The organism is Streptomyces sp. NPDC014727 (genome assembly GCF_043083485.1).
GTDB lineage: Bacteria > Actinomycetota > Actinomycetes > Streptomycetales > Streptomycetaceae > Streptomyces.
The window spans coordinates 1-199,544 of record NZ_JBIBYR010000002.1 but is presented as its reverse complement, the minus strand read 5'-3'; the positions used below and the strand labels follow the sequence as shown (position 1 = coordinate 199,544).

The 199,544-nt window shown below is 70.6% G+C and carries 175 protein-coding genes, 1 pseudogene and 1 riboswitch; of the genes and pseudogenes, 60 read left to right on the top strand and 116 right to left on the bottom strand.

Translation table 11 applies throughout. The features are described from left to right. Positions 1-138: 138 nt before the first annotated feature. The 9 genes from ACF1B9_RS04525 to ACF1B9_RS04485 form a co-directional block, all read right to left on the bottom strand. Entirely contained in the window at positions 139-729 is a 591-nt protein-coding gene (locus ACF1B9_RS04525; RefSeq protein WP_391739010.1) for a Uma2 family endonuclease, read from the bottom strand. 144 nt (positions 730-873) lie between these two features. Then, a complete protein-coding gene (locus ACF1B9_RS04520; protein ID WP_391739009.1) occupies positions 874-2,151 on the bottom strand; it encodes a thymidine phosphorylase in 1,278 nt (425 codons plus the stop codon). A gap of 182 nt (positions 2,152-2,333) precedes the next feature. Further along, entirely contained in the window at positions 2,334-2,732 is a 399-nt protein-coding gene (locus ACF1B9_RS04515; protein ID WP_351074352.1) for a cytidine deaminase, read from the bottom strand. After that, entirely contained in the window at positions 2,729-4,018 is a 1,290-nt protein-coding gene (locus ACF1B9_RS04510) for an ABC transporter permease (protein ID WP_391739008.1), read from the bottom strand. Before ACF1B9_RS04510 ends, ACF1B9_RS04515 begins: the two co-directional genes overlap by 4 nt. Further along, entirely contained in the window at positions 4,015-5,130 is a 1,116-nt protein-coding gene (locus tag ACF1B9_RS04505; protein ID WP_391739007.1) for an ABC transporter permease, read from the bottom strand. Before ACF1B9_RS04505 ends, ACF1B9_RS04510 begins: the two co-directional genes overlap by 4 nt. Continuing rightward, positions 5,127-6,719, bottom strand: coding sequence for an ABC transporter ATP-binding protein (locus ACF1B9_RS04500; protein WP_391739006.1), 1,593 nt, complete (start codon positions 6,717-6,719; stop codon positions 5,127-5,129). Before ACF1B9_RS04500 ends, ACF1B9_RS04505 begins: the two co-directional genes overlap by 4 nt. A gap of 284 nt (positions 6,720-7,003) precedes the next feature. Then, entirely contained in the window at positions 7,004-8,044 is a 1,041-nt protein-coding gene (locus ACF1B9_RS04495) for a BMP family protein (protein WP_391739004.1), read from the bottom strand. 138 nt (positions 8,045-8,182) lie between these two features. After that, positions 8,183-9,409: an amidohydrolase gene (locus ACF1B9_RS04490; RefSeq protein ID WP_391739324.1), complete on the bottom strand. Its 1,227-nt coding sequence runs from the start codon at positions 9,407-9,409 to the stop codon at positions 8,183-8,185. A gap of 198 nt (positions 9,410-9,607) precedes the next feature. Further along, positions 9,608-10,219 (bottom strand): hypothetical protein, encoded by a 612-nt coding sequence (locus ACF1B9_RS04485; RefSeq protein ID WP_391739002.1) that lies wholly within the window; start codon positions 10,217-10,219, stop codon positions 9,608-9,610. Between the two features lie 246 nt (positions 10,220-10,465). Here ACF1B9_RS04485 and ACF1B9_RS04480 point away from each other — a divergent pair, with 246 nt between their 5' ends. Beyond that, complete coding sequence (locus tag ACF1B9_RS04480) at positions 10,466-10,708, top strand: type II toxin-antitoxin system Phd/YefM family antitoxin (protein WP_391739001.1); 243 nt, start codon at positions 10,466-10,468, stop codon at positions 10,706-10,708. Further along, positions 10,708-11,082, top strand: coding sequence for a type II toxin-antitoxin system VapC family toxin (locus ACF1B9_RS04475; protein WP_391739000.1), 375 nt, complete (start codon positions 10,708-10,710; stop codon positions 11,080-11,082). The genes ACF1B9_RS04480 and ACF1B9_RS04475 overlap by 1 nt, the downstream gene beginning before the upstream one ends. Before the next feature lie 57 nt (positions 11,083-11,139). Here ACF1B9_RS04475 and ACF1B9_RS04470 read toward each other — a convergent pair whose 3' ends face one another. The 4 genes from ACF1B9_RS04470 to ACF1B9_RS04455 form a co-directional block, all read right to left on the bottom strand. Continuing rightward, positions 11,140-12,195 (bottom strand): hypothetical protein, encoded by a 1,056-nt coding sequence (locus ACF1B9_RS04470; RefSeq protein WP_391738998.1) that lies wholly within the window; start codon positions 12,193-12,195, stop codon positions 11,140-11,142. 11 nt (positions 12,196-12,206) lie between these two features. Further along, entirely contained in the window at positions 12,207-13,142 is a 936-nt protein-coding gene (locus tag ACF1B9_RS04465) for an N-acetylneuraminate synthase family protein (RefSeq protein WP_391738997.1), read from the bottom strand. Positions 13,143-13,207: 65 nt separating this feature from the next. After that, a complete protein-coding gene (locus ACF1B9_RS04460; protein WP_391738995.1) occupies positions 13,208-14,428 on the bottom strand; it encodes a cytidylyltransferase domain-containing protein in 1,221 nt (406 codons plus the stop codon). 20 nt (positions 14,429-14,448) lie between these two features. Next, positions 14,449-15,798, bottom strand: coding sequence for a DUF6716 putative glycosyltransferase (locus tag ACF1B9_RS04455; protein ID WP_391738993.1), 1,350 nt, complete (start codon positions 15,796-15,798; stop codon positions 14,449-14,451). 209 nt (positions 15,799-16,007) lie between these two features. Between ACF1B9_RS04455 and ACF1B9_RS04450 the strand changes: the two genes are divergently transcribed. Next, positions 16,008-16,997, top strand: coding sequence for a glycosyltransferase family 2 protein (locus ACF1B9_RS04450; protein ID WP_391738992.1), 990 nt, complete (start codon positions 16,008-16,010; stop codon positions 16,995-16,997). Further along, positions 16,994-18,373 (top strand): polysialyltransferase family glycosyltransferase, encoded by a 1,380-nt coding sequence (locus tag ACF1B9_RS04445; protein ID WP_391738991.1) that lies wholly within the window; start codon positions 16,994-16,996, stop codon positions 18,371-18,373. Before ACF1B9_RS04450 ends, ACF1B9_RS04445 begins: the two co-directional genes overlap by 4 nt. Before the next feature lie 76 nt (positions 18,374-18,449). Here ACF1B9_RS04445 and ACF1B9_RS04440 read toward each other — a convergent pair whose 3' ends face one another. The 4 genes from ACF1B9_RS04440 to ACF1B9_RS04425 all read right to left on the bottom strand — a co-directional run bounded on the left by ACF1B9_RS04440 (position 18,450) and on the right by ACF1B9_RS04425 (position 25,307). Further along, positions 18,450-20,801 (bottom strand): glycosyltransferase, encoded by a 2,352-nt coding sequence (locus ACF1B9_RS04440; protein WP_391738989.1) that lies wholly within the window; start codon positions 20,799-20,801, stop codon positions 18,450-18,452. Further along, the gene (locus tag ACF1B9_RS04435; protein WP_391738988.1) at positions 20,798-22,315 is read right to left on the bottom strand and encodes a hypothetical protein; all 1,518 of its coding nucleotides are present in this window, start codon (positions 22,313-22,315) and stop codon (positions 20,798-20,800) included. The genes ACF1B9_RS04440 and ACF1B9_RS04435 overlap by 4 nt, the downstream gene beginning before the upstream one ends. Positions 22,316-22,560: 245 nt before the next feature. Continuing rightward, positions 22,561-23,226 carry a leucine efflux protein LeuE gene (leuE, locus tag ACF1B9_RS04430; RefSeq protein WP_391738987.1) on the bottom strand — a complete coding sequence of 222 codons (666 nt, stop codon included), beginning with the start codon at positions 23,224-23,226 and terminating at the stop codon, positions 22,561-22,563. Between the two features lie 500 nt (positions 23,227-23,726). Beyond that, positions 23,727-25,307, bottom strand: coding sequence for a methylmalonyl-CoA mutase (locus ACF1B9_RS04425; RefSeq protein WP_391738986.1), 1,581 nt, complete (start codon positions 25,305-25,307; stop codon positions 23,727-23,729). A gap of 331 nt (positions 25,308-25,638) precedes the next feature. Between ACF1B9_RS04425 and ACF1B9_RS04420 the strand changes: the two genes are divergently transcribed. After that, entirely contained in the window at positions 25,639-26,490 is an 852-nt protein-coding gene (locus tag ACF1B9_RS04420; protein ID WP_391738985.1) for a L,D-transpeptidase family protein, read from the top strand. Positions 26,491-26,722: 232 nt separating this feature from the next. Here the strand turns inward: ACF1B9_RS04420 and ACF1B9_RS04415 are convergent, their stop codons facing one another. The 4 genes from ACF1B9_RS04415 to ACF1B9_RS04400 all read right to left on the bottom strand — a co-directional run bounded on the left by ACF1B9_RS04415 (position 26,723) and on the right by ACF1B9_RS04400 (position 31,581). After that, positions 26,723-27,895, bottom strand: coding sequence for a hypothetical protein (locus tag ACF1B9_RS04415; RefSeq protein ID WP_391738983.1), 1,173 nt, complete (start codon positions 27,893-27,895; stop codon positions 26,723-26,725). Beyond that, positions 27,895-28,674 (bottom strand): RNA polymerase sigma factor, encoded by a 780-nt coding sequence (locus tag ACF1B9_RS04410; protein WP_391739323.1) that lies wholly within the window; start codon positions 28,672-28,674, stop codon positions 27,895-27,897. Before ACF1B9_RS04410 ends, ACF1B9_RS04415 begins: the two co-directional genes overlap by 1 nt. 364 nt (positions 28,675-29,038) lie before the next feature. Continuing rightward, entirely contained in the window at positions 29,039-29,842 is an 804-nt protein-coding gene (locus tag ACF1B9_RS04405; RefSeq protein ID WP_391738982.1) for a DUF4328 domain-containing protein, read from the bottom strand. A gap of 134 nt (positions 29,843-29,976) precedes the next feature. Further along, positions 29,977-31,581: a glycoside hydrolase family 20 protein gene (locus tag ACF1B9_RS04400; RefSeq protein ID WP_391738981.1), complete on the bottom strand. Its 1,605-nt coding sequence runs from the start codon at positions 31,579-31,581 to the stop codon at positions 29,977-29,979. A gap of 297 nt (positions 31,582-31,878) precedes the next feature. Between ACF1B9_RS04400 and ACF1B9_RS04395 the strand changes: the two genes are divergently transcribed. The 6 genes from ACF1B9_RS04395 to ACF1B9_RS04370 all read left to right on the top strand — a co-directional run bounded on the left by ACF1B9_RS04395 (position 31,879) and on the right by ACF1B9_RS04370 (position 36,839). Continuing rightward, a complete protein-coding gene (locus tag ACF1B9_RS04395) occupies positions 31,879-32,424 on the top strand; it encodes a 2-oxo-4-hydroxy-4-carboxy-5-ureidoimidazoline decarboxylase (protein ID WP_391739322.1) in 546 nt (181 codons plus the stop codon). Positions 32,425-32,662: 238 nt separating this feature from the next. Beyond that, complete coding sequence (gene sdhC / locus ACF1B9_RS04390) at positions 32,663-33,043, top strand: succinate dehydrogenase, cytochrome b556 subunit (protein ID WP_072486591.1); 381 nt, start codon at positions 32,663-32,665, stop codon at positions 33,041-33,043. Positions 33,044-33,048: 5 nt separating this feature from the next. Next, positions 33,049-33,525, top strand: coding sequence for a succinate dehydrogenase hydrophobic membrane anchor subunit (locus ACF1B9_RS04385; RefSeq protein ID WP_351074396.1), 477 nt, complete (start codon positions 33,049-33,051; stop codon positions 33,523-33,525). A 29-nt stretch (positions 33,526-33,554) separates the two neighbouring features. Then, complete coding sequence (gene sdhA / locus ACF1B9_RS04380; protein WP_391738979.1) at positions 33,555-35,309, top strand: succinate dehydrogenase flavoprotein subunit; 1,755 nt, start codon at positions 33,555-33,557, stop codon at positions 35,307-35,309. Continuing rightward, on the top strand, positions 35,309-36,067 hold the full coding sequence (locus ACF1B9_RS04375; RefSeq protein WP_391738977.1) for a succinate dehydrogenase iron-sulfur subunit: 759 nt from the start codon (positions 35,309-35,311) through the stop codon (positions 36,065-36,067). Before sdhA ends, ACF1B9_RS04375 begins: the two co-directional genes overlap by 1 nt. 181 nt (positions 36,068-36,248) lie before the next feature. Next, a complete protein-coding gene (locus tag ACF1B9_RS04370; RefSeq protein ID WP_391738976.1) occupies positions 36,249-36,839 on the top strand; it encodes a hypothetical protein in 591 nt (196 codons plus the stop codon). A gap of 91 nt (positions 36,840-36,930) precedes the next feature. On the opposite strand, the gene ACF1B9_RS04365 is transcribed toward ACF1B9_RS04370, so the two are convergent. Beyond that, positions 36,931-37,440, bottom strand: a complete 510-nt coding sequence (locus tag ACF1B9_RS04365; RefSeq protein ID WP_391738975.1) for a MarR family winged helix-turn-helix transcriptional regulator — start codon at positions 37,438-37,440, stop codon at positions 36,931-36,933. Between the two features lie 88 nt (positions 37,441-37,528). On the opposite strand from ACF1B9_RS04365, the gene ACF1B9_RS04360 reads away from it, so the two are divergent. The 4 genes from ACF1B9_RS04360 (at position 37,529) to ACF1B9_RS04345 (ending at position 40,435) form a co-directional block, all read left to right on the top strand. Further along, positions 37,529-38,755 carry an MFS transporter gene (locus ACF1B9_RS04360; protein ID WP_391738974.1) on the top strand — a complete coding sequence of 409 codons (1,227 nt, stop codon included), beginning with the start codon at positions 37,529-37,531 and terminating at the stop codon, positions 38,753-38,755. Positions 38,756-38,822: 67 nt separating this feature from the next. Next, entirely contained in the window at positions 38,823-39,254 is a 432-nt protein-coding gene (locus ACF1B9_RS04355) for a hypothetical protein (protein WP_391738973.1), read from the top strand. Between the two features lie 7 nt (positions 39,255-39,261). Further along, a complete protein-coding gene (locus ACF1B9_RS04350; protein WP_391738971.1) occupies positions 39,262-39,699 on the top strand; it encodes a thiol-disulfide oxidoreductase DCC family protein in 438 nt (145 codons plus the stop codon). A 25-nt stretch (positions 39,700-39,724) separates the two neighbouring features. After that, a complete protein-coding gene (locus tag ACF1B9_RS04345; RefSeq protein ID WP_391738969.1) occupies positions 39,725-40,435 on the top strand; it encodes a TetR family transcriptional regulator in 711 nt (236 codons plus the stop codon). Between the two features lie 86 nt (positions 40,436-40,521). Here ACF1B9_RS04345 and ACF1B9_RS04340 read toward each other — a convergent pair whose 3' ends face one another. From ACF1B9_RS04340 to ACF1B9_RS04330, 3 genes are all read right to left on the bottom strand, one after another. After that, positions 40,522-42,078, bottom strand: coding sequence for an ABC transporter substrate-binding protein (locus ACF1B9_RS04340; protein WP_391739321.1), 1,557 nt, complete (start codon positions 42,076-42,078; stop codon positions 40,522-40,524). A gap of 187 nt (positions 42,079-42,265) precedes the next feature. Next, the gene (locus tag ACF1B9_RS04335) at positions 42,266-43,624 is read right to left on the bottom strand and encodes a metallophosphoesterase (RefSeq protein WP_391738967.1); all 1,359 of its coding nucleotides are present in this window, start codon (positions 43,622-43,624) and stop codon (positions 42,266-42,268) included. Between the two features lie 30 nt (positions 43,625-43,654). Beyond that, positions 43,655-43,900 (bottom strand): SCO4848 family membrane protein, encoded by a 246-nt coding sequence (locus ACF1B9_RS04330; RefSeq protein ID WP_351074418.1) that lies wholly within the window; start codon positions 43,898-43,900, stop codon positions 43,655-43,657. Positions 43,901-44,021: 121 nt separating this feature from the next. On the opposite strand from ACF1B9_RS04330, the gene ACF1B9_RS04325 reads away from it, so the two are divergent. Next, a complete protein-coding gene (locus ACF1B9_RS04325; protein WP_391738966.1) occupies positions 44,022-45,287 on the top strand; it encodes a D-alanyl-D-alanine carboxypeptidase family protein in 1,266 nt (421 codons plus the stop codon). Here the strand turns inward: ACF1B9_RS04325 and ACF1B9_RS04320 are convergent. Next, positions 45,235-46,164, bottom strand: coding sequence for a YihY/virulence factor BrkB family protein (locus ACF1B9_RS04320; RefSeq protein WP_391738965.1), 930 nt, complete (start codon positions 46,162-46,164; stop codon positions 45,235-45,237). The two genes, ACF1B9_RS04325 and ACF1B9_RS04320, sit on opposite strands and share 53 nt — an antisense overlap. Positions 46,165-46,305: 141 nt before the next feature. Here ACF1B9_RS04320 and ACF1B9_RS04315 point away from each other — a divergent pair, with 141 nt between their 5' ends. Both ACF1B9_RS04315 and ACF1B9_RS04310 read left to right on the top strand, forming a co-directional pair. Continuing rightward, complete coding sequence (locus tag ACF1B9_RS04315; protein WP_391738964.1) at positions 46,306-47,655, top strand: FAD-binding protein; 1,350 nt, start codon at positions 46,306-46,308, stop codon at positions 47,653-47,655. A 125-nt stretch (positions 47,656-47,780) separates the two neighbouring features. Further along, positions 47,781-48,581, top strand: coding sequence for a decaprenylphospho-beta-D-erythro-pentofuranosid-2-ulose 2-reductase (locus ACF1B9_RS04310; protein WP_391738963.1), 801 nt, complete (start codon positions 47,781-47,783; stop codon positions 48,579-48,581). Between the two features lie 44 nt (positions 48,582-48,625). Here the strand turns inward: ACF1B9_RS04310 and ACF1B9_RS04305 are convergent, their stop codons facing one another. Together ACF1B9_RS04305 and trpS are read right to left on the bottom strand one after the other, a co-directional pair. Then, entirely contained in the window at positions 48,626-49,216 is a 591-nt protein-coding gene (locus ACF1B9_RS04305; RefSeq protein ID WP_391738962.1) for a 2'-5' RNA ligase family protein, read from the bottom strand. A 112-nt stretch (positions 49,217-49,328) separates the two neighbouring features. After that, a complete protein-coding gene (gene trpS / locus ACF1B9_RS04300; protein ID WP_391738961.1) occupies positions 49,329-50,342 on the bottom strand; it encodes a tryptophan--tRNA ligase in 1,014 nt (337 codons plus the stop codon). Between the two features lie 225 nt (positions 50,343-50,567). Here trpS and rocD point away from each other — a divergent pair, with 225 nt between their 5' ends. Next, positions 50,568-51,773: an ornithine--oxo-acid transaminase gene (gene rocD / locus ACF1B9_RS04295; protein ID WP_391738960.1), complete on the top strand. Its 1,206-nt coding sequence runs from the start codon at positions 50,568-50,570 to the stop codon at positions 51,771-51,773. A gap of 31 nt (positions 51,774-51,804) precedes the next feature. Here the strand turns inward: rocD and ACF1B9_RS04290 are convergent, their stop codons facing one another. Together ACF1B9_RS04290 and ACF1B9_RS04285 are read right to left on the bottom strand one after the other, a co-directional pair. Continuing rightward, positions 51,805-53,016: a glutathionylspermidine synthase family protein gene (locus tag ACF1B9_RS04290; protein WP_391738958.1), complete on the bottom strand. Its 1,212-nt coding sequence runs from the start codon at positions 53,014-53,016 to the stop codon at positions 51,805-51,807. Between the two features lie 6 nt (positions 53,017-53,022). Beyond that, entirely contained in the window at positions 53,023-53,325 is a 303-nt protein-coding gene (locus ACF1B9_RS04285) for a hypothetical protein (RefSeq protein ID WP_391738957.1), read from the bottom strand. A 392-nt stretch (positions 53,326-53,717) separates the two neighbouring features. Between ACF1B9_RS04285 and ACF1B9_RS04280 the strand changes: the two genes are divergently transcribed. Beyond that, positions 53,718-54,572 (top strand): hypothetical protein, encoded by an 855-nt coding sequence (locus ACF1B9_RS04280; RefSeq protein WP_391739320.1) that lies wholly within the window; start codon positions 53,718-53,720, stop codon positions 54,570-54,572. A gap of 85 nt (positions 54,573-54,657) precedes the next feature. On the opposite strand, the gene ACF1B9_RS04275 is transcribed toward ACF1B9_RS04280, so the two are convergent. Next, on the bottom strand, positions 54,658-56,076 hold the full coding sequence (locus ACF1B9_RS04275; protein ID WP_391738956.1) for a PLP-dependent aminotransferase family protein: 1,419 nt from the start codon (positions 56,074-56,076) through the stop codon (positions 54,658-54,660). Between the two features lie 47 nt (positions 56,077-56,123). On the opposite strand from ACF1B9_RS04275, the gene ACF1B9_RS04270 reads away from it, so the two are divergent. Next, the gene (locus ACF1B9_RS04270; protein ID WP_391738955.1) at positions 56,124-56,639 is read left to right on the top strand and encodes a carboxymuconolactone decarboxylase family protein; all 516 of its coding nucleotides are present in this window, start codon (positions 56,124-56,126) and stop codon (positions 56,637-56,639) included. 68 nt (positions 56,640-56,707) lie between these two features. After that, the gene (locus ACF1B9_RS04265; protein WP_391738953.1) at positions 56,708-57,442 is read left to right on the top strand and encodes an isocitrate lyase/phosphoenolpyruvate mutase family protein; all 735 of its coding nucleotides are present in this window, start codon (positions 56,708-56,710) and stop codon (positions 57,440-57,442) included. Positions 57,443-57,544: 102 nt separating this feature from the next. Here ACF1B9_RS04265 and ACF1B9_RS04260 read toward each other — a convergent pair whose 3' ends face one another. The 3 genes from ACF1B9_RS04260 to ACF1B9_RS04250 form a co-directional block, all read right to left on the bottom strand. Next, positions 57,545-58,534, bottom strand: coding sequence for a malate dehydrogenase (locus ACF1B9_RS04260; protein ID WP_376213352.1), 990 nt, complete (start codon positions 58,532-58,534; stop codon positions 57,545-57,547). 492 nt (positions 58,535-59,026) lie between these two features. Further along, positions 59,027-59,716: a DUF3017 domain-containing protein gene (locus ACF1B9_RS04255; RefSeq protein ID WP_391738952.1), complete on the bottom strand. Its 690-nt coding sequence runs from the start codon at positions 59,714-59,716 to the stop codon at positions 59,027-59,029. Between the two features lie 29 nt (positions 59,717-59,745). Next, the gene (locus ACF1B9_RS04250; protein WP_391738951.1) at positions 59,746-60,609 is read right to left on the bottom strand and encodes a bifunctional methylenetetrahydrofolate dehydrogenase/methenyltetrahydrofolate cyclohydrolase; all 864 of its coding nucleotides are present in this window, start codon (positions 60,607-60,609) and stop codon (positions 59,746-59,748) included. Positions 60,610-60,843: 234 nt separating this feature from the next. Between ACF1B9_RS04250 and ACF1B9_RS04245 the strand changes: the two genes are divergently transcribed. Continuing rightward, on the top strand, positions 60,844-61,419 hold the full coding sequence (locus ACF1B9_RS04245; RefSeq protein WP_391738949.1) for a hypothetical protein: 576 nt from the start codon (positions 60,844-60,846) through the stop codon (positions 61,417-61,419). Between the two features lie 226 nt (positions 61,420-61,645). Here ACF1B9_RS04245 and purH read toward each other — a convergent pair whose 3' ends face one another. Beyond that, the gene (gene purH, locus ACF1B9_RS04240; RefSeq protein WP_391738948.1) at positions 61,646-63,199 is read right to left on the bottom strand and encodes a bifunctional phosphoribosylaminoimidazolecarboxamide formyltransferase/IMP cyclohydrolase; all 1,554 of its coding nucleotides are present in this window, start codon (positions 63,197-63,199) and stop codon (positions 61,646-61,648) included. Next, positions 63,186-63,842 carry a phosphoribosylglycinamide formyltransferase gene (gene purN, locus ACF1B9_RS04235; RefSeq protein WP_391738946.1) on the bottom strand — a complete coding sequence of 219 codons (657 nt, stop codon included), beginning with the start codon at positions 63,840-63,842 and terminating at the stop codon, positions 63,186-63,188. Before purN ends, purH begins: the two co-directional genes overlap by 14 nt. A gap of 351 nt (positions 63,843-64,193) precedes the next feature. On the opposite strand from purN, the gene ACF1B9_RS04230 reads away from it, so the two are divergent. After that, positions 64,194-65,138, top strand: coding sequence for a hypothetical protein (locus tag ACF1B9_RS04230; RefSeq protein ID WP_391738944.1), 945 nt, complete (start codon positions 64,194-64,196; stop codon positions 65,136-65,138). A gap of 33 nt (positions 65,139-65,171) precedes the next feature. Here the strand turns inward: ACF1B9_RS04230 and ACF1B9_RS04225 are convergent, their stop codons facing one another. After that, on the bottom strand, positions 65,172-66,734 hold the full coding sequence (locus ACF1B9_RS04225; protein WP_391739319.1) for a DUF6350 family protein: 1,563 nt from the start codon (positions 66,732-66,734) through the stop codon (positions 65,172-65,174). 125 nt (positions 66,735-66,859) lie between these two features. On the opposite strand from ACF1B9_RS04225, the gene ACF1B9_RS04220 reads away from it, so the two are divergent. Then, positions 66,860-68,293 carry a sigma factor-like helix-turn-helix DNA-binding protein gene (locus ACF1B9_RS04220; protein ID WP_391738943.1) on the top strand — a complete coding sequence of 478 codons (1,434 nt, stop codon included), beginning with the start codon at positions 66,860-66,862 and terminating at the stop codon, positions 68,291-68,293. A 139-nt stretch (positions 68,294-68,432) separates the two neighbouring features. Here the strand turns inward: ACF1B9_RS04220 and sucD are convergent, their stop codons facing one another. From sucD to ACF1B9_RS04190, 6 genes are all read right to left on the bottom strand, one after another. Next, a complete protein-coding gene (gene sucD / locus ACF1B9_RS04215) occupies positions 68,433-69,317 on the bottom strand; it encodes a succinate--CoA ligase subunit alpha (protein WP_391738942.1) in 885 nt (294 codons plus the stop codon). Positions 69,318-69,338: 21 nt separating this feature from the next. Further along, positions 69,339-70,520 carry an ADP-forming succinate--CoA ligase subunit beta gene (gene sucC / locus ACF1B9_RS04210; protein WP_351074458.1) on the bottom strand — a complete coding sequence of 394 codons (1,182 nt, stop codon included), beginning with the start codon at positions 70,518-70,520 and terminating at the stop codon, positions 69,339-69,341. 507 nt (positions 70,521-71,027) lie between these two features. Then, on the bottom strand, positions 71,028-72,248 hold the full coding sequence (locus ACF1B9_RS04205; RefSeq protein ID WP_391738940.1) for a vWA domain-containing protein: 1,221 nt from the start codon (positions 72,246-72,248) through the stop codon (positions 71,028-71,030). Then, the gene (locus ACF1B9_RS04200) at positions 72,245-74,731 is read right to left on the bottom strand and encodes a DUF5682 family protein (RefSeq protein WP_391738939.1); all 2,487 of its coding nucleotides are present in this window, start codon (positions 74,729-74,731) and stop codon (positions 72,245-72,247) included. Before ACF1B9_RS04200 ends, ACF1B9_RS04205 begins: the two co-directional genes overlap by 4 nt. Continuing rightward, positions 74,728-75,840 carry an AAA family ATPase gene (locus tag ACF1B9_RS04195; protein ID WP_391738938.1) on the bottom strand — a complete coding sequence of 371 codons (1,113 nt, stop codon included), beginning with the start codon at positions 75,838-75,840 and terminating at the stop codon, positions 74,728-74,730. The genes ACF1B9_RS04200 and ACF1B9_RS04195 overlap by 4 nt, the downstream gene beginning before the upstream one ends. Positions 75,841-75,950: 110 nt before the next feature. After that, positions 75,951-76,388: a hypothetical protein gene (locus ACF1B9_RS04190; protein WP_391738937.1), complete on the bottom strand. Its 438-nt coding sequence runs from the start codon at positions 76,386-76,388 to the stop codon at positions 75,951-75,953. Between the two features lie 132 nt (positions 76,389-76,520). On the opposite strand from ACF1B9_RS04190, the gene ACF1B9_RS04185 reads away from it, so the two are divergent. Continuing rightward, on the top strand, positions 76,521-77,972 hold the full coding sequence (locus ACF1B9_RS04185; RefSeq protein WP_391738936.1) for an SWIM zinc finger family protein: 1,452 nt from the start codon (positions 76,521-76,523) through the stop codon (positions 77,970-77,972). A 22-nt stretch (positions 77,973-77,994) separates the two neighbouring features. Continuing rightward, positions 77,995-79,629, top strand: coding sequence for a DUF5691 domain-containing protein (locus tag ACF1B9_RS04180; RefSeq protein WP_391738935.1), 1,635 nt, complete (start codon positions 77,995-77,997; stop codon positions 79,627-79,629). 207 nt (positions 79,630-79,836) lie between these two features. On the opposite strand, the gene ACF1B9_RS04175 is transcribed toward ACF1B9_RS04180, so the two are convergent. Further along, a complete protein-coding gene (locus ACF1B9_RS04175) occupies positions 79,837-80,250 on the bottom strand; it encodes a cobalamin B12-binding domain-containing protein (RefSeq protein ID WP_266415302.1) in 414 nt (137 codons plus the stop codon). A gap of 503 nt (positions 80,251-80,753) precedes the next feature. On the opposite strand from ACF1B9_RS04175, the gene ACF1B9_RS04170 reads away from it, so the two are divergent. After that, on the top strand, positions 80,754-81,656 hold the full coding sequence (locus ACF1B9_RS04170) for an esterase/lipase family protein (protein ID WP_391738933.1): 903 nt from the start codon (positions 80,754-80,756) through the stop codon (positions 81,654-81,656). A 62-nt stretch (positions 81,657-81,718) separates the two neighbouring features. Here the strand turns inward: ACF1B9_RS04170 and ACF1B9_RS04165 are convergent, their stop codons facing one another. Continuing rightward, on the bottom strand, positions 81,719-82,852 hold the full coding sequence (locus ACF1B9_RS04165) for a winged helix DNA-binding domain-containing protein (protein ID WP_391738932.1): 1,134 nt from the start codon (positions 82,850-82,852) through the stop codon (positions 81,719-81,721). 547 nt (positions 82,853-83,399) lie between these two features. Here ACF1B9_RS04165 and ACF1B9_RS04160 point away from each other — a divergent pair. Then, entirely contained in the window at positions 83,400-85,064 is a 1,665-nt protein-coding gene (locus ACF1B9_RS04160; protein ID WP_391738931.1) for a M23 family metallopeptidase, read from the top strand. A 68-nt stretch (positions 85,065-85,132) separates the two neighbouring features. On the opposite strand, the gene pcrA is transcribed toward ACF1B9_RS04160, so the two are convergent. Next, entirely contained in the window at positions 85,133-87,577 is a 2,445-nt protein-coding gene (pcrA, locus tag ACF1B9_RS04155) for a DNA helicase PcrA (RefSeq protein ID WP_391738930.1), read from the bottom strand. A 257-nt stretch (positions 87,578-87,834) separates the two neighbouring features. Then, positions 87,835-88,000, top strand: a riboswitch (cyclic di-AMP (ydaO/yuaA leader). Positions 88,001-88,006: 6 nt separating this feature from the next. On the opposite strand from pcrA, the gene ACF1B9_RS04150 reads away from it, so the two are divergent. Further along, complete coding sequence (locus ACF1B9_RS04150; RefSeq protein ID WP_391738928.1) at positions 88,007-89,155, top strand: NlpC/P60 family protein; 1,149 nt, start codon at positions 88,007-88,009, stop codon at positions 89,153-89,155. 122 nt (positions 89,156-89,277) lie between these two features. On the opposite strand, the gene ACF1B9_RS04145 is transcribed toward ACF1B9_RS04150, so the two are convergent. After that, positions 89,278-89,631 carry a hypothetical protein gene (locus ACF1B9_RS04145; protein ID WP_351074474.1) on the bottom strand — a complete coding sequence of 118 codons (354 nt, stop codon included), beginning with the start codon at positions 89,629-89,631 and terminating at the stop codon, positions 89,278-89,280. 356 nt (positions 89,632-89,987) lie between these two features. On the opposite strand from ACF1B9_RS04145, the gene ACF1B9_RS04140 reads away from it, so the two are divergent. Together ACF1B9_RS04140 and ACF1B9_RS04135 are read left to right on the top strand one after the other, a co-directional pair. Continuing rightward, positions 89,988-91,034: an NlpC/P60 family protein gene (locus ACF1B9_RS04140; protein ID WP_391738927.1), complete on the top strand. Its 1,047-nt coding sequence runs from the start codon at positions 89,988-89,990 to the stop codon at positions 91,032-91,034. A gap of 109 nt (positions 91,035-91,143) precedes the next feature. After that, positions 91,144-91,899, top strand: coding sequence for a GNAT family N-acetyltransferase (locus ACF1B9_RS04135; RefSeq protein WP_391738925.1), 756 nt, complete (start codon positions 91,144-91,146; stop codon positions 91,897-91,899). Positions 91,900-91,930: 31 nt separating this feature from the next. Here the strand turns inward: ACF1B9_RS04135 and ACF1B9_RS04130 are convergent, their stop codons facing one another. From ACF1B9_RS04130 to ACF1B9_RS04115, 4 genes are all read right to left on the bottom strand, one after another. Further along, positions 91,931-92,749 (bottom strand): M48 family metallopeptidase, encoded by an 819-nt coding sequence (locus ACF1B9_RS04130; RefSeq protein ID WP_391738923.1) that lies wholly within the window; start codon positions 92,747-92,749, stop codon positions 91,931-91,933. A 4-nt stretch (positions 92,750-92,753) separates the two neighbouring features. After that, positions 92,754-96,368: a type I restriction endonuclease subunit R gene (locus ACF1B9_RS04125; RefSeq protein WP_391738922.1), complete on the bottom strand. Its 3,615-nt coding sequence runs from the start codon at positions 96,366-96,368 to the stop codon at positions 92,754-92,756. 123 nt (positions 96,369-96,491) lie between these two features. Next, complete coding sequence (locus tag ACF1B9_RS04120; protein WP_391738921.1) at positions 96,492-96,689, bottom strand: DUF397 domain-containing protein; 198 nt, start codon at positions 96,687-96,689, stop codon at positions 96,492-96,494. Positions 96,690-96,702: 13 nt separating this feature from the next. Further along, complete coding sequence (locus ACF1B9_RS04115; RefSeq protein WP_391738919.1) at positions 96,703-97,575, bottom strand: helix-turn-helix domain-containing protein; 873 nt, start codon at positions 97,573-97,575, stop codon at positions 96,703-96,705. A 215-nt stretch (positions 97,576-97,790) separates the two neighbouring features. Between ACF1B9_RS04115 and ACF1B9_RS04110 the strand changes: the two genes are divergently transcribed. Continuing rightward, positions 97,791-98,231 carry an ATP-binding protein gene (locus tag ACF1B9_RS04110; RefSeq protein ID WP_391738917.1) on the top strand — a complete coding sequence of 147 codons (441 nt, stop codon included), beginning with the start codon at positions 97,791-97,793 and terminating at the stop codon, positions 98,229-98,231. A 520-nt stretch (positions 98,232-98,751) separates the two neighbouring features. Here ACF1B9_RS04110 and ACF1B9_RS04105 read toward each other — a convergent pair. The 6 genes from ACF1B9_RS04105 to ACF1B9_RS04080 form a co-directional block, all read right to left on the bottom strand. Then, the gene (locus tag ACF1B9_RS04105; RefSeq protein WP_391738915.1) at positions 98,752-99,996 is read right to left on the bottom strand and encodes a restriction endonuclease subunit S; all 1,245 of its coding nucleotides are present in this window, start codon (positions 99,994-99,996) and stop codon (positions 98,752-98,754) included. Continuing rightward, positions 99,986-102,667: an N-6 DNA methylase gene (locus ACF1B9_RS04100; protein ID WP_391738914.1), complete on the bottom strand. Its 2,682-nt coding sequence runs from the start codon at positions 102,665-102,667 to the stop codon at positions 99,986-99,988. Before ACF1B9_RS04100 ends, ACF1B9_RS04105 begins: the two co-directional genes overlap by 11 nt. A 99-nt stretch (positions 102,668-102,766) precedes the next feature. Next, the gene (locus ACF1B9_RS04095; protein WP_391738913.1) at positions 102,767-103,411 is read right to left on the bottom strand and encodes an RloB family protein; all 645 of its coding nucleotides are present in this window, start codon (positions 103,409-103,411) and stop codon (positions 102,767-102,769) included. A gap of 71 nt (positions 103,412-103,482) precedes the next feature. Then, on the bottom strand, positions 103,483-104,736 hold the full coding sequence (locus ACF1B9_RS04090; RefSeq protein ID WP_391738912.1) for an ATP/GTP-binding protein: 1,254 nt from the start codon (positions 104,734-104,736) through the stop codon (positions 103,483-103,485). A 79-nt stretch (positions 104,737-104,815) separates the two neighbouring features. Continuing rightward, the gene (locus ACF1B9_RS04085) at positions 104,816-105,511 is read right to left on the bottom strand and encodes a LuxR C-terminal-related transcriptional regulator (RefSeq protein WP_391738910.1); all 696 of its coding nucleotides are present in this window, start codon (positions 105,509-105,511) and stop codon (positions 104,816-104,818) included. Beyond that, positions 105,495-106,793 carry a PspC domain-containing protein gene (locus ACF1B9_RS04080; protein ID WP_351074490.1) on the bottom strand — a complete coding sequence of 433 codons (1,299 nt, stop codon included), beginning with the start codon at positions 106,791-106,793 and terminating at the stop codon, positions 105,495-105,497. The genes ACF1B9_RS04085 and ACF1B9_RS04080 overlap by 17 nt, the downstream gene beginning before the upstream one ends. Positions 106,794-106,973: 180 nt before the next feature. Between ACF1B9_RS04080 and ACF1B9_RS04075 the strand changes: the two genes are divergently transcribed. Continuing rightward, positions 106,974-108,311, top strand: coding sequence for a PspC domain-containing protein (locus ACF1B9_RS04075; RefSeq protein ID WP_391738909.1), 1,338 nt, complete (start codon positions 106,974-106,976; stop codon positions 108,309-108,311). 156 nt (positions 108,312-108,467) lie between these two features. On the opposite strand, the gene ACF1B9_RS04070 is transcribed toward ACF1B9_RS04075, so the two are convergent. From ACF1B9_RS04070 to guaA, 5 genes are all read right to left on the bottom strand, one after another. After that, positions 108,468-108,977 carry a DoxX family protein gene (locus ACF1B9_RS04070; RefSeq protein WP_391738908.1) on the bottom strand — a complete coding sequence of 170 codons (510 nt, stop codon included), beginning with the start codon at positions 108,975-108,977 and terminating at the stop codon, positions 108,468-108,470. 121 nt (positions 108,978-109,098) lie between these two features. Then, positions 109,099-110,367, bottom strand: coding sequence for a hypothetical protein (locus tag ACF1B9_RS04065; protein ID WP_391739318.1), 1,269 nt, complete (start codon positions 110,365-110,367; stop codon positions 109,099-109,101). Between the two features lie 113 nt (positions 110,368-110,480). Then, the gene (locus ACF1B9_RS04060; protein WP_391738907.1) at positions 110,481-111,251 is read right to left on the bottom strand and encodes a class II aldolase/adducin family protein; all 771 of its coding nucleotides are present in this window, start codon (positions 111,249-111,251) and stop codon (positions 110,481-110,483) included. A gap of 118 nt (positions 111,252-111,369) precedes the next feature. Then, on the bottom strand, positions 111,370-111,978 hold the full coding sequence (locus tag ACF1B9_RS04055; RefSeq protein WP_391738906.1) for a Uma2 family endonuclease: 609 nt from the start codon (positions 111,976-111,978) through the stop codon (positions 111,370-111,372). A 113-nt stretch (positions 111,979-112,091) separates the two neighbouring features. Beyond that, complete coding sequence (guaA, locus tag ACF1B9_RS04050) at positions 112,092-113,687, bottom strand: glutamine-hydrolyzing GMP synthase (protein WP_391738904.1); 1,596 nt, start codon at positions 113,685-113,687, stop codon at positions 112,092-112,094. Between the two features lie 361 nt (positions 113,688-114,048). Here guaA and ACF1B9_RS04045 point away from each other — a divergent pair, with 361 nt between their 5' ends. Then, a complete protein-coding gene (locus ACF1B9_RS04045) occupies positions 114,049-114,369 on the top strand; it encodes a chorismate mutase (protein ID WP_391738902.1) in 321 nt (106 codons plus the stop codon). A 674-nt stretch (positions 114,370-115,043) separates the two neighbouring features. Next, entirely contained in the window at positions 115,044-116,054 is a 1,011-nt protein-coding gene (locus ACF1B9_RS04040) for an LAETG motif-containing sortase-dependent surface protein (protein ID WP_391738901.1), read from the top strand. 107 nt (positions 116,055-116,161) lie between these two features. Here ACF1B9_RS04040 and ACF1B9_RS04035 read toward each other — a convergent pair whose 3' ends face one another. From ACF1B9_RS04035 to ACF1B9_RS04015, 5 genes are all read right to left on the bottom strand, one after another. Continuing rightward, on the bottom strand, positions 116,162-117,991 hold the full coding sequence (locus ACF1B9_RS04035) for a GMC family oxidoreductase N-terminal domain-containing protein (protein ID WP_391738900.1): 1,830 nt from the start codon (positions 117,989-117,991) through the stop codon (positions 116,162-116,164). Between the two features lie 78 nt (positions 117,992-118,069). Beyond that, positions 118,070-119,698 (bottom strand): succinic semialdehyde dehydrogenase, encoded by a 1,629-nt coding sequence (locus ACF1B9_RS04030; protein ID WP_376284981.1) that lies wholly within the window; start codon positions 119,696-119,698, stop codon positions 118,070-118,072. A 141-nt stretch (positions 119,699-119,839) separates the two neighbouring features. Then, the gene (locus ACF1B9_RS04025) at positions 119,840-121,507 is read right to left on the bottom strand and encodes a serine/threonine-protein kinase (protein WP_391738898.1); all 1,668 of its coding nucleotides are present in this window, start codon (positions 121,505-121,507) and stop codon (positions 119,840-119,842) included. 130 nt (positions 121,508-121,637) lie between these two features. Next, complete coding sequence (locus ACF1B9_RS04020; RefSeq protein WP_391738896.1) at positions 121,638-124,457, bottom strand: protein kinase; 2,820 nt, start codon at positions 124,455-124,457, stop codon at positions 121,638-121,640. A 181-nt stretch (positions 124,458-124,638) separates the two neighbouring features. Next, a complete protein-coding gene (locus ACF1B9_RS04015) occupies positions 124,639-126,630 on the bottom strand; it encodes a serine/threonine-protein kinase (RefSeq protein ID WP_391738894.1) in 1,992 nt (663 codons plus the stop codon). A gap of 120 nt (positions 126,631-126,750) precedes the next feature. On the opposite strand from ACF1B9_RS04015, the pseudogene ACF1B9_RS04010 reads away from it, so the two are divergent. Further along, positions 126,751-127,424 (top strand): annotated as a pseudogene (locus ACF1B9_RS04010) (serine hydrolase). Positions 127,425-127,466: 42 nt separating this feature from the next. Here ACF1B9_RS04010 and ACF1B9_RS04005 read toward each other — a convergent pair. Beyond that, positions 127,467-129,173 carry a glycerol-3-phosphate dehydrogenase/oxidase gene (locus tag ACF1B9_RS04005; protein WP_391738892.1) on the bottom strand — a complete coding sequence of 569 codons (1,707 nt, stop codon included), beginning with the start codon at positions 129,171-129,173 and terminating at the stop codon, positions 127,467-127,469. Between the two features lie 251 nt (positions 129,174-129,424). On the opposite strand from ACF1B9_RS04005, the gene ACF1B9_RS04000 reads away from it, so the two are divergent. Together ACF1B9_RS04000 and ACF1B9_RS03995 are read left to right on the top strand one after the other, a co-directional pair. Beyond that, positions 129,425-130,687 carry a nucleotide sugar dehydrogenase gene (locus ACF1B9_RS04000; protein ID WP_391738890.1) on the top strand — a complete coding sequence of 421 codons (1,263 nt, stop codon included), beginning with the start codon at positions 129,425-129,427 and terminating at the stop codon, positions 130,685-130,687. A 105-nt stretch (positions 130,688-130,792) separates the two neighbouring features. Then, a complete protein-coding gene (locus ACF1B9_RS03995) occupies positions 130,793-131,392 on the top strand; it encodes a hypothetical protein (protein WP_376272266.1) in 600 nt (199 codons plus the stop codon). Between the two features lie 72 nt (positions 131,393-131,464). Here ACF1B9_RS03995 and ACF1B9_RS03990 read toward each other — a convergent pair whose 3' ends face one another. From ACF1B9_RS03990 to ACF1B9_RS03975, 4 genes are all read right to left on the bottom strand, one after another. Next, on the bottom strand, positions 131,465-132,589 hold the full coding sequence (locus tag ACF1B9_RS03990) for a GuaB3 family IMP dehydrogenase-related protein (protein ID WP_391738888.1): 1,125 nt from the start codon (positions 132,587-132,589) through the stop codon (positions 131,465-131,467). Between the two features lie 105 nt (positions 132,590-132,694). After that, positions 132,695-134,197, bottom strand: a complete 1,503-nt coding sequence (gene guaB, locus ACF1B9_RS03985) for an IMP dehydrogenase (RefSeq protein ID WP_391738887.1) — start codon at positions 134,195-134,197, stop codon at positions 132,695-132,697. 127 nt (positions 134,198-134,324) lie between these two features. Further along, positions 134,325-134,900, bottom strand: coding sequence for a sigma-70 family RNA polymerase sigma factor (locus ACF1B9_RS03980; protein ID WP_093893485.1), 576 nt, complete (start codon positions 134,898-134,900; stop codon positions 134,325-134,327). A gap of 300 nt (positions 134,901-135,200) precedes the next feature. Further along, positions 135,201-135,812, bottom strand: coding sequence for a response regulator transcription factor (locus ACF1B9_RS03975; protein ID WP_003948568.1), 612 nt, complete (start codon positions 135,810-135,812; stop codon positions 135,201-135,203). A gap of 413 nt (positions 135,813-136,225) precedes the next feature. Between ACF1B9_RS03975 and ACF1B9_RS03970 the strand changes: the two genes are divergently transcribed. After that, positions 136,226-136,561, top strand: coding sequence for a WhiB family transcriptional regulator (locus ACF1B9_RS03970; protein WP_266748016.1), 336 nt, complete (start codon positions 136,226-136,228; stop codon positions 136,559-136,561). Positions 136,562-136,647: 86 nt separating this feature from the next. Here ACF1B9_RS03970 and ACF1B9_RS03965 read toward each other — a convergent pair whose 3' ends face one another. Further along, positions 136,648-137,538, bottom strand: a complete 891-nt coding sequence (locus tag ACF1B9_RS03965; RefSeq protein ID WP_351074521.1) for a LysR family transcriptional regulator — start codon at positions 137,536-137,538, stop codon at positions 136,648-136,650. Between the two features lie 90 nt (positions 137,539-137,628). Here ACF1B9_RS03965 and ACF1B9_RS03960 point away from each other — a divergent pair, with 90 nt between their 5' ends. Further along, positions 137,629-138,312 carry an MOSC domain-containing protein gene (locus ACF1B9_RS03960; RefSeq protein ID WP_391739317.1) on the top strand — a complete coding sequence of 228 codons (684 nt, stop codon included), beginning with the start codon at positions 137,629-137,631 and terminating at the stop codon, positions 138,310-138,312. A gap of 71 nt (positions 138,313-138,383) precedes the next feature. Further along, complete coding sequence (locus ACF1B9_RS03955; protein WP_391738884.1) at positions 138,384-139,157, top strand: SDR family NAD(P)-dependent oxidoreductase; 774 nt, start codon at positions 138,384-138,386, stop codon at positions 139,155-139,157. Between the two features lie 8 nt (positions 139,158-139,165). Here ACF1B9_RS03955 and ACF1B9_RS03950 read toward each other — a convergent pair whose 3' ends face one another. Beyond that, positions 139,166-140,695 carry a right-handed parallel beta-helix repeat-containing protein gene (locus ACF1B9_RS03950; RefSeq protein ID WP_391738882.1) on the bottom strand — a complete coding sequence of 510 codons (1,530 nt, stop codon included), beginning with the start codon at positions 140,693-140,695 and terminating at the stop codon, positions 139,166-139,168. A gap of 198 nt (positions 140,696-140,893) precedes the next feature. Between ACF1B9_RS03950 and ACF1B9_RS03945 the strand changes: the two genes are divergently transcribed. The 5 genes from ACF1B9_RS03945 (at position 140,894) to ACF1B9_RS03925 (ending at position 146,359) form a co-directional block, all read left to right on the top strand. Next, positions 140,894-141,979 carry a substrate-binding domain-containing protein gene (locus tag ACF1B9_RS03945; RefSeq protein ID WP_391738881.1) on the top strand — a complete coding sequence of 362 codons (1,086 nt, stop codon included), beginning with the start codon at positions 140,894-140,896 and terminating at the stop codon, positions 141,977-141,979. Between the two features lie 243 nt (positions 141,980-142,222). After that, positions 142,223-143,551 (top strand): ABC transporter substrate-binding protein, encoded by a 1,329-nt coding sequence (locus ACF1B9_RS03940; protein ID WP_391738879.1) that lies wholly within the window; start codon positions 142,223-142,225, stop codon positions 143,549-143,551. Continuing rightward, positions 143,551-144,444, top strand: a complete 894-nt coding sequence (locus ACF1B9_RS03935) for a carbohydrate ABC transporter permease (protein ID WP_266358671.1) — start codon at positions 143,551-143,553, stop codon at positions 144,442-144,444. The genes ACF1B9_RS03940 and ACF1B9_RS03935 overlap by 1 nt, the downstream gene beginning before the upstream one ends. Next, entirely contained in the window at positions 144,441-145,295 is an 855-nt protein-coding gene (locus tag ACF1B9_RS03930; RefSeq protein WP_376222237.1) for a carbohydrate ABC transporter permease, read from the top strand. Before ACF1B9_RS03935 ends, ACF1B9_RS03930 begins: the two co-directional genes overlap by 4 nt. 35 nt (positions 145,296-145,330) lie before the next feature. Further along, the gene (locus ACF1B9_RS03925) at positions 145,331-146,359 is read left to right on the top strand and encodes a hydroxyacid dehydrogenase (RefSeq protein WP_391738878.1); all 1,029 of its coding nucleotides are present in this window, start codon (positions 145,331-145,333) and stop codon (positions 146,357-146,359) included. Between the two features lie 120 nt (positions 146,360-146,479). On the opposite strand, the gene groL is transcribed toward ACF1B9_RS03925, so the two are convergent. After that, a complete protein-coding gene (gene groL / locus ACF1B9_RS03920) occupies positions 146,480-148,108 on the bottom strand; it encodes a chaperonin GroEL (RefSeq protein WP_391738876.1) in 1,629 nt (542 codons plus the stop codon). 100 nt (positions 148,109-148,208) lie between these two features. Beyond that, positions 148,209-148,517 (bottom strand): co-chaperone GroES, encoded by a 309-nt coding sequence (groES, locus tag ACF1B9_RS03915; RefSeq protein WP_093540722.1) that lies wholly within the window; start codon positions 148,515-148,517, stop codon positions 148,209-148,211. A gap of 316 nt (positions 148,518-148,833) precedes the next feature. Here groES and ACF1B9_RS03910 point away from each other — a divergent pair, with 316 nt between their 5' ends. After that, a complete protein-coding gene (locus ACF1B9_RS03910; protein ID WP_391738875.1) occupies positions 148,834-149,316 on the top strand; it encodes a DUF6234 family protein in 483 nt (160 codons plus the stop codon). Between the two features lie 214 nt (positions 149,317-149,530). Here ACF1B9_RS03910 and ACF1B9_RS03905 read toward each other — a convergent pair whose 3' ends face one another. After that, on the bottom strand, positions 149,531-150,523 hold the full coding sequence (locus ACF1B9_RS03905; RefSeq protein ID WP_391738874.1) for a polysaccharide deacetylase family protein: 993 nt from the start codon (positions 150,521-150,523) through the stop codon (positions 149,531-149,533). Between the two features lie 115 nt (positions 150,524-150,638). On the opposite strand from ACF1B9_RS03905, the gene ACF1B9_RS03900 reads away from it, so the two are divergent. After that, a complete protein-coding gene (locus ACF1B9_RS03900) occupies positions 150,639-151,892 on the top strand; it encodes a methyltransferase domain-containing protein (protein ID WP_391738873.1) in 1,254 nt (417 codons plus the stop codon). Positions 151,893-151,908: 16 nt separating this feature from the next. On the opposite strand, the gene ACF1B9_RS03895 is transcribed toward ACF1B9_RS03900, so the two are convergent. Then, entirely contained in the window at positions 151,909-152,274 is a 366-nt protein-coding gene (locus ACF1B9_RS03895) for a hypothetical protein (protein ID WP_351077933.1), read from the bottom strand. Between the two features lie 165 nt (positions 152,275-152,439). Next, complete coding sequence (locus ACF1B9_RS03890; protein ID WP_391738871.1) at positions 152,440-153,105, bottom strand: hypothetical protein; 666 nt, start codon at positions 153,103-153,105, stop codon at positions 152,440-152,442. A 95-nt stretch (positions 153,106-153,200) separates the two neighbouring features. On the opposite strand from ACF1B9_RS03890, the gene ACF1B9_RS03885 reads away from it, so the two are divergent. Beyond that, positions 153,201-153,821 (top strand): class I SAM-dependent methyltransferase, encoded by a 621-nt coding sequence (locus tag ACF1B9_RS03885; protein ID WP_391738870.1) that lies wholly within the window; start codon positions 153,201-153,203, stop codon positions 153,819-153,821. 29 nt (positions 153,822-153,850) lie between these two features. Here ACF1B9_RS03885 and ACF1B9_RS03880 read toward each other — a convergent pair whose 3' ends face one another. The 7 genes from ACF1B9_RS03880 to tsaB form a co-directional block, all read right to left on the bottom strand. Further along, a complete protein-coding gene (locus tag ACF1B9_RS03880) occupies positions 153,851-155,122 on the bottom strand; it encodes an RNA polymerase sigma factor (protein WP_391738869.1) in 1,272 nt (423 codons plus the stop codon). 41 nt (positions 155,123-155,163) lie between these two features. Beyond that, a complete protein-coding gene (locus tag ACF1B9_RS03875) occupies positions 155,164-155,529 on the bottom strand; it encodes a YciI family protein (RefSeq protein ID WP_391738868.1) in 366 nt (121 codons plus the stop codon). Between the two features lie 42 nt (positions 155,530-155,571). After that, positions 155,572-156,042 carry a hypothetical protein gene (locus ACF1B9_RS03870; RefSeq protein WP_391738867.1) on the bottom strand — a complete coding sequence of 157 codons (471 nt, stop codon included), beginning with the start codon at positions 156,040-156,042 and terminating at the stop codon, positions 155,572-155,574. A gap of 102 nt (positions 156,043-156,144) precedes the next feature. After that, entirely contained in the window at positions 156,145-156,423 is a 279-nt protein-coding gene (locus tag ACF1B9_RS03865) for a hypothetical protein (protein WP_361441523.1), read from the bottom strand. Then, positions 156,420-157,520, bottom strand: coding sequence for a tRNA (adenosine(37)-N6)-threonylcarbamoyltransferase complex transferase subunit TsaD (gene tsaD / locus ACF1B9_RS03860; RefSeq protein ID WP_391738866.1), 1,101 nt, complete (start codon positions 157,518-157,520; stop codon positions 156,420-156,422). Before tsaD ends, ACF1B9_RS03865 begins: the two co-directional genes overlap by 4 nt. After that, positions 157,520-158,023, bottom strand: coding sequence for a ribosomal protein S18-alanine N-acetyltransferase (rimI, locus tag ACF1B9_RS03855; protein WP_361441517.1), 504 nt, complete (start codon positions 158,021-158,023; stop codon positions 157,520-157,522). Before rimI ends, tsaD begins: the two co-directional genes overlap by 1 nt. Next, entirely contained in the window at positions 158,020-158,682 is a 663-nt protein-coding gene (tsaB, locus tag ACF1B9_RS03850) for a tRNA (adenosine(37)-N6)-threonylcarbamoyltransferase complex dimerization subunit type 1 TsaB (protein ID WP_391738865.1), read from the bottom strand. Before tsaB ends, rimI begins: the two co-directional genes overlap by 4 nt. Before the next feature lie 122 nt (positions 158,683-158,804). Here tsaB and ACF1B9_RS03845 point away from each other — a divergent pair, with 122 nt between their 5' ends. Then, positions 158,805-159,395: a hypothetical protein gene (locus tag ACF1B9_RS03845; protein WP_391738864.1), complete on the top strand. Its 591-nt coding sequence runs from the start codon at positions 158,805-158,807 to the stop codon at positions 159,393-159,395. A gap of 27 nt (positions 159,396-159,422) precedes the next feature. On the opposite strand, the gene ACF1B9_RS03840 is transcribed toward ACF1B9_RS03845, so the two are convergent. From ACF1B9_RS03840 to ACF1B9_RS03785, 12 genes are all read right to left on the bottom strand, one after another. Then, entirely contained in the window at positions 159,423-159,629 is a 207-nt protein-coding gene (locus tag ACF1B9_RS03840) for a hypothetical protein (RefSeq protein WP_391738863.1), read from the bottom strand. A gap of 131 nt (positions 159,630-159,760) precedes the next feature. Beyond that, entirely contained in the window at positions 159,761-160,291 is a 531-nt protein-coding gene (tsaE, locus tag ACF1B9_RS03835; RefSeq protein ID WP_391738862.1) for a tRNA (adenosine(37)-N6)-threonylcarbamoyltransferase complex ATPase subunit type 1 TsaE, read from the bottom strand. After that, positions 160,260-161,519 carry an alpha/beta fold hydrolase gene (locus ACF1B9_RS03830; RefSeq protein ID WP_391738861.1) on the bottom strand — a complete coding sequence of 420 codons (1,260 nt, stop codon included), beginning with the start codon at positions 161,517-161,519 and terminating at the stop codon, positions 160,260-160,262. The genes tsaE and ACF1B9_RS03830 overlap by 32 nt, the downstream gene beginning before the upstream one ends. Positions 161,520-161,612: 93 nt before the next feature. Further along, a complete protein-coding gene (alr, locus tag ACF1B9_RS03825; RefSeq protein WP_391738860.1) occupies positions 161,613-162,767 on the bottom strand; it encodes an alanine racemase in 1,155 nt (384 codons plus the stop codon). 96 nt (positions 162,768-162,863) lie between these two features. Beyond that, a complete protein-coding gene (locus ACF1B9_RS03820) occupies positions 162,864-163,262 on the bottom strand; it encodes a DUF488 domain-containing protein (RefSeq protein ID WP_391738859.1) in 399 nt (132 codons plus the stop codon). Between the two features lie 69 nt (positions 163,263-163,331). Beyond that, complete coding sequence (locus ACF1B9_RS03815; protein WP_391738858.1) at positions 163,332-164,792, bottom strand: NAD(P)H-hydrate dehydratase; 1,461 nt, start codon at positions 164,790-164,792, stop codon at positions 163,332-163,334. A gap of 4 nt (positions 164,793-164,796) precedes the next feature. Then, positions 164,797-165,165 carry a holo-ACP synthase gene (locus ACF1B9_RS03810; RefSeq protein WP_391738857.1) on the bottom strand — a complete coding sequence of 123 codons (369 nt, stop codon included), beginning with the start codon at positions 165,163-165,165 and terminating at the stop codon, positions 164,797-164,799. 20 nt (positions 165,166-165,185) lie between these two features. Then, on the bottom strand, positions 165,186-167,033 hold the full coding sequence (gene glmS / locus ACF1B9_RS03805) for a glutamine--fructose-6-phosphate transaminase (isomerizing) (protein WP_391738855.1): 1,848 nt from the start codon (positions 167,031-167,033) through the stop codon (positions 165,186-165,188). Between the two features lie 92 nt (positions 167,034-167,125). Next, a complete protein-coding gene (locus ACF1B9_RS03800) occupies positions 167,126-168,454 on the bottom strand; it encodes a lanthionine synthetase C family protein (protein ID WP_391738853.1) in 1,329 nt (442 codons plus the stop codon). Next, entirely contained in the window at positions 168,451-171,639 is a 3,189-nt protein-coding gene (locus ACF1B9_RS03795) for a lantibiotic dehydratase (protein WP_391739316.1), read from the bottom strand. The genes ACF1B9_RS03800 and ACF1B9_RS03795 overlap by 4 nt, the downstream gene beginning before the upstream one ends. A 139-nt stretch (positions 171,640-171,778) precedes the next feature. Further along, positions 171,779-171,937 carry an SCO0268 family class II lanthipeptide gene (gene lanA / locus ACF1B9_RS03790; protein ID WP_376284049.1) on the bottom strand — a complete coding sequence of 53 codons (159 nt, stop codon included), beginning with the start codon at positions 171,935-171,937 and terminating at the stop codon, positions 171,779-171,781. Positions 171,938-172,409: 472 nt separating this feature from the next. Next, positions 172,410-173,237: an alpha/beta fold hydrolase gene (locus ACF1B9_RS03785; protein WP_391738852.1), complete on the bottom strand. Its 828-nt coding sequence runs from the start codon at positions 173,235-173,237 to the stop codon at positions 172,410-172,412. Positions 173,238-173,390: 153 nt separating this feature from the next. On the opposite strand from ACF1B9_RS03785, the gene ACF1B9_RS03780 reads away from it, so the two are divergent. Then, the gene (locus ACF1B9_RS03780; protein WP_391738851.1) at positions 173,391-174,845 is read left to right on the top strand and encodes an ATP-binding protein; all 1,455 of its coding nucleotides are present in this window, start codon (positions 173,391-173,393) and stop codon (positions 174,843-174,845) included. An 85-nt stretch (positions 174,846-174,930) separates the two neighbouring features. On the opposite strand, the gene ACF1B9_RS03775 is transcribed toward ACF1B9_RS03780, so the two are convergent. Together ACF1B9_RS03775 and ACF1B9_RS03770 are read right to left on the bottom strand one after the other, a co-directional pair. Further along, entirely contained in the window at positions 174,931-175,140 is a 210-nt protein-coding gene (locus ACF1B9_RS03775; RefSeq protein WP_391738850.1) for a DUF397 domain-containing protein, read from the bottom strand. Beyond that, positions 175,137-176,009 carry a helix-turn-helix domain-containing protein gene (locus tag ACF1B9_RS03770; RefSeq protein WP_391738848.1) on the bottom strand — a complete coding sequence of 291 codons (873 nt, stop codon included), beginning with the start codon at positions 176,007-176,009 and terminating at the stop codon, positions 175,137-175,139. Before ACF1B9_RS03770 ends, ACF1B9_RS03775 begins: the two co-directional genes overlap by 4 nt. Before the next feature lie 144 nt (positions 176,010-176,153). Between ACF1B9_RS03770 and ACF1B9_RS03765 the strand changes: the two genes are divergently transcribed. Continuing rightward, on the top strand, positions 176,154-176,573 hold the full coding sequence (locus ACF1B9_RS03765; protein WP_391738847.1) for an ATP-binding protein: 420 nt from the start codon (positions 176,154-176,156) through the stop codon (positions 176,571-176,573). A gap of 501 nt (positions 176,574-177,074) precedes the next feature. On the opposite strand, the gene ACF1B9_RS03760 is transcribed toward ACF1B9_RS03765, so the two are convergent. Further along, positions 177,075-177,305: a hypothetical protein gene (locus ACF1B9_RS03760; RefSeq protein ID WP_391738846.1), complete on the bottom strand. Its 231-nt coding sequence runs from the start codon at positions 177,303-177,305 to the stop codon at positions 177,075-177,077. A 223-nt stretch (positions 177,306-177,528) separates the two neighbouring features. Between ACF1B9_RS03760 and ACF1B9_RS03755 the strand changes: the two genes are divergently transcribed. The 4 genes from ACF1B9_RS03755 to ACF1B9_RS03740 all read left to right on the top strand — a co-directional run bounded on the left by ACF1B9_RS03755 (position 177,529) and on the right by ACF1B9_RS03740 (position 181,372). Continuing rightward, entirely contained in the window at positions 177,529-178,128 is a 600-nt protein-coding gene (locus ACF1B9_RS03755; RefSeq protein ID WP_391738845.1) for an RNA polymerase sigma factor, read from the top strand. Continuing rightward, positions 178,116-179,117: a CU044_5270 family protein gene (locus tag ACF1B9_RS03750; protein ID WP_391738843.1), complete on the top strand. Its 1,002-nt coding sequence runs from the start codon at positions 178,116-178,118 to the stop codon at positions 179,115-179,117. The genes ACF1B9_RS03755 and ACF1B9_RS03750 overlap by 13 nt, the downstream gene beginning before the upstream one ends. A gap of 278 nt (positions 179,118-179,395) precedes the next feature. Then, a complete protein-coding gene (gene coaA / locus ACF1B9_RS03745; protein ID WP_391738841.1) occupies positions 179,396-180,391 on the top strand; it encodes a type I pantothenate kinase in 996 nt (331 codons plus the stop codon). 27 nt (positions 180,392-180,418) lie between these two features. Beyond that, entirely contained in the window at positions 180,419-181,372 is a 954-nt protein-coding gene (locus ACF1B9_RS03740) for a DUF389 domain-containing protein (protein WP_391738839.1), read from the top strand. A 169-nt stretch (positions 181,373-181,541) separates the two neighbouring features. Here ACF1B9_RS03740 and glmM read toward each other — a convergent pair whose 3' ends face one another. The 6 genes from glmM to ACF1B9_RS03710 form a co-directional block, all read right to left on the bottom strand. Further along, on the bottom strand, positions 181,542-182,900 hold the full coding sequence (gene glmM, locus ACF1B9_RS03735; protein WP_391738838.1) for a phosphoglucosamine mutase: 1,359 nt from the start codon (positions 182,898-182,900) through the stop codon (positions 181,542-181,544). 182 nt (positions 182,901-183,082) lie between these two features. Continuing rightward, positions 183,083-183,610, bottom strand: a complete 528-nt coding sequence (rpsI, locus tag ACF1B9_RS03730) for a 30S ribosomal protein S9 (protein WP_351078005.1) — start codon at positions 183,608-183,610, stop codon at positions 183,083-183,085. A gap of 44 nt (positions 183,611-183,654) precedes the next feature. Then, the gene (gene rplM / locus ACF1B9_RS03725; protein WP_351078008.1) at positions 183,655-184,098 is read right to left on the bottom strand and encodes a 50S ribosomal protein L13; all 444 of its coding nucleotides are present in this window, start codon (positions 184,096-184,098) and stop codon (positions 183,655-183,657) included. A gap of 278 nt (positions 184,099-184,376) precedes the next feature. Next, on the bottom strand, positions 184,377-184,640 hold the full coding sequence (locus tag ACF1B9_RS03720; protein ID WP_391738835.1) for a hypothetical protein: 264 nt from the start codon (positions 184,638-184,640) through the stop codon (positions 184,377-184,379). Positions 184,641-184,646: 6 nt separating this feature from the next. Then, positions 184,647-185,597 (bottom strand): hypothetical protein, encoded by a 951-nt coding sequence (locus ACF1B9_RS03715; protein ID WP_391738834.1) that lies wholly within the window; start codon positions 185,595-185,597, stop codon positions 184,647-184,649. Between the two features lie 89 nt (positions 185,598-185,686). Then, positions 185,687-187,315, bottom strand: a complete 1,629-nt coding sequence (locus ACF1B9_RS03710) for an ABC-F family ATP-binding cassette domain-containing protein (RefSeq protein WP_391739315.1) — start codon at positions 187,313-187,315, stop codon at positions 185,687-185,689. 58 nt (positions 187,316-187,373) lie between these two features. On the opposite strand from ACF1B9_RS03710, the gene ACF1B9_RS03705 reads away from it, so the two are divergent. From ACF1B9_RS03705 to ACF1B9_RS03695, 3 genes are all read left to right on the top strand, one after another. After that, a complete protein-coding gene (locus tag ACF1B9_RS03705) occupies positions 187,374-188,225 on the top strand; it encodes a hypothetical protein (protein ID WP_391738833.1) in 852 nt (283 codons plus the stop codon). Positions 188,226-188,275: 50 nt separating this feature from the next. Continuing rightward, a complete protein-coding gene (locus tag ACF1B9_RS03700; protein ID WP_391738832.1) occupies positions 188,276-190,144 on the top strand; it encodes a hypothetical protein in 1,869 nt (622 codons plus the stop codon). An 84-nt stretch (positions 190,145-190,228) separates the two neighbouring features. Beyond that, complete coding sequence (locus tag ACF1B9_RS03695) at positions 190,229-193,333, top strand: glycosyltransferase family 2 protein (RefSeq protein WP_391738831.1); 3,105 nt, start codon at positions 190,229-190,231, stop codon at positions 193,331-193,333. Between the two features lie 18 nt (positions 193,334-193,351). On the opposite strand, the gene truA is transcribed toward ACF1B9_RS03695, so the two are convergent. The 9 genes from truA to map form a co-directional block, all read right to left on the bottom strand. After that, entirely contained in the window at positions 193,352-194,206 is an 855-nt protein-coding gene (gene truA / locus ACF1B9_RS03690; RefSeq protein ID WP_391738829.1) for a tRNA pseudouridine(38-40) synthase TruA, read from the bottom strand. A gap of 86 nt (positions 194,207-194,292) precedes the next feature. Then, a complete protein-coding gene (rplQ, locus tag ACF1B9_RS03685; protein ID WP_391738828.1) occupies positions 194,293-194,805 on the bottom strand; it encodes a 50S ribosomal protein L17 in 513 nt (170 codons plus the stop codon). Positions 194,806-195,044: 239 nt separating this feature from the next. Beyond that, positions 195,045-196,067: a DNA-directed RNA polymerase subunit alpha gene (locus tag ACF1B9_RS03680; RefSeq protein ID WP_003966937.1), complete on the bottom strand. Its 1,023-nt coding sequence runs from the start codon at positions 196,065-196,067 to the stop codon at positions 195,045-195,047. Positions 196,068-196,174: 107 nt separating this feature from the next. After that, complete coding sequence (gene rpsD / locus ACF1B9_RS03675) at positions 196,175-196,801, bottom strand: 30S ribosomal protein S4 (protein ID WP_093897256.1); 627 nt, start codon at positions 196,799-196,801, stop codon at positions 196,175-196,177. A 31-nt stretch (positions 196,802-196,832) separates the two neighbouring features. Then, positions 196,833-197,237 carry a 30S ribosomal protein S11 gene (gene rpsK, locus ACF1B9_RS03670; protein WP_003956432.1) on the bottom strand — a complete coding sequence of 135 codons (405 nt, stop codon included), beginning with the start codon at positions 197,235-197,237 and terminating at the stop codon, positions 196,833-196,835. 105 nt (positions 197,238-197,342) lie between these two features. Continuing rightward, the gene (rpsM, locus tag ACF1B9_RS03665) at positions 197,343-197,723 is read right to left on the bottom strand and encodes a 30S ribosomal protein S13 (protein WP_018519286.1); all 381 of its coding nucleotides are present in this window, start codon (positions 197,721-197,723) and stop codon (positions 197,343-197,345) included. 194 nt (positions 197,724-197,917) lie between these two features. Next, entirely contained in the window at positions 197,918-198,031 is a 114-nt protein-coding gene (gene rpmJ, locus ACF1B9_RS03660; protein WP_003956441.1) for a 50S ribosomal protein L36, read from the bottom strand. A gap of 60 nt (positions 198,032-198,091) precedes the next feature. Then, complete coding sequence (gene infA, locus ACF1B9_RS03655) at positions 198,092-198,313, bottom strand: translation initiation factor IF-1 (RefSeq protein ID WP_003956442.1); 222 nt, start codon at positions 198,311-198,313, stop codon at positions 198,092-198,094. Between the two features lie 190 nt (positions 198,314-198,503). Beyond that, a complete protein-coding gene (gene map, locus ACF1B9_RS03650) occupies positions 198,504-199,346 on the bottom strand; it encodes a type I methionyl aminopeptidase (protein WP_391738826.1) in 843 nt (280 codons plus the stop codon). Between the last annotated feature and the right edge of the window lie 198 nt (positions 199,347-199,544).

Here is a 199,544-nt window from a genome sequence, read left to right as displayed (position 1 = left end):
CACCGTTTATTGGGCAACGGACCCGCCGGTGGGTGCACGGGTCGGCCCCACCAACTCATTCCGCGGGCCCGGGGGGGGGTTTACCCCCCCCCCCCCGGGGCCGCTCTCGCACGCGCGGGACCGGCGCGGCGCCGCTTCTCAGCTCACCGGAAGGACTCCGGTGTCCAGTACCAGCGCGAACGGCTCGGGAAGCGTCAGCTTCTCCCCGTACTCGACCGCCTCCAGGACCCGGTAGGTGCCGTCGGCGGGTTCCCCGTACAAGGTGGCGGTGGGACGGCCGGAGTGCCAGGGGTCCAGGAGCAGGAAGAGCTCGACACCGGCCTTCGCGTATCCGTGCGCCTTGCCGATGCGGTCGTGGTTGGCGTTGGACTGCGAGGTGATCTCGACGACGAGCCGGGCCTCTTCCGCCGGTACGCGGTTGCCCGGTCCGGTCGCCACGGCACGCGGCACGACGACGAGATCGGGGATGTAGAGCCCGGCCCGGCCCGGCACGGCGACGCCGAGCGTCTGGTAGATCCCCCAGTCCTCCGGGATGACGGTATAGAGCCTGCGCTGAAGCAGTTCCGCGGTGGTGTTGTGGTCCTTGGACGGCGGTGGCGACACGGTGACGATCCCCTCGATGATCTCCACCTTGCAGCCCTCGGGTGCGTCCGTCTCCTCCCAGATCCGGACGAGGTCGTCCCAATCCTGGCCATGGCCCGGCGCGGGGTCGACGGTGAGTGCGCTCATGGCGGTCTCCTCTATCGGTGCGTCACCGAGTCCAGCATGCCGAACGGGACCGGTGGCAGTCCACCGGTCCCGTTCACCCGTACGAGTAAGAGTGCCTGGCAGCAGGCAGCGCGGGGCCTACGGCAGGGCGCTCCGAGCCGCAGGTCAGGCGATACGTTCCCGCACCACGGGGGTGGCCGTGAACTCCGTGCCCTCCGGAGCGATGTCGTACGAGGAGGGCAGTGCCTTCAGCGCGTAGTCGAACTTCTCCGGGGTGTCGGTGTGCAGCGTCAGCAGCGGCTGTCCGGCCGTGACCGTGTCGCCGGGCTTGGCATGCAGCTCGACGCCCGCGCCCGCCTGCACCGGGTCCTCCTTGCGGGCCCGGCCCGCGCCGAGACGCCAGGCGGCGACGCCGATGTCGTACGCGTCCAGGCGGGTCAGCACGCCGGTGGACGGGGCCGTCACGACGTGCTGCTCACGGGCGACCGGGAGCGCGGCGTCCGGGTCGCCGCCCTGGGCGGAGATCATCCGGCGCCAGACGTCCATCGCGGAGCCGTCGGCGAGGGCCTTCTCCGGGTCGGCGTCCTTGAGCCCGGCCGCGTCCAGCATCTCGCGGGCGAGGGCCAGGGTGAGGTCGACGACGTCCTTCGGACCGCCGCCGGCCAGCACCGCGACCGACTCGCGCACCTCCAGGGCGTTGCCGGCGGTCAGGCCGAGCGGGGTGGCCATGTCGGTGAGCAGCGCGACCGTCCGCACTCCGCTGTCGGTGCCCAGCGCGACCATGGTGGAGGCCAGTTCGCGGGCGTCCTCGATGGTCTTCATGAAGGCGCCCGAGCCGACCTTGACGTCCAGGACGAGCGCACCGGTGCCCTCGGCGATCTTCTTGGACATGATCGAGCTGGCGATCAGCGGGATGGCCTCGACGGTGCCGGTGACATCGCGCAGCGCGTACAGCTTCTTGTCGGCGGGGGCGAGCCCGTCACCGGCGGCGCAGATCACGGCGCCGGTGGTGTCCAGGACGCTCAGCATCTCCTCGTTGGTGAGGTGGGCGCGCCAGCCGGGGATGGACTCCAGCTTGTCGAGCGTGCCGCCGGTGTGGCCCAGACCCCGTCCGCTGAGCTGCGGCACGGCGGCGCCGCACGCGGCGACCAGCGGGGCGAGCGGCAGGGTGATCTTGTCACCGACGCCGCCGGTGGAGTGCTTGTCGGTGGTGGGCCGGGAGAGCGACGCGAAGTCCATGCGCTCGCCGGAGGCGATCATCGCGGCGGTCCAGCGGGCGATCTCGGTGCGGTTCATGCCGTTCAGCAGGATCGCCATGGCCAGCGCGGACATCTGCTCATCGGCGACCTCACCGCGGGTGTACGCGTCGATGACCCAGTCGATCTGCTCGGGGGTCAGCTCGCCTCGGTCCCGCTTGGTGCGGATGACGGAGATGGCGTCCATGTCCTGGGAGTCCTTCCGGCCGGTACGTACGCAAGAGTCCTGGATGACTCTACGCGCATAGAGGGTGGAGAGAGGGGTGGCCCTCCCGACGGGCGGGAGGGCCACGGTGGTTCGGCTGCGGATGTCCGCCGGTCCGGTCGGCCCGGACGCTCGGGACGGGCCGGCCGGACCGGTCGGCACGGCTACTTCAGATGGCCCGGTCCGAACGCCTGCGGCAGCATCTCGTCGAGCGTACGCAGCCCGTCCGGCGTCTCCAGGATCAGCTCCGGCCCGCCGAACTCGTACAGCAGCTGCCTGCACCTGCCGCACGGCACGAGGATCTCGCCCGCCCCGTCCACGCAGGTGAAGTGGGTCAGCCGCCCGCCGCCCGTGGCGTGCAGCTGGGAGACCAGACCGCACTCGGCGCACAGCCCGATGCCGTACGAGGCGTTCTCGACGTTGCAGCCGGACACCGTACGCCCGTCGTCGACGCGCGCCGCCGCACCGACCGGGTAGTGCGAGTAGGGGACGTACGCACGCGTCATGACGGACCGCGCGGCGCTCCGCAGCGCCGCCCAGTCGACCTCCGCGCCGGCCGTCACTTGCCCTGGCCCTTGCGGTAGCGCATCCCGTCCGCCTTCGGCATCCGCAGCCGCTGCGCGGAGAGCGAGAGGACGAGCAGCGTGACGATGTACGGGGTCGCGCTCACGAACTCGGTGGGCACCGTGTCCGTACCGAGGTACCAGACCAGCACCGCCGCGGCGACGACCGCGCTGACCACGCCCTGGACGAAGCTCTTGCGGTAGAGCTTCCAGGCCGCGAGCACGGCCAGCATGACCACGAGCAGCAGGAGCAGCGCGTGGACGGACTCGCCGCCGTTGCGCAGCTGGAGCGCGTCGGCGAAGCCGAACAGGCCGGCACCCATGGCCAGTCCGCCGGGCCGCCAGTTGCCGAAGATCATCGCGGCGAGACCGATGTATCCGCGCCCGCCGGTCTGGCCCTCGTTGTAGATGTGCGAGGTGACGAGCGAGAGGAAGGCACCGCCGAGACCGGCCATGCCGCCGGAGACGATCACGGCGATGTACTTGTAGCGGTAGACGTTGACGCCGAGCGATTCGGCGGCGACCGGGTTCTCGCCGCAGGAGCGCAGCCGCAGCCCGAACGAGGTCTTCCACAGCACGAAGAACGTGAGGGCGAAGAGGACCACGGCCAGGATCGTCAGCAGCGACACATGGGTGACCAGGCCGCCGATGACGCCGGCCAGGTCGGAGACGAAGAACCAGTGGTGCTTCTCGATGGAATGCAGCCAGTCGGAGAGGCCCGGGATCGTCACCGAGGTGATGTCGTCGGCCGGCGGGGACTGCTTCGGGCTGCCGCCCTTGGCCGCCGCCTCGCCCGAGTTGAACCAGAGCTTGGCCAAGTAAGTGGTGAAGCCGAGCGCCAGGATGTTGATGGCGATACCGGAGATGATGTGGTCGACGCCGAAGCTGACGGTCGCGACGGCGTGCAGCAGCCCGCCGAGCATGCCGCCGATGACGCCGGCCAGCACGCCGAGCCACGGATTGGTCTGCCAGCCGGCCCAGGCGCCGAAGAACGTGCCCAGGATCATCATGCCTTCGAGCCCGATGTTGACCACACCGGCCCGCTCGGCCCAGAGGCCGCCGAGACCGGCGAGCCCGATCGGCACGGCCATCGCGAGCGCCGCGCCGATCTGCCCGGCCGAGGTGACGTCCGCGGCGCCGGTGATCGCGCGTACGGCGGACAGCGCGAGCAGCACGCCCGCGATGATCAGCAGTACGACGGGGAAGGAGAGGCGGGTGCGGCCGCCCTTGCCGCCGGAGACCTTGGGGGCCGCGGGGGGCGGAGTGGAAGTCGCCGTGACGGTCACGCCGACACCTCCTGCTGGTCGGAGTTACGGGCGGCCTGTGCGGCTAGTTCCGCGCCGACCTTGCTCTGCTGGCGCTTGAGTCCGTAGCGGCGGACGACTTCGTAGGCGATGACGACGCACAGGACGATGACGCCCTGGATCACGCCGACGATCTCCTTGTCGTACCCCTCGAATTCGAGCTTGCCGGTGCCGCGCTCCAGGAATCCCCAGAGCAGCGCGCCGAGCGCGATGCCGATGGGGTGGTTGCGGCCGAGGAGGGCGATGGCGATGCCGGTGAAGCCGATGCCGACCGGGAAGTCGCCGCTGAACTCGTAGCTGTCGTTGAGGAGGGTCGGCATACCGATGAGACCGGCCACGGCGCCGGAGATCAGCATCGAGGTGACGACCATCTTCTTGACGTCGACACCACTGGCCTCGGCCGCGGAGCCGGACTGTCCGACGGTGCGCAGGTCGAAGCCGAACCGGGTGCGCGAGAGCGCGAACCAGTAGGCGATGCCCGCGACGACCGCGACCACGATGAAACCCCAGACCGGCGACGGGGTGGTCGGGAACTCGAAGAAGTGCGAGGACTCCGGGAGCGGCTTGGTGGAGATCTTCGTGCCGGCCTTGTCCAGGTGGCCGAGGCGGCCCTGCTGGAGCAGATAGCCGATGACCGCCGTCGCGATGGCGTTCAGCATGATCGTCGAGACGACCTCGCTGACGCCCCGGGTGACCTTGAGGACACCGGCGATACCGGCCCACATCGCGCCGACGATCATCGCGGTGAGGATGATCAGCGGGATCTGCAGGGCGCCGGGCAGGGTCAGCGCGCCACCCACCGCCGCGGCGAAGAAGGCCGCCAGGCGGTACTGGCCGTCCACGCCGATGTTGAAGAGGTTCATCCGGAAGCCGACGGCCACCGCGAGACCCGCGAGGTAGTAGGTCGTCGCCTTGTTCAGGATGTAGACCTGGCTGTCCGACTTCAGTCCGTAGTCGAACATGATGCCGAAGGCGTTGAACGGCTCCTTGCCGGTGGCGGCCAGCACGAGTGCGGTCACCAGGAAGGCGACCACGATCGCGAGTATGGGGGCCGCGATCCCCAGGAGCAGCCGCTCCTTGTCGATCTTCTTCATCGGTCCTCTCCCCCGTCCCGGGGGTCGGTGTCGGTGCTGTCGGCACCCGGGTCGTCCGGCGCTTCGGCCCCGTCCGGTGCTTCGAGGTGTCCGGTGGCCGCGCCCGTCATCGCCGAACCGAGCTCCTCCGGGGTGATGGTCGCCGGGTCGGCGTCCGCGACCAGCCGGCCGCGGTACATGACGCGCAGGGTGTCGGACAGCCCGATCAGCTCGTCCAGGTCGGCGGAGATCAGCAGCACCGCCAGTCCGTCGCGGCGCGCCTCGCGGATCTGGTCCCAGATCTGCGCCTGGGCGCCCACGTCCACGCCCCGGGTGGGGTGCGCGGCGATCAGGAGCTTCGGGGCATGGCTCATCTCGCGGCCGACGATCAGCTTCTGCTGGTTGCCGCCGGAGAGGGAGGCCGCGGTGACCTCGGTACCGGGGGTGCGGACGTCGTACTCGCGCACGATCCGCTCGGTGTCGGCGCGGGCACCCTTGAGGTCGAGGAACGCGCCCTTGCTGTTGGGGCGTTCGGTGACATGGCCCAGGATGCGGTTCTCCCAGAGCGGGGCCTCCAGCAGCAGTCCGTGCCGGTGGCGGTCCTCGGGGATGACCCCCATGCCGTTCTCGCGGCGCTTGCGCGTCGGCGTGCGGGAGATGTCGGCGCCGTCCAGGGTGAGCACACCGCCGTCGAGCGGGCGCATGCCCATGATGGCGTCGACCAGTTCGGACTGGCCGTTGCCCTCGACCCCGGCTATGCCGAGCACCTCACCCTTGTGGATGGTGAAGCCGATGCCGTCGAGCACCGAACGCACCACACCGTCCGGGTCCGTGGCGCTCAGCCGCAGTCCCTCGACGGTCAGCATCGGAGTGTCGGTGACGGTCGACTCGCGGGTCTCCGGCGACGGCAGCTCACTGCCGACCATCAGCTCGGCGAGCTGCTTGGTCGTGGTGCGCTTCGGGTCGGCGGTGCCCACCGTCGTACCGCGCCGGATGACGGTGATGTCGTCGGCGACCGACAGCACCTCGCCCAGCTTGTGCGAGATGAAGATGACGGTCAGGCCCTCGGCCTTGAGCTCGCGCAGGTTGTCGAAGAGCGCGTCGACCTCCTGCGGTACGAGGACGGCGGTGGGCTCGTCGAGGATCAGGGTGCGGGCGCCGCGGTAGAGGACCTTGAGGATCTCCACGCGCTGCCGGTCGGCGACCCCGAGGTCCTCGACCATGGCGTCCGGACGGACACCGAGACCGTAGGCGTCGGAGATCTCCTTGATCTTGGCACGGGCCCGGTCGCCGATCCCGTACAGCTTCTCGGAGCCGAGGACGACGTTCTCCAGGACGGTGAGGTAGTCGGCGAGCATGAAGTGCTGGTGCACCATGCCGATACCGCGGTCGATGGCGTCGCCGGGGTTGTGGAACGAGACCTGCTCGCCGTCCACCGCGATGGTGCCCTCGTCCGGCTTCTGCATGCCGTACAGGATCTTCATCAGAGTGGACTTGCCTGCACCGTTCTCGCCGACGAGAGCGTGGACGGTGCCGCGGCGCACGGTGATGTCGATGTCGTGGTTGGCCACGACCCCGGGGAACCGCTTGGTGATGCCGCGGAGCTCCACGGCATGGGGACTGCTGGACGCGTTGATGGCGCACTCTCCTTGGCAGGAGCGGAGGGCGGAGGCGGTGGGACGGAGGCGGTGGAACGGTGGGACGGAGGCGGTGGAACGGTGAAAGGTACCGCGCCCGGCGGATGCTACGCGCGTAGCGCCACCGAATCGTTGGCCACCTGATGACAGGTGGCGGACAGTGTGTGCACGGCTACGGCACGTCGGCCGGACCCGTATGTGAAATCGGGGCCCGGGTGAGGCCGAAGCGGCTCACCCGGGCCCCGATCGACAGTGGATCAGGTCGTGGTCTTGACCGTGATGGAACCGTCGACGATCTTCTTCTTCGCCTCGTCGAGCTTGGCCTGGATGTCCTTCAGGTGGTCACCCGTGGTGGTCAGGCTGACGCCGCCCTTGGCCAGGGAGTACGTCTGCGTGCCGGCCACCGGCTTGCCGTCCTTGACGGACTTGATCAGGTCGTAGACACCGCCGTCGACGTTCTTGACGACGGAGGTCATGATCGTGTCCTTGTACTTCGCCAGCGACGGGTCGAGGGCCTGGTCGGAGTCGACGCCGATGGACCAGGCGCCCTTCTTGCCCGCGACGGCTTCGATCGAACCGGCACCCGAACCGCCCGCGGCGGCGAAGATGACGTCCGCGCCCTTGTCGAGCATGCCCTTGGCGGCGAACGCACCCTTGTCGGGGCTGCCGAAGCCGGACAGGTCCGAACCGGTGGACAGGTACTGGATCTGCACCTTGGCCTTCGGGTTGGTGTCCATGACACCCTGCTGGAAGCCCGCGGCGAACTTCTTGATCAGCGGGAGGTCGACACCACCGATGAAGCCGACCTGGCCGTCCTTCGACTTCAGCGCCGCCGCGACACCGGCGAGGTAGGAGCCCTGCTCCTCGGTGAAGACGATGCTGTCGACGTTCTTCACGTCGGAGACCGAGTCGACCAGACCGAAATTGACCTTCGGGTACTTGGCCGCGACCTTGTCGACCGCGTCCTTGTAGGCGAAGCCGATCGCGATGACCGGGTTGTAGCCGCCCTCGGCGAGCGACTCGAGGCGCTGCTCACGGTCGGCCGGGGTCTCACCGGTCTTGGCGGTGAGCTCCTTCGTCGTGGCACCCAGCTCGGACTTGGCCTTGTCCAGACCACGCGCCGCGGAGTCGTTGAACGAGTTGTCGCCACGGCCACCCACGTCGTAGGCCATGCCGATCTTCATCTTGCCCTTGTCGGAGCCGGAGCTCTCGGTGGACGACTCGCCACACGCGGTGGCGGTGAGCGCGAGGGCCGCGGTGACAGCACACGCGGCAGTGATCTTGGATACCCGGCGCAAGGGAAGGCTCCTTCAAACCTGACCGAAGCGCCTCTTCCGGCGCTGGTTTCGCGGCGATCGTAACGCGCGTAGATGTCAGATAAAGCCCTGTACGGAAGCCGTTATCGGATCGTCGCGAACCAGAGGTGACCTTTCCGGTTACGGATGGTTGCCGTCGAGCAACGCGCAGGCAGTGAAGAGCTCCACCGCCACCGTGATCGCCTCCTCGTCCGCGTCGAAATCGCCACGATGCAGGTCGAGACGGGCGGTGTCGCCGGGCGTGCGGACCCCGAGCCGGGCCATGGCCCCCGGGACCTGTTCCAGGTACCAGGAGAAGTCCTCGCCGCCGAGGCTCTGTTCGGTGTCCTCGATCGCAGACGAACCTCGCCGCGCGGTCATCGCCCCCGCGAGCAGATCGATCGCGGCGGCGTCGTTCACGACGGGCGGGACGCCCCGGACGTAGTCGATCACCGTCTTGGCGCCGTACATCCCGGCCACCTCGTCGATCGCCGCGTGCACCAGGTCCGGCGCCTCGCGCCAGGCCGCCAGGTCCAGGCAGCGCACGGTGCCGGAGAGTTCGGCGTGCTGCGGGATCACGTTGCAGGCGTGCCCGGACTCCAGCCGCCCCCAGGTGACGGCGAGACCGGCCCGCGCGTCGACCCGGCGGGCCAGCAGTGCGGGCACCTCGGTGGCGACCTTGGCTGCGGCGGTGACCAGGTCGGTGGTCAGATGCGGCCGGGCGGTGTGCCCGCCGGGGCCGTCGAGGCTGACCTCCAGCCGGTCGCAGGCCGAGGTGATCGCCCCGCCCCGCAGCCCGATCCGCCCCACGTCCACCTTCGGATCGCAGTGCACCCCGATGATCCGCCCGACGCCCTCCAGCGCCCCGGACGCGATCGCGTCGGGCGCACCGCCGGGCAGCACCTCCTCGGCCGGCTGGAAGATCAGCCGCACGGGGTTCGGCAGCAGCCCCTGCCGGTCGAGCCCGGCGAGCACGAGCCCGGCGCCGAGGACCGCGGTGGTGTGGATGTCGTGCCCGCAGGCGTGCGCCCGGTCGGGGACGGTGGAACGGTACGGGACGCCCGCCTTGGTGTCCGGGATGGGCAGGGCGTCGATGTCCGCGCGCAGGGCGAGCATGGGCCGCGTGTCGCCTCCCCGGCCGCCCACGTCGCACAGGAGTCCGGTCCCGGTGTCGAGTACCCGTGGTGCCAGCCCCGCCTTCTCCAGCCGGGCCTTGATGGCCGCGGTGGTACGGAACTCCTGATTGCCCAGCTCGGGGTGCATGTGCAGGTCGCGCCGGAAGGCGATCAGTTCGGCACGCAAGGGCTCTGACAGGGCGCCGGGCAGCGCCTCGTCCCCGGGCAGCTGGGCATCGGAATCGCGGGACATCAACTCGTTCACCTGGTAAAGCGTAAGCCCCTTCCCCCGTCAACTGACCATGAAACAAGAAAAGTTCAGCCACATAGACGAATAAATGACTGCGTCGTGGCGTGTGACGTGATGGCAAGGTGGGTAAACTCGCCCATTTCACTCCCGGCAGGCCACCCGGGCCGGTCATCACCCGCACGACGTCCCGGTCGGGCTCCGTCAGTCGGGCAGTCCCCGGCGTACCGGGAACAGAGCCAGCCCGATGCACAGAGCTCCGGCCGGCAGCAGGTCCAGGCTCACGGCCATCAGCACGGTCCCGGCCAGCACCAGCGCCGGAGCCCACGGCCGGACCACGTCCCGGCGGAAGACGGCGAGCAGGGCGACCAGGCCCAGTAGCGCGACCCAGAAGAGCAGGGGCACCACCGTGTAGACCAACGGCATCACTCCAGGTACGTCCTGCACCTTTGCGAACAAGTCGCTCATGGCCCGCTCGTCCGCCGCGACGAACCCGACCCCCAGGTCGATCAGCGCCTGGACCGCCACCGCCGCCGCGCCGAGCAGCCCGGCCCAGGCGGCTGCCTCGGCGGCGACCCGCTTGCCCCCGCGCTCCCCGGCGAGTCTCCGCAGCCCCAGGAACACCGGCACGAACGCGAGCACTCCGGCCAGGAACAGCAGATGCGCCACCGTCCACCACACCCCGGGGCCGTAATCGCCGACGGCCCGTCCGACCAGCCGCACCGCTCCGTACCCCGCCATCAGGGCGGGTCCCGCGAGGAGGGCCGTGCCGGCCGTCCCACCCTGCCGCTCCGTCGCCATCCGCATCGTTGTCATGCGTTGATGCTCACGCCCGGCCGACCCTGCCCGCTATCGGGACCTTCCCCCAACAAACCCTGGGGTACGCCACTTACAGGTCAGGGTGATCCATGACGCCCCGCTGAGGCTTGCGTACCGGCATCGGCATCGACCGCCACTCCCCGACAGGCAGGAGCCGGCCGCCATCGGCACATGCCTCGGGATCACGGAGTAAACTTAGTCCAGTGGTTAGTCCACACGCCGATCCGTCCCTGCGAGGCAGCCGTGGAAGCAGCTCGTCAGTACAACGTCCATGAGGCCAAGACCCACCTCTCGCGCATCCTGGAGCAGGTGGCCACCGGCGAGGAAGTAGTGATCTCCAAAGCGGGAGAGCCGGTGGCCAAGGTCGTGCCGCTCCGCGCCCGGGTGAAACGGACCGGGCGCGGCTCGCTCCAGGGACAGATCCGTATCAGGGAAGACTTCGACGACCTGCCGGACGACCTGGCCGACGCATTCGGGATGCGCTGATGAAAATGCTGCTCGACACACACGTCGTCCTGTGGTGGCTCGACGACTCCGCAGAGCTCACCGACGAGATCAAGCACCTGCTGGACACGGAGCCCTCGGTCTTCGTCAGCGCGGTCACCCCGTGGGAGATCGCGATCAAGCAGTCCCTCGGAAAGCTCGAAGGTCCCGAGGACCTGGCCGAACGGGTACGGGACAGCCAGTTCACCCCGCTTCCGATCACCGCGGGACACGGCGTGCGGGCGAGCAGACTGCCCGCACATCATCGCGATCCATTCGACCGGATACTGATCGCACAGGCCCAGACCGAGGGGATGACCATCCTGACCCGCGACAAGTGGATCCCCTCCTACGACGTTCAGGTCATGCCCGTCTGACGGCTTTCCGTCTCGCCGCCCCGGTTGCCGAGGACCATGCCGACACCCGTTCCGGCCTCATGCCTCCGTCACCGCCGTGGCCCGCCAGGGCGCCAGCCGTTGGACGTCGCGGGCGGTCTCCGTCACGCCGGACAGGAATCCCTGCGCGCGCGGGGACGCCGTGTCGCGGAGCCATTCCGGGGCGATGTCGCAGACCGCGACCTTGACGTCCGTGCCGACCAGGGCGAGGGGCAGGGTGTGGACGACTGTGGAGGGGAAGCTCAGGACCGTGCGGCCGATGGGGCCGCGGCGGGCGATGAGTTCCAGGGGGAGGTCGGGGCGGACGATCTCCAGGCCGGTGGCGGCCTCCAGGGCGTGGAGCTTCTCGGTGGACTCGCGGCGGTGGGCGAAGTAGCGGGTGGCCCCGTGGGTGCGGGCCAGGGTCGCGACGGCCTCCAAGTACTGGGCCTGGTCGACCACGCCCGTCTCGACGAGCGAGGTGCCGACCAGGTCCGCGCCCTTGGTGAGCAGCGGCGGGCCGAAGCGGGCCCGGGTCCAGGCGAAGGTGTTGGAGGTGACCGTGACGCCGGGCGGAGCCTCGACCGGCATCGCCGTGAAGACCTCGACCGTACGGGTCGCGGACGGGGTGAAGCGGCTGCGGGCGCGGGCCGTGACCGGGGCGAGGGCCAGTTCGCGCGGGCCCGAGCTGCCCTTGCGGTGCCAGCGCACCAGGCGTTCGCCGCGCGCCAGTTGGGCGACGAACTCCATGGTGGCCGTGCCGTCGTCGACCACGGTGAGGTGCCGGGCACGCACCATGGTGAGCAGCAGCTGGACGTAGCGGGAGAACGGGTCGCCTATCACGATGCGCTCCGCCCTGCGCAGCAGCCCGGCCAGGGAACGCAGGGTCTTCAGGGGCGCGCCGGCCCCGCCGCGCGCCTCCTGCCAGCGGACGTTGACGCCCTCGTCGCGGGCCAGCTCCGCCATCCGGCGCAGCTGACCGCGCGACATCGGGTCGACCGGGGGGAGGACGACGACCGTGATGTCCGCAAGGACGTGGCCGTCGCCTCCCTCTGTGCAGGCCCACTCCAGGACGTTCAGGAGCTGGACCGGGCTCTCGACGAAGGCGAGGTTCACCGGTCGGCCCGTCAGACCGCGACCGGCTCGGCGGCCGGGGCCGCCTCGGCGCTCTCGGAGACGACGCCCGCGACGCGGCGGAGCTTCTTCATCGGGCCGAGCTCGGACTCGTACACCTTCTTGATGCCGTCGCCGAGCGAGGCCTCGATGGTGCGGATGTCGCGGACGAGGCGGGTGAGGCCCTGCGGCTCGACGGAGGCGGCCTGGTCGGAGCCCCACATGGCGCGGTCCAGCGTGATGTGGCGCTCGACGAACGCGGCGCCCAGGGCGACGGCCGCGAGGGTCGTCTGGAGGCCGGTCTCGTGGCCGCTGTAGCCGATCGGGACGTTGGGGTACTCCTGCTGCAGGGTGTTGATGACCCGCAGGTTCAGCTCCTCGGCCTTGGCCGGGTAGGTCGAAGTGGCGTGACAGAGCAGGATGTTGTCGCTGCCGAGGACCTCGACCGCGTGGCGGATCTGGCGCGGGGTCGACATGCCGGTGGAGAGGATGATCGTTCGACCGGTCGCCCGCAGGGCGCGCAGGAGCTCGTCGTCGGTGAGGGAGGCCGAGGCCACCTTGTGCGCGGGGACGTCGAACTTCTCCAGGAAGGCGACGGCCTCGGTGTCCCACGGGGAGGCGAACCAGTCGATGCCGCGCTTGGCGCAGTGCTCGGAGATGGCCTGGTACTCGGCCTCGCCGAACTCGACGCGGTGACGGTAGTCGATGTACGTCATCCGGCCCCAGGGGGTGTCGCGCTCGATGTCCCACTGGTCGCGCGGAGTGCAGATCTCCGGGGTGCGCTTCTGGAACTTGACGGCGTCGCAGCCGGCCTCGGCGGCCACGTCGATCAGCGCGAGGGCGTTGTCGAGGTCGCCGTTGTGGTTGATGCCGATCTCGCCGGTGACGTAGACGGGCCGGCCCGGGCCCGCGGTACGGGTGCCGAGGGTGCGCAGACGGGAGGTGCTCATGAGGTGCGTTCCTTACTTGGGGGAGGTGCTCGGGGGACTTGGGGTTGCTCGGGGGACTTGGGGGGTTACTCGGGGGATTTCGTGAGGGTGGGGCCCAGCAGCCAGGCCGCGATCTCGCGGATGGCGCCGAAGCCGCCGGGGGTGGTCGTGACGGCGCGGGCCGCGGCCCGTACCGAGTCATGGGCGCTCGCGACCGCGACCGGCCAGCCGGCGAGTGCGAAGCACGGCAGGTCGTTGACGTCGTTGCCCACGTAGAGGACACGTTCCGGAGCGATGGACTGTTCGTCGCACCACTGCTTGAGTGCCAGGTCCTTGCGGTCGATGCCGTGCAGGACCGGGATGCGGAGCTTGTGGGCGCGGGCGGCGACGACCGGGTTCTGTTCCGTGGAGAGGATCAGCAGCGGCATTCCGGTCTTGCGCAGGGCCGCGATGCCGAGGCCGTCGCCGCGGTGGACGGCGACGGTCTCGCGTCCGTCGGCGTCGATGAGGACCCGGTCGTCGGTCTGTGTGCCGTCGAAGTCGAGGACGACCGCGTCGATGTCGTCGAGGGTCGGCAGCGGTGCGGGGTCCAGGAGCGGGGCGAGGGCGCGGGCGCGGGCCAGGTCGTGCGGGTCGTCGATCTCCAGGACCCGTGACGCGTCGGTGCGCACCAGGGCGGTGTGGCCGAAGAAGCGGTGACGGTGGGTACGGAAGCCCGCGGCGTTCATGGCGTACGCGGTGCCGGTCTCCAGCAGGTCCTCCGGACGGTCCTGGCGCATCTGCCGGACGGACTTGTCGTGGTTGACGCCGTGGTTGTCCTCTTCGAGCGCGCTGCCGTCGCGCCAGAGGAAGCCGTGGAAGGGGGCGACCGTGACCGCCGTGTCGGCGCCGTCGTGGGCGACCGCCGCGGCGACGCCGTCGATGTCCTCCCGTACGACGAACGGGCTGGTGCACTGGACCAGCAGCACCACGTCGGCCGTCCGCTCGCGCATCGCCTCGTACGCGTCCAGGGCGTGCAGCACCGCGTCCTCGCTGCTCGACCTGTCCCCGGCGATGGCCGCGGGGCGCTGCACGATGTGCACCCGCTCCGGGGCGCCCAGCGTGTCGCCCTCGGCACGGGCCGCGTCGGCGATGGCCGCGTCGTCCGTCGTCACGACGACGTCCGTGACCTCACGGGAGGCCAGGCAGGCGCGGACGGCGCGGGCGACCAGCGGTACGCCGCCGACCTGGGCGAGGTTCTTGGCCGGTACGCCCTTGGATCCACCACGGGCGGGGATCACGGCGAGCACGGTCGGGGTCCGGGTCATCTCTGCTCCTGAAGTGGTGTTCACAGCTCGCCCATCCGTCGGATCACCGGGGCGACCCGCTGGACGCCCTGCCGGTACGCGCCGCGCGCCGCTTCCCGTACCGCGTCGCGGACCGCGCCGCGCATCCCGCCGGTCTCGCGCGGCCGGTCGCTGCCGGGCAGCGGGTGGCCGTCGGGCGCCAGGTGGTGGCGGGCGAGGATGCCCGGCAGGTAGCCGGGCGCGGTGGCGGGCGTGTAGTACGGCGCGAGGTCGGGCAGCCGGCCGGCGGCGAGCAGGGCGTCGACGCGGGCGCGGGCGTGGTCGTAGGCCGTGGCGTAGGTGCCGTCGGCTGCGACGCCCTGGCCGGCCAGCCATGCGGCGTCGGGCTCCGGGCTGTGGCCGCCGTCCAGGTGGTCCCAGGAGGTGAGCAGGCCGGAGCCGATGAAGTGGTGGTTGCCGAGGGCCTCGCGGACGCCGAGGTCGGTGAGGACCGCGGTGGGGATGCGCCGGTGCAGCGCCTCCAGCGCGGCGGTCGAGGAGACCGTGACCAGCAGATCGGTGCGGTCCAGGACCTCGCCCATGTGCCCGTACACCAGGCGGAGGTTGGGCGGCAGTCCGCCGGGCAGCTTCTCCGCGAGCCGCTGGTAGGGGAGTTCCTCGATGTGCGTGGTGTGCTCGCCGGGCTTGGAGCGCAGCTTCAGCAGCACCTCGCGGGCCGGGTGCAGCCTGGCGTGCTCGACGAGCCTGCGCAGCAGATACGTGCGGTCGGCGCGGGAGGCCGGTACGGAGGGCTGGGCGGCGAAGACGACCGTGTCGCGGCCCTCCCGCAGGCGGTACGGCTCGCCGCCGAGGAACGGCAGCGCGGCCTCCGTGACGGCCGAGGCGTCGGCGCCCACTCCCTCGTACACCGCGCGGAAGCGCTCCGCGTCGTGGCGGGAGTTGGCGAGGACGACGTCCGCGCCGTGCCGCAGCAGCAGTCCGTCGGCGAGCTTCTCGTAGACGACGCCGACATAGCCGGTGACGACGACGGGCCTGGCCGGCAGCCGCAGCGCGGCGAGGCCGTGCAGCATCGCCTGGACGGCTCCGCCGACGAGGGCGAGGACGACGACGTCGTATCCCTCGTCCCGCACGGTGTGCAGGAACTCGACGGCCGTCACCTCACGCACCTGTTCGGCGCCGATTCCGACGTCGCCGACCTCGGCGAGCTGGCGCGGGGTCGGGGTGGCCCGGCCGCGCAGCAGGAGCCCGGTGATCTCGACGCGCTGCGCCGACCCCTCGGACCCACCGGTGGCGAGACGGCGCGCGGTGAGCGCGCCCCATTTCCACCGGGTGTCGGAGTCGGCGAGCACGGCTACCCGGAGGGCGGTCGTCTTATCGGTACGTGGGGGCACGTCCCAGAACTTAGGAAGGCATTTCGATTCGCGGCCCAACGTGGCGGCAACAGCTGGTTAACAGGCCGCCGACGGTTGGCGAATCGCCTTCACAAAGGGGACGCAATCGCCCACGAAACAGTCCGGTTCATCATTCCGACATTCGCCGTTCACCCGGTGTCCCTCCTGGGGCCAAGGCAAATGACGGGCTCCCGCCTAGCGTGAGACGGGTGGTTAAGCTCTCGGTCATCGTGCCGTTCTACAACGTGCAGACATACGCCCCCGACACCTTGAGAAGCCTGCGGGCCAACGCCCGCGAGGACTTCGAATTCATCCTCGTCGACGACTGTTCGACCGACGGGACCGCGGACATACTGCGTCGCGCCGAGGACGAGATTCCGGGGGTGGTCGTCCGCAGACATGAGCAGAACGGCGGACTGGCCACCGCCCGCAACACCGGCCTGGACGCGGCGCGCGGCGAGTACGTCACCTTCCTCGACGGCGACGACTGGCTGGCACCCGGGTACTACGCCGACATCCTGGCCCGGATTCAGGCGCTGGGCTGCGATTTCGTCCGTACCGACCATGTCCAGGTCGAGGGCAGGAACCGTACGGTGCACCGCGTCCCGCACGGCAGGCGCGGCGAGGTCCTGGACCCGCGGGACGCGATCCTGCCCGCCGAGCGGACCACCTCGGTCGACTATCCGTACGCCTGGGCCGGGCTGTACCACCGACGTCTCCTGGACCGCGGACTGCTGCATTTCACGGACGGTCTGCGCACCGCGGAGGACCGTCCGTGGATCTGGCGGCTGCATCGCGAGGCCGATTCCTTTGCGGTGCTCGGACTTCTCGGAATCTTTTACCGGCGCGGGGTCGCTTCTTCGCTCACCCAGATCGGCGACGTGCGCCAGCTCGATTTCATTCGCTCGTTCGACCAGGTCATTCGGGAAACGGCCGAGGATCGCGACGCACAGGCTCTGCTGCCGAAAGCGGTCCGTACCTATTGCGCGATCATTTCTCACCACATGAGCTCGATCGAAAGGTTCGAACCCGCGGTGGCCCGCACACTGAAGTCGATGAGTGGAGCCGCACTGCGGCGCATGCCGCAGGGGGTGCTCGACGAGGCCCTCGACTCGATGGACGTGCAGCGCGCCACGCTGCTGCGCAGGCTGCGGCGTCGTCCGGCCGCCGCGGGTGCCAAGGAAGGGGCGGCCGCGTGAACGACGCCCGGTCCCGCACCACGCAGATCTTCTTCGCGTCCACGCTCTACGGCACCGCCACGCTCGCCGCCGCCCTCGACGCCGGCTGCTTCCCGGACGCGGACCGCCGCATCCTGCTCGTCTCGAACAACGCGGCCGTTCCGGAGACGACGCCCGCCGTCGACGCGATGCCCGGGTTCGACGTGCTGCGAAGCCGTTTCGACGACGTGGTGTCGTGGAACACGACGATCGCGCCCTTCCACCCCGGCGGCTGGGCGCCTCGCCCCGACGACGTGCCGCTGTGGGAGCGGCATCTGCGCCTGGCCTGGGGGCTGGGCGACGACGACATCGAGCTGGCGGTCGAGTCGATCCAGGTCAACCCCGCGATGGCCGTCACCCAGATCTTCACCGGCGCACCGGTCGACGTCTACGCGGACGGGCTGATGAGCTACGGCCCCACCCGCAACAAGATCGACCCCCTGGTCGGTACGCGGGTGCGCCGGCTGCTCCATCTCGACCTGGTGCCCGGCCTGAAGCCGCTGCTGCTCACGGAGTTCGGGGTGCCGCCGCAGATCGTGCCGACCGAGGTGTTCCTCAAGGTGCTCGGTGAGCTCGCGGACGCGCCCGGGGTCCGGGACGGCGTGCCGTCGGTGGAGGCCCCCGCCCTGCTGCTCGGCCAGTACCTCTCCGCGCTCGGCCTGATCAGCGCGGCCGAGGAGGAGGACCTGCATCTGCGGATGATGCGCGGCGCGGTGGCGCTCGGTCACACCCGCCTCGTCTTCAAACCGCACCCCACGGCCCCGGCGCAGTGGTCGCGCGCGATGGGCGCGGAGGCCGAGAAGCTCGGCGCCGAGCTGACGGTGCTGGACGCGGGGGTGCTCACCGCCCCGGTCCTCGCCGAGGTGCTCTATCAGCGGATGCGGCCCGCGCTGGTCGTCGGCTGCTTCTCGACCGCGCTGCTCACCGCGTCGGCGTTCTACGGGCTGCCGGTGGCCCGGGTCGGCACCGGGATGCTGCTGGACCGGCTCGCCCCGTACGAGAACAGCAACCGCGTCCCGGTCACGCTCGTCGACGCGCTGGTGCCGGAGGTGACGGACCGGGCGGCCGTCGAGCGGGCGGGGGCCGCGGCCGACCCGGCCGACCTGGCGGATCTGACCGGGCTGGTCACCGCCGTCGGGTTTGCGATGCAGCCGAAGATCCATCCAGGGCTGCGGCCGGCCGCCGAACGGTACCTGTCCGCGCACCTGGACGCGACGACATGGCGGTACTTCAAGCGCAAGCGGCTCACGTCGCTGGCGCTGCCGGGGGCGGTACCGGCGCAGCTCGCGTTCCTGCCGCGCAACGCGGTGGTACGCAGGGTGGCACGGTCGGTGCGGCGGCGCGTGGTGCGGCAGTAGGCACTGGCCGCCCGGCTGTCCCGGGCGCCGGACGGGTTCGTTCCGATCCCGTCCGGCGCCCTCGGGCTTCCCCGCGTCAGTCGCGCACGCCGCCCCGGATCACCCTCAGATCGGCCGCGTTCGCCTCGGTGACCTTCCACAGTTCCCGCTGCCGGTCGTGCACATCGGCGACGGTCGCGGCGTGGTCGTCCAGCAGTCCGGCCGCGCGCTCGGCGAGCCGGGCCCCGAGGTGCCGGTCGTGGACCGAGATCCCCCACTCCGGGCGCTCGATGTCGGCGAGGAAGTACGCCATCTTCGGGTGCGAGATCAGGCTGATGATCGGCGTACCGCAGCCGAACGGGATCATGCCCGCGTGCCCGCGCATCCCGATGACCAGCTTCGTACGGGCGTAGGTGTCCCGGATCGCGTCGTTGTCGAAGTCGTACATCGGGATCACCGGCAGCGCGATCCCGTGCTCGCGCCGCAGGTCGAAGGCGATCCGCTCGTCGTCCAGCGAGTGGGCGACACACTGCACCTCGGCCCGCTCGCCGAGCGCCCGCACCGCGGTGGCCATCTCGCCCAGGAAGTGTCCGTAGTCATGGCCGAAGCGGAGCCCGGACCGGTCGTACGCGGCATTGATCAGCACGGTGTCCTCGCGCCGCTCCGGGTCCGTCCAGCCGTCGACCAGTTGTCTGGTCACCGTCGTCGGGCAGGGCTGGAAGCGCACCTTGTCGTGGAGCGAGGCGGGCAGCAGCTCCCGGACCTTCTCGATGGAGCCGTGGTTGCGCAGCCCGAAGAACGAGGCGCGCTCCACCAGCTTGCGCAGGGAGGAGAGGAACCGGTCCCGGCCGTGGCCGTAGGCCTGGCCGTCGAAGGCGTTGAAGCCGACCGCGTACACCATGACGGGTACGTCGATCCGGTCGAGCAGTTCGTCCGGGACGTTCCACTGCCAGCCGCTGTTGCCGTTGGGCGCGGTGTCCGGGATGAAGAGGCCACCGCCGCCGATGACCAGTCCGCGCCGCTCGTTGACCCGCTCCAGCGCGGCCTCGTCGAAGAGCCGGTGGGCGTGGACCGAGTGCCAGCGCTGCGGGCCGGTGTCCCGGCCGAAGGCGAGCCGTACGCTCTCGGGCAGCAGCTTGTCCCCGGCGTTGCCCTGCCGGTCCATGTAGAAGGCGACATGGGCGAGCTGGCCGGAGGCGGGGCCCTCCACGGGTGCGGGCGCGTCCGTGGCGCGCTGGTACATCAGCCGGTTCGCGCGGTGCGTCGGGTCGACGCCGAGGCCCTTCAGGGCGTACTCGGCCGCCGCGCCGTCGTCACCGTGGATCCAGGCGATCTGGGCGAGGCGTCCGAAGGCGGTCGCGGCCCGGTTGGGCGCCGCGGTGGCGAGCAGGAGCCGGACCCGGGCCTCCTCGTAGCGGGAGACGCTCATCAGGGCGTGGCCGAGCACCTCGTGCGGCCAGGCCTCGTCGACGGGTGTCCGGACCCCGCCCAGCAGGTCGGCCGCCTGCTGGTACTCGCCGGCCGCGATGTGGGCGGCGGCGACCTTGCGGGCGGCCTCCGGTGAGCCGGTGCGCCGCACGTGCGGGGTGCCGTAGTGGACCAGCAGATCGTGGTGCTTGGCGCCGGGCAGCGCCAGGTACGCGGAGTGGAACTCGGCGTCGGACAGCTCGAATTCGTGCCAGCGGTCCTCGGCCTCGCGATACCCGGACTCGCCGCCCTGCCAGGGCTTGTGCCGCCCGGTGAAGTGCAGGACGGCGGTCGATTCGGGAACCGGCAGGTCGCCGGAGAGCCGCCGCTTGACGAAGTTGTAGCGGGCGTCGAGCTGCACGAAGTCACCGTCGAGCACGGCGTTGAGGATGCCCTGGTCGTGCTTGTCGAGCTCGTACGTACCGGCCCGCCCGACCTCGTCGATCCGCGCGCAGAACGTGTCGCTCAGATACTCGCGCTGGATGACCAGCAGTCCGCTGTTGAGCTTGTGCTGCCCGTAGAAGAACTGCGGCACCGCGGCCAGTCCGTCGCGCAGCTTCAGCAGCTCACCGAGATCGCCGAGGACCACCATGTCGGTGTCCAGGGTGATGACGGTGTCGTAGTCGCGCACCCGGAAGATGTCGAGGATGAAGTAGGCCTTGCGCACCAGGTAGTTGTCCTGGTCGCCCTTGGCGTACGAGTCGTAGTGCGCGGCGTCGACGCGGCGGAAGTCCACGCGCGGGTGCAGCGCCCGGATCTGCGCGACGGAGGAGGGGCGCAGTCCGTCGTGCAGGACGAGGAAGTCCTCGCAGACGTTCGGGTTGGAGAGTGCGAGGCTGCGCAGCAGGGCGAGGAACCCGGGCAGGTAGTTCTCGTCGACGAAGCTCGCGAAGGCGACCCGGCGCTTGCCGGTGAGCGCGTTCGCGGGGGCGGGCGACACGGGCACGGCCGTGGTGGGCAGGGACGTGGCAGTCGTCGTCATCGCAGTCGGATCCTCATGTCGGTGACGCTCTGGGCGCGTTCCATGACCCACGCCTTTTCGCTGGTGTACTCGTGCACGGAGGTGATGGGCATCTTCATCGCGGTGGGCAGCCGGTAGGCGCCGCTCTCGTAGAAGTCGAAGCCGATCAGGTCGAGCCGGCTGCTGACGTCGAGGTGGTCGAGGAGCCACAGCATGTTGAACCCGGTGGTGGGGATGGCCGGCCAGACGTCGGCGCCGACGCGCCCGATGTCCCGCAGCGGCCAGCGCAGCGACTCGTCGCCCAGGTACTGCTGGGCGCCCGGGACGAGGCGGTTGCGCAGGGAGTGCTTCCAGTCGCCGGAGACCCCGCCGAAGACCAGCCGGGTGTGTACCTTCTGGTCCCAGTTGAAGCCGTGCTTGTGAATGGTGGCGTGGATGTCGGTACGCCGTCCGGTCGCCGCCGGGTCGATCCGGTACGAGTTGAAGCGGACGACCAGGTCGTAGCCGTCGATCTCGGCACCCATCGAACTTCCGCCGACACGCTGCGAGTTGGCGATGAGGCAGATCGACTTGCCGGCTATCCGGTTGCGGAACTCGCCGACCGTGGTCCACTGGACGCCGCCGAAGGTGGGGTCCTCGACCGGGCCCCGCATGCGGCTTCTGCGCTGCTCGGCGTAGAGCGCGACGAGTCCGGTGAGTGCGGCCACGGCGTCCGGGTCCGTCCCGGCCGCCTCCATGGCCAGGTCGAGGTACTGGGACGTGGCGTCCTGGAGCTCGGTCACCGGGGCGCCGCCCTGCTCCTGCGCCAGCAGGGCGCCGATCAGCCGGGGCCGCGCCCCGTCCCAGTCGCCGCTCGCCTGGAGCGCGAGACCCTCGGCCCAGGACTCGGTGACGGGCCGGACGGCGAACGCCGCGGCTTCGGGGCAGTCGCGCTCCAGCCCGCGCAGCAGCTCGTAGCGGCGGTCCTCGCCCAGCCGCAGGCCGACAACCTTGGCCGCGACGCCGAAGCCGTCGTCATCGGTGAATTCCAGGTAGCGCTCGTACGCCTCGATGGCGGCGGCCTCCGCACCCATCGCCTCCAGCGTCCGGGCCCGCAGCCGCCAGCCGGCCCGCGAACGCCTGCGCTGGGTCAGCACGGTGTCCCCGATGAGCACCGCGAGCTTCAGCTCGTCCTCGTAACCGCAGTCCAGCGCCTTGTTGCCGACCGCGAGCAGCGGGTCGAGCAGCTCGTCCACGAGGGCCGCGGCGGTGCCCGTCCCGCTCTTCCCGGGGCGCCGGATCAGCGCGATCGGGGACGCGGCGGGCGCGGACGGCGCGGTCTGCGCCGCGGCGTGCACGGCCAGCAGATGCCGCAGCGCCTCCGCGAGCGCCGTGCGCCGCCGGTCGAGCCCTGCCACCAGCTTGGCGCTGTGCGCGGCGCAGGCACGCAGACACACGTCCAGGTCGGTCGGCGTGACGGTGGCGAACTGCGACGTGACACCCTCGGGCGGGGCCGCGTCACGTTGCCGTGGCCAACGGGTGCGGGCTTCTCTCATGGCGCTCCAAGCGTCTGGTGCCCGTGGGGGGAGGGGGCGTATCCGGGTGTGCGGTCACCGCAGCGCGCCCGGGACGTGCCCCGCCCCGTCGGAACGGGGCGGATGCTCCGCGCGCGTGTTCGGTTCCACGACACGCTAGGAAAGCTGTACGGACACCGGATGAACTCGCCCTGTCGGAACGGGAAACTGCGCACCGACCTCGCTGGTACGAGCCCCGCCCACGTCCCGTACCGGCCTCGCCGCGGTCACACGCTGCCGAGCGAGAGTTTCGCCGCGAACCCCAGGAACAGCAGACCGGCCGCCGAAGTGGCCCCCGCCGACAGCCGCTTGCGGCGGCGGAACGCGGCGGACAGCCGGGTGCCGCCGAATATCAGCATCGACAGGTAGAGGAAGCTGGCGATCTGCAGCAGCGTGCCCAGCACCAGGAAGGACAGCGCCGGGTAGGCGTAGCCGGGGTCGACGAACTGCACGAAGAACGAGATCAGGAACAGGATCGCCTTCGGGTTGAAGAGGCTGACCACCAGCGCCCGCCGGTACGGCCGTTCCATCGCCTCTGCGGTCTCGGCTCCGGCGCTCTTTTCGGTCAGCTCGGCCATCCGCCGGTGCCGCTCGCGCCACATGGACACAGCGGTCCGCAGCATGCCGATCGCCAGCCAGGTCAGATAGCCCGCACCCGCGAACTTGACGACGGCGAACAGCACCGGTGTCGTCCGCAACAGCGACGAGGCACCCAGTGCGGACAACGTCATCAGCACGGTGTCCCCGGTCCACACCCCGGCCGCGGCCACATAGCCGGTCCGCACGCCGCGCCGGGCGGCGACGGACAGCACGTACAGCGAATTCGGTCCCGGCAGCAGAACGATCAGCACCAGGCCGGCGAGATAGGTCGGAAGATCGGTGACACCCAGCATGAACCGGAGTGTCGCACGCGGGTACGACACTCCGTTCCGGGGGTTCGGAAAAGGCTCGGGGTCAGTCCTCGTCGCCGTCCAGGAGGCGGTCCACGGAGAACTTCATCTCGACACCGACCACGTCCGGCACGGTGAACGAGGTTCCGCGCTTGTGGGGCACCTTGTTCTTGTACGCGCCGCTCGCGGGTCGCTGCAGAGCAGCACCTGGTCATGCTTGCGATCGACCACGACGCAGACCGGAATGCCCGCCTGGGCGTAGTCCTCGACCTCGGGGCCGAGGTCGTCGGCCCGGTCGGTAAATCTCCACGCGATGCCCAGGCAGCGAGCGTGCGAGCTGCTCGGCTGCCTCGCCGAGCGTCAGTTCGGGCTGTTCCTGCTCCCGCACCTGCTCCTCGTGCTGTATTACCGCCACGGCATCCTCCTTCGGGGACCCCTGTTCACGAGCCTGTCCGTGACCACGGACATTCGGCGAGAGATCACCCTCACGGGCACACGGCGTCTCAGAACGCGTCCGAGGGCACATACGTCCCCCAGACCTCCCGCAGCGCGTCGCAGACCTCGCCCACCGTCGCCCGCGCCTTCAGTGCGGCCTTCATCGGGTACAGGACGTTGTCCGTGCCCTCGGCCGCCTTCCGCAGCTCCGCCAGCGCCGTGTCCACCGCGCCCTGGTCGCGCTCGGCCCTCAGCTTCGACAGCCGCGCCGCCTGCTGGGCCTCGATCGCCGGGTCGACGCGCAGCGGCTCGTACGGCTCCTCCTCGTCGAGCTGGAAGCGGTTGACACCGACCACGACGCGCTCCGCGCTGTCGGTCTCCAGGGCGATGCGGTACGCGCTGCGCTCGATCTCGTTCTTCTGGAAGCCGCGCTCGATCGCGTGGACCGCGCCGCCCAGGTCCTCGACCTTGCGCATCAGGGCGTCGGCCGCAGCTTCGACGTCATCGGTCATCTTCTCGACCACGTACGAACCCGCGAACGGGTCGACGGTCGCGGTGACGTCCGTCTCGTACGCCAGGACCTGCTGGGTACGCAGGGCCAGCCTGGCGGACTTGTCGGTGGGGAGGGCGATCGCCTCGTCGAAGGAGTTGGTGTGCAGCGACTGCGTGCCGCCGAGGACCGCGGCCAGTCCCTGGACGGCCACGCGCACCAGGTTGACCTCGGGCTGCTGGGCGGTGAGCTGGACGCCCGCGGTCTGGGTGTGGAAGCGCAGCATCAGGGACTTGGGGTCCTTCGCGCCGAACTCCTCCTTCATCACTCTCGCCCAGATCCGACGTGCGGCACGGAACTTGGCGACCTCTTCGAGGATCGTCGTGCGGGCGACGAAGAAGAACGAGAGACGGGGAGCGAAGTCGTCGACGTCCATGCCGGCGGCGACGGCGGTACGGACGTACTCGATGCCGTCGGCGAGGGTGAACGCGATCTCCTGCGCGGGCGAGGCGCCGGCCTCCGCCATGTGGTAGCCGGAGATCGAGATGGTGTTCCACTTGGGGATCTCGGCCCGGCAGTACTTGAAGATGTCGGCGATCAGCCGGAGCGAGGGCCCCGGCGGAAAGATGTAGGTGCCGCGCGCGATGTACTCCTTGAGCACATCGTTCTGGATGGTTCCGGTGAGCTTCCCGGCCGGGACGCCCTGCTCCTCGGCGACCAGTTGGTAGAGCAGGAGGAGCAGCGCAGCCGGGGCGTTGATCGTCATGGACGTGGAGACCTTGTCCAGCGGGATGCCGCCGAACAGGACCCGCATGTCGTCGATCGAGTCGATCGCGACCCCGACCTTGCCGACCTCGCCGGACGCGATCGGAGCGTCGGAGTCGTAGCCCATCTGGGTGGGCAGGTCGAAGGCGACGGAGAGGCCCATCGTGCCGTTGGCGATCAGCTGCTGGTAGCGGGCGTTGGATTCCGTGGCCGTGCCGAACCCCGCGTACTGACGCATCGTCCACGGCCGGCCGGTGTACATCGTCGGGTAGACGCCGCGCGTGAAGGGGTAGGCACCCGGCTCTCCCAACTTGTCGTCGGGGTTCCACCCGTCGAGTGTGTCCGGCCCGTACACCGGCTCGATGGGCAGTCCCGACTCGGACTCGCGCGTCATCTGCTGTGCCTCCCGCTGAAGCTGCTCAGTAAAGCTACTTACTGGTAACCGAGGATTCCCGCGACGGACTGTAGCGGCGGGCGCGAGACCGGTGGAGGGTCAGGGGCTGGGACCTTGCTCACAGCCCTCCCCCACGGTCCGTGCCGCCGCTCTCCCCATCATGCGCGGGCTTTGGCAACCGGGCAGAGCGGGAATCCGTCCAAGGGGACACCGGAGAGACCCGGAGAATCAGGGGGCCGAGATGGTACGCAGCACCACCGCACGCGCGTCACGGAACGGGATACCGGACAGGGTTCGAGCCAGGAACCGGCCCCGGGCGGGGACCACGGCCATGGTGGGGCTCGCCGTTCTCGCCATGACCGCCGCGACCGCCGCCACCGCCGGCTGCGAGGCGCGGCCCGCCGACGGCGCGTCGACGGCCCCGTCGTCCCCGCCCCGGGCGACGGCGACCGACGACGCCAAACCCGCCACGCGGCAGTCGCCCTCACCGGAGGCGTCGTCACCGCCCCCGCGGGCCGACGCGACACCGACGCCCACGCCGGAGCCCCAGGGCACGACGCTGATGGCGAGCGGCTCCCAGGGCGAGCAGGTGCAAGAACTCCAGGCCCGGCTGCGGCAGATCGGCCACTTCCACCGCTCCCCCACCGGTTACTACGGCACGCTCACGGCCGCCGCCGTCCGGTCCTTCCAGGGGAAGCGCGGCCTCTCCCGCACGGGCCGGACGGACACCGTCACCTGGCAGAAGCTGCTCGGCATGACGCACGAGCCGACGGCCGCCGAGCTGAATCCGCCGCCCACCGTGCCCGTCGGCAAGCCGGACAAGCGGTGCATGACGGGCCGGGTGCTCTGCATCAGCAAGAACAGCCGGACGCTGTCGTGGATGATCGACGGACGCGTCGTCTCGTCGATGGATGTCCGCTTCGGTTCCCAGTACACGCCGACCCGCGAGGGCACCTTCTCCGTCTACTGGAAGTCCCGGCACCACGTCTCGACGCTGTATCACACGGCCATGCCGTACGCGATGTTCTTCAGCGGCGGCCAGGCGGTCCACTACTCGGCGGATTTCGCGGCCCGCGGCTACAGCGGCGCCTCGCACGGCTGCGTCAACGTCCGGGACGAGGGCAGGATCGCCTCGCTCTTCGCCCAGGTGAAAACGGGCGACAAGGTCGTCGTCTCCGGATAGTCCGACCGGGCGGCGCCGTCACGCGGACCGGCGGACCGACAGGTGAGGAGGCGCGGACGGGACCGGGGGAACGTGTCCCGCCCGCGCCGATGCGCTGAGCCGTAGGTACGGGGGGAACCCCGGCTCTGTGCGCGGCCGATGACCAGTCGGCTCAATCTGTACTGCGTCATGGCCTCGAAAAACGTCACACCCGGTGGTGGCCGGCAGGACGAGGAACCCGCGCGCGGTGTCCTCAGCCGGGTGAACCGGTGCCGTCGTCGGCCGCCGGCGGGGCGACCGGATCCGAGGCGGAGGGCGACGGCGACGGGGCGGTCGTGAACCGGATCGCCGGGAGCGTGGCGGCATTCTCCCCGTCCCCGTCCCCGCTCGCGTCGCCGTCCTCGCCCTGCTCGTCACTGTTGCCGTTGCCGTTGCCGTTGTTGCTGCCGTTGCCGTTGCCATTGCCGTTGCCGGAGCCGCTCTGGCCCTTCGTGTCCCTGGCGATCACACGGTCGCAGAACCGGTCCAGGTTGCGGGCACCCTTCGCCAGCGCTTCGAGATACCGCTTGCGGTCCTCGTCCAGATTGCCGTTGCGGTAGTCGCGGCAGGCCTTGAGCGCCGTGGCGTACCAGGAGCCCGAGGAGCCGTTGCCCCGCCCCTCGGACTGCTTGCCGTTCTCGGCGCTGTTCGAGGATCCGCCGCCGGCGCCCTGGGACTTCCCGCTGTCGTCGCCGCCCCCGCGTTCCTCGCCCTTGCCGGTCCTGCCGTTGTCCCGGTCCCCGGTGGGGGCGGAGGGATTCCCCGGACGCGCGGAGTGCTCCGCCTCCGGTGAGACGGGCGGCCGTGCGGGCCCGCTCTCGTCGGTGGTGGGCCCCGAGCCGAGCTCCTTCGGCGTCGCGGCGGACGAGACGGAGGTCGCCGGTACGGGGGCGTGCCCGCCGAACGGGCCGGGGAGCATCCCGGTGCCCGCGGCCACGGCCACGCCGCCGAGCGCGAAGCCCGCGAAGGAGGCGGCCAGACCGAAGCGGACGGGGCGGTTCCAGCGCAGGGCGCGGCCACGGGCGGGGTGCGCGGCCGAGGAGGTGCCCGGTGCGGTGCCACCGGAGGCGGGCCGGATGCGCACCGTTTCGAGTACGTCGGCCCGGCCCGGCTCACCCGTCCGCTCGACGCATCCCTTCACCTGCGGGTCCGCCGCCCCTGTCCGCGCGTGCGCGGGACGTGCCGCGGCGCGGAAGGCGGCCAGCGCCGCGGCCTCGCCCCGCAGTTCACCGGTGGCGGGGCGGGCGGCCCGTGCGGCGGCGCCCAGCGCTGCCGCGAGCTTCTCCGCCTCTGTACACCCGTGACCGACGACCGGATCGACCGGTTCACCGCGGAGCAATTTCTCCGCCGCGCCCTTGTCAAGCCATTCGTACCTCTCGTCGGCCATCACATGTCCTTCTGCGTCCATGGACGCGAATGCGTCACACCGGCCGGCGCTGCCGGACCGCTGGGTGCGGGGCGCGGGGCGGGCACGGCGCCGAGTTCCGCCGCCCGAACCGCCGCGCTCCCGTCGGAGGCGGATTGATCCGCCGGATCGCCCGCGGGCGCACGGTCCCCGCCGACGCCCGCACCGCTGTCGGCACCTTCGCCGACCTCGCCGGGGCGTCCGTCGGCGTCGTCCGTGCGCAGCAGCTCGGCCAGCCGCTTGAGGCCCCGGTGCGCCGCGGTGCGTACCGCTCCCGGCCGCTTGCCCAGTGTCCGGGCCGCGCTCTTCGCGTCCAGGCCGACGACCACCCGCAGCACCACGGCCTCGGCCTGGTCCTGCGGCAGCTGGGCTATGAGCGACATCGTGCGACCGGTGGCCAGGGCCTCCATCGCCTCGTCGGCGGTGTCGGAATCGGCCGGCCTCTCGGCCAGTTCGGACTCGTCACCACCGGTCGCGGGACGCCTGCCACGCATCCGCAGGTGGTCCAGGGCGCGGTTACGGGCTATCCGCGCCGCCCAGCCGCGGAAGCGGTCGGCGTCGCCGCTGAACCGGTCGAGGTCGCGCGCTATCTGCAGCCACGACTCGGACGCCACGTCCTCGGCGTCCGGATCCCCCACCAGTGTCCGTATGTAGCCCAGCAGCCGTGGCTGCACAGCGCGGTACACAGTACGGAAGGCATCTTCGTCCCCGTCCTGTGCCGCGAGCACCGCGGCAGTGAGCTCCGCGTCGTCCCCCAGCACTCCCTCAACCTGCCCTGCTGTCCCGAATCGCAGCTGGTCATCACTGCCGCGCCACCCTGCGCGACTCAGCACGCTACGTCCTTCGCGGGGGCCACGTCCATGGCTTGTACAACCCGCAACATCCCTCGGACGCGGTGCGGTGTGACAGAAAACGCAGCGACGGCGCTGAGAAGAGTACGGGGTCGTCCTACGGCCCCGCGGAAGACGACCGGGGCCTCTCCTGTGGGGGGTGGCGGCCCCGGTCGTCCTCTTTCTTCCCCGGTTCTCCCCAGGGTCGTTCCCCGGTTCTCCCGTCTCCTCGGCTTTCCCCGTCCGACCGGTCCGGGATCCCGCCCAGCACCGTCGGCGCAGTCCGGCGCCCGCTTCAGTGGGCCCGACCCGGCGCCGGCCGCACGGTGAGCGGATACACGCCGAGGGCCGCCCGCTCCCCCTGCATCCGGGTCAGCTTCCGCACGAAGAGAATGGCGAACACCGCGGCCACGAGGTCGAGGGCGTCGGTCGCCATCAGCAGGCCCGCCGCGTCGATGATTTCCTGCGGCTCCTCGGCCTTCCAGTACTGCTGGGACGTGTACCGGGAGGCGATCAGCGAGCAGGCCCACGCACCCCACCACAGGTTCATCACGGTGGCCGGGACCGTGCTCCGGCTGCCGTCGGGGTTGCTCTGGGCGCTCGCCGTCCAGATGCCGCCGGCGATCCGTCGCGGGAGCACCAGGTTGGCGAACGGGATGAACCAGGCGCCGACGGCCCAGCCGGCCCCCATCGGCTGCGCGCTCGGGTCGAACACCTCGGCGTTGAGCCGCACCCGCCGGAACCAGATGATGAAGACGACCGCGGTGGCCAGGGTCATGAGGAGCTGCAGCGCGCCCGCGCCGGCGTACAGGTCGTCCGCGAGAGTCGCCTCCGCCTCGTCGTACGTGGCGAAGCCGTTGTCCAGCCCGTCCCCGAGCACATGGCGGACGTTCAGCCCCGCCGCCACGGCGAAGAGATCCGCCACGGCGACGGCGGCCAGCAGAACGACGACGGCCTTCGCGAGCCCGTCCGGCGAGCGCAGGTACTGCTGCGGGGCGACGAAGGCCGGGACCGGCGGCACCGGGCGCGGACCGGCGCAGTGCAGACAGCGCCCGTCCTCGGTGACCGGCGGTCTGAGACGGCAGGTGGAGCACAGCATGTTGGTGGAACCCCCCAGGATTCTTGGTGCGGGCGCAGGGAGACGCGCCCCTCCCCCGGGGCGCACGGCCTGCGAACGTATCCCCGGCCCACCATGCTGTCCACAGGTAATGCGGCCCGCTCGGCCCGCCCCGCTCAGCCCGTCCGGTCGATCCGTGCGGCCAGCGCCCGGAACTGATCCCAGCTCGGCGTCGGCTTGCGCGGGTCCCACAGCTTCTGGGCCGTCGCCCGCAGCGGCAGCCGGATGCCCTGCGCCACCTGCGCCGCGGTCTGCGCCTGCGGGAGGTCGCCCCAGACCGCGAACCGGCCGCCGAGAATCTGACCGGAGTATCGCGCCGGGACCGGCTGGGTGCCGCGCAGGACGAGCGGCGTCCACTGCTCGTAGATCCGCTTGCCCGTGGGATAGACGAAGTTGTTGGGCTGGCCGAGTACGTAATAGAGGAACTCGTCGTTGAGGTTGACCACCCGTCGTCCCTCGCTCAGATACTCCTCCGGCGGCCGGGCTCCGTACTCCTTGCCCGTCCAGTACTCGACCTCGATGTCCTTGTCGGCGTGGACGACGCCGTCGCGGAAGAAGCCGTCGTTCCACGCCTTGGGCTGCTTGCCGTGCGGGCGCACCACTGCCGCGCGGTCGTTGAGCCAGCCGGTGGCGAGGTCCTTGATACCGGCCTTCGGTCCGTATTTCTGCTGCGCGGCGCGTTGCAGCTGCGGGTACGAGGCAGCCGGGTCCCGCGCCATGAGAGCGAGGTACTCGTCGGCGCCGAGGTGCCAGTACCGGCCGCCGAACAGCTCGGTGAACTCGCCGAGGAGCTCGTCGACGAGCTTCGCCGCCCCCGGGTTCGAGATGTCGAGCGATCCGGGCGAGCGCACGCCCGAGACATTGCGCAGCTGGAGGTCGGGGTGGGCCCGCAGCACCGCGCCCAGATGGCCCGGGGAGTCGATCTCGGGGACGACCTGGATGTGCAGCCGGCCCGCGAGCGCGAGGATCTGCCGCACCTCGGCCTTGGTCAGGTGCTCCGGCGACACCACTTCGGGGTGGGTGTCGGACTGGATGCGGAACGCCTGGTCGTCGGAGAAGTGCAGGCCGAGCTGGTTGAGCTTGAGGTCGGCCATCTCGCGGAGCCGGTCCTCGATCCAGGCGACGCTGTAGTACTTGCGCGCGATGTCGAGGTTGAGGCCGCGCTGCGGCCGGTCGGGACGGTCGCGCACCTCGCCCTCGGGCATGCTGCCGTCGGCGCGCACCGACTGTTTCAGGGTGCGGGTTCCGTAGAAGACACCGGCCTGGTCGGGTCCGCTGATCGTGACCCGTCCGTCATGGGTCCTCAGGGTGTACGACTCGGGGGTGCCCCGGCCCGGGGTGAGGGCCAGCTCCACGTCACCGGCGCGGGCGGGCACGCTGCCCCGGTAGTGGATCTTCAGCTCCTGGGCGAGCAGCTGCCCCTCGTCCGCCAGCGTTCCGCTGCCGCCGGCGATGACGACCCCGGCGGCGGATCCGGGCCGCCAGCCGGGGCCGCGGGCGGCGATGTGCTCGCGGACGGCGGGGATGGTGCGGGGCGGTGTCGAGAGCGGGTAGCTCCGGGTCGGCGAGGGGGCGGCCGGGGAGCCGGAGGGGGTACGGGCCCCCGACTGCTCCGCGAGGCCGCCGCCGGAGCCTTCCGGCCAGACGACGACGGCGATCGTCGCGGCGGCCGCCGCGGTGAGGGCCGCGCCGACCACGAGAGTGCCGCGTGAGGGCGACATCGGTAAGAAACCTCCAGTACGGGTGGAAAACAGGGCAGAAGTAGCGAGACAGCCGGGCATTCTCCTCGGGAGACGATCCCTCAAGCGTTCCGGAACTCTCCCGTCCGGGTGAAATTCGCGTATCCGTCGGACGACCGTTGCCCGGCCTCGCTAGCTTTGAGGCACATCCGTCTCTCCCTTCACCCTGTATCCGCCTGGTCTCACCCGTCCCGCCCCACCCAGGTTCACAGATGTCGTTGATTCGAGGAGCCCACGCTGTCCAGGTCCAGCGAGTCCCACGCCGGCCTCCCGAAGCGACTGCGCCGACCGGCCGCCCGGACGGCCGTACCCGTCCAGGAACCGGCGCCGCGCGACTCCGGTCAGGTCCGGGCCGGGGCCCGTGACCCCGGCCTCGACCGCTTCAACACCGCGCCGTCCGCCGAGGCCGAGGCCGCGCTGCTGAAGTGCTTCGGAAGCCGCCGCTGGGCGCAGCGGCTGGCCGCCCACCGCCCGTACCCCGACATCGAGGCGCTGCTCGCCGCCGCCGACGAGGCGGGCTACGACCTGCCCCCCGAGGACCTCGCCGAGGCGCTCGCCGCCGAGGTCTCCCCCGGGCTGCACGACACCGCGCCGCACTCCGCCCATCTCGCGCTGCGGGCCGCGCACGCCGCGTACGAGTGCCGCTTCGGCCATGTCTTCGTGATCTGCCTGGACGGGTTCGAGCCCGCCGAACAGCCGGACCAGGTGCTCGCCGGAATCCGGGCCAGGCTGGGCCACGACCCCGACCAGGAGCGGGTGGTGACCGCGGAGGAGATGCGGCGACTCGCCCGGGGCCGCATCATCGGTCTGATATCGGGTTCATAACGGAATGGGCCGTTCGGCAGCACCGAGCAGCCCGTTCCAGCCCGTTCCAGCCCGCTTCCAGCCCGCGTCTAGCCCGTCCGTGCCTGTTTGATTGCCACTTCGATCACACCAGAGGCCCCCGCGCGAACGAACCGACAAAGCGTCGCTACGATGGCCGGGGCCGGTGGACCGTACCCGGCCGGGTCAGACCGACAGTCAAGCCGGCCGGCCCCAATCCCCGCTCCCGGAGGGTTCTTCCGTGCCGGCTGGAACGCTGTACCGCGGCCGGGAAGGCATGTGGTCCTGGGTGGCTCATCGAGTCACCGGTGTCCTCATTTTCTTCTTCCTGTTCGTACACGTCCTGGACACCGCTCTCGTCCGCGTCTCCCCCGAGGCCTACGACGACGTCGTGGCCACGTACAAGACGCCGATCGTCGCGCTCCTCGAATACGGCCTGGTGGCCGCCATTCTCTTCCACGCGCTGAACGGTCTCCGCATCGTCGCCGTGGACTTCTGGGCCAAGGGCCCGCGCTACCAGAAGCAGATGCTCTGGTCCGTCGTGGGGATCTGGGTCGTGCTCATGGTCGGGGCCCTGTACCCCGTCCTCGGCCACGCCGTACGCGAAGTCTTCGGGAGCTGAGGCCAATGTCCACCGAGTCCTCCGCCGCGATCGGCTCCGTCGAGGGCGTCAGCCTCTACGACGTCGACCACCCGGCCCCGGTCATCGAGCCGCCGCGCAAGCGGACCGGCAAGACCCCCAAGGCTTCGCGCACCAACTTCGAGATGTACGCCTGGCTCTTCATGCGCCTGTCGGGCATCGTCCTGGTCGTCCTGGTCATCGGCCACCTGCTGATCCAGCTGGTGCTGGACGGCGGCGTCTCCAAGATCGGCTTCGCCTTCGTGGCGGGCCGCTGGGCCTCGCCGTTCTGGCAGCTCTGGGACCTGGCGATGCTGTGGCTGGCCATGCTGCACGGCGCCAACGGCCTCCGTACGGTCATCAACGACTACGCCGAGCGGGAGAACACCCGCTTCTGGCTGAAGATGCTGCTGTACACCGCCACGGTGTTCACCGTCCTGCTGGGCACGCTGGTGATCTTCACCTTCGACCCGAACATCCGCTAGGCGCCGGGCCAGAGGGACCAGAGGAAATCATGCAGATCCACAAGTACGACACCGTCATCGTCGGCGCCGGCGGCGCCGGTATGCGCGCGGCGATCGAATCCACCAAGCGCAGCCGTACCGCCGTACTCACGAAGCTGTACCCGACCCGCTCCCACACGGGCGCCGCGCAGGGCGGCATGGCCGCCGCGCTCGCCAACGTGGAGGAGGACAACTGGGAGTGGCACACCTTCGACACGATCAAGGGCGGCGACTACCTGGTCGACCAGGACGCCGCCGAGATCCTGGCGAAGGAGGCCATCGACTCCGTTCTCGACCTGGAGAAGATGGGCCTGCCGTTCAACCGCACGCCCGAGGGCCGTATCGACCAGCGTCGCTTCGGCGGCCACAGCCGTAACCACGGCGAGGCCCCGGTCCGCCGGTCCTGCTACGCCTCGGACCGCACCGGCCACATGATCCTCCAGACGCTGTACCAGAACTGTGTCAAGGAGGGCGTGGAGTTCTTCAACGAGTTCTACGTCCTTGACCTCCTGCTCCAGGATGTCGACGGAGTCAAGAAGTCGGCGGGCGTCGTCGCGTACGAGCTGGCGACCGGCGAGATCCACGTCTTCCAGGCGAAGTCGATCATCTTCGCCTCCGGCGGCACCGGCAAGTTCTTCAAGGTGACGTCGAACGCGCACACCCTGACCGGTGACGGCCAGGCCGCCGCCTGGCGCCGCGGGCTGCCGCTGGAGGACATGGAGTTCTTCCAGTTCCACCCGACGGGCATCTGGCGCATGGGCATCCTGCTGACGGAGGGCGCCCGCGGTGAGGGCGGCATCCTCCGCAACAAGGACGGCGAGCGCTTCATGGAGAAGTACGCGCCTGTCATGAAGGACCTCGCGTCCCGTGACGTCGTGTCCCGCTCCATCTACACGGAGATCCGTGAGGGCCGCGGCTGCGGTCCCGAGGGCGACCACGTCTACCTCGACCTCACGCACCTGCCGCCGGAGCAGCTCGACGCCAAGCTCCCGGACATCACCGAGTTCGCGCGCACGTACCTCGGCATCGAGCCCTACACGGACCCGATCCCGATCCAGCCGACCGCGCACTACGCCATGGGCGGCATCCCGACCAACGTCGAGGGCGAGGTGCTGGCCGACAACACCACCGTCGTCCCGGGCCTGTACGCCGCCGGCGAGGTCGCGTGCGTCTCCGTGCACGGCGCCAACCGCCTGGGCACCAACTCGCTGCTCGACATCAACGTCTTCGGACGTCGCGCCGGCATCGGTGCCGCCGAGTACTCCGCGAAGCACGACTTCGTCGAGCTTCCCGAGAACCCGGCGCAGCTGGTCGAGGAGCAGATCGAGCGGCTGCGCGACTCGACGGGCAGCGAGCGGGTCGCCGCGATCCGCCTGGAGCTGCAGGAGTGCATGGACGCCAATGTGATGGTGTTCCGCACCGAGCAGACCATCAAGACCGCCGTCGACAAGATCGCCGAGCTGCGCAGGCGCTACCTCGACGTGTCCATCCAGGACAAGGGCAAGCGGTTCAACACGGACCTTCTGGAGGCCATCGAGCTGGGCAACCTGCTCGACCTGGCCGAGGTCATGGCGACCTCCGCGCTGGCCCGCAAGGAGTCCCGCGGCGGTCACTACCGCGAGGACTACCCGAACCGCGACGACGTCAACTTCATGCGCCACACCATGGCGTACCGCGAGGTCTCGGCCGACGGCACCGAGTCGATCCGGCTCGACTACAAGCCGGTCGTCCAGACCCGCTACCAGCCGATGGAGCGTAAGTACTGATGGCAACCCCGACTCTGGACAAGGTCGAGACGCAGTCCGCCGCCTCGCCGTACATCACGGCCACCTTCCGGATCCGCCGCTTCAACCCCGAGGTCTCCGACGAGGCCCAGTGGCAGGACTTCCAGATCGAGATCGACCCGAAGGAGCGTGTGCTCGACGCCCTTCACAAGATCAAGTGGGACATCGACGGCACGCTGACGTTCCGCCGCTCCTGCGCGCACGGCATCTGCGGCTCCGACGCGATGCGGATCAACGGCAAGAACAGGCTCGCCTGCAAGACGCTGATCAAGGACATCAACCCGGAGAAGCCGATCACGGTCGAGGCCATAAAGGGCCTCACGGTCCTCAAGGACCTCGTGGTCGACATGGACCCGTTCTTCCAGGCGTACCGCGACGTCATGCCCTTCCTCATCACCAAGGGGAACGAGCCGACGCGCGAGCGTCTGCAGTCCGCCGAGGACCGCGAGCGCTTCGACGACACCACCAAGTGCATCCTGTGCGCCGCGTGCACGTCCTCGTGCCCGGTGTTCTGGAACGACGGCCAGTACTTCGGCCCGGCGGCCATCGTCAACGCGCACCGCTTCATCTTCGACTCGCGTGACGAGGGCGGCGAGCAGCGCCTGGAGATCCTCAACGACCGTGACGGTGTGTGGCGTTGCCGCACCACCTTCAACTGCACGGACGCCTGCCCGCGTGGCATCGAGGTCACCAAGGCGATCCAGGAGGTCAAGCGGGCGCTGATCACGCGTCGCTTCTGACCGCCACCGGCACACCGGTCGCATCCCGGGCCCCGTTTTCCGCGCGAACACCGCGGGAAGCGGGGCCTCTTGCTGCGCCGTCCGGGTACGGACGGTACGGTCGTGCGGGACCGGACACCGGTTCGCCGCCTCCGGAGCAGCAAGGCACGGGGCGCACAGGCTTGATCGAAAGCGGGGAACGTTGAGCGATCCGAATCCGTACGCGGACGACTCATACAAGTGGGGGCCTCCCCAGCAGCCGGGCAATCCGCCCACCGTCGCGGACGGCCAGGGCCAGGGGCAGTCCGCGCCGGCCTACGGCTACCCGCAGCAGCTGCCCGACTCCGCGGCCCAGCCCGGCCCCGGCTACGGCTATCCCCCGGAGCAGGGGCCGACCATGCCCGGTTACGGCTATCCGCAGCAGCCGGGCATGCCGCCCGGCGGTGGCGGTGCGCCGATGCTGACGTTCGGTGACATCACCGTGATGAACGACCAGATCGTGACGCCGGCCGGGACGATGCCGCTCAAGGGCGCGGTGTGGACGGCCACGGACCTGTCGCGCACGGAGGAGAAGATCCCGACGGTGGCGATCGTCCTGGCGATCGTCTTCGCGCTGCTCTGCCTGGTCGGTCTGCTCTTCCTCCTGATGAAGGAGAAGAAGACGACCGGGTTCATCCAGGTCTCGGTGACCAGCGGCGGCAGGCACCACTCGACGATGATCCCGGCGATGGGCCCCGAGACCTTCCAGATGGTCATGGCACAGATCAACACCGCCCGCTCGATGAGCATCTGACGGGTACGGGCCTCCGTTCCCGACAACGGGAAGCCGGAGGTACCGGTCGTACGGGGGGCGGCTGCCGGAAGGGGGCTGAGCGCCGGACGGCTCAGTCCCAGGCGGCGCCGCCCCGGTCCTCGGCGACCACCATGATGCGCCGCAGCATGTCGTTCAGCAGCGTGCGTTCGTCCTTGTCGAGGACGCCGAGCAGCCGGTACTCCTCGTGCCCGAGGACGTCCATCGCACCGAGCCAGGTCGAGCGGCCCTCGTCGGTGAGTTCCACGTCGACCTTTCGGCGGTCGGTGGTGGAGGGCGTACGGCGGACGAAGCCGCGCCGTTCGAGCGCGTCCAGCCGGCCGGTGACGGAGGCGGGCGCGAGGTCGAGGTCGGCGGCGAGTTCGGAGGGCGCCGCCGTCCCGCCGCGTCCGGCCAGCTTGTGGAGCGTGTCGAACTCCTGACGGTCCAGATCGAAGTCGACCAGGGACTGTTCGCGTACCCGGCGCAGATGGACGGAGAGCTTCTTCATCCGGGTCACCGCGCCCTCGACATCGGGATCGAGGTCGGGAAGGACGGGCTTCCAGCGCTCCACATGTCCGTCGGTCCAGTCGCGTCGCTCCATGGGGGAAGCCTACGCCCGACCTCCAACTTCCCTTCGGAACAAGATATTTCGTTGACGAATAATTCGGTCTCGAAATACATTCTCGCGCATGCCGCATCCTCTGCGCACGCGCGCCTTCCGCCTGCTCTTCATCGGACGCACCCTCTCGCTCCTGGGCGACGCCGCCATCCCCACCGCCCTTTCCCTGGCCGTCTACCTGGCCACCGGCTCCACCGGGGCGCTCGCCCTGGTGCTGGGCTGCGCGATGGTCCCCAAGCTGCTCCTGCTGCCCCTGGGGGGCGTCGTCGGTGACCGCTTCAACGCCCGGACCGTGGCGCTCACCACCGATCTCGTACGGTGCGCGACCCAGCTCTTCGTCGGCGCGGAGCTGCTCGGCGGCTCCCCCGCGCTCTGGCAGATCGCGGTCGCCGAGGCGATCGGCGGCGCCGCCGGGGCGTTCGCGATGCCGACCGTGTCCCCGCTGATCCGCGGCACCGTGCCGGAGTCGGGGCTGCTGCGCGCCAACTCGCTGATGGCCGTGGTCAACAGCGCGACCCGGCTCGGCGGTCCGGCCCTCGCCGGAGCCCTGATCCTGACCGCGGGGCCCGGCTGGGCCTTCGTCCTGGACGGCGCGAGCTTCGCGGTGAGCGCGGCGCTGCTGTCCGCCATGAAGGTACGGCACATACCCATCCCCCGACGCTCCCTGATCAGCGACCTCAAGGAGGGCTGGAGCGAGGTGCGGGGCCGCGACTGGTACTGGACGAGCCTGATCGCCCACGCCGTCTGGAACGGCGCGGCGGCGGTCCTGATGACCGTGGGCCCTGCCCTCTTCGTCCACGAGCTGGGCGGCAAGGGCGTCTGGGTCGCCCTGCTCCAGACCGGCGCGGCCGGCCTGCTCCTCGGCTCCCTGCTGGCCGGCCGGGCCCGCCCCCGCCGCCCGGTCCTGATCGCCAACCTGGGCCTCGCCACGTACGCCCTCCCGCTCGGCCTCCTCGCCGTCCACGCGCCCGCCGCCGTGACCATCGCCGCGTACGGCGTCGCCCAGGCGGGCCTCGGCTTCCTCAACCCGGTCTGGGAGACCGCGGTCCAGTCCGCCGTGCCCGCACAGGCCCTGGCCCGCGTGACCTCCTACGACTGGCTGCTCTCGCTCGGCGCGATGCCGCTCGGCTACACGCTCGCTCCGCTCGCCGCCTCGGCCTGGGGCGCCGAAGTGCCGCTGGCCGTCGCCGCGGTGGCGGTCGGCGCGGCCTGTCTGGCGACGGCGGCGGTACCGGGCGTGCGACGTCTCGGGGCGCACGGCAAAGCGATGGAGCCCGCCGCCGAAATGGCTGCTTGAACATGTTCAAAGATGGGTCTACTGTCCATGACAACAACTTTTGAACGCGTTCAAGGGAGGGTGGGGCATGGACCTCACTGTTGTCGCGTACGTCATCTACCTGCTGATCAGCGTGGCGCTCACCGTCTGGGTCGCGCGCACGCTCAGCCACAACGGCAAGGTGTTCCTCGCCGACGTACTGCGCGGGAACGAGAAGCTCGCCGATGCCGTCAACCACCTGCTGGTGGTCGGCTTCTACCTGGTCAACCTGGGCTTCGTCACGCTCTATCTGAGGAACGACGACCGGGTCGCCGACGCCCGCGGGCTCTTCGAGGCACTCTCGGTGAAGCTCGGCGTCGTCCTGCTCGTCCTCGGTGTGCTGCACCTCGGCAACGTCTATGTGCTCAGCAAGATCCGCCGTCGCGGTCTGATGGAGCGTGAGCAGACCCCGCCCGTCGCGCCGCAGGGCTGGACGGGACCGGGCGACGGTCCGTGGGCCGCACCCGCCGCCAAGGCCTGAGCGCGCCATGACCCCCGAAGCGGGCGGGCGGCGGCTCCCCGTCCACGGCCTCACGGTGCTGTACGACGCACGGTGCCCGCTCTGCCTCCATCTGCGCCAGTGGCTGATGAAGCAGCCTCAGCTCGTCCCGCTCGACCTCGTCCCGGCGGCCTCCGAGGAGGCGCGCCGCCGCTTCCCCGGGCTCGACCACGCCGGGACGCTCGACGAGATCACGGTGATCGGCGACCGGGGGCAGATCTACCGCGGGACCTCCGCCTGGATCGTCTGCCTCTGGGCGCTGGCCGAACACCGGCCCAGGTCCCACTGGCTGACCACCCCGGCGGGCCGCCCCTTCGCACGGGCCACCGTGCTCGCCGCCGCGACGTACCGTTCGCTGACCGCGCCGCCGTGCGGCGACGGGGACGGCGTCTGCACCGCGGGTGCGGTCCCCGGGCCCGAGGACTGACCGGGGCGCCGATACCCTCAGGGCTGTGGTGAAGGAAGCGAAGGACGTGAAGGAAGTCAAGGCTCCCAAGAGCGAGCAGACCCGCACACTCATCCTCGAAACCGCGCTCCGGCTCTTCCAGGAACGCGGCTACGACAAGACGACGATGCGGGCCATCGCCCAGGAGGCCGGCGTCTCCGTCGGCAACGCCTACTACTACTTCACGAACAAGGAACACCTCGTCCAGGGCTTCTACGACCGGCTCGCCGCCGAGCACGAAGCGGCGGTGCGGCCGGTCCTGGACGGTGACAAGGACCTCGCGGTGCGGATGCGCGGAGTCCTGCTCACATGGCTGGACGTGGCGGAGCCGTACCACCGCTTCGCCGCCCAGTTCTTCAAGAACGCCGCCGACCCGGAGAGTCCGCTCAGCCCGTTCTCGGCGGACTCGGTCGCCGCCCGCGAGGCGGCGATCTCCATCCACCGGCGCTGCCTGGCCGGCTCCGACACCAAGGTCGACCCCGAACTGGCCGAACTACTGCCGCAGTTGATGTGGCTGATACAGATGGGCCTGGTGCTGTACTGGGTGTACGACCGGACGGAGCACACCGAACGCAGCCGCCGTCTGGTCGAGCGCTCCGCCCCGATCGGTGCCCGCGCCATCGCGCTCTCCCGGTTCCGGGTGCTGCGCCCGCTGGTGCGACAGATTCACGAGGTGCTGGAGGAGTTCCTGCCCGGCGCCGCGAAGCGCCGGGCCTGAACGGACGGGGGCGGGCCGCCCGGCAGCGCCGGGACCGACCGCTCCCAAGTCCTGTCGTACCGGCCAGGACCCGGTACGGCGGGCCGTCAGATCCGTCCCAGCTCCCACAGCCGCCAGATGCCGGTGCCGTCCGAGAGGTACTGCGAGCCGGAGACATCGGTCTTGCTGACGACGTAGTCCTTCTTCTGCCACAGCGGGACGAGCGGCACGTCCTCGCCGACCAGTGCCTGGAGTTCCTTGTAGTCCGCCGCCGTACGGCCGCGGTCGCTGTACTGCAGCGTGGAACTGATCAGGGAGTCCATCTTCTTGCTGGAGTAGCCGTTGTGGAGGCTGTTGTCGCTGCCGACCAGTGGCTGGCTGAAGGTGTCGGGGTCCGGGTAGTCGGGGAGCCAGCCGACCGTGTACGCGTCGTATTTGCCGGCCGCGTACTCCTTCTGGAACTTCTGCCAGTCGACGGCCTTGACCGACACCTTGAACAGCCCGTCCGCCTCCAGCTGGCTGCGCAGCTCCTCGGTCTCCTTCTCGTAGGCCCCGTCGCCGCCGCGGTAGGCGAAGGTGATCGCCAGCGGCGTCTGCACCCCGGCCTCCTGCATCAGCTTCTTGGCACGCGCGCGGTCGGGCGCGGGATAGGTGTCGAAGAACGGTGTGCTGTGCCCGATGTAGCCCTGCGGGATCAGCGAGTAGAGCGGCTCGACCGTGCCCTTGTAGATGTCGGTCACCAGCGGCCCGCGGTCGATGAGCGACGCGATGGCCTGCCGGACCTTCTTGTTGGCGAGCGGTGCGCCGTCGCGGACGTTGAAGACGAGGTTGCGGATCTCCGCGCTGTCCGCCTCGGTGACGTGCAGGTCGGGGTCGCCGGGGTTCAGTGCGGTCAGCGCGCTCGGCGGCAGCTCGCGATGCGTCACATCGAGCTGTCCGGACTTCCAGGCCGCCAGGAGCTGGTCCGACTCCTTGTAGTAGCGCACGTTGACCGGGACGCCGGTCTTCTTCAGCGCGCCCTTGTACCGGGGGTTGGGCACGAACTCGGCCACGCCGTACTGCCGGTAGGACTTCAGGAGGTACGGTCCCGAGCCGTCGACCGTGTTTCCGGTCCGGAGCTTGTTCGGCGGGTACGACTCGCGGTCGACGATCGACCCGGCACCCGTAGCGAGCTTCTGCGGGAAGGTCGCGTCGCGCGAGGAGAGGTTGAAGGTGATGGTGCGGCCGTCGACCACCACGTTCTTGAGGCTGGGGAACAGGATCCACGGACCGACATCCGTCTTGATCCTGATCATCCGCTCGATGGAGTACTTGACATCAGCGGCGGTGATCTTGCGGCCGTTGGAGAAGTACAGGTCGTCACGGAGCTTGCACTGGTACGTCTGGAGCTTCTGGCCGATGAACCCGCAGCTCTCGGCGGCGTCGGGCTCGGGGACGGTCGCCCCGGACTTGAACGTCATCAGGGACTGGTAGATGTTGCTGTACATCGCCCAGGAACCGGCGTCGTACGCCCCCGCCGGGTCGAGCGAGGTGACCTCGTCCGTGGTGCCGACCGTGATCGGGTCCTGCTTCACCTCGTCCGAGGGAAGCAACTGCCAGGCGCCGACGCCTGCGATGACCAAAACCGCGAGAATCGCGAGAATCCGTATCCGGACCGACCGCATTGACGTGCTCTCCCTTACCAGCCCCACCTCGGCGTTGCGCTCAGACACGCACATCACCGCATGCTCGCGATCAGCCAATCACACGACTTTCACATCTGGAAGACCAAAACTGTGACTCATAGCCTTTTGTTCGGCACTTGAAACCTTCGCGTTTACAGGGGGTCTGTAACCGGCCATCGACGGAGGGTCAGGTCTGCCGGGAGGCGAGCTCCACGACGGTGATGTCGGAGGGTGCGCCGACCCGGACCGGCGGCCCCCAGGCGCCCGCGCCCCGCGAGACGTACAGCTGGGTGTCGCCGTACCGGTCGAGGCCGGCGACCGTGGGATTGGCCAGTCCCGCGATGAGGTTGCCCGGCCAGAGCTGACCGCCGTGGGTGTGGCCGGAGAGCTGGAGATCCACGCCGTGGGCGACGGCCTCATGGATGACGACGGGCTGGTGGGCGAGGAGGACGGCAGCCCTGGTCCGGTCCCGGTCGCCGAGCGCGGCCCCGAAATCGGGCCCCTGCCCCTCGCTCTCCCCGGCGATGTCGTTGACACCCGCGAGATCGAATCCATCGATCTCGACCCGGGCGTTCTCCAGGGGGTGAAGTCCCAATTCCCTGACCTGATCGATCCATTGGGCGGCACCGGAGTAGTACTCGTGATTCCCGGTGACGAAGTAGCTTCCCCGGCGGGCGCTCAGCCGCGCGAGCGGCTCCGCGGCCGGACCGAGGTCCGCGACGGTTCCGTCGACGAGATCGCCCACGACGGCGACCAGGTCCGGCTGGGTCCGGTTGATCGTGTCGACGATCCGTCGGGTGTGGGCGCGGCCGAGGATCGGGCCGAGGTGGATGTCGCTGACGACGGCGATCCGGAAGCCGTGCGCGGAACGGGGCAGCTTGGCGAGCGGCACGGTGATCCGCTCGACCCGCGGCCCGCGCAGCACGCCGTACGTGCCGTGGCCGACCGTGCCGAGCCCCGCGACGGCGGCGGCGCCCCCGACGGCCCGCGCGACGAACAGCCGCCGCGTGGGGTCGGCGGGGCGGGACGGGGCGGGAGTGGCGGGGGTGGCGGCGAAGGCGACGAGGGCGCCCGCGGTGACGGGGGCCCGGGCGTCCTGCTCGGTGGCGGAGCCGGTGGTTGTGGCGGACTCGGTGGTGCCGGCGGTCCCGGCGGCCTCCGTGATCCCGGTGGCCCCGGGTGCGGGCGCCTGTGTCGCCGTGGCCGGGTCCGGCCCGCTCGCACGGTGTGCGAGCACGCGTCGCAGTACCGCCCGTACCACCTCGCCCACCAGAAGTGCGAGCGTCAGATAGAGCAGCGCGGCGAGCCACAGGTATCCCGGCCAGGCCAGCACCCGCTGGAGCCAGAAGGGCGCACCCGCGCGGCCGGAGACCAGGGCGCCGACGCTCAGCAGCGGCAGGAGGTACGCGGCCACCGTGCCGACGGTGCGCAGGGCGCTGCCCTCGGTCGTCGTGTCACCGACGAAACGGCGCCACAGGTAGCGATGCACGCCGACGAGCAGCGCGAGCACCACGACCGCCGTCAGTGCGATCCGGGCCACTGCCACTCGCGCTCCCCCCGTCCGCCGTACGGCCTGTCACGCATGTTCTCGGCGCAGAGCCCTGACTCCACGGAACCCGATCACACCAACGGCCGTCCCCAGAAGAAAGGAAGTGATGGCGAGCAGCAGATGCACCCAGAAGTACGTGGTCGGGTCACCCGCGTCGTCGAAGGCGAGTCCGCTGCCGTCCTTCCACAGGTTCTTGACGAAAGTGATCCAGATGAACCAGCTCCACACCCCGAAGGCGAGCAGGAACCAGGAGACGGGGCGGCTGAGCTTCATGGTTTCAGTATCTCCGCCGCGCTCCGGCGAAGTCGCCCGGGGTGGGCTGTCCCGGCGGTACGCACGGCGGGTCAGGCCGTCCGCGTCCCCATTCATATTTTCACCCTGTACGTTTCCGACCGTGCCTGCTCTGAAGAAGATCGCATTGACGGTCACCTCTGCCGCCTTGTTGTCCACTTTTGTCGCCGGTCCGGCATTGGCGGCCGGCAAGGACACCTCCGACAACCGGCCGAAGCCGCCCGCCGGCATGTCCCGGGTCGGCGGCGACCTGCTGGGCCGGACGGGCACGCAGGTCAAGCTGGGGGCAGGCGCCCCGGTACTGCCCAAGGAGCTCACGGGCAGGTCCTGGATCGTCGCGGACGCGGAGAACGGCCAGGTGCTCGCCTCGCACAACGCGCACTGGCGGCTGCCGCCCGCCTCCACCCTGAAGATGCTCTTCGCGGACACCGTGATGCCCTCGCTCCAACCGAAGACCCGGACGTACACGGTGCAGGACGAGGACCTCGCCGGTCTCGGCGAGGGCAGCAGCCTCGTCGGCGTCAAGGAGCACCTCAGCTACACGGTCCACGACCTGTGGCTCGGGGTGTTCCTGCGCTCGGGCAACGACGCGGTGCACGTGCTGTCCTCGATGTACGGCGGCGTCCCCAAGACCGTCGCCGCCATGCAGGCCCACGCCGAGGAGTTGCAGGCACTCGACACGCACGTGGTGTCGCCCGACGGATACGACGCGCCCGATCAGGTCTCCAGCGCGTACGACCTGACGCTGTTCGCCCGCAGCGGCCTGCAGAAGGCGGACTTCCGGGAGTACTGCTCGACGGCCGAGGCCGAGTTCCCGGGCGCGAAGAAGAACGGGAAGCGCGAGAGCTTCGGGATCCAGAACACCAACCGGCTGCTCACCGGTGCGGACGGCGTCGCCCCGTACAAGGGCATCGCCGGCGTCAAGAACGGCTACACCACGCACGCGGGCAACACCTTCACCGGTGTCGCCGAACGCGACGGACGGGTGCTGCTGGTCACCGTCATGAACCCGTCGTCCGAGCAGCCCCACGCCGTCTACAAGGAGGCGGCCAGCCTCCTCGACTGGGGATTCGACGCGAGCGGCAAGGTGACCCCGGTCGGCGAACTCGTCCCGCCGAAGTCCGCCGACACCGGGGACGAGAGCGGGACCGGAAGCGGCAAGGGTCCCACGTCGGACACCGGGGAGAGCGAGGGCAGGAGCGGCTCCTCGCACGCCGCCAGGACCGCAGCCGCGGGCGGAGGCGGCGGGGGCATGGGGATCGCGCTGGGTATCGCGGGAGGTGTCGTGGTGCTGCTGGCCGGTGGCGCGTTGCTGATCAACCGGCGCTGGCCGCTGCCGGACCTGGTGCGCCGCCTCCCTCGCCGCTGACGGGCGCGGAGTCCTTCTCGGTGCCCCTGCCGCTCCGCGTCGCCGTCCAGGCGGCGCAGAACAGCAGCAGTTTCGCGGTGAAGTTGATCCACAGCAGCAGCGCGACCGGCACCCCGAAGGCGCCGTACATGCTCTTCGAGGCGACGCTCCTCATGTAGCTGCCGAGCAGCAGCTTGAGCAGTTCGAAGCCGACCGCGCCGATCACCGCGGCGACCAGCAGCCTGCGCCGCGGCGGCTCGACCCCGGGCAGCAGCGTCAGCAGATACAGCAGCAGCAGGAAGTCGGCGAGGGCCGCCACGACCAGGGCGGCCACCTGCAGCACCACACCGCCCGCACCGCGGTCCGAGATGTCCAGCAGACCGGCGGTCCAGCCGACGGCGACGGAGCCGGCCGAGGAGACGGCGAGAGTCGCGAGCGCCGCCCCGCCGAGGCCGAGGAGCAGCACGACGTCCTTGAGCTTACGGATGACCGGATTGCCCAGGTCCACGTCGTCCATGCCCCACACGGCGCGCAGGCAGCCCCGCATCGCGCCGATCCAGCCGATGCCGGTGAAGAGCAGAAACGCACCGGCGACGAGCCCGACCGTGCCCGCGTGCGCCACCAGATCGCCGATGCCGAGCTGGTCGGAGATGCCCGGCACCTGCTCGGCGATCTGCCTCTCGATCCTGTGGAGCTGCTCGACGGAGAGCAGCGAGGCACCGATCGCCGCACCGACCGCGATCAGCGGGAAGAGCGCCAGGAAGCTGATGAAGGTGATCGCGGCGGCGAGCCTGCTCCAGTGGACCCGTTCCAGCGTCTCGTACGAGCGCCAGGTGTGCGTCGTCATCAGCCGCGAGACGATCGGCCCGATGACAGGGAGGTTTTTCAGCCAGTCCATGACGTACGACTACCCTCCCGGGCGCGGAAAACCGGCTTCCCCTTCACTGCCGTACGAGCCGACACCCCCTCAATCACCCATACCAGTGAGTGTTGTAACAAATCCCTCGAAAGGGTTTTCTCGGGCGATACGGTCACCACCATGTCCGTCGACACCGTGTCCCTGACCGGCTGGGGCCGCACCGCCCCGACGACCGCGCTGCGCTTCCGCCCCCGTACGTACGAGGAGGCGGCGGCCACCGTGCGCGGCTGCGGACCCCGCGGGTCCATCGCCCGCGGCCTCGGCCGGGCCCACGGCGACGCCGCGCAGAACGCCGGCGGTTCCGTCCTCGACATGACCGCGCTGAACCGGATCCGCACCATCGACGCCGGGTCCGGCCTGGTGGTCTGCGACGCCGGGGTCAGCCTGCACCGGCTGATGGAGGTGCTGCTGCCGCTCGGCTGGTTCGTCCCCGTCACACCGGCCACGCGTTATGTCACCGTGGGCGGCGCGATCGGCGCCGACGCCCACGGCCACAACCACCACTTCTCCGGCTCCTTCTCCCGGCATGTCCAGGAGCTGGAGCTGCTGACCGCCGACGGCCGGATCCGTACGGTCCGGCCCGGCACCCGTCTCTTCGACGCGACGACGGGTGGGTTGGGGCTGACGGGGGTGATCCTCTCGGCCACGCTCCGGCTGCACCGCGTCACCAGCTCCTGGATGTCGGTCGACACCGAACGGACCGTCGATCTCGACGACCTGCTGGCCAGGCTCTCCGCCGGCGACCACCGCTACCGCTACTCGGCCGCCTGGATCGATCTCCTCGCCCGCGGCCGGGCGACGGGGCGCTCCGTACTCACCCGTGGGGAGCACCTGCCCCAGTACGCACTTCCCGCGCGCGCCCGGCGCGCACCGCTCGCGTTCCGCCCGGGACAACGGCCCGCCGCACCCGCACTCGTACCCCAGGGCCTCCTCGGCCGCACCTCCGTCGCCCTTCTCAACGAGCTCCGGTACCGCACCGCCCCGACGTACCGCATCGGGGATCTCCAGAGACTCTCCGCCTTCTTCCACCCCCTGGACGGCCTGCCGCACTGGAACCGTGTCCATGGCCGCGGCGGGTTCGTGCGGTACCAGTTCGTCGTCGGACACGGACAGGAGGAGGCGCTGACCCGGATCGTGCGCCGGATCTCCCAGCGGCGCTGCCCTTCGCTCCTCGCCGTGCTCAAACGGTTCGGCGGGGGCGACCCGGGCTGGCTGTCGTTCCCGATGCCCGGCTGGACGCTCGCACTCGATCTGCCCGCCGCCCTGCCCGGCCTGGCCGGGTTCCTGGACTCGCTGGACGAGGAGGTGGCGGGGGCCGGCGGCCGGGTCTGTCTGGCGAAGGACTCCCGGCTGCGTCCGGAGATGCTGGCCGCGATGTATCCACGACTGGCCGAATTCCGTTCCCTGCGCGCCGAGTTGGACCCGAACGGAGCGTTCCGCTCGGACCTGTCGCGCCGCCTGTCGCTCTGACCGCCGACCACCACCGCCACGCCGCACCACGCGGCACCACGCCGGCTTCCGCCCGCTCATCCGCTCGTCCGCTCGTCCGCTCGTCCGCTCGTCCGCTCGTCCGCTCGTCCGCAAGGAGTGTTTCCGTGAAGGACGCCTTCGGTGCCCCGCAGTCCCTGCTCGTCCTCGGCGGCACGTCGAAGATCGCTCTCGCCACCGCGCGGCGGCTGATCGCCGGCCGTACCCGTACGGTCCGGCTGGCCGGCCGCCCCTCCCCCGCCCTCGACCGGGCCGCCGCCGAGCTGCGCGCACGCGGCGCGGACGTCCGTACGGTCGACTTCGACGCCCTCGACTCCGAGTCCCACGAGACCGTCCTCGGAAAGATCTTCACCGAGGGCGACATCGACGTGGTGCTCCTCGCCTTCGGCATCGCGGGGGACCAGGAGCGCGACGAGGAGGAGCCGCTCTCCGCGGTCCGGGTCACCCAGACCAACTACACCGGGGCGGTCTCCGCCGGGCTGGTGTGCGCCGGCGCACTGCAGGCGCAGGGGCACGGTTCGCTGGTGGTGCTGTCCTCGGTGGCGGGCGAGCGCGTCCGCCGCGCCGATTTCATCTACGGGTCCAGCAAGGCGGGCCTGGACGCGTTCGCGCAGGGGCTCGGGGACGCGCTGCACGGCACGGGGGTGCATGTGATGGTCGTACGCCCCGGCGTCGTACGTCCACCAGCGGCGGCAGGGACCGCGGCGCCGCGGCTCACCGCGGCACGGTTCACCGAGGCGCCGCTGGAGGCCTCGCCCCTCACGACGACCCCGGACGCGGTCGCGACGGCGATCGTGACGGGGCTGCGGCGGCGCTCGGAGACGGTGTGGGTGCCGGGGTCGCTACGGGTGGTGATGTCGGCACTGCGGCACGTGCCGCGCCCGCTGTTCCGGCGCCTGCCGGTCTGAGAGCCTGTGCGGGGGCGGCCACCCGGGGCCTGGAGGGTGAGGCCTCAGGGGTGCAGCGAGGGCTCGTCCACGGAGGAGCCACCCTGCGCGGGCACGGCGGGCGCGCCGCCCCCGGCGCCGAACGGGAACTCGTTGATCTTTCGCCAGACGCTGTCCGGGCCCTGCTCGTACAGCGCGAAGGAGTCGCAGGTCCAGGCGGCCTCGTAGTCGCCGAGCTCCTCGTACGCCCGGTCCATCGCCGACTCGGCGATGCCGTGCGCCACGGTCACATGCGGGTGGTACGGGAACTGGAGCTCGCGCACCAGGGGCCCGGAGGCGTCCCTGATCCGCTTCTGCAGCCACGAGCAGGCCGAGGCCCCCTCGACGACCTGGACGAAGACGACCGGCGAGAGGGGACGGAAGGTCCCCGTGCCGGACAGCCGCATCGGGAAGGAGTGGCCGCCGGTGGCGACCTGGGCGAGATGCGCCTCGATCGCGGGCAGACCGTCCGCCTCGGCCTCGGTCGGCGGAAGGAGGGTGACGTGGGTGGGAATGCCGTACGCGGCAGGATCCCCGAAGCTCGCGCGCCGCTCCTGGAGCAGGCTGCCGTAGGGCTCCGGGACCGCGATCGAAACGCCGAGCGTTACGGTCCCCACATCGTTCTCCTCAATCCTCGATGGTGGATGGTCGATTTTCGGCCATCCACCGGGTCAACATCCCATCGCCAGTGTGACGCCTGCGGTCGCGAAACCGCCAGGGTCCTTGGACTCAGTGCTTCGCGGGCAGAAGGCCCATCCGGTCGTACGTCCGGGCCAGGGTCTCGGCCGCCACGGCACGGGCCTTCTCCGCACCCTTGGCCAGGATCGCGTCCAGCGTCTCCGGGTCGTCCAGGTATTCCTGCGTGCGGGTGCGGAACGGTGTGACGAACTCGACCATGACCTCGGCGAGATCGGTCTTGAGCGCACCGTAGCCCTTGCCCTCGTACTTCTGCTCCAGATCCGCGATCGCGGTGTCGGTGAGCGTGGAGTAGATGGTCAGGAGGTTGCTGACACCGGGCTTCTCGGTCCGGTCGAAGCGGATGACCGTGTCGGTGTCGGTGACGGCGCTCTTGACCTTCTTGGCGGTGGCCTTCGGCTCGTCGAGGAGGTTGATCAGGCCCTTCGGCGTGGCCGCCGACTTGCTCATCTTCGACGACGGGTCCTGAAGGTCGTAGATCTTCGCCGTCTCCTTGAGGATGTACGGGTCCGGCATGGTGAACGTGTCGCCGTAGGTGCCGTTGAACCGCTCGGCGAGGTTACGGGTGAGCTCCAGGTGCTGGCGCTGGTCCTCGCCGACCGGGACCTGGTCGGCCTGGTACAGCAGGATGTCGGCGACCATCAGCATCGGGTACGTGAAGAGACCGACCGTGGTGCGGTCGGCACCCTGCTTGGCGGACTTGTCCTTGAACTGCGTCATGCGGGACGCCTCGCCGAAGCCGGTGAGGCAGTTCATGACCCAGCCGAGCTGGGCGTGCTCCGGGACGTGGCTCTGGACGAAGAGCGTGCAGCGCTCCGGGTCGAGGCCGGCGGCGAGGAGCTGGGCGACGGCGAGCCGGGTGTTCGCGCGCAGCTCCGCGGGGTCCTGCGGAACGGTGATCGCATGCAGGTCCACGACCATGTAGAAGGCGTCGTGGGATTCCTGCAGCGCCACCCACTGGCGGACCGCACCGAGGTAGTTGCCGAGGTGGAACGAGCCTGCGGTGGGCTGGATTCCGGAGAGCACGCGGGGGCGTTCAGAGGCCATGGGGCCATTGTCTCAGGTACGGAACCGATCTCCGGCAGCCGGTACGGAAGGTGCGCGGCCCCGGTGCGGCCCCGGAGCGCACGCCGTCGCGAATGAGACGAGGAACACACTCCCGTCCGTCGAGGGACGGGCGCGCCGTGAATCGAAGGTTTCCTCACCGGGGTTCCGACCGACGATACAAAGTGGGCACCACCCCGCCCACGCCGCACGACGAACGGAGATCCCGTGTCGACCACGGAAAATGCCATCGCCTCCGCCGAGGCGCACAGCGCGCACAACTACCATCCGCTGCCCGTCGTCGTCGCCTCGGCGGACGGAGCCTGGATGACCGACGTCGAGGGCCGCCGCTACCTCGACATGCTCGCCGGATACTCGGCGCTCAACTTCGGTCACGGCAACCGGCGGCTGCTCGACGCGGCCAGGGCTCAGCTGGAGCGGGTGACGCTCACCTCGCGGGCCTTCTACCACGACCGGTTCGCCGACTTCTGTACCCGGCTCGCCGATCTGTGCGGCATGGAGTCGGTGCTGCCGATGAACACCGGGGCCGAGGCCGTGGAGACCGCGGTGAAGACGGCCCGCAAGTGGGGTTACCGGGTGAAGGGTGTCCCGGACGGCATGGCGAAGATCATCGTCGCCGCGAACAACTTCCACGGCCGGACGACGACGATCATCAGTTTCTCCACGGACCATGAGGCGCGGGAGGACTTCGGTCCGTACACGCCGGGGTTCGAGATCGTGCCGTACGGGGATCTGAACGCGCTCGGGGAGGCGATGACCGAGAACACCGTGGCGGTGCTGCTGGAGCCGATCCAGGGCGAGGCCGGGGTGCTGGTGCCGCCGCCCGGCTACCTTCCCGGGGTGCGTGAACTCACCCGCGAGCGGAACGTGCTGTTCATCGCGGACGAGATCCAGTCCGGCCTGGGGCGTACCGGGAAGACCTTCGCCTGCGAGCACGAAGGTGTCGTACCGGACATGTACGTGCTCGGCAAGGCGCTGGGCGGGGGCGTGGTGCCGGTGTCGGCGGTGGTCTCCTCGCAGGACGTGCTCGGGGTGTACCGGCCCGGTGAGCACGGCTCGACGTTCGGTGGGAATCCCCTTGCCTGCGCGGTCGCGCTGGAGGTCATCGCGATGCTCCGGACCGGCGAATTCCAGCAGCGGGCGGCCGAGTTGGGCGAGCACCTCCATCAGGAGCTGGGGCTGCTGGTGGGCGGGGGCGCGGTGGAGGAGGTACGCGGCCGGGGGCTGTGGGCCGGCGTCGACATCGCCCCGAGCCGCGGGACCGGCCGGGAGATCTCCGAGAAGCTGATGGACCGCCGGGTGCTGGTCAAGGACACCCACGGTTCGACGATCCGGATCGCCCCGCCGCTGGTGATCAGCAAGGAGGACCTGGACTGGGGGCTGGAGCAGCTCCGCGGCGTCCTGCGCGCCTGAGGTCCCGTCGCCGACGGCTGCCGGACCGGTGTCAGAGGATGACGTGGGGCAGGAAGCGGGCGTACTCGTCCGTGACCGGCCCCGCCGATTCACGGATGCCGAGCCCGGCCGCCTCGTCCTCGACGACCCACGCCCCAAGGACCACCCGGTTGCCGTCGAAGTCCGGCAGCGGCGCCAGTTCCTGGTAGCAGCACGGCTCGTCCCGCAGCACCGCCGGGCTTCCCGGCTCGTGGATGGCGACCCCGGCCCCCTCCCGGCCGAGCAGCGGCTTGGCGACATAGCCGGGGCCGCCGCCACGGCCCGTACCCGGACCCGGGCCCGCCGCGAGTTCGCGGGGACCGTCCAGGTAGGAGGGGAGCAGATTCGGATGGCCGGGGTAGAGCTCCCAGAGGATCGCCAGCAGCGCCTTGTTGGAGAGGAGCATCTTCCAGGCGGGCTCGATCCAGCAGGTGGTGCCGGTGCCACCGCCGTTGTCGAGGGTGTCCAGCACGTGCGGCCCGAACCGGTCGGTCGCCAGCCATTCCCACGGGTACAGCTTGAAGCAGCTGCGGATGAAGCGGAGCCGCTCGTCCACGAACCGTCCGGCCAGCCGGTCCCAGCCGATCTGTTCGACGGAGAGCGCCTCCGTGTCGATCCCGGCCTGTTCGGCGGTCTCCCGCAGATAGGCGACCGTCATCAGGTCCTCGCCGATCTCGTCGCCCTCGGAGTGTGCGAAGTGCACCGGTCCGGCGGGCAGCAGCGCGGCCTGCCGACTCCACGCCTCGACGAGGCGTTCATGCAGCGAGTTCCACTGGTCGGCGCCCGGGAAGCGGTCCTCCATCCAGAACCACTGCGCGCTCGCGGCCTCCACCAGTGAGGTGGGAGTGTCCGCGTTGTACTCCAGCATCTTCGCCGGGCCGGTTCCGTCGTAGCACAGGTCGAACCTGCCGTACAGGGACGGCAGTTCGTCGCGGCGGTGCCAGGAATCGGCGACCAGTGAAGCCAACCGCCCGTCGGTGATGCCGAGTTCGGCGAAGCGGCCTCGCTCCACCATGTGCGCGGCAGCGGCCAGGCACATCGCGTGCAATTCCTCGACGACCTCCTCCAGCGCCTCCACCTCGGGCAGTGAGAAGACGTAGTAGGCGCTCTCGTCCCAGTACGGGCGCAGCGAGCCGTCCGGGTGACGGGTGAGCGGGTAGACGACTCCCTGGCTCTCCACCATCTGCTGCCAGCCGGGGCGCGGCTGCGTGGTACGTCGCTCCACAGCGGTTCAGCCGCCGCCGGTGCCCGAGCAGCCGAAGCCGCCGCGTTGGACGGCCGCCTTGTCGAAGCTGCCGCCCTCCACCTTGCCGTTCTTGCTCTCGCCGCCGTAGTAGTACGAACCGCCGCCGCTTCCGCTGCCACTACCGCTCTTGCATTTGTAGTTGGGCAGTTGCTTGTGGCTCAGCGGGTCGACGCACCGCTTGTCCGGCTCCGAGCCGCATGAGGTGATCACCGCCGCGAGCATCCCCATCCCGCCGAGCACCACCGTGCTCGACCTCAGCTTGCGTGTGACCTTCTTTCCATCGGCCATGTCTCCGCCTCCCCCGACGTGTGAATCAAGCCAATAAGGCCGCCTCGTCTCAGACTAGAGCGCGGCCGGTCGCGGCGAGAAGCGGGTTCCGTGTCACGCGTGACGGACCATCCGCGCGCCGCGCCCGTGCCGCACGCGCCGTGCGGGCGGGAAGAAGGTCAGGCCTCTTCGGCATCGGACCGGCGTGCGGGTCACAAGGGTGGGCAGCGCTTCGACACGGGACTGCTGTCCTTCGCGTTCAGGACCATGTCCAGCGGACCGGAAGGCCTCTACGTGGGGCGTAGTCGTCATTCCAGCCGGTCCGGCCATTCATCAGCTTGAAGGACTGCCGATGAGAGGGGGAGGCGGGTGCGTCGAGCGCCCACCAGTAGAGTCCCTTCGTGCTCCTCGGGATGATCTGCGCGCTCGGCGCCGCCGTCTGCTTCGGTACGGCCTCCGTCCTCCAGGCCGTCGCCTCGCGCGCCGCCGCCGTGCCGGGGTCGGACGCGGGGGTCGATCCGGCGCTGCTGCTGCGCGCCCTGCGCCAGTGGCGCTACCTCGCCGGACTCGCCCTCGACGGCTGCGGTTTCGTCCTCCAGATCATCGCCCTGCGGTCCCTGCCGATCTACGCGGTGGGCGCCGCCCTGGCCGCGAGTCTCGCCGTGACGGCGGTGGTCGCCGCGCGGTTGCTCAAGGTGCGGCTGAGCGCGGTCGAATGGACCGCGGTCGGTGTCGTCTGCGCGGGCCTGGGCATGCTGGCCCTCTCCTCCGGCGGTGAGGGGCACGGCACCGGCCCGGCGGCGCTGGCCTGGTGGATGCTGGGGATCTCCCTGGGCATCCTGCTGATCGGGGCGGCGGCAGGACGGCTCCCGGAACGGCCGCGGGCGCTGGTCCTGGGGCTGGGCGCGGGCTGCGGTTTCGGGGTGGTCGAGGTCACCGTCCGGCTGATCGACGACGTGTCCCCGTCGGCGCTGCTCACCAATCCGGCCGTGTACGCGCTGCTGCTGGGCGGCGGTTCGGCTTTCCTGCTGCTCACCTCGGCGCTGCAGCGCGGTTCGGTGACGACGGCGACGGCCGGCATGGTGCTGGGCGAGACGATCGGCCCGGCGCTGGTGGGCGTCTTCTGGCTCGGGGACCGCACCCGTGAGGGTCTGGTCTGGCTGGCGGTGGCCGGTTTCGTGGTGGCGGTGGCGGGCGCGCTGGCCCTGGCCCGGTTCGGCGAGGCGCCGGCGGACACGTCCGAACCGACCATCCCGCAAAGCCCGTGACGTCCGGGCCCCGGAGGCGCCCGGCCTGCATTCGACACCCCGCCCGGCCCGCACACGCGTGCCGGCGTCCTCCGGCCTGCGGTCGTCAGGTGCGGTCCGGCTGGGGCAGCACCCGGCAGAGCGCGTCGAGCGCCCCCGCCCAGGCGCTGTCGGTCGGTGTTCCGTAACCGATGACCAGCGCGTCGCGCCCCGGCGGTGCCTGTGGGTGCCGGAAGCGCGAGAGACCTTCCAGCGCGAGCCCCTGCCACGCCGCCGACCGCAGCGCGGCCTCCTCGCCGCCCTCCGGGAGTTCGAGCACGGCGTGCAGACCGGCGGCGATCCCGCTGACCCGGACACGGGGGGCGCGTTCCGCCAGTACCGCGACGAGTTGATCACGACGACGGCGGTAGCGCAGCCGCATCGCCCGCACATGGCGGTCGTACGCGCCCGACGCGATGAACTCCGCGAGCGTCAACTGCTCCAGGGCACTCGACGACCAGTCGCTCAGCCCCTTCGCCTCGGTCACCTCCCCCACCAGGCTCTCCGGCAGCACCATCCACCCCAGCCGCAGCCCCGGCGCCAGCGACTTGCTCGTCGTCCCCAGGTGTACGACGCGTTCGGGGTCCAGGCCCTGGAGCGCGCCGACCGGCTGACGGTCGTAACGGAACTCGCCGTCGTAGTCGTCCTCCAGGATCAGCCCGCCCGTACGGCGCGCCCAGTCGACCGCCGCGGCTCGCCGGTCGGGATGGAGCGGCACCCCCGTCGGGAACTGGTGCGCGGGCGTCATCAGGACCGCGCCCGCACCGCGCAGCCCGGACAGTTCATCGGTCCTGGCGCCGAGTCCGTCGACCGGCAGGCAGGGCATGCGCAGCCCGGCGTCCGCGAGCAGCTTCCAGTGCACGTCCAGTCCGTACGACTCGGCGGCCACCTCCCTGACCCGCCGCTTGCGCAGCACCTCCCCCATCAGTTTCAGCGCCTGGACGAAACCGGCGCAGATCACGATCCGTTCCGGATCGGCGTACACACCGCGGGCACGGGCCAGATACTCGGCGAGTACCGTGCGCAGCTCGATGCGCCCGCGCGGATCCCCGTACCCGAAGGCGTCGTTGGGGGCGTCGGTCAGGGCGCGGCGGGCCGCCTTGAGCCAGTCGGCGCGCGGGAACGTCGAGAGGTCGGGCGACCCGGCCTGCAGGTTGTGGGTGGGCCGGGCGGCCACCGGCCGGGACCGCGTCGTCCGCCTGGCCGCCGGGCGCGGCTCGGCCCGCCGCGCCACCCTGGTGCCCGAACCCTGCCGGGCGCTGAGCCAGCCCTCGGCGACCAGTTCGGCGTAGGCGTCGGCGACGGTGTTCCGGGCGATGCCGAGGTCCACGGCAAGGCTGCGGGAGGAGGGCAGCCGGGTCCCGGGCGCCAGCCGTCCCGTCCGTACGGCCTCGCGCAGGGCGTCCATGAGCCCGGTCCGCAGCCCCACCGAGCCGGTCGTCTCCAGATGCAGGTCGGCACCGAAAGTGGCCCAGGAATCCGTCATGGAAATGGACCATACCTCTGCGCCACCCACGCCGTAACGTCGTACCCATGACGACGAACGAGCACAGCCACCCGGCCTCCGAACTCAACCCCGAGCACACCCCTCGTATGCAGCAGTGGGCCGAGCTGGCCCCCGATGTCTACAAGGCCATGGTCCGGCTGGACGCCGCCTCCCGTAAGGGCCTCGACCCGGTCGTCGGGGAGCTGGTGAAGATCCGCTCCTCGCAGCTCAACCACTGCGCGTTCTGCCTCGACATGCACACCAAGGACGCACTCGCGGCGGGCGAGTCCGTCGAACGGATCGTCCAGCTCAGCGCCTGGGAGGAGTCCAGGCACTTCTACACGCCCAAGGAGATCGCGGCCATCGAGCTGACCGAGGCGGTGACCGTACTGACCGACGGTTTCGTGCCGGACGAGGTGTGGGAGAACGCCGCCGAGCACTTCGACGAGACCGAGCTCGCCCACCTCGTCGCCGCGATCACCACGATCAACGCGTGGAACCGATTCGCCGTGACCACCCGCATGGTGCCCGGTCACTACAAGCCGGGCGACATCAAGCACTGACCCGGCGACGCCCGCCGCGTCCCGCACCCCGCCCGCCCCTGCGTCGGAACACCTCCGGGAGCCCCGTGATGACCGCATCCGTTCTCCGTGCCCTGCACCACGACCGCGTCTCCGGCGATCCACTGGTCCTTCCCGGCCCGTGGGACGCGGCGAGCGCCCGCGTCTTCGCCGAGGCGGGCTTCCCGGCGCTCGCCACACCCAGCGCCGGGATCGCGGCCTGCCTCGGTTACGAGGACGGGGCGACGCCCGCCGCGGAGATGTTCGCGGCCGTGGCCAGGATCGTGCGCGCCGTCCCGACCGACGTGCCCGTCTCGGCGGACATCGAGGGGGGCTACGGGCTGGCACCGGAGGAGCTCGTGGAGCGAGTCCTGGACACGGGAGCCGTCGGCTGCAATCTGGAGGATTCCGTCGACGGCACCCTCGTCGACGCCCGGCGGCAGGCGGACCGGCTGGCCGAGGTACGGGCGGTCGCGGGCGACCGGCTCTTCGTCAACGCCCGCGTCGACACGTATGTGCGCGGCGTCCCCGAGGGCACGGACCAGGAGGCGGAGACGGTCCGCCGCGCCCTGCTGTACGTGGCGGCGGGCGCGGACTGCGTCTACCCGATCGCCGCCCCGCCCGAGGCCCTGCCCCGGCTGGCCGCCGCCGTCCCGGCACCGCTCAACGCCCTGGCCCGGCCGGACGGGCCGTCCCCGCGCGAGCTCGGCGCCCTGGGCGCCACCCGGATCACCTTCGGTCCGGGTCTGCAGCGCCGGGCCATGGCGGTCGTCCGCGGGATCGCCGACGAGCTGCGGAAGGCATGAGCGGCCCGCCGGGACCGCGCGGTCGGCCACCCACGCACACAGCCGCCCCCGGCAGCGGCTGCTGACGGGGGCGGTGAGGTACGCCTCGCAGGACGTACGGGATCAGATCAGACCGAGCTCGCGAACCGCGTCGCGCTCCTCGATGAGCTCCTGCACCGACGCGTCGATGCGCGTACGGGAGAACTCGTTGATGTCCAGGCCCTGGACGATCTCGTACTTGCCGTCCTTCGTGGTGACCGGGAAGGACGAGATGATGCCCTCGGGCACGCCGTAGGAACCGTCCGACGGGATACCCATGGAGGTCCAGTCGCCCGCGGCGGTGCCGTTGACCCAGGTGTGGACGTGGTCGATGGCGGCGTTGGCGGCGGAGGCGGCCGAGGACGCGCCACGGGCCTCGATGATCGCGGCGCCGCGCTTGGCGACGGTCGGGATGAAGGTGTCGGCCAGCCACGCCTCGTCGTTGACGAGCTCGGCGGCGTTCTTCCCGGCGATCTCCGCGTGGAAGACGTCCGGGTACTGGGTCGCCGAGTGGTTGCCCCAGATCGTCAGCTTCTTGATGTCGGAGACGGCGGCACCGGTCTTGGCGGCCAGCTGCGAGATCGCGCGGTTGTGGTCGAGGCGGGTCATCGCGGTGAAGCGCTCGGCCGGTACGTCCGGGGCGGCGGCCTGCGCGATGAGCGCGTTGGTGTTGGCCGGGTTGCCGACGACGAGGACCTTGATGTCGTCCGCGGCGTTGTCGTTGATGGCCTTGCCCTGCGGCTTGAAGATGCCGCCGTTGGCGGAGAGCAGGTCGCCGCGCTCCATGCCCTTCGTACGCGGGCGGGCGCCGACCAGCAGGGCGACGTTGGCACCGTCGAACGCCTTGTCGGCGTCGTCGGTGATCTCGATGCCGCGCAGCAGCGGGAAGGCGCAGTCGTCGAGCTCCATCGCGGTGCCCTCGGCGGCCTTCAGACCCTGCGGGATTTCCAGGAGACGCAGGTTGACCGGCACGTCCGGGCCGAGCAGGTGGCCGGAGGCGATGCGGAAGAGCAGCGCGTAGCCGATCTGGCCGGCTGCGCCGGTCACGGTGACATTCACGGGAGTGCGGGTCATGGCGATCTCCGTTAGACAGCTGGCGGTGGGGGTCCCTGCCCCTGGTGCTGGACATCCCTGAATCTTGACGTGAAGAGATATCCAGCGTTCAGGCTATCCGACCCGGAACCTCCCGACGGCGCGGCCCCCTGTGGCACCGCACACAACCCGTCACACAGCGCTCACCCGGCCGTACCCACTCACCCGGGAGGCGGTCGCTCGATGGTGGGCCTTCTCGGGCCGACCGCACCGTTGCGGGACCATCACACCGTGGCGGAATGGTCACTTCCGTGCCACAGGCCACAGGGTTCCCTTGAACCACCCTTCGCCGTCAACCAGGCTGAAGTCAGGACGGGGGCAAGGCCGCTCAAGTCGTCACATTCCGGGGCGACTTCGCTCCGGCGGCCCCCCACCCTCGGGTGTCCGTCCCTTCTCGGGGGAGGGGACGGACACCGTCCGCGAGCGGCGCGGCCGGCCGGACGGACGGACGGACGGGCAGGCAGCCGTGCCGACTCAGCGGATCGTGAAGTGGACCGCGTCCTCCAGGAACGGCATGTCCAGCCACGGCTTGGGCTGTGCCACCAGTGCGAGCATCACGATGAGGAAGCCGAGCAGCCCGTACGTCACCAGGTCGGTGAAGCGGGAACGGACCGCCAGCATGCCCACCGACGGGACCACGAGCCGCAGCACGGCGCCCCCGATGAGGGCCGCCCCGATCAGAATCGTGCCGATCCTGAAGGCCTCGGCGAAGGGGTCGACGGCCACGATCAGCAGCCCGATCCCGGCCGTGCAGAGCACGGCGAGCAGTGGCCACTGCCGGGCCGGTGCGGGGGCGTCCCCGGACGCGGCACGGCCACCGCCCTCGGGGCGCGCGGTGTCGCGGGTGAACGAGGGGAACCTGCGCGACGGACGCTCCCCCTTGCTCGGGGCGGCCTGCGGGCGAACACCCTCACTCCGGTCCGGGCCGGTGCTGCCGGAGCCCGTGCGGGAGCCGGCGCCCGACTCCGGCTCCGGCTCCGGTCCCGAGTTCGAATCCGCACCGCCCGCCGAGCCGGCGGATGCGTTCACATCGGCGCCGGCGTCGGCGTCGGCGGGGCCTCGTGCGGCCGCGCCCTCACGGGCAGCGCCCTTGGAAGCAGCGCTCTCACGAGACTTCCGGTCCGCCTCGGCGGCCGGGTCGGCCGGACTCGTACCAGCACCCATGGGCTTCCTTCCGGATCGGGTCGGTCGGCTCAGACCGCGGCGGCCGCGTCGCGCTCGGCCGCCTCGACCACGTTGACGAGCAGCTGGGCGCGGGTCATCGGGCCGACGCCGCCCGGGTTCGGGGAGATCCAGGCGGCGACCTCGGCGACGCCCGGGTGGACGTCCCCGACGATCTTGCCGTGCTCGTCCCGGCTGACGCCGACGTCGAGCACGGCCGCGCCCGGCTTCACGTCCTCGGGCTTGATGATGTGCGGAACACCGGCGGCGGCGACGATGATGTCGGCCTGCCTGAGCTGGGCGGAGAGGTCACGCGTACCGGTGTGGCACTGGGTGACGGTGGCGTTCTCGGACTTGCGGGTCAGCAGCAGCGGGATCGAGCGGCCGATGGTGACACCGCGGCCGACGACCACGACATGCGCCCCGTTGATCTCCACGTCGTGGTGGCGGAGCAGCTGGACGACACCCTGCGGGGTGCAGGGCAGCGGACCCGTCTCGTTCAGCACCAGACGGCCGAGGTTCATCGGGTGGAGACCGTCGGCGTCCTTGGCCGGATCCATCAGCTCCAGGACGCGATTGGTGTCGATCCCCTTGGGGAGGGGAAGCTGCACGATGTAGCCCGTGCACGCGGGGTCGGCGTTGAGCTCCCGTACGACGTCCTCGATGTCCTCCTGGGTGGCGGTGTCGGGGAGTTCGCGCTGGATCGAGCCGATGCCGACCTGGGCGCAGTCGCGGTGCTTGCCGTTCACGTACCACCGGCTGCCCGGGTCGTCCCCGACGAGCAGGGTTCCCAGGCCGGGGGTGATGCCCTGCGCCTTGAGGGCCGCCACGCGGACGGTGAGATCGGACTTGATCGCGGCTGCGGTGGCCTTGCCATCGAGAATCTGGGCAGTCATGTCCCCATACTCGCGGATGACCCCGCCCGCATACCAATTCCGGGCGGCGCCGATGGCCGTCAGGTTGCGCTTGGACAACATATTCGGCAATTGACTGGACATAAAGCCGACGTCAAGACCACGATGAGCCGCGCAGTACCGCGGACAGTGTCGGGGGGACAGGCCGTACTCATTGCGCATGTTTCCTCCGCCCGGACCGCGTCGTCCCCATTTTTTCAACGGAGGAATCTCGCCATGAGCTTCGGCGACCCGAACAACCCCTACGGCCAGCAGCAGGGCGGGCAGCCGGGGTACGGCTATCCGCAGCAGTCCCCGCAGGGCGGACAGCCGGGTTACGGCTACCCGCAGGCCCCCGCGGGCTACGGCTACCCCGGCGGCCCCACCGAGATGCCGGGCGGCGTCAAGGCGGCCCGCATCATGCTCTACATCCTCGGTGGCTTCCAGGCCCTCGGTGCCGTGCTCGCCATCGTCGCCGGTGCGTGGATCAGCAAGCAGCTCTCCGACACCTCGACCTACGGCAGCGACTCCGACAAGGCGGCCGGCATCGGGATGGGCGTCATGGTCGTCGTCGGCATCTTCATCCTCGCCTTCGCCCTCTGGGCGATCCTGACGGCTGCCAAGTTCACCACCGGTGGCAACGGCATCCGCATCTCCGCCATCGTGTACGGCTCGGTGACCACGCTGTTCAGCCTCATCAGCCTGCTGGGCGCGAACGTCTTCTCGCTCATCAGCATCGCGCTGGGCATCATGATCATCGTCTTCTGCGCCAAGCAGGACGGCGCCGCCTGGTTCCAGCGTCCGCGTCCCTGAGCCGCGCCGCACACGGGTCCGTCCGCATCCGGTCGGCCCACCCCGCTCGGACGCGAGCGGATGAGAAGGCCGTGGATCCACGTTCGTGCCGATCCACGGCCTTCGGCCTCTCCACCGGCCCGGGGAACGCACCCGGCCGGCGAAGCGGGGCCGGTGCACCCGGCATGCCGCACGCGAAGGGCCGGAACTCCTCGGGGGAGTTCCGGCCCTTCGCGCTGGGGAACCGTCAGTGGAAGAAGTGCCGCGTACCCGTGAAGTACATCGTCACGCCCGCCTTCTTCGCGGCCTCGACGACCAGTTCGTCACGGACCGAACCGCCCGGCTGGGCCACGGCCCTGATGCCGGCAGCGGTGAGGATCTCCAGCCCGTCCGGGAACGGGAAGAACGCGTCGGAGGCTGCGTACGCGCCCCTCGCCCGCTCCTCGCCCGCCCGCTCGACGGCCAGCTTCGCGGAGTCGACCCGGTTGACCTGGCCCATGCCGACGCCGACCGAGGCACCGCCCTTGGCGAGCAGGATCGCGTTGGACTTGACCGCGCGGCACGCCTTCCACGCGAAGGCGAGCTCCTTGAGCTCGTCGGCGGAGAGCGCCTCACCCGTGGCCAGCGTCCAATTGGCCGGGTCGTCGCCCTCGGCCTGGAGGCGGTCGGTCACCTGAAGCAGCGCGCCGCCGTCGATCGGCTTGACCTCGACCTCGGCGGACGGGGCGTCGGGGCAGCGCAGCACGCGGATGTTCTTCTTGCGGGCGAGCACCTCGACGGCACCGTCCTCGTACGCCGGGGCGACGATGACCTCGGTGAAGATCTCCGCGACCTGCTCGGCCATGGCGACGGTCACCGGACGGTTGACGGCGATGACGCCGCCGAACGCCGACAGCGGGTCGCAGGCGTGCGCGTTGCGGTGCGCCTCGGCGACGTCGTCGGCGATCGCGATGCCGCACGGGTTGGCGTGCTTGATGATCGCGACGCACGGCTCGGCGTGGTCGTACGCGGCCCGGCGCGCGGCGTCGGTGTCCGTGTAGTTGTTGTACGACATCTCCTTGCCGTGCAGCTGCTCCGCCTCGGCCAGGCCACCGGTGCCCGAGGTGTAGAGCGCGGCGGGCTGGTGCGGGTTCTCGCCGTACCGCAGGACGTTCTTGCGCTCGTACGTCGCACCGAAGAAGTCGGGGAAGCCCGAGTCGTCGGCGGCGGCGTAGCCGTCCGCGAACCAGGAGGCCACGGCCACGTCGTACGCGGCGGTGTGCTGGAACGCCTCGGCGGCCAGGCGCTTGCGGGCGTTCAGGTCGAAGCCGCCCGCGCTGACGGCAGCGAGGACGTCGCCGTACCGCGCGGGGCTGGTGACGACGGCCACGGACGGGTGGTTCTTCGCGGCGGCGCGGACCATGGACGGGCCGCCGATGTCGATCTGCTCCACGCACTCGTCGTCGGAGGCACCGGAGGCGACGGTCTCCTTGAACGGGTACAGGTTGACGACGACGAGGTCGAAGGGCTCGACGCCCAGCTCCGCGAGCTGCTCGCGGTGGGTGTCCAGGCGCAGGTCGGCGAGGATGCCCGCGTGGACGCGCGGGTGCAGCGTCTTGACGCGGCCGTCGAGGCACTCGGGGAAGCCGGTGAGCTCCTCGACCTTGGTGACCGGCACCCCGGCGGCGGCGATCCTCCCGGCGGTGGAGCCGGTGGAGACGAGCTCGACACCCGCCTCGTGCAGACCGCGGGCGAGGTCTTCGAGCCCTGTCTTGTCGTAGACACTGACCAGGGCGCGGCGGATGGGCTTATTCACCGACATGACCGAGATGAACCTTTCGTCCCTCAATGCGATAGCCGTCGCGGGCGAGCCGCCCCACGGCCTCGACGAGCAGCTTGCGCTCGACTTCCTTGATGCGTTCATGGAGGGCGGCCTCGCCCTCCGCCGTGTCCGCTTCGGTCACCTCGACCACGCCCTGCGCGATGATCGGACCGGTGTCGACACCGTCGTCGACGAAGTGGACGGTGCACCCGGTGACCTTCACGCCGTACGCGAGCGCGTCACGCACCCCATGGGCACCGGGAAAGCTGGGGAGCAGGGCGGGGTGGGTGTTGATGAACCGGCCGCCGAACCGGGCGAGGAATTCCTTGCCCACGATCTTCATGAACCCCGCGGACACCACGAGGTCCGGGTGGTGCTCGGCCGTGGCTGCCGCCAGCGCCGCGTCCCACTCCTCGCGGGTGGCGTGGTCCTTGACCCTGCACACGAAGGTCGGCAGCCCGGCGCGCTCCGCCCGTTCCAGGCCGACGATTCCGCAGCGGTCGGCGCCGACCGCGACGACCTGCGCGCCGAAGCCCTCGGGATCGTCACCGATGGCGTCGAGCAGGGCTTGGAGGTTCGTTCCTGAGCCGGACACCAGCACGACCAGGCGGGCCGGGGCGGCGGAGGGGGGCGGGGAGGCCACGGCTGGGCCCTTTCTCGCGTGGTGAAGCAGAGTGGCGCTGATTTGTATGGTCGTACGAATGAACCGAACCCCTCGATACGGGGAACTCTACGAACGAGCCGACCGCCAGCAACGATACCGGCACCTCCGGGACCCTCTGCGGGACGGGGGTGAGGGGCCGCGGGCCGATCACGGGCAGGTCGTGGGGAGCGGTAGGGAGGGGCGAGGAAGCTCCGGAGGGCCCGCGTGGCACGTACCACCGTCCGGCGCAGCGGCTCCCAGCTTTCGGCCCCTCCTGGCCGGGAGGTAGCGTCAGGGGACAGGGAACCGTCCACAGGGCGGAAATGACGAGATGGGGAAGACGTTCACCATATGCCGGACCGACGCCGCCGCACCGCCTTCCGCCACCCGCTGCCCGCGCGGACCTCGCTACTGCTGCGGGAGCGCCAGTCGCCCACGGGCCCTGCCTCTTCTTCTGATTCCTCCGGCTCGTCGGGGTCCACGGGCCCCGCGGACGACAACCCGTTCGCCGCACCGCCGGCGAACCGGCCCGACCAGCCCTGGCAGCCCCGCCACCCCTCGAACGCCGGGAACGGCAACGGCAACGGGGACGGGAACGGCGGCAGGGGCAACGGCGACGGGGCGCCCGAGGACGGCTCCCCCGACGAACGGCCGGTCTGGGGCAGCCAGTGGAGCAGCCGGCAGCCCGGTCGCCAGAGCGGCGACTTCGGCGGTCGCCCCGGAGGCCAGGGCGGGCCGAACGGTCCGGGTGGCCCCGAGGGCAAGCCGGGCGGAGCGCGCTGGGACCCGACCGACCCCGCCCAGCGCCGCGCGCGCTACTCGCTGCTCTGCGGCATGTGGGCCTTCTTCTTCGCGCTCTTCGACTTCCCGGAGATCGCCCTGCTGCTCGGCGCGCTCGCCCTGTACTGGTCGATCAGCGCGCTCCGGGCCAAGCCGAAGGGCGCGTCCGCACCGGCCGGCCCCGCCGGAGCGGCCGGGCCGGCCGCTCCGTCCGGCACACCGGCCGCCGGTCCCCTTCAGGGCTCCGGCTCCGGGCATGTTCCGGCACCCCCCGCGCCCGGATCCGCGCCCGGCGCCCCCGCTCCGGGCTATGGCAGGCAGCAGACCACGGCCGCGGTCAGCGGCCTGGTGACGGCACTGCTCGCGCTCTCGATCGTGGCGACGACGTTCACGGTGCAGCTGGTCTACCGCGACTACTACACCTGTGTGAACGACGCCCTGACCAAGTCCGGCCAGCTGGCCTGCAACGACCTGCTGCCGAAGCCGCTGGAGCCCTTCTTCGGCGTCAAGAACTGACACCCGCCGGTGTCCGCCGGCCCTCAGGACACCTCAGGGATGTCCGGACGGCCCCGCCTCCCCGGGCCGGGCCGTCCGTTCGTGCCAGGGATCGCTCGGCAGGAAGTCGTACGGCTCCGAGTCCTCGTCCGTCCCGGCCACGGGGGACGCCGCCCCAGGGGACGCCGTCGCGGTGGACACCCTCCCGGAGGCGCGTACGGCCACCGGCGCCGCTCCCGGTCCGGGCAGTTGCTCCGGCACCTCCGCAGATGCCTGTCCAGCGACCGCCTGCGCCTTTGCCGCCGCCCGCTCCGCGCGCCGTCGCGACCACCACCCCCCGGGGCTCCCCCGCAGCCGCCAGGCCCGCAGCCGCCAGGCCCGCAGCAGCAGGGCCCCGGGGACACCGAGCACCGCCGTCCATGCCAGGGCCGCCGCACCCGTCAGCCACCACACCGGGCCGAACTGAGCCAGCGCCCCGGTGCCGAGCGGTCCCCCCGCGGCCCCGGCCAGCGCCGCCGTACCGACCCCGCACCCGAGCGCCGCCAGCCCGGCCGACAGCGCGGTCTCCCCGGGACTCCACGCCTCCTCCCGCCCGGCATCGGCGGGTGCGGCCCGTCGTACCGTGAACCAGGCGACCGTCACCCCGGCCGCGACCGGCACCGCCACGGCCGCCCAGTTCAGGAATGTCGCCGGGCCCTGGTCCGGCACCGCGGCGAGCAGCGGGAAGACGGGCCGCGCCGGACGCCCGGTGAAGGCGAGCGGGGTGACCGTGGACGCCGTGCCGAGGGCGAAGCCCGGCCCGAGCCCGTAGGCGGCGCCCCAGACCGCGGCGTTCGGCACCAGGACCAGCGCGAGCAGCAGCACCGAGACCCGGCCGGCAAAGTCGCCGGAGAGCTGGATGAACGACTGCTGCGCCGGCTGCGCGTGCCAGACCAGCGACACCGCGACGAGCAGCGCCCCGCCGCCGAGCAGCATCGCCACCCCGGCCGCGGCCGACCGGGCGACCGTGTCGACGCGCTCCCTGAACCGGGAACGCGCCAGCTCCTCGTGCACCCGCACCGGCGCCCAGGACGGCGGCGGACCGAGGGGACGCCCGCAAGCCGTCCAGATCCCGGCCGCCGCCGCGCCGGCCACCACAATGGCCGAAGGGAAGAGCAGCGACGCCGCGTGCACGGACAGCGAACCACCCCGCGCATAGAGCGCGACGGCGGCCCCGATCAGCAGATATCCGCTGATGATCATGGCGAACGCGCCCGCCGCCGAGGGTGCCTGACGCCCCTCGTCGACCTCCAGGGTGTCCCGGGCCGCACGGTGCACCAGCCACACCGGCACCACGGCGAGCAGCAGCGGGACGAGGCCGACCGGGGCGGGGACTCCGCTGAGGGTGTCGGCTCTGATCAGCTCCGCACCATGGGCGAGCAGCCAGAGTCCCGCCGATGCGTGAAGAGCCTCACCGGGGCCGTTGTCGGGGGCCGGGGAGCTGATCCACAGCACCATGACGAGCACGGTGAGCCCGCCCAGCCCCAGCCCGGCGGCCAGCGCTCCACGCAGGAAGGCGAAGGCCAGAACGGCGGACCTGCTCCGCTCGGCCGGCAACGAGGGGCTGCCTTCGGTCACTTGGGTCACACCGCAATGCTGCCAACGACACGCGCTTATTTCGCGTAACAGGCGAACACCCGCTGTGTCGCTCAATATGCGTTTATGTACTTTTCCACCCGACGTAGGCCCTCGGGGGGTCATTCATGACGCAGAGCTCGACCGATGCGACCACCGCACATCCGCTTCCCGCCCCCAAGGAGCGCCGCAGGCTGCGTGAGGCGAAGTCGTTGAGTGAAGAGCAGGTCGCGACGGCGGTGGGCGTCACCCGGGCCACGGTCCGCGACTGGGAACGGGGCCGCGCCACGCCCCGGGGACGCAGGCGTGAGGCCTACGCCAGGCTGATCGGCGGCAGCCGGAGAGGCTCCCGGGCCACGCCCGCGAGTACCCGGAACAAGCCCACCACCACGAGCACCCGGCCGAAGGCCGCCACCGAACGGGCGGCCCGGCCGGTGACACCGACGACGGTCGGGAGACTGTCCGAGCCGGTGACGCCTTCTCCGCCGTCCCCTCCGTCGTCCCGCCCGCCGACCCCCGTCGCAGCCACCGGGAGCACCGCCATGGCCCCGACCGAGCCCGGCACCACCCCCGATCTGTCCGGCCCGCCCGGAACATCGGGCACACCCGGCACGTCAGGCACGTCCGGCGCGTCCGGCGCGTCCGGCGCGGGCAACGGATCTGCGGTGCCGGCCGCACCTGCCGCCCATGTCGCACCTGAAACACGCGGCGCCGATGAATCGCCCGAGGCGGTCGAGGCGCCCGGGGCGGCTGCCGAGGCGTTCGATGCCCTGTACGCGCATTGCGCCGCCACCCTCCTGCACCAGACGTTTCTGCTGACCGGGCGCAGCGGCCTCTCCCAGGAGTCCGTCGCACAGGCCTTCGCGCTGGCCTGGGAACGGTGGCCCGAGGTCGCGGTGGACCGCGATCCGGTCGGCTGGGTGCGCGTCGCCGCCTACGAGTACGCGACATCGCCCTGGCACCGGCTGCGCCGCACGCACCGCCGCATCGACCCGCCGCCCGCCGAACCCGGTGCGCGCGCGCTGCTCGACGCGCTGCTCGCCCTGCCGCCGTCGTACCGTCGGACCCTGCTGCTGTACGACGGTGTCGGCCTGGGACTGCCGGAGACCGCCGCGGAGACGGAGGCCAGCACCCCGGCGGCGGCGAGCAGGCTGATGAACGCGCGTGCCGCGGTCGCCGAGCGGCTGCCCGAGCTGGCGGAACACTCCTCGCCCGGCGAGCAGTCGGCACTCCTGCACCAGCGGCTCGGTGCGCTCGCCCTGACCCGGGCCCCCGCCCCGCTCCCCTCACCCGGCGTGATCCGTACGAACAGCGAGCGCAGGGCCCAGCTGTGGACCAGGGCAGCCGTTTCCTTCACTGCGCTGATCATCGGTCTGACGCTGTTCACTCTGGCGACGGCCCCGACGCGGTACGAGACCCCGGAGTCACCCGCTCGGCAGGTCGGCGGGGTGCCGCCACGCAGCGGCCCGCAGAAGCTCACGCCGCAGGACCTGCAGCTGCAGAAGCAACTGCTCGGCGAACTCGTCCAGGGTCCGGGCCGGCTGGTCCCCCGAGTCGGCTGAACGCGGGAACCGGCGGGCCGCGCGAGGGGCGGCAGAGAGCAGGAAACGTCGCGGGCCCGTATCCCTGTGCGGGGGTACGGGCCCGCGACGTCTGTGCGGTGACGCGATGCTGCGGTGCTGCTCCGACGCGGTGAGGCGATCAGGCGCCGAGGATCTCGCGCGCCAGCTTGGCGGTCTCGGTCGGCGTCTTGCCGACCTTGACGCCGGCGGCCTCAAGGGCCTCCTTCTTCGCCTGCGCGGTGCCGGAGGAGCCGGAGACGATGGCGCCGGCGTGGCCCATGGTCTTGCCCTCGGGGGCGGTGAAGCCCGCGACGTAACCGACGACCGGCTTGGTGACGTTGGCCTTGATGAAGTCGGCCGCACGCTCCTCGGCGTCGCCGCCGATCTCACCGATCATGACGATCAGGTCGGTCTCGGGGTCGGCCTCGAACGCCGCGAGGGCGTCGATGTGCGTCGTGCCGATGACCGGGTCGCCACCGATGCCGACGGCGGAGGAGAAGCCGATGTCACGGAGCTCGTACATCATCTGGTAGGTCAGCGTGCCGGACTTGGACACGAGACCGATGCGGCCGGGCTTGGTGATGTCGCCCGGGATGATGCCGGCGTTGGACTGACCGGGGGTGATCAGGCCGGGGCAGTTCGGGCCGATGATCCGGGTCTTGTTGCCCTTCGAGCCCGCGTACGCCCAGAAGGCGGCGGAGTCGTGGACGGCGATGCCCTCGGTGATCACGACGGCGAGCGGGATCTCGGCGTCGATCGCCTCGACGACGGCGGCCTTGGCGAAGGCCGGCGGCACGAAGAGAACCGACACGTTCGCGCCGGTCTTCTCCATCGCCTCGGCGACGGAGCCGAAGACGGGTACCTCGGTGCCGTCGAAGTCGACGGTCGTGCCGGCCTTGCGCGGGTTCACGCCGCCGACGATGTTGGTGCCGTCACCGAGCATGAGCTTGGTGTGCTTCATGCCGGTGGCACCGGTCATCCCCTGGACGATGACCTTGCTGTCCTTGGTGAGGAAGATAGCCATGGTGTTGGAGTCCCTCGTCCCTTACTTCGCAGCCGCGGCGAGCTCGGCGGCCTTGTCGGCCGCGCCGTCCATGGTGTCCACACGCTGCACCAGCGGGTGGTTGGCGTCGGAAAGGATCTTGCGACCCAGCTCCGCGTTGTTGCCGTCGAGGCGCACGACCAGCGGCTTGGTGACCTCTTCGCCCTTGCTCTTGAGCAGCGCAAGAGCCTGGACGATGCCGTTGGCGACCTCGTCGCACGCGGTGATGCCGCCGAAGACGTTGACGAAGACGGACTTGACGTCCGGGTCGCCGAGGATGATCTCCAGGCCGTTCGCCATGACCTCGGCGGAGGCGCCGCCACCGATGTCGAGGAAGTTGGCGGGCTTCACGTTGCCGTGGTTCTCACCGGCGTACGCGACGACGTCCAGGGTCGACATGACCAGACCGGCGCCGTTGCCGATGATGCCGACCTCGCCGTCGAGCTTGACGTAGTTGAGGTTCTTGGCCTTGGCGGCAGCCTCGAGCGGGTTGGCTGCGGCCTTGTCCTCCAGAGCCTCGTGCTCGGGCTGACGGAAGTCGGCGTTCTCGTCGAGAGACACCTTGCCGTCCAGCGCCAGGACGTCGCCGGAGGCGACCTTGGCGAGCGGGTTGACCTCGACGAGGAGCGCGTCCTCGGCGACGAAGGTGTCCCACAGCGTCACCATGACCTCGGCGACCTTCTCGGCCACCTCGGCCGGGAACTTCGCCTGGGCGACGATCTCGCGGGCCTTCTCGATCGTGACACCGGTGTTGGAGTCGACCGGGACCTTCGCGAGGGCCTCGGGGGTCTTCGCCGCGACCTCCTCGATGTCCATGCCGCCCTGCACCGAGGCCATGGCCAGGAAGGTGCGGTTGGTGCGGTCGAGGAGGTACGAGACGTAGTACTCCTCAAGAATCTCCGGCGCGGTCTCGGCGATCATCACCTTGTGGACCGTGTGGCCCTTGATGTCCATGCCGAGGATGTCGGTCGCGCGGGCGACCGCCTCGTCGGGGGTGGCGGCCAGCTTGACGCCGCCGGCCTTGCCGCGGCCGCCGACCTTCACCTGCGCCTTGACGACCGACTTGCCGCCCAGCCGCTCGGTCGCCTCGCGGGCTGCCTCAGGCGTGTCGATGACTTCACCGGCCAGCACCGGTACACCGTGCTTGGCGAAGAGGTCCCTCGCCTGGTACTCGAACAGGTCCACGCGCGTCCGTCCCTTAATCAAATGGTCTCGCGGTTCGTTTTCTGCGTGGGCGTGCCGCGAGGGGCAACGTGACTGCTCTGTCACTAGGAAGGCGCACACGGTGACCCGGGGTACGCGGCATGTCCATCTCGCAGGTTATCCCCGCGCTCCGCAGGACCCTAAATCGCAGAACGCGCCTGAGCGGTGATTACGGTCACAGATCCGGCCCGCGGCCGAGTCGCAGTGGACAGAACGGCTCGGCCGCGATGTCTGCGGGCAGGAGCCTCGGGACCAGCCGGTCGGGTGGTCCCGGAGCAGCCGGTCGGGTGTTCTCCGGACAGCCGGCCACGGCCGCCCTGTCGAACGCGAACGGTCCTGTGGCTCCCGTACACCGTGCCGGCCGATGGCGTCATGGAGCGTGCCGGTGACCGTGTCCGCCACGCCCGCCGCCTCGTACCGATCCGCCTCGGCCCGGTCGGCCGGCCCGGCGGCCGTGCCGGCCCCCGCCCTCGTCGGTGCCGCCTCTCGTCACTGAAGGGTCTGCTTGTCCGGTACGGGCAGCGGCCTCTTCTCGATGGCCGCCGCCATCACCTCCGGGAAGAGATCAGGGGTGCATGCGAACGCGGGTGCGCCCAGGGACCCGAGGGCCGCCGCGTGGTCCCGGTCGTAGGCGGGCGCCCCCTCGTCGGACAGTGCGAGCAGCGTCACGAACTGCACGCCGGAGGCCTTCATCGCGGCGACCCGCTTCAGCATCTCGTTGCGTATGCCGCCCTCGTAGAGGTCGCTGATGAGCACGACGACGGTGTCGGCGGGGCGGGTGATCTTCGACTGGCAGTAGGCGAGCGCCCGGTTGATGTCGGTCCCGCCGCCGAGTTGGGTGCCGAAGAGTACGTCGACGGGGTCGTCGAGCTGGTCGGTGAGGTCGACCACGGCCGTGTCGAAGACGACGAGCCTGGTGCGCAGGGTGCGCATGGAGGCGAGCACCGCGCCGAAGACGGAGGCGTGGACGACCGAGGCCGCCATCGACCCGGACTGGTCGATGCAGAGGATGACGTCCTTCTTCACCGACTGTGCGGCCCGTCCGTAGCCGATGAGCCGCTCGGGGACGACGGTGCCGTACTCGGGGAGGTAGTTCTTGAGGTTGGCCCGGATGGTGCGGTCCCAGTCGATGTCGTGGTGGCGCGGGCGGTTGATCCTGGCCGAACGGTCCAGCGCGCCGGTGAGTGTGGCCCGGGTGCGGGTGGCCAGCCGCTTCTCCAGATCGTCGACGACCTTGCGCACGACCGCTCTTGCGGTCTCCTTCGTCGTCTCGGGCATGGCCTTGTTGAGCGAGAGGAGCGTCCCGACGAGGTGGACGTCCGCCTCGACGGCCTCCAGCATCTCCGGTTCGAGAAGCAGGGCGGCGAGCCCGAGTCGGTCGATCGCGTCACGCTGCATGACCTGGACCACGGAGCTGGGGAAGTAGGTGCGGATGTCTCCGAGCCAGCGGGCGACCGAGGGGGCGGAGGCCCCGAGCCCCGCCGAGCGGCTGTTCCCGCCCCGGCCGCCGGGATCCGCCCCGCCGCCGTACAGCGCGTTGAGTGCGCCGTCCATCGCCGCGTCGCGTCCGGTGAGGGTGCGGCCGGTGCTCTCGGCGCTGTCGCCGCCCAGGACCAGCCGCCACCGGCGCAGCCGTTCGTCGTTCGCCGGGCCGCCGGACGGCGAGCCGGGGGCCGGGTGCGGTGCGGTGCCGGCCGTGTCCGTGGTCATCCTGTCGCCCCCAGCGGTTCCTTGGCGTTCTCGACTCTCTCGTTCCTTTCGTCCCCCTCGCGCGGGTCGACGCCGCCCGGGTCCGGACCGGTGCCGGAGCCCGGACCGAGCATCAGGCGCAGCACCGGTACCACCGCGTCGGCCCGGTCCGTGTCGAGTCCGGGGCCGAAGCCGGGCGTCGTCGTGCCGGTACCGGTGGCTGTCGGTCCCCCGCCGGCGGGCCCGCGCCGTACCAGTTCACCCAGCGTGCGCCGTACGCCCGCCTCGTACGCCGAGAAGGTGCGGCGCAGCAGGGGCAGTACATCGGCGAAGGTGTCGGCGGGAACCTCGGTGAGCCAGTCGTCGACCAGGCCGAGCAGCCGCTCGTCGTGGACGAGGAGCATGCCGCCCCCTGCGGCCCCGCCGACGAACCCCTCGATCCAGGCGGCGGCCTCGGCCGGGGGTGTGCCGGGCGAGAGGGCCAGGCCCATCAGCCGTGCCGCGTCGTCCTCCGCGAGCCGTCCTTCGTCGAGCAGCAGCCGGGCCGCACGGCCCCGGATGACGCCCGCGACCGTGTCCCGGGCAGCGAGCCCGTGCAGTACGGCGGTCCAGCGCGCACGCAGCCCGGCCCCGGCGGCATCCGCCCCGACGGCCCCCGTGAGCAGCCCGATCGCGGAGTGCACACCGTCGACCCGGCGGCGCAGTTCGGCGGCACCGTCGGCATCGAGTCCGGTGCACGCGGGCGGCAGTCCGACGCAGATCCGTTCGGCGAGCCCGGTCGCGACCCCGCCGAGCGCCGCCGTGTCCGTGGACCGCACGTCCCCGTAGCGCAGGGTGCGGGCCAGCGCGGGAAGGGCGTCGGCGAGATGACCGACGTCGGCGTCGAGCGCGGCGCGGTCGGCGAGGACCCTCATCACCACGGGGAGTGCGTCGGGCAGTTCCGCGAGGAGGCAGTGCTCGGCCAGGGCGGTGACCTCGGCGAGCGTGGTCGCCGAGGCGGCCCGGGACTCGGCCCTGGCGGTCGCGGCGGAGAGCACGGTGGTGCCCCAGGTCCCGGCCTCCGCGACGTGCACGTACAGCTCGGGTTCCCAGCGCAGCCGCCAGCTCTCCCGGAACGTGCCGGTGCTCGCCCGGCCTGCGGCGGGCTCGCCCCAGCCGACGGCGAGGATCCGCAGCCGGTGGAGCAGCCGGCTGCGGGCCGCGTCGGTGTCCTTGCGCAGGTCGAGCTCCAACTCCCGCTCCAGCGACTCCGGTTTGAGCCGGAGCGTGCGCTGCTGTCGGGTGAGGTCGCGTTGCAGGGGCACGGCGGGGGCGGTGTCCGGCACTTCACCGAGTGTCTCGCCGACGATCAGCCGGTTCTGCACGAGCGCGAGCGGCACATCGGAGCCTTCGCACATCACGGCCCGGATGGCGTCGGTCGTCTCGCCCAGACCGGCGAGCGGGCGGCCCCGCATGACGGCGAGGGCCTCGGCGAGCCGGACGGCCTCGATGACATGGGCGGACGAGACGAACCGGTCCTCGTCGCGAAGGAGCCCGGCGACCTTGGTCATCCACCGTTCGACCGGACGGTCGGCGGCGTCGAAGAGGTGCCCGTACCAGCCGGGTGAGTCGATGCCCGCTCCGTATCCGCTGTGCCGGGCGAGCCGACGGTGCGACCAGGGGACCCAGGTCAGCTCGGCCTTGACCTTGGGCAGCCCCTTGAGCAGGGCCCTGTCGGCGGCGAGCGTGGTCTTCGCACCGAGCGCGGGCACGTGCCAGGCGCCGCAGACGACCGCGACGTCCTCGCCGAACTCCTTCACCGCCTTGCGCAGTTGGAGGCGCATGTACGCCTCCCGGACGGTGTCGCGGGGATGGCCGCCGTCCCCGTACACCTCGCGCAGGGCAGTCATCGCCTCGGCGAGCACGGCGAACGGTGCCCGCGGATCGGTGGCCGCGCCGTCCCGGGCGCGGTGTTCGACGACGTCCTCCCACCAGCACTCCGGATCGTCGTAACCGGCCGTCTCGGCCAGCACGCCGATGGGGTCGACCGGTGCGGGTGCGGGCGGGCCGCCCGTGCCCGCCGCCGGGTCCGCGCCCGTGTCCGCCGCCCCCTTCCCGCCCTCGTTCCCGTCTCCGTTCTCGTCCCCCTCGCCGTCGTGGCCCGCTCGGTGCTCCTTGGCCTGTGTCATGGCCAGTGAGTTGGCGGCGGGCAGGTCGATGAAACGGACCGGCACGTCGTGCGCCAGCGCCCAGCGGATCGCGACCCACTCGGGCGAGAACGCCGCCAGTGGCCAGAACGCCGCCCGCCCGGGGTCGTCCACGGCGTGGGCGAGGAGCGCGACCGGCGGCCGCATCCGCTCGTCGGCGGCCAGCGGCAGCAGTGCGTCACCCTCCGGGGGACCCTCGATGAGCACGGCCTCCGGGCGGGCGGCTTCCAGGGCCGCGCGGACGGCGCGGGCCGAACCGGGCCCGTGGTGCCGCACCCCCAGCAGCAGCGGTCCGGCAGGACGCGCGGCCCGGGTCATACGGACACCTCGCGGCAGGCGCGGTAGAAGTCCTTCCACCCGTCCCGCTCACGGACCACGGTCTCCAGGTACTCCTGCCAGATCACCCGGTCGGCCGCGGGGTCGCGGACGACCGCGCCGAGGATGCCCGCCGCCACGTCACCGGGGCGCAGCACGCCGTCGCCGAAGTGCGCGGCCAGCGCGAGGCCGTTGGTGACGACGGAGATCGCCTCGGCCGTCGACAGCGTCCCCGAGGGGGATTTGAGTTTGGTACGCCCGTCGGTGGTGACGCCGTCGCGCAGTTCGCGGAAGACCGTGACGACACGCCGGATCTCGGCCGTGCCGTCGGGTGCGGCCGGGAGGTCGAGCGAGCGCCCGATCTGATCGACGCGCCGGGACACGATGTCGACCTCCGCGTCGGGGGTGGCCGGCAACGGAAGCACCACGGTGTTGAACCGGCGGCGCAACGCGCTGGACAGCTCGTTGACTCCGCGGTCGCGGTCGTTGGCGGTGGCGATGACGTTGAATCCGCGGACCGCCTGGACCTCCTGCCCCAGTTCCGGGACGGGGAGGGTCTTCTCCGACAGGATCGTGATGAGCGAGTCCTGCACATCGGCGGGGATCCGGGTGAGCTCCTCGATCCGCGCGGTCATGCCTCCGGACATGGCGCGCATGAGCGGGCTGGGCACCAGGGCGTCCCGGCTGGGCCCGTGCGCGAGCAGTTGCGCGTAGTTCCAGCCGTAGCGGACGGCCTCCTCCGGGGTACCGGCCGTGCCCTGGACGAGCAGCGTCGAATCACCGCTGACGGCGGCCGCGAGATGCTCGGACACCCAGGTCTTGGCGGTGCCGGGAACGCCGAGGAGCAGCAGGGCCCGGTCGGTGGCGAGCGTGGTCACGGCGACCTCGACGAGGCGGCGCGGACCGACGTACTTGGGTGTGATCACCGTGCCGTCGGACAGGGTGCCGCCGAGCAGGTAGGTGGCGACGGCCCACGGCGAAAGCCGCCAACGCGCGGGCCGCGGGCGGTCGTCGGCCGCGGCGAGGGCCTTCAGCTCGTGGGCGAAGGCGTCCTCGGCATGCGGTCGCAGTGCCTGCGCGGCCACGGCTGCGGTGGTTTCGGACACGGTCATGGATCCCCCTCCAGATCGGTCGACCTGATGTGGTTCCCACCGTGCACCATGGCACTGACAATCGGTCCCGACCGCAGGTCAGGACCGATTCGGCCGCTTCGGGGCGGAGTTCAGCCCGCCACCGGCGAGACCGCGACGCAACCGCCCGCGGTGAGAAGGCCCTTGCCTTCGGCCTTCTTGATGACCTTGCCCTTGTACGTGATCGAGCAGGCCACCTCGGCCCCGTCCTCGTCCAGGGCGACCGGCATGACGGCGGGCGGCATGATTCCGCGCAATGTGACGGTCTTCCGCCACGGCAGGGTGGGGGACTCGACCGTCTCGATCTTCGGTTCCATGGCCTTGCCCCCGCCCCCGTGGAACTGGATCTCGTCGACGTTCGTGCCGGTGACCTCGTACGTGACCTCGTAGGTGTCGTCGACGGCCTTGTCCACCTGGTCGACGGTCTCGGAGCAGGCGCCGAGGCCCATGGCGAGGCCGAGGACGACGGCTGCGCAGACGGCAGTGCGCACGGTGCCGGCGTGACGGATGTTGCGGACGACATGGCTCATCGGTTGATCCCCCCGGATCCGAGTGTGCGAGCTCGCAGCGAATCGCAAAGGGACAGTAAAGTCAAGTGGTGCGCATGACGACGAATCAGCAGGTCAGAAGGATTGTCAGTGGCGCGCTCTACCGTCGTTCCCATGCTGCTATCTCACGGGGGAGAACCCTTGCGCGCGGCCGACCCGGCAGCGCGCTGGACGGTGGAGCAGGTCCTGGCCCTGGCTCCTGACGAGGCATCACGCAGGGCGGGGAGCAAGCTCGGTTCGGCCGGACCGTGGTCGGGCGCCGGGTGTGACGGTTCGGGCGCGGTGTGGGGGCTGTGCAGAGGAAGCGGGAGCAAGCCGTATCAGACCGTGGTCGACACCACCGGCCCTGCGTACACGTGCAGTTGTCCCAGCCGGAAGTTCCCGTGCAAGCACGCGTTGGGCCTGCTGCTGGTCTGGGCGTCCGGCGAATCGGCCCTGCCCGCGGGCGGGGTCCCGGACTGGGCCGGTGAGTGGCTGACGGGCCGTCGCAGTCGCGATGAGGACAAGAAGAACGGGGAGAAGGCCGGGTCTGCGGCGGGCGGCACCCCGGCCACCGGACCGGCCGATCCGGAGGCCGTCCGGCGGCGTGCCGAGCGCCGGGCCGAACGGATCACCGGCGGTGCGCAGGAGCTGGAGCAGCGGCTGGGGGATCTGCTGCGCGGCGGTCTGGCGGCGGCCGATCAGTCGGGGTACGGGCTGTGGGAGGAGACGGCCGCCCGCATGATCGACGCCCAGGCTCCCGGTCTGGCCTCACGGGTGAGGGAGTTGGGTGCCGTACCGGCGTCCGGACCGGGCTGGCCGGTGCGACTGCTGGAGGAGTGCGCGCTGCTCCATCTGCTGGACAGCGCATGGCTGCGCATCGACCGGCTGCCGGAGCCACTGGCGGCCACGGTCCGCACACGCGTGGGGCTGACGGCCCCCGCCGAGGGCCCGACGGTCCGCGACCACTGGCTGGTCCTCGCCCAGTACGACGCCCCGGACGGCAAGCTCGTCACGCGCCGGATCTGGCTGTACGGGAAGGAATCGGGCCGCATGGCGTTCCTGCTCTCCTTCGGGGCGGCCGGGCGCTCCCCCGCTCTGGCACTGCCGGTGGGCGTCACGATCGATGCCGAGGTCACGCCCTATCCGGGCACCGGCCGGCTGAGGGCGGAGCTGGGCCGGCAGTTCGGTGTCCCGTCATCGGCCGGTTCGCCACCGACAGGCGGCACGGTGGCGACCGCGATCGGTGCGTACGGGGACGCGCTGCACAACGATCCCTGGCTGGACTCCTGGCCGGTGACGCTGCGCGATGTCATACCCGTGCCGTCCGGGAACGGGTGGCAACTGGTGGACGCGACGGGGGACGCAGCTCTGCCCCTCACCCCGGCGGCGCTGTCCAGGCCCGGCCTGTGGAAGCTCGTCGCGCTCTCCGGCGGCTCCCCGGTCACGGTCTTCGGCGCATGCGGCCACCGGGGCTTCGACCCGTTCACGGCCTGGGCCACGGACACGGATGCCGACGGTGCCGGGACCGGCGGCGCCGAGATCAGCACCGCCGCGACGACGTCCGAAACCGTGCCGCTCATCTGACATCGGATTCGAAGGGGGACCCATGCCTCGCACCACCACAGCCTCGCCCCGCACCACCACAGCCATGCCACCGACCGTCACGGACATGCCATGGGAGGAGCTCGTCACCTCGGCGCTCCTCGGCACCGACCGCCGCCCCCCGGAGGGAGGGGCCGGGCCGGTCGGACTGCTGGACGCGGCGGCGCTCCACACCGTTCGGCGCAGGGCGGGGCTGCTGCCCGCCGCCGCGGCCGCCCGTCCCCGCCCGGCGCCCGCCGATCCCCGCCCGCCGCTGCCTCAGGCCGCCCGGCGCAGACTGGCCCAACTCCTCACAGACCGTTCGGCATCGGGCGGCTCGGGCGGCCGGCGAGGCACGGCGCCCGATCTCATGGAGCTGATCCCGCAGTGGCTGGCCACCGCCAGCCGGCACGGCTACGGGGCACCGCCCGCGCTGCTCCCGCCCCTGCTGGACGCGGCCAGGTCCCGCACCGATCTGCGGCCTCAGGCACTGGCCTTCGCCGGACCGCGCGGGTTGTGGCTGGCCGGACTGAACCCCGAGTGGAAGTTCGCGCTGCGCGGCTCGCCCAGCGGCTCGTCGCTGCCCGACGTCACGGATCCGGAAGCGGTCTCCCGGCTCTGGCAAGAGGGCCTCTTCGCCGAACGGGTCGCCCTGCTCGGGGCCGTACGCTCGCACGATCCGGCCGAGGCGCTCGCGCTGCTCGGCACCACATGGACGACCGAGCGCGCCGAGGACCGGCTGATGTTCCTCGATTCTCTGCGCACGGGACTGTCCGCGGTGGACGAGCCCTTCCTGGAACAGGCCCTCTCCGACCGCAGCCGCAATGTCCGCTCGACGGCCGCCGAACTGCTGTCCGCGCTGCCGGAGTCGGCGTTCGCCCGACGGATGGCGGCCCGCGCGATGTCCTGTGTGAGTCCGGACCTCACGGATGACGCCGCCTCCGTCGCCGTGGAGGCCCCGCACGAGTGCGACGCGGCGATGGAGCGCGACGGAGTGGTGGCGGTGCCGCCGTCCGGCCGGGGCGAACGGTCTTGGTGGCTGGGCCAGTTGGTGGAGGCCGCACCGCTGGCCACCTGGCCCGCGCGATTCGGTGGCTGTACCGCGCAGGAGGTGGTCGCCCTGCCGGTGGCCGACGGCTGGACGGAGGAGCTCCACGCGGCATGGTGCCGGGCGGCGGTGCGGCAGCGGGATCCGGAGTGGGCCCGCGCGCTGCTCGGCTCCCCCTCCGTCCCCCCGTCGCACGGCCCCGGTACGGCGTCGCTCGCCGAGCGGTCGAAGCTCCTCGCGGTACTTCCCGCATCCGAACGGGGCGAATGGGTGGCCGGCTTCATCGCGGCGCACGGGCTGTCCGAGGCGTTCCAGTTGCTCGGGGTCTGTCCCACGCCGTGGGCCGAGCCGCTCGGCCGCTCGGTCGTCGACGCCCTGGACATCGCCCGGGACGCGGGCAGCTACCCCTGGAGCTTCAGCGGTGTGATGGGCCTCGCCGAACGCTGCTTGAACCCGGCCGAGGCGGACCGTCTCGAAATCCTCACCACCACCCCGGACGAACCGGAAGACGCCTCACCGGGCGCGAACGGCTACTGGTCGGAGGCGTTCCAACGTCTGGTCTCCACATTGCGGCTGCGCGCGACGATGGACGTGGAGCTGATACCGGGCTGAGGGGGTCGAGGAACTACGACGGTCTGTGCGTGGGCCGGGGAGGCAGGGGCCCGGCACCTGTGCACGGCGCGGGAGGGGGCCGTCGGCCTGCACCCGGGTCCGGACGTCACCCCGGGTCCGGGCATCACCCGGCCGGGGGCCGGGGCAGCCGGGCACACCACCCCGGGCAGGCGGGCCGAGCGGCCCGCTGCCTCGTGGTGGGAAGGGTCAGGCCTCCGCGGGGTGCCGGACGTTCGCATTGACCCAGTCGACGATCGACGCCGTCGTCGCACCCGGGGTGAAGATCTCCGCGACGCCCTGGTCCTTCAGCGGCGCGATGTCCGCCTCCGGGATGATGCCGCCGCCGAAGACCTTGATGTCCTCCGCCTCGCGCTCCTTCAGCAGCTCGATCACCTTGGCGAAGAGCGTGTTGTGCGCACCGGAGAGGATCGACAGGCCGATCGCGTCGGCGTCCTCCTGGATCGCGGTGTCCACGATCTGCTCCGGCGTCTGGTGGAGCCCGGTGTAGATGACCTCCATACCGGCGTCGCGCAGCGCCCGCGCGATCACCTTGGCCCCGCGATCATGGCCGTCGAGGCCCGGCTTGGCCACCACCACACGGATAGGACCGGTCACACCCATCACTGCCTCCACATGCGTCTCCCGTGCCTGAAGGGCCGGGGATGTGAACGAACGTTATCGACAGCATCCCGCAACCCGCCGTTTCGCGGTGGGCGGGGAGGGGGAAATCACACGTGGGACATGTTCGCCGGGCGCCGTTCCCGTTTCAGGCGGCACACCTGCCGTGCGGGACCGGCCGTCAGGGGAGCCGCTACGAGGTCACCGTACCGCCGCGCCGCCAGCCGCGCGGCACGGCGGTACGGCCTGTCGTCCCCCCAGGGCGCCGGGACCATCAGTGTCGGGACCATCGGCGCCGGGACCATCGGCGCCGGGACCATCGGTGTCGGGACCGTCGGTGTCGGGACCGTCGGCCGAGCATGCGCCGGTCACCACCGGGAGCGTCGGCCGGCGAACCGACCCCGGCCGGATGGCCGCGCGTGCCGCCCGCACCTCCGCGACGGCACCCCATGAGGGCATACGGGGACGGGAGCCGCCTCCCCGCCTGCCGGAGCAGGAGGTCGGCCATGAGGGTCCTGCCTTTCTTTCCCGTACCGCTGCGCCGGCCGTCTCCGTGCTGCACCCGGCTGTCGTCCGCGCTGTTCAAGGCCACCGCACTTGAGCTGGTGGTCCTCGCCGGGCACGTACTCCTCTACCCCACCGGCATCGCAGGGGAACGGCGCCCTCCGTCGCGCCTGGCCGGACCGCCCGCCGCCACCGCACCCGCCGGGACGACCGCCCTCCCCGCCGGGGCGGGCGAGCAGCCGCCCGTCGTACTCCTGCACGGCTTCATCGACAACCGGTCGGTCTTCGTCCTGCTCCGCCGCTCCCTCGCCCGGCACGGCCGACGCCACCTGGAATCGCTCAACTACTCGCCGCTGACCTGCGACATCCGTACGGCGGCCGAGCTGCTCGGGCGGCACGTCGAGGAGATCTGTGCCCGCACCGGTCACCACGAGGTCGACATCGTCGGGCACAGCCTCGGTGGCCTGATCGCCCGCTACTACGTACAGCGGCTGGGCGGTGACCAACGGGTCCGCACGCTGGTCACCCTCGGCACACCGCACGGGGGCACGGCCTTCGCCCCGCCGGCGAGTGCTCACCCGATCGTGCGCCAGATGCGCACGGGCTCCGCACCGATCGAGGAACTGCGCAGGCCGGCACCCGGCTGCCGTACCCGGTTCGTGAGTTTCTGGAGCGAGCTGGACCGGGTGATCGTCCCGGCCGAGGCGGCCTGCATCGACCATCCGGATCTCGACGTGCTGAACGTACGCGTCAGCGGGATCGGCCATCTCGCGCTCCCCGTCCACCCGACCGTCGCCGGAGCGGTCCGGCAGGCCCTGGAGTCCCGCGAGGCACTGACCGAAGCCACCGGAGCGGCAGGGGACACCGGAGCGGCCGGGGACACCGGGACCGTTTCGGTGGCGTGATCCTCGTCCCGCGCCGACGAACGACGCGCGCGTACCGCCGGAGTCCGGGCAACGACCCGTGGTCACAGCAGCCGCACCTCCGCGTCGGGGAGCTTCGCCCACCAGTGGCGGTAGCGGCTGTAGACCGCGGCCTCGCGGTCGCCGAGAAGCGCGGTCAAGGACCGGGCCTCGGTGGCGAGTCCGTCCCAGGTGGCGGGCGACAGGGGGTGGAAGGCCGTGGCCTCGATCCCGCCGTCCATCGGGCGCCACACCCCGGCGACATGGCCGTCCACCAGCAGGGTGGGCAGCACGTCGCCGTTCCTCCGGATCACCAGAGGGCGGTAGGCCGGGGGTATCACCCGGCTGCGGTCGGCGTAGGCCAGCAGAATGCTGTCCCACATCGCCATGAGCCGGGGCGGCGCATGGGTGTCCGCGGGCGGCCGGGAGGCGCCGGGGAGGTCGAACAACGTGACGCCGTCCGGCCCCCGGAGCTGCTCGACGGCGCCGTCCAGCGCGCCGAGGGCCTCACGGACGGGAGCCCGCCGCACCAGGGCGAACTGCGCCACGTCCGCCACCGAAGCGGGCCCGAACCCCGCCAGATAGCGCAGGATCAGAGTCCGCAGCGCCTGCGGCTCCGCCGCCTGCCCCGTGGAGGCTGGCCCCGTCCCGGCCGCGACGAAGGACGGCCGGGGGCCGAACGACCACGGCGCGTCCGTCGGGACGTGGTGCAGCGGCGCGTACGCCTTCAGCCCCCACCACGCCCCGTCCTTCTTCTCGGCGCCTGTCCGCTCCTCGACCCACGCCTGCATCTGCGCCGAGGTGCGCGGGCGACGAGTGAAGGCCAGGAGCTCCGGCACCAACTCATCGGCATCCGCGGGGGTCAGTCCCGTGGCGGCGAAACGGAAGCCGAGCCGGGAGGCGTACAGCGTGGGCTGCATCGCCGCGCGGAAGACCGGGTAGTCCTCGGCGTGCACGGCGTGCAGGGTGATCCGCATCAGGGGCGCCTTGACCACCGAACGTCCGGTGAAGCCGGCGTCGAGCTCGGCCGGAGCGAAATCGGTGAGCCGGTTCCACAGCGCGAGATACGGCGAGGCCGGGTGCTGCGCCTGGAGCGCGACCACGCGCCGCACCCCGTCGGGGACGCTCAGCGGCTCACGATCCAGCAGCAGTTGGCGACTGAGGGTCGCCCGGTTGAGCTCACGAGCAGTCATCATCACAGCGCAGGATTCTGCCCCACGCCGCACACGCCATCGGTGGTGCGGCGCCTGCCCCCGGTGCGGTCTCCGGCGTCGACGGGCCGTCCGACGCTCCACCATCGCTCAGCCGGCGACGGGGAATTGCGCGTGACCTCCGGATTCGCGATCGCTCGCTCCGGGGGACCGACAGCGAAGTCGCCGCCGGCACACGCCCGGTCCCCGTGGCACACGCTCGATCCGACGGCACGCACCCGGTTCCATCGGCGCGATTGTCGCCCGGCAGCGGTTTCTTGGCAGAGGTTTCACCAACAGAAGACAAACCGGGTGGAACCGCCGCCGCGCCACCCGCGCCGCAGGTCTCACAAATGGAACGCGTTTCGAACATAGAGCCAAGGCTGTGTGGACAGCCCGCCGAAAGACGGTCGATTGCCCGTTTCCTGAGCCGCCCGAACCCGCCGAAGATTGTCGGCGTCGCATACCGCCGGGTACAGTCGCGGCCACTGCTCCCCCTGGGATCCCGCGCCGGAACCCAGACAAAGGTCCTGCTGCCGAGGCGAGAGAGAAGTTGGTGGACGACCAGCCCCCCCACGCCGGGTTCGCCGGATACGACGGCCGGGCCGCCGGCGGTTTCGACAACGATCCGCTCTTCGGTTCCCTCCCCGGCAGCCACGACAGCACGTACGGCAGCGGTTACGACACCGGGCAGATCGCGCAGGCCGTGCAGGCCACCCGGGCCGGATACAGCGGCCAGTACGACTCCACGCAGTGGGACACGGGGGCACACCCGACCGCCTCGTACGACGCCCACGCCTCGTACGCGACGCAGTCCCAGTCGCAGTACGCCGCGGGTCCGGTGTACGACACCACGACCGCCTGGACGTCCGACGCCGACTACAGCACGACAGGAACCACGGCCACCGCCTTCACCGACATCCCGGCACCGGGCGGCACCCCGGACTCCACGGGTCAGTGGGACACCAACGGCTGGTACGGGACCGGCCAGTGGGCGACGACCGGCACGGCCGCCTACGACACCGGCGCGTACGACGCCACCGCCTGGAACACCGGCGCCACGCCCGAGCACGAACAGCAAACCGTGCAAACTACGCAAACCGCACAGGTGTTGCACGAGGTGCCGCCGTCACACGAGGCATACGAAGCACAAGAGGCACACAGAGCGCACGGGGCGCGAGGAACGCACCAGCCGTACGATTCCTACGCCGATCAGGACTCCTTCGACTTCGCCGCGTACGAACCCCACACCACCGCCGAGTTCAGCCTCCCGGAAGCGGACTTCGAAACCGACGGACACGGCACGGACGGACACGGCACCGACAGCCATGGCACCGGCGGTCACGAAGCCTCGGCGGACGACAGCGACGACGGCGACGACAGCGACGGCGGCACGGAAACCGCTGCCGTCGACACCGCACCCGCCGCCCACAGCCCCCTCGGCCGCCCCGCGACGCGCAACGGTGGCGGCGGCAGCCGCAGTCGGCGGCGTTCCCCCGCGAAGCGTTCCGCACTCCTCACCGTCGCCGTTCCCTCCGCCTGCGTGATGAGCGTGGCCGGTATCGCCGCGGCCTCCGTCAGCGGTCTGGGCGGCGAGGACAAGAAGGACGACAACACCACGACGATGGCGGCGGCCGACCCCGGCTCCGTCAAGCCGGTCGCGGCCAACAACAAGCTGGACACCCAGCTCGCCAACCTCAGCGCCGACGCAGAGAACTTCGGCGACCGTGTCAGCCGTACCCAGGAGCGCATCGACCTGAGGGAGCGGCAGGCCGCCGAGAAGAAGAAGCGGGAGGAAGAGGCCGCCCGCAAGGAGGCGCTGCGCCCCAAGTACGTCATGCCGGTCGCGCAGCACGGCCTCAGCGCGTACTTCGGCCAGGCGGGCGTCAACTGGATGTCCGTGCACACGGGCATCGACTTCCCCGTCTCGTACGGCACCCCCGTGATGGCCGCGACCGACGGCACAGTACGCACCCAGTGGAACAGTGCCTACGGGAACATGGCCATCGTCACCACGGCCGACGGGACCGAGACCTGGTACTGCCACCTGAGCAGCACCAGGATCCGCTCGGGTGCGGTCAAGGCCGGTGACGTCATCGCGTACTCGGGCAACACGGGGAACTCGACCGGCCCGCACCTGCACTTCGAGGTGCGGCCCGGCGGGGGCGCGGCCATAGACCCGCTCCCCTGGCTCCGCAGCCACGGCGTCGACCCGAACTGAGCCGCCCGCCGACCGCCCCGCCATCGCGCGGACGGCGGCCGACGCGACGGCCCCGGCCGTCGGCCCGCCTACAGCTTCTCGACCGGTGCGTACCGCAGCAGCAGCTTCTTCGGCCGCTCGTCCCCGAAGTCGACCGTCGCCTTCGCCTGGTCGCCGATCCCCTCGACCGCCGTCACCGTGCCCAGCCCGAACTGGTCGTGCGTCACCCGGTCCCCGACCACCAGCGTGATCGTCGGCTTGTCCGAGGTCCGCCGGGTCGCGAAGCCCGAGGGGCCGGACCGCGAACGCGACGAGGACAGCGACGAGGTGATCCCCGACGTCGGCCCGGCCGGGGCCGCCATCGGGCCGGTCCGCTTCCACTCCAGGTGCTGGTCCGGGATCTCCTCCAGGAACCGGGACGGCGGGTTGTACGAGGGCTGACCCCAGGCACTGCGCATCGCCGCCCGGGTCAGATAGAGCCGCTCGCGGGCACGGGTGATGCCGACGTACGCGAGCCGCCGCTCCTCCTCCAGCTCCTTGACCTGGCCGAGCGCGCGCATGTGCGGGAAGACGCCGTCCTCCATGCCCGTCAGGAAGACCACCGGGAATTCGAGGCCCTTGGCGGTGTGCAGCGTCATCAGCGTGATGACGCCGGAGCCGTCCTCGTCCTCGTCGGGGATCTGGTCGGAGTCCGCGACGAGCGCGACCCGCTCCAGGAACTCGGCGAGCGTGCCCGCGCCTTCCTCGCCGGCCTCGCCGCGCTCCTGCTCGAATTCGAGGGCGACGGCGGCGAGTTCCTGGAGGTTCTCGATCCGGGTCTCGTCCTGCGGGTCGGTGGACGACTGGAGCTCGGCGAGATAACCGGTCCGCTCCAGGACGGCCTCCAGGACCACCGCCGGGCCCGCGCCGGACTCGACGATCGTGCGCAGCTCCTCCATCAGCGTGTTGAACCGCTTGACGGCGTTGGCCGACCGGGCCGCCATGCCGTACGCCTCGTCGACCCGGCGCAGCGCCTGCGGGAAGGTGATCTTCTCGCGCAGGGACAGCGCGTCGATCATCGCCTCGGCGCGGTCACCGATGCCGCGCTTGGGCACGTTGAGGATGCGGCGCAGCGGGACGGTGTCCTCGGGGTTGGCGAGAACCCGGAGGTAGGCCAGGACGTCCCGGACCTCCTTGCGCTCGTAGAAGCGCACGCCGCCGACGACCTTGTAGGGCAGGCCGACGCGGATGAAGATCTCTTCGAAGACCCGGGACTGCGCGTTCGTACGGTAGAAGATCGCGACGTCTCCGGCCTTGGCGTCGCCCGCGTCGGTCAGCCGGTCGATCTCGTCGGCGACGAACTGGGCCTCGTCGTGCTCGGTGTCGGCGACGTAGCCGGTGATCCGGGCGCCCGTGCCGGCGTTCGTCCAGAGGTTCTTGGGACGGCGGCTCTCATTGCGCTCGATGACCGCGTTGGCGGCGGACAGGATCGTCTGCGTGGAGCGGTAGTTCTGCTCCAGCAGGATCGTCGTCGCGTTCGGGTAGTCCTCCTCGAACTGGAGGATGTTGCGGATGGTCGCGCCGCGGAACGCGTAGATCGACTGGTCCGCGTCACCGACGACGCACAGCTCGGCGGGGGCGTCGTGCTCGCCGGCCGGGCCGACCAGTTCGCGTACGAGGGTGTACTGGGCGTGGTTGGTGTCCTGGTACTCGTCGACCAGGACGTGCCGGAAGCGGCGGCGGTAGTGCTCGGCGACGTCGGGGAACGCCTGCAGCAGGTGGACCGTCGTCATGATGATGTCGTCGAAGTCCAGCGCGTTGGCCTCGCGCAGCCGGGACTGGTACATCGCGTAGGCCTGGGCGAGGGTCTTCTCGAAACCGTCCGCAGCCTGGCCGGCGAAGGTCTCCTCGTCGATCAGTTCGTTCTTCAGGTTGGAGACCTTGGCCGTGAACGACTTCGGCGGGAAGCGCTTCGGGTCGAGGTCGAGATCACGGCAGACCAGGGCCATCAGCCGCTTGGAGTCGGCGGCGTCGTAGATCGAGAACGACGAGGTGAAGCCGAGCTTCTTCGACTCGCGGCGCAGGATGCGTACGCACGCGCTGTGGAAGGTCATGACCCACATGGCGTTGGCGCGCGGTCCGACGAGCTGTTCGACGCGCTCCTTCATCTCGCCCGCGGCCTTGTTGGTGAAGGTGATCGCCAGGATCTGGCCGGGGTGCACCCCGCGCTCGGCGAGGAGGTGGGCGATCCGGTGGGTCAGCACCCGGGTCTTGCCCGAGCCCGCCCCGGCGACGATGAGCAAGGGGGAGCCGGCGTGGACCACCGCGGCGCGCTGTTCGGTGTTCAGCCCGTCGAGGAGCGCCGCGGAATCGATGACGGGGCGGTGCGCACCGTCACGGTAGTACGCGTCCCTGGGCGGCGGGGGCCCGTCGAAGACGCCCGCGAAGAGGTCCTCCGGCACCGCTTCGGGTGCGGAGTCCTCGGGGGGCGGCGGGGGCTCTTCCTCCGAGTGCTGGAGGCCGGCCAGGAAGCTGTCGTCAAAGAGGCTGCTCATCGCTTGTCGAGTCTAGGCCGCCGCACCGACACATGACTGCCGCTCGGCGAACCACACCCGGCCGCCGGGCACGCAAAGAGAGCGGACATCCACCCTCCGTAAGAGATTCCGGGCCTCGGCCGCCCTCGTCACCTCCGCCCCACGGAGGTCACGAAAACGTATCGGGCATATCGAACATCGACCTTCACAGCAGCACCACGGGTTGGCTACCGTGCTCGACCGGGTGGCCCGTACCCCCTGAGGCGAACCACGCCGAGCGGGCGCCCGCGCCGAATCCGGGCTGTCCTCACGGACGTCCGGAGCCGGGGACCCATACGCGTCACCGGGGTGAATCGGTCCTTATCCCCCACTCGGACCGTAGGGCAGCCTTCCGTTCCGCCCGAACCCGACAGCTAACCCGGTAGGCGGTCCACGGAAGGAGATGCCGTCTTGGCATCGCATCGCAAACCGCGTACCCGGGTGCGCACCACCACACCGGCCGTCGGTCTCACGACGGCCGCGCTGGCGTCCGTGACCCTGCTCTCCACGCAGAGCGCCACGGCGGCCCCCGCTCCGAAGCCCAGCATCGAGGACGTCCAGAAGAAGGTCGACGACCTCTACCGGCAGGCGGGCACCGCGACCCAGCGCTACAACCAGGCGAAGGAGGCCTCCGCCGCCCAGCGCACCAAGGTGGACGTCCTCCTGGACGACGTGGCGAAGCGCGCCGACGAACTCAACGAAGCCCGCAGGACGCTCGGCGCCTACGCGGCCGCGCAGTACCGCACCGGGTCGCTCACGCCGAGCGCCACCTTCTTCCTCGCCGACGACCCGCAGTCGTACTTCGACCAGAGCCAGCTGATGAACCGGATGACCGGTCAGCAGGAGAAGGCGGTCACGGACTTCCGCGCCCAGCAGGCGAAGGCCTCGAAGAAGCGCGCCGAAGCGGTGCGCAGCCTGGAGACGCTGACCACGACCCAGGCCACGCTGCGCACCAGCAAGCAGAACGTCCAGCAGAAGCTGGGCGAGGCGCAGACGATGCTGTCGAAGCTGACCGCCGAGGAGAAGGCGCGGCTCGCGGCGCTGGAGCGGAAGAAGGAGGCGGAGGCCGAGCGCAAGGCGGAGGAACTGGCGCGGCAGCAGGCCGCCGCCAAGGCGGAGGCGGACCGCAAGGCCGAGGAGGCCGCGAAGGCGGCGGGGTCCGGCAGCGGTACATCGGCGGGAGGCGGGACCGGCTCGGACAGCAGCGCCACCACCAAGGCGGAGAAGGTCCTCGCCTTCGCCAGGGCCCAGCTGGGCAAGCCGTACGTCTGGGGCGCGACGGGCCCGTCCTCGTACGACTGCTCCGGGCTCACCCAGGCCGCGTGGAAGGACGCGGGAGTCGACATCCCGCGCACCACCTGGGACCAGGTGAAGATCGGCACCAAGGTCGCCACGGCGGATCTGCGTCCGGGCGACCTCGTCTTCTTCTACGACGACATCAGCCACGTCGGCATCTACAAGGGCGACGGAATGATGATCCACGCGCCGAAGCCGGGCGCGAACGTGCGCGAGGAGTCGATCTACTACATGCCGATCTACGGCAGCGTGCGGCCGGCGTAACGGCCCGCTCCCCCGCGCCCGGCCCGGCCCGTCCCACGCGCCGGCCGGGCCGGGCGCCGTCCCGGCCGCGATACGGAGACCTGGGACCGCGACCTCGGGTCCCGCACTTCGGGCCGGGGCCCTCAGGTCCAGAGCGTGGCGATGAAGATGTTGGCGAGCGTCAGCCCGCCCACCGCCGCGAAGGCGCCCTTGTCGACCTTCTCCTCGTCCCGCTTGACGTAGACGAGCGCGAGGATGACGACCAGGAGCAGCAGCTTGACCCCGATCTTGATGTTGTTCACGTGGTGGCCGTCGGCCTCGTTGAGCCCGACCAGCGCGACCCCGGTGACCAGCATCGTCAGCGCGCCGTGCAGCATCGCCGGGACGAACCGGGCCGTGCCCGCGCCCATCGCCTTCATCTGGGTCAGGAAACCACCCAGCAGCGAGGCGATACCGATGATGTGCAGGGCGACGAAGACATGAATGAGTACGTCCATGAGGCCGCAGCCTAGCCCCGCCCATATCACCACTCCGCAGGCAGGTACAGCTTCCTGGCGCTTCACTCGTGTCTGCACCAATTGCCTGACTCTGTTGTCATTTTTCCGATCAGACACAGACAGCGCCGCGCCAAATTCGGGCAATAAGCGTCATTACGACTCTTCCCCGTGCCCCGGGTTTAGCGTCCCTGACCAGGTGACCGTCTTCACCGCCGCTCCGCCCCCGGACGGCACGCCGGTCACCCCGCCGGGGATCCGGCGGCGGGCCGCCCGGCTGTGGGTGGCCCGCCACCGGATCCCGGGCGGGCCCGCCGGTAGTCCCCGTCGGGCAGTCACCAGGAAGGACGCACGCCCCCGTGGCAGCGCATCGGAAACCCAAGCAGCGCCCGTACACCGGCTCTGCTGCCCGCACCGCAGCCACCCTCGCCTTCGCCGGGGCCGCCACCGCTGCCGCTCTGCCGGGCTCCGCGCACGCCGATCCCCAGCGCACCCCCACCCAGGTCAGGTCGGAGGTGGACCGGCTGTACCGCGACGCGGAAGTCGCCACCGAGCAGTACAACGGCGCGAAGGAGAAGGCCGCCGCCGCCGCCGAGGCCGTCGACACCCTGCGCGACGAGGCCGCCCGCCGCACCGAGCGCCTCAACGCCTCGCGCGACGCGCTGGGTTCGCTCGCCGCCGCGCAGTACCGCACGGGCGGCCTCGACCCCGCTCTGCAGCTGGCGCTCTCCTCCGACCCCGACCAGTATCTGGAGCGCGCGTCGTACGTGGACCGGATCAGCGACCGCCAGGCCGCCGAGGTCGACACGGTGGAGCGGCAGGTCGCCAGGATCGCCCAGCTGCGCTCCCAGGCCAGGGGAAAGCTGGCCGCGCTGGCGTCGCGCCAGGCCGAGCTGAAGAAGCACAAGGCGACGGTCAGGACCAAGCTGGCCGACGCGCAGCGGCTCCTCGCCACCTTGTCCCCGGCCGAGCGCAGCGCCTACGAGGCCTCGAACGGCGCGCGTTCCGCCGGCCGTGCCGACCGGGGCACCGCGCGCGGCCTCGCCCTCGCCCCCACCACCCGTGCCGCCGCAGCCGTCGCGTTCGCGTTCGGAGCACTCGGCAAACCGTACGTCTGGGGCGCGACCGGCCCGTCCTCGTTCGACTGCTCCGGGCTCACCCAGGCCGCCTGGCGGTCCGCCGGCGTCTCGCTCCCCCGGACCACGTACACCCAGATCAACGCCGGACAGCACATCTCGCGCTCCGAACTGGCCCCGGGCGACCTGGTGTTCTTCTTCTCCGGTGTCAGCCACGTCGGCCTCTACATCGGCAACGGCCAGATGATCCACGCCCCGCGCCCGGGGGCGCCGGTCCGGATCGCGCCGATCGACCAGATGCCCTTCGCCGGAGCGACCCGGGTGTCATAGGCTCCCGACTCCGATTCGGATCGGCCCGCCGTCGGGGCAACTCCCGGCGTCGCAACGGCCCGTCGTCGGAGCGGCCCGCCATCGATCAGCCGACCGGAGGACACCCCACATGCCCATGGACGTCGAGGTCCAGATCCATGCCCGTACGCTCGCCCTGCGCTCCCCCGACCACCTCCGGGTCGGGCCCTTCACCGTGCGGTACAACCCCGGCTGGTCGCTCAAGTACGCCAATTACGCGATACCCGACCAGGACGCAGAACCGACGGCCGCGGACCTCGACGCGCTGATTGCGGCGTTCCGCGAGCGCGACCGGATGCCGCGGCTGGAGTATCTGCCGGGCTGGGCGCCCGCCGTCGAACCCGCGCTGCTCGCCGCCGGGTTCACCGTCGAGGACCGGGCACCGATCATGGCCTGCGCCCCCGCCGGTCTGCTGCCGCCGAAGCCGGTGGACTCCCTCGTGATCGCCCCACCGGTCACCGACGCGGAGTTCGACGCCGCGGCACTCGTCCAGCACCACGGCTACGGCGGTACCGGCGAGCCCGAGGGCGGCGAGGCGGCCTGGCTGCGCGAGGCGGCCGCGGGCGGCGGGGTCGCGGCCCTCGCCACCGTCGACGGCGTCCCGGCGGGCGCGGGCGGCTGCTCGGTCCCGGTCGACGGTCTCAGCGAGCTGACCGGCCTCGCCGTCGCGGCCGCGTTCCGCCGTCGCGGCATCGGCGCCGCGCTCTGTGCCCACCTGACCGCCACCGCCTTCGAGCAGGGCTGCCGGGTGGTGTGGCTGGAGCCCGGCGACGCCGACGTGGAGCGGATCTACGCGGGCATCGGCTACCGCCGGGTCGGCGAGAAACTGAACATCTCGCTCGAATGATCTGCGCGCCGCCCCGGCTGCATATGGACGGTCAGTCCTCGGGGACGCCCCTTGTGCGTGCCGTTGAGCCCACCGGGACGTCCCCCAGCCAGACCCTCCGCCCCATCTCGTCCAGTTCCCCCTTGAGGCGTTCGCATTCCGGGATGGCCCGGCGCAGGAGCCGCCAGTAGTCAGGCCCGTGCCCGGCCACCCGGATATGCGCCAGCTCATGGGCGATGACGTAGTCGACGAGCTGGGCGGGAAGTTGGAAGACGGCCCAGTGGAGGGCCATCCGTCCGCCGTCGGCGTCGGTGGCGCTGTTCCGGTACGTGCCCCAGCGGCGCCCGACGTCTCTCACCGTGACCGTCGGCTCGTCGACGTCCATGCGCGCGGCCCAGGGCTGGAGGCGTCCCTGCGCCCAGTTCAGCCCCACCTTGCGATACCAGGCGGTGACCGAACGCCGCGCCAGTCGCACATCTGCCGCGGTGGCCCTGTCCAGGCACAGCCGCCCGGCGGACAGCCGAACCGGTGCGCCGGGATCGTCCACCAGCAGGAGCCGGTACTCACGGCCCAGGTACCGGTAGGTCTCGCCGTCGGTGAATGCACGGACCGGATGCACCGGGCGCAGTGCAACGCGCAATCGGAGTTTGTCGTCGATCCACGGCCTGCTGTTGCGCACGAACAATTCGGCTCTCTGCACCGCGCACCCCGTCGGCGTCCGCAGTGTCAGCGAGCCGTCCCGCTCGACCGTGAGCCCGAGCTTCGATCGCCGCGCACTCACCCGCACCAGGAACACCCTGCCGTCGACCTTGAGTTCCTGCCCGTCGACGAGCGAGGGCGGGGCGAAGTAAAGGGGCGACGACTCGGACACCCCCTTATTGTCCCAGCCGCTCCGCCCGGAACGCCCCGGCGTGATCCTGCGCGAATCCCGCGATCGAATTGGAGAGCACGGTCAGCGGCTTCAGCCCTCCCTCGACCGGCCGCAACTTGTTCTCGCGCAGCCGGGCCCAGATGTGCACCTGGAGATCCTCCAGGCTGGTCTCCAGTCCGGACCAGGACGCACTGGAGACGTGCTCGGAGATGAGCGAGGCGAGATCGACCGTCAGGACGCGCAGAAACTCCTGGTCGAGTTCGCCGAAGACCAGGTGCTCGGCCATGTGATCGGTGAGCTTGACGTACAGCTTCCGTTCCACCGGTGTCAGACCCGCCGCCTCCGGATCCGCCTGCTCGGCCTGTCGTGCCCGGTCGATAAGCGGGCCCAGTTCCCGCTTGATGTCCTCCCAGCGCCCCGCGAATTCGTCGAGCACCTGCTGCAGGTCCTCGGAGAGCTCGCGGTACACCTGCCGGTCGTCGTTCGCGATGCGTTCTTCGAGGTGGTAGCGGAGCGCCTGCTCGTGTTCGGCCGCGGACTCGCGGATGTCCGGGATGCGTCCCACAATCTCGTCGAAATCGGGGTCGAGGATGGAGACCGGTGCGATGGCCTGCGTGATCTCGGGCAACTCCAGATGGTCGGCGATCAGCGCCCGGACCTTGCGTCCGTAGCCACGCATCGAGAACGTGCCGCCGGACTCGTCGCGGTAGTGCCTGCGGACCCGCAACTGCAGCTGGGTCCATCGCCGGGCGTACGGCATCATCTCCAGGGCCGCCTCGTGCGGGAGCACACGTTCCAGCGCGTCCAGGAACGTCCCGAGAAGCCGGTCGTACTCGGCCCGCTCCTCCGGGTCGTGCAGGGCCATCATCGCCCGCCCCATGCCGCCGGGGCCGTCCAGCCCGCCGGTGCCCAGCCGCTTGAGGAACCGGCGGAGCTGCCGCGCCGCCCCCGTCATCCCCGGTACCTCCGAGGACAGGCTGCGCAGCCCGTCGAGCACGGGCGGGTCGCCCCGGTAGGCGGCCAGCGTCACGGCGAGGTTGTTCAGTACGCCGTAGTAGTCCACGACCCGGCCCTCGCGCTTGAGGCGGGCGGGCCGGTTGACGCGTGCCACGGCCTGGAGCAGTTCGGCGTCCTGGATCGGGCGGTCCAGATACAGCGCCTGCTCGATCGGGGCGTCGAATCCGGTCAGCAGCATCGACTTCACGATCAGGAAGGCGATCGGCGGCTTCTCGACCGGGGCATCCGGAACCTCATTGCTCCAGGGGTTCAGGCCTACGGTGCCGCCCGGCAGCGGGTCGGTCTCTTCGGGATGCTCGACTGCCCACGGGTTGTCGGGGGGCAGATGGGGGAACGGCTCCAGGAACCGCTCGATGTGCTCTTCCTGGCTCTTCGGGTCGGTCCACTCCCGCCACAGGCCGCCTTTGCGTTCGTCGCCCTCCGAGATCACGGGCACGAAGTCCATCCGCCGCAGCACCTCCTGGTACTGCCAGGCACGCAGCAGGAGAATGTCCTCCCGGGTGTACTCCTCCGGCTTCGTCGTTCGCAGCGCCTCGCGGGCCGCGCCGTCGAACGCCCTCACCTTGGCCAGCAGCTCGGCGCGGGCGTCGCGCAGGGCATCCCGGTAATGCACGGCCGCCTGCCTGCTGACCGCCGCGACCTGGGCCTTGAAGCCACCGGTGAGCGGCCCTGTGACGTAGTGCTCCAGCATGTCGACGGCCTTGGCCCGGATCATCGGGAAGGATTCGGCGACATCCCTGCTCGTCGGCTTCGCGCCCTTGCGCGCCTTGGGCTGTTGCTCTTCGCTCAGCTTCGCGATGAGGTCCTCGAACTTGCCGTCGAGTTCCTGTTTCTTGTTGATCCTGCCCTGCCCGGCACGCCCTTCGTACCGGACGGGAACGACGACCTTGTCCTTCTCCGCCTCTTCCATCCGGTACGAGTCGAGGAAGGTGTTGCCCGGCTCCAGGCCGAAGATCCGGCCGGTGTCGGTCAGCTTGCCCTTCATGATGGGCGTACCGGTGAAGCCGATCCGGGCAGCGTTGGGGACGGAGTCCCGCAGGCACGCGTGCAGTACGGAGGTGTGCGAACGGTGTGCCTCGTCGACCAGGACCAGTACGCGCGACTCGGTGCTGCACTCCGTGAAGCGGCGCCTGACCGCCTCGGTGGTGGCCTCGTCGGGCGTCGGGTCCGCAACCTCGGCCGGGTCCTCCCCCGTAACGATCCGACCATGGGCCCGCCTGAACTCCTCGGCGAATTCCCGGTCGTCCCCGTCCGTCTCCCCGACGAACCCGGGGATCCGCCCCAGATACTTCTGGATCATCGCGAAGATCACGGCCCGGCCGCCCGGCTTGCCCGCCCGCTGGAGCATGCCCTCCACGTCGGCCTGGGACTTGGCGATACGGATGGTGCTGCCGCTGACCCGCACAGCTGCGGACAGCTGCTGCTGGAGCTGTTTGCGGTCGGTGACGACGAGCAGGGTGAAGCGATTCAGCTCCGGATCCCGGCTCATGTGCAGCCGTCGGGCCAGGAACGACATGGTGAGGCTCTTTCCGGAGCCCTGGGTGTGCCAGATGACGCCGCCACGCTCGTCGTCCTCGGCACCGGACTCGCCTCGCTTGCGGCCGGTCCGCAGCTTGTGGACGATCTTCTCCACGGCCCGGTACTGCTGATGCCGGCAGACAGCCTTGACCGTGACCGGAGGTTCGCCCTCCTTGGTCTTGATGGGCAGCTCGAAGACGTAGTGCCGGATGATGTTCAGCAGGTTGCGCGGCTTCAGCACGGTCGCGATCAGCTTGTGCTGGCCGGTCAGCTTGGCGTCACCCCGCAGGACCTTCGACGACTGCAGGGCGGAGCGCAGGGCCCGGTCGTCGGCGTAGTCCGGCTCGACGCTGTGCCAGGCGGCGTAGTGCTCCTCGGCGGCGGAGATCGTGCCGAGGGCTGCGGTCCTCCCGCTCGCGGCGATCAGCAACTGTGCGGGCACGAACAGTTCCGGGACGCCGCCGGGGCTCCCCGACTCCGTGCGGGCGTCGTGCTCCAGCGGCTTCCCGGCGTACCTCCGCAGGTCCCGGACCGCGTCACCGATGGCGTCCTTGCGGTCGGGGCTCTTGCACTCGACGACGACGACGGGGATTCCGTTCACGAACAGAACGAGATCGAGAACGGCGTCCTTGCCGTCAGCCTTGCGGATGCGGAACTGGTCGACGACGAGGAACCGGTTCCGCCGGAGGATCTCGGCGTCGTCCCGCCCCTCCCACTCCCAGTCGATGAACTGGACGAGGAAGTCCTTGTCCTGCGGCCCGGTCATCGGGGTGCCGCGCAACAGAAGGGCGGTGGCTTCTCCGTTGGCCCGGAGCAACGACTGCGCGGACACACTGCGGGCGGCCCGTCGCAGATCATCGACGGCCCGCTCGGCATCGGTCTCGGTCATCCAGGCGTCCCCGGTACCCGGCAGCCGGTTGACGCGCCGTACGGCTGCGACGAGGCGCTTGGTCAGCAGTACGTCAGTACGGGAGCGCTCGTCGTCGGCGAGATCGGAGCCGCGGATGTGCTCCCAGCCCATCGTTTTGAGCTGCTCGACGAACGGCCGCTCGACTTCGTCCCGCTCAACCGCACCCCGTACCATCCGCCCGCGCCCCTCCGAGTGAACCGCCCGACCGTCCGCCCATTCTGCGCCAGGAGATCACAGAGGGAGGCGGAGTGCGCGAAAGCCCCTGGCAAGGGCCAGGGGCTTTGGGGGCGTTCGCGGCTATACGGTGCGGGATGCGTCCTGCTTCACGTCCCCGAGGAAGGCACTCCAGGCGGTGGCGGTGAAGGCGAGGGTGCCGGCCCGGTGGTCCTTGGTGTCGCGCAGGTCCAGACCGGCTTCCGACCGGCGGGCTTCTACACACTCGCCGTTCTGTCCGCTGTAGGAGCTCTTGAACCATTCGACGCGGTGAGACGACATGAGTTGTTCTTCCTTAGGCGTTTTTCAGTTCGTTGGCGATCTCGACGATCAGACCCTCCGACTTCAGCGCGCTCAGCGCAGTCGCCCGAAGATGATCAAAGGCGCCTCCCAGTCGGACCGTGTCCTCCCGGGTTTCCAGGTAGGCATGGCTCGCGAAGTTCTCCAACAGGACCACCTCCAGCCCCGCCGGAGGCGGGAAGCTGTAGATCAAGAAGGGGTACGGTCCGCCCTGGCAAGCTCCTGCTGCGAAGGGTAGTACCTGCAATGTGACGTTCGGAAGCTGCGCCACCTCCACAAGGTGCAGCAACTGTTCGCGCAACACCTCAGCTCCGCCCACCTGTTGCCGCAGCGCCGCCTCTCCCAGAACCATCCACACTTTCAGCGGTGCCGGGTCCGAGCGCGTCAGAGCCTTCTGCCGCTCCAGACGCACCCGCAGCTTGGTCTCCTGAGACTCGTCCAAGGTTCCAGGTGAGCCGCCCTGAATGACAGCTGTCGCGTACCTCTCGGTCTGGAACAGCCCGGGGACGATGGCCGGTTGGAAACCTCGGCACTCGTACACCTCGTCCTCCAGACCGACGAGGTCCAGGAAATCCTGGGGAAGTCGGTCTTCGAGTACGCGCCACCAGCGCTGACGCCGGCTCTCACGAGCAAGTGCGAGCCAACCCTCCCGCTCCGCCGAGTCTTTGACCCCGTAGAGATCGAGCAGCACACGGAGGTCGAGTTGCCGTATCCCGCTCCGGCCCGACTCGATACGGCTGACTTTCGCAGCGTGGCAGCTGAGTTGCTCGGCGGCGTCCTCCAGGTACAGGCCGTTGTCCTCGCGAAGTCGCCGAAGATTTGCCCCCAGGACCCGACGACGCACGGTCGGCCTCTGTTCGACGGTCACAACCGCCCCCTCAACTCGGCACGTTGCTTGCAGTGACCGCAACGATACCTAGCGACACCAAAATCGCAATCGAACACTCCTGTTCCACTTGCAAGTTGACCCAACTACGAGCACGCTACAGATCGTCACGAGTGCGACACGTTGCGCACTCGAAGCGGTCGGCGCGCACCGCGCCAACCCGCCATCCAGCCACGCGCTCTTGAGGGGGCACCCCTGTGTCTGCATCCGGAGAATCGCCCACGGCCACGCCCGTCGCCGGCGTCGAAGCCCGCCAGCTCTTCCCTCGCCACCGCAGAAGCGCCGGCCGGGCGCGGGCAGCCCTTAGGCAGCAGCTCGCCGAATGGAAGATCGCCGAGGAACCGGCCGAGACAGCGGTGCTGCTGCTCTCCGAGCTCGTCACCAACGCCGTCGAGCACGGCAGAGTCTCGCCCGGCCGGGAGATCGGTACACGATTCGCGCTCTACGACGGCACGTTGCGTGTGGAGGTGGCCGACGCGAACGACGACCTCCCGAAGCCGCGCCCGGCCGGAGTCGATGACGAGGACGGTCGCGGCTTGGCCCTGGTGATCGCCCTCGCCGACCGGTGGGGGACGTGCCCACGCAGGAACGGGATCGGGAAGGTGGTTTGGGTGGAAATCGAACTTTCGCGAACATAGAGGCGAAAATAGAAATCGCTAATTCAAGCCAACTCCCCAGCTACCCCAAACCTCACATCTAGCCACCCCGAGAGCCCGAAATCTCAGCAATTGCACATCTTCGTCGCTGACGCTTCGCTATGCCCAGGTAGTGAGCCGGCGCCGCGAGCGCGTCTGCTTTGCTCGCTACCAGGCCCCACAGATCTTCGTAGAGTTTCACCACCCGGAAGAGCCAGGCCCCTCGGGCCAAGAACTCTCAGTCCGATCCATCAAATTAATGGAAAGTGCACTTCGGAGCTGGTGTTGGCAAATTCAACGAGCCCAGGCGACGCAGGAAATCGAGCACGAACGAAAGAATCTAAAAACTCCCTGATCAATCCCAGAGAGCTCCTAGCTTCACTGCTCCACGGTGCAGTGAAAGCGGTCGGCGCGCTACTAGCATCACTTCTAGCATTGGGGATACCACATCTAGAGGATGGTTCGAAAGCAATCCATACGCCAGCCGAACCACCTTCACAGGGCCACCCATAGGGCGGGCGTTTCAGCCTCGACCAGCTGGTCGAGGCTGAAACGTTTTCGAATTTTCCTTACCGAAGAAAGACTCCAGTACACCCTGACGAATAATTCGAAACTTCCCAAGCTCCCCATCTGCGATGAGAATACTATTGTCAAACGCATCAATCTCTCGCACGAACCGTTGCTGGTTGGTCAGCGAAGGCCAGACGAGAGAAATCCCAAAAATTGCCCGCTGACTGATATTTTGCATGCTGCGACTGCTACCAGAAGCCGCATTAGAAATCTGAATGCGGGCGGCGCTACTCGACAAGAAGAGATTGACGAACGACCTGTCCGCTAGATCCGAATCTTCGACCAACCGCAATGTCTTGTCGCTCAAAAGTAGCCGGGATGCAGCAGTCTTCGCAATACAGGAGGCTCCGACGAGTTCAGGAGTGTTGGCTCGGGACATGAGTAGGTCACCGTCATGCACTTCATATTGTTTATCGAGAAGCGACATGTCGTTAAGAGCCTTGTTTTCCTGCGGCCGAAACCCTTCCGCACGTACAGCACTCACTTTGAGCACTCCCCATCCGCCCGCCGCAGCAGGCTGGTTAGGGAGGTCTGGGCTGCGCCCGGCATCGATACGCGTCAGGCGATCGCCGAGCACCCCCACCTCACCACTCGCCTCCGGCGCTCCAACAAACGAATTGATTCGCGCCTGCCGAATAATTCTCAACTTGCTGATCTGCCGACGAGTGGATTGCTCTGCGTTTTCTACCGCTGAAATCGAAGCCACAATGCGACGCTGCTCTTCGAGCGCGACAAGCGGAAAACACAGGGAAGCGAATCTATCGCCACCCATGTGTGCAATACTCGTGGTCTTTTTCGCGATAGCAGAAAAAACTCCCGTTGATAGCCATCGGCTAAAAACGATCTGCGCATACTCTGGCAACACCAGCGGGCCGGGACGAAAACGCACCAGCGTGTTCTGGAAGCAGTAGGCGCCATCCGGGCCATCGTAGAGAGCGCTACGGCCCACTAGCTCTAGGCTCTGCCCTTCGTTGAGGAGGATGTCACCAGGGCGCAGGCTGTAGGTAGCAAGTTCTGCCCGAGTGAAGCTCATATACTTTACGTCAGAAAAGTCGATTCGCCCATCAAAAACATTGGCAACTCTCAAATAGGGGGCCTGGCCTGCACCTTCCCGACTCGCAGGGGAAAGCTGTTTACCCATCCGAACCTCACCGAGATCACGGATGGGCGTGAAGTGGAATTCGGTTTCAGCTCGCATAACCGAGCTCCCGCATAAAGCTTTCTAGCTGAGTGAATGCTTGAGTACGCTCTAGTTCGAGATATTTCAGCGAGACCGAGTACTTGTCCTCCCAAACCTGAAACGCCTCCACCAACCCCCGGCGGCTCCGCACCACATGCCCATCCAGCTTGCCCACAAGGTCGTCACGCAGAATGCCGAGCACTGCATCGCGCGCGCTCTCCGCATCCAAGTCCTGCCGCACTCGGGTGAGAAGGGGCACCGTCGCCTCAGCCTCCGCCCCGCCCTCCCCCGCGACCGCGTCCAGCAGCGACTCCTGCACGTCCTCCGTCGCAGCCGCCGCAGCCGCGGCCTTGGCAGCCGCCACCGTCTTCTTCGGCTTCTTCCCCGGGTCGATCGGCCAGAAGTCGTTCTCCAGGTCGGTCACGGCCTTGCCCGCCGCCGTCCGGTCCTTCTTCAGCTTCGCCAGGACCTTCGGTGCAAGCACGGCCTCCGCCAGGGCCGGGTCCACCTCCGCGTCGTCCTCGCCTGACTCGGCCGCCGCCTTCTCTGCCGCCGTGAGGGCCGCCTTCGCCTCCTCGGCCGCCTTCACCTTCGCGTCCAGATCCGCTTTGGCCCGGTCCGCCGCCGCGAGTCGCTCCAGGAACTCCGGGGCGATGGCGGCGACCACCTTGTGGCCGTACGCCTGGCGCCGTTCCGCTGCCGAGCGCTTTCGGCTACCGCCCGTGCTCGGGTCCGGCTCTGCGGCCAGCATCGTCTTGACCATGTCGATCCAGCCGTCGATGACGCCGCCGAAGCCGTTCACCGAAAGCGCCTTGAGGTCGTTCTTGCCCTCGTGCCACCACCCGGCGACCGCGCCGGCCAGCGCATACCGATCGAGGAGGCCGACCTGAAGGAGACGGGACCGGAAGGAGGTGATCAAGTCCTCGCGCAGCCTGGCCAGTTGGGCCTTGCGTTCATTCTCCGTACGGTCGTCGCCGCCGTCCGCCGGGGCCAGCAGGGCGATCTGCTCGGCCTCCGACGTCCACCACTCCTCGAACGCCTTCCACAGCACGGCCTCCCGCTTGCCCGCCAGCTCGGTCAGCCGGGCCGCGTCCGGGCGTTCGCCCTCCGGCAGGAAGTCGACGTACTCCGGGTCGCCCTCCCGCGCCGCGAACAGCTTCATCGCGTCCACCGCGTACGCGTCGAGCAGCGACTTCTTCGCCTCGATCTCCGCGACCGGCACGCCACCCATCAGGTGCGCCCGGACGTCCTGCGGCTCCGGCGGCGGAGTGTTGTCCACGTACCGGCGGATGTTCAGGTTGTCGGCGTTCTCCGCCAGGTCGCTCCGGTCCACCACCTTCGCGAAGCCTTCGACATCCTGGTAGGCGTGGAAAGTCGAGACGATCTTCTCGACGTGCTCGGGCAGCAGCACGCTCTGCGCCCGCACCGCCTGGTACTCGCGGTCGGCGTTGATGAAGAGCACCTTGTCCCGCTGGTCCTTGGGCCGCTGCTCCGGGGGGCGGAGTACGATGACGCAGGCCGGGATGCCGGTCCCGTAGAAGAGGTTCGGCGCGAGGCCGATCACGGCCTCGACCAGGTGCGCGTCCAGCAGCTTCGTACGGATCTTCTGCTCGCCGCCGCCCCGGAACAGGACGCCGTGCGGCATGACCGTGAAGACCGAACCGCCCCGTCCCTGGACCATGTGCAGCATGTGCTGGAGGAACATGAGGTCGGCCTTGCCCTTTTCGGGAGCCGCACCGTATGGCATCCGATCCCCCAGGTGCGGGACCTCGTCCTCCTTGTAGTCCATGGAGAACGGCGGATTACTGAGCACCAGGTCGAAATCGGCCTCGGGGTGCAGCGGATTGGTGAGGGTGTCGCCCGTCTTCAACGAGAACGACTTCGCACCGTGGAAAAGCATGTTCATGGTGGCCATGACCCACGAACCGCTGTTGGCATCCTGCCCGGCGAGGAACAGATTCCCGGAGTCGCCACCGTGTTCGTCGATGTACTCCTTGGCGTGGATGAGCATTCCGCCCGAGCCGACACACGGGTCGTAGATCCGCATTCCGGCCGTCGGCCGGGCCAGCTCGACCATCATCCGGACGACCGCACGCGGGGTGTAGAACTCGCCGCCCTTGCTGCCCGCCGTGTCCGCGAAGTCCTTGATCAGGTACTCGTACGCGGCACCGATCATGTCCGGGAACTCGAAGTCCTCACCCCGTAGCCGGATACCGCCGAAGTGCTCGATGAGCGCGGCCAGCCGCTTGTCGGCGAGGTCCGCCGCCGACGAGCTCCTGCCACCGCCGATACGGTTGAAGTTGACGTGACTGAACAGGCCCCGCAGCTCTCCGTTGCCGGCCTGCGACTCCAGCTTGTCGAGGGCCGGCTGCAGGTAATGCGTCGCGATCTCGTCGACTCCCCCGGCGAGCCGCTCCCAGCGGGCCTCCTCCGGTACGTACACGACTCCGCGCAACCGGTAGTTCTGGTAGGTCTCCGCTTCCTCCTCGGCCTCTTCCTCGGAGGACCCTGCCGCCAGGGCGCCGGCGAGAATCAGCTCTCGTGCGGCGTCGAACTCGTCGTTGACGCGCTTGAGGAAAAGCAGGACGAAGATGAAGTCCCGATACTCGGCGGCGTCCATCGTGCCGCGCAGAATGTCCGCCGCCGCGAAGAGATGGCGTTCCAATTGCGCGAGCGTGAGCTTGGCCACGTACGGCACTCCCTCTACGTCTGACTTCGGTCCGGTTGCACCCGGAAGCCTACGACGTCACCGGCACGCGAGAGACCGAAGCACCCCGCCCGCTCCCCGTCAGTAGTCGGCGACGCCCAGCCCGTCCTCGACGAAGCTCCACACGTCGGTGTACGGGTCCCAGCGGGTCTGGTCCGGGCCGGTATGTGTGGCGTTCCGCTGCTGGGCGAAGCGGCGGGCCTTCTCGTACCTGCCGCGGAGCTGCTCCGGCATCACACGCTTCGCCGTCTCTGGAGAGACGCTCCGGATGGTCGGGCCGTAGGTCTGTGCGAAGCCTGGTTGCTGTTTGAGGCGGTCCGCCGCGCTGTCGCAGACGCCGCCGAAGGTGCTCGTGTAGTTCTGGTAGTGGAGCAGCCGCCACAGCTCGAAGCAGGGGTGGGAGTAGGCGATCCTCACACCGGCTTTCCTCGCCCTGGAGAAGGCGGACGGAATGTCCTCGTGCCGGTCACGGTCGAAGAGGCACCAGACCTGCGGCCAGTTCCAGTCCTTCTCCTCCAGCCCGGCCTTCCTCGCCGCCTTCTCGGCTTTCGCGACGTAGGGGATGGCCTCCTCCACCAGGGGCAGAGGCTTACGGCGTTTCGTGGGTGCCGTCAGGTTCTCGAAGAAGATCTCGACGCTGCGGCCCTGCTTGGCAGGGGTGCCGTGATCGCGCACGTACTCGACGAAACCCGGCTCCGTGACCTCACCCTCCGTGAAGACGTACACCTCTCGCGGCCGCTCCTCCGGACGCTGCTTTCGCCCACGCCCCGGGTTGTCCCGCCCCCTGTCCCTCGCCATCAGGAACGCTCCGCCTCCCCTGTACGTGATGCCAGCAGCTTGCGCCCGATCTGCCCGGCGGCCATCTTCGGCACCCCCCCGAAAGCACCCGCGAGGTAGGAGTCCGTGAGGTCCTCCTCCTCGCCCGGGTCCACATCGCTCAGCGGGTAGACCTCGGTGGCGCCGGCCCGGTCCTTCTCCGTGAGCCAGACCTGTCCCGGCTCCAGTTGCCGACCACCCCGAGGCGTGCTGAGCAATGAGGGGTCATGGGACGTGAAGACGAGTTGGGCGCCCCTGGTATTGGCCCAAGGGGCCTGGAAGAGCCGTACGACCTCCGCCGCGAAACGCGGGTGCAGGCTGGCGTCCAGTTCGTCGATCAGCAGGACCGCGCCCTCGTCCAGCGCCAGCAGAAGCGGGCCGATCAGCGCGAACCACGACCGCGTACCGAAGGACTCCCGCTTCCAGTCGAGCGATACGGCTCCGTCGCTTCCGCCGGAGTGCAGCAACCTGACCGACGGGGCCTGTCCCGGCCGCTGCTCCACCTCGGCCCCGCTGATGCCCAGATCCGCGACGCGCAACAGTTCCTCGATGCGCTCCCGAGAACGTTCATCGAGCAGCTTGCGCGCGGTGAACGCCTCGCGCTGCGCGATCTCCGTCTCCGGGGTGATGTCCCAGAGGTTCTGCTTGAACCAGTCGAAGATACGCGTGAGTTGCTGATGGTTGTCGTTGGCAGCCCGGGACAGCAGGAGCGCGTCGGCACGGGTCATACGGGCCAGCAGGGCCCGGTCCTGTACCCGGTCACCGGGGAAGTCGAAGACCTTCTCACGGGCCGCGTCGCGGTCGAACCACACCTGGCGGCGGCCCTTGGGGTAGGCGTGCAGCCACTCGGCCTCCACGCGTTCCGCGCCCAGCTCGAAGCCATAGGTCCAGCGAACGCCGTCCTCCAGCACGAAGTCGGCTTCGTAGAAGGAGCTTTCCGCCTCGGCCTTCGGATCCAGCGCGAACACCTCGCGCGGAATCCCCTGGTACGAGGTCCACTCGCCGTACGAGCTGAGGACCGCTTCGCGCATCTTCTTCAGCGCGAAGATCACATTGGACTTGCCCGACGCGTTCGCCCCGAAGATGCCCAGCAAGGGGTAGACCTGGAGCTGCTTCCCGTCGGAGAGCTCGACGGTCCGCGCGACGTCCGACTCCTCGCCCGGTGGTACGACGAAGGACAGCTCCTGCTCGTCGCGCAGCGACCGTACATTCGCCGTGCGGAATCTCAGCAGCATGCCGTCCTCCTTCCGTCGCGCACAGGGTAGCCGCGTGATCGCTCACGCGCCTACTGATCAGTCGGAACGGATCTCCAGGTCAGACCAGCCGTCGCGCCGTCGCCCACCGGGTCAACTCGTGCCGGTTCGACAGCTGGAGCTTGCGCAGCACCGCCGAGACGTGCGACTCGACCGTCTTCACCGAGATGAACAGCTGCTTGGCGATCTCCTTGTACGCGTAGCCGCGGGCGATCAGCCGCAGCACCTCGCGCTCGCGCTGCGTCAGCCGGTCCAGGTCCTCGTCGACCGGCGGCGCGTCCGTGGAGGCGAAGGCGTCGAGGACGAAGCCGGCCAGCCGGGGCGAGAACACCGCGTCGCCCTCCTGGACCCGGAAGACCGAGTCGACCAGGTCGGTGCCGGTGATCGTCTTGGTGACATAGCCGCGGGCACCGCCGCGGATGACGCCGATGACGTCCTCGGCGGCGTCCGAGACGGACAGCGCCAGGAAACGGACCGGGTTCTCCACGGCTCCCATCAGCGGTGCGCAGCGTCGCAACACCTCGACGCCGCCGCCGCCCGGCAGATGGACGTCGAGGAGGACGACCTCGGGGCGGGTCGCCGTGATGACGGTGACCGCCTGGTCGACGTCGGCGGCCTCGCCGACCACCTCGACGCCCGTCTCCTCCGTGCGGCCGATCTCGGCCTGGACGCCGGTGCGGAACATCCGGTGGTCGTCGACGAGCACGACCCGTACCCGGCGCTCCGGGCCCCCGGTCGCCTCAGTGGTCTTGGTCATCGCTCGCCCTCTCCATCTCCAGCTCGACCTCCGTGCCCCCGCCGGGCACCGAACGCAGTCGCGCCGTACCGCCGTTGCGCTGCATCCGGCCGATGATTGATTCTCGTACGCCCATTCTGTCCCCCGGGACGGAATCCGGATCGAATCCCGGGCCCCGGTCGCGCACCGAGACGAAGACCGTGCGGCCCTCGACCTCCGCGTAGACCTGCACGGCGCCGCCCTCGCCACCGTACTTGGCGGCATTGACCATCGCCTCGCGTGCGGCCTGCATCTGCGCCGCCAGCTTCTCGTCCAGCGGGCAGTCGCCGACGACGACGACCTCCAGCGGGACACCGTGCTTGTCCTCGACCTCGGCGGCGGCGCGCTTGACCGCCTCGGCGAGGGTCTCGGGCTCGTCGTCCTCGTCCTTGCCGGTGCCCTCGGGGTTGTAGAGCCAGTTGCGCAGTTCGCGTTCCTGGGCGCGGGCCAGTCTGCGGACCTCGCCCGCGTCCTCGGCGTTGCGCTGGATCAGGGTGAGGGTGTGCAGCACCGAGTCATGGACATGGGCCGCGACTTCGGCGCGCTCCTGGGCCCGAATGCGCATCGTGCGTTCCTCGGAGAGGTCCTGGGTCATGCGCACGAGGTAGGGACCGGCCAGCAGCGCGATGCCGGTGAGGACGGCGATCGCGGCGGTCAGGACGTTGCCGAGCTGGGCCGCGGAGCCGCGTACCACCATGAAGACGGCCAGGCCCAGGCCGACCAGGGCAACCCCGGCAAGACCCCGGGCCAGATGCAGGACCCGACGGCGGCTGCCGACCTCCATCCAGCGGGCGCGCCGGGCGTTGTCGGCCTGCCTCCACACCAGCACCGAACCGGCGCCGATCAGCAGCGTGGGCCAGATGTAGCGGTCGGCCTTGCTGCCCATGTCGACATTGCCGACGAAGATCATCGCGCCGAAGAACAGCGCGATGAGGGCGAAAACCTGGCCCTTGTCGGGTTTGCGGAGGCGGCGTCTGCCGTCCGGGGCGGTCTCGAAGACGGAGCGCGGTGCCTCCACACCCCCGACGCCGAGCGGGACGACGATCCAGAACACGGCGTAGAGCAGCGCGCCGAGGCCGTCCGCGAAGAACAGGCCGAGGAAGACGAACCGCACCCAGGCGACGGGCAGCCCGAGGTGCCCGGCGAGGCCGCGCGCGACACCGCCGAGCAGCCGTCCGTCGGCGCTGCGGTACAGCTTGCGCAGCGGCGGCTCCTCCGGGTCGGCGTTGAGGGAGCTCGTGGCTCGGGACGTGGCGGCTGGCATGCACCGATCGTCACATGTCCGAACGGGTGACGGCATCAGGGTCCGCCCCCGACGCGACCCTGAGAGCCCGGACCGGGGGTGCGTGGACGCACGCCCCCAGGGGTCCGTGGGGGCAATATCAGGGATCGGCCAGGGTCGGCGCGGGTCCCGGACGGGCGCTCGGCCCGTCACCATGGAGCCATGACCGTTCCCCAGGACGCCTCCCCCGGCGTCGCACCGCCCCCCGAACCGAGGCCGCAGCTGCGGCGCAGCCCGCGGCACAAGGTCGTGGCCGGGGTGTGCGGTGGGCTCGGCCGGTACTGCGACGTCGATCCGGTGATCTTCCGGATCGTGCTCGGTGTGCTGTCCGTGACCGGCGGCATCGGGCTGATCTTCTACGGCTTCGCCTGGCTGCTGATCCCGCTGGAGGGCGAGGACGAGAACGAGGCGCGCAGACTGCTGTCCGGCCGCGTCGAGGGCGCGTCGCTCATCGCGGTGCTGCTCGCGCTGATCGGCTGCGGACTGTTCCTCTCCATGCTGGGCAACGGCGGCACGCTGGCGTTCTCCGCGATGCTGTCGCTCGCGGTCGTCGGATTCGCCGTCTGGACGCAGAACCGCAGGGCGGCGGCGCCCGAGGGTCCGCTGCATCCGGCGACCGCGCAGGCGGTGGCGGACGCGCCGCCCGAGGTGAAGGCCCCGCCGTCGCCGGGCAGCCCGTCGTGGTGGCGGGATCCGATCGTCAAGGACGGCACGTCGGGGCCGGTGGGCCCCGGCTATCTGTGGGGTCCGGCCGATGTGACGCTCGACAGACGGGCGACCCGCCCGCGGGGACCGAGTGCGGACGATCCGTTCCGCGCACCGCGGCGGGAGCCCGGCACCACGGGTCCGACCTCGATCGGCGGCCTGGTCTTCCTGTTCGCGCTGATCGCGGGCGGCCTGGGCACGGGCCTGAGCTGGGACTCCCACCCCCTGGGCACGAGTCTGCAGTTCGGTCTGGCCGGCGCGCTGGCGGTGTTCGGGCTGGGGATGCTGGTCAGCGCGTTCCTCGGCCGGACCGGGTTCGGCACGGTGATGCTGGCGATGATCACGGCGGCCCTGCTGGCGGGCGCGTCCGCGCTGCCGAAGGACATCACCACCCAGTGGGTGCGCGAGGGCTGGCGCCCCGCCTCGGTGGCCGCGGTCCGACCGCACTACGAACTGGGTTCGGGGGTGGCGCGGCTGGACCTCACCGAGATCGAGGTCCCCCGGGGCGACACCGTCGTGACGCGGGTACGGGTCGCGGCGGGCCGCGCGGTCGTCGTCGTACCGAAGGCGGTGACGGTGAAGGTGGACGCGCGGGCGGGCCTGGGCGACGTCACGCTGCCGGTCAGCCGGCCGAGCGGCGCGCAGACGGGCACGCGGGTCGATGTGAACGTCAATCCGTCGCGGCAGGAGCACCGGACGCTTCCGCCGCCCCCGGGCAGCGAACCGGCCGGCACGGTCGCGCTCACTCTCGAAGTCGGCATCGGACAGGTGGAGGTCACCCGTGCTGCGTCATGAGATCCGTCCCGGACGGGCGGTGGCGGGCCTGGCCATGCTGGTCCTGGCAGCGGGATACGCGGCGGACGCGGCGGGGGCCTGGGACGCCCCGTGGGTCTTCTTCTTCCCGTTGTTCTTCGGCGGCCTCTGGCTGGCCGCCACCACGACCTGGGTGAACTACCGGATCCGTCGCCGTCGCGACGCGCGGAGGGCGTCCACGGAGAACGCCGTCGCCCCGCCGAGCAGCAGCGGCAGCCAGGCCATGAGGTAGGCCAGGTCGTTGCCGTAGTAGTACGGCTTGACCTGCCAGCTCACCGTCAGCCAGAGGCTCAACGAGATCAGCGCCCCGCCGAGCGCCGCGAGCCGCGCCCACAGACCGAGGAGGGTGCCGATGCCGACGAGGAGTTCACCGATGGTGATGGCGTACCCGAAGCCGCCGGGGCTCTTCAGAGCGAGGTCGACGAGGGCCGGGATCGCGGACGAGTCGCGTACCGCGTGCATCGTCTCGCCGATGGATCCGGGGCCGCTCGCGCGGAAGAAGGAACTGTCCGTCAGTTTGTCGAGCCCGGCGTAGACGAAGGTGACACCGAGGAAGATCCGCAGCGGCAGCAGGGCGTGCTCCCGCGCCAGTTCCCTGAGCCCCCTCTGCTCGCCCAGACCGCGTACGTTGGTGCCGTATCCCTGCATGTGGCTGCCCCGCCTTCCGTAGACCCGTCACCAGACCATACGTACGCGGTGCACGTGCCGCCCACTCGGTGGGGCGGCCGATCGGCCGGTCTCCGCCACCCGACGGGGCCTTCCCCGGCCGTCAGTCCGTCACATCGATCTCGACGCGGTTCGTCTCCACTCCGGCGGCGGTCACGACCTGCACCTCCACCAGCCCCGGTTCCACCTCCACCGGTACCGGCACGGTGAGCACTCCGTCGGTCGGGTTGGCGAAGCCGCCGGTGACCGGGATCAGCGGCACATGCACATGGACCCGGCCGATCCGGACGACCATGCGGGCCAGCCGGTCCGGCGTCCCGGCACCGGGCGGTACGAAGCCCGCGCCCCGGATCTCGATGTCGTCGCCGGTACGGATCGGCGCGTCCAGATCCCCGGCCTCCCGGGCCCGGACCACCGAGAGCACCACCGGGCGCCCGCCCTCCGCGTACTTCCCGGCGAAGTACGCGACCGCCGAGACGGTGACCAGCAGCGCGAGCCCCCAGGGCAGGTCGGGCAGCTGCTCGGGCCTGCGGGCCAGGCGGACCGCGGCGAACAGTACGGCGACGGTGCTCACCAGTACGTACTGCACATCCGTGAAGCTGCCCCGCCCCGAGTCGTCGGTGAGCAGATCGGCGGCGCGCGGCCGGTCGGCCCGCAGCTTCTGCAGCCGCCCCGACAGAGCGCGTACGGTCACCACCCGGCGTACGACCACGGCGACGGCGCACACCAGTGCCAGCACGGTCACCACCCCGGCGCCCCGGGCCAGCTCCAGCCCCTCGATCAGTTCGTCACGCTCGGCGTGGCCGGAGGCGCCCGCCAGCTGGAGGGCCTGCACGAGTACGGAGAACACCGCGAGCAGCACCCAGGACGCGGCGACCGCCCGGGAGGTGGAGAGCCGGTTGTCCTCGCCGATCACCGGGGCGAGGAGGCCGCCGCGGGCCCGGTGGACATGGGCGGCACCGGTCAGCAGGCCCGCGGTGACGAGTCCGGCGACCAGTCCCGCCGTACGGGCGTTGGTCCAGCCCGCACCGATGGCGGTGGCGGATTCGGCGACGACCAGGACGACGAGGCTCCCCCACACCGCGATCAGGGTGCGCCGCCACACCCGGTAGAGCCAGGCGTCGCCCGCTTCCCGGCCCCGTTCGGCGACGGTCCTGGCCGACTGGGTCAGCTCGTCGGAGACCCACTGACGGGTCGCGGAGGCGGACTGGGCGACCCCGGGCGGCAGCCCCTGACCGGCGGCGAATTCGTCCCGCTTGGTCAGGAAGGCGGCCACCGCGCGCCGGTGGCCCTCGCGCGCCCCGTGCGGGCAGTCGCCGCACGTGCAGCCGCCGCCGTGCGTGCTGCTCGCCCTCGCCTCGTCCAACGCCACGGAGAACGCCGCCCTTTCCTGTCCCGGTACAGCCAACTCAGCTGTTAATGCTGCGAATTGTGCCGTACGGGAGGGCTCCGGGCCGCATCGGGTCGGCCCGTCGGCGCGGATCGTCAGAATGTGCGACTGATCCGGCGCCACAGAGGCTGGTAGTTGATCCAGGCCACCAGATCGCTGCCGAGCTGCTCACGGGTGGCGACCGCGTCCCGGTGCTCGATCAGCACCGGCTTTCCGGCCGCCCGTGCGGCCAGCTGCACCTGGCAGGAGCGCTCCAACGTGATGAACCACCAGGCGGCCGCGTCCACCGAGTCGCCGACGGTCAGCAGTCCGTGGTTGCGCAGCACGATCGCCTTGTGCCCGCCGAGCGCGGCGGCGATCCGGCGCCCCTCCTCCTCGTCGACGACGACCCCGGTGTACGCGTCGTACAGCACGTGGTCCTCGTAGAAGGCACAGGATTCCTGGGTGATGGGCTCGACGAGCTCGCCGAGCGCGGACAGGGCCCGGCCGTGCACGGAGTGGGTGTGCGCGACCGCGACGAGGTCCGGGCGCGCCCGGTGCACCTGCGCGTGGACGGCGAACGCCGCCTGGTTGACATGGCGCCGCCCCTCGACGACCTGCCCCTCCCCGTTGACCAGGATCAGTTCGTCCGGCACGAGCCCGTCGAAGGGCACCCCGAAGGGGTTGACCCAGAAGCAGCCGGTGAACTCCGGGTCCCGCGCGGTGATGTGCCCGGAGACCCCGTCCTCGTACCCGTACTCCCCGAACAGCCTGAGCGCCCCGACCAGCCGTTCCTTGCGGTACGCGCGCTCCTCCTCCACGGAGTCGTGGACGGGCGGCATCGCGAAGTGGAGCTGGTCCAGGGGTAGGGGCGTGGGCTCGGGCATGGCGACTCCTCGGGGCTCCCAGGGCGTACGGGTTCGGAAGTTACCGCCGGTTGCCGCAAGTGGCCAGGGGTGCGGGCGCGGATGGCCTGTGCGGAACCGCCCCCGGGGGACGCGCCCCTTATCTGCCGCGGTTGTAGATCTGAGTGAGGTCCGCTTCGATCAGGAACGGAACATCCAGCTTGAGCTTGTTGTGGTAGATGCCCGTCGGGGTGTACGCCTGTCGGGCCGGGTCGAGTTCGTACACGTACACGATCGGCAGACCGTCAGCGTCCGCTTCCACCCGCCAGAAATGAACGACTCCGGCGGCGGCATACTTGCGCGGTTTGACGTCGCGATCACGGTCCTGGGAGTCGGGCGACACCACTTCCACGGCCAGGACGACATCCGCGGGCTCGTACCAGGTCTGGTCGGCTCCGGTGTCCGCCTCCGCCCGGTAGACCACCATGTCGGGCTCAGGGCGATTCCGCTTGTCGATCCTGATGGTCATTTCCCGGTCGACATCGAGATCCTGCGGCAGATGCTGGAGCAGCGCCTGCTCCAGCAACCACATCGTGCGGGTGTGGAATTTCCGCTGCGGACTCATGAAGACGAGACTCCCGTCGATCAGCTCCGTGTGGGGCGGGAGGCCCGGAATCCGGTCGAGGTCGTCCGCTGTCCATCCGCCCTCGGGCGGGACGGGCCACCGGTACCGCTGCTTCTCAAGCCTGGGCTCGGGTGCGGCGCTCATGATTGCTCCCATGGGGCAGAGTCTCGTCTCCTCAGCCAGCGTACCCAGCTCATACGACGATGCCGCCGCCCAAACGAATGAGCGACGGCATCGGCGTTGACCTTGTGGGAGGGTCACTCCCACTCGATGGTGCCCGGCGGCTTGCTCGTCACGTCGAGCACGACGCGGTTGACGTCGGCGACCTCGTTGGTGATGCGGGTGGAGATCCTGGCGAGGGTCTCGTACGGCAGGCGCGACCAGTCGGCCGTCATGGCGTCCTCGGAGGAGACCGGACGCAGGACGATCGGGTGGCCGTAGGTGCGGCCGTCGCCCTGGACACCGACCGAGCGGACGTCGGCGAGCAGGACCACCGGGCACTGCCAGATGTCGCGGTCCAGACCGGCCGCGGTCAGCTCCTCGCGGGCGATGGCGTCGGCCTCGCGGAGCAGGTCGAGCCGCTCCTTGGTGACCTCGCCGACGATCCGGATACCGAGGCCGGGGCCGGGGAACGGCTGGCGCTGGACGATCTCGTCGGGCAGACCGAGCTCCTGGCCGACCATCCGGACCTCGTCCTTGAACAGCTGGCGCAGCGGCTCGACGAGCTGGAACTCGATGTCGTCGGGGAGACCGCCGACGTTGTGGTGGGACTTGATGTTGGCGGTGCCGGTGCCGCCGCCGGACTCGACGACGTCCGGGTAGAGCGTGCCCTGGACGAGGAAGGCGACCTCCTCGCCGTCGGCGGCGCCCTCGGCCACGAGCTCGGCCTGAGCCTGCTCGAAGACGCGGATGAACTCCCGGCCGATGATCTTCCGCTTCTGCTCGGGTTCGCAGACCCCGGCCAGCGCGTTCAGGAACCGCTCCTCGGCGTCGACGACCTTCAGCTGGACGCCGGTGGAGGCCACGAAGTCCTTCTCGACCTGCTCGCTCTCCCCCTTGCGCATCAGACCGTGGTCGACGTAGACGCAGGTCAGCTGGGAGCCGATGGCCTTCTGCACGAGGGCGGCGGCGACCGCGGAGTCCACACCGCCGGACAGTCCGCAGATGGCGCGCTTGGTGCCGACCTGCTCACGGATCAGTGCGATCTGCTCCTCGACCACATTGGACGTGGTCCAGGTCGGCTCGATGCCGGCGCCGCGGTAGAGGAAGTGCTCCAGGACCTGCTGTCCGTGCGTGGAGTGCAGGACCTCGGGGTGGTACTGGACGCCGTAGAGCTTCTTCTCGTCGTTCTCGAAGGCTGCGACCGGTACGACGTCCGTGGACGCGGTGACCGTGAAGCCCTCGGGGGCGGCGGAGCAGGCGTCGCCGTGCGACATCCAGACCGACTGCTCGGTGGGGGTGCCCTCGAAGAGCGTGGAGCCGGACTTGGAGACGGTGAGCGGGGTACGGCCGTACTCACGGGCACCGTTGTCGTCGACGGTGCCGCCGAGCGTGGTGGCCATCAGCTGGAAGCCGTAGCACATGCCGAAGACCGGGACACCGGCCTCGAAGATCGCCCGGTCCAGGGAGGGCGCGCCCTGCGCGTACACCGAGGAGGGGCCGCCGGACAGGATGATCGCCCGGGGGTTCTTGGCCAGCATCTCGGCCACCGGCATCGTGGACGGGACGATCTCGCTGTAGACCCGGGCCTCACGGACGCGTCGGGCGATGAGCTGGGCGTACTGCGCCCCGAAGTCGACAACGAGGACCACGTCGGTGGCGATGTCGGGGGCGGCGGGGGGTGCTGCTGGCACGGGGCGGCCTTCCGGCGGTGAAGGGGGGTCGGTTTTGTCGATTCTACCGGGGTTGCGAAGGCGGGCGTCGTCACGTCCGGACGGGAGTGCGGGAAGCGCGGGCAGCGGGTCCGGGGCCCGCGGGTGTCTCAGCATCCGGGCCCCGTGTTGGTCCGCATGCGCGGCGGGGCCATACTGAGGACATGCGTCAGCACACGACCTTCGTCTTTACCTATGGCATCCGGCCCGCCGGCTGCCATGGTCGTGCTGCTTGATCCACTGACAAGCAACGTTCCAGGCGCCCCGGGCCGAAAGGCCCGGGGCGTTCTGTCGTTCCGGACCGGTCGGTTTCGGGGGCCGCATCCCACGAGGAGTCACCGTCATGGCCAGCACCGCCCCCGCGAAGTCCGCCGCCCCCGCGAAGACCGCCGCCGAGAAGACCGGCGCGCACACCGAGGAGGCCGCCGCGCTGATCGACGGCGCGAGGTCCCGCATCGACGCCCTCGACGACCGGATCATCGGGCTCGTCCAGGAGCGGATGGCCGTCTCGGCGGTCATCCAGGAGGCGCGGATCACCTCCGGCGGCCGACGGATCAATCTCTCCCGCGAGATGGAGATCCTCGGCCAGTACCGGGACGCGCTCGGGAAGCCCGGCACCTCCCTCGCCATGACGCTGCTGGAGCTCTGCCGCGGGCGGGCCTGAACGCCCTGCGGCCCGGGTGCGCGGGCGTATCCCAGTTCGGGCCGACTCTCACCCGTACGGCGCGTGACCGGGTCAGGCGCGGCTTCGTTGGTCCCGGTGTCCGTGCCAGCCAGGGGCGGCTTTGGAAGGAACCACGCGTGGCTCCGCTGGAGCGTGTGGCGTACTGCAGGGTACGCCGTGGGACCGCGCCCCAGCGTGCGTGACCGGGCGGCAGGGGACAGCAGCCCGGTCACCCCAAGAACGGTCGGCTCCGGGGACGCCCGGAGCCGACCGTATCCGGGTGGAGCGGCCTGCGTGGGGACAGCCGTCCGGCTCGGCGCCGACGCCGCACCCCGGTACTGATTCGCGCAGGGGCCCCATGGACCGATTCCCGGTCCGTGGGGCCCTTGATCATGCCGACTCCGCACCTCCCGCGCACCTCTGGCACCACGGGCCTCCTCCGTCCGGCCGCCTCTTGCGCCGTGCACGACGTGTGCGTGGCGCACCGCGGCCGGCCGACCCGCGGAGAGAGACGTGAGCGGTGTCACATAAATGTTCTGTGAGTATCCGGACAACCATTACGCCGGACCGCGGGTCAACCATGCGGAACCACCGGCCCCGCCTGTGCACCTCACGGCTGGCCCGTCCCGATATCCGTACTGCTCACAGCGGTACGCCGGACTCCTGAGGTCATCATGAAGCTTCGCCGCACCATGGCGCTCGCCGCCGCCACGGCCGTCATCGCGCCGGCCGCGGTCCTGGCCGCCCCGGCCGCGTTCGCCGACACGACGGACGGGACCACCGTCGCCGAGAGCGCCACACCCACGCCGAGCGGCTCCGAGTCCCCGGAGACCGGCACGGCCCCGTCGGCCTCCGAGTCCGCCACCGCGCCCGCCGAGGAGTCCGGCGAGACCGGCCCGAGCGAGGCGGCCGAGACCACCAAAAGCACCTCTCCGGCCCCGGACCTGGTCGCCGACGCGTCCCCGAGCGCGTCCGCGTCCCCGTCGCAGTCCCCGTCCGAGTCCGAGTCCGAGGATCCCGAGCCGACGGAGTGCGCCAAGTCCGACCTGGACATCTCCATCAACGGTCTGCCCGGCAAGATCGCCCGGGGCAGCGGCTGGCACACGTTCAAGATGAACGTCTACAACGCGTCGAAGTCCACCGTGAAGGAGATCGACTACTTCGCGGGCGCCTCCTCCGACAAGAACGGCGACGACCTCTTCACGTCCAGGCACGTCAGTCTCCAGGCCCTCGACACGGACACCGGCAAGTGGGAGGAGCTCAGCGAGGACGGCCGCGCCGTCGGCTACGTCGGCCGGTCCGACGAGATCCGCGCGGGCTACGAGGTCGACATCCCGCTGCGCATCGATGTGAGGGCGAGCGCCCCCGTCGGCGCCGGCTTCACCCTCGGTGCCGGTCTCTACGTAGGCGACAAGGACTGCGCGGGCGTCAGCGACGTCGCGTACAAGTTCAAGATCGTGAACTCCGGCGAAAGCGGCTCGAAGCCGCAGACCGGTGGCAGCGCTCCGGTGCCGTCCACCAAGCCGGCCGACAACCCGACGGGCAAGGTCTCCGGCAGCCTGGCGGAGACCGGTTCGTCCTCCGCGGTGCCGGTGTTCGCCGCCGCGGGCGGTACGGCCGTAGTGCTCGGCGCGGGCGCGATGTTCATCGTGCGGCGCCGCAGGAACGGTGACGCGGCCGTATAAGAGCCTGTCGGGCTTCAAGAGGCTTCGTCACCGTCGGTGTGGGGCTGCACTCGGAGGGGGGTGCAGCCCCTTTCCGCTCTCCCGGTCCGCCGCCGTCGTCGTCGGCGCTACGGCTTCTTCTTCGGCGGGACGGCCGGCAGACCGAGGAACGGCAGCCTCAGTGCGCCGAAGGCCTCCTTCGGCACCGCCGGCGCCTTCGGCTCGACGGCGGCCAGTCGTTCGTAGGCCCCGCCCTGTGCCGGGCGCGGGTCCGCCTCGCCCTTGTTGGGCCAGAAGGACATGGCGCGCTCGGCCTGAGCGGTGATGGTGAGCGACGGGTTGACGCCGAGGTTCGCGGAGACCGCCGAACCGTCCACCACCGAGATGCCGGGGTGTCCGTAGAGCCGGTGGTACGGGTCGATGACCCCTTCCTCGGCGCTCGCGCCGATGGGGCAGCCGCCGAGGAAGTGCGCGGTGAGCGGAGTGCCCATCAGCTCACCGATGTTCGAACCGGCGAAGCCGTTGATCTCCTCGGCGAGCAGCGTGGCGCTGCGCGTCGCCTCCTCGATCTGTGTGGGGTTGGGCGCGCCGTGCCCCTGCCGGGCGGTGAGGAGGCCCTTTCCGATGCCGCCGGATCTGCGGTACGTCGTCAGAGAGTTGTCCAGCGACTGCATGACGAGCCCGATGATGGTCCGCTCCGACCAGCGCCGGTTGGAGAGCGAGCGTACGGCGAGCGTCGGGTGCTTGGCCATGTTTCCGAGCCAGCCCAGCACCCGGCGCCCGCCGTACGGCACCTGGAGGATGGACAGCGCGCCCATGGCGTTGGAGCCCTTGCCGTAGCGGACCGGCTCGATGTGGGTGTTCGCGTCGGGGTGGATCGAGGAGGTGATCGCGACGCCCCGGCTGAAGTCGGCCTTCGCGGTGCCGTGCTTCTTGCGGTAGCGCCGGTCGCTGGTCTGCGAGCCGACGAGCGCCTCGGAGTTGGTACGGGTCAGCTCGCCGAGCCGGGCCGAGAGCCGGGGCAGCAGACCACGGTCCTTCATGGTGTGCAGCAGGGTCTGCGTTCCGTACGTGCCCGCCGCGACCACCACCTGGCGGGCGCGCAGCCGGGTGGGCTTCGCCTTCCTGCGACGGTCGGTGGGGACGGTGGTGACGCGGTAGCCGCCCTCCGGATGGTCCGCGATCGCGACGACGGAGGTCATCGGGTGGATGACCGCCCCGGCCTTCTCGGCGAGGTGGAGGTAATTCTCGTTGAGGGTGTTCTTCGCGCCGTGCCGGCAGCCCGTCATGCATTCGCCGCACTCGGTGCAGGCCTTGCGGGCGGGGCCCGCGCCGCCGAAGTACGGGTCGGCGACCGTGCCACCGGGCTTGGCCCTCGCCGTGCCGTCGGCGTCCTCGCCGTCACCGAAGAAGACGCCGACCGGGGCGAGATGGAAGGTGTCACCGACGCCCATGACCTGCGCGGCCGCCTTCAGATGGACGTCGGAGGGGGTCGTCGTCGGGTTGAGCCGGACCCCGAGCATCCGCGTGGCCTGGTCGTAATACGGCTTCAGCTCGTCCTGCCAGTCGGTGATGGACGCCCACTGCCGGTCTTCGAAGAACGGCGCGGGGGGCACGTACAGCGTGTTGGCGTAGTTGAGCGAACCACCGCCGACCCCCGCACCGGCCAGCACCATCACCTTGCCGAGCAGATGCACGCGCTGGATGCCGTAGAGCCCGAGGGCCGGGGCCCACAGGTAGTTCTTGAGGTCCCAGGAGTTCTTGGGGAGGGTCCCGGGGGTGAAGCGGCGGCCCGCCTCCAGCACCCCCACCCGGTAGCCCTTCTCGGTCAGCCGCAGGGCCGACACCGCACCGCCGAAGCCCGAGCCGACGACCAGCACGTCGTAGTCGTACGCGGCGTCGTCGTCGGCCGGCTGGGGGGAGACGGACCGATTCCGGGCAGGGCTGTCCTGGGGCATGGCTCTCCTCGGTACGAAAAGGGCGGAACGTGCTGCGGTGTTACGGGGCAGCGCGGGCGGAACGCCCTGCTACGGGGGTCAGCGCAGGCGGAACGCCTTCATCGCCTTCAGGCTGCGGGTCATGAACGCCGCGTACTTCTCGTCGTCCATGCCGAAGACCGGGGCGAGCGGGATCAGCCGCTGCTGGGCGACGGTCTGCGCCTCGGTGTACTTGAGGATGCCCTCGGAGCCGTGCCGCCGGCCGAGACCGGAGTCCTTCATGCCGCCCATCGGGGACTGCACGCTGCCGTACGCCGGGGCGTACCCCTCGTTGATGTTGACCGTGCCGGTCCGCAGCCGGGCGGCGACCTGGTGGCCCCGCTTGGAGTTCCTGGTCCAGACGCTCGAATTCAGCCCGTACGGGGTGGCGTTGGCGAGGGCGACGACCTCGTCGTCGTCGGTGAAGCGGTAGATGGAGACGACCGGGCCGAAGGTCTCCTCGTTGCAGACGGCCATCGGCGCCTCGACGCCGTCGAGGATGGTCGGCTCGTAGAAGAGCGGGCCGATGTCGGGGCGGGCGACGCCGCCCGCGACGAGCGTGGCGCCCTTCTCGACGGCCTCCGCGACGTGGCGGGTGACCGTCTCCAGTTGGCGCTCGCCGACCAGGGAGCCCATGTCGGCTCCGTAGGCGAGGGAGTTGCCGAGCCGCATGGCCTTCGTACGGGCGGCGAAGCGGGCCACGAAATCGTCGGCGACCGACTCGTGGACGTACAGCCGCTCGATGGAGATGCAGAGCTGGCCCGCGGAGGAGAAGCAGGCGCGGACGGCGCCCGCGACGGCCTTCTCCACGTCGGCGTCCTCCAGGACCAGCATGGCGTTCTTGCCGCCGAGCTCCAGCGAGACCCCGACGAGCCGGGCCGCCGCACCCTGCGCGACCTCGCGACCGGTGCGGGTGGAACCCGTGAACGAGACGTAGTCGGCGTGCTTGACGACCTCGGGGCCGATGACCGGCCCGTCACCGAGGACCACCTGGAACACCTCGGCGGGCAGCCCGGCCTCGATCAGCAGGTCCCGGGCCCACAGCGCGGTCAGCGCGGTCTCGGTGTCGGGCTTCATCACGACGGCGTTGCCGGAGACGAACGCGGGCAGCGCGTCACCGACGGAGAGCTCCAAGGGGTAGTTCCACGGCGCGATCTGGCCGACCACGCCGCGCGGCTGACGCAGCTCGGTGACCTTCGTGAGCGTCGGCACGACTCCGGTGTGCCGCTTGGGCTTCAGATACGAGGCGGCCGCGCGCCCGTAGTGGCGGGCCACGACGGCGACGGCCTGCACCTCCTCGTGGGCGTGCAGCCGGGCCTTGCCGGTCTCCAGCTGGATGAGGTCGAGCACCTCGGCCTGGCGACCGAGCACGAGGTCGTGGAAACGGAGCAGGACGGCCGCCCTGGCACGGACGGGGGTCGCCGCCCAGGCGGCCTGGGCGGCACGGGCCCGCTCGAAGGCCGTCGCCACGTCCTCGGGGGTGGACTCGGGCAGATCGGCCAGCTTCTCCCCGGTGAAGGGGGTGTGGTTGGCCGTGCGGCCGGAGCCGACGACCCCACGGGTCAGCTGGGCGATCACCTCGGGCGTCACCACGTCGGCGGCGGTGCGCACACCCGCGGGGGCGGCGGCCACGGGGTTGGTGCCGACCGGGGCGGAGGAGGTGGACGTGGAGGCCTGCGAGTCCGTCATGAGGGCGAGAGTACGGCCAGCCGCACACTTTGGGTACCCGTGAGTAACGGGTTTTCACACTCCCCACAAACAAGCCAGTGATCACTGGCAACAAAGCCCCTGATCAGGACCCCTGTGGTCGTCGGCACGATCCGGCGGGCCTCAGTCGGCGCTGTCGGGCGCCTGCCATCCACGCAGTATCGTGTCGAACTGTTCCCGTGTGGTGTCCCAGTCCGCCGCCGGACCCGTCATGTACATCGCGTACTCGGGACCGCCGTCCTCCCCGAAGTACATCTGGTCGATCGCGTGACGCGGGCCCGGATGGTTCTTGGTCTCGGTCCAGGTGAACTCCCAGAGCGAGCCCGCCCGGTCGCGGTACGTGTTGGAGTGCAGCGTCTTGCGCTCGTACCCGGGAAGCCGCTCGGCCAGCTGCTTCTCCATGTTCAGCATGTGCATGTAGGGGTTCTCGAAGTCGGGCGCCGGGTCGATGCTGATCCGGATGTAGTGCACGCCGTTGTCCGGGGTGTAGTCGATCTGGTTGCCGTCCGCCCGGCGCACCCAGCCGTCGGGCACGGTCAGGCTGAAGCCTTCGGGGTCGTTCACCCGCTTCCATCCGTCGGGTACGCCCTTCTTCGAGGTACGGGGCTTCGGCGCGCGCGAAGTGCCGGGCTCGGAGGGGGTGACCGCCGCATGGGTACCCGTGACGCCGTTTCCGGCGGGGCTCTCCGCACGATCCCGGTACTTCATCGCGGCGAGCCCCGCGCCGCCGCCCGCCAGCGCGGCGGCCACGATGACCAGGACCGCCGTACGCCACCGGCCGCGGCTGCGCCGGGTGACCGGGGACGACGCCGGGCCGGCGGTGGAACCGGCCGCCGGATGGGGCAGCTGGGCCGTGCCCGCCGCCCCCGCCCCGGACGCGGCGTCCGTGTCCAGCGTGCGCAGCACCTCGTCGGGGACGCGCTGCGTCGGTACGTACGCCTGCGCGGCCCGCGGTTCGCGGCCCTCCATGGCCTCCAGCAGCATCCGTTCCGCCTCCGCCGCCGACGGCCGGTCGTCGGGCTCCTTGCGGAGCAGCGCGGTGATCACGGGGGCGAGCGGGCCCGCCTTCCGGGGCGGCGGCGGTTCCTCGGTGACGACGGCCTGCATGGTGGAGATCGGGGACGTACGGCGGAACGGTGAGCGTCCCTCGACCGCGGTGTAGAGCGTGGCGCCGAGGGACCACAGGTCGGACGCGGGGCCGGGATCGCCGCCGCGCACCCGTTCGGGCGCCAGATAGTCGATGGAGCCGACCAGTTCACCGGTCCTGGTGATGGTCGAGTCGCCCTCTATCGCCGCGATCCCGAAGTCGGTGAGCAGTACCTGGCCGTCCCTGGCCAGAAGGACGTTGCCGGGCTTCACGTCCCGGTGCAGGACCCCCGCGCCGTGTGCCGCGCGCAGGGCGCCCAGCACATGGAGGCCGATCCTGGCGGCCTCGCGCGGCTCGATCTCGCCGGACTCCTTGGCCTCGTCGGCGAGCGACGGACCGTCGACGTACTGCATGACGATCCAGGGCCTGTTGTCGTACTCGATCACGTCGTGGACCGTGACCACACCCGGGTGCGTGATCCGGGCCGCCGCGCGGGCCTCCTTCTGCGTGCGTGCGTGCAGCACGATCCGGTCGGCCTCGGCGACGTACAGCCCGGCGGTCAGCTCCTTGACCGCGACCGTGCGGTGCAGCACCTCGTCGTGGGCCCGCCAGACCTTGCCCATGCCGCCGCGCCCGAGAACTTCACCGAGCCGGTACCTTCCGGCCAGCACCAGTCCCGCGTCCGTGCCCTGTGATCGATCCACGTGTCCCCGCCCCGTTCCTTCGGAGGCCAGATTACGGAGGGGGCCGGGGCCACGGAACCTCGCCTCCCCCACGAGACCGCACTGTGATGCTTGTCGCTCCGGCGTCGTTCGGCCGAGGCGCCGGGGTGTTTCAGTGCGTCACACGGTAGGAGGCAATGGCTTGTTCGTAGATGTCCGAAACCTTGTCGCGCCGGTTCTCCGGGCCGATGACCTGGAGGATGTGGTAGCGGCCGCCGACGATCATCGCGAGGTTACGGGCGTACACCTCACGCCCGGAGGCGTCCTGCCAGGTGAACTGGCCCTCGGCCATGGCCTGTCGGCCGACGTCGATCCGGCGCAGCCCGCTCGACCCCGACCAGCTGGAGTCACGGAAGGGCTGCAACTCCAGTTCCTTGTCCGCCTGGTAGACGAGGGGGTCGTCACCGTTGGCCTTGACCGTGTCGCGTCCGGGGACGATCAGCAGGCTGAAGCCGTCACTGCCGTAACGGATCTGACGGTCCGCGTTGGCAGGGCTGCGCTGCCAGCTCTTGGGCACCGCGATCTCGAACCCCTCCGGGTCCTTGCGCAGGGCGTAGCCCGGAGCGAGCGCGACGGCGGAGCGGCTGGTCTGCGGCTGCTGGGCGCCGGGGGGCTGCGTGGACGACTGCCCGCCGCTCCCTCCGTCGCCCGGCTCCGGTGAGCCGGACGCCGACGACGCGGGGCCGGTGGAGCGGGCGCCGGAGTCGCTGTCCGTCTTGGGCATGAACAGCATGGCGTACGCGATGGCCGCGACCAGGGCCAGCAGGATCAGCACGAGCAGCAGTCGCCCCAGCCGTCGCGGCGCCCGTCCCTCGCCCTGCCGGGGGCCGGGCGGCGGGGTGCGCAGCGCCTTGGGGCCCTTGGGCTCGCGCGGCGCTCTGGGCGCTCTCTCCGGTCCGGGCCTGTCGCGCCGGTCGGTCTTCTCCTTGGTGTGGCGGTGGCGGCCGTGGGCCGAGCCCTGGCCGAAACGACCGCGGCGCCTGCGGACCAGCTCGCCCCGGCGGCGCACGATGGGAAGCCGGGCGCTGTCGACGGACGGCAGCGGTACGACGTCCAGACCGGCCTCGGGCTCGGGCGCCGACCGCACGAGGGAACGCAGCCAGCCGCTCAGCTCCTCGAAGTCCGGCCGCTCGGTGGGGTCCTGGCGCAGCAGCGACTCGACGACGGGGCGCAGCGGACCGCACTCCTCGGCGAAGGCGGGCGGCTCCCCGCACACCATCTGGACCAGTTCCGCCGCGCTCTCCTCAGGGTACGGGGCGTGGCCCTGGACGGCGCGGTAGAGGAGCGCGCCCAGTGCCCAGAGGTCGGTGGCGGGGCCGACCGGCGGCGCCAGCTGCCAGTTCTCGTGAACGGGGCCCGCCTGCTCGGGCGCCCAGCGCTCGGTGACCGCGCCGACGACGGCGATCCGGGTCTGCCGGGCCCGCTCGGCGGCAAGGGTGGTGGCGGGGCCGCGATAGGCGGGGCCCGGACTCCCGCCCGCGACGACGTCGTCCCAGTGGCCCGGCTGCTGCCGCTGTGGGGACGGGTGCGCCGACAGCGCCGGAGAGTTGCCGTGGCGCCGGGCGTCGGCGCGCAGGGCGTCCTCGCCCGAGCCTCCGGCGGGGACGGGACGCCCGGAGCCGGGGCCGTCGCTCCAGGTGCCGGTGAGATGCAGCCGACGGCCGGGCGCCCGGCCGTCGTCCCCGTAGCCGTCGTCGTCCTCGTCGTCGTACGGGTCTTCCTCGTACAGGTCGTCCCCGTGCGGAGCCTTGGCGTACGGGTCCTCGGCGTACGGGTCCTCGGCGTACGGGTCCTCATCGGCCCGGTTCCCGGAGCCGGTCGGCTGCGGGCGGCTGTCCGGGGCGGACGGTCCCGTGTCCTTCGGCCGCGCGGTGCGCTGCACCGGGAGGCCGGCGGTGTCCTCCGCCTCGCCCGCCCCGGTCCGGTGCTGGTCCTCGCCTACCCGGGCCGCGGCGCGGGCGCCCGCGCGGTAGGCGGCGATGGCTCCGGCGCGCTCGGCCCGCGACCGCGCGGCGCCTTCCGTTCCGGGGGCGGGCGCGGGCAGAGCGGGCTTCACCGGCCGCCGCACGGCCTCCAGTTCGCCCGGACCACTGCTCTGCGCACCGCCGTGGAGGCCGTCGCCGGACCGGTCGCCGGGGTACGCGTCATCGGTGTGCGCCTCGTCGTCGCCGTACGGGTCGCCGGGGGTGCGGCCCGTCCCGATCGCCGCCGGGCCACGCGAGGCAGGCGCCTCGGCCGGGGGGACGGGCGGGGGCGACGGGGGCAGCGGAGGCGGTGCGTACGGCCCGGCCGGGCCCGTCCCGACCGCCGGGCGGCCGAAGGCGATCTCGTCCCCGTCGTCGGGCTGGGGCGTCGGCACGTACCCGCAGAGTGCCTCCTCCGCCGCACCGGTCGCCAGGCCGGTCAGCACGACGCGGCCGTCGTCGCAGACCAGCACCGTGCGGACGGTGATGTTCCGGTGGGTCCAGCCATGGGCGTGCAGCACTCGAAGCGCCGTCAGCACGTCGGAGCCGATCTCGGCGGCCCGGAAGGGATCGAGGGGACGCTCCGCGAGCAGGGCGGCGAGCGGGCGGGCCATGACGAATTCGCTCACGATCCAGAGCGAGCCGGCTTCGGCGAACACGTCGAAGACCTGGTCGAGCCGGGGATGGTCGGGGACCTGGGCCGCCGCCTGCGCGGCCTCGATGGCGCGCCGGACCGCCGGGTCCGTGGACCGTCGCACCGCGTGCCCCGTGACCCGGGCCGTCGGCACCGGGCCGTCGGCGTCGAGCACCTCGGCGTCCACCACTTCGGGCAACGGCACCTGCCGGATCAGGACTTCCTGTCCGCTGTAGGTGTCGAACGCCCGGGTCTCGACCAGTTCGTACTCATCGGACGGGGGCAGCGGAAGGCGGTAGCGGTCGGCAAGCACCCGACCCGCGTAGTCGTCCACGACGCCTCCCCAGAGCGCGCTGTCCCCCGGTCACGGAACCCGCACGAATCCATCAATTGCGCTCACTCACCGTGCAATTGACTCGCCGTTCCGGCTGCGTACGGTCTTCAGGTCTCACGATACGTGGCAAGTGCGGGACGCGCGCCGGGGTCGGTGCATCCCGGCCCTTTTCACCCATCGATCAGTCGGTGGGCGCGAACGTGTCGAACGCGGTCCTGCGCAGCGTCCGGCACTCCTTGCCGTCCCACTCGCTCGACCTGCAGCTGATCATGATCGCGTAGCCGTGGGTGCCGTCGACCTTGAAGCCCCTGTTCAGCACCCGGACCCGCTGCCCCTGCTGGGTGCGCTCGAACTGCCAGTCGGCGACGGTCGGGTAGCCGTTGTACTGGACCTTTTTCACGCCGAGGTGGTGGTAGCCGTTGCTGCTGGCCGCGACACCGCCCTTCGCGGCGTTCCAGGCCGCGGCGGCGTCACCGCCGGGCGAATCGGTGTAGTCGACCTGGACGCGCGGGAAGCCCCCGTCGGCATTGAAGATGCCGCCGGAGTTCTGCCCCGACGTGTGGTCGAGCCGGAAGTCCTCGGGCATCGCAATGGTGAAGTGGAACTGCTTGTTCGTGATGGTTCCGTATCCGGCGGGCAGTGCGTCGCCCTTGGCGCCCGGGTCGTCCCCCTTGGAACCGTCCGACCCCTTGCCCGAGTCGTCGCCCTTGCCCTGGTCCTTGCCCTGACCCTGATCGCCGCCCTGGTCCTGGGCCTTGCCGCTGCCGCTGCCGCTGTCCGTTTCCGTGGCACCGCCCTTCGGCGAGGCCCCGGCCGAGGTGGACTTGTCGTCCTTGCCACCGGCGCCGCTCGGGTTGTCCTTGCCGCCTCCGTCGAGCGTGAGCGCGAGGACCGTGCCGATCACGGCGAGCACGATCACGGCCGCGACGATCGCCAGAGTGCGGCGCGGCACCACGTCCGTGAGGGACGCGCGGGGCGGGGTGGCGGGCGTCGTGGCCTGGCGCGGCGGCGGTACGGCGGCGGAGGCCGCAGCCGGCTTCGCCGGGGCCGGGGTCGAGGGCCGGGCAGGCTTTGAAGAGCCCGTCGAGGGAGCGGCCGACGGGGGTGTCGAGGACGGGGGCGGCGTGGTGGCCGCAGTCGCGGCCGGCGCCGCCTTCGCGCTGCGCACGGAGCGCAGCGCACCGCGCAGCCGATCCCGTGCGCCCTCGACCTGCTCACCGGAGTCCGGGGCCGTCTTGGCGCCGGACCCGGAGGCCTGCCCGGGCAGCGTCATGATCTGGGTGGCGTCGGCGGGCGCGGGCACCACCGGGTCCGGCTTCTCGGGAGCGTGGATCACACCGTCGAGCAGGGCGCGCGCGCCCGCTTCGTCGAGCCGCTGATCGGGGTCCTTGGCGAGCAGGCCGTAGATGACCTCTTCCAGTGGACCGGCGTTCTTCGGTGGATCGAGCGGTTCGGTCATCACGGCGGTCAGGGTGGCGATGGCCGACCCCTTGTCGTAGGGCGGGGACCCTTCGACGCTGGCGTAGAGCAGTCCGCCGAGCGACCACAGGTCGGCGGGCGGTCCCGGCTTGTGCCCCCGGGCGCGCTCCGGCGAGATGTACGACGGTGCGCCGACGAGCATGCCCGTCGAGGTGACCGACGGGTCTCCCTCGACCTGGGCGATACCGAAGTCGGTCAGCACGACCCGGCCGTTCTCGGCGATCAGTACGTTGGACGGTTTCACGTCGCGGTGCAGGATGCCCTCGCGGTGCGCCGAGCGCAGCACGTCGAGGATGGCGAGACCGACCTCGGCGGCGCGCCTGGGTGTCAGCACCCCGTCCTCGCGGATGGCCTCGGCGAGGGACTTGCCCTCGATGAGTTCCATCACGATCCACGGCCGGTCGTCCTCGTCGACCACGTCGAAGACCGTCACGGCGCCGTTGTTGCGGATCCGGGCGATCGCCTTCGCCTCGCGCAGCGTGCGCGTGATGAGACGGCGCTTCTCGTCCTCGTCGATGGCCGAGGGGAACCGCAGCTCCTTGACCGCGACCGTGCGGCCCAGCGTCTCGTCGACGGCACGCCAGACCGTGCCCATACCGCCCCGGCCGAGCACCTCCCCGAGCCGGTAACGCCCCGAAAGGAGACGTCCGTCCTTGTCCCGTTGGGGCTCCCGTGCCTGCTCCGCCTCCGACATGCGTCCCCTCTGCGATCAACCCGCCCTGGCAGAGCGTTCATTGTCCCTCACCCCGGGACCGGTCATGGTGCCGGGTCCGCGGGCCCGTCATGATATGGCCGGAGAAAGGGATTCCCTGCCCTGCCGATTCTCAGGGCGCTGCTCGCCGCCCCGTTGCTGCTGGCGCTGTTCGGCCTCGGAACAGCGACCCTGCCCAGCGAACCACATCTCACGCCCGCGGCCTCCTACCTTCCCCGGCTCGTCGCCGTGGGCGGCGCCCCCACGGCGGCGCTGCTGGCCGACCGCGCCTCCACCGCACCGTACGGCACCTACCGCTCGACGAGCCCCGGCATCCGCAGGGCGGACCGGTTCCGGGCCGGCAGCATCACCAAGACCTTCGTCGCCACCGTCGTGCTCCAACTCGTCCGGGAGGGACGGCTTCGGCTGTCGGATCCCGTCGAGCGTCCGCTGCCGGGGCTGATCCACCGGTCTCCACGCTCACCGACCTGAACCGCTTCTACGCGGCCCTGCTGGGCGGACGCCTCCTCGCGCCCGCCCAGCTGGCGACGCTGCTGAACACCGGTGCCACGCTCGGCGCCTACGGTCTTGGCATCTATCCGCCAAAGCTCTCCTGCGGCACCACCGTCTGGGGTCACAACGGCCGCATAGCGGGCAGTTACGTCCGTACCGCCACTACGCGCGACGGCCGGCACACCCTCACATTCCGCGTCGACACGGACGCCCTGAACGATGCGGAAACGCTCGAACCGGCACTGCTCGAAGCGGAGTTCTGCGGTCGCACTCCCCGCGCCTGAGCCCCGGCCCCCACGAGTCCGGCAGGGCCCGGCCGGGCGGTCCTACAGCGGCACGATGTCCGGAGCCCCGAGCCGCGCCGCGTCCGCCGTGAGGTCGTCCGGCTGGCGCTGCGACTCCCGCTCCGCCTGCACCCGCTTCTCGTAGTGCTCGACCTCCCGGTCCATCTGTCCGTCGTCCCAGCCCAGCACCGGCGCCATCAGCTTCGCGCAGAGCCGGGCACTGAGCGTGCCCCGGTCGAAGGTCTCGATAGAGATCCGGGTCCGGCGGGTCAGCACGTCGTCGAGGTGGCGGGCCCCCTCGTGCGAGGCGGCGTAGACGATCTCGGCCTTCAGATAATCGTCCGCCGACGGCAGCGGCTCGCCCAGCGTCGGATCGCCGACGATCAGATCGAGGAGCTCCTCGGTCATGGAGCCGTAGCGGTTGAGCAGATGCTCCACCCGGGCGACATGGAGCCCCGTCCTCGCCGCGATCCTCGCGCGGGCGTTCCACAGCGCCCGGTACCCCTCCGCCCCCAGCAGCGGAATGTCCTCGGTGACGCACTCCGCCACGCGCTGGTCGAGGCCGTGCACCGCCTCGTCCACGGCGTCCTTCGCCATCACCCGGTACGTCGTGTACTTGCCGCCCGCCACGACCACGAGGCCCGGCAGCGGATGCGCCACCGTGTGCTCGCGCGAGAGCTTGCTGGTCGCATCCGACTCGCCGGCCAGCAGCGGCCGCAGGCCGGCATAGACGCCCTGGACGTCGTCCCTGGTCAACGGCGTGGCCAGGACCGAGTTGACGTGTTCGAGCAGATAGTCGATATCGGCACTCGACGCCGCCGGATGCGCCTTGTCCAGGTCCCAGTCGGTGTCCGTCGTCCCGACGATCCAGTGCCGTCCCCACGGGATGACGAAGAGGACGGACTTCTCGGTGCGCAGGATCAGACCGGTCGAGGAGTGGATGCGGTCCTTCGGGACGACGAGGTGGATGCCCTTGGACGCCCGGACGTGGAACAGTCCGCGTTCCCCGATCAGCGCCTGGGTGTCATCCGTCCAGACCCCGGTCGCGTTGACCACTTGTTTGGCCCTGACCTCGTACTCCCCGCCCGCCTCGACGTCCTCCACCCGGGCACCGACGACCCGCTCGCCCTCCCGGAGGAAGCCGATGACCCGCGCACGGTTCGCCACACGCGCGCCATATCCGGCGGCGGTGCGCACCAGGGTCGCCACGTAGCGGGCGTCGTCCATCTGCGCGTCGTAGTACTGCAACGCCCCGACCAGGGCGTCCTTCCGAAGCGCCGGGGCGACCCGCAGAGCTCGGCGGCGGGAGAGATGGCGGTGGACGGGCAGGCCGCGGCCGTGCCCCGACGACACCGACATCGCGTCGTAGAGCGCCACACCGGAGCCGGCGTAGAGCCGCTCCCAGCCCTTGTGCTGCAGCGGATAGAGGAACGGCACGGGCTTCACCAGGTGCGGGGCCAGCCGCTCCAGGAGCAGCCCGCGCTCCTTCAGGGCCTCCCGGACGAGCGCGAAGTCCAGCATCTCCAGATACCGAAGCCCGCCGTGGATCAGCTTGCTCGATCTGCTCGATGTGCCCGAGGCCCAGTCGCGCGCCTCGACCAGACCGGTCGAGAGCCCTCTCGTCGCCGCGTCCAGCGCCGTACCGGCGCCGACCACGCCCGCCCCCACGACCAGCACGTCCAGTTCGCGCTCGGCCATCGCGGCGAGCGCCTCGGCGCGCTCCGCGGGTCCCAGTGTCGCTGTCCTCACCGCTGCCTCCCGGGGTAGATCGGGGTGGTCCGGCACGGGACGCGACCCGACCGAGCGGTCGGACGCCCCGCGCCCATCCCTCGATTCTGTCCGCCGTCCACGACTTCGGCCACCGCCTGTGGACAACACCAGGACGACAGGATCCCGACAATGCGACATATAGGTCATATTTACGCCTAGTCTGACATTGCGCTGTCCCCAGCGGTTGCGCTTTCCGCTCTCTCGGTCCAAGGGAAGGACGGCCCATCCACATGCCCGCAGACCTCGCTGTCATCGGACTCGGCCACCTCGGCCTGCCCCTCGCCCAAGCCGCTGTCGCCGCCGGTGTCCAGACCGTCGGCTACGACACCGACCCACGCGCCTACGCGGAGCTCTCGTCAGGCCACACCCCCGTCGAGGGATCGCTCACCGCCTCGGACGTCCGCCGGATGCTCTCGGGGGGTTTCCGGCCCACCACCGACCCGGCCGAACTGGGCCGGGTCCGTACCGCGGTGATCTGCGCGCCCACCCCGCTCGGCGCCGACCGCACCCTCGACCTCACCGCCGTCGGCGAGGCGACCCGCGCGCTCGCCGCCCGGCTGCGCCCGCACACCACCGTCCTGCTGGAATCGGCCGTCCAGCCCGGCACCACCGAGAGCTACGTGCTGCCCCTGCTCGAAGAGGGCTCGGGGCTGCGTGCCGGCCGCGACTTCCACCTCGCCTGCTCCCCCAGCCGCCTCGACCCCGGCAACAGGACCCACGTCTACGCCAACACCCCCAAGGTCATCGGCGGCCTCACCCCCGCCTGCACCGAGTCCGCCGCCGCCTTCTACGGCCGCCTCACCGACAAGGTCGTCCGGGCCCGCGGGCCGCGCGAGGCCGAGATGACGAAGGTCCTGGAGACCAACTTCCGGCACGTCAACATCGCCCTGGTCAACGAGATGGCGGTGCTCTGCCACGACCTCGGCGTCGACCTGTGGGACGTCATCAGGTGCGCCGAGACCAAGCCCTTCGGCTTCCAGCCCTTCCGTCCGGGCCCCGGCGTCGGCGGTCACGGCGTCCCCGTCGACCCGGGCTACCTCCCGTACAACAGCCGCACCCCCGGACACCCCCTGCGGATGGTCTCGCTCGCCCAGGAGATCAACGACCGGATGCCGCAGTACGTGATCCAGCGCTGCGCCACCCTCCTGAACGAACACGGCAAGTCCGTACGCGGTGCCCGGGTGCTGCTCCTCGGTGTCACCTACAAGCCCGACCTCGCGGACCAGGAGGCCTCCCCCGCCCGGGAGGTCGCGACCCGGCTGATGGACATGGGCGCCCAGATCGGCTACCACGACCCGCACGTCCTGGACTGGCGGGTACGTGAACTTCCGGTTCCGCGCGCCGACTCGCTGTACGAGGCGGCATCGAGCGCCGATCTCACCGTGCTGCTCCAGCACCACCGCACGTACGATCTCCAGGGCCTCGCGGTGAAGGCCCAGCTCCTCCTGGACACCCGGGGAGCGACCCCGGCAGGGGCCGCACACCGGCTGTAGGAACGGCTTTCCCCCGGGATTTCGGTGGGCGATGTCACAGGCGGCTGCTAGCCTGCGGCGTCACTTCTCGCACAGTCGTGCGCTTCGTCCCAGGGGGATACCACCATGAGCCAGCCCGTGCCGCCGCCGAACCAGCCGCAGCAGCCGTACGACGCCCAGCCCGGCGGCGGCAACCCGTTCGCCGGCCAGCAGCCCGGTGCCCCCACCGGCAACCCGTTCGCGGGTCAGCAGCCCGGCCCGTACGGCCAGCCCGGTCAGCCCGGCGCCGCGTTCGGCGGAGCGCCGTTCTCCCCGCCGGCCCCGGCCCGTGACAACCTGGGGCTCGGCCTGCTGACGGCGGTGGTCACGGCGCTCGTCGCGGCCTTCCTGTACGGCGTCATCGCGGGCGCGATCGAGCGCGAGGTCGGCTACATCGCCATCGGCGTCGGGTTCCTCGTCGGCTTCGCGGCGAGCAAGGTCGGCGGACAGAACCCGGTGCTGCCCGTGGTCAGCGCCGTTCTGTCGGTGGGCGCCGTCTACCTCGGCCAGCTCGTGGGCATCTCGATCATCTTCTCCGACCTGGCCCACCAGTCCGCCTCCAGCCTCTTCTTCGACCACTTCGACATCCTGACGAAGGCGTGGAGCGAGGCGGCGGACTTCAAGTCCTACCTCTTCCTGCTGCTCGGTGCCGTAGCCGCGTTCGGTGGCGCCAAGAAGGCCGCGTAACGCCTGCCCGGACACGGCAGGAGGCCCGGAACGCTTCGGCGGTCCGGGCCTCCTGCGTACTGCCGGGCGTACTCAGCGGCGGTGCTGCGAGTCCGCCACCGTCACCTCGACGCGCTGGAACTCCTTGAGGTCGCTGTACCCCGTCGTCGCCATCGCCCGGCGCAGCGCGCCGAAGATGTTCATCGAGCCGTCGGGGGTGTGCGAGGGACCGGTGAGGACCTCCTCGGTCGTGCCGACGGAGCCCAGGTCCACCAGCTTGCCGCGCGGCACGTCCTCGTGGACGGCCTCCATGCCCCAGTGCCGGCCGCGGCCCGGCGCGTCCGTCGCACGGGCCAGCGGGGAGCCCATCATCACGGCGTCCGCGCCGCAGGCGATGGCCTTGGGCAGGTCGCCGGACCAGCCGACGCCGCCGTCCGCGATCACGTGCACGTACCGGCCGCCGGACTCGTCCATGTAGTCGCGGCGGGCTCCGGCCACATCGGCGACCGCGGTCGCCATCGGGACCTGGATGCCGAAGACGTTGCGCGTGGTGTGTGCGGCGCCGCCGCCGAAGCCGACGAGGACACCGGCCGCACCGGTCCGCATCAGGTGCAGGGCGGCGGTGTACGTGGCGCAGCCGCCGACGATCACCGGAACGTCCAGCTCGTAGATGAACTGCTTGAGGTTGAGCGGCTCGGCCGCACCGGAGACGTGCTCGGCGGAGACCGTCGTACCGCGGATGACGAAGATGTCCACGCCCGCGTCGACGACGGCCTTGGAGAACTGCGCGGTGCGCTGCGGGGAGAGCGCGGCGGCGGTGACGACGCCGGAGTCGCGCACCTCCTTGATGCGCTGGCCGATCAGCTCCTCCTGGATGGGGGCGGAGTAGATCTCCTGGAGACGGCGGGTCGCCGACTCGACAGGCATCGCGGCGATCTCGTCGAGCAGCGGCTGCGGGTCGGCGTGCCGGGTCCACAGGCCCTCGAGGTTGAGAACACCGAGGCCGCCCAGCTCACCGATGTGGATCGCGGTCTGCGGGGAGACCACCGAGTCCATGGGAGCCGCCAGGAACGGCAGCTCGAAACGGTAGGCGTCGATCTGCCAGGCGATCGAGACCTCCTTCGGGTCGCGGGTACGGCGGCTCGGAACGACGGCGATGTCGTCGAATGCGTACGCCCGGCGGCCGCGCTTGCCGCGCCCGATCTCGATCTCAGTCACGATGGTGTGGCCTTTCCCTCTATGTCTGCGCTGTCCAGTATCCCCGACACACGGCTGAGGGGCGGTCCCGGGAACCCCGGGCCGCCCCTCAGCTGCGCTGACGCGTTACTTCCTGCTGTAGTTCGGCGCTTCGACCGTCATCTGGATGTCGTGCGGGTGGCTCTCCTTGAGCCCCGCGGACGTGATGCGGACGAAGCGGCCCTTGGTCTCCATCTCGTCGATGGAGGCGGCACCCACATAGCCCATGGTCTGACGGAGGCCGCCGACGAGCTGGTGCAGCACGTTGGCCAGCGGGCCGCGGTAGGGCACCTGGCCCTCGATGCCCTCGGGCACCAGCTTGTCGTCCGAGGCCACGTCGGCCTGGAAGTAGCGGTCCTTGGAGTACGAGCGGCCCTGCCCGCGGGACTGCATCGCCCCGAGGGAACCCATGCCGCGGTACGACTTGAACTGCTTGCCGTTGATGAAGAGGAGCTCGCCAGGAGACTCCTCGCAGCCCGCGAGGAGGCTGCCCAGCATGACCGTGTCGGCGCCGGCGGCGAGCGCCTTGCCGATGTCGCCGGAGTACTGCAGACCGCCGTCCCCGATGACCGGGACGCCGGCTGCGCGGGCGGCGAGGGCGGCCTCGTAGATCGCGGTGACCTGCGGGACGCCGATGCCGGCGACCACGCGCGTGGTGCAGATGGAGCCGGGGCCCACGCCGACCTTGACGCCGTCGACACCGGCGTCGATCAGGGCCTGCGCGCCGTCACGCGTCGCGACGTTGCCGCCGATGACGTCGACGCCGACGCTGGACTTGATCTTCCCCATCCAGCTCAGCGCGTTGCTGTTGTGTCCGTGCGAGGTGTCGACGATGAGGAAGTCCACACCCGCCCCGGCCAGGGCCTGCGCGCGCTCCAGTGCCTCGGGGCTGGCGCCGACGGCCGCGCCGACGAGGAGACGGCCCTCGGCGTCCTTGGCCGCGTTAGGGTACTGCTCGGCCTTCACGAAGTCCTTGACCGTGATGAGGCCCTTGAGCACGCCCGCGTCGTCGACCAGCGGAAGCTTCTCGATCTTGTGGCGACGCAGCAGCTCCATGGCGTCGACGCCGGAGATGCCGACCTTGCCGGTCACGAGCGGCATCGGCGTCATGACCTCGCGCACCTGGCGGCTACGGTCGGACTCGAACGCCATGTCGCGGTTGGTGACGATGCCGAGCAGCTTGCCCGCCGGGTCGGTCACCGGGACGCCGCTGATGCGGAACTTGGCACACAGTGCGTCGGCCTCGGCCAGCGTCGCGTCCGGGTGCACGGTGATCGGGTCGGTCACCATGCCGGACTCGGAGCGCTTCACGAGGTCGACCTGGTTGACCTGGTCCTCGATGGACAGGTTGCGGTGCAGCACACCGACGCCACCCTGCCGCGCCATGGCGATGGCCATCCGGGACTCGGTGACCTTGTCCATCGCCGCGGAGAGCAGCGGAATGTTCACGCGTACGTTGCGGGAGATGCGGGACGAGATGTCGACTGCGTTGGGCAGCACTTCGGATGCGCCGGGCAGCAGCAGCACGTCGTCGTATGTCAGCCCGAGCGTCGCGAATTTCTCGGGCACTCCGTCGACGTTTGCAGTCATGACACCTTCCCCAAATGGCCTTGATCGGTGCGGATGTCCATGCTAACGGCCTCCGGGGGTGTCTCATTCCACGAGCAAGATCACCTAGAGGTTCTGTAGCTTCGTACGGACGCCGACAGAAGCCGGCTCACTGCTCCGCGAGAGCCCGCAGCCTGCTCAGCGCCCGGTGCTGGGCGACCCGGACCGCACCCGGTGACATGCCGAGCATCTGTCCGGTCTCCTCGGCGGTCAGGCCGACCGCGACCCGCAGAACGAGCAGCTCACGCTGGTTGTCCGGGAGGTTGGCGAGAAGCTTCTTGGCCCAGGCGGCATCGCTGCTGAGCAGGGCGCGCTCCTCGGGCCCGAGTGAGTCGTCGGGGCGCTCGGGCATCTCGTCGGAGGGCACGGCGGTCGATCCCGGGTGGCGCATGGCGGCCCGCTGGAGATCGGCGACCTTGTGGCCCGCGATGGCGAAGACGAAGGCTTCGAAGGGCCTGCCGGTGTCCTTGTAGCGCGGCAGCGCCATCAGCACCGCGACACAGACCTCCTGCGCCAGGTCCTCCACGAAGTGGCGGGCATCACCGGGCAGCCGGTTCAACCGGGACCTGCAGTAGCGCAGCGCGAGGGGGTGGACATGGGCCAGCAGGTCGTGCGTGGCCTGCGCGTCCCCCTCGACAGCACGGTGCACCAGTGCACCGATCACCGTCGTCTCGTCGTCGCGCATCGGACCATGGTGCCTCGGAGCCTCGTCTTCCGCTCCGCCGCGTCCGTAGTTGTGCACCGAAGCGTTATGAGCGGGTGCGCCGGAAGTCATGCCCTGCGCCCTCCCCTTCCGCTCGACCGAATCGTTCCCGAGGAACTCCACCACCTCTCAAGGATGCGGCATCGGCCGGGAAGCGTCACATACCGTCGGCGCGCAGGGCACCACCGGCAGGGCGGAGCCCGCCCCGCGTACGTCGGTCACCCCACCCCGTCCGCCGGTGGGCGGACGGGGAACCGCACGACTGCCGGCCATGACAGGACCTCAGCGGACCAGGCCCCAGCGGAAGCCGAGCGCGACGGCGTGCGCCCGGTCCGAGGCACCGAGTTTCTTGAACAGACGCCTGGCGTGCGTCTTCACCGTGTCCTCGGAGAGGAAGAGCTCACGGCCGATCTCGGCGTTCGAACGGCCGTGGCTCATCCCTTCGAGCACCTGGATCTCACGCGCGGTGAGCGTCGGCGCCGCACCCATCTCGGCCGACCGCAGCCGGCGCGGGGCGAGCCGCCACGTCGGATCGGCCAGCGCCTGGGTGACGGTGGCCCTCAGCTCCGCGCGGGAGGCGTCCTTGTGCAGATATCCGCGGGCCCCGGCGGCGACGGCGAGCGCGACACCGTCCAGGTCCTCGGCGACGGTCAGCATGATGATCCTGGCGCCGGGATCGGCGGAGAGCAGCCGCCGGACCGTCTCCACACCCCCCAGACCGGGCATGCGTACGTCCATCAGAATCAGATCCGAACGGTCGGCGCCCCAGCGGCGGAGGACTTCCTCGCCGTTGGCCGCCGTCGTCACACGCTCGACGCCGGGCACGGTCGCGACCGCGCGACGAAGCGCTTCTCGGGCAAGCGGGGAGTCGTCGCAGACGAGGACGGATGTCATGACCGTCCTCCGCAGCTGATGCGCGTCACCTTGAGCCTCCAGGCTGTTACAAGTCGTCACCTGAGCGGTTGACGCTCTCGGACATCTGCCCGATCGCTTTTTCTGTCAACCGCCTCCGCCCTCTCAACGATGGTCACTCGAAAGAGTTACGGGTCGGACGGCCGGGTTCGGCACTCTACGTGAGGACGCGTGCACACAGGAGAGCGGCGCGGATCATCCAACAGTCAACCGAAACTCCACATCAAGATATGCCCCATTTAGCGGGTTTTCTTCCCTTTTGCTGGTGTCTGTGGCTAGATTCGCAATCAGTCATATTTACATCTACTTACACCGTAGATGTAAATGTCATGGACACGGTCACCAATGGACGACAACGACGATTCCGACGCAGCATGGTTTCGAGGGGACAAGCAATGGCAGATTTCTCCCGCCTTCCCGGACCCAACGCCGATCTGTGGGACTGGCAACTGTTGGCGGCCTGCCGCGGGGTCGACAGCTCACTGTTCTTCCACCCGGAGGGTGAACGCGGGGCGGCACGGAGCGCCCGCGAGAACTCGGCAAAAGAGGTCTGTATGCGATGCCCGGTACGTGCCGAGTGCGCGGCCCACGCGCTCGCGGTACGAGAGCCCTACGGAGTGTGGGGCGGACTGACCGAGGACGAACGCGAGGAGCTCATGGGACGGGCCCGCAACCGTCTGATCGCGGCGGCGGCGCCGTCGGGCGTTCCGTCCCCGTCGGGGCACGGTTGATCCCGCCGACCCCGCCCAGCAAATAGAAAAACGTTTCCGCGTTTCACCCGGCCACCGAGGGGGGCCGGGTCACAGGCAGGCCTCCGTCAGCGGGCGGCCGCCAGGGACAGCCGGTCCAGGGTGGCCGCCACCGCCGGCACCTGGGCCAGGTCGGGCAGGGTCAGGGCGACGATCTCGCGCTCGATGGCCGGTTCCACCGTCACCGTGCGGGCCCCCTTGGGACGCACCGACTCGATCGCCAGCTCCGGCAGTACGGCCACTCCCAGTCCGGCGCCGACGAGACCGACGACCGCCGGGTAGTCGTCGGTGGCGAAGTCGATCCGGGGCGTGAAGCCGGACTCCTCGCAGACCTCCACCAGCTGGCGGCGGCAGCGCGGGCAGCCGGCGATCCACGACTCCTCGGCCAGTTCCGCGATCCCGACCGCGGCCGAACCGGACAGCCGGTGCCCCTCGGGGACCAGGCCGATCAGCCGGTCGGTGAGCAGCGGGCGCACGACCAGGTCGTCCCACTCCGCGCCCGGGACGCCGTAGCGGAACGCCAGCGCGATGTCGCAGTCGCCCTCGCGCAGCATCTCGACCGAGCGCGGCGGCTCGGCCTCGACCAGGGAGACCCGGGTGCCGGGGTGGGCCGCGCGCAGCGCCGCGAGGGCGCCGGGGACCAGGGTGGAGCTGCCGCTCGGAAAGGAGACCAGGCGGACCCGGCCGGCCCGCAGGCCGGCGATCGCGGCGACCTCCTCCTCGGCGGCGGTGAGCCCGGCGAGGATGCCGGAGGCGTGCCGGACCAGAGCCTCGCCCGCCTGGGTGAGCCGCATCTCGCGTCCCGTGCGGATCAGCAGGGTGGTCCCCGCGGAGGCCTCCAGCGCCTTCATCTGCTGGCTGACCGCGGGCTGGGTGCAGCCCAGCTCACGGGCGGCGGCGGAGAACGAGCCGGTGGCGGCCACGGCGCGCAGAACACGGAGATGACGGGCTTCGATCACCCTTCAACCATAAGCCGCTCTTGGATCGGATGCGAATTATTGCCCTGCATCTTTGGGGCTGACATGGATAGCGTTTCCCGTATGAAGCCGATGAAGTTGCTCACCGTGAACGTGGGACGGCCGAAGACCGTCGACTACACCGACGCCCCCGGCGGCGCGACCGGGATCGACAAGCGGCCGGTCGACGGCCCGGTACGCGTCACCGACCCCGGCCCCAAGGGCACCGGCGGCAGCGGACTGGCCGGGGACGCGGTGTGCGATCTGCGTCATCACGGCGGCTCCGACCAGGCCGTGTACGCCTTCGCCCGAGAGGAACTCGACGCCTGGGAGCGGGAGCTCGGCCGGCCGCTGCCCAATGGCGCGTTCGGCGAGAACCTGACGACCAGCGGGCTGGACGTGAGCGGCGCGAAGATCGGCGAGCGTTGGCGGATCGGCCCGGAACTGGTGCTGGAGGTCGCGTCGAGCCGCATTCCGTGCCGTACGTTCGCCGCCCATCTCGACGAGCGGGGCTGGGTCAAGCGGTTCACGCGGGCGGCCGCCCCCGGCGCGTACCTGCGCGTCGTCGAGCCGGGCTCGATCCGCGCCGGGGACCCGGTCGAGATCGTGCACCGGCCCGGCCACGACGTCACCGTGGACCTGGAGTTCCGGGCCACGACGACGCGGCGCGAGCTGCTCCCGGAGCTGCTCGCGGCGCGCGAGGCGCTGCATCCCGAGACGCTGAGTGCCGCGCTCAAGTACATGGAGAAGACGGCGGAGGAGGCGGCGGGCGCCTGATCGCGGAGGGGGCGCGGGGCGTCGGTGCCTGTCCGGCCGTGATCCGCCGGACAGGCACTAACGTGCCGCTCATGACGACTGCACTGATTACGGGCGCGACCGCGGGGATCGGAGCCGCCTTCGCGCGGCGGCTGGCGGCCGACGGGCACAACCTGGTGCTGGTGGCACGCGACACCGAACGGCTGCGCGAGCAGGCGACCGAGCTGCACGACCGGCACGGCATCGAGGCCGAGGTGCTCCGGGCCGACCTGTCCGAGGACAAGGGCATCGCCGCGGTCGAGGACCGCTTGACGGACCGTCACCACCCGGTCGACCTGCTGGTCAACAACGCCGGGTTCGGCAACAAGGGCCGCTATCTGGACGTGCCCATGGCCGATGAGCTGAACATGCTGAAGGTGCACTGCGAGGCGGTACTGCGACTGACCTCGGCGGCCGCGGCCGGGATGCGGGAGCGCGGGCGGGGCGGGGTCGTCAACGTGGCCTCGGTGGCGGCGTTCCTGCCGCGCGGGACGTACGGCGCGTCCAAGGCGTGGGTCGTGCAGTTCACCCAGGGCGCGGCGAAGGACCTGGCGGATTCGGGGGTGCGGCTGATGGCGCTGTGCCCCGGTTTCGTACGGACGGAGTTCCACCAGCGGGCCGGGATGGGGACCGGCAACATCCCCGGCTGGATGTGGCTCGACGCGGACAAGCTCGTGGCGGCGGCCCTGGTGGACCTGGCCCGCGGCAAGTCGGTCTCGGTGCCGGACCCGCGGTACAAGGCGTTGATGGGGCTCGTGAAGGTGACGCCGCGCGGCCTGCTCGGAGGGGTCACCTCCAAGACAGGCCGCAAGTACGGTCCTCAATGAGCGGTCGGTTACCGCACTCCCCGGCCCGCGTAGGCGCCGATGTTGGGGGCGCCGGGCTTCAGCTCGTTGCCGAAGTAGTCCTTGCCGCCGTTGTTCTCGATGACGGCTCCGGCGGCGAGGGCGGGCGAGCCCGCGCCGAGCCGGAAGTCCGTGCGGAGCTTCGGGTCGGCCGTGGTGCCGCCGGGGTCGGGACGCGTCATGTCGATGCCGTAGAAGGCGTTGTGGTCGAAGGAGAGCCCGGCCGTCGGGTTCTTGAAGGCGTAGCCACCGGTGCCCTCGCTCACGAAGACGTTGTTTCGGACGGACAGTTCGTGCTGCGTGGTGGCCGGGCTGCCGGCGTCGTCCTGGACGAGGTAGCCGGGGATCTGCTCCTTGTTGTGAAAAGTGTTGTTGTAGATCTCCGTGCCGAGGATCGGGCCCCAGCAGTTCTGGATCAGGCGGGCGCCGTCGTCACGGCTGACGTTGTAGCGGGCGACCGTGCCGATGGTCTTTGCGCCGCTGTACGGGCAGATCAGCAGGAAGCCGCCCTTGTTGTCGTGGCTGTGGTTGTACTGGAAGACCGTGTTCTGCGAGGCGCCGTCGGCGTCGAAGGACATCCCGTCGTGGGTGTTTCCGCCACCCGAGACCTCGTTGTACTCGACGGTCGTGTCGTCGGTGTTGAAGGTCCAGATGCCCGCGTTGGCGGAGGGCGAGCGGAGCTGGAAGCCGTCGACCCGGTTGTGGTCGACGCGGGCGCCGCTGGTGGTGTCGAGCTTCATGCCGTCGCCCGCCAGGGACTTCAGCGTGTTGTGGTGGACACGGACACCGGTGCTGGGCGTCCACTTTCCCGGGTAGACGTTCGGGTCCTGCTGCTGGCCGACCAGATCGCGCTTGGAGAAGGTCGACTTGAAGTAGATGCCCTCGCGGTCGACGTCCTCGATGCGGTTGTGCCCGATGTCCAGGCCGTCGTACCAGCTGGCCTTCGTCCTGCCCTCGACCGCGATGTGGATCGCGCTGGAGCCGGACACCGTCTTGTAGTCGCCGCCGCGCACATCGTGGATGTAGAGGCCGGAGATGTCGAAGCCGCGGGCGACGCCGTAGTCGGTGAGGCGGAGGCGGACGCCGTTGCGCTCGCTGCCGGGGTTGGCGGCGTTGGTGATCTCCAGGTCCTTGACGTGCACGTACTGCGTGTCGGAGAGCAGGACGACATCGTGGGCGCCCGCTCCGTCGAGCCTGGCGCGGGCCGGGCCGTTCCCGTAGTCGGCGATGGTGAACGGGGCACGGGCGGAGCCGGTGCCCTCGGGGGCGAGGGTGCCGGTGCAGGTGGCGCCGCGCTTGAAGAGCAGCCGGTCGCCGGGTCCGTAGGTGTGCGCGTTGGCCTCGGCGAGCGTGGTCCAGGGGTGCTGCTTGCTGCCAGTGGCACCGGCCGGCGCGGCGGCACAGTCGACATGGAAGGTGCGGCCGGCGGGCGCGGCCTGTGCGGCGCTCTGACCGGCGACGGTCAGCCCGGCGGCGGCCGTCAGGGCCGCGAGCGCCGCGGCGGTGACGCGATGTCTCACAATTCCTCCGTACGAACAGTCAGGGACGGGACGAGTCGGCATCGCCGGAATCCTGGACTCGGATTGATCGAACGTCAATGGATTGCGTTTGAATGATCGAAACTCCCATCGTTCGATCACGTTGCTCTAGGGTCGGAGAAGGGCCCCGGCAACGGCCGGACCGGGGACCGGGCCACACACTGCGAGGGGACTGCTGCCGTGCGCGAAAGTGCTGCTGAACGACATGACCGCCTGCTGGGGCTGGTACGGGAACGGGGCTCGGCCCGGGTCTCGGACCTGGCCTCGCAGCTGGGCGTCTCGCCCGTCACCGTGCGCCGGGACGTGGAGGAACTGGCCGGCCGGGGCCTGCTCGACCGGGTCCACGGCTCGGTCTCCTGGCCGCAGGACGCCGCCTCCGCGTCCGCCGCGGGGCCCGGCGGCAGCGGCATGGTCCTCGGCATGCTCGCGCCCTCGTCGACGTACTACTTCGCCGAGGTCATCCGCGGGGCCCACGAGGCGGCCGCCCGCGCCGGGGCCCGGCTGATCCTGCGGATCTCCGACTACCGGCCGCAGGAGGACCAGGCCCGCACCGAGGGTCTGCTCTCCGCCGGGGCGGAGGGCCTGCTGGTCGCCCCGGGCTGGCAGCACCCCGGCGATCCCGCGGCATTCGGCGACTGGATCGCCTCGCTGCCGGTGCCGACCGTCCTGCTGGAGCGCAGGCCCACCGCGGGCTCCCCGCTGGACGGCCTGGACCGGGTCTGCTCGGACCACGCGCACGGGGTGCTGCTCGCCGTACGCCACCTGGTGGACCTCGGGCACGGGGCGCCGCTGCTGATGGCCCGCGCGGACTCCCCGACCGCCCTCGCGGTGCGGTCCGGGTACGCGGAGGCCCTGGCCGTGCTAGGCCTGCGCGCGCCGCAGGACGTGATCGAGTCCGTACCGGCCGAACTCGCTCCGGACACGTTCGACCAGGCCGTGCGGGCGCTGCGCGAGGCGGTCCACTCGGGCGTGGCAACGGCGGCGCTGATCCACAACGACGTGGACGCGATCCAGGTCGTGCAGCGCCTGGCCGAACTGGGTGTACGGGTGCCGGACGATCTGGCGCTGATCGCCTACGACGACGAGGTGGCCGCGCTCGCGGACACCCCGCTCACGGCGGTGGCGCCGCCCAAGCGCGACGTGGGCCGCCATGCCACGGAACTGCTGGTCGAGCGGCTCGGACAGGGCGCGGGCGCACCCCGGCGTCATCTGACGCTGCTGCCGCAGCTGCGGGTCCGGGACTCGTGCGGGGCGCCCCTCCCGTAGGCCGCGGACGGGCGGTGGGCCGCGCCCCACGGGCGCAGGCGGCGACGGCGATCCCGGAACGAGCTCCGGAGCCGGCGTTCCCGCGGTGCTCGCGAACCGCTCACGCAGGGCATTCCACCCACTTCCGTACGCAACTTATCTGATCTTTTTTCGATCAATCGCTCTTTCGCTCTTGACTTCGGTCACGGCTGGTCCAAGGATCACGGCCAACGCCAATGTCGTCGCCTGTTCAGGAGCCTCGCTGTGAGCCGCAGTTCGAGCAGAACGTCCCTCGCCGTAGTCGGCGCCGCCACCGCCCTCGCCGTTCTCACGGCCTGTGGCGGCAGCGGCGACGGCGATGCCGCCGCCGGAAGCGACGGCAAGCCCGTCAGCATCACCTTCTGGGGCTGGGCCAAGGGGTCCAAGGAGGTCGTCGACGCGTTCAACGCCTCGCACAAGAACATCAAGGTGGTGTACGAGGAGATCCCGTCCGGCAACGCGGGCGGCTACGCCAAGATCTCCAACGCGGTGAAGGCGGGCAACGCGCCGGACCTGGTCTCCATCGAGTACCCGCAGCTTCCGGAGTACGTCAGTCAGGGCGCGCTCCAGGACATCGGCCAGTACTTCACCGAGGACATCAGGAAGAAGCTGCTGCCGCAGGCGGTCGAACTGACGACGCTCGGTGGCAAGAACTGGGCCGTCCCGTTCGATGCCTCGCCGCAGTCCTTCTACTACCGCAAGGACCTGTTCGAGAAGTACGGCGTCGAGGTCCCCAAGACCTGGGACGAGTTCCGCAAGGCCGCCGAGAAGGTCAAGAAGGCCGACAAGAAGGCCCGGATCGGCACCTTCTTCCCCGACGACCCGACCACGTTCCAGGCAATGGCCTGGCAGGCCGGCGCCCAGTGGTACAAGCCCGAGGGCGACACCTGGAAGGTCAGCACGGCCGACGCGGCCACCAACAAGGTCGCCGACTACTGGCAGGGTCTGCTCGACGACGACCTGATCCGCGCCAACGCCTCGTTCAGCCCCGAGTGGGTCAACTCCCTCAAGAACGGCGGCACCGTCGGCTACCTCGGCGCAGCCTGGGGCGCGGGTGTCCTCAAGGGCACGCTGCCCGAGCAGAGCGGCAAGTGGGCCGTGGCGCCGATGCCCAGCTGGGACGGCAAGCCGGCCAGCGGCATGCTCGGCGGCTCCACCTTCGCGGTGACGAAGACCAGCAAGAAGGCCGAGGCCGCGGTCGAGTTCGCCACCTGGATGTCGACCACCGAGGAAGGCATCAAGGCCCGTATCGAGTCCGGCACTTCGAGCGCCTTCCCGGCCGCGGCGGCGCTGCGCCCGGTGGCGAAGAAGTCCTTCGACGCCGGCTTCTACGGTGGCGAGGACATCTACCAGGTGTTCGAGGGCGCCGCCACGTCCATCGGTCAGGACTGGAACTGGGGCCCGACGACCGGCACCACGAACACCACCATCAAGGACCAGTTCGGCAAGGTCGCGAGCGGTGGCACCACCATCAAGGACGCCGTGAAGGCCGGGCACGACGCCACGGTCGCCGAGCTGAAGAAGCGCGGTCTGAAGGTCGAGGACGCAGGCTGATGAAGCGCGCCCGGACGACCAGAGCCGCCGCCATCCTGCTGGGGCCCTTCTTCGTACTGTTCACCGTGGCCATGGTGCTGCCGATCGGATACGCGGTCTGGCTCAGCCTGTTCACCGAGAAACAGTCCGGCCTGGGCTTCGGCGGCACCGAGACCGTCTTCAGCGGACTCGACAACTACACGGCGGCCCTGGGCGACCGGGCGTTCCGCGAGGGCTTCGGCGTACTCCTCGGATACTGCCTGTTCTACATTCCGCTGCTGCTCATCGGCGCCCTCGCCCTCGCCCTGCTGCTGGACTCCGCGCTGGCCCGCGCCCGCAGGTTTTTCCAGCTCGCGCTCTTCCTGCCGCACGCGGTACCCGGCATCATCGCCGCGCTGATCTGGGTCTACCTCTACACACCCCAGCTCAGCCCCGTGGTCAGCGCCATGGAGTCCGGCGGAATCGGCTTCGACTTCTTCTCTCCCGAGGGCGCCCTCCCCTCCGTCGTCAACATCGCCCTGTGGGAATGGCTCGGCTACAACATGGTGATCTTCTACGCCGCGTTGCAGGCCATCGACCGCTCCGTGCTCGAAGCGGCCACGGTCGACGGGGCCGGTGCCTGGCGCGTCGCGCTCAGCATCAAGGTGCCGCTGATCCGCGCCTCGGTCGTGATGGTCGCGCTGTTCACGGTCATCGGCTCGCTCCAGCTGTTCACCGAGCCGCTGATCCTCAACAAGGGAACCGGCTCCGCCGTCTCCTCCACCTGGACGCCGAACATGTACGCCTACACCGCGGCCTTCGAACGCAACGACTACGGTCTCGCCGCGGCCGCCTCCATCCTGCTGGCGCTCACGGCCGCGCTGCTGTCCTTCGTCGTCACCCGCTTCACCGGCCGGAAGGGCAAGAAAGCATGAACTCCCCCGCCTCCCGCGGCCGCTGGATGTCGAAGACCGCGGTCAACGGTTTCCTTCTGCTCGCCGTCGTCTACATGCTCTTCCCCCTCGTCTGGCTGGTCACCGCCGCCACGAAGGACACCGGCGGTCTGCTCGCGGGCAACGCGTTCTCCTTCGAGGGCTTCAACCTCGGCGAGAACCTGTCGAACCTGGCCTCCTACGGCGACGGCATCTACTTCCGCTGGTACCTCAACAGCCTTCTCTACGCGGGCGGCGGGGCGATCGTCTGCTCGCTGATCTGCGTCGCCGCGGGGTACGCCTTCGACAAGTACGAGTTCCGGGGCAAGGAGAAGCTGTTCGGCCTCGTGCTGATGGGCGTGCTCGTGCCCACCACGGCGCTCGCCCTGCCGATGTATCTCCTGGCCTCCAAGACCGGCCTGGTCAACACCTACTGGTCCGTGCTGATCCCGGTGCTGGTCAACCCGTTCGGCGTGTATCTCGCCCGGGTGTTCAGCACCGGCTATATACCGAACGAGGCCCTGGAGGCCGCCCGTATCGACGGGGCCGGCGAGCTGCGCGTCTTCTGGTCCATCGGGCTGCGCATGGTCATGCCGGGTTTCGTGACCGTCTTCCTCTTCCAGTTCACCGCGATCTGGAACAACTTCTTCCTCCCCCTCGTGATGCTCTCGGACCGCAAGCTCTTCCCGCTGAGCCTCGGTCTGTACTCCTGGAACACCAACACCCATGGCGAGCCGAGCTTCTATCCGCTCGTCGTGACCGGCTCGCTCCTCGCCGTCATCCCCCTGATCGTCGCCTTCGTCTCGCTGCAGCGGCACTGGAAGGCCGGTCTGACCGCCGGCAGCGTCAAGTGACCACCGCGCGAGCCCTGAGGAGTACGAGTTCCACCATGCCCCACGCCACTGACAACCGGCCGACGGCCCTGCTCGCGATGGGCCCCGGCGTCGCCGACCGCCTGCTCGCCGACCGCCATCGCACCCGCCTGGCCGCCCTCACCCGCACCGACCCGTACCTCGTCGCCCACGACCTGGCCGATCCGACGCCCGAGGTGGCCGCCGCGCTCGCCGAGGCCGAGGTGCTGTTCACCTGCTGGGGCGCGACTCCGCTCACCGCCGAGGTGCTGTCGGCCGCGCCCCGGCTGCGCGCCGTGGTGCACGCGGCGGGTTCCGTGAAGCACCACATCACCGACGCCTGCTGGGAGCGCGGGCTCGCCGTCACCACGGCGGCCGGGGCCAACGCGCTGCCCGTCGCCGAGTTCACCCTCGCCGCGATCCTCTTCGCGGGCAAGCGGGTCCTGCACTCCGCGGACCGCTACCGCACCCTGCGCGCCGACCACGACTGGCTCGCGGAACTCGACGGCTGGGGCAACTACCGCCGTACGGTCGGCATCATCGGCGCCTCCCGCATCGGCCGGCGCGTGATCGAGCTGCTGCGCCCCTTCGATCTGGACGTCCTGCTGTACGACCCGTACGTGGACGGTCCGGAGGCGGCGCGGCTCGGTGTACGGCTCACCTCGCTCGACGAGCTGTGCGCGAGCAGTTCGGTCGTTTCGGTGCACGCGCCGCAGCTTCCAAAGACGCGCCATCTCATCGGCGCAGCTCAGCTGTCGGCCATGGCGACCGGGACGACGCTGATCAACACGGCGCGGGGTTCGCTGGTCGACGAGGAGGCGCTGCTGCCCGAGCTGACGGCCGGTCGGCTGCACGCGGTGCTGGATGTGACGGAACCCGAACTCCCGCCCGCGCACTCGCCGTTGTACGACCTGCCGAATGTGCTGCTCACGCCGCATGTCGCGGGTTCGCTGGGCGACGAGCTGCACCGGATGGCCGACCAGGCGCTGGACGAGACGGAACGGTACGTACAGGGTCTGCCCTTCGCGGACCCGGTGCTGCCGGAGGTGCTGCCGCACTCGGCCTGACGCGGGCTCCGTCCCCGCCCGCACATCCCTGCGGCGTCCCCGGCCCGAGGGCGCCGCACATGCCGAGGCCCGGTACCCCGCGACGGGGTACCGGGCCTCGGTGCCGGATGGCGCTACACGCTAGTGCGAGTGGCCGTGACCGTGGCCGTGACCGGCCTCGGCCTCTTCCTCGGCCGGCTTCTCGACGACCAGCGTCTCGGTCGTGAGCAGCAGCGACGCGATGGACGCGGCGTTCTCCAGCGCGGAGCGGGTGACCTTGACCGGGTCGATGACGCCGGCCTTCACCAGGTCGCCGTACTCGCCCGTCGCGGCGTTGAAGCCCTGGCCCTTGTCGAGCTCGGCGACCTTCGAGGTGATGACGTAACCCTCGAGACCCGCGTTCTCGGCGATCCAGCGCAGCGGCTCGACCGCGGCGCGGCGCACGACCGCGACACCGGTGGCCTCGTCGCCGGTCTTGCCGAGGTTGCCGTCGAGGACCTTGACGGCGTGGACGATGGCGGAGCCACCACCGGAGACGATGCCCTCCTCGACCGCGGCGCGGGTCGCGGAGATGGCGTCCTCCAGACGGTGCTTCTTCTCCTTCAGCTCCACCTCGGTGGCGGCACCGACACGGATCACGCACACGCCGCCGGCCAGCTTCGCGAGGCGCTCCTGGAGCTTCTCGCGGTCCCAGTCGGAGTCCGTGGCCTCGATCTCGGCCTTGATCTGGTTGACCCGGCCCTTGACGTCGCCGGGCTCGCCGCCGCCGTCCACGATCGTCGTGTCGTCCTTGGAGACGGTGACGCGGCGGGCGGTGCCCAGCACGTCCAGACCGGCCTGGTCGAGCTTGAGGCCGACCTCCTCGGCGATGACGGTCGCACCGGTGAGGGTGGCGATGTCGCCGAGCATGGCCTTGCGGCGGTCACCGAAGCCCGGGGCCTTCACCGCGACGGCGTTGAAGGTGCCACGGATCTTGTTGACGACGAGGGTCGACAGCGCCTCGCCCTCGACGTCCTCGGCGATGATCAGCAGCGGCTTGGAGCCACCGGCCTGGATGACCTTCTCCAGCAGCGGGAGCAGCTCCTGGATCGAGCCGATCTTGCCCTGGTGGATCAGGATGTACGGGTCGTCGAGGACGGCCTCCATACGCTCCTGGTCGGTCACCATGTACGGGGACAGGTAGCCCTTGTCGAAGGCCATGCCCTCGGTGAAGTCGAGGTCCAGACCGAAGGTGTTGGACTCCTCGACGGTGATGACACCGTCCTTGCCGACCTTGTCCATCGCGTCCGCGATGAGCTCGCCGACCTGCGGGTCCTGCGCGGAGAGCGCGGCGACGGCGGCGATGTCGGTCTTGTCGTCGATCGGACGGGCGGTCGCGAGGAGCTCGTCGGAGACGGCCTTGACCGCGGCGTCGATGCCCTTCTTCAGGGCGGCCGGGGAAGCACCCGCGGCGACGTTGCGCAGACCCTCGCGGACGAGCGCCTGGGCCAGCACGGTGGCGGTGGTCGTACCGTCACCCGCGACGTCGTTGGTCTTGGTCGCCACTTCCTTCACCAGCTGGGCGCCGAGGTTCTCGTACGGGTCGTCGAGCTCGACCTCGCGCGCGATGGTGACACCGTCGTTGGTGATGGTGGGAGCGCCGAACTTCTTGTCGATGACGACGTTGCGGCCCTTGGGGCCGATCGTCACCTTGACCGTGTCGGCAAGCTTGTTGACGCCGCGCTCAAGGGCGCGACGGGCGTCCTCGTCGAACTTCAGAATCTTCGCCATGGGAGCTGAGCTTTCCTCTCAAATGAACTGCGCCCCCGACCGCCCGGCTGGTTAGTTCGCAGGGGGCCAGGGGCGCAGAACAGAAGCAAACGTGGGTGAATTACTTCTCGATGATCGCGAGAACGTCGCGAGCCGAGAGGACGAGGTACTCCTCGCCGTTGTACTTCACCTCGGTGCCGCCGTACTTGCTGTAGAGCACGACGTCGCCGGTCTTGACGTCGAGCGGAAGGCGCTCGCCGTTCTCGAAGCGGCCCGGGCCCACGGCCAGGACGACGCCCTCCTGGGGCTTCTCCTTGGCGGTGTCCGGAATAACCAGGCCGGAGGCCGTGGTCTGCTCGGCGTCGAGCGGCTGGACCACAATGCGGTCCTCGAGCGGCTTGATCGCAACCTTGGTGCTGGCGGTCGACACGATCCGGTCTCCCCCTTCGGAGATCTCACGGGGTTAAGAGTCTTTGGGTGGCGACCAGGTGGATCCGTCGTCGCGGGTGCCGGACCTGCCAGTCGCGCAGTACTGCTGGCACTCTCCAGTGGTGAGTGCCAGCACCGAGACTATGACCGGGATTAGCACTCGGTCAAGCGGAGTGCCAATTCAGCCAGTCGTGGCGTGCCGAGACCCCTGCCCGCCCCCGCCGCACGCCATCCCCGTGCGGCCGCCCGCACAACAGTCCGGACACCATGAGGACAACGCGGGAACGGACCGAACCGTTCCGTACGACCGTGGGTGCATGCCCGGACCTCCGTACGGCCCCCCGGCCCCGCCCTCGCCCCGCCCTTCGGCCGCGCAGCACCACTCGCGCGCCGTCAACGGCTGCCTCGACGTACTGCTCGGTCTGCTGCTGGTGGCCCTGGAGGGGCTGATCTGCGCGGTCGCCGCCTACTCCCTGACGGTCTCGCGACTGGACCCCGGGGGCCGGGAGGCGCCCGGTCCGCCGCCCATGGACTGGACGCCGGTCCTCGTCTTCGGCGGGTTCGCCGCGGTGGCCTCCCTGTTCGCCGTGGTCCTGATCCACTCGAACTGGCCCTGGGCGGGTGGAATCCAGGTCCTGGCCGCACTGCTGCTGTGCCTGGTCACGGTGTTGACCGGGCACGAGGACTACCGCCGTTCGCACCCGGCACCGGCCCCCGCCCCCTCGTACGATCCCGGACGGTCCGGCCACCAGTGCCTCAGCGGCGGCGACAACCGCGAGTGCCTGGACTCCGGCGGCTGAGGGCAGGCGACGACGACCAGCGACCCCGGCGCCCCGTGATCGCCGTGCGGACGCGCCCGCGGGCCGGCCTCCGGCGTCGGCCGCGGCCGGGTCATCTTCTGCGCGGCCTTGCGACCCAGCCGTTCGATCGGGTCCACCGACTGTGCGCACGCGGTGGTGGCGGTCAGCAGCGCACCTGCTGTCAGCAGTCCGGCGAGCAGCCGGTGCGCCCTTGTCATACGTAGTCCTCCAGCCGGGCCACGGCGTAACCCTTGTCCGTGATGGTCTTCATGACCGCGCGGACCAGGTCGGTCATGCCGGCTCCCCACTCCTTCCGGCCCCGGAAGTGCGTGAGGATGATGTCGCCGGGGTGCAGGTCCTGGTCCTCCTCGCGCCATTCCATGTGGTCCGGGAACGCTTCCGCGTTCCAGAGCGGCACGGCCTTGATGCCGCAGGACTTCGCGATGCGGAGCGTGTCCCCGTTGTAGTTGCCGTAGGGCGGACGGAAGAGGGTGGGACGCTTGCCGAACCGCTTCTCGATGATGTCCTGCTGGTCGCAGATCTCGCGCTTCTGCCCGCTGTGGGAGAGGCCGGGCAGATAGGGGTGGGTGAGTGTGTGATTGTTGAGGGACACGCCCAGCCGCTGCGCCTCGCCGAAGTACCCGTAGTTGTCGCTCACCTCGTAGTCACTGAGGAACGCGCTGTAGGGGATGTCCAGCTCGTCCATCATCCGCAGCAGCCCGGGGTCCTTCTCGGAACCGTCGTCCATCGTCAGGAAGACGACCCGGTCCTTGGTCGGGACGGTGGTGAACACCGGCGGCAGCGAGTCGTCGCCGCCCTTGACCTCGAACCCTTCCCGGGTGGTGAGGTGCGGCTTCACCGCGGGCGGCGGGGGTGCGACCAGCGGTGGCCCGTCCAGTCCCCATTTCTTCGCGAGGGCCGCCCGTACGGCCGGGGCGAGCCTCGCGTTCTCATGGGATCCGGCGGGTGCGCGGCCCTGTTCGGCCGGTTGCCCGGGGCGCGCCTTCTGTCCGGGACCGCCCGGGTGTCCGGCGGAGGGTCGGGCCCGGTGCTCGGTGTCCGCGTCGCCCCGGCCGCCGGTCCCGGACGCGCAGCCCGAACCGACCGCGGCGAGCAGGAGTGCGGCCAGGACCACGCGGGCCGAGCGGTGCGCGCCGGAAGCCCGGCGCGCACCGGTGTCGAACGTGCCCGATTCTCGCCTTTCCATGTTTAATTCTTCCTTTTGTCGCATAAGTAATATGGCGTCGCATCCTGCCAGCCCGTGAGCGGCCCCGGGGTCCGACACCGCCGCCGGGTCCGCCGGTCAACCCGGCTGGCTCACAATGGGACGGGTGAACGCTCTCGCCCCGAACGACCCGTCCGACGCCCCCGGCCCGTCCGACGCCGACGACCCGCTCGCCGCCTTCATGGCCCTGCGCACCCCGGAGGGCGCGGCGCTGCTGGACGGGCTGCGCTCGTACGACCCCGCCCAGGAGCTCGCCACCGCCACCCGGCTGCGCCGCACCCACCCGGCCTCCCTGGTGTCGGCCGCGCTGGGGCAGGCGCGGCTGCGACAGCGGGCGGTGGCGAAATTCGGTGCCGAGGACGCGTACCGGATGTTCTTCACGCCGAACGGCGTCGAGCAGGCGACCCGTACCTCGGTGGCCACCCACCGCGCGCGGCGGTTCGTGGAGGCGGGGGTGCGGAGCGTCGCCGACCTCTGCTGCGGGATCGGCGGTGACGCGATCGCGCTCGCGCGGGCGGGCATCTCGGTCCTGGCCGTGGACCGCGATCCGCTGACCGCCGAGGTGGCCCGCGCCAACGCCGCCGCGCTCGGTCTGGACGGTCTGATCGAGGTGCGCCGCGCCGATGTCACCGGGATCGACACCTCGCCGTACGACGCGGTCTTCGTCGATCCGGCGCGGCGCGGCGGCAGGGGCAGGATCTTCGACCCCGAGGCGTACTCGCCCCCGCTCTCCTGGGCGACCGGCGCGGCGCTCGGGGCCCCGCGCGCCGCGCTGAAGATCGCCCCCGGCATCCCGCACGAGGCGATCCCGGCGCGGGCCGAGGCCGAGTGGATCTCGGACGGCGGCGATGTGAAGGAGGCGGTGCTCTGGTTCGGCGAGGGCTTCACGGCCGGTTCGTACCGCGCCACCGTACTGCCGGCCGGTGCCGCGCTGTGGTCCGCGGCCCCGCTGCCCGCCCCGCCCGTCGGACCGGTCGGCCGCTATCTGTACGAGCCGGACGGCGCCGTCATCCGCGCCCATCTGGTCGCCGACATCGTGGCGCGGTGCGACGGCCGCCTGATCGACGAGACCATCGCGTACGTCACGAGCGACGAGCCGTACGACTCCCCGTACACCACCGGGTACGAGATCACCGACCGGCTGCCGTTCAACATGAAGAAGCTGAAGGCGCTGCTGCGGGAGCGGAAGATCGGCGTCCTGACGGTGAAGAAGCGTGGCTCGGCCGTCGAGCCGGAGGAACTGCGCCGCAGGATGAAGCTCCAGGGGCCGAACGCCGCGACGGTCTTCCTGACCCGGGTGGCCGGAGCCCCGACGATGCTGATCGGCCACCCGCTGACCGGCCCCGCCTGACCGGCGGGGGTGGCCGTCAGGCCAGGTCGGTCAGGTCCTCGGCGTACACCTGGGAGAGTGGCTGAGGACCCACGTACTGCTGGCAGTTGCACTGGCCCGCCTCGAAACGGACCGGCTTCTTGGCCTCGTCCCAGGCCGTCGGCACCTCGACCCGTTCATGGCACCTGCCCCGCTTGTCGTGCTTGGCGAGATGGTGCGTGCAGCCGCAGACCGGCTCCGGCGGCTTGTGGGCCGCTTCGACGGCCAGCCGCTCCTGCCTGGCCGCCTCCAGCAGCTCCAGCTTGCGGCTGTGCCGGTTGCGCAGCGCGGTACGGACGTTGTCGACGGCCCATCCGAAGCCGCCCGTCCAGAAGATGATGAGCACCCACCAGTACCACTCCATGCGACACTCCTCCCCCTGCGTGACTCATGTGTCCGGCCAGGATAGGTCCGGGCTCGCGCCCTCGCCCACGCTTGGCAGCGGGACAAGGAGCGGCGTACGGGGCCTTCGAATCCAAGGCGCAGGCCCCGGACGCCGCGACGCCGCTGACCATCGCGGGCGAGGTCGTCAGCGGTGCGCGCCGCCCCCGGCGGAGAACAACGGCTCCGGGGCGGGCGCCCCGACCAGTACCCGCAGCACCCAACGGCGGTGGGCGAAGGCCTTGGTGACGCCGATCAGTCCGACGAGCCAGCAGGTCATCCCGAGTCCCATGAACAGGGCGGCGAGGCCGAAACCGTCCCGGACCGCCTCGTCGGTCGCCGGGACCGCGATGCAGGTGTACAGCCCGAGTACACACAGCGCGAAGGACGACAGCAGCCAGACGAGACTGACGCCCGGCATCCTCAACCGCGCGTCGCGCACCGGATCGCGGTCCAACCCGCCCCAGGCGGAGAGCAGTCGGCGGATGTCGCGGTCGTGGCGCAGCCCGATGACGACGAGGACGACCGCGGGCACCGCACAGCAGGCGCCCATTGCGGCGAGGATCACGGCGAGCACGGCGCTGAAGATGTCGTAGGTCTCCTCGAACGTGATGAGCGCCGCGCTCACCAGCGACCAGCCGACCGCGCAGAGCGCCCCCCACAGCCACAGTGTCGCCAGCCGCGCCGGTGAGACATGCCTCTTCACCAACTCCCCCAGCACCACGGCCCGGTCGGTGAGCAGCGCCTCGCGGTCGGGCCAGGAACGTATCTCCACGGGCGGTGGGGGCGGCGGCAGTTGTGCGCGGCTGAACATGGGCCAGACCCTATCGACCGCGGGAACCTGTCGACGGCACGGTGCGTCGAGGCCGCCGGGGTGCCATGCTGGGAAGGGACATACGGAGGTTCGCGATGGGGTTCTATGCCGAACGGATCGTGCCCCGGATCGCCGATGCCGCCGGCCGCTCGAAGGCGTTCGAGCCGCTGCGGCGCCGGGTCTGCGAAGGCCTGTACGGCGAGATCATCGAGATCGGGTTCGGCTCCGGGCACAACGTCCCGTTCTACCCGGAGGCCGTCACCGACGTGGCCGCGGTCGAGCCGTCCGATCTCGGCTGGAAGCTGGCCCGGGACCGCATCGACGCGGGGCACGCCCTGGTGCGGCGCGCCTGCCTGGACAGTCAGTACCTGCCGTTCGAGGACAACACCTTCGACGGCGCCCTGTCGACGTGGGCGCTGTGCACCATCCCCGACGCCGACGCGGCGCTGCGCGAGGTGCGGAGGGTCCTCAAGCCCGGTGCGACCCTGCACTTCCTGGAGCACGGGCTGGCGCCGGAGGAGGACGAGGACGTACGCCGCTGGCAGCGCCGCCTCGACCCACTGGAGCGGCGGCTCTTCGGCGGGTGCCATCTGACGCGGTCGATCCCCGAGATGCTGACGGCCGCGGGGTTCACGATCCTCGATCTCGACGTGTTCTACGCGAAGGGCGCCCCGAAGCCGATGGCGGCCGACTCGATGGGGGTCGCCGCCCCCTGACCGGCGTGGCCCGGCGCGGCGCCCGGAACTCATCGCCCGGCGCGGTCCGGGTGGGCGGCGCGGTCCAGGAGCAGCTCGCGTTCGCGCGCGTTGCGGGTCAGTCCGGCCGCCCGTACGAACTCCGCCCGTGCCTCGTCCGTACGGCCCATCCTGGCCAGCAGGTCCCCGCGGACGCTGGGCAGCAGGTGGTAGCTCCTGAGTGCCGGATCGCCGGCCAGGGCGTCGGCCAGGGCGAGGCCGGCCGCGGGGCCCTCGGCCATCGAGACCGCCACGGCCCGGTTGAGCTCGACGACCGGGGACGGCGCGATCGCGGCGAGGCGGTCGTAGAGGGCGGCGATGGTGCTCCAGTCCGTGTCCTCGTACGTCACCGCCCGTGCGTGGCAGGCGGCGATCGCCGCCTGCACGGTGTACGGGCCGAGCCCGGTGCCCTCCTCCGTCGCCGCCACGGCCCGTTCCAGGGCCGCGACGCCGCGCCGGATCAGCAGGTGGTCCCAGCGGGCCCGGTTCTGGTCGGCCAGCAGCACCGGGGCGCCGTCCGGCCCGGTCCTGGCGGCGGTGCGCGAGGCCTGGAGTTCCAGCAGCGCCGCCAGGCCGTGGACCTCCGGCTCCCGTTCCATCAGAGCCGCCAGCACCCGGGCCAGCCGCAGCGCGTCCTCGCACAGCGCCGGCCGCAGCCAGTCGTCGCCCGCGGTCGCGGCGTATCCCTCGTTGAAGATCAGGTAGATGACGTCGAGCACCGAGGCGAGGCGGGCGGCACGCTCGGGTCCGTACGGCACCTCGAAGGGGACGCCCTCCCGGCCCAGGGTCCGTTTCGCCCGGACGATGCGCTGGGCGACGGTCGGTTCGGGGGCCAGGAACGCGCGGGCGATCTCTTCGGTGGTGAGTCCGCCGAGCAGCCGCAGGGTGAGGGCGATCCGGGCCTCGGTGGACAGCACCGGATGGCAGGCGGTGAAGATCAGCCGGAGCAGATCGTCGTCGATGTCGTCCGCTTCCGCGGGCTCGGGCGGCGGCACGTCCTCCAGGGTCCGCCCCACCTCGGCGAGCTTGCGCGCGTACGTCTCCTTGCGGCGTACGAGATCGATCGCGCGGTGTCTGGCGGTGGCCATGAGCCAGGCGCCCGGCCGGTCCGGGACACCTGACTGCGGCCACTGTTCCAGCGCGGCCACCAGGGCGTCCTGCGCGAGTTCCTCGGCTATGCCCACGTCCCGCACGATGCGGGTGACACCTGCGATGATCCGCGCGGACTCGATCCTGAAGACCGCCTCGACCGCCGTCCTCGCACTTGCTGCCGTCACGGTCACTCATCAGAGCAGCGGTACGGGGACGCGGCAAGCCGGGGCGGTCAGACGCCCGGGGCCTCGTCGATCTGCCGGACCTCGGAGGTGACGGTCCAGCTCTCCGGGTGGATCTGCAGGAACCGCTTGGTCCATTCCAGGGCTTCGGCCTTGTCCTTGACCTGGAGGATGGCGTAGCCGCCGACGACCTCCTTGGTCTCGGTGAAGGGGCCGTCGGTGTAGCTGAGCCTGCCGCCGGACCAGGTGACCCTGGTGCCCTCGGAGGTCGGGGTGAGTCCGGCCGTCTCCAGCATGACCCCGGCCTTGGTGATCTCCTCGAACAGGGCGCCCATGCGCTTCTCGAAGTCGGGGCCGGGGTTCTCGGAGGGGAGGTTCTGCTCGTCGATGCGGATCAGCGACATGAAGCGGGGCATGGTGACTCCTCGGTCGGAAGGGGCGGGGTCCTTCCCCGCCTCTCACCCTTGCGTCGAACGGGAGACACCCGGATCGACAGCTCCCACGGAATTCTTCTGAGAATCTTCCGGAGCGGCCACCGGAGCGGCCACCGAGGCGGTCCGTTCCGGTGGCGAGAGCAGCACCAGGGCCACCAGCGCCGCAAGCGCGAGCAGCCCGGCACAGACCCAGAACGCCGCCGCGTACCCCGCCGCCAGATCGGCCGGCCGGCCCCCGTCGCCGGTGACCTGCGCGGCGACGGTGACCAGAACCGCGAGCCCCAGCGAGCCGCCCACCTGGCGGGAGCGGGTGGCAACGCGCAGCTCGACGGCAGCGAAGGCGGCCAGCAGGAGCACGGCGGCACCGAGCGTGCCGAGCGTCGAGGCCGACCCCCATGAGTGGGTCGAGGTGCGCACGAGCCCGAGGACCAGCAGTGTCGTACCGGCGGTGACCAGCAGCGCTCCGGCCATGTCGAGCCGGGTCCGGGCTCTCACGGGGCGCGGTATCGCCCACGCCCCAGGGCCTCCCCCGCCTCGGCCGAAAGGTCCCTCCGCCGAAGGGCTCGCCCCGCCCCGGGCTCCCCCGTCCGGGAGCCTCTACGAGCCCAAGGACTCGAAGCGCCAGCGGTGCACCGGACGGGTGATCAACTCGGCGGCCGGTTCGGGGAGTTCGGGCAGCTCGTCGCCGTAGGCCGCCGCCCACCAGGTGATGACCAGGACCCGGTCCTGCGGGGCGCGCAACAGCTCGCGCCGCAGCGGCTCGCGGGCCAGCTCGGCCGCGCGGGCGCGCGCCCATTCCAGGAGTTCGGGGCCTCTGCCGTCGACGGCGCGGGCCTCCCACATCAGCGCGACGGTCGTACCGCCCGTGCCACTCATGAGTACAGGTTGTCCTTGCTGATCTCGTGCACGTGGTCGTGGTCGTGCGCGTGGACACCGGGGACGTGGGTGTCGGTCACCGGCAGCGACGAGTCCGCGGACAGCTCCAGGTCCGAGGCCGGCCTGCCCCGGGCCACCATCTCCGCGCCCAGCGCCGCGACCATCGCCCCGTTGTCCGTGCACAGCCCCGGCCGCGGCACCCGCAGCCGGATGCCCGCCCGCTCGCACCGCTCCTCGGCCAGCGCCCGCAGCCGCGAGTTGGCCGCGACGCCGCCGCCGATCATCAGGTGGTCGACGCCCTCGTCCTTGCAGGCCCGGACGGCCTTTCGGGTGAGCACGTCCACGACGGCCTCCTGGAAGGACGCCGCCACGTCCCTCACCGGCACCTCCTCGCCCGCCGCCCGCTTGGCCTCGATCCAACGGGCCACCGAGGTCTTCAGACCGGAGAAGGAGAAGTCGTACGCGGGATCGCGCGAGCCGCTCAGACCGCGCGGGAACGCGATCGCCTTCGGATCGCCCTCCCTCGCCAGCCGGTCGATGACCGGACCGCCGGGGAAGCCGAGATCCAGCACCCGGGCGATCTTGTCGAAGGCCTCACCCGCCGCGTCGTCGATGGTCGCGCCCAGCGGCCGTACGTCATGGGTGATGTCGGGCGCGAGGAGCAGCGAGGAGTGGCCGCCGCTGACCAGCAGCGCCATGGTCGGCTCGGGCAGCGGACCGTGTTCCAACTGGTCGACGCAGATGTGCGAGGCGAGGTGGTTCACCCCGTAGAGCGGCTTGTTCAGCGCGTACGCGTACGCCTTGGCGGCCGAGACGCCGACGAGCAGCGCGCCCGCGAGCCCAGGACCCGCGGTGACGGAGATGCCGTCGAGGTCGCGGGCGCTGATCCCGGCCTCCTTCAGGGCGCGCTCGATGGTGGGGACCATCGCCTCCAGGTGCGCCCGGGAGGCGATCTCCGGGACGACACCGCCGAAGCGGGCGTGTGTGTCGACGCTGGACGCCACGGCGTCCGCCAGCAGCGTCGTACCGCGGACGATGCCGACGCCGGTCTCGTCGCAGGAGGTCTCGATGCCGAGTACGAGCGGTTCGTCAGCCATCAGTCAGTCTCTGTCTCTTGTACGGGCTCTTGCACCGTCAGGCGCATGACGAGTGCGTCGATGTTGCCCGGCTGGTAGTAGCCGCGGCGGAAGCCGATCGGTTCGAAGCCGAAGCGTTCGTACAGCTTCTGCGCCCGGGTGTTGTCGACGCGGACTTCGAGGAGCACCTCGGCGCACTCGAAGGCCGTGGCGTGCTTCAGCAGATCGCTGAGGAGTTCGGAGCCGAGGCCGCCGCCCCAGTGGTCACGGGTGACACCGATGGTCTGTACGTCGGCGAGGTCACCGGCCGCGGCGAGCCCGGCGTAGCCGACGATCCGGCCGGTCACGGGATCCTCGGCGACGACGTAGCGGCGGGTGGCCCGCGCGCCGCGGGAGTGCGCCAGCTCGGACCAGAACATGCCGGCCGACCAGGCGTCGTCCGGGAACAGCTCGTGTTCGAGCTCCAGCACCGGATCGATGTCCCACCAGCGCATCTCGCGCAGTACGGCAGTCGTGCTCGTCACTTGGGGGTGACCACCTTGTAGTTCTTCGGAACCTGCGCGTCGGGCCTGCGGAGGTAGAGCGGCTGCGGCGGCAGCAGTTCCGCGCCCGCGGCCAGGCGCTCGGCGGCGAGGGCCGCCAGCGCACCGGCGCTGACGTGCTCCGGGCCCCGGGGGTCCGGGAACGCCTCCGGGTAGAGCACGGCGCCCGCGCCGACGACGGGAAGTCCGGCGAGCCGCTCGGCGATGTCGGCGGGCCGGTCGACGGCGGGCTCCGTGGCACGCGTACGGAAGTCCTCGTACCGCGCCCAGTACACCTCCTTGCGGCGGGCGTCCGTCGCGACGACGAAGGGGCCTTCCAGGCCGTCCCGCCCGGCGGCGTACGCGAGACCGTCGAGGGTGCACAGCCCGTGCACGGGTACGGACAGGGCGGAGCCGAAGGTCGCGGCCGTGACCAGGCCGACCCGCAGCCCGGTGTACGGGCCGGGGCCGACGCCCACGACCACGTCCGTCACGGCGTCGAGTTTCACCCCGGCCTCGGCGAGGACCCGGTCGACGGCGGGCAGCAGCAGCTCCCCGTGCCTTCGGGCGTCGACCTGACCGGACTCGGCGACGACGGAGTTTCCGTCGTGAAGGGCGACGGTGACGGCGGGGGTGGCGGTATCCACGGCGAGCAAGAGCACGCAAACAGCCTACGGCTCCTCCGACGGGGGCACGGCGTCCCGTACGGCGTCCCGGTGCGACCGGCACCGGCTGCTACCGTCACCGTGTACACGCGAGTACGACGTAAACGCTTGTACTACATATGGAAGCGAAAGGGGCGCGCACGGTGGCTAGGGGCAGCTCGGGAATCGTGGCCGGGCTCACCGCGGCAGCTCTCGCCGTGGTCGGTTTCCTGGCCTACCAGGCATCGGCGAACGCCCCCGATTCCGTCGCCGTAACCAAGCCGAAGGTCTCCAGCAGCACCCCTGCCACCAGCCATGACAAGCCGAAGGACAAGAAGAAGTCGCCGCCCGCGCTCCCGGCCGGCTCCGGTACCGGCAAGCGCGTGGTGTACGCCCTCAAGGACCGTCAGGTGTGGCTCGTCGACGAGGCCGGGAAGGTGACCCGGACCTTCGAGGTCATGCCGAGCGCGCTGAACCCGCTGCCCGGGAAGTACCTGGTGGGTACGCGTTCGGGTCCCGCCACCAAGGGCTCGGACGGCGTGATGATCGAGCACGTGGTGCGATTCGCGATGGCGGACGGCGTGGCTGTGGGATTCAGCGCGGCACTGGACGGCTCGATGGAGAGCCCGGACCCGTCGCTCAAGACGGGCGGCGTGCGGATGTCCCGGGCCGACGGGGACGCGATGTGGGAGTTCGCGACCGTACGCACACCGGTGGTCGTCGTCCAGTAAGTGGTCGTCGTCCCGTAACCCGCGGCTTCAGCCGGCCCGGCGTCCCTGGGCGGATTCGACCGGTTCCGCGTCGCGGTCCGTTTCCGCGTCCGTTTCCGCGTCATCCGCGGGAAGGGCGGTGTCCTGGTCCGCGGACGGCGTGGGCGGGGTCGAGACCGCCGTGGCGGCGGCGCAGGCCGACAGCAGGTCTCTCATCGATGGCGGCGGCACTTCACGGTCGGCGGACGTCGTCATGGATGCCTCCTGAGGCTCCGGCGGAAGGCATGGTTAGGCAGACCTAACCCGCTCTCACCCTCCATGTGACCACGCCCGCCCCGCCCGGCGCAACAATGTGCCGACACACTGTCGGAAAGCGCGTCCCGCGCTCAGACCTCGCCCAGCCCCGCCCAGCGGGCCCCGATCCCGACCAGCGTCACCTCGCGCTGTTCGTCGTCCGTGTCACCGACCGCGCGGTGGATCACCACCTGCAGCCGGTCGTCCGAAAGCTCCTCGACCTTGCCCTCGCCCCACTCCACGACCACCACCGACTCCGGCAGCGACACGTCGAGGTCCAGGTCCTCCATCTCGTCGAGCCCGCCGCCCAGGCGGTACGCGTCGACGTGGACCAGCGCGGGACCGCCGGTCAGCGACGGATGGACACGGGCGATCACGAAGGTGGGCGAGGTCACGGCGCCACGCACCCCGAGGCCCTCGCCGAGCCCCCGGGTCAGCGTCGTCTTCCCGGCGCCGAGCTCACCGGTGAGCATCACGAGGTCGCCGGGGCGCAGGACAGCGGCGATCCGGCGGCCGAGGGCCTGCATCTGTTCGGGGGATCCGACGGCCAGGCGCACGGTGACGGTGCCCGGCGCGGCGCCTTCGACTGGCTCAGCCGTCAGGCTGTTGTGCGGTGCTTCCATGCCCGCCAACGTTAGCCGCTGCCGGCACCGCTCCGACGCGTACCAGCAGGTCCGCCAGCCGGTCCGTCACCGTCTCCGGGTGTTCCAGCATCACCAGATGACCGGCGTCCGGGACGATGACCAGCTCCGCCTCCGGGAGCTGGTCCGCGATGGCCTCGCTGTGCGAGCTGGGCGTCACCAGGTCCTTGTCGCCCGCCAGGATCAGCACCGGGAGGTCACGGAAGGCGGGCAGGACGTGGCTCTTGTCGTGTTCGGTGAAGGCCGGGTAGAACTCGGCGACCACATCGATCGGGGTGGACTCGATGAGCCGCTCGGCGAACCGTTCGACCGCCGGGTCCACGTCCCGCGATCCGAACGAGTACCGCTTGATCAGACCGGCGAAGAGATCGGCGGTCGCCCGCCGGCCCCGTTCCACCAGTTCGGCCTGGGAGCCGAGCGCCCTGAGCACCCCCGGCAGCACCCTTCGCACCGCGTTCACACCCGCGATCGGCAGTCCGAAACTGACCTCGCCCAGCTTCCCGCTCGATGTGCCGACGAAGGCCACGGCGGCGACCCGGTCCCGGATGAGCTGGGGGTACTGCTCGGCGAGCGCCATCATCGTCATGCCGCCCATCGAGTGCCCGACCAGCACCAGCCGCCCTTCCGGGGCGGCCGCGTCGATGACCGCCTTCAGATCCCGGCCGAGCTGGTCGATGCCGACCGTCACCCCGTCCGCCTGGGCCCGGCCCCGCTCGGAGCGGCCGTGGCTGCGCTGGTCCCAGTGGACGGTACGGACCAGACCGCGCAGCGCCGCCCGCTGGAAGTGCCAGGAGTCCTGGTTGAGGCAGTAGCCGTGGCTGAAGATCACGGTGACGGGCGCGGGCGCCTTGCGGCCGAAGAGCCGGCGGCGGCGCGTACCGGCCCCGGTGGCGGTTGTGCTCTCGCCGCCCGGACCGGTCCCCGCACCGCCGTCCGGTTCGACCTCGTCGATCTCGTAGTACAGCTCGGTGCCGTCGTCGGCCGTGGCCCGGCCGGGCAGTCCGCGCAGCGAGCCGTACGGCCCCGAGGCGTCGAGCGCGAGCCTGGCCCTCCTGCGCATGCCCCGGCCCACGGTCAGCCGCTCGACCGCGACGCCCGCGGCGGCTCCGGCCGCGACCACACCTATGGCGGCCCCGGCGAACCCCGCCCGGCGCCAGCCGACCGCCGTAGCGGCGTCCGTCACCGCGTCCCCCGCGCTGATCTCGCTCACCGTGCCGCGCTCCTCGTCGGTCGTATCCGTCAGGTCAGGGCTGGCCTGTTCCAGTCGTGCTCAGATCGTGCCTGGTCAGGGGAGCTTGATCGGTCAGGACTCGGCCGGGGTGCCATGCAGATGGACGCGCGGCACACGGGTGCCGATCCGGGTGACGATCTCGTACGCGATCGTGTCGGCGGCCTGCGCCCAGTCCTCGGCGCTCGGCTCGCCCCGGTCCCCGGGGCCGAAGAGCACCGCGTCGCTGCCCACCTCGATCTCGTCCCCGTCGAGGTCGACGACGAACTGGTCCATGGCCACCCGGCCCGCGATCCGCCGCCACACACCACCGACCAGGACGGGCGCGCGGCCGGAGGCATGGCGCGGGATGCCGTCCGCGTAGCCGACCGGCACCAGGCCCAGGGTCGTCTCGGCGGAGGTGGTGTAGTGGTGCCCGTAACTGATCCCGTGACCGGCCGGCACCTGCTTGACCAGGGCGATCGACGCGACGAGCGTCATGACGGGACGCAGTCCGAAGTCGGCCGGGGTGCCGAGCTCGGGGCTGGGCGAGATGCCGTACATCGCGATCCCGGTCCGTACCAGATCGAAGTGCGCCTCGGGGATCGTCAGCGTCGCCGGGGAATTGGCCATGTGGCGCACCTCGGGGTCGACGCCCTCCTTCTCCGCGTACGCGACCATGTCCCGGAACACGTTCAGCTGAGCGGCGATGGAGGGGTGGCCCGGCTCGTCGGCGCAGGCGAAGTGGGACCAGAGGCCGGTGATCCTGACCGTGCCCGCGTCCTCGGCGGCGCGGGCGGCGGCGACCAGCTCGGGCCAGTCGGCGGGCTGACAGCCGTTGCGTCCGAGGCCGGTGTCGGCCTTGAGCTGGACACGGGCCGGGATGCCGGCCTCCGTGGCCGCGGCGACCACCTCGCGCAGGGCCCACATCCCGCTCACCGACACATCGATGTCGGCCTCGATCGCCTCGCGCCAGGGACCGCCCGGTGTCCACAGCCAGCACATCACCCGGCCGCCGAGCCCGGCGGCCCGCAGCGCGAGCGCCTCCTGCGGAGTCGCGGTGCCCAGCCAGGTCGCCCCGGCCTCCAGCGCGGCGCGGGCGCAGGGCACCGCACCGTGGCCGTACGCGTCGGATTTGACGACGGCCATGAGCTGCGCACCGGCCGCCCGCGCGCGCAGTTCACGCACATTGGCGCGCAATGCGGCGAGGTCGATCTCGGCACGGGCTCTCAAGGACGCTGTCTCGTTCATCGCGCCCAGTCTCTCAGAGGCGTACGGCGGGCCCTGCGGGCGGCGGGTCGGGCAGGGACCGTCACCAGGGGCGTCCGCTGTGCCGCGGGGGCCATCTCAGTGCCGGCGCAGCTCGTGTTCCAGATGGTCGACGAGGACCGGGACATGGCTGTGCGGTACGTCCTTGACCGCCGTGACGAGCGTCACCGGGCCGCCCTCGCGGAGCAGTTCCACCAACTCGTCGACGGCCGCCGTGTGGACGGGGTCGGCCAGTTCGGCGCGGTAGCGGTCGGTGAACTCGTCGTAGCGGGTGCCGGTGCGGTCCTCGTGGTACCAGGCACGGAGCTCGGTCGACGGGGTGACGTCCTTGAGCCACCGGTCGATTCCGGCCCGGTCCTTGGCCACGCCGCGCGGCCAGAGCCGGTCGATGAGGACACGGGTGCCGTCGCCGTCCTCCTGCGGGTCGTACACGCGGCGTACGCGCACGTCGGTACCGCTGCCCTTGCTGGTGCCCACGATCGGCCTCCTGTCGGCGTCCGCTCGCCGTTGCCCCCTGCTGCCGGCGTTGTCTGCGGCCAGGATCACTCAGGCCCGTACGTCCCGCCATGCTGCCGGGATCGCCTCGGCGACGTCCTGCGCGGCGACGGGGGCGCCGTCCGCGGCGTGGCGGGCGGCCAGGCCGTGCAGATACGCGCCGACCGACGCGGCGTCGCGCGGGGCGAGGCCCGCCGCCAGCAGGGAGCCCGTCAGGCCGGAGAGGACGTCGCCGCTGCCGGCCGTGGCCAGCCAGGAGGTGCCGGTCGCGTTGACCCGTACGGGGGTGTGCGCGGTGTCGGTGGCGACCAGGGTCGTCGACCCCTTGAGCAGGACCGTGGCGCGGTGGCGGGCGGCCAGTTCCCGTACGGCGGCGAGCCGCCCCGCCTCGACCTCCCCGCGCGGGACGCCGAGCAGGGCCGCCGCCTCACCGGCGTGCGGGGTGAGGACGGTCGGCGCGGTGCGCGCGCGTACGGCGGCGGCGTCGAGCAGCCGCAGCCCGTCCGCGTCGACGAGTACCGGGACATCCGTGTCCAGCACGTCACGGACCGCCTCGACGGCCTCCGCGCCGTCACCGAGCCCCGGCCCGACGACCCATGCCTGCACCCGTCCCGCCTTCGACGGCGGGCCCTCGTGGACCAGCGTCTCCGGATGGCGGGCGATCACCGCGCCCGCGCCCGGACCGACGTACCGCACCGCCCCCGCGCCGCCCCGCAGCGCCCCCGAGACGGCCAGCACCGCCGCCCCCGGATACCGCGCCGACCCGGCGACGATGCCCACGACGCCCCGCCGGTACTTGTCGCTCTCGCTCGCGGGCACCGGCAGGAGCGCGGCGACGTCCGCGTACTGCAGCGCCTCCAGGTCGGGTACGTCCGGCAGCTCCGGCCCGAGCCCGATGTCGACCAGGTGCAGCGCGCCCGCCAGGCTCGCGGCCGGGTCGACGAGCAGCCCCGGCTTGTGCGTGCCGAAGGTGACGGTGGCGTCGGCCCGCACCGTCTCGCCGAGCACCTCGCCGGAGTCGGCCTCGACCCCGCTGGGCAGGTCGACGGCGACGAAAACCGCGCCGGTCGCCTCGAAGGCCCGCACCAGCGCGGCGGCGTCCGGGCGCAGTCCGCCCCGCCCGCCGATGCCGGTGATCCCGTCCACGACGAGATCGATGTGCCCGCCCCAGGCGCTCGTCGCCGCGTCGCCCTCCGCCACACGCCCGCCCGCCGCCAGCAGCGCCGCGAGCCCGCCCTCGTGGGCGCGGCCGGGCGAGGTGAGCACGGCGCGCACACCCGCGCCGCGGCGGGCCAGCCGGGCGCCCGCGTACAGCGCGTCGCCCCCGTTGTCGCCGCTGCCGACGAGCAGGACGACCCGGGCCCCGTACACCCGTCCGCGCCGGCGCAGCACATCGGCGCAGGCCGCCGCGAGGCCCGCCGCGGCGCGCTGCATCAGGGCGCCCTCGGGAAGCCGGTCCATCAGGGCGCGCTCGGCGGCCCGTACGGTCTGAACGCTGTACGCGGTACGCATGTGCTCAACCCTCCGCGATCACCACGGCCGACGCCACCCCCGCGTCATGGCTGAGCGACACGTGCCAGTTCCGTACGCCCAGTTCGGCGGCGCGCGCGGCGACGGTGCCGCTGACCCGCAGCCGGGGCTGTCCGCTGTCCTCGACGTACACCTCGGCGTCCGTCCAGAGCAGACCGCCCGGCGCGCCGAGTGCCTTCGCAAGAGCCTCCTTGGCGGCGAACCGCACGGCGAGCGAGGCGATACCGCGCCGCTCGCCGCTGGGCAGCAGCAGCTCGCTCTTCACGAAGAGCCGGTCGGCCAGGTGCGGCGTACGCTCCATCGCCGCGTCGAACCGTTCGATCTCGGCCACATCGATCCCGACCCCGATGATCACGCATGTTCCTTCACTGCTCGCTACTCCACGGTCACGGACTTCGCCAGATTGCGCGGCTGGTCCACGTCGTTGCCGCGGGCCGTCGCCAGCTCGCAGGCGAAGACCTGCAGCGGCACGGTCGACACCAGCGGCTGAAGCAGCGTAGGCGTAACGGGAATCCTGATGAGGTGGTCGGCGTACGGCACGACCGCCTCGTCGCCCTCCTCGGCGATGACGACGATGCGGGCGCCGCGGGCCCGGATCTCCTGGATGTTCGAGACGATCTTGTCGTGCAGCACCGACCGGCCGCGCGGCGAGGGCACGATCACGACCACGGGCAGATCGTCCTCGATGAGCGCGATCGGCCCGTGCTTGAGCTCGCCCGCGGCGAACCCCTCGGCGTGCATGTACGCGAGTTCCTTGAGCTTCAACGCGCCTTCCAGGGCCACGGGATAGCCGACGTGGCGGCCCAGGAAGAGCACGGTGTCGTGGTCGGCGAGAGAACGGGCCAGCGCGCGAACGGGCTCCATGGTCTCCAGGACCCGTTCGACCGCCCCGGAGATCTCGGAGAGCTGGCGGATGACGGTCCGGATCTCGTCGCCCCATTTCGTGCCGCGGAGCTGGCCGAGGTACAGGGCGACGAGGTAGCAGGCGACGAGCTGGGTGAGGAAGGCCTTGGTGGAGGCGACGGCGACCTCGGGTCCCGCGTGCGTGTAGAGCACGGCGTCGGACTCCCTCGGGATGGTGGAGCCGTTCGTGTTGCAGATGGCCAGGACCTTCGCGCCCTGTTCGCGGGCGTGCCGCAGGGCCATCAGGGTGTCCATGGTCTCGCCGGACTGGGAGATCGCGACGACGAGGGTGCGGTGGTCGAGGATCGGGTCGCGGTAGCGGAACTCGCTGGCCAGCTCGGTCTCGCAGGGAACGCGGGTCCAGTGCTCGATGGCGTACTTGGCGATCATCCCGGCGTGGAACGCGGTGCCGCAGGCGACGATCACGACCTTGTCGACCTCGCGGAGCTCGCGGGGGGTGATCCGTACCTCGTCGAGGTGGAGCCTGCCCGCGCCGTCGATCCGTCCGAGGAGGGTGTCGGCGACCGCCTTGGGCTGTTCGGCGATCTCCTTGAGCATGAAGTAATCGTGGCCGCCCTTCTCGGCGGCGGAGACGTCCCAGTCCACGTGGTACTCGCGCACGTCGGCGGGCCGCCCGTCGAAGTCGGTGACGGTGACACCCTCCCGCCGCAGCTCCACCACCTGGTCCTGTCCCAGCTCGATCGCGGAGCGGGTGTGCGCGATGAACGCGGCCACGTCGGAGGCCAGGAACGACTCGCCCTCCCCCAACCCGACCACGAGCGGCGAGTTGCGCCGGGCCCCGACCACCGCGTCGGGCGCGTCCGCGTGCACGGCCACCAGAGTGAAGGCGCCCTCGAGGCGCCGGCACACCTGTCGCATCGCCTCCGCCAGGTCCGCGCAGGACGAGAACGCCTCGGCGAGGAGATGGGCGACGACCTCGGTGTCGGTCTCGGAGGCCAGATCGTGGCCGCGCTCGGCGAGTTCGGCGCGCAGCACGGCGAAGTTCTCGATGATCCCGTTGTGCACGACGGCGACGCGGCCGGCGTTGTCGAGGTGCGGGTGGGCGTTGGCATCGGTGGGGGCACCGTGGGTGGCCCAGCGGGTGTGGCCGATGCCGGTGGTCCCGGCCGGGAGCGGCGCCTCGGCCAGCGACTTCTCCAGATTGACGAGCTTGCCCGCCTTCTTCGCGGCGGCCAGACCGCCGTCCGCGAGGACGGAGATGCCCGCCGAGTCGTAGCCCCGGTATTCGAGGCGCTTCAGGCCCGCGACGACGACGTCCTGCGCCGACTGCCCACCGACGTATCCGACGATTCCGCACATACCGTTCCCTTCCTGCTCGCCCTCCCCCTCTTCTTCGCATCGTCGCAGAAGGTGAACGGAGCGGCAGGGAACGCCGTCGGCACTGCGTCGTCTCAGGCCAGCAGCAGCGGCATGTCCCAGTCCGAAGGTGCGCCCCCGACGGAGTACGCGTCCAGAGCCAGGGCCAGACCCGCCGCCCCGTCGAGGTATCCGGAGACGTCCGTCCCGAACGGCACCTTCGTCATGGTGAAGCGGTGGCCGAAGGGCAGCTCCGGGTCGAAGGCGTCGACCAGTGGGGCCGCGATCCGGTCCCGGACCTCCTCGATCCGGGCGTCGGCGAAGTGCTCGTTGAGCCGCCCGAGCTGGTGCAGAGCACCCGCCCAGCCGTGGCACAGCGCGTTGTCGTCGATGTCCCACCGGTCCGGGGTCAGCGTCAGCAGCCGCTCCACGGACGCTTTCGCCGTGCCGGTCCAGTCCGCGCGGTCCAGTGCCAGCCCGGCCAGTTGCAGCGCACGGGAGACCGCGGGGGCGCCGTAGCACCAGGCGGGCCGTCCGGCGGGGGTGGTGAAGGCGTCGGGTCCGGCCAGCCACTCGTCGAGGCTCAGGTACGGGGGCCAGTACAGCCCGTGCTCGTCGCGCACCGCCCACCGGGTGAGCAGTGCGACGCACGCCTCGATGGCCTCCCGCTGGTCCGGCACGCGGACCCCCTGCCGCCAGGCGAGCGAGAGCAGGGCGAGCGGACCGGCGACACCGTGCGAGAGCCCGAGGTTGAGGTGGCCGTCGGGCAGTTGGTCCTCCGAGCCGATCCGGGGCGCGTCCAGGGCCCACCACCGCGGCACCTTGTGGCCGCGGTGTTCCACCTCGCCCCGCGCGAGGCGGGTCAGATAGGTGAGGGTGGTCTCCAGTTCCTCGCCGCAGGTCTCGGCGCGGGCCAGCAGGTAGCGGCCCACCCCCGTCATCCCGCGCACCACCTCGTAGTGCCCGATGGTGGGCAGCGGGGAGTTCTCCGGGACGGCGGGCAGTGCGGTGCGGACCAGGTCCCGCTGGTAGCCGTCGAGCCGCTGGAGCGCGGAGACGTAGCCGCCCGTGGCGCGATGGGCGATCAGGACGGCGAAGGCAAGGGCGCCGGGCCCCTTGAAGATGCCGCTCGGCGTGGTGTCGCCGAGGGCCGCGGCCGAGGTGGCGGCGGCGAGGTACCCGTGCGCGCGGGCGGTGCGGTCGGTGCCGGGACGGGCGGCGCCGCTGAAGGCGATGGCCAGGCCGGGGCTGCCGCTGCCCAGGGTCATCTCGGCCCAGATGGCCTCGGTCTCGCCGGTGTCGTTGGCCTCGGCCGGGATCCGGGTCGCGGCCATGGTGGCGGCGGGGTCGGCCAGCCGGTCGAGGATCCGCTCCGAGACCTGTCCGGCGCGCTCGCGCAGTTCGGTTCGGTCGGGGGTGGTCATCGGGCGCTCCTGACGGCTGCGGCGGTGGGCCGGGCCGCGTGTTCGCGGCGGGCGATGCGGGTGCGGGCGGCTCCGCGCAGGACCGCGTAGGCACGGGCCTCCGCCGCCTGGTCGATACCGAACAGCCGGTTGTGCCGCATGTGCAGCAGCGACAGCACGGCCTCGTCGCGGTCGGCCTCCGAGGCGGCCAGCACCAGCTTTCCGTAGGCCGCCGGTTCGGGGGCGTCGGCCCACAGCTCCGCGAGCGCGGGGACGCGGAGTTCGGCCGCGGCGCGGCGGGCGGTGTCGCCGGGGAGGTCTCCGGGACCGATCAGCCGGTCGGCCAGGGCACGATGGCGCTGGTAGACCTCGTGGTCGGGGCCCTTGGTGAACATGTGGACCGCCCAGGCGCACCAGTCCCAGTCGCCGAGCGCGTCCAGCAGCACCGCGTGCCCGGCGGCCGCGAGGACGTCGTCGGGCACGGCCGCCGCCCCGGCGCGGCGCGCCCGGAGCTGGACCAGCGCGGACTGACTGTCTGTCAGGAAAAGTCCTTCGACGGCCTCCTGCGCCGAGGGGCCGAGGTAGCGGTCGGTCTCGGGGCGGTACGCGTCCAGCGTCATCCCGCGCATCGCGCCGCTGTCGGTCAGCCGCCGCACGTGCCGGGCGACGACGGGCAGGACCCGTCCGTTGAGTGCGGCCGGATCGCCGTGGAGACGCAGCCGCAGATGCGGGTCGGGGTCGCGGTAGCGGAGGAAGAACCAGCGGTCGATGTCCGCGCCGATGTCGGCCAGCAGCACGGGGAGATGTTCGGCGAGCAGGGTGTCGTGGGCGGCCTGCTCTGCGTACAGCTTGACGGTCAGCCAGTCCTCGCCGGGCAGGTGGAACGCCGTGGGCGCGTACCGGAGAACGGACTTGGCGAGCGCCGGTGCGTCCTCCTGTGGCCGGTCGGCCGCCGGGGTGCGCGGGGCGCGGACGAGCGGGACGACGATCTCGGTGCTGTACCCGGAGTTCCAGCCGAGCCCGGCACCGTCCGCGGTGAGGTCCTCGTACAGCTGGAACCGGGGTTCCTGGGCGGTCAGTTCGGCGCGCAGCAGCCCCTGGTCCCACGGTTCACGCAGATCGATCGGGAACATCTGGTCGTTGCGGGCGATCTGGATCCGGTCGGGCACCCGGCCTCGGCGGCGCCAGTCGCGCAGCCCCCCCTCCCACACGGCCGTGCTCCCCGAGCGCGCCGCGTCCATCAGGCGGCGCCCGGCGAGCCAGCGGCGCGGCGCGGTCAGCACGCGGCCGTAGCGGACGCGTGGGAGATACGGGAGGACGTCGAGCCCCGCCCAGTCCCAGCCGGACCAGACCCGGGGGCGGGCAGCGGCGAGATCGGAGAGGAAGCGGGCGACGGGCGGAGCCTGCGCGTCGAGGGCCAGCATGTGCGGGAAGACGGGGACGACCTGACGACCGGTCGGACCGTGCAGCAGTCGCAGTCCGTCCTCGCCCGCGGCGACCAGGAGGGTGCGCCAGTCCAGGCAGTGCGGGTCGCCGCGGTCGTCCGCGACGCCGACCGGTATGCGGTACGGCAGCAGCGGCGGCACCTGCACGATGTTCAGCGAGCGCGGGTCGGTCGGCATGATGTCGACCTGGGCCACGAGCACGTCCTCGTCGCCGAGCCCGGGAGCGGGGCCCGCGGCCAGCTCGGCGAGTTCGTCGGTGAGTCCGGCGAGGGTGGCGAAGCGGCCCGCGGTCGCGCCGGCCGTCCACGAGCCGATGTGCGGACTGCCCAGGAGCAGGAACTCGCCCCGGTCGATGGCCTCCTGACTGTCGGCGAGGATCTGGAAGCAGAGTTCCAGGGTGCGCGGCGCGCGGCCCCCCGGGGTGTGCCCGACGGCCTTGGCCAGACGTGCCACGTCCGCGTCGGTGAGTTCGATGTCGCCGCCGTCGAGGACGGCCTGCTGGAGGAGTTCGGCGATCGCGGCGCGGCGGGGACGGTCGGCGTCCTCGCCGGGACCGGTGCGGGGGTGGGCCGGCGCGGAGGAGCCGTACTCGGGCGGCAGGCCGAGGCCGCGGTGCGGGTCCACCAGGTCGGCGAGCGGGACGGCGGAGGCGGTGCCGTACCGCTCGATGAACCGGTCGCGGTAGTCCCGCATGTGCGCGAGCGTGGTCCACTCAGGGGTCATCGCCCAGATCGCGGCGGCGTAGCGGCGCACCTCCTCGCCGATCGTCTGCGGCAGCACGATGTCGGCGGGCATCCGCAGGTCCACATGGACGGGCGGCCGCCGGCCGCTGTCCACGTCGTCGCCGTCCAGGGCGCGGACGGCGGCGAGCAGCGCCCGCCAGGAGTCCTGTCCCCGGCCGGGCGGGTCCGCCTCGTGGGCGCCGGCGGCGGCGCGGACGGCCCGAAGTCCTTCGGCGGCGCCCGGCACGGCCCCGTCGACGGCGGCCTCGACGCGGTCGAGGAGGGTGGCGTCGATGCGGTGCGGGGTGAGGGAGGTGAGCAGGAGGCCGTGCTGGACGAGACCGGCGAGGAGACCGTCGATGCGGCCCGGCTCGACGGACGGGAAGCGGGCACTCAGGTCGTCGACGAGCACCGCGTACGGGACGGGCCGCGCGGCGGCCTCGCGGACCACGGCGACCAGCGCGTTGTCCCGGACCGAGATCTCGCGCTCGCCGGTGTGCAGGGTGAGCCGGCCGTCGCGTCGGACGCACAGATCGTTGAGGACGACGTCGGTCCGGCGGCGGACCTCGGGGACGGCGAGCCAGTCGAGCACCCGGCGGTGCAGCCAGAGGCCGTCGAGCCGGACCGAAACCTCGCCGGGGCCGGTGAGCGCGGCCTTGGCGGTGGGGCCGAAGGCGGCCCGGCCGACGCCCGCGAACAGGCCGAAGGGGGTGGGCCGGCCACCGGCGCGGCGTGCGTACCGGGTGAGGGTCCTGGCCGCGCTCAGGGTCCGTTTCCGGCCGAGGGCGGCGGCACCCTCGTCGGTGGCGAGGCGCTGGAGGCTGAGCGAGAGGCTTCCGCTGGCGACCTCGACGGCCTGGCGGAGCAGCGGGTCGCCGGTCAGGCGGCGGAGCCCCGGCACGGGGTCGTCGGCGTCGATGCGGGCCTCGGCGCGGTCGCGCGGCGCACTCGCCATCCGCACGAGCACCGGCTCGCGAACCTCGAAGAGATCCAGGTCCAGGTCCGTTTCCAGGTCTGGTCGCACGTCGGCAGCCCCCATGGTGCGGCGGTACGGGAAAGCGATGTGGTGGTACGGGAAGGCGATGCGGTGGTACGGGAAGGCGGAGCGGGCCGGGCCCGCTCCGCCTCGCCTCACTTCAGTCGGTCCCGCGTCGGCCGATGCCGACGCATGTGCCGCGTCAGCAGCAGATCGGACAACGGGTGCCGATCGCGTAGCTGCTCGGCGAGGAGTACGTACCGGCGCCGAACTCCTGGGTCTCGTCCGACACCTCCGAGATGCGGAGGTCGAGGTCCAGGTCGGCAGAGACGTCGTTGGCGAGAATCATTTCGGTGCGCATGTGTACCCCCAAAGGGTCAGTGAAGCGAACAAATGATTGGAATACCTGAGCGCCTGTTCGGCTCTCTCGTGCTCACTTTTCACTGCGGCACCACTGATCGGGGAGCCCGTTTTCGGCCAACCGGAAGAACGACGAAACGGCCCCGCCCAGGCGACAAGAACGGGGAAGTACGGGCCCCCGCGCGCTCGGAACGACGGAATCCGCCCCCGTGGACAGAAGCTTCTCCTGCCGCCCGCGCCACGCGATCAACGTCCCGGGCGGACTTCGGCGCCCGAAATCACGGCGTGGCAGGGTCCCAACCGTCACCATCCGGCCGCTCCGCACGGCTCGCCGCATATTCGGCGTGATGTGACCCTTGCCGCTGCCACGCTTCACTGCATATCGGCAGAACTCGAAAAGATTGCCGATGGATTCGGCGAACCCGCCGCGCAGTCGGACACCGGTGTTTCAGCGCCTCCGGACATCCGGTGTTTCAGCGCTTGAGGAACTCCAGGAGGTCCCCGTTGAACTTCTCCTTGTCACCGGGGACGAGGACGAGGCCGTGGGAGCCGCCCTCGTAGACCTTGAGGGTCGCCCCCGCGATGAGCCGGGCGGACTTGCGGCCCGTGGCGTCGATGGGGACGATCTGGTCGTCGTCGCCGTGCACGACGAGCGTGGGGATGTCGAACTTCTTCAGGTCCTCGTGGAAGTCCGTGGCCGCGAAGGCGTCGACACAGGCGACACCACCCTCGATGGTCTCGGCCATGCCCATGTGCCAGAAGGCGTCCTTGTTGCCCTGCGTGACCCTGCTGCCGTCGCGGTCGGCACTGAAGAAGCCCACCGCCGCGTCCTTCCAGAACTGCGAGCGCTCGGCGAGGATGCCCTTCTTGATGCCGTCGAAGACCGACTGCGGCACGCCCTCGGGGTTGTCGGGGCCCTGGAGCATCAGCGGAGTGATCGCCGAGAGCAGCACCGCGGACCTGATCCGGCCGGTGCCGTGGCGGCCGATGTAGCGGGCGAGTTCGCCGCCGCCCATCGAGTGCGCGACCAGCGTGACGTCCCGCAGGTCCAGTTGGGTGATCAGGTCGTCGAGGTCGTCGGCGAAGGTGTCGAAGTCGTAGCCGTCCCAGACCGGGGTGGAGCGGCCGTGACCGCGCCGGTCGTGGGCGATTCCGCGGAACCCGTTGTCCGCGACCACCTTGAGCTGGTCCTGCCAGGCGTCCCCGTTCAGGGGCCAGCCGTGGATGAAGACGACCGGGCGGCCTCGACCCCAGTCCTTGTAGAAGATGTCGACACCGTCACGTGTGATCACCGTGGGCATGCGTGTTGTCCTCTCGGGTGTGCTGTGGGCCCCCGTTCCAGGGTGCGGCCGGGCTCCCGAGCCGCAAATCGGAATCGGAGACCCGCTGGCCGCGCACGAGCCGTAAAGTAGGAGTGGCACATACTTTGAACCACTCCTACTTCAGGGATGCCGATGGCCTTCACCGGACGCAGTCGCGAGTTGCGTATCCTCGGATCCTGGCTGGACAAGGTCAGGGCGGCTTCGGGCGGCAGCGCGGGGCAGGCGCTGGTGATCAAGGGCCGGCGGCGGATCGGCAAGACCCGGCTGGTGCAGGAGTTCTGTGCACGGTCGGGACTGCCGTACGTGTTCTTCCAGGCGACCCGCGGCCAGCCCGCGCCAATGGCCCGGCGGGCGCTGTTCGACGCGGTCGCGGGAGCGCATGGCATGAGAGAACACGGGGCCGCCCTGGGGCAGGCCGCCGCTCCCGAGGACTGGGTCCGGACGCTCGCCGCGGTGGCTGCGGCGCTGCCTGCGGACGAGCCGGTCGTTCTCGTGCTGGACGAGGTCCCCTGGCTGGCCGAGGCCGACGCAGGATTCGACGCGGCACTCAAGACCGCCTGGGACATGCATCTGTCAGCGAAGCCCGTGCTCCTGCTGCTCCTCGGCTCCGATCTCGCGATGATGGACCGGTTGACGTCGTACGAGCATCCGTTCTACGGGAGAGCCGGCCAGTACACTGTGGGACCGCTCAACCCTGCGGACATCCAGGATTCCACCGCGCTCGGCGCCGCGGAGGCACTGGACGCGTACCTGGTCACCGGGGGTTTTCCCGAGGTCGTGACCGAATGGCGGACGGGTGAGTCGGTGGCCGACTATCTCGCACGCCAGGTGGAGGACCCTTCGTCGGTGCTGCTGACGACGGGCGAGCGTTCCCTCGCGGCGGAGTTTCCCGCACGGCTCCAGGCCGGCCGGGTGCTGCGCGCGATCGGTTCCGGCGAGCGGACGTTCTCCGGTATCGCCGCAAGCACGGGAGGCGCCGACGGACGCCCACTGGCACACGGCACCCTGGCACCGATACTGACCGAACTCATCGAGGCGAAGAAGATCGTGGCCGCGGACGTTCCGTTGTCCACCCGGCCCGCCCCGAAGCTCAAGCGCTACCGGATCGCCGACACCTACCTGCGCTTCTGGCTGGCACATCTGGAGAACGCCGTTGCGCAGGCGGAGAGAGGCAGAGGGGACGTATCGGCCGCCCGGATCCAGCGATCGTGGCCGTCCTGGCGAGGCCGTGCGGTGGAACCGGTGATCAGGGAGGCGCTGGCCCGCCGAGTGCCGGACGGACTGTTCCCCGAGGCGACCGAGGTGGGCGGCTGGTGGAACCGTCAGAACAACCCGGAGATCGACCTCATCGGCGCGGACGCGCAGCCCGTCGCACGTCGTGTCCTCTTCATCGGATCGGTGAAGTGGCGTGACGAGACACCTTTCGGCGTACGGGATCTGACGGAGCTCGCCTCAGCGGCACAGCAGGTGGCGGGGGCGGAAGGCGCGGCCCTGATCGCGGTCAGCCGCCGACCGCCGACAGGTGCGGTAGCGGAGGAGCTTGCCGCGCACTGGGGTCCCGAAGACGTGCTCGCGGCGTGGCGGTAACGGCGGCGGCCACTCGGCGTGCCCCCGGGCAGCAGCGCACCCCGCTCCCGGGGCAACCGGGAGCGGGGCGGGCGTGGTCCGACGGTCAACTGGTGGACGCGTACGTGACGAACTCCGCCCACGCGTCCGGCGTGAAGCCGAGCTGGGGGCCGCCTGGCAGGTTCTTGGAGTCGCGTACGTGGATCACGCTCGCGGTCTCCGCCACCTCGACACACGCCGGGCCGTCATTAGTGCTGTAGCTGCTCTTGAACCACGTCAGCTCGGAAGCGTTTCCGGCCGAGGACTTGGCACTCATGTCTCTCCCAGCAGTTTCGTGATGAAAGTCCGTGAGAACCGAGGTGTGAGCGCCTGGGCTCGGACCAGGCCGTATCGCATCTCAAGGATCTGGACCTCCTTGGGGTCGGTGATCAAGCGGCTGGTGAGCTGAACCTCGTTGTGCCCCACAGCCGTGCCGTCACTCAGCTTAAGCACCCGGTGCGAGCCGGCCAGCCCCGCATGCTCTTCCGTATCCGTCGGCATGACCTGGATCTCGACATGCCTCAACGTGCCCAGTTCTAGCAGGTGTTCGAGCTGCCTACGCAACACCATTTTGCCTCCGGTCGGCCGCCTCAGCGTCGCCTCTTCCTGGACGAACGTCAGCAGCGGTGCGGGACATCGCTCGAAGAGCGACTGGCGAGCCATGCGCGCAGCCACCAAACGGTCCACCTGGTCCTCGGTGTACGCGGGGCGCCGCTCCTTGTAGAGAGCACGGGCGTACTCCTCGGTCTGCAAGAGGCCTTCGACGACATCACCGGCATACGCGCCCATCTCGACCACGCCTGCCTCCAGCTTCGCCAGATCCCGGACCTTCTTCGGGTACCGCGCCTCCGCCACGTCCTTCTTCATCGCGGCGAGTTTGCCGCCCGCGCCCAGGACTTCGTCCGCCTTGTCCAGGAACTCCGGCTTGGGGATACGCTTCCCGGCCTCCACCTTGTAGACCTGGTTCTCCCCGTAGCCGATCGCCCTGCCCAGCTCAGCCGCACGCAGGCCGGCAGCCTCACGCCACAACCGGATCTGGCGGCCGACCGCCGCGATCACCGCGCCCGAGTCGTCCTCGACGTCGAGCTCCCAGTCAGGGCCGTCCGCCGTGTTGTCTCCGTTGCCCCGGTTGTCCTCGTCCGCCATACGACACCCGCCTCCACCCGTGCCCGCACCGTTTCGCGTTGGACGTCGTACCGGATGGACAGACCCGTACAACCGCTGGACAGTCACTGTCCGTACGCACGTCATTGCTGTTCAGAGTAGGCATCTCCGGCCACGCTGAGTGACGTGAACCAAGAAATCACCCAACCGCGTGCCCGCAGCGGGCAGTTCGCCGTGCAGCTCTCCGCAACCCGTCGGGGTGCCCGACTGGCCCGGCTCCTCGCGACCGAGCAACTCCGCTCCTGGGGGCTGCCGCTGGAGGACGCCGGGCACGTCATCGCCGAGCTGGCGTCCAATGCCGCGCTGCACGGGTACGTGCCGGGGCGGGACTTCCGCGTCATGCTGACCGTCACCGGGGACACGCTCCGTATCGAGGTCGCCGATGCTCGCGGGGACGTACTGCCCCGCCTCCCGGAGCGGAACGACGACTCCGAGGCGGGGCGCGGGCTGCTGCTCGTCGAGGCGATCGCCATCCGGTGGGGCGTGCAGGCTGGCCCTTTCCCGCGCAAAACCGTCTGGGCGGAGGTAGCCCTCACCGGATCGTGACAGTCGCGACCGGGTGTGGCACGTCCCGGTGAACCGCGACCTGGCGCGCCCAGACGTAAAAGGCTTTTAAGGCTTTGAAGAGAAGGAACTTCCCAACCCAACCCCCACACCCCCTACCCCGCCCTCACGCAGGGGCACACACACGCCCTCGTCACTCACACGAGTGAGGCTCGCCAACTCGGCTGGCGTTCCGCCTGGTTGGCGGGCATATGCTCGCCCCCACAACCACAGACATGCGTCGGCCCCCGGCCGGGACTCGCAATCCCGATCGAGGGCCTGACCACCGAGGAAGAGAGAAGCTTCCCGATGGATACCCAGCAGATTAGCGCGCCCTCGCGCCCCCCGTCCCGCGTACCCGTGGATGCCAGCCGCGACTGCGAGAGCGGGCTGTCACTCCTGGAGTAGCCACGGGCGGCCGGTTCCCTCGCGCCACGAAACGGCGTGGCCCGGTCCGTCACGTCCCGGCGAGACGTGCCCCCTCGCACCACCCGGGCCCGTGCGTCAGCCGCGACTCCGCCGGTTCCTCGGATGGTTACGGGCGGTGCGTTCGTTGCCGAACTTGTAGGCGCCGGTCCAGCGGGCCATGACGGCCTGTGCGTCACCGGAGGTCACCTCGGCGGCGAACCGTGCGGCGCGGTCGCCGCGCAGCGTGGTGGCCCTGCGGCCGCGGTGTGTGATGACGACTGTTCCGTCGGCGTGGGTCTCGTAACTGAATCCAGAAGGCGCGGGCATGTCCGGACTGTGCCTCATCCCTGTCGGCACCGCCACGTAAAAACCGGTGACCACGGGCCGGTTGGCATGGACGGCGACGCCGTGGGCCGGGGCGGGCCGCATCGGCGGCACACCTTCCTCCCCCGCCGTGCCGTACCTGGGCACCGCGTCCCGTGCGAACCTTTCCGTGCCCTGCGGGGAACAAGGGGTGACACGCTCACCCACCGAGTCCACTGGAGCCGATGTGACCGGACCGCCGGCCAGCCCCGACGACGACGCCGAGCTCGTCGCGCAGTCGCTGGAGCAGCCCGAGACCTTCGCCGGGCTCTACGACCGCCACGCGCCCGACATCCACCGCTATGCCGTCCGCCGCCTCGGGGAGGGCGCGGCGGACGACATCACGGCGGAGACCTTCCTCATCGCGTTCCGCTCGCGGCGCCGTTACGACCGCACGCGCCGCAGCGCCCGCCCCTGGCTGTACGGCATCGCCGCGAACCTCATCGGCAAGCAACGGCGTGGCGAGGAAAGGGCGCTGCGAGCCCTGGCCCGTACCGGGCACGACCCGGTGGCCGCTTCCTGGAGCGACCGCTGCGACGACCGGCTCTCCGCGCAGGGGCCGCTGGCCGGGGCGCTCGCCGCGCTGTCTCCCGGTGACCGCCATGTGCTGCTGCTCGTCGCGTGGGCCGACCTCGGATACCAGGAGGTCGCCGAGGCGCTCGGCATCCCTCTCGGCACCGTGCGGTCCCGACTCAATCGCGCCCGCCGCAAGGTACGTGAAGCGCTCAGCCTGGATCCCTCGTTCACGCCCGACGCCATGGAGCTGACCCCGTCATGGACGAAATGACCGTGCTGCGCGAACTGCGCGCCGACGCACCCGTTCCGGACCGTTCCGCACTCGCGGCGGGCCGGCGGCAGCTCACCGACGCCGCCGGGGGCGCAGCCGCGCGACGCGGTGTCCGCCGGCTGCGGGCCGACTGGCGGGTCGCCGCGTTCGGTGCCGCAGCGGCGATCACCGTGGCGGCCATGCTCGGCACCCAGCTCGTCGGCGCCGCCGCCCCCGACCGCTCCGGACCCGCCTCGACGACCGGCACCCTGCGGCTGGACAGCCCCGCCGAGGTGCTGAACCGGGCCGCCGACGCACTGGAGAAGCAGCCCGCCCCGACCGAGCCGCGCGACGACCAGTGGATCTATACGAAGACGGTGATGGCCCAGTCGCCCCAGTCAGCCCGGAGGAGCTCGGCCGTCGGAGGCGGCCTCACGTACGACCCCGACAACTGGGTCCCGTACCACAACTCCGCCGCGGCCAGGAACGGGAAGGACGACGACTACCGCGCGTCCCGCGATGTGTACCGGGCCGCCGACGAGCTGCCCGACGACCCGGCGCGGCTGCTGGCAAAGGTCCGCTCGTTCTACCCGACCGGCAACACCGCCGAGAGCCCGCCCGAGGCCGAGGCCCAGCACAGCTTCCGCGCGATGGGGCTGATGGTCGAGGCGTACCCGGTCGCACCGGCCGCCCTCGCCCGGATCTACCGGGCCCTGGCCACCGTCCCCGGTGTCCACGTCACCGACCACCTGGTGAAGGACGCCGCCGGACGCGAGGTCATCGCCATCACCCGGAAGGAGGACGGCAGCCACGAGCAGCGGGAGATCCTCCTCGACCCGCACGACTTCAGCTACGCCGGGATGCGCTTCGTGGTCACCGAGGACTACGAGCCCACGTCCTCCGCGGGCAGGGTGCAATATCTGTCGGAGAAGTTCAAGGCCGGGCAGATCCTGATGAGCGAAGCCCGGGTCGAGGCCGCCGTCGTCGACGCCAAGGGCGAGAAACCCTGACGCGACCCGGAGCTCGAACCCGGGAGCCGAGCACGGACGTGGGAGCGCGTCCGGGAACCGGGTCCGGTGTCCGCCACAGGGGTGCGGACACCGGACCCCCCCCCCCCCCCCCCCCCCCCCCCCCCCCGCCCCCGCCGGGGGGGGGGGGGGGGGGGGGGGCCGGGGGGGGGGGGCCCCCCCCGGGGGGGGCCCCCCCCCCCCCCCCCGCCTCCCGCCCCCGTACCCCACGTGACCGAGCCCACCCCCCGCTCCGTTCGAACTCCCGCAACAATGAACATGTGATCACTTCGCCGCCACGAAGCACCCACCGCCGTGCCGAGCACGCGGCGACGCCGTACGTCGATCTGTCGCGCGCCGAATGGAGCGCCCTGCGCGACAAGACGCCGTTGCCGCTGACCGCCGACGAGGTGGAGCAACTGCGCGGGCTGGGGGACGTGATCGACCTCGACGAGGTCCGGGACGTCTATCTGCCGCTCTCCCGGCTGCTCAACCTCTACGTCCAGGCCACCTCGGGCCTGCGCGGCGCCCTGAACACCTTCCTCGGGGACGCCGGCAACGGCCACGGGGCGCAGCGCGGCACCCCGTTCGTCATAGGGGTCGCGGGCAGTGTCGCGGTCGGCAAGTCCACCAGTGCCCGCATCCTCCAGGCGCTGCTGGCCCGCTGGCCCGAACACCCCCGGGTGGAACTCGTCACCACGGACGGCTTCCTGCTGCCGATGAAGGAGCTGAAGGCGCGCGGGCTGATGTCGCGCAAGGGGTTCCCCGAGTCGTACGACCGTCGGGCGCTGACGCGTTTCGTCGCCGACATCAAGGCCGGCAAGGACGAGGTGACAGCGCCCGTCTACTCGCATCTGATCTACGACATCGTGCCGGGCGAGCGGCTCACCGTGCGCCGCCCCGACATCCTGATCGTCGAGGGACTGAACGTGCTCCAGCCCGCGCTGCCCGGCAAGGACGGACGGACCAGAGTCGGGCTCGCCGACTACTTCGATTTCAGCGTGTATGTGGACGCGCGGACCGAGGACATCGAGGCCTGGTATCTCAACCGGTTCCGGAAACTGCGCGAGACGGCGTTCCAGAACCCGTTCTCGTACTTCCGCAAGTACACCCAGGTCTCCGAGGAGGAGGCCATGGAGTACGCGGCGACGATGTGGCGGACCATCAACAAGCCCAACCTGGTGGAGAATGTCGCGCCCACCCGGGGCCGTGCCACCCTGGTACTGCGCAAGGGTCCGGACCACAAGGTCCAGCGGCTGTCCCTGCGCAAGCTCTGAGACGTCGAGCCCTCCAGGAGTGTCCGCGTGCTGCACCTGCGCCTGATCGTCCCCGCCGACCGTACGGACGAGGTGGTGCACCTGGTGGAGAACACCGTCGGGACGACGCATCTCGTGGTGATGTCCGGGGTCGCCCGGAACCCTGCGGGCGACGTGGTGCTGTGCGACGTGGCCCGTGAGGCGGGCGACGAGCTGATCTCCGCACTGCGCGGCCTCGGTATCGACAAGTCGGGTTCGATCACCGTTGAGAACATGGACCTGACACTCTCCACGCACGCCGACGAGGCGGAGGCGGCGGCGCCGGGCGAGGGCGCGGACGCGGTGCTGTGGGAGGAGCTGACGGAGGCGACCCATGAGGAGTCGACCTTCAGCGTCACCTACGTGTCGTTCCTCGCGGTCGCGACGATGCTCGCGGCCTGCGGTGTGATGCTCGACAACGCGATCCTGATCGTGGGCGCCATGGCGGTCGGCCCGGAGTTCGGGCCGCTGGCCGGGATCTCCACGGCCCTGGTGCAGCGCGCCCCGCGGCTTGTGTGGCGGTCGCTGGTGGCGCTGATCGGCGGCTTCGCCGTCGCGATGATACTGACCGCCGGATTCGCCTGGCTGATGGATGCCTTCGGGCTGTTCACCCGCGCGATGGTCGAGGCGGACCGTCCCAATACCTCGTTCATCTGGAAGCCGGACCCGTTGTCGTTCGTGGTGGCGTTCCTGGCCGGGATCGCCGGGACGCTCTCGCTCACCTCGGCGAAGTCCGGGGCGCTGATCGGGGTCGCGATCTCCGTGACGACGGTGCCGGCGGCGGCCAACGCGGCGGTGGCGTTCAGCTACACCGACTACGGCCAGATGTGGGGCTCGGCGGCCCAGCTGCTGGCGAACCTCGGCGGAATCGTGGTCGCGGGGACGCTGACGCTGCTGCTCCAGAAGGCCCTGTGGGCGCATCGCCGCCGGACGGGCCAGGTGACGCGCCCGTCGGGCGAGTAGCGCGGACGGCCCGAGCGACCCGGCCGGCGAACGGACGGGAGTCCCGCCGGCGGATCAGGGCCGGACAGGGCGCACCGGCCTTCGCCGTGCACCACCGGAGAGGCCTCAGGGTCTTTCGTTCGATGCTGCCGGGCTCGTCCGGAGCCCGGCAGCATCGAAACGAGAGGCCCTAACCGAGCGCGGACTTCACCACGTCGGCCAGCCGCTCGGCGACCGCGCGTGCCTGTTCGATGTCGGCCGCCTCGACCATGACCCGTACCAGCGGCTCCGTACCCGACTGGCGCAGCAGTACGCGCCCGGTGGAGCCCAGCTCGCGCTCGGCCTCGGCGACCGCCGCGGCCAGCTCCGGAGAGGTGTCCACCCGGGACTTGTCGACGTCGGGGACGTTGATCAGCAGCTGCGGCAGGCGCTGCATGACCCCGGCCAGCTCGGCGAGCGTACGGCCGGTCGCGGCGACGCGGGCCGCCAGCAGCAGACCGGTCAGCGTGCCGTCGCCGGTCGTGGCGTGATCCAGGACGATGACATGGCCGGACTGCTCGCCGCCCAGCGCGTAGCCCTCGGCCTTCATCGACTCCAGTACGTAGCGGTCGCCGACGGCGGTCTGGACGAGCCGGATGCCCTCCCGCTCCATCGCGATCTTGAAGCCGAGGTTGGACATGACCGTGCCGACCACGGTGTCTTTGCGCAGGTGCCCGGCCTCGCGCATGGCGAGGGCGAGCACGGCCAGGATCTGGTCTCCGTCGACCTCCTCGCCCGTGGCGTCCACGGCGAGGCAGCGGTCGGCGTCGCCGTCGTGTGCGATGCCGAGGTCGGCGCCGTGCTCGACGACGGCGGCCTTCAGGAGGTCCAGGTGGGTGGAGCCGCAGCCGTCGTTGATGTTCAGACCGTCCGGTTCGGCACCGATCGTGACGACCTCGGCACCCGCTCGCGTGAACGCCTCGGGCGAGACCCGGGCGGCGGCGCCGTGCGCCTCGTCGAGGACGACCTTCAGACCGTCGAGCCGGTTCGGGAGGACGGCGACGAGGTGGGCGACGTAGCGGTCGAAGCCCTCGGCGTAGTCGGTGACCCGGCCCACCCCGGCGCCCGTCGGACGCGTCCAGGGCTCACCGGTGCGGTGCTGCTCGTAGACCGTCTCGATCCGGTCCTCCAGCTCGTCGGCGAGCTTGTGGCCGCCGCGGGCGAAGAACTTGACACCGTTGTCCGGCATGGCGTTGTGGCTGGCGGAGAGCATCACGCCGAGGTCGGCGCCCAGCGCGCCGGTGAGGTGCGCCACCGCGGGGGTGGGCAGCACACCGACCCGCAGGACGTCCACGCCCGCACTGGCCAGGCCTGCCACGACGGCGGCCTCCAGGAACTCTCCGGACGCACGTGGGTCACGCCCCACCACGGCTGTCGGCCGATGCCCCTCAAAGGTGCCCGCCTCGGCGAGCACATGCGCCGCAGCGACCGACAGGCCGAGCGCGAGCTCAGCCGTCAGGTCCGCGTTGGCGACACCGCGCACACCGTCCGTGCCGAAGAGTCGTCCCACTGGTGTCCTCCGAAGATGCTCCGAAACCGCAAACCAAACCAAAGCAACACAACGCGACGCTGCGTATGCAGGCCTATGAACGTCTTATGCCGTTATACGCCCGAGCGCGCTGATAAACGAACGCCCCGGCAAGCACGAGGTGTGCCGCCGGGGCGAACGTGTAAAGCAGATGAGCAGGCGGTTTAGCGCTTGCTGTACTGCGGGGCCTTACGGGCCTTCTTGAGACCGGCCTTCTTGCGCTCGACCGCACGGTCGTCGCGGGAGAGGAAGCCGGCCTTCTTCAGCGTCGGGCGGTTGTTGTCGACGTCCGCCTCGTTCAGCGCACGGGCCACACCGAGGCGCAGGGCACCGGCCTGACCCGAGACGCCGCCGCCCGAGATGCGGGCGATGACGTCGTAGCGGTTGTCGAGCTCAAGCACCTTGAAGGGCTCGTTGACTTCCTGCTGGTGCACCTTGTTGGGGAAGTAGTCCTCAAGGGTGCGACCGTTGATCTTCCACTTGCCGGTGCCCGGAACGATCCGGACGCGGGCGATGGCGTTCTTCCGACGGCCAAGGCCGGCGGCGGGCTGCGGGTCGCCGAAGCGGGACGCCAGCGACTCGCTGGTGTACTCGCCCTCGACGGGAACCTCGGACTCGAAGGTGGTCACCTCGGCGAAAACCTCTTCGCCCTCGACGCCCTCGACGGGGTTCTCAACAGTGGTCTCGGCCACGATTCTCCTCAGATCTTTCTTTTGGTCTTAGGGGGAGGCCGGAACTACTGCGCGACCTGGGTGATCTCGAACGGGACCGGCTGCTGAGCAGCGTGCGGGTGCTGGTCGCCCGCGTAGACCTTGAGCTTCGAGAGCATCTGACGGCCCAGGCTGTTCTTGGGGATCATGCCCTTGATGGCCTTCTCGACAGCCTTCTCGGGGTTCTTGTCGAGCAGCTCGTCGTAGCGGACGGAGCGGAGACCACCCGGGAACCCGGAGTGGCGGTACGCCATCTTCTGGGTCTTCTTGTTGCCGGAGAGGTGAACCTTCTCGGCGTTGATGATGATGACGAAGTCGCCCATGTCCATGTGGGGGGCGTAAATCGCCTTGTGCTTGCCGCGGAGGAGGTTCGCAGCCGTGGTGGCCAGACGGCCCAGGACGATGTCCTGCGCGTCGATGATGTGCCACTGGCGCGTCACATCGCCGGGCTTGGGGCTGTACGTACGCACGGTCGTAGCCTTCGCTTCTTCAGTGAGTGAGTCCTGACAAGGCCACCCGGACGATCACACCAGCCTTGGCGGCGCTGCGGGGACGCAACCCGAGTACCTGCCGCTGGTCATCGGCCCGGTGGACCGGCGTAAGGGCCCCTCGCGTGAGAACGACCAAGCCAATACGCATAACAAACCAGAAGAATACCGTCGCTCCCCCGCGCGGGTCAAAACAGCCCCCGAACCCCGGCCCTGCCAGGGTTCGGGGGCCGGGAGCCTGGCGTTCAGGTGCCCCGGGATCAGGCCTCGGTCGCCACGAACAGGTCCTCGGCGACCTCGGCCGTCAACGACCGATCGAACCACTCGCCCAGCACGTCCAGATCGGAACACGAGACGACCCGCTCCCGCACCTGCTCCGACACCTCGATCCCCCGCTTGGAAAGAATCCGCAGGATGTCCTCGGCGCGCGCCTCGGCACGTCCCTCGGCACGCCCCATGGCGCGCGCCTCGGAACGCAGGCGCTGGAACGTCTCCGAGCGGAAGAAAGAGAGGTCGACAGACATCAGATGTCAGGCCTCGGTCGCCACGAACAGGTCCTCCGCGACCTCCGCCGTCAACGACCGATCGAACCACTCGCCCAGCACATCCAGATCGGAACACGAGACGACCCGCTCCCGCACCTGCTCCGACACCTCGATCCCCCGCTTGGAAAGAATCCGCAGGATGTCCTCGGCACGCCCCTCGGCACGCCCCTCGGCACGCCCTTCAGAACGTCCCTCGGCACGCCCTTCAGAACGTCCCTCGGCACGCCCCATGGCGCGCGCCTCGGAACGCAGGCGCTGGGACGTCTCCGAGCGGAAGAAAGAGAGGTCGACAGACATCAGATCCCTCCAGATCTGTGCGGCCGGAGCGGAGCCCAGGCCGAGTTCGGTGAGTTCGGCGAAAATCATCGCCGTGTCGTCGTCAACGGTCTGCAGAGCGGCAGCCAGCGCCTTCAGTATGGCACCGGCATTCGGATCCTTACCATGTGTGATGGCCGAGAGCGTGGCGAGGGGAATGTCCCTGGCGGCGGCGTCCACGTCGGTGAAGACGGGGACGTTGTGCGGCCCGAGCACCAACGGGCGGAGCGACAGCGTCGGCCAAGCCGTGGGACCGATGACCACCGTCTCGGCCGCCCACTCGGCCGTCGATCTGTCCTGGCACGTCACCAGGAGCAGCGGAGGAAGCCGGTACTTCGCGTAGAGGTGAGCCACGTAATAGGCCCAGCTGCCGGGTTTGCCCCGGTCCTTCTTGCCCTGCGCCTCCACGGCCAGCAGGTAGCTGTCGCCCCCGGCCGCGTCGATGCGCAGCAGGGTGTCCACCCGTCTTTCGAGCGGTTGGATCTCGGTGAGATCGGTGGGCATGAGGGACACCGCGACAGGTTCCGGAAAGGGGAGCCCCAGCGTGCGGAAGGTCCGTGCGAAGACTCCGGGATCCTCCTGGAAGATCCGGTGCATCGCCTCGTGTGATGAGCTGACCATGCGGCCACGCTAGGGACGTGGCGTCGGACGTGCGGGCCCTTCATGGAGCGCTCACCCGGACGGGTGAGCGCCGACCCGGGCGCCCCGCCCTACCGCACCCGCTCCACCCTCCGCTCGTCCCACACCGGCTCCGCCGTCTCGCGTACGACACCGTCCGAGCCGAACACGAGGTACCGGTCGAAGGACTTCGCGAACCACCGGTCGTGCGTGACGGCCATCACCGTCCCCTCGTATGCCTCCAGCCCGTCCTGCAGGGCCTCCGCCGACTCCAGGTCCAGGTTGTCCGTCGGCTCGTCCAGCAGCAGCGCGGTCGTGCCGGTCAGTTCCAGGAGCAGGATCTGGAACCGTGCCTGCTGCCCGCCGGACAGCTTCTCGAACGGCTGGTCGCCCTGCCGCTCCAGCTCGTAGCGCCGCAGCACGGACATCGCCCCGCCGCGGTCCTTGGCGTGCTCGGTCCACAGGATCTCGACGAGTGTGTGGCCCAGCAGCTCGGGATGGGCGTGCGTCTGCGCGAAGTGACCCGGTACGACGCGCGCCCCGAGCTTCCACTCCCCCGTGTGCGTCACCGGCTCGCCCGCGAGCAGCCGCAGGAAGTGCGACTTCCCCGAGCCGTTCGAACCGAGGACGGCCACCCGCTCCCCGTAGAAGATCTCCAGATCGAAGGGTTTCATCAGCCCGGTGAGCTCCAGGCCCTTGCAGGTCACCGCCCGCACACCGGTCCGCCCCCCGCGCAGCCGCATCCTGATGTCCTGCTCGCGCGGCGGCTCCGGCGGGGGCCCGGCGTCCTCGAACTTCTTGAAGCGGGTCTGCATCGCGCGGTAGCGGGACGCCATGTCGGGGCTGATCGCCGCCTGCTGCCGCAGCCGGTGGACCAGCGCCTTCAGCCGGGCGTGCTCCTCCTCCCAGCGCCGCAGCAGCTCCTCGAACCGGGCGAACCGGTCCTTGCGGGCCTGGTGGTACGTGTCGAAGCCGGCGCCGTGCACCCACACGTCGCTGCCCGCCGGGCTCGGCTCGACACTGACGATCTTCTCGGCCGCCCTGGACAGCAGCTCCCGGTCGTGGGAGACGAAGAGGACCGTCTTACGGGTCTCCTTCAGCCTCTCCTCCAGCCACCGCTTCCCGGGAACGTCGAGGTAGTTGTCCGGCTCGTCGAGCAGCAGCACCTCGTCCGGCCCGCGCAGCAGCGCCTCCAGCACCAGCCGCTTCTGCTCACCGCCGGACAGTGTGCGCACCTCGCGCCACTGCGCCTTCTCGTACGGGACACCGAGGGCGGCCGTGGTGCACATGTCCCAGACGGTCTCGGCCTCGTACCCGCGGGCCTCCGCCCAGTCGCTCAGGGCCTGCGCGTACGTCATCTGCGCGGCCTCGTCGTCGACGGTGAGGATCAGTTCCTCCGCCTTGTCGACGGCCAGGGCGGCCTCCCGGATACGGGGCTGGGCGACGGAGACCAGCAGGTCCCGGACGGTGCGCTCGTCCCGCACGGAGCCCACGAACTGCTGCATCACCCCGAGCCCGCCGCTCACCGACACGGAGCCGCCGTGCGGCTGGAGCTCCCCGGCGAGCAGCTTCAGCAGCGTCGTCTTCCCGGCACCGTTCGCCCCCACGAGGGCGACCACCGCCCCGTCCGCGACCCGGAACGAAGCATCGCCGAGCAGCACCCGCCCGTCCGGTAGGTAGTACTCCAGATGGCCCGCTTCAAGATGTCCCATGCACAGCATTGTCACGGGCCGCGAAGCCCTGGCCCAACCGGTTTATGTTGCGTCTAGGATTCGCCGCATGAGCTTTGGGCAAGGGGGGCCCTCCTGGGGGCCCGGAGGCACACAGACTCCGGACTGGGCAGCGCTGGCCGACGAGTCCGCCGCGCGCAACCGCCGCAAGAAGTGGCTGCTGATCGGCGGAGGCGCGCTCGCCACCGCCGCGGTCGGCGCGATCGTGGCCACCGCGGTCATCTCGACCGACAAGAACAACTCCACCGACTCCGGCAAGCACGCGAGCGAGCTCCCGGCACCGTCCGACCTGCCGAACGACACCGCCGAGCCCGAGCCGTCCTTCTCCTCGGTGGCACCGCCGCCCCCGCCCGACCCGAAGGACTACATATCCGACGCCAGGAAGGACAAGGCGCCGATCACCGCCGACGCGTTCTTCCCCGGCAAGAAACTGACGATGGGCGACCGCGTCTACGTCAAGGGCGCGACGCAGCAGACGAAGAGCTGCGCCGCGACCACCAAGGGCGCGCTCGGCTCGATCCTCACCAGCAACGGCTGCGACCAGGTCATCCGGGCCACGTACAGCAAGGACGGCGTCGCCGTCACCGTCGGCCTCGCGGTCTTCGGGACGGAGGCACAGGCCAAGAGGGCGGCCCAGCAGTCCAGCGGCAGCGTCGCGCCCCTGAGCGGCGCGGGCGTGCCGTCCTTCTGCCCCGCCGGATCGTTCTGCCGCCGTACCGCCAACTCCTACGGCCGCTACGCCTACTTCGCCATCAGCGGGTTCACCAGCGGCAAGAACGTCACCACGGCGGACAAGAACGTCTACGCCACCGGCGACGACCTGACGAACTTCACGTTCCGTCAGATCCGTTACCGGGGCGAGCTCCAGGCCTCCGCGGCGGCCACCGCACCCGCCGGCTGACACGGTCGGGGGATCCCGTGCGCCTTCCGTTCCTCCTCACCCTTCCCCGCGTGCTGCGCCACAGCGCGGCCATCGGCGCCGACCTGCCCCCGGACGAGGCCGTGGTCCTCGAAGCCCCGGACGCCGCGCTCCGCACCGCCCTGACCTCGGCCACCGAGGGCGACCACGGCCCCGCGCGCGAGTTGCTCGCCGCGACCCGTGAGCACAGCCAGTGGGAGCTGCGGGACGGTTACGTGTCCCGGCTCGCCGCGGCCGCCCTGCACAACCCCGGCTGGCTGGACGCCTGGCTGGCCGAATCCCCCGAGGACCCGGACGCGGCCCTGATCAAGGCGGACCTCTGTGTCGACCGGGCCTGGGAGATGCGTACGGCACAGCGCGCCAGGCATGTCTCGCGCGACCGGTTCCAGGCCTTCTTCGCGCTGCTGGAGGACGCGGCGCCGGTGATCGGCAGGGCCGCCGGACTCAACCCCGCCGACCCCGTGCCGTGGCGCATCGCCCTGACCCACGCCAGGGGCAGCCAGGCCCCGCGCCATGTCTTCGACGACTACTGGGCCGAGGCCCTGGCACGCGACCCGCACCACTACGGATGCCACGCCGAGGCGCTCCAGTACCGGTGCGCGAAGTGGTCGGGCTCGCACGAGGAGATGTTCGGCTTCGCCGAGGGCGCGGCCGACACGGCCCCGCCCGGTTCGAAGCTGCACGCGCTGCCGCTGACCGCGGCGCTGGAGTACGTGATCGCCGCCCCCGCTGCACCGGTCGGCCCCGACCCGTACGAGCCCCGCGTCACGGCGGCGATCACCCGCGCCCTGGACCTCTCCGCCGCGTACGGACCGGGCAGCCACGAGGCGGCGGGCTTCCGTAACCACCTGGCCCTGATGCTGCTGCGTACGGAGCGCTGGGACGAGGCGCTGGAGGTCTTCCGCAGCATCGGCGTCCACGCCACCCGATTCCCCTGGGCGTACTTCGGCGACGACCCGCGCCAGGAGTTCCTGGACACCCGCTCGGGCGTCCGGGTCCACGTGGCGACCAGGACCCCGTTCTTCGGCCGTCCCCCGCAGTCCCGTACCGCCCCCGCGACCGCCCCCGTCTGGGCACCGGGCGCTCCGTGCGCCGTCGCGATAGCGGCCGCCCGCCCGGCCGAGGTGGCGCAGGCGGCCCTGATGTGCGGCGTCTCGCTCCGCACCGCCCCGGCGACCGCCACGCACACCTACGTCGAGGCCGTCCCGGAGGCCCGGCCCGCCAAACGCTCGGTCCTCTCCACGGAGGACCCGCTGACCACGGCGGCGGACAACTTCACCACCGGTGAGAAGTGGCCCACGCTGGTCCTGCGCCGCACACCCGAACGCTGTGGGTTCACCCTGTTCCTCAAGGGCAGGCCCCTGGCCACCCACGAGTGGAACGCCGCGTCCCCGGCCCCCGATCACACCGCGGTCACTGTCACGGCCGAAGCCCTCTCCCGTGCCTTCGCCCTCAAGGACCCCCGCCCGCTGACGCACATCCTCCGCTCCACCGCCAACCCGTCCCGCCACCAGTCGGACCTTCTGGCAGCCCTGTCCCTGCCCCCGCTGCCCCCGGGCTTCGGCGACCGTCAGGAGGTCCTCGACACCCTCCCCGACGCCAGGGTCCTCGCCCGCCGCGGCCTGCTGTCCGGCATGCGCTCCACGATGACCACCCAGGACGGCGAACACCCGTCGGCCCCGGACAGCCACGAACCCCGCCCGCCACGTTGGTGGCTGCTCCGCGTCCTGGGCCTGCTGCTGTTCACCGCGGCCACGGTCCACGCCTGGTCGACCCCGGACGTCGGCCCGCTCCGCGCGACGCTGCCCACGCTCGCGGCCCTGTTCCTGGCGGGCCGGCTGACGGGGGCCTGGCGACAGCGACGCCGGGCACGCGGCGGGGCCGCAGCAGCCTCGGAATGAGAGCGTCGACGCTTCCGGGCCCACCTGTGTAGGGTCTGCGGGTCTGATGTGACGGGGTTGTGCGCAGCCGAAAGCGTGGGTGGGATGGCGGTCAAGGTCACGGTGGTGGTCCCGACGTACAACTCGGGAAGCCACATCGAAGCACTGGTCGACTCGATGCTGGGGCAGACGATGCCGACGGACGAGTTCGAGGTGCTCTTCGTCGATGACGGTTCGACCGACGACACACCCTCTCGGCTGGAGGCCCTGGTCGCCGAGCACGACCACTTCCGGATGACCCGTATCCCGAACTCGGGGTGGCCGGGCAGGCCCCGCAACATCGGCGTCGATCAGGCCAACGGCGAGTATGTGCAGTTCGCCGACCACGACGACCGCATGGCACCCGAAGCACTCGAGCGGCTCTACTCCATGGGGCAGCGCAACGGTTCCGACATCGTCATAGGGAAGGTCGCGAGCAACTTCCGCAGTCGTGGAGTTCCCTACGGACTGATGAGCCGGACCCGTGATGCCTGCACCGTCCAGAACGCGCCGCTGATCGACAGCCTGACGCCGCACAAGATGTTCCGCACCGCGTTCCTGCGTGAGCACGGAATTGTGCACCCCGAAGGTCCTTGGATTCTGGAGGACCAGCTCTTCATGGTCCGCTCCTATCTCAAGGCATCCGTCGTGTCGGTGGTCGGCGACTACGTCACGTACTCGTACTGGGCGCGCGAGGACGAGGAGAACGCCGGCACCGCACTCATGGACCCACGCTGGTACTACGGAAATCTGCGCCAGATCATGGCCACCGTGGTCGCGGGCACCGAACCCGGCCCCGATCGCGACCGTCTTCTCCGCCGTTTCTACCGAGTGGAGATGCTGTCCAGGCTCGGCGTACCGGCGCGTGGTGCTCTCATGGACCCGCGGTTCGAGGACGACCCGTTCGAAGCGGTACGCGAACTGGCCGAGGAGTTCGTCACCGACGGAATGCACGATGGTCTGGCCCCACTCCTGCGGGTCCGTTCCACGCTGCTGCGGCAGAACCGGCCGGAGGAACTGAATGAGTTCACCCTCCGCCAGACGGACCTCAAGGCCCGGTGCACGGCAGCATCCGCGACCTGGAACCGTGACCGGCTCAAGGTCGCGTTCACCGCGCGCTTCGAGGAGCGGCCGGACGGCTCGGGGCTCGTACTCTCCCGGGACGGGGACCGGTACTTCCTCGCGCCGTACCTGACGGACGGCATCGTCGACGAACCGGTGGACGTGACAGGCGAGTTGAAGTCCTTCAAGGTCGATGTGCTGCTGCGCCACTCGGAGACCGCGCATGTGTGGGTCCTCCCGCACCGGACATCCCTGGTTCTTGAGGAAGAGCGCGGTGCCGACGGCATCACACTCGTACGCCCCCTCATCACAGGAACCGTGGCGATCGACCCGCAGCGTGCCGCCGGTGGCGGGCCGCTCGGGAAGGGCCGGTGGCAGGTCCAGATCCGGCTGTCCGGAGCCGGTCTCGACCGGTACGCGGAACTCGGCGCATCGACCCCGGCTGCCGACCTCCTCGTCCCCGCCCCGCAGATCCTCGCCGGCCACGAGATCACCCCCACCCACACCGACACCGGCCTCACCCTCGTCGTACGCGCCACCGACAAGACCCCCGCGCCCCGCCCGCCCAAGGTCAGCGTCGTCCTTCCCACCCATGAGGCCGCACCGGAGTCCCTCCAGGAGACGCTCGACTCCCTCACCGCCCAGACGCTGCCCGCCCATGACGTCGATGTGGTCCTCGTCGGCGACGGCGACGCAGAGGTGCGCTCTTCGAGCGGCGCCGCGGCCCGCAACACCGGAATCGAGGCGGCCACCGGCCAGTACGTGCTGTTCATGGAGCCCGGCGACCGCCTCGCGCCCGAGGCGCTGCGGTGGATGTACGACTACGGCATGGAGCACGATTCCGACATCGTCGTCGGCAAGCTCGCCGGCAAGGACCGCGCCCTGCCGCGCGAACTCTTCGCACGGGACCGGCCTCGGGCAACGCTCGCCAAGGACCCCCTCGCCGACAGCCTCACTGCCAACAAGCTCTTCGACCGGACCTTCCTCACCGAGCATGCCCTCCGCTTCCCGGAGGACCAACACCCGCTCTCCGAGCAACTCTTCACCGCCCAGGCGTATCTACGGGCGGGCCACGCCTCCGTACTCGGCAGCCAGGTCTGCTACCACTACGGCCCGAAGCGGCCCACGCCCGCCCTGCCGGCCGCCGAGTTCTACGCGGCGCTGCCCGCACTCCTGGAGACCGCCGACACGCTGGCAGGCCCCGGCGCGGCGCGTGACCGGCTGCACCGGCGCTGGCTGCGCGTCGAGGTGCTCGACCGGATCGGCGGCAAGCAGTTCCTGGGGCTGGACGAGGAGGCCCGCGCCGAGCTCTTCCACGAGATCCGCAAGGTGCTGAGCGGCCGGGTGTCCGAGACCGCGGTGACGGGGCTGCCGGTCTCCCGCCGGGTGGCCATCGGCCTGATCGAGGACGAGGACCAGGACTCCCTGGTGCGGCTCGTCGAGTGGGAGAACTCCATCGCCTGCGGCACCACCCTCACCGAGGTGTCGTGGCAGGACGACGGCACGCTGCACATCGCCTTCGGCGCCCAGCTGCACACCGCCGACGGCCCGGTCGGAATCACGACCGACGACGGCGACGACGGGGACCGGCACTCCCTCGCCCCGACCGGCCTCCCCCAGCCACTCCTCGACCGCTTCGCAGCCGAACCGCTCACCGGCGGTGCCTCCCCGGACAAGGCATCCGCGGTCCTGGTCCTGCGGGAGCGCAGCAGCGGCGCCGAGTACCGCCTGGTCACGGAGAGCGAGGTCATCCGTGGCGGCGGCGCCCTGACGGTGACCGGCTCCACCGGGCTGGATCCCGCCAATGCGGTGGCCGGCTCGCCGCTCGGCGAAGGCGTCTGGGACCTGTCCGTACGTCTCAACGCGTTCGGCTGGACCAAGTCCGCCCGCCTCGGCAAGGTGCGCGGCCCTGAGGTCTCCGAACACCTCACCGCCGTACCTCACCCCACCGAGCGGTTGCTCCGCATCACCCCGTACTGGACCAATCCGCACCGTGACCTGTCGCTGCGTGTCGAAGTCCCCAAGCCGCCGAAGCCGGCCACCCCCGCGACGCTGTCCCGCAAGCCGGGCCTGCTCAGCCGGGTCGCCCGGATCGTCCGCAAGCGCTGACGGCCCGGCCCGAGCATCTCAGCAGCAGCCGTCCCCGGGGAGCGTGCGCACATTGCGCGCCTCCCTGGAGCGGGCGGCCAACAACGCGTCGGCCGGGTAGGCCACTTCCTCCAGCGTCAGCCCGTGGGGCCGCACCACATGCACCCCGGGATCCCGCACCCGTGCCGCCAGCACCTGAGCGGGCCACTCGGCCGGACGGCGCCCGTCGCCGACGAACAGCGCCGCGCCGATCAGTGCCCGCACCATGTTGTGGCAGAACGCGTCGGCCTGCACGGTCGCCGTCATGATCCCGGACGCCTCGTCCCGGACCCAGCTGAGCTTCTGCAACGTACGGATGGTCGTCGCGCCGTCGCGTTTCTTGCAGTACGCGGCGAAGTCGTGCTCCCCGGTCATCCGGGCCGCCGCCTCGTTCATGGCATCGACGTCCAACGGCCGGTCGTGCCACAGCACATGACCGCGCACCAGCGGATCCACCCCACCAGGACGGTCGGCGACACGGTAGGCGTACCGGCGCCACAGCGCCGAGAACCGGGCGTTGAACCCCGCCGGAGCCCGTTCGATGCGCCAGATCCTTACGTCGGGCGCCATCCGCCCGGCCATCCGGCGCAACAGCTTGTCCGCGTGCTCGGCCCACACCTCGTCCGGCAGATCGACATGCGCGACCTGGCCCCGGGCATGCACCCCGGCATCCGTGCGCCCGGCGACGGTCAGGTCGTACGTCCGCAAGGACCGCGTCACGGTCCGCAGCGCGTCCTCGATCTCCCCCTGGACGGTCCGCCTGGAGGTCTGCTTGGCCCAGCCGGAGAAGTCCTTGCCGTCGTACGCCAGGTCCAGCCGCACCCGCACGAAGCCGGGCTCCACTTCGTCACTCACCCAAGGATCCTTGTCTCCAGTACATACGGAACGGGCCCGCACCGCCCCGAAGGGTGATGCGGGCCCGCCCGGTGGTCTCAGAACGCTCAGGCGTCCTTGGACTCCGCCTCGGCCTCGGCCGGCTTGGCGTCCTCGACGACCTCGGCGGACTCGGCCGGAGCCTCGTCCTTCTTGAGGGCGTCTTCCTTGACCGCACGCTTGGTCGCGGCCTCGGCCTCACCGGTGGCCTGCTGGGCCACGGTCAGCGCCTCGACCAGCTCGATGACCGCCATCGGGGCGTTGTCGCCACGACGGTTGCCGATCTTGGTGATGCGGGTGTAACCACCGGGGCGGTTCTCGTACCGCGGGGCGATCTCGGTGAAGAGCGTGTGTACGACGCCCTTGTCCGTGATCGACTGCAGCACCAGGCGACGGTTGTGGATGTCGCCCTTCTTCGCCTTGGTGATGAAGCGCTCGGCGACCGGACGCAGGCGGCGGGCCTTGGCCTCGGTCGTGGTGATGCGGCCGTGCTCGAACAGCGACTTCGCGAGGTTGTTGAGAAGAAGCTTCTCGTGCGCGGCGCTGCCGCCCAGACGGGCACCCTTGGCGGGCTTCGGCATGGTGTTTCTCCTTGTGTGCTGCACCGGCCGTATCAGGTACCGGTGTCAGTTCCCGCGCGGCGGACGCCGCACGGAAGATCAGATCCGAACAGGCAAGAACCGATCTCGAGCCCGTCCGGCGTTTCGAGGACAAAGCCTCACGCCCGAGCCCGAGATCGAGCCCGTCCGGCGATTGAGGACAGAGCCTCACCCCGGCCCGGGGCACCCGGCCGAACCCGGGCACCCCGGCCGGAGACGGGTCAGTACTGCTCGGTCTCCACGAAACCGGCGTCCGCGTCGTCGTCGGCGCCGAAGGCGTCGGCCGCGGCCGTCGGGTCGAATCCGGGCGGGCTGTCCTTGAGCGCCAGGCCCATACCGGCCAGCTTCGCCTTGACCTCGTCGATCGACTTCGCACCGAAGTTGCGGATGTCGAGCAGGTCGGCCTCGGAACGAGCCACGAGCTCACCCACGGAGTGGATGCCCTCACGCTTGAGGCAGTTGTACGAACGGACCGTGAGCTCCAGCTCCTCGATCGGCAGCGCCAGATCGGCGGCGAGCGCGGCGTCCGTCGGGGACGGGCCCATGTCGATGCCCTCGGCGTCGATGTTGAGCTCACGCGCCAGACCGAACAGCTCGACCAGGGTCTTGCCGGCCGAAGCCATGGCGTCACGCGGACGCATGGCCTGCTTGGTCTCGACGTCGACGATCAGCTTGTCGAAGTCGGTGCGCTGCTCGACACGGGTCGCCTCGACCTTGTACGTGACCTTGAGCACCGGCGAGTAGATGGAGTCGACCGGGATACGGCCGATCTCCTGGCCCACCTGCTTGTTCTGGACGGCGGAGACGTAGCCGCGACCGCGCTCGACGGTCAGCTCCATCTCCAGCTTGCCCTTGCCGTTCAGCGTGGCCAGGACCAGGTCCGGGTTGTGGACCTCGACACCGGCCGGCGGGGCGATGTCAGCAGCGGTGACCAGGCCGGGACCCTGCTTGCGCAGGTACATCACGACCGGCTCGTCGTGCTCCGAGGAGACGACCAGCTGCTTGATGTTGAGGATGAGGTCGGTGACGTCCTCCTTGACGCCCGGCACGGTGGTGAACTCGTGCAGGACGCCGTCGATCCGGATGCTGGTGACAGCGGCACCGGGGATCGAGGAGAGGAGCGTACGGCGAAGAGAGTTGCCGAGGGTGTAGCCGAAGCCCGGCTCCAGCGGCTCGATGACGAACCGGGAGCGGAACTCGTCAACGACCTCTTCGGTCAGCGACGGACGCTGAGCGATAAGCATGTTGCGTTCCTTCAGTCGTGGGCGCCCACTATTTGACGCCCCCAGATACTGACAAGGGTACGGGCGGCACGACCCGAAAGAGCCGTACCGCCCGGACCCACGAGCTACTACTTGGAGTAGAGCTCGACGATCAGCTGCTCCTGCACCTGGGTGTCGATCACCTGGCGCTCGGGCAGGGAGTGCACGAGGATCCGCATCGTCGACGGCACGGCTTCGAGCCACGCCGGCACGGTGCGCTCGCCGGCCTCGGCCTGCGCCACCTGGAAGGGGGTCAGGGCCTTGGACTTCTGACGAACCTCGATCACGTCGTTCACGGCGACGCGGGCCGACGGAATGTCGGTCTTCGTGCCGTTCACCGCGATGTGTCCGTGACGCACCAGCTGACGGGCGTGGTCGCGGGACTTGGCGAAGCCTGCCCGGTAGACCACGTTGTCGAGGCGGGTCTCAAGGATGCGCAGAAGGTTCTCACCGGTCTTGCCGGTCTTCTGGTTCGCTTCCTTGTAGTAGTTCACGAACTGCCGCTCAAGAACACCGTAGATCCGCGAGCACTTCTGCTTCTCACGAAGCTGAAGAAGGTACTCGCTGTCCTTGGTGCGCCCGCGTCCGTGCTCACCCGGGGGGTAAGGACGGATCTCGATCGGGCACTTCGCGCTCTCGCACTTGCTGCCCTTGAGGAACAGCTTCTGCTTCTCCCGACGGCATCGCTTGCAGTCGGCCCCGGTGTATCGCGCCATTTTCCAGTTGTCTCCGTTGCTTCAGACGGAATCAGACGCGGCGGCGCTTGGGCGGCCGGCATCCGTTGTGCGGAGTGGGGGTGACGTCCTGGATCGAGCCCACCTCCAGGCCGGTGGCCTGGAGCGAACGGATCGCGGTCTCGCGGCCGGAGCCCGGACCCTTGACGAAGACGTCAACCTTGCGCATGCCGTGCTCCTGCGCGCGACGGGCGGCCGACTCGGCGGCCATCTGCGCGGCGAAGGGGGTGGACTTGCGCGAGCCCTTGAAGCCGACGTGGCCGGCAGAGGCCCAGGAGATCACGTTGCCCGAGGGGTCCGTGATCGAGACGATCGTGTTGTTGAACGTGCTCTTGATGTGCGCGTGGCCGTGAGCAACGTTCTTCTTTTCCTTGCGACGCACCTTCTTGGCTGCGCCCTGACGTCCCTTGGGGGGCATGTCTTGACTCCAGATGGAGAGGGGAGGTGATCGGTCCTACAGCGAAGACCGCTGGTTGCTGCGGCTGACCGGTGATCCGGACACCCGCAGTGCGTCCGCTGAGGACTACTTCTTGCCCGGCTTCTTCTTGCCGGCGATCGCGCGACGCGGGCCCTTGCGGGTACGGGCGTTCGTGCTGGTGCGCTGGCCGTGGACCGGCAGGCCGCGGCGGTGACGCAGGCCCTGGTAGCAGCCGATCTCGACCTTGCGGCGGATGTCGGCCTGGATCTCGCGACGGAGGTCACCCTCGGTGCGGAGGTTGGCGTCCACGTACTCGCGGATCTTGACCAGGTCCTCTTCGGCCAGGTCACGAACGCGGGTGTTCGGGTTCACGCCAGTGGTGGCGAGAATCTCCTTGGACCGGGTGCGCCCGATACCGAAGACGTAGGTGAGGGCAACCTCCACGCGCTTTTCGCGCGGGATGTCAACACCTGAAACGCGTGCCATTCAATGGCTCCAGTTGTTATTTCGGGGGTCTTCCACAGCGCCGCTCCCGATCGCCGACCTCTCGCGAGGAGAGGTGGTACGCCCGGGTCCCCGGCCCCCGCCGGAGGTGTCGTCAGCCGAAGCTTGGACGGACTCTGCGTATGTACGTATTACGTGCGTCGCGCGAAGTACTGCGAGATGCAGGGGGTCGTGCGTCAGCCCTGGCGCTGCTTGTGGCGCAGGTTGTCGCAGATGACCATGACCCGACCGTGACGGCGGATCACCTTGCACTTGTCGCAGATCTTCTTGACGCTCGGCTTGACCTTCATGGGATGTCAGGTTCTCCGGGTCAGTGCCATCACCGCGCCGAGGCGGGGTGCGGGCAAGATCTACTTGTAGCGGTAGACGATCCGGCCACGCGTCAGGTCGTACGGAGAGAGCTCCACGACGACCCGGTCATCCGGAAGGATTCGGATGTAGTGCATCCGCATCTTGCCGCTGATGTGCGCGAGGACCTTGTGACCGTTCTGGAGCTCCACCTTGAACATGGCGTTCGGGAGGGACTCGATCACGGTGCCCTCAATTTCGATGGCACCTTGCTTCTTGGCCACGCTTCGCCCTTCGAATCGGCTACCTTGATCGACTTTCGGTATCACATGTGGACACACGGATGCACAAGAGCCGACGCGTCAGTCTACGTCAGCGGACCCCAAAAGACGAATCCGTCAAGTTTGCCCACCGCGGGAGATCCTTAGACCTCCACAAGAGGGTCAAATCAGCCGATGGGGTCTCCCCTGGTCCTCAAGACCTCGGGGAAGGGTCCGGCGCCGCCTCGATTCCGTACTGGGCCAGCTTCGCCTTGCCGCAGTCGGGGGCGGTCAGGACCAGCGGGCCCTGCTCGGTGAGGGCGATCGAGTGCTCCCAGTGGGAGGACCAGGTGCCGTCCGTGGTGATCACGGTCCAGTCGTCCTGGAGCACCTCGGTCTGCGCCGTGCCGAGGGAGACCATCGGCTCGATGGCCAGGCAGACGCCGGGCACGAGCTTGATGCCCTTGCCCCGCTTCCGGGAGACGTAGTTCAGCAGGTGCGGGTCCATGTGCATCTCGGTGCCGATGCCGTGGCCGCCGTAGTCCTCGATGATCCCGTACTTGCCGGTGGCCGGACGCGGCTGGCGGCGGATGTAGGACTCGATCGCCTTCGAGACGTCGACGAGGCGGTTGTTCACCTTCATCGCGGCGATACCGGCCCACATGGACTCCTCGGTCACCCGGGAGAGCTCGATCAGCTCCGGAGCGTGACCGGTGCCGACGAACGCCGTGTATGCGGCGTCGCCGTGCCAGCCGTCGACGATCGCGCCGGCGTCGATGGAGATGATGTCGCCGTCCTTGAGGACGGTCTTGTCGTCCGGGATGCCGTGGACGACGACCTCGTTGACCGAGGTGCAGATGGTGGCGGGGAACCCGCCGTACCCGAGGAAGTTCGACTTCGCACCGTGATCGGCGATCACCTTGCGGGCCACGTGGTCCAGGTCCAGCGTGGTGGCGCCGGGCACCGCCGCCTCGCGGGTGGCCGCGTGAATGGCAGCGACCACCAGCCCCGCCTCACGCATCTTCGCGATCTGCTCGGGGGTCTTGATCTGCACCATTGCGCGGCGCCTCTCTGCATCGAACTGCATCGAACGGTGACGGGGTGCGGCGTACTCAACGATACGGCGCAAACAGTCGGGGGGGGGGGCCCCGGCCGCCCCCGCCCCCCGGACGAGGTGTGGGGGGGGGGGCCCCCACCCCCGCACGGCACCCCCCCCCACCCAACCCCCCCCCCGCCCCACCCCGCACAAGACCCG

Excerpts from the sequence above, each read along its gene's own strand:
- ACF1B9_RS04525 (WP_391739010.1), bottom strand. The coding sequence starts at position 729 with ATGAGCGCACTCACCGTCGACCCCGCGCCGGGCCATGGCCAGGATTGG.
- ACF1B9_RS04520 (WP_391739009.1), bottom strand. The coding sequence starts at position 2,151 with ATGGACGCCATCTCCGTCATCCGCACCAAGCGGGACCGAGGCGAGCTG.
- ACF1B9_RS04505 (WP_391739007.1), bottom strand. The coding sequence starts at position 5,130 with ATGAAGAAGATCGACAAGGAGCGGCTGCTCCTGGGGATCGCGGCCCCC.
- ACF1B9_RS04490 (WP_391739324.1), bottom strand. The coding sequence starts at position 9,409 with ATGTCCCGCGATTCCGATGCCCAGCTGCCCGGGGACGAGGCGCTGCCC.
- ACF1B9_RS04485 (WP_391739002.1), bottom strand. The coding sequence starts at position 10,219 with ATGACAACGATGCGGATGGCGACGGAGCGGCAGGGTGGGACGGCCGGC.
- ACF1B9_RS04475 (WP_391739000.1), top strand. The coding sequence starts at position 10,708 with ATGAAAATGCTGCTCGACACACACGTCGTCCTGTGGTGGCTCGACGAC.
- ACF1B9_RS04465 (WP_391738997.1), bottom strand. The coding sequence starts at position 13,142 with ATGAGCACCTCCCGTCTGCGCACCCTCGGCACCCGTACCGCGGGCCCG.
- ACF1B9_RS04460 (WP_391738995.1), bottom strand. The coding sequence starts at position 14,428 with ATGACCCGGACCCCGACCGTGCTCGCCGTGATCCCCGCCCGTGGTGGA.
- ACF1B9_RS04440 (WP_391738989.1), bottom strand. The coding sequence starts at position 20,801 with ATGACGACGACTGCCACGTCCCTGCCCACCACGGCCGTGCCCGTGTCG.
- ACF1B9_RS04435 (WP_391738988.1), bottom strand. The coding sequence starts at position 22,315 with ATGAGAGAAGCCCGCACCCGTTGGCCACGGCAACGTGACGCGGCCCCG.
- leuE (WP_391738987.1), bottom strand. The coding sequence starts at position 23,226 with ATGCTGGGTGTCACCGATCTTCCGACCTATCTCGCCGGCCTGGTGCTG.
- ACF1B9_RS04425 (WP_391738986.1), bottom strand. The coding sequence starts at position 25,307 with ATGACGCGCGAGTCCGAGTCGGGACTGCCCATCGAGCCGGTGTACGGG.
- ACF1B9_RS04420 (WP_391738985.1), top strand. The coding sequence starts at position 25,639 with ATGGTGGGGCTCGCCGTTCTCGCCATGACCGCCGCGACCGCCGCCACC.
- ACF1B9_RS04415 (WP_391738983.1), bottom strand. The coding sequence starts at position 27,895 with ATGGCCGACGAGAGGTACGAATGGCTTGACAAGGGCGCGGCGGAGAAA.
- ACF1B9_RS04405 (WP_391738982.1), bottom strand. The coding sequence starts at position 29,842 with ATGCTGTGCTCCACCTGCCGTCTCAGACCGCCGGTCACCGAGGACGGG.
- ACF1B9_RS04400 (WP_391738981.1), bottom strand. The coding sequence starts at position 31,581 with ATGTCGCCCTCACGCGGCACTCTCGTGGTCGGCGCGGCCCTCACCGCG.
- ACF1B9_RS04385 (WP_351074396.1), top strand. The coding sequence starts at position 33,049 with ATGTCCACCGAGTCCTCCGCCGCGATCGGCTCCGTCGAGGGCGTCAGC.
- sdhA (WP_391738979.1), top strand. The coding sequence starts at position 33,555 with ATGCAGATCCACAAGTACGACACCGTCATCGTCGGCGCCGGCGGCGCC.
- ACF1B9_RS04375 (WP_391738977.1), top strand. The coding sequence starts at position 35,309 with ATGGCAACCCCGACTCTGGACAAGGTCGAGACGCAGTCCGCCGCCTCG.
- ACF1B9_RS04365 (WP_391738975.1), bottom strand. The coding sequence starts at position 37,440 with ATGGAGCGACGCGACTGGACCGACGGACATGTGGAGCGCTGGAAGCCC.
- ACF1B9_RS04360 (WP_391738974.1), top strand. The coding sequence starts at position 37,529 with ATGCCGCATCCTCTGCGCACGCGCGCCTTCCGCCTGCTCTTCATCGGA.
- ACF1B9_RS04355 (WP_391738973.1), top strand. The coding sequence starts at position 38,823 with ATGGACCTCACTGTTGTCGCGTACGTCATCTACCTGCTGATCAGCGTG.
- ACF1B9_RS04350 (WP_391738971.1), top strand. The coding sequence starts at position 39,262 with ATGACCCCCGAAGCGGGCGGGCGGCGGCTCCCCGTCCACGGCCTCACG.
- ACF1B9_RS04340 (WP_391739321.1), bottom strand. The coding sequence starts at position 42,078 with ATGCGGTCGGTCCGGATACGGATTCTCGCGATTCTCGCGGTTTTGGTC.
- ACF1B9_RS04330 (WP_351074418.1), bottom strand. The coding sequence starts at position 43,900 with ATGAAGCTCAGCCGCCCCGTCTCCTGGTTCCTGCTCGCCTTCGGGGTG.
- ACF1B9_RS04320 (WP_391738965.1), bottom strand. The coding sequence starts at position 46,164 with ATGGACTGGCTGAAAAACCTCCCTGTCATCGGGCCGATCGTCTCGCGG.
- ACF1B9_RS04315 (WP_391738964.1), top strand. The coding sequence starts at position 46,306 with ATGTCCGTCGACACCGTGTCCCTGACCGGCTGGGGCCGCACCGCCCCG.
- trpS (WP_391738961.1), bottom strand. The coding sequence starts at position 50,342 with ATGGCCTCTGAACGCCCCCGCGTGCTCTCCGGAATCCAGCCCACCGCA.
- ACF1B9_RS04285 (WP_391738957.1), bottom strand. The coding sequence starts at position 53,325 with ATGGCCGATGGAAAGAAGGTCACACGCAAGCTGAGGTCGAGCACGGTG.
- ACF1B9_RS04280 (WP_391739320.1), top strand. The coding sequence starts at position 53,718 with ATGATCTGCGCGCTCGGCGCCGCCGTCTGCTTCGGTACGGCCTCCGTC.
- ACF1B9_RS04275 (WP_391738956.1), bottom strand. The coding sequence starts at position 56,076 with ATGACGGATTCCTGGGCCACTTTCGGTGCCGACCTGCATCTGGAGACG.
- ACF1B9_RS04270 (WP_391738955.1), top strand. The coding sequence starts at position 56,124 with ATGACGACGAACGAGCACAGCCACCCGGCCTCCGAACTCAACCCCGAG.
- ACF1B9_RS04265 (WP_391738953.1), top strand. The coding sequence starts at position 56,708 with ATGACCGCATCCGTTCTCCGTGCCCTGCACCACGACCGCGTCTCCGGC.
- ACF1B9_RS04260 (WP_376213352.1), bottom strand. The coding sequence starts at position 58,534 with ATGACCCGCACTCCCGTGAATGTCACCGTGACCGGCGCAGCCGGCCAG.
- ACF1B9_RS04255 (WP_391738952.1), bottom strand. The coding sequence starts at position 59,716 with ATGGGTGCTGGTACGAGTCCGGCCGACCCGGCCGCCGAGGCGGACCGG.
- ACF1B9_RS04250 (WP_391738951.1), bottom strand. The coding sequence starts at position 60,609 with ATGACTGCCCAGATTCTCGATGGCAAGGCCACCGCAGCCGCGATCAAG.
- ACF1B9_RS04245 (WP_391738949.1), top strand. The coding sequence starts at position 60,844 with ATGAGCTTCGGCGACCCGAACAACCCCTACGGCCAGCAGCAGGGCGGG.
- purH (WP_391738948.1), bottom strand. The coding sequence starts at position 63,199 with ATGTCGGTGAATAAGCCCATCCGCCGCGCCCTGGTCAGTGTCTACGAC.
- ACF1B9_RS04230 (WP_391738944.1), top strand. The coding sequence starts at position 64,194 with ATGCCGGACCGACGCCGCCGCACCGCCTTCCGCCACCCGCTGCCCGCG.
- ACF1B9_RS04220 (WP_391738943.1), top strand. The coding sequence starts at position 66,860 with ATGACGCAGAGCTCGACCGATGCGACCACCGCACATCCGCTTCCCGCC.
- sucD (WP_391738942.1), bottom strand. The coding sequence starts at position 69,317 with ATGGCTATCTTCCTCACCAAGGACAGCAAGGTCATCGTCCAGGGGATG.
- ACF1B9_RS04205 (WP_391738940.1), bottom strand. The coding sequence starts at position 72,248 with ATGACCACGGACACGGCCGGCACCGCACCGCACCCGGCCCCCGGCTCG.
- ACF1B9_RS04200 (WP_391738939.1), bottom strand. The coding sequence starts at position 74,731 with ATGACCCGGGCCGCGCGTCCTGCCGGACCGCTGCTGCTGGGGGTGCGG.
- ACF1B9_RS04195 (WP_391738938.1), bottom strand. The coding sequence starts at position 75,840 with ATGACCGTGTCCGAAACCACCGCAGCCGTGGCCGCGCAGGCACTGCGA.
- ACF1B9_RS04190 (WP_391738937.1), bottom strand. The coding sequence starts at position 76,388 with ATGAGCCATGTCGTCCGCAACATCCGTCACGCCGGCACCGTGCGCACT.
- ACF1B9_RS04185 (WP_391738936.1), top strand. The coding sequence starts at position 76,521 with ATGCTGCTATCTCACGGGGGAGAACCCTTGCGCGCGGCCGACCCGGCA.
- ACF1B9_RS04180 (WP_391738935.1), top strand. The coding sequence starts at position 77,995 with ATGCCTCGCACCACCACAGCCTCGCCCCGCACCACCACAGCCATGCCA.
- ACF1B9_RS04175 (WP_266415302.1), bottom strand. The coding sequence starts at position 80,250 with ATGGGTGTGACCGGTCCTATCCGTGTGGTGGTGGCCAAGCCGGGCCTC.
- ACF1B9_RS04170 (WP_391738933.1), top strand. The coding sequence starts at position 80,754 with ATGAGGGTCCTGCCTTTCTTTCCCGTACCGCTGCGCCGGCCGTCTCCG.
- pcrA (WP_391738930.1), bottom strand. The coding sequence starts at position 87,577 with ATGAGCAGCCTCTTTGACGACAGCTTCCTGGCCGGCCTCCAGCACTCG.
- ACF1B9_RS04145 (WP_351074474.1), bottom strand. The coding sequence starts at position 89,631 with ATGGACGTACTCATTCATGTCTTCGTCGCCCTGCACATCATCGGTATC.
- ACF1B9_RS04135 (WP_391738925.1), top strand. The coding sequence starts at position 91,144 with ATGCCCATGGACGTCGAGGTCCAGATCCATGCCCGTACGCTCGCCCTG.
- ACF1B9_RS04125 (WP_391738922.1), bottom strand. The coding sequence starts at position 96,368 with ATGGTACGGGGTGCGGTTGAGCGGGACGAAGTCGAGCGGCCGTTCGTC.
- ACF1B9_RS04120 (WP_391738921.1), bottom strand. The coding sequence starts at position 96,689 with ATGTCGTCTCACCGCGTCGAATGGTTCAAGAGCTCCTACAGCGGACAG.
- ACF1B9_RS04105 (WP_391738915.1), bottom strand. The coding sequence starts at position 99,996 with ATGCGAGCTGAAACCGAATTCCACTTCACGCCCATCCGTGATCTCGGT.
- ACF1B9_RS04090 (WP_391738912.1), bottom strand. The coding sequence starts at position 104,736 with ATGCTGCTGAGATTCCGCACGGCGAATGTACGGTCGCTGCGCGACGAG.
- ACF1B9_RS04085 (WP_391738910.1), bottom strand. The coding sequence starts at position 105,511 with ATGACCAAGACCACTGAGGCGACCGGGGGCCCGGAGCGCCGGGTACGG.
- ACF1B9_RS04080 (WP_351074490.1), bottom strand. The coding sequence starts at position 106,793 with ATGCCAGCCGCCACGTCCCGAGCCACGAGCTCCCTCAACGCCGACCCG.
- ACF1B9_RS04075 (WP_391738909.1), top strand. The coding sequence starts at position 106,974 with ATGACCGTTCCCCAGGACGCCTCCCCCGGCGTCGCACCGCCCCCCGAA.
- ACF1B9_RS04070 (WP_391738908.1), bottom strand. The coding sequence starts at position 108,977 with ATGCAGGGATACGGCACCAACGTACGCGGTCTGGGCGAGCAGAGGGGG.
- ACF1B9_RS04060 (WP_391738907.1), bottom strand. The coding sequence starts at position 111,251 with ATGCCCGAGCCCACGCCCCTACCCCTGGACCAGCTCCACTTCGCGATG.
- ACF1B9_RS04055 (WP_391738906.1), bottom strand. The coding sequence starts at position 111,978 with ATGAGCGCCGCACCCGAGCCCAGGCTTGAGAAGCAGCGGTACCGGTGG.
- ACF1B9_RS04045 (WP_391738902.1), top strand. The coding sequence starts at position 114,049 with ATGGCCAGCACCGCCCCCGCGAAGTCCGCCGCCCCCGCGAAGACCGCC.
- ACF1B9_RS04040 (WP_391738901.1), top strand. The coding sequence starts at position 115,044 with ATGAAGCTTCGCCGCACCATGGCGCTCGCCGCCGCCACGGCCGTCATC.
- ACF1B9_RS04035 (WP_391738900.1), bottom strand. The coding sequence starts at position 117,991 with ATGCCCCAGGACAGCCCTGCCCGGAATCGGTCCGTCTCCCCCCAGCCG.
- ACF1B9_RS04030 (WP_376284981.1), bottom strand. The coding sequence starts at position 119,698 with ATGACGGACTCGCAGGCCTCCACGTCCACCTCCTCCGCCCCGGTCGGC.
- ACF1B9_RS04015 (WP_391738894.1), bottom strand. The coding sequence starts at position 126,630 with ATGTCGGAGGCGGAGCAGGCACGGGAGCCCCAACGGGACAAGGACGGA.
- ACF1B9_RS04000 (WP_391738890.1), top strand. The coding sequence starts at position 129,425 with ATGCCCGCAGACCTCGCTGTCATCGGACTCGGCCACCTCGGCCTGCCC.
- ACF1B9_RS03995 (WP_376272266.1), top strand. The coding sequence starts at position 130,793 with ATGAGCCAGCCCGTGCCGCCGCCGAACCAGCCGCAGCAGCCGTACGAC.
- guaB (WP_391738887.1), bottom strand. The coding sequence starts at position 134,197 with ATGACTGCAAACGTCGACGGAGTGCCCGAGAAATTCGCGACGCTCGGG.
- ACF1B9_RS03980 (WP_093893485.1), bottom strand. The coding sequence starts at position 134,900 with ATGCGCGACGACGAGACGACGGTGATCGGTGCACTGGTGCACCGTGCT.
- ACF1B9_RS03975 (WP_003948568.1), bottom strand. The coding sequence starts at position 135,812 with ATGACATCCGTCCTCGTCTGCGACGACTCCCCGCTTGCCCGAGAAGCG.
- ACF1B9_RS03970 (WP_266748016.1), top strand. The coding sequence starts at position 136,226 with ATGGCAGATTTCTCCCGCCTTCCCGGACCCAACGCCGATCTGTGGGAC.
- ACF1B9_RS03960 (WP_391739317.1), top strand. The coding sequence starts at position 137,629 with ATGAAGTTGCTCACCGTGAACGTGGGACGGCCGAAGACCGTCGACTAC.
- ACF1B9_RS03955 (WP_391738884.1), top strand. The coding sequence starts at position 138,384 with ATGACGACTGCACTGATTACGGGCGCGACCGCGGGGATCGGAGCCGCC.
- ACF1B9_RS03935 (WP_266358671.1), top strand. The coding sequence starts at position 143,551 with ATGAAGCGCGCCCGGACGACCAGAGCCGCCGCCATCCTGCTGGGGCCC.
- ACF1B9_RS03930 (WP_376222237.1), top strand. The coding sequence starts at position 144,441 with ATGAACTCCCCCGCCTCCCGCGGCCGCTGGATGTCGAAGACCGCGGTC.
- ACF1B9_RS03925 (WP_391738878.1), top strand. The coding sequence starts at position 145,331 with ATGCCCCACGCCACTGACAACCGGCCGACGGCCCTGCTCGCGATGGGC.
- groL (WP_391738876.1), bottom strand. The coding sequence starts at position 148,108 with ATGGCGAAGATTCTGAAGTTCGACGAGGACGCCCGTCGCGCCCTTGAG.
- ACF1B9_RS03910 (WP_391738875.1), top strand. The coding sequence starts at position 148,834 with ATGCCCGGACCTCCGTACGGCCCCCCGGCCCCGCCCTCGCCCCGCCCT.
- ACF1B9_RS03905 (WP_391738874.1), bottom strand. The coding sequence starts at position 150,523 with ATGGAAAGGCGAGAATCGGGCACGTTCGACACCGGTGCGCGCCGGGCT.
- ACF1B9_RS03900 (WP_391738873.1), top strand. The coding sequence starts at position 150,639 with ATGGGACGGGTGAACGCTCTCGCCCCGAACGACCCGTCCGACGCCCCC.
- ACF1B9_RS03895 (WP_351077933.1), bottom strand. The coding sequence starts at position 152,274 with ATGGAGTGGTACTGGTGGGTGCTCATCATCTTCTGGACGGGCGGCTTC.
- ACF1B9_RS03890 (WP_391738871.1), bottom strand. The coding sequence starts at position 153,105 with ATGTTCAGCCGCGCACAACTGCCGCCGCCCCCACCGCCCGTGGAGATA.
- ACF1B9_RS03885 (WP_391738870.1), top strand. The coding sequence starts at position 153,201 with ATGGGGTTCTATGCCGAACGGATCGTGCCCCGGATCGCCGATGCCGCC.
- ACF1B9_RS03875 (WP_391738868.1), bottom strand. The coding sequence starts at position 155,529 with ATGCCCCGCTTCATGTCGCTGATCCGCATCGACGAGCAGAACCTCCCC.
- ACF1B9_RS03865 (WP_361441523.1), bottom strand. The coding sequence starts at position 156,423 with ATGAGTGGCACGGGCGGTACGACCGTCGCGCTGATGTGGGAGGCCCGC.
- tsaD (WP_391738866.1), bottom strand. The coding sequence starts at position 157,520 with ATGGCTGACGAACCGCTCGTACTCGGCATCGAGACCTCCTGCGACGAG.
- ACF1B9_RS03845 (WP_391738864.1), top strand. The coding sequence starts at position 158,805 with ATGGAAGCGAAAGGGGCGCGCACGGTGGCTAGGGGCAGCTCGGGAATC.
- ACF1B9_RS03840 (WP_391738863.1), bottom strand. The coding sequence starts at position 159,629 with ATGACGACGTCCGCCGACCGTGAAGTGCCGCCGCCATCGATGAGAGAC.
- tsaE (WP_391738862.1), bottom strand. The coding sequence starts at position 160,291 with ATGGAAGCACCGCACAACAGCCTGACGGCTGAGCCAGTCGAAGGCGCC.
- alr (WP_391738860.1), bottom strand. The coding sequence starts at position 162,767 with ATGAACGAGACAGCGTCCTTGAGAGCCCGTGCCGAGATCGACCTCGCC.
- ACF1B9_RS03815 (WP_391738858.1), bottom strand. The coding sequence starts at position 164,792 with ATGCGTACCGCGTACAGCGTTCAGACCGTACGGGCCGCCGAGCGCGCC.
- glmS (WP_391738855.1), bottom strand. The coding sequence starts at position 167,033 with ATGTGCGGAATCGTCGGATACGTCGGTGGGCAGTCGGCGCAGGACGTC.
- ACF1B9_RS03800 (WP_391738853.1), bottom strand. The coding sequence starts at position 168,454 with ATGACCACCCCCGACCGAACCGAACTGCGCGAGCGCGCCGGACAGGTC.
- ACF1B9_RS03795 (WP_391739316.1), bottom strand. The coding sequence starts at position 171,639 with ATGGGGGCTGCCGACGTGCGACCAGACCTGGAAACGGACCTGGACCTG.
- lanA (WP_376284049.1), bottom strand. The coding sequence starts at position 171,937 with ATGCGCACCGAAATGATTCTCGCCAACGACGTCTCTGCCGACCTGGAC.
- ACF1B9_RS03785 (WP_391738852.1), bottom strand. The coding sequence starts at position 173,237 with ATGCCCACGGTGATCACACGTGACGGTGTCGACATCTTCTACAAGGAC.
- ACF1B9_RS03780 (WP_391738851.1), top strand. The coding sequence starts at position 173,391 with ATGGCCTTCACCGGACGCAGTCGCGAGTTGCGTATCCTCGGATCCTGG.
- ACF1B9_RS03775 (WP_391738850.1), bottom strand. The coding sequence starts at position 175,140 with ATGAGTGCCAAGTCCTCGGCCGGAAACGCTTCCGAGCTGACGTGGTTC.
- ACF1B9_RS03770 (WP_391738848.1), bottom strand. The coding sequence starts at position 176,009 with ATGGCGGACGAGGACAACCGGGGCAACGGAGACAACACGGCGGACGGC.
- ACF1B9_RS03760 (WP_391738846.1), bottom strand. The coding sequence starts at position 177,305 with ATGCCCGCGCCTTCTGGATTCAGTTACGAGACCCACGCCGACGGAACA.
- ACF1B9_RS03750 (WP_391738843.1), top strand. The coding sequence starts at position 178,116 with ATGGACGAAATGACCGTGCTGCGCGAACTGCGCGCCGACGCACCCGTT.
- ACF1B9_RS03720 (WP_391738835.1), bottom strand. The coding sequence starts at position 184,640 with ATGTCTGTCGACCTCTCTTTCTTCCGCTCGGAGACGTTCCAGCGCCTG.
- ACF1B9_RS03715 (WP_391738834.1), bottom strand. The coding sequence starts at position 185,597 with ATGGTCAGCTCATCACACGAGGCGATGCACCGGATCTTCCAGGAGGAT.
- ACF1B9_RS03710 (WP_391739315.1), bottom strand. The coding sequence starts at position 187,315 with ATGCTGTGCATGGGACATCTTGAAGCGGGCCATCTGGAGTACTACCTA.
- ACF1B9_RS03705 (WP_391738833.1), top strand. The coding sequence starts at position 187,374 with ATGAGCTTTGGGCAAGGGGGGCCCTCCTGGGGGCCCGGAGGCACACAG.
- ACF1B9_RS03695 (WP_391738831.1), top strand. The coding sequence starts at position 190,229 with ATGGCGGTCAAGGTCACGGTGGTGGTCCCGACGTACAACTCGGGAAGC.
- rplQ (WP_391738828.1), bottom strand. The coding sequence starts at position 194,805 with ATGCCGAAGCCCGCCAAGGGTGCCCGTCTGGGCGGCAGCGCCGCGCAC.
- ACF1B9_RS03680 (WP_003966937.1), bottom strand. The coding sequence starts at position 196,067 with ATGCTTATCGCTCAGCGTCCGTCGCTGACCGAAGAGGTCGTTGACGAG.
- rpsD (WP_093897256.1), bottom strand. The coding sequence starts at position 196,801 with ATGGCGCGATACACCGGGGCCGACTGCAAGCGATGCCGTCGGGAGAAG.
- rpsK (WP_003956432.1), bottom strand. The coding sequence starts at position 197,237 with ATGCCCCCCAAGGGACGTCAGGGCGCAGCCAAGAAGGTGCGTCGCAAG.
- rpsM (WP_018519286.1), bottom strand. The coding sequence starts at position 197,723 with ATGGCACGCGTTTCAGGTGTTGACATCCCGCGCGAAAAGCGCGTGGAG.
- rpmJ (WP_003956441.1), bottom strand. The coding sequence starts at position 198,031 with ATGAAGGTCAAGCCGAGCGTCAAGAAGATCTGCGACAAGTGCAAGGTG.
- map (WP_391738826.1), bottom strand. The coding sequence starts at position 199,346 with ATGGTGCAGATCAAGACCCCCGAGCAGATCGCGAAGATGCGTGAGGCG.